We start from the raw sequence: 230,686 nt of genomic DNA, 5'->3' as shown, positions 1-230,686 counted from the left end.
AATCACTTTCGGATCATTTTGCACATCGTCCATTTTGCCTGCTGCCAGAATTTTGCCCTGGTGCAGTACCGTGACTTTGTCCGCAATGGTTTTGACAAATTCCATGTCATGTTCAATCACCAGCACAGAACGTCCTTTGCTAATCTCCCGCAACAGTTGCGCCGTCTGCTCACGCTCTGACACACTCATCCCTGCGACAGGTTCATCCAGCATGAGCAGCTCTGGGTCTTGCATGAGTAACATGCCAATTTCCAGCCACTGCTTCTGGCCATGAGAGAGCAGACCGGCGGAGGTATCCAGCAGGTCAGTCAGGAAAATCTTGCCAGCAACTTCACGAATACGCTCATCGACATCTTTGGTGCATCTGAAGAACAGCGCACCAAAGACATTACGGCCACGCGGGAAGGACATTTCCAGGTTGTCATAGACCGACAGATTTTCATAAATATTCGGGTTCTGGAATTTACGCCCAACCCCTTTACGGACAATGTCGAACTCTTTCAGTTTGGTCAGTTCAATATCATTAAACTTGATCGTGCCTGAAGTTGCTTTGGTCTTGCCGCAGATCAGATCCAGCACTGTGGTTTTGCCGGCTCCATTGGGACCGATCACCACATGGACTTCGTTTTTATCCAGATAGAAGTTGAGATCACTGACTGCCTTGAAACCGTCGAAGGACACGGTGAGATCTTCAATGACCAGAACCGGTTTATTCATTTCTACGCCGACTTTATTCATTTCACGCCTCCTTCTACAATTGGATCGATCGTTTTATCCGGATTACTACTTGGCGGTGGTGAAGTGCTGTCGATCGGTTTCTTTTTCAGGAACAATGGACGAACATATTTTTCATACAGACCCGCTAAGCCATTCGGTAAGAACATGACCACACCGATGAACAATGCACCGAGGAAATACAACCATACTTCAGGAAAGGCTTCAGAGAAGTAAGTTTTACCCAGGTTCACCAGAACAGCACCATACACTGCCCCAATCAGCGACAGACGACCACCGACTGCAGCCAGAATGACCATTTCAATCGAAGGTACGATGCCGATAATCGTTGGTGACATGAAGCCGACTTGCAGGGTAAACATCGCACCACCAATAGATGACACCACAGCTGCGAAACAGAAAATGAATACTTTATACATGGCCACGTCATAGCCAGAGAAACGTACACGTTCTTCTTTGTCACGCATCGCAGAAAGCAGACGACCGAGTTTAGAACTGAGGACAAAACGGCTGATCATGATCACTGCAATGAGCAGCAGGGCATTGATGTAGTACAGGACATATTTGGCTTCATCGGTACGGATATCCCAGCCATGCAGGGTTTTCAGGTCTGTAATCCCGTTAATGCCGCCAGTGAAACCTTGTTGACCAATAATCAGAATGGTCAGGATCGCTACAATGGCTTGCATGATGATCGAGAAGTACACATCACCGACACGACGGGTAAACATCGCGAAACCGATGATGAAGGCAAGCAAGATTGGAATGATGATGATGGCAAACAAAGTAAACCCGAAGCTATGGAAAGGTTCCCAGAAGCCTGGCAAGCTGGTGATCTGGTTCCAGTCCATAAAGTCTGGAATTCCTGGCGTGGTTTGCGCTGCTGTAGATTGCATGTCTGAAGCTTCAAGTTTCAGGAACATGGCCATGCAGTAGCCGCCAATGCCAAAGAAAATCCCTTGACCTAAACTTAAGATACCACCGTGTCCCCAGCACAGAACCAGGCCGATTGCGACAAAAGCAAAAGTCAGATATTTACCCATCAGATTCAGACGGAAAATATCCAGGAACATTGGCATGACCAGCAGGATCAGTACGGCAAGAATCACCAGACCAATCGCACCTTCTTTACCGCCTAAAAAGGCATTCATTAGATTCTTCATAATATCTCTCCTGAATCCCTATTTACGTACTTTGATTGAGAAGAGACCCTGAGGACGCAGCATCAGGATAATAATGACTGTAGCCAGTGTGAGGACTTTAGCGACAGAACCAGAAAGGAAGAATTCCAGAATAGATTGTGCTTGCGCGATACTGAATGCGGAGGCAACGGTGCCAAGCAAGCTTGCAGCGCCGCCGAAGACCACGACTAAGAATGTATCGACGATATACAGAGAACCGGCTGTAGGACCAGTAGAACCGATGGTTGTAAAGGCTGCACCGGCAATACCTGCAAGCCCACAACCCAAGGCAAAGGTTAAGCTGTCAACACGTTTGGTATTGATCCCGACAGCACCACTCATAAAGCGGTTCTGGTTGGTTGCACGAAGCTGTAAACCCCAGCGTGAACGGTAAATCAGAAAGTAGACAAATGCAGTAACACAGAGGGTGACGCCCACCAGGAATAAACCGTTGATTGGAATATCGATGGCTTCCGTCGGTTGATAAGAACCCATTAACCAGTCAGGTAGAGTCGGGCTGACTTCCTTAGGGCCGAAAATAGAACGAAACAACTGCTGCATGATGAGGCTCAAGCCCCATGTTGCAAGAAGTGTATCGAGTGGCCGTTGATAGAGCCGGCTGATCATGAGCCGTTCCACCATGTAACCGATAATGCCTGCTGTGAGGAAGGCTGCAATGATTGCAATCAGGAAATAGTAAGGTAGGAGTTGAGGGAAAAAACTTTCAGTCAGTGTGGAAATGAAAAATGTCGTATATGCACCAATGGTCAGAAACTCACCATGTGCCATGTTAATTACGCCCATTTGCCCAAAGATAATTGCAAGGCCGAGCGCCATCAATAACAGCACACAGAACACAGAGAGACCATTAAAGCCTTGCATGGCAAATATTGCACCGAATTCTGCAAATGATAGATCCATCGCATCATCCTCCAAGCTTTAAAAAATTGTGTGGAATAAAAAGATCAGGAGAATGGCTTCCCCTGATCATGTGGCTGTTAACTCAGTAACCTTTAGGGAATGGGTTTGGTTTGATTAGACCTTTAGACTCGTAAACAACTTTGAACTGACCATTTGGTTGCACTTGACCAATACGTGATTTGCTCCATAAATGGTGGTTCGGGTCAATTTTTACATAGCCTTCAGGTGCAGTTTTCATTTCTAGGCCTTTAGATGCGGCAGTCACTTTCGCGACATCGAAGCTACCGGCTTTTTCAACTGCGGCTTTCCATAACCATGGACCAAGGTAGGCTGCTTGTGTTACGTCACCTACCACCGCTTTAGGGCCATATTTCGCTTTAAAGGCTTTTACGAATGCAGCATTATTGGGGTTATTCAGGCTTTGGAAATATTTCATTGAAGAGTAGAAGCCCTTCATGTTTTCGCCGCCAATCCCCAGCAATTCATCTTCAGTCACTGAAAGGGTAAGCAGTGTCTGTTTGTCGCCTGTTACGCCCGCAGCTTTCATTTGTTTGTAGAAGGATACGTTTGAACCGCCCACGACTGCTGCAAAGATGGCATCTGGTTTACGCAGTTTGGTTTTGTTGATGAGGGAACCGAATTGGGTATGGCCCAATGGATAGTATTCTTCGCCAACCACTTTACCTTTCAGTACTTTCTCGATGTGGGTACGGGCAATTTTCATGGTGGTACGCGGCCAGATGTAGTCAGAACCAATCAGATAGAAGGTTTTGGCTTTTTTCTCTTTTGCCAGCCAGTTCAGTGCTTCAAGTACCTGTTGAGTTGCTTCCTGACCGGTGTAGATCACGTTTTTAGATTGTTCTAAGCCTTCATAGAAGGTTGGGTAATAAAGTAGAGAGTTGTTGCGTTCAATAATCGGCAATACGGCTTTACGAGAGGCTGAAGTCCAGCAACCGAAAATTGCAGCAACACGGTCTTTTTCAGACAGTTTACGTGCTTTTTCTGCAAAGGTTGGCCAGTCAGAAGCACCATCTTCCTGAATAATTTTGATCTGTCGACCGAGAACACCGCCCTGTTTATTGATCTGTTCAATGGCCAGACGTTCTGCCTGAATCGAACCGGTTTCAGAAATTGCCATGGTACCGGTTGCTGAATGTAGCTGCCCTACATACACAAACTTGTCATCGACTTTAAGTTTGGTGGTATTGACCTTTGCTGTTGCAGGTACGCTGGCATTGGTCAGTGCTGGTGCCAGCAGGAATGGAACAGCAAGTAAACCTGCCAGTAATCCAGATGTCTTCACTTTTGATTTCAAGCTCATGTCGGGTTCCCCTATAGAATTAGATGTGCTGATGCGCTTAATCATTGGTTTGCGCTTGGTATGGAACTAAGCCTAAGGGGAGTTAAAAAATGAGCATATACGTCACTTTACGTATATAACCTTCAGTCGGATTATTTTTAGATACTGATAGGCTGGGCATAGTTATTGCTTTTAAGAGCAGATATTTAGCTTGATTTGATCTGTATGGACCCAACAGCCAATACCAGTCAGGCACCGCAGCGCGTCATTCATACCCGGCGTAAATACAATACCTGGGTGGTCGATGAAAGTATTGAGGATTACGCCCTGCGCTATGCGCCTAAATCCGTCCGGAAATGGTCACTATGGACAGTGACCAACACGGCGCTTGCAGCCGTCAGTTTCCTGGCAATGGAGGCACTTGGGGCCACCATGCTCTGGCAATACGGTTTCAGTAATGCTTTCTGGGCACTGGTGGTTGTGGCGATTATCATTTTCCTGACCAGCTGGCCGATTGGTTATTATGCTGCCCGTTATAATGTCGATATTGATTTACTGACCCGTGGTGCCGGATTTGGCTATATTGGTTCCTCCATTACCTCGGTCATCTATGCCAGTTTCACCTTTATCTTTCTCGCCTTTGAAGCCGCCATCATGGCGCTGGCATTGGAGCTAGGCTTAGGGATACCCCTGAGTATTGGCTACCTGATTTCAGCACTGGTGATTTTGCCATTGGTGGTCAAAGGTATTGGCTTCATCAATAAGGTGCAGGCCATCACTCAACCACTCTGGTTATTTCTGCTTCTATTACCATGGTGCTTTGTCTTGGTGAAGCAACCTGATTTGATCAGTAATCTTGCATTGATTGAGGGCGCAAAAAGTCAGAGCGCTGCCTTTAATCTGTCTTTTTTTGGTGCATCCTGCACGGTGCTCTTTGCCCTGATCACCCAGATCGGAGAACAGGCGGATTATCTGCGGTTTTTACCCGATAAAAAACATATTCAGCGTAAATGGAATTGGGCAGTCTTTTTAGGTGGACCGGCCTGGATTCTAGGCGGATTTATTAAGATATTCATGGGTATGCTGCTCATGGCGCTGGCAATGCAGTATCTGGTTGCTGATTCCGAACTGAGTAACCCCAATTATCTGTACTGGATTGCTTATCAACAGGTGGTCAATCATCCCGGGATCGCTTTATTTCTGACGGTTTTATTTGTCTGCGTCGCTCAGATCAAGATTAATGTTACCAATGCCTATGCAGGGTCATTGGCTTGGTCGAACTTTTTTGCGCGTCTGACGCATAGCCATCCAGGGCGCGTAGTCTGGCTGGTATTCAATATCTTTATCGCTTTGCTGTTGATGGAACTTGGGGTAATCCATGCGGTGGAGCGTGTCCTTGGCTTATATAGTAATGTGGCCCTTGCTTGGATCGGTGCCATTGTTGCGGATCTGGTGATCTGTAAACCACTGGGACTGAGTCCAAAAGGAATTGAATTTCGACGAGCCTATCTATATGACATTAATCCGGTTGGAGTCGGTAGCTTGATCATTGCATCGGTCTTATCCATGCTGTGTTACTGGGGCGTTTTTGGAGAGATTGCCCGATCCTTGGCCGGTTTTATTGCACTCGGTACGGCGATGTTATGTGTACCGCTAATTGCTTGGTTTACCAAAGGTAAATATTACTTGGCACGTCAAGAAAAGCCTGAGTTGGAGCTGCTCGAAACCCAAACCTGTGTAGTCTGTGAGCATGATTATGAAACTGCAGACATGGCCAGTTGTCCAGCCTATAGCAGTCAGATCTGTTCTCTGTGCTGCACGCTTGAAGCACGTTGTCATGACCTGTGTAAGCCGCATGCACGCTGGTCTTCACAGCTCAGAGTTTTTGCGGCCTGGTTCCTGCCGAAATACTGGGTACAACATATTAATACCCGTTTAAGTCTGTATATCCTGCTGATTTTTGTCTTGGGCGTGGTGCTGGCAGTCAGTCTGAGCCTGATTTATTTACAGGAGTCTGCCAGCCTGGGCGCTTTGTCACAGCAGCAGGATGCGCTGACAATGCTGTTCGTCAAAATCTATGCCGTACTGTTCCTGCTACTGTGTGTAGCCGCCTGGTGGTTAGTGCTGAATGATGAAAGTCGACGTCAGGCGCAATTGGAAAGCAATACCCAGACCCAACTGCTGATGGATGAGATTGAAGCGCATAAAATTACCGATCGCCAGTTACAGGATGCCCGCATTCAGGCAGAAAAAGCCAATGAAGCCAAAAGCCGTTATGTAATTGGTATCAGTCATGAATTACGCACGCCGTTGAACAGTATTCTCGGTTATAGCCAGCTACTGCAGAAACAGGAAAAACTGTCTGAACAGGGCGAATCTGCCCTGGGCGTGATTAGCCGGAGCGGTCAGCATCTGACTTCTCTAATTGATGGTCTGCTGGATTTGGCACGGATTGAAACTGGCAAGATTTCTTTGGAAAATTCCAATATCGACCTGCCAAAATTTCTTAAACAGATTGTGCATATGTTCGAGCCACAGTTTGCCCAAAAGCAGCTGAACTTTGATGTGGAGATCAGTAGCAAGATTCCACAGTATGTCCGTATTGATAAAAAACGTCTGGAACAGATACTGATTAATTTGCTGGGTAATGCTTTGAAATTTACCCTGGAGGGGGGAGTCAAATTTAAGGTCGATTACCGTTTTCAAACTGCTTATTTTGAAATTCAGGATACCGGTTGTGGGATTGCTGAGTCGGATGTTGAGCGGATATTCCAGCCTTTTGAGCGTGGTCGTAATGTGGTACAGGGCAGTTTTGCCGGCACGGGTTTAGGGCTGCCGATCGTAAAACTTCTGGTTGATATTCTTGGTGGCGAGCTGACCCTGAGCAGCCAATTAAAACAGGGTTCAGTGTTTAAAATAAAACTGTATTTGCCTTCTAAATCCCTGATCCATCCGATCGCTGACGTTGCCTCTAATACTGTAACCGGTTATACCGGAGAACGCCGTAAAATACTGGTGGTTGACAATGAAGCGACCGACCGTGGCCTGGTTCTGAATTTTCTTAAACCCTTAGGTTTTATTTTAGAAGAGGCAGAATCTGGTTTAGCCTGTTTGCGTCAGGTTCCAGAATTTAATCCTGATCTGATTTTGATGGATTTAAGTATGCCTTTACTGGGCGGCTGGGAAACGGCGAAATTGCTGCGTCAGAATAAAATCACCAATGTACCGATTATTATTATTTCCGCAGATGCCAATGAGCGGATGATTAATCCGGAAACGGATGTATTGAATGAAGACTTTTTAGTAAAACCGGTCGATCTCAATTTATTATTAAACAAGATTGGCGATAAGCTGGGCTTAAGCTGGCTTCATCAGCATGAGCAGCAGCCAGAACAAGAACAAGAACAGCCTTCTGACCAGAAAGTACAGATCTCCACGGTTGTGGTTGAAAGCAGAAATGAATTGAACCCATCCATTCCATTGTTGAGCGTGGCAGAGGTGGTCATTCAGCTGGAACAGCATTTAAGTATTGGTTTTATCCGGGGGGCAAAAGATGTACTGCATGAATGTGGCCAGCACTTTGAACAATATAACGATATATGGCATCAGATTGAGCAGGATTTAAAACAATTTGATTTTAAAAGAGCAATTCAGCGACTTCATGAGCATGCAGATGTGCTGAAGTAGGGGTAAGGTGGACATGTTGGAAAGTATTTTGATTGTGGATGATATACCTGAAAATCTAAGTCTGTTGCATGAGAGCCTGGATCAGGCTGGCTATCAGGTACTTGTGGCGACCAATGGATTTGATGCAATTGAAATTGCGCATCGCATTCAGCCTGACATGATCCTGCTTGATGGCAGTATGCCGGAGATGGATGGTTTTGAAACCTGCACTCAGCTTAAAGCCAGTCCAGTGACTGAACATATTCCGGTGATCTTTATGACCGGGCTGACAGAAACCGAACATATCCTCAAAGGCTTTCAGGTCGGTGGGGTAGACTATGTCACCAAGCCTTTAAATATTGATGAAGTTCGGGCGCGGGTAAAAACTCATTTATTGCAGGCGCGTCTGATGCATCAGCAGCGACAAATGCTGGATGCAACCGGCAGTGCGATTCTATCGTTGAATCTGGAAGGTGAAATTATCTGGCAGACCCCCATCGTCAGTGAATTACTGAAAAATCATCAGGTGGATGTACAGTATTTTCAGTCCAGTTTGAATCAGTGGCTACAGGACTTGCTCAAGCAGCCAGATCAAGCACACTTACTGCATGGTCAGTACGGTCATGGCCATCAGCAGTTACAGCTTAACCTGCTCACCAAACTGTATGCAGGGCATATCTCTAAACATGTATTGGTGCAGTTGAAAGAGCAGACCCAAATGCCGAGCGCAGAGGAAATCGCGCACGCCTGTCCCAACCTGACGCCGCGTGAAGCAGAAGTGATGCATTGGGTCACGATGGGGAAGACCAACCGGGATATTGCCGAGATCTTACAGCTCAGCCCGCGGACGGTGAACAAGCATCTTGAGCATGTCTTTGAAAAGCTCTATGTAGAAACACGGACGGCTGCGGTATTGCATGTCATGTCAGCTTGTCAGAATCAGGCAGTGGCTTAGTTTTCCCTTAGTATAGGAATCTTTGGAGGATTTACGACCTCACCCTAACCCTCTCCTAGAAGGAGAGGAGACTTAAAATTTTTATTTAGATCTCGGTATTTTCATTCCAGAGGAAATAGCCGCCATACTGACTTGGTCTAAACTCACCACCAATTTCTTTTCCTTGCTCAGTTAGAAGGTGTTTACCACTTTCATTGAGTTTTAGAAAACCTTTCTCTGTCATCTTATCGAGCAAATCAGCTGTTTTAATTTTGTGCTTTGCAGCGAGTTTAGACGTGGTAAGTCTAGAAAAAGTATTACTTTCTTCATCTATCTCAGTTTCTTTAGAACCAGATTCATTTTTTACTTCATCTAGACTAATTCGGACTTCTTCACTGATACGTATAATCCGCTGAGCTTCCTCGTAGGCTTCTTTAAAGACAATATCATCTTCGTATTTGCGAACCAAAATGCCCATCTCATTATTATTGACCTGGCTAAACTCATAGAGATTTAAGCTTGAGATAATACATTCAGACTCATTGAGATAGCATTTAGCATGTAGGTTCTTACAGAAACTAAGACGGACATAATCAAGTTTTTGCAGCCATTTAATCTCTTCTGGATGTAGATCGCTCTTCCCATATACGATACGAATATCAATTTTTAGCCGGTCTTTATCTTCTAATAATTCTTTAATTCGATCATTCAAACGCAAGTATGGACTAATCAGGATTAAACGTTCTTTTGCACTCTTAATCAGCTCTTCCAGGAAGAAATTCGTTGCGCTGGTATTTAAAAATTTTGCCATCGTTTCCCTCTAATCTATTTTTATTGTCTGCGGTATATTAAATGATAATTTTTATAAAATTGAAGATTTATTCAACTTTCAAATAAACTCCACTCGCCGACACATTATGACCAAAACCACAACTCATGATGTTAGTTTCTTTTACATGAAGCTGCTGCCCAACTTTTGAATCAAATTTAAAATCCAAATCAATTTTACAGTCATTTGCACGATAGCTGGTTTGAGTTTTATTAAATGGCATGGTGGTCTGGAATTCACCGATATTTGGTCCATAAATCAGACTGCGAATTCCCATATATAAGCCATTAAATTCTATTGCATAGGACTTTGCAGTACGTTTCACTTCAATAGTATTCCATTGCCCAAAACCCGCGTAACGTACATATTTTCCAGACAGGTGAGAACTTTGCTTTGGGGCAGGAAGCTGTTTCAAGTTGAACTGGCTGTTTTTAGCGTCAGGATAGACAGAAAACCAGGCACGTGCCCATTGCGGTTTGCCTAGTTTGGCATAACTCAGGCCAACATTATTAAACGCAGTACTAATTGCGTGCTCGGTAAAAGCAATGCCGCCATCTTCTACATTTATACTGCAAAAGCTTGACCATGCTGCCTGTTGTTCAAACTGTTCAACGGCCTTGGCATACTGTTTCTGATCATAGAATTGCTTACCAGTGGCTGCATAGCTTTTGACCTTGGCACAGCCAGCTCGTAATTCCTGTTGAAAGGGGGTATCTGAAAAACAAAGAGGACTCAAAGCAGTCAGGGTGATAGCAGCTAAAGACTTATACATGGTTTTGCTCAGTTTTAATTCTTATTCTGAATAAAACACACAGCATACTTCAAGTAAATATTGGTCTTGTGATTAGAAGAGATTTCCTTCGATTTTGAAAGTTTCAGGAAATTGATATACATCGCAATTATGTCCGGTACCAATTCGGTCGACTACGGCAAAATCACTGGGTGCCTCTAGGGTCAGCAGGGGATGATGCCAGGTACCTGCCCGGTAATTGACCCCCTGTGTCCCATCTGTAATAAATGCACAAAGCTGAGACAGATCCGGAGTATCTGTATCCAAACTTGGCGCAACGACAATCAGGAACTTTTGTCCCTGCATGGGGATAAAGGCTTGAGAACCATTCGGATGTCGTTCCAGCATGGAGATTTCAAAAGGAATTTGAGTACTTTTAATATTTCTAAAAATACTGATCCCCGCTTTGGCATCTCCCATAATTTCAGTCATCACTAGTGCATGATAACGCTCGGTATGTGCATCGTTGATATGGAAATAGTCATTACCCTGACAGCTGATAACTTCACCAAAACGAGCAAAGTTTTCACTGGTTAATAGCTGAATTTGGATGGTATTTTTCATTCTTTTACATTCCATTTACGCGTGTTTTTATAACAAGACTTTCTTGATTAATCTCACTATTTTATCCCTGTATATTAAGTAAGCAAGAAGGATACTTTGAAGAAAATGTGAGTAGAAAGTAAATGAGCGGATTCGATCTGTCAGAAAGTATGGATAAAGTTTGGCAGTGAACCCGATTCTGAGATCAGGTCCACTGCCATCTGTTAAAACAGCTGTTCGATTGACCATCCTGTGGAGAGGGAGGGTCAATCGCATTAATCAGCTACCTTTCCCCATAAACGGATACGGCTAATACCGCCATCAGGAATCATATTCACACGGATATGTGAAATCTTTTCATGTGCCAGAATTTCATTGATAAAGCTATGCACATGATCCATCTGCATGGGCTGGGCTTCAAGCAGGAAAGGCCAGAACATACTTTGTGGAATCAGTTGCGGATCAGTCGCATCTTCTATATAGACGGCTTGAATGGAGACTTCTGCTGGATAGTTGCCTTTGAAGTGTGCAGTATCAATTTCAATTTTTTCAATTTTTCCAGCTTGGCCTAAAGCCAGAATACACCAGTCAAAACCTGGAGCACGGCGACGTTTGGTTTCCCAGCCATCGCCCATATTGATGCCACGACCTGGGTTAATCAGGTTACGTGGATGCCCAAAGTGTGCATCACTGTAGGCAATCACACGGCCGCCATTTTCTAGTGCCAGCAGATCCAGAGTTTCATTGCTGTCTTTTAACTGAATCTGGACCTCCCCATAAACGCGTAGACGAGCTACACCACCATCCGGGTAGATATTTAAACGCAAATGGGTATAAGTGTTTTCTGAAGCAACTTGAAAAATATGATGCTGGCTTGGACCTAATATACTGTTTGGTAAAATTTGGTGCCATTCAACCTGCTCCAGGTTCTGATCTGGTGCATAGCAGGCTTCAACTGCAGCGGAGGCAGGATAGTTGCCACTAAAAAAAGTGGTATCAATATCCAGTGCACTAATTTTTCCTGCAACACCGAGCTTTACAATTGCCCAGTCATAGCCGGCATGACGCTTGCGGCGGGTTTCCCAACCATCCATCCATTTGCCATGATCATCGAACTTATCTTCGACAAAAATAGGTGCTGTAAATTGGAGCATGCGCTGTGCTTCAGCAAAAAAATCATCTGAACATTGCAATACTTTTGCACCAATACGTTCATCTGCCAGATTAGTAAGTTGCTGTAACTGTGCAGGTATTTCAAAAGCAGGTGCAAACAGGGTCGCCATATCAATCTTCCATTCTAAATTTATTCAACTGTCATTTTTTACAGGCTAAAGATAGCCAATGCCCTGTTTTTTTCTCCCCAAAACAAGGCAGTACTTTAAAAAATAATGCACAGCATGTGCCAACTTGAATCTGGGTATTTGAAGCTATTCGGAAAATGGCACACTTTTCGCTTTGTCTCCCTGAGATGGATCAACATTTATGAACTTAGGGGGAACAATGAATATCACCATTATTGGCGCCGGGATGGCGGGCTTAACCACAGGCATTGCATTAAAGAAGTTCGGACATCAGGTCAGCATTTATGAGCAGGCCGAACAGATTTTGCCCGTGGGTGCTGCGATTTCTCTCTGGTCCAATGGGGTGAAATGCCTGAATTATTTAGGTTTAACTGACCAGGTCGCCCAACTGGGCGGGCAGATGGATAATCTGGCTTATGTTGATGGTCTGACTGGCGATGTGATGACCCAGTTCAGCCTTTATCCGCTGATTGAAGAAGTAGGACAGCGTCCATATCCGGTCTCTCGTGCCGAATTACAGAATATGCTGATGGATGAATTTGGTCATGCTGATATTCATCTCGGTAAAAAAATGGTGGCGCTCAATGATGATGGACAACAGGTCACCGTTAGCTTTGCAGATGGTTCAGAAATTCAAACAGACTTGCTGGTTGGTGCCGATGGAACCCATTCCATGACCCGTGCTTATGTGCTTGGTGAAAATGTACCGCGTCGATATGCCGGTTATGTGAACTGGAATGGTCTGGTTGAGGTATCGGAAGATTTAGCCCCTGCTGATCAATGGACCACTTTTGTCGGTGAGGGCAAACGTGCTTCACTGATGCCGGTTGCAAATAACCGTTTCTATTTCTTTTTTGATGTGCCGTTGCCAGTAGGTCTGGAAAATGACCGTAGCCAATATAAAACGCTACTCAAAGAATACTTTAAAGGCTGGTGTCCTCAGGTTCAAAAACTGATTGATGCGATTGATGAGCAGCGTACCAACCGTGTCGAGATTCATGACATTGAACCATTTGACGATTTTTATAAAGGCAATGTGGTCATTGTTGGTGATGCAGCCCACAGTACAACACCGGATATTGGTCAAGGTGGATGTCAAGCGATGGAAGATGCCATCTATTTGGCTCGTGCACTTCAGATCAACACACTGGGATTGCAGGACTCGTTACGTCGCTATCAGAATAAACGCAATGAACGTGCGAATGAATTGGTGCTTCGTGCGCGCAAACGCTGTGATGTCACCCATATGAAAGATAAAGAAGTGACGATGGAATGGTATGAAGAATTACGCCGCGAAAATGGCCCTCATATCATGAAAGGTATTATTAGTAATATTATTGGCAATCCTTTGGACTAAAAATTGCATGAAAATTCATGATAATAAGCATATAAAATAATAATGGTAATTTATCAGCAGAAGGGCGCAAGCCCTTTTTTTTTATATCTGTATTTTCTTATTCCTGTCAGTTTTGAATATAGGGAAATCTAAAGTGAATTTTGATCCAGGTTAAGTTGAAGTAAGACCAGGTCACGCCACTGCCCAAATTTTTCTCCAACCTGCGGCATATAGCCAGTTTGTATGAAGCCCAGTTTTTGATGCAGATAAATTGAAGCTATATTTTCCGAGTCAATTGCTGCCACCATAATATGCATGCCCTGACTTGTGGCAATTTCCATCAAGCGTAATAACAACTGTTTTCCTATTCCTTGGCCAGTGTAATCATGATGTAGAAAGACAGCATGCTCAATTGTTTTATAGAAGCCCTGAATACTACGGAACTCATCATAGTTAGCATAGCCAATCACTTTGCCTGTAGGTTGATGTTCTGCAACGAGTATTGGATTGTTCTGATCTTGAAGTGCCTTAAACCAAGTCTGTATATCCGACAGTGCCATCGCAGTATGATTCCAGGTCGCAGTACCATTTAGGATTTCCTGATTATAAATATCACGGATACTCTCAAGGTCGTTTACATTTGCTTCACGGATCTGAACTGCACTCATTGAGGCACCTATTGATCAATTAAATTAAAGAAATAAAAAAGCAGAACCGAAGTTCTGCTCTTAAGATATCATCTCTTAGAAGTGATACTTCACAAGAGCACTGACATCATTTTGGCTCTTATTAGAACCATATTTATTTTCCCAAACAGAATGTTCAACACCTACATACAATTTAGTATCTGGAGAAATGTGTTTACCTACATTCCATTTATACTGACTAGTCCAGTTCAACTCACTCTTGTGATTTGAATCTTCACCTGTTGACCAATCCAAGAAAGCATCTGCTAAGAATTCTTCAGAACCAATTTTAAACGGCACTGCATAAGTGATTGTCATTTGATAATCATCTTTAGTATTTTCGTTATTTGCTCGGTAGAAGTTAATATTTGCATAGCTAGTATATGGAATATCTAGTGCAAAACCAATACCGTATAGGAAGTTATCAAAGCCTTCACCACCTTCCCAAGTAGTTGATACTAGGACATCCTTGACTGGGCCAAAAGAAAGATCTTTACCTGATACTGCACCAAGGCTTAATCGAGGTGAAAACTCGAAATAAGTTGATTTACTGTCTGCATCAGTTCGTGCACGATCCATAAAGAAGAATACATCGCCATATTTTAAGCCAGCAGCATATTCAAGAGTTAAAGTTGCCTGTTCTTCTTCAGGTTCAACTGTAAACACTTGTTCATAGTTCTCACCATAAAGACCAGTGATACTAAAATCTTGCCAGATAGGCGCTGCTTGAGTAAAAGCCGCAGTGGAAGCTAATGCACAAAGTGCCGCGATTTGTTTAAGTTTCATTTAATATCTCTCCCCCAAGAAAGCAGATAAAGCATACAGATTAATAAGTAAAAATAAAGTGAAAATTGATCGGTAACTGAAATTTATATGCAATATTCCGACCAACTTTTTTAACCCAGGTTTAGTGGTGGCTATCTACTACCGGTTCAGCATTGGCCAAATTCTTAGGCTGAAACCAGTTTAAATGGTTGAATAAGATATTCAGTAAAATGGCCATTAAACAGGTTGAACTAATGCCAGAGTGGAATAAAGTTTGAACCCATTTTGGAAAATCTGCATAAAAGCTATGATCAATAATAGGCACCATTCCGGCAGCAATTGAAGTCGCCACAATGATCAGGTTTTTTTGCTCGTTATAGTCGATCTTCGCTAAAGTACGAATACCACTCGCTGCGACCGTACCAAATAATACCAGGCCTGCACCACCAAACACCGGTACAGGAATAGACGCAATTAAACGACCCATAATTGGTAGCAAGCCCAGTACCACCAGAATAATGCCGCCTGCGGTCACAACAAAACGGCTCTTAACTCCAGTAATCGCCACCAGTCCAACATTCTGTGCAAAAGCACTTTGCATAAACGAACCGAAGATAGGGGCTGCGGCACTCGATAGCATGTCCGCACGCAAACCATCAGAAATACGGTCAGCATCGACTTTGGTACCAACAATTTCACCGACTGCAATAATATCAGCCGTGGTTTCAGTCATGATCACCAAAGTCACAATCAGCATGGAAAGAATGGCTGTCAACTCAAACGTGGGCATGCCAAAAGCAAAAAAACTCGGGAATTGTAACCATGCACCATCTGCCACTTTAGAAAAGTCACCAAAGCCGATTAAACCTGCAATTATGCTTCCTAATACAATAGATAGCAGAATGGACAAACGACGTACTGTGGCATTGCGGGATAAATTCAGCAAAATCACAATAGCTAAGGTCATTAGCGCCAAGCTAACATTTTCTGCACTACCCCAGTTTTCAGCATTTTTGTTGCCACCCATCATCCAGCGTACTGCAACTGGCAGTAAAGACAGACCAATGATGGTGATCACACAGCCAGTGACTACCGGTGGGAAAAACCGGATAATTCTAGAGAAATAGGGTGCCAGGAAGAAACCGATCAGACCAGAGACAATTACCGCGCCATAGACTGCCTGCAATCCTCCTCCGGTGGTCACGATCGCCACCATAGTGGCTACGCCAGCAAAAGATACCCCTTGTACCAAAGGCAAACGAGCACCGACATATTTTACGCCTGCTGTTTGTAAAATCGTTGCCAGGCCACCCACAAATAGTGCTGCGGCAATCAACAGACCGATTTCCATACCGCTCAGGCCTGCGGCAGTACCCACAATTAGGGGAGGGGCAATAATACCGCCATACATGGTCAATACATGCTGCAAGCCATAAGCCGCACTTTTTCCAACCCCTAAAAATTCGTGTTCGGGTGAGACAGTTTTTTCTTGTTCTGACATATAAAATCCTTCTCTATTCTGAATAATGAGCGGGCTAACTTAACTACCGCGATAGGTCGAATAAGCAAAAGGGCTAATCAATAATGGAATGTGATAATGCTGAGCAGCATCTAAAATGCTGAAATGGATCACAGCCTTTGGAAAAAAGGTAGCCAGGCCTTGGGCATCAAAATAGGCTTTGGTCGCAAACTCGATGCAGTAGTCACCGGCATGAATACTGTCTAAGCCAAAATCCGGCACCAGTACCCGGCCATCACTATTGGTGCTAGCAGTCGCCAATACCTGACCTCTGGCATCCATTAATTTGACTTCAACATCGGCTGCAGGTTTACCCAGATGAGTATCAAGAATATGGGTGCTGATCATGCATCAATCTCCTGTGCCAGACGTAACAAAGCAATTTCTAAAAGTTGCTGATGAACAATACGCTTTTCAGTATCCAGGTCATTCACCAGGCGGTAATTCAATGCTGTCAGAATCTCTTCGCTACTACGACCTGCTGCGCGAATCAGGAAGATGAAATCAAATTTTTTCTCATAGGCCAGATTGCCTTTTAGCAAAGCGGCTTGAGTTTCTTCATCTTGTGAAATCGTGGCTTGTTCTCGCTCGGAAAAACCTTCTTCTTTGGCGGTTAAAGCGGTCTGTGCCTGCTTTTCACCAATCCGAGGATGGGTTGCGAGTGCCTTGGAAATCTCTTCCCAAGTCCAGGTCTGTGCCTGTCTTTTGGCAGCTTCGAGCAGCTCATCACTTGAAGTAAAAGGTCGTTGCTGCTTTAATTCTTCAGCCCAACGGTCAATATGCACACACTGCTTGAGCAGCAGTTCAATATCGCTGTCAGATGCCTGGTTAAATTCAGTTAATTGCATAATTTAAGCTTTGTGATCTGTGTTTCTCACTGGAAATTGCAATAACAATGCCAAAGTGCCGATAATCGTATGACAAGCGAGTCCACCAGAAGGTCAAAATAAAAAAGAGAGCAGCATGCTCTCTTTGGGTGATTTCAGTGAATGATTAGTCCTGGTGCGCAGGAAAATGGTGGGTGTACCAATGTTGTGCAATATCGTTACGACGACAGACCCATACTTTGTCATGACTCTGTACATAATCCATAAAGCGCTGCAAGGCTTTGAAGCGTCCCGGACGTCCGAGCAGGCGACAGTGCATGCCAATTGACATCATTTTTGGTGCAGTTTCCCCTTCACTGTAGAGCACATCAAAGGCATCTTTTAAATATTGGTAAAATTGCTCACCTGAATTGAAACCACCCGGAGAGCTAAACTTCATATCATTGCACTCTAATGTATAGGGGATGATCAAATGAGGGCGTTTTTGACCATTTGGTTCAGTTAAGGTGCTCCAAAATGGGAGGTCATCACCATAATAATCAGAGTCATATTTAATCTGAGAAAATTCAGCTAATAATTGACGTGTATTAGGACTGTCGCGTCCGGTATACCAGCCAATTGGCGTTTCACCAAAGAGTTCAGTCAGCACGCTTAAGGCCTGATCCATATGCTGACGTTCAGTTTCAATATCCATATCCTGATAATGCAACCAGCGCTGACCATGGGAGACCACATCATAATCAGCCGCCTTAATGGCCTCGACGATATAAGGATTACGAGCCAGTGCCATACCGACTCCAAAAATTGTCATAGGCCAGCCACGTTTTTGAAACTCCTCATGAATACGCCAGAAGCCAGCACGTGAGCCATATTCATACATTGAATCCATGGAGCGGTGTACTGCTGGAAAACTGGCAGCACCCACGATTTCGGACAGAAACTGCTCGGAACCGCTATCACCATGTTCAACATGATTTTCACCGCCTTCTTCATAGTTCAATACAAACTGTACCGCGATTCGGGCAGCATTGGGCCACTGTGCATGGGGTGGTTTGCCGTGATAGCCGATTAAATCGCGTGAATATTCTTGCTTTTGTATCGTTTCAATCAATTGTTTTCCGCGTAAGTAAGCAGTTGTCACTATTGGTTGTCCTTTTGCTAAAAAAATCAAAATATCACTTGCATATTTTTAAGAGAGGACCGATATTCAAAGTATAAGGACACGGTTCTGCAGACTCAAAAATGTGTTCATCATTCAATGTGGAGGGTTAATCCAAAACGATTTGAAGAAGTGAAATGCAATACAAAACAGCAAGCTACAAACGTGCCAAGATAAAAAATCTGCACTAAAAAGTTATAATGATTTGAGGATGGTATTTTATGAACATTGAACTCCGTACCGATAAAAATATTCGCAATAGTGATCGTCTAATTACTTACGTTCGTACCGAATTAAATCAGGAATTCCAGCGCCACAGTGAGCGTATTACCCATTTCTCCGTGCATCTTAGTGATGAAAATGCCGCAAAAGGTGGCGATGATGATATTCGCTGCATGATCGAAGCACGTCCTGCTGGCTTGAAGCCAATTGTGGTCAACCATCATGGTCACAATATTGATACCGCAATTCGTGGGGCCATTGATCGTTTAAAACGCAGCCTGGAACATGTAATTGAGAAAAAAGACAATGTGCGTGGTAATCCGCTAAAACTTGCCGAAGAAACGGTTACAGATATAGAAGAATAAAAAGTTTGCAGATGAAAAAGGCCCCTACGGGGCTTTTTTCAATTTTAGATAAAATAAACGAATGAGAATAAAACAAATCCTGCTTTATTCGGCATAATAGTCGAAAACGAATTGAAGTGAGCTCCATCATGTTAACTGCGCAACAACAGCTTTTTGTGCAAGCACTCGAAGAACTGGATCTGAATCAGGTGAAAAAGCTCCTGGCAGATGGACTCAACCCAAATTTTATTGATATGGAAAAAGGTCCGGTCATTTCTGTCTGGTCAGATGGTCTGTTCAAATGGTGGGAAGAAGTTTGCGAGGCTTATGAAGCAGGCAATGTTCTATCTAACGAAGAAAAACAACAGAAGCTTCAAGTGCATCTTGATATTCTGGATGCCCTGATTGCAGCCAAAGTGAATCTGCACTTGTGGGATGCCGAAGAAATTTATGGTCCACTTTGGGACGCCGCCAGTGCTGCCTGTGTACCGGCCGTACAACGTTTACTGGATGAAAATGTCGATCCAAATACCCGGGATGAAGATGGCCTGACTATTCTATCTTCAATCTGTGATCTTTTCTTTGACTGTGACTTTGATGAAGTTAACTGGGCAGAAGCACTAGAAGAAGAAAAGCAGACACTGGAACTGCTGCGTAGCCGTGGCGCGAAGATGTCCAAAGAACTCGGTTAAGACTTAAAAAAGAAAGAGTAGCAATCTATGACAATATTAAAGACATTGGGTTTTGTGGTACTGGCAAGTGCGAGCGCGCAGGTATTTGCTGCAGATTTTGCTTTCGACCGTCCAGGCACGGGGTTTAGCACGACGACGATACCAGTAGGGCAGTTAGCCTGGGAACAGAGCCTGCCTTCTGCCAGCTATGTTGAATCAGGCAATGACTATAGCACTACACTCAATGCCGATATGTTGTTGCGTACCGGTTTAAGTGACAGCCTGGAATTACAACTGGGCTGGCAGGGCCCATCCTGGTCTAAAAGTAAAATAGATGGTATTAAATCAGAAGATGATGGCCTCGGTGATATCAGTATTGGTTTGAAAAAAGCTATTGATCTGGATGATGAGCGACTTTCGATGGCTTTACTGGCTGAAGTACTGATTGCGACGGGTAATCAAGGCTTTAGTAATGAAGAAGATATTTATAGTTTAAGTTCAGCTGTGGCTTATCAATATAATGATCTGGTCAATACTTCAATTACCATGCGCTATGAATGGCAAAATGACCAGTGGGCCGTCCAAGCCGTACCCACACTGGAATATAAAATTACTGACAAATGGTCAGGGTTCTCGGAATTTGTCTATCGCAAGGCTGAAAGCCAGGATTATGAATATGGGCTAGGTACAGGCGTAATGTATGCCCTGAATGATCGTGTTCAGCTGGATGCCAGCGTGGGCGTGGATCTGAATGGTGCTGACAAGAGTTATACCTCAGGTCTGGGCGTAGCGTTCCTGTTCTAGGAGTTTTGACCAGTCGTCATGGATGCTGAAAAACTGAAAGCCTGGAGTAGATCTGGCTCCCGAATCCTGTTCGGGAGCCTGCTGCTAAGTTGTGCAGTACAGGCGCAAGCACCTTTATTGTCGCCTGAGCAGGCTTTTCCATTTACGGTGGTTTCCAGCAGTCCGCAGCAGGCGGAACTCAGCTGGGAAATTCCAGACAACTATTATATCTATCAGCATATGGTGGAAGTTCAGCAGGGTGGCCAAATACTGCAACTGGATTTGCCACCTGCTGAAGACTTGCATGATAATAATTACGGTCAGACTCAGGTTTATTATCAGCAACTGCAGTTCAATATTCCGACACAAGCCTCGCAAACCTATCAGGTGACCTGGCAAGGTTGTGCCAAAGATCGGCTCTGCTATCCGCCACAAACGGTTGAATTCAAAACTGATCTATCCGGTTTGGTACAATATCAGCCTACAGGAGCTAGTTCTAAACGGTTACTTGATCTGAGCAATTCATCAGACCAGCAAAATACTATTCTGAATAATAGTTCTGAATCTGTCGAGGTGAGTACATTAGATAGTAAGGATGGCTCCAGCTTTGCTGCCAAAGACCAGAAATGGTCTGAACAACTGGCAGAAAGTTCATTAGGCTATGGCCTGTTGCTGTTTTTTGGCTTAGGTATGCTGCTGGCTTTCACGCCTTGTTCCTTGCCAATGTTACCGATCTTGACCTCACTGATTGTGCGGGATCGACGCGGAATGCAGGCCTGGATGGTTGCCTTGTGCTTTGTCACCAGTATGGCTCTGGTCTATGCATTACTAGGCTTGATTGCTTCTTCTGCCGGACTGAATTTCCAGCGCTGGCTACAGCAGCCCGCTACTTTAATTGCCTTTAGCTTATTATTTGTGGCTTTTGCCCTCAACCTGTTTGGTCTGTTTGAAATCAAGTTGCCACAGCGTTTGGTACATCGACTGGATCAGGTTCAAGCCATGCAGCAGGGCGGGACTCTGGTCAGTGCCAGTATTATGGGCATGGTGTCAGCACTGTTGGTGGGTCCTTGTATGACAGCACCGCTGGCAGGGGCATTACTGTTTATTTCTCAAACCCAAAGTCAGTGGCAGGGTGCTTTGCTTCTATTTACCTTAGGCTTTGGTATGGGAACTCCTTTGCTACTAGCCAGTGTTCTCGGTTCGCGTATATTGCCTAGAGCGGGACATTGGATGAATCAAGTTAAGGTTCTGTTTGCCTTTATCATGCTGGCGCTGGCATTGTATTTTATTCGCCCCCTGATTTCAGAAGCAGCACTACAGTGGCTCTCTCTTGGGCTGGGTTTAAGCTTTGTGGCCTACATATTGGCACGCTTGTTTTGGATAAATACCGGACTGCGATGGTTGTATATCATCTGCCTGGCAACGGCAGTGCCGTATATTATTTATAGTCAGTATCAGCACAGTCAGCGCTTTTTTGTTGAAACTTCTCAGCAACAGGCGACTTGGCATGTCGCAGCGACTGCTACCGATTTTGAGCAGTTACTGGCTACAGTACCAAAAGGGCAGCGAGTTATTGTCGATGTCTATGCCGACTGGTGTGTGGCCTGTCAGCCCATCGAACACCGGGTGCTAAAATCAGCTCAGGTACAGCAGGCTTTGGCACCGTATTTTCTGATCAAACTGGATCTCAGTCATTATGATGTAACGCATCAAGCACTGTTAAATCAGTGGGAAATTCTGGGTCCACCGACATATCTCTTCTTGAATGATCAACAACGGGAAATTCGCGGCTTGCGTTTGACTGGGGCTTTTACTGAAGCTGAATTATTAGAACAAATAGAACGTTTTGCTCAAGCGCAATAAAATAATTTTATGCAGTGTGCAATTATGGAAAAGTCAATTAAATCACGAATGATGCAGTTGCATCCCGCCATCAAGTGTAGCGTTATAGGCTTTAACCAGATTACGACCACTCGCTTTGGCCTGATACAGGGCTTTATCTGCCTGACTCAATAACTGTTGTGGGCGAAGTTCTGGACTAGATAATGCAATACCAAAACTTGCAGTGACATGAATGCGCTGACCATCATCACTATAAATTTCCAGCTGCTGAATTGCAGCACGGCAACGTTCTGCAACCTGACGCGCCTTTTCCAGATTGGAATTTTTCAGGATCAGAATAAATTCTTCACCACCAAAACGGCCAACCACATCACTTTCACGTAGCAGCAAGGTGAGCACCTCACTAACCCGGATCAGGGTTTCATCACCTTTATGATGCCCATAGTAATCATTAATTCTCTTGAAATGATCCAGATCTAACAAAACTAAGGCATAACTTTCCAGTTTCATGCTATTCAGTTTATCCAGACATTGATTGATACTACGTCGGTTAAACAGATTGGTTAATGGGTCAATCTGGCTTAGGTGCTGGATCAGTTTTTCACGGTGTCGCCACTGGCTGAGCAGGATTTCAAACAGCATCATACAGATAGCCAGAATAGGCAGAATAAAATACAACATGGATACCAGCCAGAAACCGTTATAGAACAGTTTGCCTGGAATGGTAAAAAGTGGTGAATAAGTAAGCTGACCGGTATAGCTCAAATAACCGCAAATACTGAGAAAAATTGAGGCTGGAATCAGCATGCTATATACCAGCGTTCGAGAAAATAGGACCAGCCCTACCGTAATCAGGCTCACATAGGCAATCATGGCTACTGGGCTGACGACACCAACAATATAGGCATCACGGCAAAGGGAAACCACAAAGATGCCGACTGAGATATAGGGCAGATAACGTTCGACGCGGGTGTTATTTCGAAATTTATAACAGGGATAAATCAGGCAAAGCAGAATCAGTAAAAACAGGCTATTGAGGATAATCTGCATTTTTGCCACGCTTATATCCACATATTGCCAATATTCAGGACTGAGTAAAACAAAGATATCCCAAAGCATCCAGCTGAGATGGATACCACAGCCAAGTACAAGCATGAGGATACATTTTTTCAGTATCCCCCAATTCATCACCACTTCTTCTTCAACCAGATACTTGGTAATTTTATACTTGAAAATAGCTTGCAGAGCAGGCGAGATACGCTTCATACAAGGCTGTATCCTATAATGACCATTCTAAATTATAAATATCGTAATAAATAAAATGTTTTATTTCTTGGGCTTAAGATAACATGAATATACTGCGAAAGAGAATGGTTATATTTTGTACAGCTGGGTCATTTTAGTAAAGTTTGAAATTTACATCGTTGTAACATGCGAAAAGATTACAGGATGGGCAGGTCACAGTGATGCATTTGGCTTTTTAAATATTTACCAAATAGAAAATTTTCCTGCATCATCCTGAAAATTGAAAAATATAAAAACTGGGCTTTTAGTCCCGATCCAGACGGTGTGCAAAGTTTGCTAAATCAGCCAGAGATTGTCGGGCCTCATCAAACCAAGCGCTAAACATCTGAAAATTGTGCCACATACCAGTATATAGCTTGAACTCTACTTCAACCCCTGCTGCGAGGGCCTTATCACGGAGACGCTGCGCATCATCCAGTAGAATTTCCTTGGAACCGACCTGAATATGCATGGGTGGCAGACCAGTTAAGTCAGCAAAATAAGGTGATACTTCAGGATTGCCATGCTCAATCGACGAAGGTACATAGTATTGAATGCCACTTTCTAATGTTTCAATGGATAACAGGGCATCATGTACCTGATTGTAGCGCAAGGATTCACTGGTCAGGGTCAGATCAACAAATGGAGAAAGCAGGATCAGACCACTGGGCTGCGGAAGTTCCAGTTTCTGAATTTTTAGGGCTAGCACCAATGCCAAATTTGCCCCACAAGAATCTCCAGAGAGAATGATATCTTTGGCTTGCACGCCTTGATCTAACAGTTGCATATACACATTGAAAACGGCATCCAGTGCGGCTGGATAAGGTGCTTCAGGAGCAAGTGGATAATCTATATGCAGCACCTGCATTTGGGTACGGGCAGCAATCTGGCTCATAAAAGCACGATGGGTCTTCATTGAACCCAAATAAAAGGCACCCCCATGAATATGGAAAATCAGCTGGGTAGCTTCTTGTTGAGGCTTGATTTCCTCTGCATTCAGCCCTGCCAGTTTTAAGGATCGTATTTCAATATTTTTGTCTACAGGAAAAAGTTTGCAGAACTGTTCAAGGACTTTTCTGAGCGCAGCAGGCGGGAGATTAAACTGGCTGGGTTTACGGATGGAAGTCTTTAAAATCGTTTCTGTAATTAACTGTTTCGTAAGGGGACTAATCTTCATTTTCTTTCCATCTTTTTATGTTTTCATTGGTCTGGTATGTTATTTACCAACAATATTTACAAGGTTACACTAGATAGTCACATCCAGAAATTGAAAAATTGTTGTGACTTAATTAATACTACAACGGTCTACTCACAGACTTAGGGAAAGAAACAAAAATGAAAAAAATCGCGCTTATGTTAGGACTACTGGGTTTAAGTGCATTGGCGAATGCCGCAGATCCTTTAAACGGAACAGTCTGGAAAACAATTGATGACAAAACCAATCAGCCAAAGGCGATTGTAAAATTTACTGAACAAAGTAATGGGACTTTAAGTGCCAGCATTCAGAAGGTTTTGACTAAAGGTGAAGAAAATGCCTGCACGAAATGTGAAGGTCCATATCACAACAAATCTCTGAAAGGCCTGACCATTGTTAAAGGTCTGAAAAATGTTGGCGGTACTAACTATGAGAGTGGTTCGATTCTTGATCCGCAATCAGGTAAGACCTATAAGCTAAAAGGTAACCTGGCTGATGGTGGTAAGAAGCTGCAACTACGTGGCTTTATTGGTGTAGCAGCGCTGGGCCGTAACCAGACCTGGATTCGTGCAAACTGATTCTGAGTCTGAGACTGTTAAAGCCTGACGATTGTCAGGCTTTTTTGTGGCTATAAATCGGTTGCTATATTGAACTTTATTATCAGTTCGCTTTAATTATTCAGCGCACGATAGGCAGGCTCATCAAAACCCGCGATAAAACCTGAACCAGTTGCCAGAATTGGACGTTTAATCAGACTGGTATGAGTCATTAAGGCAGCAAGCAGATTCTCTTCATTTGCCAAGGCGGTTTGCTGCTCTTCTTCACTGAGTTTGCGCCAGGTGGTACCTTTTTTATTCAGCACAACTTCCTGACCCAATGTATCCAGCCAGGTCTTTACAGTTTCAGCATCGACTCCCTGTTTTTTATAGTCATGAAACTCATAGCTCAAACCCAGTTCACCCAGCAGATCAAATGCTTTCTTCATTGAATTACAGTTTTTAATTCCATAGATCTTCAACATGATCATCACCCATCTAAACTTTACTGTAGCTTAGCGAAATTTAATGATTACAACCATGACTATGAAGAAAACCCAAAGTAAAAAATGAGATAAAAATAGATACATAGCAGATACAGGAATGTCATGAAATTGACATCTGATTTGTGCAAAATAGTGATGAAGATAAAGGCACGAAATAAAAAGAAATGAGAAGCCAATAATGTTATAAAGGCGCTAAAATGAGAAAACCCGCATCTAATCATCCTGATTATGCGGGTCTCATCTCAACGTCCGATGTCACATCCATGCAAAACAAGCTAAATCTTGTAGTCTGTTTTATTTCTTCCTACGGCTTCCTGTCCTTTTGCTGTCATCCTGACATGTCCTTGTGCCGTGTAAATATAATGCTCTGTATTTAGCTATAAAAATAGCTGTTAATACGTCTTGTTATGTAAGTGATTAACACTAACTCAGTGAATAATTGTTCACTGAGTTTATCTGTTGGATTAAAGTTTGTAGTCAATAATCACTGGAGCATGGTCACTAAACCATTCATCTTTATACACCCAGGCATTTACGGTACGTTCTTTCCAGTCGGGTGAACAGGCTTGATAATCAATCCGCCAGCCTACGTTTTTGGCACGGGCCTGGCCGCGATTCGACCACCATGAGTATAGCTCAGCTTCTTTGCGTACTTCACGGAAAGTGTCGACATAGCCCAGTTCATCATAGATGTGATCTAACCAAGCGCGTTCATGTGGCAAGCAACCCGAGGCTTTCTGGTTACCTGACCAGTTTTTAATGTCGATGCGTTTATGCACGATATTGTAGTCACCGCATACAATGATAGATTTATCTTGGTCGCGCCATTGTTTCAGGATCTTTTTATATTCATCCAAGAAGTGATCTTTACGCGCCTGTGCTTCATCACCCGATGAACCGGATGGCAGATACAGCGAACAGATATGTGCTGTTTTCTCTAAACCTAAGTCAAATTCGGCAGCAATAAAGCGGCCTTGAGAATCTGCCAGTTCAAAGCCCAGACCATCGGTCAGGGAAACAAAAGGCAGGCGGCTATAAATTGCGGTACCGGCATAACCTGGACGTTCAGCCGGGAACAGGTGTGTATACCAGCCTTCAGGTTTAAATTTATCGGTCCACTGCGCATGGGTAATCCGGCTTTCTTGCATGCAAATCACATCTGCGTCAGATTTTTCCATCCACTCCAGCAGACCTTTGGTCACGGATGAACGTAAGCCGTTGACATTAATTGAAACGACACGAAGAATTTTTTGATCACCTGGATAGCTACTCTTTGGTATCATGCGCAAGTCTTACCTTAATTAATGGATTTAGGAGCACCTCATGTCAACGCCAGCTCAGTTTAACCCGCAAGCTTTTATCGAACTCGCATTATCACGCGGTGTGCTTAAATTTGGTGAGTTTACTTTAAAATCAGGTCGTGTGAGTCCTTATTTTTTCAACGCAGGTTTGCTGAATGATGGCGAAGCGTTGACTGGCCTGGCATCTGGCTATGCAGCAAAACTGACTGAATGTGACAATGTTGAAGTGATCTTTGGTCCTGCATATAAAGGTATTCCATTTGTGGCTGCAACCGCAGTGGCGCTGTCGCAAAATCATGGCGTGAGTGTGCCTTGGGGCTTTAACCGCAAAGAAGCCAAAGATCATGGCGAAGGTGGTGTACTTGTTGGTGCTGCTGTAGAAGGTAAAAAAGTCTGGATCATTGATGATGTGATTACAGCAGGTACTGCAATTCGTGAAGTGGTCACTATTCTGAAAAATGCCGGTGCGCAAATCGCGGGTGTGCTGGTCGCATTAGACCGTCAGGAAAAAGGTCAGGGTGAACTTTCTGCGATTCAGGAAGTACAAAAAGAACTGGAAATTCCGGTGCATGCACTGATTACCATGAAAGACTTGATGGATTACCTCGATACTAAAGGCGACAAAGATGCGTTAGCAAAAATGGAAGACTATCGTTTGAAATATGGGATCTAAAATTTCAGTGCTTATATAAAAGAAAGGGAAGCTGAGGCTTCCTTTTTTTAGAGTTTATTTAGTAAAGATATATAAAGTTGTGAAACTTATTGAAATATTAAATATGAAACATAAAAAATCTATTTTAAAAACATGAAATTTCATATTTAAATAAGTATATGATTTATATTTAATAATTGAATTATTTTTATGCTTTATACGTTATATTAATTAGATCTCTTGCGAAAGTAAAAAATTGTTTATACTAGCCCCATGAAATATGAAAATTTAACTCGATTTAATGATGGGGAATTTAAACGACTCGTTGGAGTTCCTCGTCCATTATTCTTAAAAATGGTATCGGTGTTACAACACGCTGAACTTGCCAAGAAAAAATCTGGAAGACCTCATTCGTTGTGTTTAGAGGATCAATTGTTGTTAACTTTAAATTACTTACGCTGTTATAGAACTCAAATTGAGTTATCCGCTGACTATAACCTAGCTGAAAGCAATGTGAATCGTACTATTCATAAAGTTGAAAATGCTCTGATTCAATCACGGATTTTCGCATTGCCTAAAAGGAATCAAAAGTTTAGTGAGGGGGATTATGTGATCGTTGATGTCACTGAGTCACAGATTGAGCATCCCAAAAAAACAAAGAAAATTCTATAGTGGTAAAAAGAAGAAACATACGCTAAAAACACAGGTCATTTTTAACCCAAGACTAAAGCAAATTGTAAGTATACAGGTCGAAAGTGGCAGAAAACATGATCTGACGATTGCGCGTAAGTATTTTAAGGAGATGATCATTTATCCTTGTATTATGGCAGATTTAGCCTATAAAGGATTTCATCAGATTAAGAGTAAGTTACTCATTCCAATCAAGAAACCTAAGAATTTATCATTACCCAAAATAGCAAAACAGATCAACCAAGAAATCAGTCGGCGTAGGATCACAATTGAACATATCAACGGCAAACTTAAATATTTTCGGATATTAACAGAACGCTATAGAAATAGACGGAAACGATTTGGTCTAAGAATGAATTTAATTGCTGGAATGGTGAACTGGACGCTCTTAAATTAACTTTCGCAAGAGATCTATTCTAGAAAATTATATAATCCTTATGGAAATAACATAATAAAAGAAACATTCAACCATCATTATAAAACTTAAATTCATACCAATTTTTTAATGCTTTATTTAGAAAATAAGATAAATCTGCTACATTAAGAATTAGATTATAAAAAAAGATGGTGGCAGTAATGAAAATTAAACATCCCATTCTAAAATTGGTCGTAAGCTACCTTTGCTTAAATTCAACATATGCAATAGCCTCTCCTGTCTTTCCCAATAATAGTAAAGTCCAAACATCTAATATCTCTAGCAAAACGCCAGGAACAATCTTATCCATACAAGAAGAGAATATCGATCTATTTACGAATGCTTCACAGCGGTTCTTAATCACTTATCGTAGTAGAGGAATACAGTCCGAACCTATTGTTACTTCCGGGTTTATCTTATTGCCTAAAGGCAATCCTCCTAAAGATGGCTGGCCAGTTTTGGCCTGGGCACATGGTACAACCGGTGTAGCAGATACTTGTGCACCCTCTGCAGACTATGTCGATGGACCAGTTCATGTATATCAGCAAATAGCTGCTAAAGCTTTAAATGCCTGGCTTGCGCGAGGATATGCAGTTGTTGCACCAGATTATCAGGGTCTAGGAACTCCAGGTGGTCATCCCTATATGAATGCACAAAGCCAGTTGCACACTGTCGTTGATGCCGTACGGGCGACCCACCTTTTAAAGCCTTATAAATTTAGTAAAAATTGGTATGTTATGGGTCATAGTCAAGGAGGCGCAGCTTCCCTTAAGGTTGCTGCTGATGGCCTAAAAAATGCACCTGAACTCAATTTAAGAGGTGCCATTGCACTCGCACCAGGTGGCTATCAATACCAAGGAATCGCTGAATACGTAGCAACCCATTCTCAAATTGAAACAAGTGTTGCGGCATTTTTTCCAATCATTCTTCTCGGTGCGGAAGCTGCAGATCCTAGCCTTGCTCCAGCAAATTTAGTTAGCCCAGAAATGGGAGAAATTCTAAACTATGCACGTAGTCGCTGTTTGTCAGAATTACAAGCTGATCTAAAGGCAGCACCTAAAACAGTTTTTAAACCGAATATAAATTTGACACCTTTGACAAATTATTTAAAAAAACAGTCTATTGAGAATATGACACCTACTGTGCCGCTTCTAATTGTACAAGGTGATAAAGACCAGCTTGTAGATTATCGTGATACTTATGCTTACTATCAGCAAGTATGTAAGAAGCAAAAACCTATTTCCTTTCACCCCGTCAAGAATGGAGATCACCGTGACTCTTTAAGACAAAGTGAATTCCTGATTGGAAGCTTTATCAATTCAGTTGAACAAGGGAAAACTGTAAATACCTGCAATTCAAAATGATACGGTAGATTTAGGATTTTGAACTCAAAATAAAGCTACGCAGTATAAAAATTAAATATTTCGAGTTTTAATATACAAATGGAAATAAATCAAAATGATGCCACCAAGTTTATTATCACTGACGAATAAAATAGCACTTGTAACAGGCGGTGCAGCAGGTATTGGGAAAGCCAGCGCTCTCATTCTTGCACAAGCAGGCTCGGACGTTATGATTGCCGATTTAAATTTAGAAGCAGCTAAACATACAGCTGAAGAGATCAAGAAGCTAACTGGACGCAACATAGAATATGTTGCATGCGATATTCTGCAAGATGATCAATTGGTCAATGCAGTGAATAAAACAATCGAAACTTTTGGTCACATTCACATCTTAGTGAACAATGCTGGAGGAGGTGGCGGTGGCCGTGAATCTCCTGATCAAATTACCGTAGATACTATAGAACGTGATTTTCAGCTTAATGTGTTTGCCGCTTGGCGATTGTGTCAACTCGTCGCACCGCATATGAATAAAGCGGGTGACGGCTCAATCATAAATATCAGCTCTCTATGAGTTCAATTAACAAAAGCCCTGCTATGAGTGGATATGCATCATCAAAAGCTGCTTTAAACCATATGGTCGCTAATTTGGCACATGATTTTGGTCCAAATATACGTATTAATGCTGTAGGTCCTGGAGCGATTCGTACCGCAGCACTAGAAAAAGTACTGAAGCCTGAGATTGAAAAAACAATGCTTTCTCACACACCATTACAACGGTTAGGTGAACCTGAAGATATTGCGAGAGCAGTGTTATTCTTTGCCTCACCTATTTCATCATGGATTTCTGGACAAACCCTATTTGTAAATGGTGGGGGTGTACAAACACTTGATTAAAGAGTGCTGTCTAAAGTCTAAAATTCTTATAAATTGAATATGAGGTGCAATCTGTATTTGGATACATGACAACAGACTTAAAGCTACACAGATCCCAGCTAGCCGCTTCCATTTAGCATAATGGACATTATATGAAATCTAGCTCATACCAAAATGATATATAAGGAATTGATCCCTAAATCCTCAGGATCAATTCCTTTTTTTATAAACTACATATAGGTTAGAGGCTAAAATCTAAACTTCACCCCAAGCCCATACACCTAATCTTTTTCGGAATTTGAGCTGAGCTGATCATTTTCCCACTGGCTTTCCTGCTCATAACGGTAAGCAATATCAATATAAGGCATGACCTGCTTCGTTATTTCATATCGGGTATTCAAACCCAGCGCAGCTTCACGTAGTCCAGTCTTTTCTGCATAAGGGGAACCATCATTTAAGATTGCTGCCACTTCGATATAAGGCTGTAGAATCAGTTTTTGAGTCAAAAGCAGGTCGCGTTCAGCCTCAAAATTCAATGCTACATAGTCATCTTGCCCCACTTCCAGATAAGCCGAAGTTTCAAAGAAATAGGGTGCCAAACCATGTAAACCAAGCACTGCATTCCAGCGTTCCTGCATGGTATGTTGCTGGTTCACTTCAAGCGAATGTTCCTGATAACCCAGACCGGCCTGCATATCCCAGAAGTCTGAAATCATACGGCTATACAGTATTTTTGCAGTGTATTCCTCTGGTCTGGACTCAGTCTTTTCAGCTTCCAGTTTAAGTACCAGTCTGTTTTCATCCGTACCGATTTTCAGTTCATTGTCTGACTGAAATGTGCCCTGACCATGTCCCGTGGTTTGCCAGCGCTGATCCAGTTCAAGCACAGTATAAATCTGGCCACCATGCTCATGTTTATGGTTAATTTCCTTTATCCTTTCAGTAGGAACAAGCGGTGAGGGCTGCATATCTGTATGCTGTTGATGTACATGAGTAGGGACAGATGCTTGCATCATGGTGTGATCATGCTGCATTGGTTCGGCAAATGCAGTAGAACTCATCAACAGGGTCACTGCCAACGACAGGGAGTACTTCACTGTTTTAATGGTGTGCATGAGCATCTCCTTGTTGTTGGGCTGATTGCGGTTTAGCAGGCGGGGTATTGGTGTGGTCATCATTAACCTGTGCTACGATCAGTTTGTTCATCATACCAGCGCTCATGTGATAGAGCAGGTGACAGTGAATTGCCCATTCACCCAATTCATCGGCAGTTAGTAGCGCGGTAACCGTTTTGCCGGGTGGCACCACAATGGTGTGCTTGTTGGGCAGATCACCTGCAGGCTGACCGTTTTCCAGCTGCATAAACATGCCATGTAGGTGCATTGGATGTGCCATCATGCTGTCGTTGATGAATTTCAGCCGGATACGCTGACCATACTTCACCTGTAAAGGTTCAGCTTCGCTATATTTCTTGCCATTGATGGTCCAGATGTAACGCTCCATGTTGCCGCCGAGGCGGATCACCAGTTCCGATTCCGGTTCACGAACATCCGGCTGAGGAAATAATGATTTCAGGTCACCATACTGCAGGGCTTTATGATCCGCAGGGGTAGACGCATTGGCCCAGCCTTCAACGGCTCCAGCAGGCTGTTTTTGTTCTGGCATGGAATGCTGTGCATGCAGCTCATGTTGAGCAGACTCATCATCTGAGGATTTTTCCGAATACATGCTATGACCCGCAGGCATATGCTGTGGCATTTCATGTTGTCCAGCATGTCCCATATCCTGCATGGTTAATATAGCGCGGGGACGGGCTGCGGGTTGGCTGATATGATGCGGCATGGGCTGGGTCTGGTCATGCAGGCTGCCTAAGGCAAAGCCGGAACGGTCGATCGATTCCGCCTGGATCTGATAATGTGCTGCAGTTGGTTCTACAATCACGTCATAGGTTTCTGCGGCACCGATGCGGAATTCATCAATACTGACCGGTTTGACGGGCTGGCCATCAGCACTGACTACAGTCATTTTCAGATTTGGAATACGTACATCAAAAAAGGACATGGCTGCGGCATTGATAAAGCGTAGACGCACTTTTTCATTCGACTAGAACGGTCCGGTCCAGTTCTGTTCAGGCGTTTTGCCATTTACCAGAAAAGTATAGCCGCTGACATCGGACAGGTCGGTTTTGAGCATGCGCATCTGGTTCCACATCTTGCGGTCTGACCAGGTTGCCTTAAGACCATCACGTTTGAGCTGCTGCCAAATATCACCCACTGTTTCACGCTGGTTCTGGTAATAATCTGCTGATTTTTTCAGGTTATTCTGAATAGACTGGCTGCTCTGTTCATGAAATTCTGAAAGCATCACCACATAGTCACGCTCAGTTTTTTCATGGGCAGGAATCGTATTTCGATTTTTAGGGTGAATCAGCAGCGCACCGTACAGCCCATCCTGTTCCTGACCTTTGGAATGGGCGTGATACCAGTAGGTACCATTCTGGCGTACCTTGAAACGGTAGCTAAACTTCTGTCCGGGCTTAATGCCCTGAAATCCGTTAAAGCCAGGCACACCATCCATCAGGCCGGGTAATAACAGGCCGTGCCAGTGCAGGGAAGAATCCTGATGATCCAGATTATTCTGTACATGAATAATTGCTTCATCGCCCTCTGTAAATTCAAGTGTCGGAGCCGGGAACTGACCATTGACGGTAATACGCTGCAGAGGTTTCCCGGTCAGATTGAGTTTACCTTCATCAATAATCAGATGGTATTCTTTCACTGCGGCAAAAGCAGATGATGAGATCACACATAAGCCTACAAACAGGCTGTGACGAAATTTAATAGACATAACTTGATCCTGAAATTTATTAAAAATATTTAAAAATTTGGATCAGGCTTTGGGAGGACGGAGAATATCTTGCCAGTAACCGCTAAGGTGGCGGGCAGTATAAGGGAAAGAAAGTGCGGTATTGGCTTCGTAGGGGTGCAATATAGTCAACGGCTGCGATTCGGTATTTAACCAGCTCATCATGCTTTGGCAGGCACTAAAGTTACAATCGAGACATTCATGTTGTTGAGTCGAAGCTTGATTATCACAGTGTTGAGAAGCGGGAGCATGCGTTGCATGTTCTATGATAGCCATCTGTGAGGCGTGCTGATCACCATGTACCATTTGTTTGGCACAAGGCTGTTGTTGCATTTGAATCAGATGCATGGAGTTCGCGGATGCTACAGACATAGTGCCCCAGCCGATGGCAAAAACCATCAGCAGGATAAACCAGGCCTGTTGAAAAAAGCGTTGCAGCACGAAGCACCTTGAATCGCAGAATGCGTATTATTTTTAAGCATAAAAGTTCTGCAGGGATTTGGCAATAATACAGGACCACTTAACAATGCAGATAGTTTAAATATTCCAGAGAAGCTGAAAGATTTATTTAAAAATTAGAAAGCTTGTGATGAGCAGTCAGGGTTATTCTAATCAATCATCTTTATCGGACTGCTGTGTTTCCTCACATTTTTTGCAGTCCAGTTCTATGCCCAGTTTTTCCCTTCGACCTGATTCAGTCATGACCCAGGGACGGTTTTGCCAGGGCGGATCATGCCGTACATGTTGACCATGTCCACAGGCCAGTTCAGCGACCCAATGATTTTCCTCATCTAAATGAAAACCGACGATAGCTTGCAACATCTTTAGATTCATCCTTAACACAAGAATGCATACATACTCATGCAAAATCTGAATAAACAAAAGAATAATCTCGGCTATACTCATTGCCAAATTCATTTTGAAAAAAGAGCACAGAAATATGCGCGTACTTGTTGTGATGGATCCCATCGAAAATGTAAACCTGAAAAAAGATTCAACCATGGCGATGCTTTGGGCAGCCGCACGCCGTGGTCATGAACTGGGTTATGCATTACAGCAAGATTTGTATATTGATCAGGGTAAAGCATTTGGTTTGATCTCACCACTACAAGTGTTTGAAGACTATAATCATTACTATGAATTAGGTGAAAAGCGTAAAGAATCCATCGCGGCATATGATGTGGTGTTAATGCGTAAAGACCCACCTTTTGACATGAATTTTGTCTATGCAACTTATATCCTGGAACAGGCTGAACGTGAAGGTGCCTGGATCATTAACAAGCCGCAAAGCCTGCGTGACTGTAATGAAAAGCTGTTTGCCACCCAGTTCCCGGAACTGCAAGTACCAACTTTAGTGACTTCACAACAAAGCCTGATACGTGAATTCATTAAAGATCATGGTGATGTCATTGTTAAACCCTTAGATGGCATGGGGGGAATGGGGATTTTTCGTCTGTATCAGGACGGAGTAAATATCGGTTCGACTATCGAAATCCTGACCAATAATGGGACTCAGCCCATCATGGCACAGCGTTATATTCCAGAAATTGTTGAAGGCGATAAACGTATTTTGATGGTAAATGGTGAACCGGTACCTTATTGTCTGGCACGTATTCCCCAAAATGGTGAAGTGCGCGGCAACCTGGCAGCAGGTGGTCTGGGGGAAGCGCGTCCTTTAACTGAAAATGATAAAGCCATTGCTGCAAAAGTTGGCCCATTTTTACGTGAAAAAGGTCTGGTCTTCGTGGGTCTGGATGTGATTGGTAACTATGTCACTGAAATTAACGTGACCAGTCCAACCTGTATCCGTGAAATTGATACCCAGTTTGGGACTTCGATTGCGGATGACCTGTTTGATGTGCTGGAAGCAGGGGTCAAGCAGGCCTAAGTTTTGTAATTATAAATAAAAAGAGCCTCCATTGAGGCTCTTTTTATTTACCATGCCATCGGAACAGATAGCTGCTCATCATCAGACCGAGTACCGAAAGGCAGGCAGTAACCAGTGCAATATTGGCCCATTGTCCGGTCGCAGAAACCAGTGATGCACTCAGTGGCGGGACAAAAAACTGTGCAAATGCCGAAACTTGAAGAACAAGGCCGACACTGGCTGCCGCGGCATTGGCCTGAGGTGCATATTTCAGAGTAATGGCAAAAACAGTCGTCGGAATAATTCCGCCAATCAGTGAAAACAATACAGCACTCAGTACCTGTAATTCCAACATCAACCAGGAACGAGCAGCAAAGGCCAGAAAGCTGGTCAGCATCATGCTGATAAAACCAGTCCAGAGCAGGGTTTTCGGCTGCCAGCCACGTTGCAACAGCATACCGGCACCAAAGGTACCACCCAGATTGGAAACCACGACCAGTGAAGCCAATATACCTGCAGTTTTTAAATCAATCTGATTCGCGACATACATACTCGGTAAAAAGCCGATTACAGTCAGCCACTGACTGGTATAACAGGCAAAAATTACCGCCAGACATAAAATTGGTGGATGAGTAATGGTGACCCGAACAATTTCCCAGAAAGAAGAACTGGTAGCCGATGATGATGCGGTTTCAGAGGTAGGTACTTGCGGTTCAAGATGCAGATAACGATGTACCATTAAGGCAATCAACAGACACAATCCACCGAGTAAAACCCAGATGGTCTGCCAATGCAGCCATTCCAGCAATATCGGAATACACAGAACGGCTAGACTCACCCCTACACCCATATAGGAACTCCACAGCCCCATCTTGAAATTCAGATGTTCTAGCCGGCTGATCCTTTTCAGAATGGCTGGTGCACACAGGGAGATGGTCAGGAAGCCGATGCCTTCAGTAAAACGAAAAAAATATAATGCAGCGACATGCTGAGTCCAGAGTCCGGCAATACTGCTGAACCCTAGAATCGTTAGCGCCAGAATCAGGCAACGTTTTAGACCAAATTTTTCAGAGAATGCACCAATACTGAGTGCAAACAGCATGCCTGCGCCCTGAACCAGAGACAGGGAAAAACCTGCTTGGGTAAAACTGAGTCCTAAGTCCTGCTGCAAAATTGGAATTACGGCAGAGAGTTTGCCGACATGAATGGCCGCCAGATAACCTGCCAGGATCACCCAGCTATCATGCACTGAAATTTTTGACATCTGTCATCGCTTTATCTGTTAAATCAATTCATTAAAGAATTGATGTTATTTATTAAGAATATAAATAACATAGAAAAAGAATAAATTTCATGCTGTTTAGACCTAAGTTTAGGTCTGAAAAATAGTGATCAGTGCAATAATGTTTTCGCTTCATCCTGCGATAAAATCTGTTTTATATCTATAAAAAAGAAATCATTGAAATCAATTAATAAAATCCGTTTTTTTTCTGAAAATTGAATAAAAATGCAGACCTGATTATAAATACAGTTTAAACTTTAAAATCGTGTGAAAAAAAACAATGAAACGCTCGTTGAAATAAAGTAAATAAACTTTCATGGCTTAGCGATTGTGATTACAATTGACGACTTAAATTACACATCCTGTTTATATTTTAGAATTGAAGAATTAGACCGTGACCGATGCTCAGCAAAAACAGCCTAAACATGTCATGATGATGGCCGCAGGTACCGGTGGACATGTATTTCCAGCGTTAGCCGTTGCAAAAGACTTAGAACAGCAGGGGATCAAAGTGTCCTGGTTGGCAACTCCGGCAGGCATGGAAAACCGACTTTTAAAAAACCATAATATTCCAATTTATCAGATTGATATTCAAGGCGTGCGCGGCAATGGCGTAGTACGTAAATTGGTGGCACCGTTTAAAATTCTAAAAGCCACTCTTAGCGCCATGAAGTATATGAAACAGCTGAAGGTGGATGCTGTCGCCGGTTTTGGTGGCTATGTCGCCGGTCCAGGTGGTCTAGCAGCGCGAATGCTGGGCATTCCCGTGATTATTCATGAGCAAAATGCTGTAGCCGGTTTTACCAATACCCAGCTGTCCCGTATTGCCAAAAAAGTCTGTCAGGCATTTCCGAATACTTTTCCGGCCCAGGATAAAATTGTCACTACAGGCAATCCGGTACGTAAAGAAATTACTGAAATTTTCAATCCGTCCTGGCGTTATCAGGAACGGGAAAAAGCTGGCCAGCCACTGCGTATTTTAATTGTCGGGGGTTCACTGGGCGCTCAGGCACTCAATGAATGTGTGCCTGAAGCCTTAAAACAGCTGAATGTCCCATTAAATGTTTATCATCAGTGTGGTCAAAATCATGCAGATGCGACCCGTGCCCGTTATGCTGATGCACCTGCAACTTTAAATATTGAAGTACAGCCATTTATTGAAGATATGGCACAGGCCTATAGCGATGCGGACTTAATTATCTGCCGTGCCGGTGCGTTGACCGTAACTGAAATTGCCACAGCAGGCGTGGCCGCAATCTTTGTGCCATTACCAAGTGCGGTAGATGATCACCAGACCGCCAATGCCCGATTCCTGGCAAATCTTGGCGCAGCAAAAATCTGCCCGCAAGCCACAATGACCCCAGACAGTTTAAAAGCGTTGCTGGAACCGATGCTGAATCGCCAGCTTCTTATGGAAATGGCTGTAAAAGCACGCCAGCAGGCTCAACCAGATGCAACCCAACACGTGGTTCGTTTAATTCAAGAATTGTAAACCGAGTAAATTATGTCTCCATCAACTCCAGCTGACCAAGCGAAAAAATTAATCAAAGTGCCAGAAATGCGCCGTATCAAACACATTCATTTTGTGGGGATCGGCGGTGCTGGCATGTGTGGTATTGCTGAAGTATTGAAAAACCAGGGTTATAAAGTCTCTGGTTCAGATATTAAAGCGTCCAAAACCACGGCTCAGCTGGAAGAAAATGGAATTAAGGTTTACATCGGTCATGCCGCTGAAAATATTCAGGGTGCCAATGTCATTGTGGTTTCAACCGCCATTGATCCTGAAAATCCGGAAATTAAGACTGCGATTGAAAAGCGTATTCCAGTGGTTCGCCGTGCTGAAATGCTGGGTGAATTGATGCGCTACCGTCACGGTATTGCAGTAGCAGGTACTCACGGTAAAACGACAACCACCAGTCTGGTGACTTGTATGTTGGCCGAAGAAAATCTTGATCCAACCTATGTGATCGGTGGCTTGCTGAATCGTACGGGTGTGAATGCTGCATTGGGTGCCAGTCGTTATATCGTGGCAGAAGCAGATGAATCAGATGCCTCTTTCCTGCACCTGCAACCAATGGCGACGATTGTCACCAATATCGATGCTGATCATATGGATACTTATGGCGGCAGCTTTGACGTGCTGAAAGATACTTTTGTTCAGTTCCTGCAAAAACTTCCGTTCTACGGCCTAGCCGTGGTATGTGGTGATGATGCCAATATACGCGAAATTATGCCGCGGATCGGTCGCCCACTCCTTACCTATGGTTTCAATGAAGACAATGACATTCGTGCAGTTGATATTGAACAGGATGGCATGCAGTCGCACTTTACGGTATTGCGTAAAGATCGTGAGCCGCTGCGTGTTACGATCAATATGCCGGGTGCACATAATATTCTGAATTCACTGGCAGCAATTGGTATTGCGACTGATGAAGGCGTTTCTGATGCTGCGATTTGCCGTGCCTTAGAAAGCTTTAGCGGTGTTGGTCGTCGCTTCCAGGTGCAAGGTCAGTTTGAGCTTGAAGGCGGTGATGTGAAGCTGGTGGACGACTATGGTCACCATCCTAAAGAAGTGGAAGCAACCATCAAGGCGGCACGTGCCAGCCATCCAGACCGTCGTCTGGTAATGATGTTCCAGCCGCACCGTTTTAGCCGTACCCGTGACTGTTTTGAAGACTTTGTTGATGTATTGTCCACGGTAGATCAGTTGTTATTACTAGAAGTTTATTCAGCAGGGGAGAAACCAATCGTTGGTGCAGATAGCCGTGCTCTGGCGCGCAGTATTCGTCTGCGTGGTGAGGTAGAGCCGATTCTGGTTGATCCGGTTGAAGGAAACCTCAGCAATGTCATGAAAAATGTGCTACAAGCAAATGACCTGCTGCTGACTCAGGGTGCCGGTAATGTAGGTGCAATTTCAATTGAACTTGCTCAGAATCATCTATATGTAAAGTAGTCGCCGTGTGTGGCTCAGATAGAATTGACCAGATTTAAAAGTTTAAGGATATAAACGTGTCAAATGCTTCAAAATTCGGAAAAGTTGCCGTATTGCTTGGTGGTAAATCTGCAGAGCGTGAGGTTTCGCTAGACAGTGGTACGGCAGTGCTTGAGGCATTGCTGCGTTCTGGGGTGAACGCCGAAGGCTTCGATCCTCAGGAGCGTAGCATCACGGAGCTGACGGCTTATGATCGTGCTTTCATTGTGCTGCATGGTCGTGGTGGTGAAGATGGTCAGATTCAAGGTGCACTGGAGTGGCTGAATATTCCTTATACCGGTACAGGCGTACAGGGTTCAGCGATTGGTATGGACAAGGTTAAAACCAAGCAGGTTTGGCAAGGTTCAGAACTGCCAACAGCACCTTACCGTATTGTGACCAAAGATTCGAATGCTGAAGAAATCGTTGCAGCACTGGGCTTGCCACTGATTATCAAGCCAGTGCATGAAGGCTCAAGCATTGGTATGAGCAAGGTTGAGAAAATCGAAGACTTCGCCACTGCCATTGCGAAAGCGACTGAACATGATGCCATTGTGATGGCAGAGAAATGGATTACCGGTCGTGAATTCACTATTGTTTTGTTAAATGGTCAGGCACTTCCGGTAATTCGTTTGCAACCACCAGAAGATGTGGCTTTTTACGACTATGAAGCCAAATATAACCGTAATGATGTACAGTACGGCATTCCATGCGGTCTAAGCGAAACAGAAGAAAAAGAACTGCAAGCCTTGGCTTTACGGGCTTTCCAGGCAGTAGGTGCTAGCGGTTGGGGTCGTATTGATGCCATGCAGGATCAGGACGGTAAGTTCTGGCTACTGGAAGTGAACACGGTGCCAGGCATGACCAGTCATTCTTTGGTGCCAAAAGCGGCAGCAGCAGTAGGCTATAGTTTTGAAGCGCTATGTGTGGCGATTCTGGAACAAACTCTGAACGGTGTGGCTCACTAAGATATGGCTCAACTTCCTGCATCCATGCGCCGCAAACGTGCTGCGATTACATCAATTCACGACAAGCCGCCCACACGAAAAGAAAAAATGGCCAATCTAGGTGGTTGGTTACTGCTGTGTGTGGCGTTTGTAGTACTTGCTGCAGGAATACTGGGATTCTATCGTGTGATGACCGATGCCCAGGTAGCAGAGCTTGAGGTGATTGGTTTTCGTTCGGTGGCAGAAGAACGTCAGATCCTGCAACATGTATCGCCAATTATTACCGAAAATTATTTTACCTCGGATTTAAGATCAGTCCGTGATAAAACTCTAGAATTATCTTGGGTAGATCGTGTTGTGGTATCACGTGCCTGGCCGAATGCAATTCGGGTAAGGGTAATGCCGCACCATGCAATTGCACGTTGGGGCACTGGACGTCTGCTCAGTGATAGCGGGAAAATTTTTACTGAAGTACTTCCTCGCAGTTATCCTGAATTACCGTTACTGCATGGTCCTGCCAGCCAGGCCAAAACCATGATGCGTCGCTATAACGAAATTAATCAGCTGTTCGCACCGCATGGCATTCGTTTAAAAGAATTATATCTAACAGAGCGCATGACATGGTTTATGCAGTTTGATTCGGGATTACGCGTGATTGTGGATCAGGATCAAACCATGAGCAAGCTGCAACGTCTTAGCCATCTTTCCTATAGCGATTTGAAGCCAGTTTGGTCTAGAATTTCTTCAATTGATCTGCGCTATAGAAATGGGCTTGCGATTCAGTGGAAGAATGCAGTTCCACCAAAGATACAAAATGGTCATTTTATTGTAACGAATAATGACACCGGCGTTGAGAACGGCGTTACAGTAAAGCCATAATGTTCGGCTTTGAAAAATAGAGGCTTAGAGCCATAAATTAAACACAGGTAATGGTAGTAACGAATAATGAATGAAGCTGTTCCCTCAGTTGTTGCGATTGACATTGGGACGCACAAAGTTTCAGTTTTGATTGGTAAGGTACATGCGCCAGACAATATCCAGGTCATTGGGATGGCGACTGCTCGTAACCGAGGCATGAATAAAGGGAAAATTGTAAGTCTCGATAAAGTCATTACCGCAATAAAAAATGCCGTTCAAGAAGCGGAAGACATGGCGGAATGCCGTGTACATTCAGCCTGGATTTCAATTCCAAGTGCGGAGCTGAAAAGCTTTTATGCTTCAGGCCGTACTTCAGTTGACAATACAGAACATACAATTACCACCAGTGAAGTGGTGCGTGCGCTTGAACTGGCCAAAGCCAGTCATCAGATCTCAGATCATTACCTGGTTAGCGCAGTTCCACTAGGTTTTGAGCTGGATGATGCACCGGAATGGGTATTGAATCCGATCCGTATGTCGGCGCACAGCATGACTGGGCATTATCATTTAATGATGTTGCCAATTAGCACCATGCAGAATATTGACCGTGCCCTGAAAGGTGCCAATATTGGTGTAGAGCGCATGGTGGTATCATGTCTGGCCACTGCTGAAGCCAGCTTGCTGAAAGATGAAAAAGAGTATGGGGTATGTCTGGTCGACATCGGTGCCGGAACCACAAATCTTGCAGTTTATCTGGATGGTCGTCTGGCACTTACCCATACCATTCAGCGTGGTGGAGAACATGTAACACGTGATATCGCAGCGGTGTTACAGACTACCACTGAAGAAGCTGAACGTATTAAGCTGTTATATGGTTGTGTCGATCTGAAAGTGGTAAAACCGGACCATATGATTCAGTTCCAGGGTATTGATGGTCCGCAGACTATTAGCCGGATTGAACTGACCGAGATTATTATTGCGCGTTATAGTGAAATTCTGGGCTTGGTGCGTGATGAACTGGAAAACAGTGGTGCAATGCAGGGGCTGTACCATGGTGTGGTATTAACGGGTGATGCCAGCCATATTGAAGGTATGGTCAGCTATGTACGCCGCACTTTAGGTATATCGGCGCATTTGGGTAATCCGCCAGCGCCAGTACATGCAGATGAAGCACATCAGGCAGCGCTGCGTCGTTCGCAGTACGCTACAGCTGCAGGTCTGCTGATGTTCAGCCAGAGTGACGCGCAGGAAACCATCGTAGAATCGGAAGAAAATGAAAGACTGTCAGTGACTCAGCGCGTTAAACGTGCTTGGTCAGGCTTTAATGAAACATTGAAGTCAATTTTTTAGTCGACATTTATTGTGAATATTGTTGAGAAGTTGTAGTAAAAAATGCCTGCACTTGACAACTGAGTTGTGGAGCAGCATTCTTAAAAACAATTTTTTATTAAGATCAGGGCAGTATACGGGCTTAGTGACTGCCAGTACTAAATTAGGAATTTTATAGGTCATGGCCTCATTTGAATTTTTTGAAGACGATCAAGACGATAGCATTGGTCAAGCCCGTTTCACTGTGTTTGGTGTAGGGGGTGCGGGTGGTAATGCTGTACAGCATATGCTGCAATCAGACATCCAGGGTGTAAAATTTGTCTGTGCCAATACTGACAAACAGGCACTGGATCGCATGGAAGCTGAATTTAAAATTCAGCTGGGCGAACAAAGTACCCGTGGTCTAGGTGCAGGTGCAAACCCACAAGTCGGTCAAGCGGCAGCAGAAGAAAGCCGTGAACTGATCCGCCAGCATCTTGAAGGCACAGATATGGTATTCGTGACTGCTGGTATGGGCGGCGGTACAGGTACCGGTGCGGCACCAGTGGTTGCAGAAATTGCTAAAGAAATGGGTATCCTGACAGTTGGTGTCGTTACTACGCCATTCAACTTTGAAGGTAAACGCCGTTTACAGTCCGCTGAGAAAGGTATTCAAGCCCTGGAACAGCACGTGGATTCCCTGATCATCATTCCAAACCAGCGCCTGCTGAAAGTATTCCGTGACATCTCGATGAAAGATGCTTACAAGAAGGCAGATGACGTTCTGTTAAATGCAGTACGCAGTATCTTTGATCTTGTGGTACGTCCAGGTCATATCAACCTTGACTTCGCCGATCTGAAAACAGCGATGAGCACACGTGGTTATGCCATGATGGGTGTAGGTCTTGGTCGTGGTGAAAACCGTGCACGCCAGGCAGCTGAACAGGCAATTCGCAGCCCATTACTGGATAACGTCACTATCATGAATGCCAAAGGTATCCTGATTAACGTGACTGGTGGTGATGATGTAACCTTCGGTGAAATTGAAGAAATTACCGATGTTGTGAACCAGATCGTGGATCTGGACGAAGGTCAAGTCTTCTATGGTACCGTATTCGATCCAGATGCGCGTGATGAAATTAGCGTAACTGTAATCGCAACAGGTCTGACCCGTAACTCGGCAGATGCTGCTGAGCCTGCGAAACGTACCAATGTACAGCAGTCACGTCCTGCAACAGCCCCGGCTGCAGTAGATGAAGATGATGTGCCAGCGATTCAGCGTCAACAAACTGGTACAGGTGCGGCAGCGACGCCGGCTGCCTCTGTTTCAAGCCCACGTCCAACGCCAATGAGTATTCAGGATTATCTTAAAAATCAACAACGTAAGTAATATGTAACAATATGTTTTTACGATGATTCAACAGAAAAGGTGGCTGTAAGGCCACCTTTTTGTTTTTTATCAATGGCTAAATATGCTAACGTATAGCGGTTTTGTTGATGAACAGATGATAAAAGCATGTTGAAACAGCGTACCCTGAAACGTGTCGTGAAAGCGAGCGGTATCGGTCTTCATAGTGGGCAGAAAGTCATGATTAACTTCGTGCCACACCATGCCGATGGGGGAATTGTATTTCGACGCATCGATCTGAATCCACCGGTTGATATACCCGCCAATGCCATGCTGATCCAGGAAGCCTTCATGTGCTCGAATCTGGTTCAGGAAAATGCCAAAGTGGGTACTATTGAGCATGTCATGAGTGCTATTGCCGGTCTGGGCATCGATAACCTGATTATTGAAGTATCAGCTTCTGAAGTGCCCATCATGGACGGCAGTGCCGGTCCATTTATCTATCTACTGATGCAGGGTGGACTTCAGGAGCTACAGGCAGCAAAGAAATTTATTAAAATCATCAAACCTGTAGAAGCGCTTATTGATGATAAGCGTGCGGCTTTTAGCCCGCATGAAGGCTTTCAGCTTAACTTCACCATCGACTTTGATCATCCTGCTTTCAAGAAAGAATATCAGTCTGCCACCATCGACTTCTCTACTGAAACCTTTGTATATGAAGTCAGTGAAGCACGTACCTTTGGCTTTATGAAAGATTTGGACTATCTCAAAGCCAATAATCTGGCACTTGGTGCAAGTCTGGAAAACGCGATTGGCGTGGATGAAACTGGGGTAGTCAATGAAGAAGGGTTACGTTTTTCAGATGAATTTGTGCGTCACAAGATTTTGGATGCTGTCGGTGACTTATATCTGATGGGTCACCAGATTATCGCTAAATTCGACGGTTACAAGTCTGGACATGCCTTAAATAACCAGCTTTTGCGTAATGTCAGCAGTGATCCGGATAGCTATGAAATTGTAACATTTGATGACATTGAAACTTGTCCAATTCCTTATGTGAATGTGACATAAGTCATTGTCTTTTAGTGTGTATGTTATATTATAACAATGTAGAATGAGAACTGGTTCTCGCAATTTACATTGTAAATCAACATAATTTGATTTGTATGTTATTTTTTATTGCTTGCCAAACGTAGTAAAGCTTGGCTAAGCTTAGGGTCGCTTATAAAGTCAGCAGCACTACGGAGCATATCCTGTGTTTCTGGGCTTAAGGCTCTTTCGGATTTTTCTGTAATCAAAGGTGTTTTGGATGGATTTCGTAAACACACTTGCAGTTTGGTTAAGTCCTTTAATTCGCTAATTTGAGAGAGTTGTGAAACGTATTGCTTCTGTAAGTAGGCCAATTGAGAAATCATGGCCTGGTTTTCACCAGTAAGCGTTAACACACCATTTTGATAGCAGACAACCTGCCAATGTTCCGGTTGGGGCAACAAAGGTTGAATGAGTTTTGTAAGTTTCTGCCATGCAGCAACTTGTGATGAGAGAAACGAGAAGTTTCCTGTTTTTATGTGTTTTCTTGTTTGTTGAAAAACGTTGACAGGTTCAGACATACATCATTCCTACATGATTATGCCTTAATCTTATGCGCTCTTTTCGGTAGATATCAAGGAAGAGATCACCCAAGGAACTCGATTAAAACAGTTTTAGAGAGGTTTTTTATGCATTTGCGACGTATTTTGTTGGCATTTTCCCTGGCGAGTTCAGCTGCTTCTGTAGCATTCGCAGATTTAGTGGATCTAAATCAGGAAAGTGGCTCCGTCGATCGTCTTGAGCAGCTTACACGGACTTTAGCACAGGGCGCATATACACAATCAGATGATGTTTATATTCCTGCTGAAACCAAATTAAGCGTTCAGCTCCGTGAGAAGCCAGTTGAGCTCAACAATGCAACGATTGAGAAAAAATACGGCGCTTCTAAGTCTACATCTAAATCTTCTTCAAGTTTTTCATCTTCTCCATATTCCTGGTTAGTTGCACATCCTCTGCCAAACCTGAAACGTGTCAGCTCTGACTTTGGTGGTCGTACCATGAATGGTCGCGCTGAAAACCATTCTGGTCTGGATATGTCTGCACCAAGCGGTACACCGATCTATGCGACGGGTCCTGGTATTGTGACCAAGTCAGGTTGGGGTACAGGTTATGGCCAATACGTGGAAATTAACCACGGTAATGGTTACCTGACTCGTTATGCACATGCTTCACGACTGATTGCACGTGTGGGTGATCGCGTAGAAGCAGGTGAGCACATTGCAAACGTAGGATGTACAGGTCGCTGTACAGGCCCGCATTTACACTATGAAGTAGTAAAAGACGGTCAGCGCAAGAATCCTTCGACTTATCTTGCCATGCTGCCATAAGGCCTGTCAGGTCATTTAAGCTACCCTGTACATAACACCTACAGAAAAAGCACATCCATATTTAAAAGTAATAAATCTCTGGTCTCTTTCTAAAATGAGAGAAACTGGAGATTTATTGCTTTCAGGTCTTAATTTATCACTAAAAAATATGAGCAATGTATAATTTTGATTCTTTACTGACTCAGATTTGTATCTTTGTGTAATAAATGATCAACAGGTATTTAGCTGCTAAATACCCCAGCATTCGCGCATTCAGCGTGGGCGATACCTGTCACTGCCCTAAATATGATACATATAAACGATTAATGTAGATCTTTAGGAACAGTAGATTATGGCGTTTTATGGCGATACAGACGCGCAAGAAACTCAAGAATGGCAAGACGCTTTTGACTCTGTTTTGCAACACATGGGCACTGAGCGTGCAGCTTTCTTATTAGAGAAACTTTATCAGCGCGCGATTGCTAAGCATGTTCCCATTCAGCGTTTAAATACTCCTTACTTAAACACGATTTCTGTTGAAGAACAACCACCTATGCCGGGTGACCAGGACATGGAGCGCCGTATTCGTGCGCTGATCCGCTGGAATGCACTGGCGATGGTTCTTCGCGCGAACAAAACTGGCGATGATCTAGGTGGCCACTTGGCCAGTTTTGCATCATCCGCAACATTATATGATGTAGGCTTTAACCACTTCTTCCGTGCCAATAGCGACAGCTTCGGCGGTGATATGATCTATTATCAAGGTCACTGTGCTCCGGGTATCTATGCACGTTCATTTCTGGAAGGCCGTTTAACGGAAGACCATTTAAATAACTTCCGTCGTGAAGTAGATGGCGTTGGCTTACCTTCTTATCCACATCCATATTTGATGCCGGATTACTGGCAGTTCCCGACTGTATCGATGGGTCTGGGTCCAATTATGTCGATCTACCAGGCACACATTCAAAAGTATTTGATGAACCGTGGCTTGATCAAGGAAGAAGATCGTAAAGTCTGGGCCTACCTGGGCGACGGCGAGATGGATGAGCCAGAAAGTACCGGTGCAATCTCTCTGGCTGGTCGTGAAAAGTTAGATAACCTGATTTGGGTAGTCAACTGTAACCTACAGCGTCTTGATGGCCCGGTACGTGGTAACGGCAAGATCATTCAGGAACTTGAGTCGCTATTCCGTGGTGCAGGCTGGCGCGTCATTAAAGTCGTTTGGGGCCGTCATTGGGATCCATTGCTTGCCAAAGATGAAACTGGCGCTCTAAAAGCAATTATGGAAGAAGCGGTAGATGGTGATTACCAACGTTACCAAGTAAAAGGTGGTGCTTATACACGTGCGCACTTCTTTGGTAAATACCCAGAAGCTGAAGAGCTGGTTAAAGGTTTAAGCGATGAAGACATCGATAACTTGAACCGCGGTGGCCACGACCCGTTCAAAGTATATGCAGCCTATGCAGAGGCAATGAAATCCACAGGTCAGCCAACCGTCATCTTGGCGAAAACAGTGAAAGGATATGGCCTGTCTGAAGAAATTGAAGCGGTGAATAAGACTCACCAAATCAAGAAAATGCAGCTTGAGTCGTTGAAATATGTACGTAACCGTTTCAACTTGCCATTTACTGATGAGCAGTTAGAAGAAGTTCCATTCTACCGTCCAAGCGAAAACTCGCCTGAATTGAAATACATGAAGGCACGTCGTGAGGCGCTTGGTGGTTACCTGCCTGCACGTCGTAAGGAGAGCGAACAGCTTGCGATTCCAGAACTGTCTGTATTTGATGCAGTACTTGCAGGTTCTAATGGTAAGCAACAATCAACCACCATGGTGATGGTCCGTTTAATTTCTTCATTATTGAAAGAAAAAGCGATCAAAGACCGCGTGGTTCCAATCGTTCCAGATGAAGCACGTACATTTGGTCTGGAAGGTATGTTCCGTCAGCTCGGTATTTATGCTGCACATGGTCAAAAATACACGCCTGAAGACCAGGAACAATTGATGCATTACCGTGAAGCAAAAGACGGTCACATGCTTCAAGAAGGGATTAACGAAGCGGGTGCGATGAGTGCCTGGGCTGCATTGGCAACCAGTTATTCAACCAATAACCTGCCAATGATTCCAATGTACATGTACTACTCTATGTTTGGTTTCCAGCGTATTGGTGACATTGCATGGGCAGCAGGTGATGCGCAAGCACAAGGCTTCTTGCTGGGTGCCACAGCGGGTCGTACTACATTGAATGGTGAAGGTTTACAGCACCAGGATGGTCACTCGCATATTCTTGCGAATACGATTCCAAACTGTATTTCTTATGATCCTTGCTTTGGTTATGAGCTTGCCGTGATTGTTCACGATGGCTTGAAGCGTATGTACGTGAATCAAGAGCGTGTGTTCTACTACTTAACCGTAATGAACGAAAACTACGAGCATCCTGCAATGCCACAAGGTGTTGAAGAAGGCATCAAACGTGGTATGTATCTGCTGGAAGAAGACGAGAAAGCTACTGTCCAGTTGCTTGGTTCAGGTGTGATTCTGCGTGAAGTGATCAAAGCTGCGAAGATCCTGCGTGAAGAATATCAAATCCATTCAAACGTATACAGCGTAACCAGTTTCAATGAGCTGGCACGTGATGGTATGGCGTGTGAAGAGTACAACCGTTTACATCCATTAGCTGAAGAGGTGAAAGAGTCTTGGGTTGCTCAGCAATTACGTGGCACAAACGGTATTGTAGTTTCTGCAACAGACCATATGCGTGCGTATAGTGAGCAAATCCGTGCCTACCTTCCAGACAATCGCCCATTCGTTGCATTAGGTACTGATGGTTATGGCCGTTCCGATACACGTGCTAAACTTCGTAGCTACTTCGGTGTAGATGCTGCTCATATTGTGGTTGCTACATTGAAGAAACTGGCTGACGAAGGTGAAGTAGATGCTCGTCTAGTGAAAGATGCGATTTCTAGCTTCGAGCTGGATACCGACCGTCCAGTTGCATGGGCGCCACAAGCAACGCCTGAACTACACGCTGTTGCTGACTATAAGGAGGAGAACTAATCATGCAAATTACGACTCCTGATATTGGTGTAGATAAGGCAACAGTTGCTGAAATTCTGGTGAAAGTGGGTGATACCATTGCCATCGATGAAAGTATTGTACTGCTGGAATCTGACAAAGCCTCTGTTGAAGTGCCTAGCACTTCAGCAGGCGTGGTAAAAAGCATTCTGGTTAATCAGGGTGATGAAGTATCTGAAGGTGCAGTACTTATTGAATTAGAGGCTGAAGACGATGCCAATGCTGTAGAAACCCAGCAAGCTGATGTGTCTGATAAAACTTCGGAAAATACCCCGACTTCATTACCTGATGATGAAATCCTCCAGGAAGTGGCTTCACATCAGCCGGGCACTGCGGCTAAACAAAGCCAGGCACCTGCTGCTAATAGTACTGCATCTGCGACTGTTGAAGTGAAAGTGCCAGATATCGGTGTAGAAAAAGCACTGGTGGGTGAAATTCTGGTACAGGTCGGTGATGAAATCACGGTTGATCAAAGCATCGTGGTCGTAGAGTCTGATAAAGCGACTGTTGAAGTTCCAAGCACCGTCGATGGCACAGTAGAAGCTATTCAAATTAAGGAAGGCGACACCGTTAAAGAAGGTGTGGTTATTCTGACAGTGAAAACTGCGGCTTCAGCACCGGCTCAGCAAGCAGCTCCTGAGTCGGCTGAACAGGCTTCTGCACCAGCAGCACCTGAAGCCAAAGCTGAAACAGTTACACAGGCACCCGCAGCGCCTGCGGGTGATGTGGAAGTGAAAGTACCTGACTTGGGTGTCGACAAAGCTGCTGTAGCAGAAATTCTGGTACAGGTCGGTGACAAGGTTGAGAAAGACCAAAGTATCATCGTGGTGGAATCGGATAAGGCGACTGTCGAAGTGCCAAGCACGACTGCAGGTGTGATCAAGTCAATTCATGTCGAGCTCGGCCAGAACGTTTCTGAAGGCATTGCTCTGATTACGATTGAAGCTGCAGGGCAGGCAGCACCTGCGACAGCTCCGGCTCCCAAAGCAGAAGTGCCAGCAGTTAAAGCTGCACCTGCACCAGCTGCAGTGCCAAAAGCTGAGACTACTGCACCTGAAACGCAAAATGCAGACAAGCTCACCAAAGAGCAGAACGCTGCCAATGCCAAAGTCTATGCTGGTCCCGCAGTTCGTAAGCTTGCACGTGAGCTGGGTGTGGTACTTGCTGAAGTCAAAGCATCTGGTCCGCATGCGCGCCTGATGAAAGAAGATCTGTTTGCATATGTGAAAACACGTCTGACTGCGCCGGCACCTGCTGCAGTTGCGCCAGCCGCAGCTGCACCCGTAAGCTTGCCAAAACTACCAAGCTTCGATGCATTTGGTGGCGTGGAAGAGAAAGCCTTGACCCGTTTGCAGCAGGTTTCTATTCCGCAGTTGTCTCTCAATAATTACATCCCGCAAGTGACACAGTTCGACTTGGCCGATATTACTGAACTTGAAGCATGGCGTAATGAACTTAAAGGCAACTTTAAGAAAGAAGGCCTAAGCCTGACCATTATGTCATTCATTATCAAGGCAGTAGCACACCTGCTGAAAGAAGAGCGTGAATTTGCAGGTCATTTGGCAGATGACGGTAAGTCAGTCCTGTTGCGTAACGAAATCCATATGGGAATTGCAGTCGCAACACCAGATGGTTTGACGGTTCCTGTACTGCGTAATCCAGATCAAAAATCCATTAAGCAAATTTCGAAAGAATTGGGTGAACTGGGTCAAAAAGCACGTGATAAGAAACTTTCGCCGAAAGATCTGCAAGGTGCGAACTTCACGATTTCAAGTCTTGGAGCAATTGGTGGTACAGCGTTTACCCCACTTGTGAACTGGCCACAAGTTGCAATCCTGGGTATTTCACCTGCGACCATGCAACCGGTTTGGAATGGTGAGGGCTTTGATCCACGCTTAATGCTTCCATTGTCATTGTCATACGATCATCGTGTGATTAATGGTGCAGATGCGGCACGCTTCACCAATAAGTTAAGCAAATTGTTAAAAGATATTCGTAGCCTATTGATCTAATTCATTAATGCTTTAATAGAAAGACCCTGCTCCGGCAGGGTTTTTTTATATTACGATTTGTAAATATGGATACTCTTGATTATAATGAGCTTACTTCATTGGGGAGTAGCCGCCTTTTGCGCAAAGCGAAAGGGTGATGGTCAACATATTTGTCCTGAACCGGACATGGTCATCATAGCAAAGAACCAAATGAGCTTCTCGAAGCTTTCTTTTGTTGGCAAGACCTTTGATTTACCATTCTGCAGATTTTGGCTGGCGGGAAGGGTAAATCATCGGTAGCACATGCCAGCCAGAGAAAGACACATGTACGAATTCCTTCTTTCAACTGCCGTCGTAGCACTTGCCGAAATGGGCGATAAGACCCAATTGCTTGCCTTGCTGCTTGCCGCGCGATTCAGAAAGCCTGTTCCTATTCTTGTTGCGATCTTGCTAGCGACCTTGATCAACCACGGTTTGTCTGCGGTATTAGGTCAATGGATTACCACGGTCATTAGTCCAGATGTGTTGTTATGGGTTGTTTCAATTGGCTTTATTGCCATGGCGATCTGGATGCTGATTCCGGATGAACTTGGTGATGAATCTTCTAGCATCAATAAATGGCAAAAATTGGGAGTATTTGGTGCGACCTTTATCCTATTCTTCCTGGCAGAAATTGGTGACAAAACCCAAGTTGCAACTGTAGCCCTGGCAGCACGTTTTGACAGTGTGCTTTGGGTGATGCTGGGAACCACAATAGGTATGATGATTGCCAATGCACCGGCAGTTTTTATTGGGGATAAGCTGGCAAACCGCCTGCCAATCGCCTTGATTCACAAAATTGGTGCGTTGATCTTCTTGTTGATTGGTATTGGTACCTTGCTCAAACATTATTATTTCTAATTCATAAGAATAATATATTAAATCCTGAGCTAAAAACTCGGGATTTTTTATTGTGAAATAGCTCTCAAAATGCTGATAAATAAGGCTATATAGACATTTTTATTTATTGTAAGTTTCTCTGAATACTTATATGTTAACAACAACACAAAAATCATTTTTAAATGTATAAAATTGGGGAAAGTTATGGCTTTTGAACGTACCACATCACAGGTTTTATTTGATGATGGCATCCACAAGTGCATTAGTTTTACCAGCTTGGTAAAAGGTGAAGGCGTTCAGGCCAACCAGTTTTTAATTATTGATAATAACCGTGCGGCAGTACTGGATCCGGGGGGTGACCTGACTTATGTGCCGCTCACCATGGAACTGAACAAATATACCCGTCTGGCCAATCTGGACTATGTCATGGCCTCGCATCAGGATCCGGACATTATCACTTCGATGCCGCGCTGGTTAGTCTATACCGATGCCACAGTGGTTGCGTCCAAGCTCTGGGCACGTTTCTTGCCGCACCTGAACTCGGCTTTTATGAGTGACCGCATGAAAGGTAACTGGTTAGATCGTCTGGTGGAGCTGCCGGATCATGGCCAGATTATCAAACTGGGTAATTCCAATATTGTGGCAATTCCTGCTCATTTTCTGCATTCAGTCGGTAATTTCCAATTCTATGACCCGATTGCAAAAATTCTGTTTTCAGGCGATATGGGCGCGTCTATGGTCGAAGACGCTTCGCGTCCACTAGAAAACTTTGCGGCGCATATCCCGAAAATGAAAGGCTTTCACCAGCGCTATATGTGTAATAACAAGGTGATCCGTCTCTGGGTACAAATGGTACGTACCATGGATGTAGAAATGATCGTGCCACAGCACGGTACACCGTTTGTGGGCAAAGAGCAGATCAATCAGTTCCTGGACTGGATTGAAACCCTGGAATGTGGCACTGACTTAATGGATGAAACGGTATTTACCTGTCCGGAATAACAGGAAAAATTAAAAAAATACTTGAGTGAAAAAACAACATTTTTTATATTTTTGAATTCCAAAAAATCTTTTTGATGACGAGAATTTATAAAAAATGTTGTCTCAAGTTCCAACACAGGATGCATGTTTAAGTTGTGGCGCATGTTGCGCCCATTTCAGGGTGTCGTTTTATTGGGCAGAGGGTATTCCGATGCCGGAGCACTATACGGAACCTGTTACATCGGTGTATTCGTGTATGGCAGGGACCAATCAGAAAAATCCGCGCTGTATTGCATTACAAGGTACGATTGGTGAGCAGGTCAGTTGTGGTATGTATGAGCTACGCAGTACTTCATGTAAGGAAGTACAGGTTGCAGATGCGCAGTGTAATAAAGCCCGCATTGCCCATAATATGATTCCATTCATCCAGATCGATCGGGATGAAGCCGAGAATGACGATAACTTTGAACGCGTCAGTTAAATCTTGAATTTAAGATTTTAAAAAACAGAGCTTCGGCTCTGTTTTTTATTGGAGATAAATATTGGCATGCTTGAGCTTCAAATTTACAGGTAAATTATTATCGCTGAATGATTGGTTTTTTATTTCACTATCTGTGGAAAAGAAGAAGTGCATAAATGATTTTGTAAGCTTAATAATTCTTCTTGCCAAGCTGGAATATTTAAACTGTTGATTGAATAGTCGAATTTATAAATTTAGGCAGTTAAATTAAATCTAAGTCCAGATTTCGACAAAATAAATTTTGCAATTGCAATGAAATTTAGAGCTAAATTTGTTTATAATGGCGCACGGAAATTACCAGTGAGACTGTTATGTTGACCATCGTTCAAGACGCGTTAACCTTCGATGATGTCCTATTACTCCCTGCCTACTCTACTGTTCTCCCAAAAGATGTCTCTCTAAAGACACGCCTGACTCGTGGCATTAACCTGAATATTCCTCTTGTGTCTGCAGCTATGGATACGGTGACTGAATCCCGTATGGCGATTGCAATGGCGCAAAATGGTGGTATCGGTATTCTGCACAAGAACATGGATATTGCTGCACAGGCTGCTGAAGTACGTCGTGTGAAGAAATTCGAAGCGGGTATGGTGAAAGATCCAATCATTGTTACCCCAGAAACTACCGTTCGTGAGTTGATTGCCTTAACTCAGGCAAACAATATTAGCGGTGTACCTGTTGTTAAAGATGGCAAAGTGGTTGGTATCGTGACAGGTCGTGATACACGCTTTGAAACCAATCTTGAACAGCCAGTCAGTAACATCATGACAGGTCAGGATCGTCTGGTCACAGTTCGTGAAGGTGAGTCGAAAGAAAACATCCAGGCCTTACTGCAAAAACACCGTATCGAAAAAGTTCTGGTGGTAAATGAACAGCAAGAACTGAAAGGTTTGATCACGGTTACAGATTTCCGCAAAGCTGAAAGCTATCCAAACAGCTGTAAAGATGACTTAGGTCGCCTACGCGTGGGTGCTGCAGTTGGTACGGGTGCAGAAACACCAAGCCGTGTTGAAGCATTGGTTGAAGCTGGTGTAGACGTGATTGTCGTCGATACTGCACATGGTCACTCTGCTGGTGTGATTGAACGTGTACGTTGGGTAAAACAGAACTTCCCACAAGTTCAGGTGATTGGCGGTAACATTGCAACGGGTGATGCTGCACTTGCACTTCTGGATGCTGGTGCAGATGCTGTTAAAGTGGGTATCGGTCCTGGTTCAATCTGTACGACGCGTATTGTTGCCGGTATTGGTATGCCACAAATCTCTGCAATCGATTCAGTTGCGAATGCATTGAAAGAACAGATTCCATTGATTGCTGATGGTGGTATCCGTTTCTCTGGCGATATGGCAAAAGCGATTGGCGCTGGTGCAAGCACCATCATGGTGGGTTCACTGTTGGCTGGTACCGAAGAAGCACCAGGTGAAGTTGAGTTCTTCCAGGGTCGTTACTATAAAGCTTACCGTGGTATGGGCTCATTGGGTGCGATGGCTGGAGCAACAGGTTCTGCGGACCGTTATTTCCAGGATTCTAAAGCGGGTGCCGAGAAACTGGTTCCAGAAGGCATTGAAGGGCGTGTGCCTTATAAAGGTCCAATGGGTAACATCGTGCATCAAATGATGGGCGGTCTGCGTTCATCTATGGGTTATACCGGTTCTGCAGTAATTGAAGATCTTCGCCAAAATGCGAAGTTTGTGAAAATCACTTCTGCAGGTATGTCTGAATCTCACGTACATGACGTGACGATTACCAAGGAAGCGCCGAATTATCGCGTTGGCTAATTTCCTTTCTGCACTCGTTCGAAAAAAGCCGTCATAGCAATGACGGCTTTTTTATTTTGGTGTAAAGTGTCACACATTGTAAAAATGGATGATGGAAATCACCCAATAAGAAGTGAGACAACGATGAGTTATTTTGGCACCGATGGTATCCGTGGCAAGTTTGGCGAATTGCCAATTACGCCTGAGTTTGCGCTTAAATTAGGCTTTGCTGCAGGAAAGGTACTCAAGCGATATAGTAAGAAAAATAAACCGCTGGTGGTGATGGGAAAAGATACGCGTTTATCAGGCTATATTTTAGAATCTGCCTTGCAGGCAGGCCTGAACGCAGCAGGTGTTTATGTACATTTACTGGGTCCATTACCGACTCCTGCAATTGCCCATTTGACCCGTGCACTGCATGCCAGTCTGGGTATTGTTATTTCAGCTTCTCATAATCCGTATTTTGATAATGGGATTAAATTCTTCTCGGGTGAGGGCAAAAAACTGCCAGATGCTTTGCAGGATGAAATTAATCAGGAGCTCGAAAAAGAAATAAGTATTGAAGATACGGCGAACCTGGGTAAAAGTTTCCGTGTCAAAGATGCCAATGGTCGTTATATCGAATTCTGTAAATCGACATTCCCTTATCATTTAGATCTGAATGATTTAACGATTGTAGTGGATTGTGCCAATGGGGCAGCCTATAACGTAGGTCCTGCAGTGTTCCGTGAATTGGGTGCAAAAGTTATTGCAATGTTTGATGATCCTGATGGTCTCAATATCAATAAAGACTGTGGCTCAACTCATCCTGAGAATCTGCAAAAAGCAGTCGTTGAATATCAGGCTGATCTTGGGATTGCCTTTGATGGAGATGCTGACCGTGTCATTATGGTCGACAAAAACGGTGAGCAGATTACTGGTGACCATATTCTGTATATCCTTGCCACTCAGGCCAAAAATAAGCCAGCAGGAATTGTGGGCACACTCATGAGTAATATGGCGCTGGAACTGGCTCTAGAAAAAGCCCAAGTCCCATTCTTGCGTGCCAAGGTGGGTGACCGTCATGTATTACAAGGTCTGGAGCAAAAGGGCTGGGTCACTGGCGGTGAGCCATCCGGTCATATCCTGACATTAGACAAGAGCACCACGGGTGATGCCATTATTGCTGCGCTACAAGTATTGACAGTGATGGTTGAGCAGAAGAAAGCCCTGCATGAACTGGTAGCTGATTTCCGCTTGTTACCGAACGTATTGGTCAATGTGCGTCTGGATGCCATGTTTGATCCGTACGCCGTCCCTGCGCTTGCTGCTGAATTTGAAAAAGCAGAACAACAGCTGAAAGGCCGTGGCCGCTTGCTGATTCGTAAGTCAGGTACTGAGCCGGTTATTCGTGTTATGGTGGAAGGCGAAGACCTGGATGAAGTCACTACACTGGCCCATTCATTGGCAGATGCTATACGTGCCAATGCTGCCTAAACTTGCTGACTGATTATAGAGAGATGGAATGACTGATTTAATTAAAGATCTGAGTGAACTACGCCTGAATTATCAGAAAGGCGAGCTGCTTGAGGATCAGGTTAAACTGGATCCACATGAACAGTTTTTGCTCTGGTTTAACCATGCCCTGGCAGCGCAATTGCATGAGCCTTATGCCATGTCACTGGCTACGGCAAATGCGCAAGGTCGTCCGCATGTACGCACAGTCTTGCTACGTGGGGCGACTCCAGATGGCTATGCTTTCTATACCAATTATGATAGCCAGAAAGGGATGGATCTTGAGGTAAATCCTTATGCTGAGCTGCTATTTTACTGGCAGGAGCAGGAACGACAAATCCGTGTTTCTGGGCGTGTAGTTAAAATCTCTGAAGAAGAATCCACAGATTATTATCATAAGCGTCCACGTGACAGTCAGATTGCTGCGCATGTCAGTACGCCCCAGAGTGGTGTGATTGCCAGTCGCGATGAACTGCAGCAGCGTTTCTGGGACTACCATGATACGATGGCGAACCAGGAACAGCTTGATAAGCCAGAATTCTGGGGTGGTTACCGTTTAGTACCTGATTATTATGAATTCTGGCAAGGACGTCCAAATCGTTTGCATGATCGTCTGAGTTATACCAGGACTGACGATGCCTGGACATTGCAGCGACTGATGCCATAAATGCCAAAACTTGAAATCAAGCAGCGCCCTTTACTGACCCGTCCTGAATCTTTTCAGGACGTACCGTCTTTTATTGCAGAGATTCTGGCACGCCGTGGAGTGGAATCGCAGCAGGAGCTTGAGCTGAAACTCAAGCATCTGTTGGCACCGAGCATGAAAGGCTTGCCGGAAGCCATTCAGCTGATCGATGCAGCGATTGATGCAGGTCAGAAAATCGTGATTGTCGGTGATTATGATGCCGATGGTGCCACCAGTACCGCATTAATGCTGCTGGCACTGCGTGATATGGGAGCGGATGTTGATTATCTGGTCCCCGACCGTTTTAAATATGGCTATGGCTTAACGCCGGCAATTGCTGATCTGGCATTTGCCAGTTTTACCCCTGATCTACTCATTACTGTGGATAATGGTATTTCCAGTCATGACGGGGTGAAACAGGCACAAGATCATGGTATGCAAGTGATTATCACTGATCACCATCTTACCACCAAACCGACACCTGCTGCTGAAGCAGTGGTCAATCCAAATCAGCTCGGTTGTGAATTCCCAAGCAAGGCACTGGCTGGGGTAGGCGTGGCTTTCTATGTATTAGCCAATCTATCTACCCATCGTAAGAAGCTTGGTAAGTCTTCTACAGTAATCACCAACTATCTGGATCTGGTGGCACTGGGAACCTATGCAGATGTAGCTAGCCTAGACTATAACAACCGCATTCTGGTTGATGCTGGGCTGAAACGGATTCAGCAGCACTTATGCCGTCCAGGGATTAGTGCACTGCTGGAAATCGCAGGGCGGGATGCAGCAACGTTAAAAGCCCAAGATCTCGGTTTTGTGCTGGGCCCGCGAATTAATGCGGCTGGACGTATGGAAACCATGGATATCGGGATTGAATGTCTGCTCGCTAAAGATCTGGCAACTGCTTATCCACTCGCAGAACAGCTGAATCAGCTCAATGTCGAGCGCCGTCAGGTCGAAGGCAAGATCAAGCAGGAGGCGCTGGCTGAACTGGAAAAAATCCAGCTGGATGAAATAGAGCTGCCGGCTGCCCTGATCATGTTTGAACAGCATTGGCATCAAGGCGTGATTGGAATTGTCGCTGGACGTTTAAAAGAACAGTTTCATCGTCCAAGTATTGTTTTTGCTGCAGATGAAGATGGCATTCATATCAAGGGTTCTGCACGTTCAATTGAGGGGATTCATATCCGTGATGCGATTGAGCGGGTGGCTGAACAAAATCCACATATTGTCAGTCACTTTGGTGGGCATGCAGCTGCGGCAGGCCTGACCATTAAAAAAGCACATTTTGCTGAATTTAAGCAGACCTTTGAACAGTTAATAGGCAGTATGGATGAAAGTCTGTTTACTGCAACGTTATGGACTGATGGTGAGCTGCCAGCCTCTGCATTTCAGATTGATACAGTAGATCTTCTACATAATCTGAGCCCATGGGGACAGAAATTTCCACAACCTATATTTGAAGGCATATTTAAAGTATTGGATTATCGCTGGCTTAAAGAGGTACATCTGAAGCTGCGAGTGGCGCTGGAAAATGGACAAGTGGTGGATGCGATTGCCTTTAATGCAGCCAGCAAATATCAGTTTGACCCAATGCAGGACAATGTACGTCTGGTCTATGAACTGGACAAAAATATCTTTAATGGCAATGTCAGTTTGCAGATGCGGATTGCACATCTGGAACAGTAAATAAAAAAACCGCTCAAAAGAGCGGTTTTTTTATACTCTGTAATATTTAATTAGAAGCGATATGCTGCACGAACAGAGAAAGAATCTTCATCATCACCTAAGCCTATACGTCCTTCAAGGCTCATTTGAGGACTGAAGAATTTTTTTGCATTGATGCCAAACTCGTCATAGACATCATTGTCATAATAGTCAACGCCTATGCTAAAGGTTTTATCAAAGTAGTAGTCGCCACGTAATGAGAATTCATCTAAATCGCCGAGACCGAAATAAGCTTCGAGGTTGATGTCATTACCTGCCAATGGTGCAACATATTTAGCGCGTAAAGTTGGATCAACACCATCATCATTGTCATTGTCCCAACCACGCAGGCCAGCTGCAAGTAGTAGGCCTGGTACTGGTAAATAACCTACTTCAGCACCATACGTGGTTAGATCTGATTCGGCTGTGACAGGGCCAAGTTCAACTTCTGTTTCATTATGGCTAATGTCAGCACTGATATAGAAATCAGAGTTAGGTACAAATAATTCTACGCCTGCTCCTAAACTCGTAGTATCGATGTCATCATTACTAATATAGGCAAACCCACCATTCACATTACTGGCACGATTTAAAAAAGCAGCTTCATTGAATGGGGCGTTTTTCACTTGTACAGGATTAAAGTAGTAGGTTCCATCTAGACCAAATCCGATTGCAGAATCTCCTTGATCGGGATCAATATAAATCAGATTACCACCTACTTCAGTCTGATAAGCATGGCTCAAACCAAATGTACCCAGCAGGGCAGTTACAAGTACAATTTTTTTTAACATGTAAAAGTCTCGGTTGTTATTGATAAAACTTGAAATTTTATACTTGTAACAAATTGTATGTTTTTTATTCTTATGGTCAAGACCATTGGTCTTATTTTGGTGCATTAAAAAAGCCCCTCCGAAGAAGGGCTTTTTTATTAAAGCTATGTCTAACTTAAATTAGAAGCGGTATTTTGCAGCTACACCAAATTTGTTGTAGTCATTATTACCTGCTTCACCAAAGCCTACACGGCCTTCAAGGCTAACTTGCTGGTTGATGAATTTACGTGCACTCACACCAAATTCACTACGGTCGATAAGGTCATTGTTCTGATAGTCAGCACCAACGCTTAAAGTTTTATCGATAAAGTAGTCAGCTTTCAGGTTGTACTCATCAAGATCACCAAAAGCGGCACCAGCTTCAAGGTTAATGTCTTTACCGTTGCTTAAGGTAGTCACATATTTTGCACGAAGTGTTGGATCTACACCGTCATCACGGTCGTTATCCCATCCTTTCACACCAGCAGCAATCAATAAGCCTGGCGCTGGAAGGTAACCCACTTCTGCAGCATAAGTAGTCAGGTCATTATCGAAGTCATCATTGTCTTGTAAATCATGACCACTTACCTTACCACCTAGATAGAAGTCTGAATTCGGTACAAAGTATTCTGCACCGACACCGTAACGATGTGCTTCTGCATCACCAATTTCATCATACTGGTATTCAGCTTTCACATTGCTTGCACGATCAAGGAAAGCAGCTTCGGCTAATGGTGAATTACGCGTTTGTACAGGATTAAAGTAGTAAGTGCCATCTACACCGAAAGAGCCGCTTGAACTACCGTTGTCCGGATCTGTTAAGCCTGCTGATGCACCAATTTCTGCTTGATAAGCATGTGCTGCGGTACCCGTAAAAGCTACGGCTGAAATTAGTGCTGAAGCGATTGCTAATTTTTTCATGCGGATACTCCCCTCTGAAATTTTGGCTGGGATTTAATACATTTTTTGTTACAGTTTCAGTCTAGCCCAAATCGGCAGATCGTCAATCAAGGGAAAGTTACATTAATGTCAATTCAGTAATTTTGTGTAATTTTATGATTTTAATTCATTGAAATATAAATAAAAAGAACAATGTTTTGTTTTATTAAAACTATGTAAAGATTGTGAATTTTAGACATTTTGATTAATAAATAATCAGAAAATTTATGATTAAATAGACTCGTTGAGTTTTAAAAAATTAGAAATTTTTCGTTAATAAAATTCATTTTGAATGCATTTTCTCTCTATATGAAGATGAATCAACACTGCTAAATTGATTGAGTTGAATTATTGAAATAAATATTTATGGCAGGCAGAAATCATACAGATGTCCTGTTCAAACTGCGGGAAAGGACTGTGATATAATTGCCTGCTAAAAATTTATGCCTTATTGATTGAGAGAAATTCACGTGGAAATTAATCCTTATCTACTCCAGCTAAAAGACTTGAACGAACGTGGTCAAACACTACGGGGGTATCTTTGACTACGATCTGAAAAAAGAGCGTTTGGAAGAGGTTCTCCGTGAATTAGAAGATCCAGCCATCTGGAATGATCAGAACCGTGCGCAGGCTATGGCCAAAGAAAAAGGCGAGCTTGAGAATGTACTGAATGTACTGGATGGTCTGGCGAATCAGCTTGAAGATGCACAAGCCATGCTTGATCTGGCTGTAGAAGCCGATGAAGAAGCCATGCTTGAAGATGTACAGGCAGAATTGACAACAGCAGAGGAAGAGCTGGCAAAGCTTGAATTCCGTCGTATGTTCAGTAATCCGATGGATCCGAATCCATGCTATGTGGAAATTCAGGCAGGTTCAGGTGGTACAGAAGCACAAGACTGGGCATCGATGCTGCTGCGTATGTACATGCGCTGGATTGAACGTCATGGTTTTAAAGCAGAAGTGATGGAAGAGTCTGACGGTGATGTAGCCGGGATTAAGTCTGCTACGATCCGTGTAGAAGGTGAGTATGCCTATGGCTGGTTACGTACCGAATCAGGTGTACACCGTCTAGTACGTAAATCACCATTTGACTCGGGTAACCGCCGTCATACCTCATTCTCTGCAGTATTTGTATCGCCTGAAGTAGATGACAATATTGAGATTGAAATCAATCCTTCAGATGTCCGTACCGATACTTACCGTGCCTCGGGTGCCGGTGGTCAGCACATTAACAAAACTGACTCTGCGGTACGTCTGACCCATATTCCAACCGGTATTGTGGTGGCCTGTCAAAACCAGCGTTCACAACATGCCAACCGTGACCATGCCTGGAAACAGTTACGTGCAAAACTCTATGAACTGGAAATGAGCAAACGTAATGAAGCCGCTCAGGCATTAGAAGACTCGAAGTCTGACATTGGTTGGGGTAGCCAGATCCGTTCTTATGTACTGGATGACTCACGTATCAAAGACTTACGTACTGGTGTTGAAAATTCAAATACAGGTGCAGTTCTGGATGGTGATCTGGATAAATTTATTGAAGCAAGCTTGAAACAAGGCCTGTAAGCAGACCTTTTAACTCTCTGCGTAGCAAAGCAGATACAGTTTGTGACTCTTATATCTAAAATATTCGATATATAAATCGAAAAAATACGATATAATGGGATAAATGCTGCAATCAGCTTTGTTGCGCACGACTATGTGATGTGACTATGGACTTTGATCTGATCTTTAAAGCACTGGCAAATCCCACACGCCGGCAAATTCTGGAATGGTTAAAAACACCAGAGCAGTTTCTGTCTGCCGAAGAATGTGGCGGCTTTCAGCGTGGTGTTTGTGCGGGCCAGATTGAAAAATTAGGGCAAGTTTCGCAGTCCACCATGTCCAATCATTTGTCCGTGTTACAGCAGGCGGGATTAATTACCGCCACCAAACATGGGCAATGGTCATATTTCTCCCGCAACGAAGCTTTGATTCAGCAGTACATCGAACATCTACAACAATACCTCTAAAACATATCTGGAGGTCGGAGTCAGTATGGCTGAATTAAATACCCCCCTGAAACTGGGTGCGCTTGAATTAAAAAACCGTGTCATCATGGCACCTTTAACCCGTAGTCGTGCAACTGATGAGCGTGTCCCAACCGCGATGATGGCTGAGTATTATGCCCAACGTGCAAGTGCAGGCCTGATCATTTCTGAAGCGACTGTCATTTCTGAAGAAGCCAATGGTTACCGCAATACACCTGGGCTATTTACAGATGCACAGGTCGAAGGCTGGAAACTGGTAACCAATGCTGTACATGAGAAGGGTGGTTTAATCGTTGCCCAACTATGGCATGTGGGGCGTGTTTCTGATCCAGAGCTGTTAAATGGTGAAACACCGGTATCTGCAAGTTCAGTACAACAGGCCGGTCACGTCAGCCTGTTACGTCCTAAGCGCCCTTATGTTCTTCCACGTCCGCTGGAAATCTCAGAAATTCATGCCATTACCGAGCAATATAAGCAGGCTGCTATTCGTGCCAAAGACGCCGGTTTTGATGGAGTAGAGTTGCATGGCGCCAATGGTTATCTGATTGACCAGTTCCTGCAAACCAAGACCAACAAGCGTGAAGATGAATACGGTGGTTCTGTTGAAAACCGGGCTCGTTTCCTGCTGGAAGTGGTGGATGCCTTGATCGAAGTCTGGGGCGCAGATCGTGTTGGTGTGCATCTGGCACCACGTGGTGACGAGCATGATATGGGTGATGATGATCCACGTGAAACATTTGGTTATGCGATGGAGCAGCTGGGCAAACGTCAGATCGCGTTTTTCTTTACCCGTGAATATCTGGCTGAAGACAGCATTTCTGAATATATGAAACAGCGTTCAGGTGGCGTGCCGTATATTGCCAACATGCGCTTGAGCCGTGAGGATGCTATTCAACTTTTAGCCTCAGGTAAAGCAGATGCGGTCTCTTTTGGTAAGGCCTATATTGCCAATCCTGACCTATACGAGCGTCTGCTGCAAGATGCACCGCTGAACGAGCTAAAACTGGAAAATATGATCGGCAGTCAGGCGGCTGAGGGTTATATTGATTACCCGACTTTGGCCGAAGTAAAAGTTTTAAGCACAATAGAATAATCTGAAAATGAGCTACATCGGTTAACATGTCGATGTGGCTCTGTTATATTTTGCCGATTCACTCAATTTCGGGGCAACATTTGGCTACTCCTTTTTGGTACAACGCGGCACTGACACTGATCAAGCCTTTATATCAGTCACGTATTCGCAAGCGTGCGGAAAGTCCTGAACAACTACAACAGGAATTGCTTGAGCGTTTTGGTCCGTTTCAGACCCCAAAAAACAAACATGCCATCTGGTTTCATGTGGTTTCGGTTGGAGAGACCAATGCAGCACAGCCACTGATTGAATATTATTTAAAATCAGGCCATCCGGTGCTGGTGACCAATACCACTAAAACAGGTCAGGCACGCGCTAAATCTCTTTTTCTTAAAGAACCCTATTTAAATTTATTTCAGGCAGTTTATTTACCTGCCGATCAAAAACATCTGATTCAGGATTTTTATCAGAAATATCAGCCGAAATTATTGCTATTAATGGAAACTGAGCTCTGGCCAAATCTCATTGATCAGGCAAAGAATTATAAGGTGCCTTGTCTGTTGCTGAATGCCCGTCTTTCAGAAAAATCAGCTCAAGGTTATGGCAAGGTCAAAGGGCTAACCCGTGGCATGCTGAACGCAATGCAGCAGCTATTGGCTCAGGATCTTGCAACCCAACAACGTTATATTGATTTAGGCATCGAAACTAAAAAAACCCAGGTTTTAGGCAATATCAAGTTTGATATCACGGCACCACAGCAGTTTATTGAGCATGCGAGTGAGTTAAAACGGGAATGGACTTTACAAGGCCGTAAGATCATTACCTTGGCCAGTACCCATGCACCGGAAGAACAGCAGCTGATGGCCGAATTAAAACCGGCTCTAGATACTGATCCAAACTTACTGTGTATTGTGGTGCCACGTCATCCGGAACGTTTTGATGAAGTGTTTCAGGCAGCTCAAGCTTTAAATTTACGCACCCAGCGCCGTAGTTTAGGGCAGAAAGTTGAAGCTAATACCCAGATTTATCTGGCAGATTCAATGGGTGAAATGTGGCTATGGTATGCTTTAAGTAAGACCTGTTATGTCGGTGGTTCATTGAATGAGCCAGGGGGTGGACACAATATTCTGGAGCCAATCGCGCTGAATGTGCCAACTATTTTGGGCAAGAATTATTTTAATTTCCAGACTATTGTGGATGAGTTTGTGGAAGCTCAGGCTGTAGAAGTGGTCGAAAATGCTCAGCAGGCTGCTATGACTTTGCTGAAGATTCTAAATGATTCATCCAAGGCAGAAAGTTTAAATACCGCAGCACAAAAGATTATGCAGCAGAATCAGGGTTCGCTTGCCAAGCATATTGCAGTAATAGATCAGTATTTGTAAAACTGCACCACACTCGCATATATCGGTTTACTACTAAAAGTTTAATTGTAGAGATGACCTACTTTTCAGAGATGAAAAGTAGCAAAAATCTTTTGTTTGATTGAGGATATATCCATGTACCCCAATCAAACGGGTAACATCCATGTCACCTGTCACGAATGCCAATGGCGAGTTGTGATTCCTATATTGAGTTGTGATTCCTATATGACTCATTGTTGTGCTGATGATTGTCGTGCAGACAATGCGTTACTGAATTAAATCTTTTAATTGGTTTTTAGTTATGAACATCGTCCTACTTGATCCTCGTCAAACCCAATCTGAGATTTGGGCGATCAGTGCCAAACGTCAATTGGAACATTTGCAACAGCATCTGGATATTCAAGTCGGTGATACGCTTAAAGTGGGTATCCGTGAAGGCAAACGGTATCTTACGGAAATTATCGAAATTACAGAAAAAACAGTTCGTTTCAAACCCTTAAAAGAAGAAGCTGTGCCTGCGAAGTTGCCAGTGACGCTGATTGTGGCTTTACCACGTCCGAAAGTGTTGCGTCGTTTAATTATGGATGCGGCGACACTTGGGGTAGAGAAGATCATTCTGCTGCATAGTTATCGGGTTGATAAAAGCTATTGGCAAACTCCATTTTTACAACAGTTAGATCATTATATAGAGCTGGGACTGGAACAGGCCGGGGATACGATTGCGCCGAAAATTGAACTCTATAAACGTTTTAAACCCTTTGTAGAAGATGTACTACCGACCTTGATTCGCACAGATTGCCCGGCTTATGTGGCGCATCCTTATGCTGAAAGCAAAATGCCTTTTGCAATTGAGCATCCGTGTACGGTGGTGATTGGACCAGAAGGCGGTTTTATTCCTTATGAAATAGATCTGCTTATAAAAAACGGCTGCCAGGCTGTGAGCCTTGGCAACCGTATTATCCGTACTGAAACAGTAATCCCTTATGTCTTAGGTCGACTGTTTGGCACGGCCTGAATCATCTTCAGTATTTTCACCACGGTACACTTTTACTTCCTGTACAGGGTAGGGAATTGAAATGCCATGTTCCGCGAAGGCTTCAATCACATGTTCCTGAACGGTACTAATTGAATTACCTGTAGAATTTTCCTGGGTATCGACCCACCAAGTTACCGTCAGATTAATTGAGAAGTCAGCCAGTTGAGTCACATTGACATTAAAAGCGGGCTGGCTGAGGATCAACTGATCCTTGTCCAGAATTGCCATAATGATACTCTTGGCTTTCTGCACATCATCTTCATAGCCAATACCAACCACAAACTGACAGCGGCGGCGCGGATAAGCCGTATTTACTGTCACGGCACTGGTATAAACCGTTGCATTTGGAATCACAATACGGCGGCCATCGGGTGAGCGCAGGAAAGTTGCACGGATCTGGATATCTTCTACCGTGCCTTCCATGCCTGAGACAATAATGTCATCGCCAATTTTAAACGGTTCACCGAGCAGAATCAGCACGCCGGACAACAGGTTCTGGAAAATATCCTTGAAAGCGAAACCGATCGCCACCGAACCAATCCCCAAGGCACTCATCAGCTGCCCGGGTGTAAAGCCTGGAATAGCAATGACCATGGCAATCAGGAAGCCAATAAAAATAATTGCAGATGTACCGACACGGTTAAGTACCAATACCAGGTTCTGTTTACTGTAACTCCGTTCACCAATCGCTTTACGTACAAAAAACTTGAACAGTTTCGAAAGCAGGTAAAAGATACTGAAAACTACCAGTGCGATACAGATATAAGGCAGGCGCTCCCAAAACGCCTCAATAAATTTATCGACGGTTGAATACGCATCATTATATTTAGCCGTGTGCTCAATGACGGTCTGAGCAGTTTTTTCAGTTGCTTGATGCAACAGCTCAGTGGTCCCTTCAGTCACTTGGCTTAGAGCATTGTCTTTTTCAGCCACGAGTATCCCGATTATAAAAAAATCGCATTATTTTGCCTGATTTTTACATTGAACTTAATAGAAAGTTGCATAGCCCTTGCGGGTGGTAGCAAAATTTAACATAAGCTTAAAAATATTCTGTCCCTTGCTGGATCACTTCCTGTGGACTTTCCAGCTCACCACTTCCCATCATGAAGGATACCATGCTGCTAGCAGCAAACAGACTTAACACGGTCAATAGTATTATCAGCCAGGCCAGAATTTTTTCCCAGACTGCAGTTGGTCGCGGTGCACCAAAGCGGTTATGTCCTGCTGTGCCTCTTGCCAGCAGCAGATAGAAAATAAATAAAATATTAACCACCGGCACTAGCATCAGCAGCATCAGCCAGCCAGATTTATTCAGGTCATGCAGGCGGCGTGCCACTACCACAATATAGAAATACAGATAGAACACAACCAACAGCAGATAGCCCAAGCCAGCCAAACCAGTCAGTGCATCAACAAACTGCCGATTATCCAGAGACAAGGTGGTCAGGCTGAAAATACCGCTGACCAGACTGAGGGCAATCGAAGCAAAGAAAAAAATGATATGCAGGAAAGCGTACCAGCCAATAAAGCTGAGCCGGCCAAAGCGCCCTTCAAGAGATAGCGGATTATCATTGGAAGGTGCCGGAGAGCGGGAGAAGAATGGCGAAGTATCTTTAGAATTCATGGGCTGAGCCAGTTCAAGTAATTGAAAACAGGCAAACATGTTTGCCTGTAAGGAAGTATAAAAATTCAACACTATTATAAGATTAAACGGAATGGTGAGATACGAAAACTAGACAGGAATGTATTGGATTCATCTGTAAACCTATGTTTTAAATGAATTGATCAGAATACGACCAAAGCATGATTGTCCAATTTGAGATAAGCCGTTCATACTGAGCTATGCATAAAAAACAATCAATAACGTGGCATGAACCTCTCGTGATGAGAGGGAATAAGATCAAGGAAGTAAATAATGAAAGAGATCTATCCTGTACCAGCAGAATTTAAAAAAACCGCACGGACCACCGAGGCTGAATATTTCGAACGCTATCAGCGCTCTATTGAAGAACCGGATGAGTTTTGGGCCGAGCAAGCCCAGCGCCTTGACTGGATCAAGCCATTTACCAAAGTTAAAGATACCAGCTTCGACAAAGATAATTTCAAGATCGAATGGTTTGCTGATGGTCAGCTGAATGTCAGTGCCAACTGTCTGGACCGCCATCTAAAAGAACATCCTTATAAGCCGGCAATTATCTGGGAAGGGGATCATCCATCCCGTCACAAGATTATCTCTTTTCATGAGCTGTATGATGAAACCTGCCGCTTTGCCAATGTCCTGAAAAAGAACGGCATCAAGAAAGGTGACCGTGTGGTGCTGTACATGCCAATGGTCTCTGAAGCTGCGATTGCCATGCTGGCCTGTGCCCGTATTGGCGCAGTACATTGCGTGGTATTTGGCGGTTTCTCGCCAGACTCGCTGGCTAGCCGTATTGAGGACAGTCAGGCGAAAATGGTCATCACAGCTGACTCCGGTATGCGTGGCGGCAAGCCCATTCCGCTGAAAGCCAATGTGGATGAAGCCCTGAAAATTGCTGGTACTGAATCAGTAGAGCACGTCATGGTGGTGCATCGCACGGGTAATCCGATCGAAATGAAGGAAGGTCGGGATCTGTGGTATCACATGGAAATCATGACGGTCAATGAGATCTGCCCACCTGAACCCATGAATGCAGAAGATCCACTGTTTATTCTGTATACATCGGGTTCAACAGGCAAGCCAAAAGGGGTACTGCATACCACCGGTGGTTATCTGACGTATGTGAACTCTAGCTTCCGCGAAATTTTCGACATCAAGCAGGATGACGTGTTCTGGTGTACAGCTGATGTGGGCTGGATTACGGGTCATTCCTATGTACTGTATGGTCCATTGTCGAACGGTACCACCACAGTCATGTTTGAAGGGGTTCCGCAATATCCAAGCTGGGCACGCACCGGGCATATCGTGGACAAACACAATGTCACTATTCTCTACACCGCACCCACTGCGATTCGCGCCATGATGCGTGAAGGGGATGCCTTTGTGCGTGAAAGTGACCGCAGCAGCCTGCGCCTGCTTGGTTCAGTCGGGGAACCGATTAATCCGGAAGCCTGGAACTGGTACTACAGTGTGGTAGGTGAAAGTCGCTGTCCGATCGTGGATACCTGGTGGCAAACCGAAACCGGTGGTTTCATGATTACCCCATTACCGGGTGCGACCGATCTGAAACCGGGCTCTGCAACCCGGCCATTCTTTGGTGTGCAGCCAGCGATTGTTGATGCTGAAGGCAAAGAGATGGAAGGTGCAGTGGAAGGTAATCTGGTGATCAAGGATTCCTGGCCAGGTCAGATGCGCACCATCTGGGGTGATCCGGAACGCTTTATCGAGGCTTATTTCTCGACTTATCCGGGGACCTATTTCACGGGTGATGGTGCCCGTCGGGATGAAGATGGCTATTACTGGATTACTGGTCGTGTCGATGACGTGCTGAATGTATCAGGTCATCGTCTGGGAACAGCTGAAATTGAAAGTGCGTTGGTGGCACATGAGTCTGTAGCTGAAGCTGCAGTCGTGGGTATGCCGCATGATATTAAAGGTCAGGGTATCTGTGCTTTCGTGACTCTGCAGGCAGGAACCGAGAGTACGGAAGAACTGCGTGCTGAACTGGTGGCCTGGGTGCGCAAGATTCTTGGACCAGTCGCGACGCCAGATGCACTGCACTGGGCGCCGGCATTACCGAAAACCCGCTCTGGTAAAATCATGCGCCGGATCTTGAGAAAAATTGCAGCGAATGAGCTGGATAGCTTAGGTGATACTTCAACTTTAGCCGAACCACAGGTGGTGGATAACCTGATTGCTGAAGTGCAAAAAACAGCTTAAATTTTTATAAAATCAAGAGAATACCGGCTTTCTTTAGCCGGTATTTTTATATCACTGATAAGCTCTGCATGCTTTCGGATATGGGCTCCGAGTTTGATCTGTTAAGCTTCTGGCATGCTGTAGATAGCTGAAATGAGTACAAAAGAATGAATGTGCGACAACAATACCTGAATCAATCTCCGCTTGATATTGCTCAGTCTCTGGCAGATCAGTTTGCCCTGAGCGCAGCTGAACGTGATAAACAGGGGGGCAATCCCAAGCAGCAACGCGACCTGATTCGTGACAGTGGCTTGCTCGGGTTGTCTATTCCAAAGCAATATGGCGGGCTGGGTGCAGACTGGCAGACAATTTTCCAGACCATTCAGGCAATTGCACGCGTAGACAGTTCACTGGCACATGTTTATGGCTTTCATCATCTGTTGATTGCGACGGTACAGCTGTTCTCACAGCCGGAACAATATGGCTTATGGTTTGAACAGACTGCACGTAAAAACCTATTCTGGGGCAATACCTTAAACCCGCTGGATCGACGTACGACAGCCATTAAAGTTTCTGACCAAGAATATATTTTCCATGGAGACAAGAGCTTCTGTTCCGGTTCAATCGACTCAGACATCCTGCTCTGTTCAGGTTATAACGAAGAGGGCCAACTACTGATTGGCGTAATTCCGACCCAGCGTGAAGGCGTCAGCTTCCTGGGTGACTGGAATAATATGGGCCAGCGTCAAACAGACAGTGGTACCAGTCATTTTGAACAGGTGAAAATTCATAAAGATGAGCTGTTATTGAATCCAGGACCATTGAGTACACCATATTCCAGCCTGCGTCCATTGATTGCCCAGCTGATTTTTGTGCATATGTTCCTCGGTGTAGCGGAAGGGGCTTTTGAAGTAGCCAAGCAGACGGTACAAAGTCAGAAAGCCTGGTCGAAATCACTGGTTGAAAATGCAGTCAATGATCCCTTTACCCAGAAGCATTTTGCCGATTTTTATGTACAGCTAGAAGGTGTACGTCTATTGGCAAATAAAGCCATTCAGACTTTGCAAAAGGCTTGGAATGTTGGGCCTGATCTAACAGTTGAAGAGCGTGGTGAAGTATCTATTGCCATTGCCACCGCAAAAATTGCCGCAACCCATACTTCACTGTATATTACCCAGAATATTTTCCAGGTCATGGGCGCACGGGCAACGACTGCCAAGCTAAATCTGGACCGTTTCTGGCGCAATGTACGCACCCAGACCCTGCATGATCCGGTGGATTATAAATATCAGGAAATAGGTGAATGGATACTGACGGGTAAAGTGCCTGATCCAAGTTTTTATGCTTGATTCATCTTTTAAAAAGCTTCCATTTGGAGGCTTTTTATTGGTTAGTATTTTGACTTAAATTTGTTTAAATACTTCAATTGCCCGGACGCGGGACTGTTTTAAATCGACAATCGGTTTTGGATAATGCAGCCCTAAATCTGGATTTTTGGCATAAGGTTCATGAATGGTTTTAGCATCCAGATGTGCCAGTTCTGGAACCCATTCACGGATATAGTCGCCGTTGGGATCGAAACGCTGTGACTGATTCACCGGATTAAAAATCCGGAAATAAGGTGCTGCATCCATGCCGGTCGAGGCACACCATTGCCAGCCGCCATTGTTAGCAGCTAGGTCACCATCAATCAGATGTTGCATAAACCAGGCTTCGCCCAGCCGCCAGTCGATCAACAGGTTTTTGCTCAGAAACATTGCAGTAATCATACGTACCCGGTTATGCATCCAGCCCGTTGCCAGCAGCTGGCGCATACCAGCATCAACAATCGGAATCCCCGTCCGGCCTTGCTGCCAGGCAGCTAAATCTTCTGGAGCATCACGCCATTCTATCGCCTTGGTATTTTCCTTAAATGGCTGATGTCTGGACACTTTAGGAAAATCGTGCAGGGTATGCTGGTAAAATTCACGCCAGAGCAGTTCATCCAGCCAGGTCTGCTGACCGACATCTTCAAGCTGGAAATAACCTTGAGAAGAGGTGAATAAAGCCTGCACACATTCCCGGATTGAAAGAATACCGATATTTAGATACGGCGATAACTGGCTGGTACCGTTGATCGCTGGAAAATCCCGATCGGTTTTATAATCCTTTAGCCGGTCTGCGATAAATTCATTCAGTAATTCAAAGGCGAGTTTATCTTCAACTGGCCAATACGGGTTGGCTGTCTCTTGCTGATAATTTTGAGCGAAAACATTCAAATCAAATTGAGATATATCGATAGCTTGCTTGGGCTGTACTTCAATATCTGGATAACAGGAAGGCACATCGATAAGCAGCCGTTCATAGCATTTCTTTTTAAATGCACTAAACACCTGATAAGGCTGCTGGCTCTGATTGCGGATCGAACCTAAAGGAAACAGGGTACGATCTTCATAGTATTCACAACTAATCTGATGCTGTTGCAATAATTGCTCGACAGCCTGATCACGCTGCTGCTCATTAAGCCCGGTTTCGATATTGCAGTGCACGGTGCTGATCTGAAATTGCTGGCACAGTGCCAAGAGCTGCTCTGAAATATCTTTCCAGAGTGGAATATTTAAAATAAGAAGAGGGATATTCAATGCTTCTAGCTGCTGTTTCAGGATTTTTAGCCGGCGCAGATAGAAGTCGATCTTGATCGGTGCATCCTGATGCAGTTGCCATTGTTCAGGTGACAGGATGACCAGCGCCAGACATTGCCTGCTTTGTGCTGCATGCCATAAGGCAGCGTGGTCATGAAGGCGTAAGTCATTCCGGAACCAGATCAGATGCATGACAGTTTTCTAAACCAATAAGATGCCATGCATTCTAGATAATCTGATCAAACAGAAATAGTAGAGAAATATTAACGTGATAGGAGCTGAAGTTTGTCACTATCAGCTCTGAAGGTATTAGCCTTTGGCGAGATGGATATTTTCCAGCGTATCTACCAGAGTTCGGGTCATCTGGTCAATTTCATAATTCACTTCATCACCAACCTGAACAGATTTCCAGGTCGTTAGGCGTAGGGTTTCTGGAATTAGGTCAATCGAAATCTCACTTTTGACACGATCAACATAGTTCACCGTTAGGCTGCAGCCATTCAGTCCGATAAAACCTTTTAGGAAAAAGTATTTGATATTGCCAGCTGGAATCTGCAGGTCGATATGCAAGGTTTCACCGCGACGCTCGATCTGAGTGACTTGAGCTGTGCCTTCAATATGTCCGTACAGATTATGACCGCCATTTTCCGCACCCACTTTTGCTGAACGTTCAATATTCACTTCATCACCGACTTTAAGCGATTTTAAGGTGGTGAGTTCAAGCGTGACATTAGAAATATCAAAATGAATCTGTTGCTGTTCACGGTCAATCGTGGTCACGGTCAGGCATACACCATTTACTGCGACACTGGCACCAATAAACACATCTGCAAAGAAACCTTGCTGATCACTGACAATGATCGTAACAAAGCCATCGCCTTTGCGAATTTCGACGACCTTTTCAAGGCCTTGGACAATACCGGTATACATAGTTAAAACATCTATTCTTGCAATTGCATCACATTGTAGGGAGGAATACAGAATCCGGCTAGCGTTGTACTGTACTGCCTGGTTTTCTGCCCAGATAAAAAAATCCCCTAAGCCGAGCCTTAGGGGAGTGAATGGAAAGCGCTGAGATTTGTTAGAATACTTATACGAGCTCAGCGTCTTCTTGTTGCACAGCTGTTGCCTGTTGTGCTTCAAGTTCACGGACCAAAGGCAAGACCTTTTGGCCAAAATATTCAACTTCTTCAATAAAGTGCAGGAAGCCAGACAGAATTAGGTCCACACCGACTTTTTTCAGTTCGATGATGCGTTCAGCAATTTGCTGCGGTGTACCAATCAGGTTGGTACGGAAGCCGTCATTGTATTGAACCAGATCTTCAAAAGTAGACTTGGCCCAGTTACCTTCACCTTCTGCGGTTGCTGCACCTGCTTCCCGCGTTGCATCACTAAAAGATCTCACTGCCTGGACATTGGCCTTGGCAACGATTTCCTGCAGTACTGCTTGTGCTTCTTCCTCAGTATCGCGCGCAATAACGAAGGCATTCACACCGATTTTCACCTGGTGATTGTTGGCTTTGGCCTTTTCCCGGATATCATCAATCTGTTTTTTCAGTTCTTCAGGTGTGTTGCCATTGGTAAAGTACCAGTCGGATACACGCGAAGCCATATCGCGTGCAGCGCGGGAGCTGCCCCCCTGGAAAATTTCAATATGCGGTTTCTGTACCGGCTTTGGACTCAAGCTATAGTCATTAAACTGGTAATACTTGCCATCAAAACTGAAATGATCTTGAGTCCACACACCTTTCAAACTGCGAATAAACTCTTCTGAACGCGCATAGCGCTGGTCATGCTCCGGCCATTCTTCACCAATCGCATCAAACTCACCGCGGAACCAGCCACTTACGACATTAATTGCAATACGGCCATTGGTCAGGTGATCGATGGTTGCCAGCTGTTTAGCAGCCAGCGCAGGTTTCCATGGACCTGGCAGAATCGCAGCGATGACTTTCAAACGTTCAGTCTTTGCCAGAATACCGTGGCTAAAACTGACTGATTCATGCTGATTTTCTGCGTTATAGCCTGCAGTAAAACGGATCTGGGTCAGGGCATAGTCAAAGCCAGCCTTTTCCGCTGTCTGTGCCAGACGTACATTATAGTCATAGCTCCAGTCGGTGCGCTGCTCGATGTTACTCACCACCAGACCACCGCTCACATTTGGAACCCAATATGCAAAAGTAATATGTTTATTATTTGACATCCTTCTCACCCTCTAAAGAAGTTCTTCGTTAAGCAACTTGAGTTTTTGGAGCTTTTTTGCTGTGTAAGCGAGACTCCGCTGCATCCAGGCTAGGCACCGCTGCTGAAGGCAGCACTTCTTCCTGTTCGATCTGTTTATTTATGCCCAGGTTCTGGTTGGCTTGTTGAGACTTTTCTTTAATCACTTCAGCACGTTGACCTTTGGCGGGTGCCCATTCCAGGATTGGTAATGCACGTGCGACAGCCAGTGTGATACGTGCGCGAAGCAGTTCGCTGTGAATGGTATATTCAGGTGTGAAGTCACGATCCGTTGCGTACACACCAATTGGTAATGTTTGTGCCTGAAAGAAACTGAATAATGGACGTAATTGATGTTCAAGCACCAGTGCATGACGGTCACTGCCACCGGATGCTGCTAACAGGACAGGAACATCGACCAGCGCCGTTTGCTCTACAAAGTCGAAGAAGTGTTTGAACAGGCCAGTGAAAGAGGCACGGTAAACTGGAGTGCCAACGATCAGTGCATCCGCTGCTTCTACAGCTGCCAAATCATCCTGAACGCGTTGCGGTAACTGGTTACGGTAGATTGCGCCACCCAGTAACTGACCAATTTCACTGAATTTAATGAAATGTACATTGATAGGTGTGGCTTCACCCAGCTCATCAATAATCGCTTGTACCAGCGCTTCAGTTTTAGAAGGATGATTTAAACCACCAGAAACGGCAACGATATTGAGCGGCTTTTGTAGATCTTGATTTGACATTTTGGAACCTAAAAACGGGTTAGTCTCGGAATGAGCCTATTAATCCAAAATGCGCTCATGGGTGTAAAATAAGGAAAAGCTGAAAAGTTATCTAAATTTGAGATATAACTGAAATATTTGCTTTTTGGAAAGCCAATCACCACTAATACATTGATATTTTGACTTATATTGAATAAGAATAAGCATTTTAGTCAGCTAATAATGTATATACAAAAAAATGATGAGAATTAAATAATTAGTGAAATACCGATATTTTAGAATTTATGTAACGAAACTGGATATTATTTTTAAAAATTGTACAGTCTTGCATATCGCTGACCTACCGACTACAGGTAGAATATAAGCTACCGTGCACAAGATCTCTCTCACGTCCTATGAATATTTTAATCGTTGATGATCATCCACTGTTTCGTCATGCTTTAATTCAAGCCGTTCGTTATAGCTTACCGCAAGCACAAATTCATGAAACTGCAGCAGTCAATGAATTTTATGAACGCCTGGAAAATGGTCCTGAACCTGATCTTGTGCTGCTGGATCTGAATTTACCGGGTGCTTCCGGCTTTTCTGCATTGGTGCATGTCCGTGCCCAATATCCTTCGCTTCCAATTATTGTGGTATCGGCTCACGAAGAAGTCAGCATCATTCAACGCGCAATTGCACATGGTGCGATGGGTTATATTCCAAAATCAGCACATCCAAGCCATATTGGTGAAGCGATTCGTGAAGTACTGGAAGGCGAAATCTGGTTACCGCCAAATCTGCCCGCCAATATGAACTTTGATCCGCGTGCGGCTGATGAAACTGCACTGGCCGAACGTATTCAGTCATTGACCCCACAACAGTTCCGCGTATTGATGATGGTGGCAGAAGGTTTGCTGAACAAGCAGATTGCTTATGAACTGGATGTATCAGAAGCAACCATTAAAGCCCATGTGACGGCGATCTTCCGTAAGCTTGGCGTACAGAACCGTACCCAGGCTGTCTTGGCGATCAATGCGCTGAATATTGAAGAAAAGAAAATCTAAGCTTTTCGAAGCGACAAAAAAGACCTCCGCAGAGGTCTTTTTTTATGGCTTGAATATCTGCTTTTAGGCGATACAATCCTGTTTTGGCGTAAGGTCCGCACAGAACAGCGGGTTCAAGGCACATTGCAGTTCATCAATCTGTTCCTGAGTCACATAGCCTTTTGACATCAGGTATTCAGCAACACGGTCATCACGCAGACTCAGAAAAGCTGCATCATACACACCCAGGTCGACAAACAGCGCAGCCGTTTCCAGGCTATTAAAGCGATCCAGGTAAACATCATTGCCGTACATCAGAAAGATATGATCCTGTTCTGAATTTGGATCGACACGTAGGCGCTCTGCCAGCTCAATTGGTGAGGTTTTAATAAAGAGCAGTTCAGAAAGTTCATCAAACTGTGAGGTATCCAGCTGATCATCGCCAGTTTTAACCTTGGCCAACCATGCTTTAAATACCAGTACCGCACCACCGCGCAATAACATGCTCCAGATCTGATGACGGGTATCTTCACTTAAATCTGCAGCTTCGGTTTCCAGAGACTGAATCAGCTTCGACTCCTGCTCTGCCAGACGCTCGAACAGCCCCAGACCTTGCGGTTTATAGGCAAAAGGCTCAAACACATCAAAGTGCAGCTCATCAAATACCTGTAGGGCGAGAGGAACTGCAGATTGATACAGGGTTTCTAGCGCTTCAATTTGAGCAGGATCAAGTTTGCTGTACTTAAACAGATTATTCCAGTCGATTGCCGGCAGCATGGCATTGGCACCGTATTGACGATGAAACTGTCGGCTCTGATTGATCTCAGTAATAGCGTCTAAGCTCATGATTAGTCATCCTTTATGCAGTAATAAATGATCAGCTGACATGCGGATGAAGAATATAGGCATGAATAGATACTGATCGTTTCTAAGTCATATTTTTAGAGCGAAATAGGGGCATGAAAAAATACGACTAAAGTTCGAACAATCAAGTTAATCCTATATTAGTTTATATAAAATAATAACTTACAATATTGTAACCAAGTACACACAGGTTCACGTCAGGAATGGTGAAGTTTTGCCATAGCGATTTTTAAAATGATGTTTTTGGTCAATTGATGTAAGGATTTTTAGCCTGATTCTGATATTTTTGGCACATGCGCTTAAAAATCATGCAAATATTGAAATTTTTTGTGACATTTAATATAAAAAGTGCCTGCTTTAAACGGTAAAACAGGCACTTATCGAAACCATAATCACTTAACTGTCTGAAATTTTTAAACCCGATAGCCATGAACGTAATGAAGCAGGTTTCAGCGGTTTCTTCAGCAGCACAATATTCAGTTCCTTAAGCTGCTGTGGCAGTTCAGGATCAGAATCCGCAGTGATCAAGGCAACCGGTACATTTGGCTTACGATTATCTACGATAAAGTCCAGACCGCGTTGGTCATGATTCAAATGCTGATCCACCAGCCAGACCTGAATATTTTCCTGTTCAATCATCTCCTGTGCCTGTTCAGGCTCTGTAGCTTTAAATACCTGATATCCCCATTTGGTCAGCAAGGTCGACATACCTTCCAGAATGGTTTCATCATTGTCCAGACACAGCACTTTAAAGGCTTTGGACTTCAGCGGTACTGCCTGCACTGGAGCTGCCACAACTTTTGGTGCCTCAGTGAGCGGTACTTCAATCATGAAGCAGGAGCCTTTGCCATATTCAGAGTAGACGTGTACCGGATAGTCCAGCATGCTGGTCATACGCTGCACAATCGCCAGACCCAGCCCCAAACCTTGTTCACCCCACGGAGAGGTATGACCACAACGCTCAAATTCCTGGAACAGCTTGATCCGCTGTTCTTCGGCAATACCCGGCCCGGTATCCCATACGCCAATACGGATATGATTCGGTTTGCTGCTGGAGCGCAGTACACCCACAATCACTTTACCGCTGGCGGTATAACGGAGCGCATTGCTGACAAAATTCTGGATAATCCGGCGAATCCATTGTGGATCAGTATCAATCCAGAACTGCGCATCATGCACACTGAACTTGATGCCACGCTGGGCTGCAATCGACTTGAATTGCAATTCCAGATCACTGAGCAGATCATGCAATGGATAAGCTTGACGCTTCGGCTGAATCGTTCCACCTTCCAGACGGGCAATATCCAGCAGGGCAGAAAGCATGCTTTCTGCACCATACAAGGCACGGTCCAGCTGCTGTAAGGTCTTGCGATCTTCTTCGCTTTGCACACTTTGTTCCAGTGCCGTACTGAACAGACGTGCTGCATGCATCGGCTGTAACAGGTCATGACTGGCTGCTGCAATAAAGCGGCTTTTGGACATATTCGCCTTGTCTGCCTGTTCACGAGCCAATTGCTGTTCGGACAAGGCATCCGCAAGCTGCTGGGTACGATCACGCACACGTGCTTCCAGTACGGCTTCATTTTCACGGAAGGCGGTAATATCCGCAAAGGTCGTAACAAAACCACCGCCTTCAATCGGATTACCACGCATCTGAATCACACGGCCATCTTTACGGATCCGCTCGAATTCATGTGCACTACCGACCTGCATCCAGTGAATCCGTTTACGCACATGTTCTTCGACCGAACCCGGCCCACATTCACCGCGCTCGGCGTTATAACGAATCAGGTCAGCGATCGGGCAACCAACATAGACAATATCTTTTGGATAATCAAACAGCTTCAGATACTGATTGTTCCAGGCCACCAGACACATGTTTTCATCGACGACACTGACACCTTGGGTCATATGGTCGATCATGGTCATGATTAGGTTCTGGTTAAAGCGCTGCCACTGGGAAGCTTGGTCAAGAATGTTGGCAACCTGACCAAGAGCCAGACCGTTATTTACCATCGCAGTGGTCAATAAGGTACGCGCTGAGGCAGCACCGATCGTGCCAGCCAGATATTGCTCGGTAAAGCGCCACCACATGCCATTGGCACTGCTATTTTCATTCAGCTCGACATTATTCTGGGTACAGAACTGCTTGAATGCACGCGTGGTGGGTTCTTCACCGGTAATGCGTTTGGCCAGCGTAATCAGGTCACCGACTTTTAAACGGGCCACATCCTGATGGGAATAGCTCACCTCAGTAGTTGGGCTCTGTGAAGGCAGGGGTTTGGTTTCATAGTAGAAGAAACTTTCCGCCTGAATCTGCTCTGCCACACTTGGACGGAAGATGCGTGACACCCAAATGTAGAGCAGTAAATTGAGACCGAGTGACCACACCACACCATGAGTCAAGGAATCAAAGGATTCAAAACCCAGTAATGCTTCAGGACGAAGCCAGTTGAGCGCCAGTGGGCCATAATTGAGAAAGTCGTGGCTAAACTGCTGATATGTTTCGGGCAGGCTACGCAGAATGGTCGGGAACAGTAAGGTATAAGCCCACAAAGCAAAACCGGTCAGCAAGCCGGCATAGACACCCTGTTTACTGCCACCCCGCCAGTACAGACCACCAATCAGGGCAGGGGCAAACTGTGCCACCGCACTAAAGGCCAGCAGACCGAAGATAGAAAGCTGATCAATATCATTAAAGAAATTGAAGAACAGGAAGCCCATCAGCATTACAGCTAAGATAGAGATGCGTCGGGTAAATTTCAGTACCAGTGGCAGACGTTTGTCATGGCGTGAAATCAGGTTAAAACGCCACAGCGCCGGCATGATCAAGTCATTACTCAGCATGATCGATAGGGCAACGGAAGACACCAATAACATCCCGGTGGATGCCGAGAATCCTCCGAGGAAGGCTAATAGCGTCAGCCAGTCCTGATTATAGCTTAAAGGCAAAGACAGGACTGCTACGTCTGGAATCGCCAGATAATGTGGTGCCGCATGTAGTGCCCAACTGGCAATTGGAATGATCGCGATGGTAGTCAGAATTAGATAAACTGCAAACCAGCGGCGGGCGCCACGGATATGCTTTTCATCGCGCAGTTCGACCACGGCCACGTGGAACTGACGCGGCAAACAGATAATCGCCAATGCCGCGAGTAGGGTTTGTACCCAGAAACTTTCTGGTACGCCAAACAGCTGCACTTCATGGAAGGTGGTTTTGATATCACCCGTAATCTGCGACAAATTTTCTGGTGCAGCAAACATGAAGAAACCAGCAACTGCCAGTAATGCAAACAGCTTAACGAAAGATTCAAAGGCAACTGCCAGCATCAGACCGCCATGCTGTTCGGTATTGGCAATCTGTCGCGTACCGAAAATCATGGCTAGGATAGCCAGAACTCCAGTCAGGAACAGTACACTATTGGTGGTGCTGGCAATGCCTGCTGAAGGCTCCAGAATCACGGAAGCACTCAGGGCAATGGCACGTAACTGCAAGGCCAGATAGGGAATAATCGCAATGACTGCCAGAATGGTCACCAGCGAGGCTAGTGGGCCACTTTTACCATAGCGTGCTGCGACAAAGTCAGCGATCGAAGAAATGGCATGATGCTGGCGTACCCGTCCCAGCCGGCGCCAGATATCATAGCCCACGGCAACGAATAACAGCGGACCCAGATAGATCGGCAGGAAAATAATCCCTTCACGTACTGCAGCACCCGTAGCACCATAAAAGGTCCAGGAGGAGCAGTACACTCCTAAAGTTAAACTAAACAATAGCATGCGCCCACGGGTACTGAGCCTGCTGGCGTGTTTTTCCCCGTAAAAAGCGCAGATAAAGAGTAATGCGATATAGAGGGCAAGTACCCCTATGATGAGCCAACTGTTCATATAGCCTGATGTGTACTGAGCATGCCGCTATGATAACGCATCGTGAACGCCACAGTTTAAATTGATCATTTTTTAACGACCAAAGTCTAAATTACAAGCACCTACGATTATTGATAATTTGTAACAGTGATAATTCGAATTAAAAAATAGTCGGCCCAAGGTTGGGCTTCAGGAGAGTAATTATGGATGAGGTACAAGTAGATCGCATTCTACAAAATCCAAAATTCAAGGAAATGGTCGCCAAGAAAAGTCGTCTTAGCTGGACGCTTACGGCAATCATGTTATTCGTTTATGTCGGCTTCATGCTTTTGGTCGGCTATAACAAAGAGTTTCTATTGTCTTCACTTTCAGGTGGTGTGACGACTTGGGGGATCCCTCTAGGTCTGGGCATCATTGTTTTGTCGTTTCTCTTGTGTGGTGTGTATTCCTACATTGCCAATAACAAACTGGATCAATTGACCGAAGAAGCAATCCGTGAAGTTGAAGCAATCGCTCATGAAAAAGGACCACGTTAAGATGAAATGGAATTCTCTTATTGCCCTGGCGACCACAACAGTTGCTTCAGGCATCGCAATGGCTGGTCCTGATTTAGGTGCAGCAGAACAGCAGGCGACTAACTGGCCTGCAATTATCATGTTCCTGATTTTCGTCGGAGCAACCCTGTTCATTACCAAATGGGCAGCGAAACAAACCACCAGTACCAAGGATTTCTATACCGCTGGTGGTGGTATTTCCGGTTTCCAGAATGGTCTGGCAATTGCCGGTGACTATATGTCGGCAGCATCCTTCCTAGGTATTTCCGCGATGGTGTTCCTGTCTGGCTTTGACGGCTTGCTGTATTCATTAGGCTTCATGGTGGGTTGGCCGATCGTATTGTTCCTGGTGGCAGAACGTCTGCGTAACCTGGGTAAATATAACCTGTCAGACGTGGTCTCTTTCCGCTTGCAGGAAAAACCGGTACGTACCTTGGCTGCGCTCAGTTCACTGGTGGTTGTTGCGTTCTACCTGATTGCACAGATGGTTGGTGCAGGTCAGCTGATCAAGCTACTTTTCGGTCTGAACTACAACATCGCAGTGGTGATCGTAGGCTTGCTGATGATGGCTTATGTGATCTTCGGCGGCATGCTAGCAACCACTTGGGTACAGATCATTAAAGCAGTCATGCTGTTATCTGGTGCAACTTTCATGGCCTTCATGGTCATGAAAGGCGTGGGCTTCAGCTTTACTAATATGTTTGAACAGGCGATTGGTGTCTATTCGAAAGTACATGATCTGAATCTTGCTGATGCAGCTAAAATCATGGGTCCGGGTAGCCTGGCATCTAACCCAGTCGATGCAATCTCTCTTGGTCTTGCATTGATGTTTGGTACGGCAGGTCTGCCACATATTTTGATGCGTTTCTTCACAGTAAAAGATGCGAAAGAAGCACGTAAATCAGTAGTTGTTGCGACAGGCTTTATTGGTTATTTCTACCTGTTGACCTTCATCATTGGTTTCGGTGCGATTCTATACGTATCGAATAACCCGCAATTCCTTGATGTTGCAAAAATGGCAGTCACTGGCAAGCTAGAGCTTGTAGGTGGTAACAACATGGCAGCGGTTCACCTTGCAGATGCAGTGGGTGGCGACCTGTTCATGGGCTTCATTTCTGCAGTTGCGTTCGCAACGATTCTTGCGGTCGTCGCGGGTCTGACTCTGTCAGGTGCTTCTGCGATTTCACATGACTTGTATGCCAACGTATTGAAGAAAGGTCAAACAACGCCTGAATCTGAACTGCGTATGTCTAAGATCGCAACACTTGGTCTTGCAATCTTCGCGATGATTCTGGGTATCCTGTTCGAAAAGCAAAACGTTGCCTTCATGGTGGGTCTAGCATTCTCGGTTGCAGCATGTGCCAACTTCCCGGTACTGGTTCTGTCGATGTTCTGGAAAGGCTTGACCACTCGTGGTGCGGTGATTGGCGGTATCGTTGGTCTGGTAACTGCAGTGGTACTGATCGTACTGTCTAAAGCAGTTTGGGTGGATACGCTGGGTATTGCAGAAACTGCGGTGAACCCATTCAATGGTCCAGCAATCTTTGCAATGCCATTGTCGTTCTTCTGCTGCTGGTTGTTCTCTGTGACGGATAATTCTGCACAGGCTCAAGCAGAACGCAAAGCTTTCGATGCACAGTTTGTACGTTCACAAACAGGTATTGGTATCTCAGGTGCCTCTGATCACTAAGATGATTTGATCACCTATAAAAAAAGTCCCGCAAGGGACTTTTTTTATTGCCTGTAGATGCCAACACTCATGAAGAAGTTCATTTTTTTGTTCCTTTATTGCATAGCTGGATTTTTAGATTTTGGCAAAAATAGAAGATCAAGTCTTTTCTATGACATGTTACGAGAAGGACACAGGAGTACAACCAAGCGAATAAGAACAATAACTTATCATTTTACTTAAGTTTCGATATGTGATCGAAATACATTTTTTTATTCAAGTTTTCTTTTTGAGTAATGTACGTGGGACCGATCTGGTCTGATTAATAAAAAGCAAAAATGGAGTGGATATGTCTTCCAGAACCACATCCTGGTATTCCAATGTGAATCCTCGTGTGTTTTTAACAACTGTCATCATCATTGGACTATTTCTTTTAATGGTGGTCCTGGCACCTAATTCGTTTGAACTGATGACGCAGCAACTGAACCAGTGGGTGACGACCTCTTTTAGCTGGTTCTATGTACTCTCTGTTGCAATTTTTCTGATTCTGCTGATTTTTATTGCACTATCGGACATGGGCAAGATTAAGCTAGGCCCGGACCATAGTACGCCGGATTATAAAAATACCTCCTGGTTTGCCATGTTGTTTACTGCAGGCATGGGGATTGGACTGATGTTCTTCGGTGTGGCTGAACCGGTGATGCACTATGTCACGCCTCCATCGGGTGAACCGGAAACCATTCAGGCGGCACAGCAGGCGATGCGGGTTACCTTCTTCCATTGGGGACTCCATGCCTGGGCGATCTATACACTTGTCGGATTATCACTAGCTTATTTTGCTTATCGGCATCAGCTGCCTTTGAAAATACGCTCGGCTCTTTATCCTTTAATTGGCAAACGAATTTACGGCCCGATCGGGGATGGTGTCGATATCTTCGCAACGATTGGAACCGTATTTGGTGTCGCCACCACTTTGGGTTTCGGAGTAACACAGATCAATTCTGGTCTGAACTATCTGTTTGGCATTGAGCAAAGTACTGGAGTACAAGTCATCCTGATTATTATTGTCAGTGCGATGGCTTCACTCTCGGTATTTTTTGGTCTGGATAAAGGGATTAAGCGCCTATCCGAACTGAATCTGGTTTTGGCTTTGGGACTATTACTTTTTGTCTTTCTGGCAGGACCGACTATTTATCTGCTGCAAACGACTATTCAAAACGTCGGACAGTATGTGTCTGGTCTATTCAGTATGACCTTTAATCTGTATGCCTATCAGCCTAATGGCTGGATTGGCGGATGGACTATTATGTACTGGGCCTGGTGGATTTCCTGGTCACCATTTGTCGGGATGTTCATTGCCCGGGTATCTCGAGGTCGAACCGTTCGCGAATTTATCGTGGGTGTTTTACTGATTCCAACCGGCTTTACCCTGATCTGGATGGGCTTTATGGGCAATGCTGCGCTTTACAGCATTTTGCATGAAGCGAATATTAACCTGATGCAGGCAGTACAGCGTGACTCATCTGTGGCACTGTTTGAATTTCTGCAGGGGATGCCTTTCTCGGCAGTGATGAGTGTAGTCGCCACATTCTTGGTGATGTTATTTTTCGTCACTTCGGCTGACTCTGGTGCACTGGTTACCGATTATCTGACTGCGAAATCTGATCAGTCTCCGACCTGGCAGCGTCTGTTCTGGACAGTGATCATGGCTTTACTGGCAATTGTGCTGTTATATGCAGGTGGCCTGGCTGCACTGCAATCGGCCACCATGTTGAGTGCTTTGCCTTTTACCTTGATCATGTTGGTGATTAGTTGGGGGCTGATCAAAGCACTGCGGCTAGAAGTCACCAAAATGCATGCATTACAAGAAGCCCGAATTACACCACGAGCAATTCATAATCCGCGTAGCTGGCAGCAGCGTTTGGGACTCATCATGCATTATGCTCATAATGAACAGGAAGTGACAGCGTATATCCAGTCGGAAGTCAGACAGGCATTTTTAAGTATTCAGAAAGAGTTTCAACGCCGTCATCATGCCGTCATCATTGATGAAATAGAGCAGGGGCTTTGCTTACGAGTAGATCATCAGGATGAAGCGAATTTCGTTTATGCAGTGGTTGCACGCCAGATCTTACCGCCAAGTTTTATGCCCTCTCAGGATGAAGATGCAGGACAATATTTTCAGGCTGAAGTCTTCCTCAATGAAGGTGGGCAAAACTATGATGTGATGGAATGGACCCGGGAAGATCTTTTGCAGGATATTTTGGATCAGTATGAACGGCATCTGCACTTCTTGAGCAGGGTGCGCTAAGTGCTGTCGTTTGATTAACCTAACAAACCGAATAAAAAAGGATGCATATTGTGTCCTTTTTTATTCGGATTATCTTGAAATTTAACAAGGATATGATCCCTTAACTTATTTATAAATAATAAAAATTTCATTTATTCTTTAATAAAAATATAGATGATTAGCTCCTAAAAGGATGAAGTAAAACTCTATATTAATAAACTAAAAAATTAGATCTGATTTAACTGTTTATATTTTTAAATGAATACATCATTTTGATACAAAGCACTGCTCTGCATATGACATGATTACATGTTAAGTTTGAGCAGATAACAATAAAACTGCAGATTGTAGTGTCATGAAGAAGAAGGATTAGATGAAGCAAGCTTTGTTAATGTGCTGGACGACCTTTAAGCGCCTGCCTTCCGCATGGCTGCTTTGTCTGCAATTCATCATTCTGATCCTGTCAGTACTGAGCTATGAATACGCACCTTATCGGGCTGCAACTTGGGTACTAGGCGTGTTGGTTTTACTGGTGATCGCCCGGGTCATTCGTCAAACTCCCGTATTTACCTTACTGGGATTAAGTTTCGTTGTTGGTGCGCTATTTTTTTCATCATTGGTTTTATTCGGGATGAAACAAGTCTGGGTCTTAATTGCCGCCCATGCCTTTGAAGCATGTGCTTATTTTAGTGCATCCTATGGTTTATTGCGTTATATGTTTCATGACCGTTACCTGACCAAAGATGAATTATTTGCGGCAGGCGCAGCCTTTACTTTGATGGCTTGGGGGTTCGCTTTTCTTTATAGTATCTGTCAGTTATTGGTTCCCTATAGTTTTGCTGATCCAGATCTACAAGCTTATCAGCCCTGGTTAGATTTGTTGTTCTTGAGTTTTAGTGTGCAGTCCGCGACAGGATTGGCGGATACCATGCCAGTGAGCCCATTTGCCAGAATGCTCACCATGATCCAGATGTTCTTTGGCGTGATGTATCTGGCACTGATAGTCTCTCGACTGGTGGGGCTGCAATATATTTCTCATTTACCGCATAGAAAATCAGAGCAAGAAAAAAAGGACACATAAAGTGTCCTTTTTCTGTATTCAGAATCTAATCAGAAATTAGAAACGGAATTTAGCATTCAAGCCCACAGTTTGGGTATCTGTTGCAACATCTTGATCCAGATTAGCATTTTTAGTTTCGTAGTTAGCATTAACGTAGCTAGCACCTACAGATACTGCTGGAGTAACGAAGTAGTTTACGTTCGCACCTAAAGCTTTATCGGGAGAACCTGCATAGCTAGATTCCATATAAGAAACGCCAACACTTAGTTTAGGGTTGAGGTAAAGCGTTGTACCTAGGTTATAAGCAGTGTCTTCACCGTAAACTAAACCAGATTCAAAGCCGATCGACATATTTGTGCCATCGATTGCACCTACGTATTTAGTACGTGCAGTAATTGCATCTTGATCTTCATTGATAGTCATAGTCTCAAGAGCAGCTTTAGCAACACCATTAGAAACGATATTGAAAGCATCAAGAGAAGCTTGGTCAGCAACACTTGTATAACCTACAGCAACTAGGAAATTAGGAATAGGTAATACACCCACTTCTAATGCATAACGATCGCCATTGTCATTCTTTTGGCCATCTTTACCGTCAGTAATAGTATGGCTATAAGAAGCGCTTGCATATGCTGGAACAAGTTTAGTTGGAATGTAGGCTTCACCTTTCGCACCGAAAGTATGAGAAGTTTGGTTTACGCCTTCTTCTGAAACTCGAGTATCTGCCGCTACATCGTATTCACCGTATGTATAAGCTAAAGACACGTTAGAAGCTTGGTTTAGGAATGCTGCTTCAGCTAAAGGACCTTTAGAAGCATCAACGTCCTTGAGATAGTAAGTACCTTGAACAGCACCAGTGAAGTCTTTGTCATTGGCAGTATTGTCAATGTGTTCTGCTTGACCTTGAACTTCAAATTGATATGCTTGAGCACCGGTCATCGCTAATAATAAAGCAGTGGCTAAACCTAGTTTTTTCATGATTATTACCGTTTTTCAAAAGGGAGGTAAAACAGGGGTTAATTGTATTGTAACAATTTATTAAGTCAATAAATCTTTTAAAATCATACAAATATGAATTTTCTAATTGTTATGTTTTTGTAAAGATTGTGAATTTATTATTCAACTGCTTAGTCTTAAAAAAATACTGATAGAACAAATAATTACCTAAATAAAAAGAAATAATATAAAACACGTGAAAATTCACATTTATAATAGGGGAGTTATTGTTTAATTTAATTCAAATGTATATAAGAATTGGAAAAACCAATTCTATAGAGTCAAACCTCTCCATATAAATGATTAAAAATGCCTAGATCACTTATTTAATTGATTCAATAATTCTTTTCTAATTCATTAAATTTATTTTTTATTTAAATTAAATCTGATTTTGTGTAAAAAACACACAAATATTAAATCCAACTAATTTAATATGCTTTACATTTTACATGAAAGTTACGATAATTAATTCATCAAGTTAGATGATGTATTTACTTAAATTCTTTATTTGACCTGATTCTCCACGAATTTTGTGTTTTATCGGCCCAGCTTTCCCCAAGGTTGGGCTTTTTTTTGCCTGAAACTTAAGTAGAGATGAGTGAAGGGGATAAAGACTAATCAATAAGTATAAATATTAAACAAATTAAAGTATATTTTAAAAGAAATTAAAGCACTACGATGGTGCATTACCTTTGGTAAAATATTATATAAAAAATGAAATAGATAAAAAAAACCCCAATTTTCAATGAAAATTGGGGTTTTTTAGCCAAAATTTGCGGGTAAATTAAAATATCTGCTGAGGAAAAATTTAATTCGCCCTAATGCGGTGCATTATGCACTTAATTGTTGCATGTGTAAACAGTAAACAATATGAATTTCAATTTTTTTTGAAACTATTTGATACATCTGCTGGTTATTTGCTGAAATTAAAAATTTTTACTTTAAATATAAGAACATAAATTAATATCTATATGACTTTTGAGTTCAGTAAAGTTATATAAAAGCAGTTAATATAAAGAATTTTTTTCTTTCTGAAGAAATGGATTTTTTGTATAATAATTAAGATAAATCAAATACTTTATTATTAGTCTGAGGGCGTACGCTAAGACAATGAATACTCTGCGCTCTGAACAAATCAGTAAACATCTTTATTGCGCAATGTCTGTCATTATTCTATGTCTGCTGTTCATTTGCATTCCTCTCATTGTGAATAGCACTCAAAGTTACCTTAAGGCTGTGCGTACTTCTGACGAATTACATGCCTTGCAAGAAGTTGCCATTCTGGCCAATAAGATTTCCAAGGAAAGAGCTCCTGCCAATAAAGTCCTTTCCAGTACGCCTGAAGAAATTCACCAACGACAACAAGAACTCGAAATTTACCGTAAAGAAGTAGATCAGCAGTTCGAGCATACAGCAAAAGTATTACAGCAAGTGGGCTTCCCGCATTTAAGTCAACGTTTGGAAAGTGCGGTTCGACCAAGTCTGGAGCAGGGACGTTTACAGATCGATAGTTATGCAAAAATTCCTTGGGAACAGCGTAATGCTCAAGCACTTGATCAGGCGATTGCTGCAATGTTTAAGGCCTGGGACAGTTGTCGTACTATCCTAAAAGGAGTAGTAATTGCTTCTAATACCACCTCTACCTCACAAAATAATTTTATTTCTCAGATTTTATTTTTATCTGACTTGAGGGATCAGGCAGGGCGTGCCGCCTCTATAATCATGGCTTATGTGACTTTCGACCAACCGATTCCTGCGGCAAACCTGACCCGTGCCATGCAAGTCCAATATCGGATCCATTATCTTTGGGATTTAATCGGCACATTGCAGCCAGAAGAGGACAAGACTGAAGAATTCAACCGGTTGCATAATGCTGTCGATACGGTCTTTATCCAAAAAGGCTTACCAATCGTTTCAAGTCTGGTGGAAGAGAGCATTCAGCAGGCTCCTTATCATTTGACAGGAACAGAACTCACCAATGCGATGGTTGATAAATTTGCTACCGTTGTTGACCTGCAAAGCTATTTGCTTGAGTACAGTAATCAGGTTGCAGAGCGGGAAAAATCTTCTCATTTGCAGCAATTGCTCTGGACAGTTTTACTTTCATTTGTGTCTGTAGGAGCAGCAATTGCGACGATGATTTTTGCACGTAAAAGTGTATTTCAGCCGCTGATTGAAGCGCGTCAAATTCTGTTTACGCTTTCGGAAAATGGTGATACCAAAGCTTTATCATCGAATGCCCATACTAAATCTGAATCCTTATTTACTGCCATTCAAAGGTTGCAACAGATGTTGCAGCAACGTGATGCCTTAGAATTCAGGCTTAAAAATATTGCTCATTCCGATCCTTTAACCGGACTGGCGAATCGATTCGCCTTGGAGGAATACACCCGTTTTCTGGAATCACATCCTTCACAGTTTAGTCAGACGTGTTTGATGATTATTGATATTGATCACTTTAAGCAGGTGAACGATCAGTATGGACACATTGTCGGAGATGAAGTCATTCAGTTTGTGGCGCAGTGCCTGAAGGACAATGTCCGTACTTCTGATTTACTGGTACGTTATGGCGGGGATGAATTTCTGGTTCTGATTGAAAATATTGACTTCGATAATGCCCGTAAGATTGCCGATAAGATTCGAAGCGAAGTAGAGGATGCTTATATTTTAAGTGAAAATGGTGATCAGATTCAGGTTTCGGTCAGTGTGGGGGTGGCGATAGGTGCGCAGTCTTGGATCAGCCTATTTACCAAAGCGGATAAGGCTTTGTTTGTGGCTAAAGGTCAAGGACGTAATGCAGTGGCTGAGGTTTAGTTCATATGTTTTTAATGTCTTTTACTTTATATATCCATGTTTTTAAAATAAAAAAACGATGAATAAATTACCGTTTTAGCAAAATCTAATTCTTTAGAATCCGCCCTAACCCTCTTTTAAAAAGAGGGGCTAGGGAAGATTCCTTATTTCAATAACGGCTTTAAGAACCGCGCGGTATGCGAAGTCTTACTCTTTGCCACTTCTTCAGGCGTACCTTCCGCGATAATCATACCACCACCTGAACCCCCTTCAGGACCTAAGTCCACGATCCAGTCCGCAGTCTTAATCACATCCAGGTTATGCTCAATCACCACAATGGTATTGCCCTTGTCACGGAGCTGATGCAGGATATCCAGCAGTTTGGCAATATCATGGAAATGCAGGCCAGTCGTCGGTTCATCCAGAATATACAGGGTTTGGCCGGTATCACGTTTTGCCAGTTCACGTGCCAGTTTCACCCGCTGTGCTTCACCACCAGAAAGTGTTGTCGCAGACTGACCCAGACGGATATAACCTAAGCCAACCTGATGCAAGGTTTCCAATCGACGGTGAATCACTGGAATGGCATCGAAGAAATGCATGGCATCTTCAACAGTCATCTCCAGTACATCAGAAATGTTCTTGCCTTTGTAGTTTACTTCCAGCGTTTCACGGTTATAACGCTTGCCATGACAGGCATCACACGGTACATACATATCCGGCAGGAAGTGCATTGCTACCTTGATCATACCGTCGCCTTCGCAGGCTTCACAGCGACCACCTTTCACATTAAACGAGAAACGGCCAGCAGCATAACCACGTGCTTTGGCTTCCTGTGTTTGTGAAAACAGTTCACGAATCGGAGTAAACAGACCGGTATAAGTCGCTGGATTGGAACGTGGTGTACGTCCAATCGGACTCTGATCAATATCTACAACTTTATCCAGGAATTGCAGACCATCAATCGAATCAAATTTCTCTGAAGTTTGAGTGGTTGCATCATTGAGCTGTGTTGCTGCTAGTGGCAACAAGGTGCGGTTAATTAACGTCGATTTACCTGAACCTGATACACCCGTGACACAGGTCATCACCCCTAATGGAATGGTCAGGTCGACATTTTTCAGGTTATGGCCTGCTGCACCCATCAGCCTGATCTGTTCTTCCGGTTTTGGTGGTTGGATCCGTTTTTTCGGTACTTCAATTTTCAGCTTGCCAGACAGATATTTACCAGTCAGGGAATCTTCATGTTCAGCAAGTTCTTGATAGGTTCCTTCGGCAATCACATGACCGCCATGTACGCCAGCACCTGGACCAATATCAATAATATGATCGGCGGCACGAATCGCATCTTCATCATGTTCAACGACCAATACTGTATTACCAAGATCACGCAGACGTACCAAGGTTTGTAGCAGACGGTCGTTATCACGCTGGTGCAGGCCAATCGAGGGTTCATCCAGCACATACATGACACCCATCAGACCGGCACCGATCTGAGAAGCCAGACGGATACGTTGTGCTTCACCACCAGATAAAGTTTCAGCTGAACGGGACAGACTTAGGTAATTTAAACCAACAGACACCAGGAAGTGCAGACGCTCACGGATTTCCTTAAAAATCTTATCGGCAATTTCACCGCGGGCACCTTCAAGATTCAGACCTTGATAGTAGCTTTCGGCATCACCAATCGACATGCGGGTAATGTCAGCAATGGTCTTGTCCAGAATTTTGACATTACGTGAAATTTCATTCAGACGTGAACCATCGCAGGCATCACAGGCGGCATTGGACAAGTACTGTGCCAGATCATCACGGACATAATTGCTTTCAGTTTCACGATAACGGCGTTCTAAATGCGGCAGTACACCTTCGAAAGCAATCACACGATTATGACGGCGACCGCGTTCGTCAATATAGCTCAGATCGATCTTTTCACGACCGGTACCATAGAGGAATTTCTTTTTAACATCGGCTTCGAGCTGATTCCATGGCGTATCCAACGAATAGCCAAAGTGATTGGCGACCTTTTCGATCATGCTGTAATAATATGGACGCTGACGGTCCCAACCCCGGATTGCACCTTGACTGATACTCAATTCAGGATTTGGAATCAGTTTATCTGCACTAAAATGGCTACGCGTACCGAGGCCATCACAAACCGGGCAGGCACCAAATGGATTGTTGAACGAGAACAGACGTGGTTCCAGTTCCGCCACCGCACGATCACATTTCGGGCAGGAATGTTTGGCTGAGAAAACACGATCTGGCCGTTCGCCTTTCATCCGCGAGACAATGGCAATATCGCCACCCAGACGAAGTGCAGTTTCAAAGCTTTCGGCAATACGATTACCCAGATCATCACGCACTTTAAAGCGGTCAACCACCACTTCAATGGTATGCTTTTTCTTTTTATCCAGTTCTGGCGGAGGATCAATTTCCATGATCTCGCCATCCACGCGGGCGCGTACAAAACCCTGGCTCTGTAACTGTTCAAATAATGCGGAATATTCACCCTTACGTTCACGTACGACAGGCGCCAACAGCATTAAGCCAGTACCTTCTTCCAAGCCTTTTACCGCATCCACCATTTCACTCACAGTTTGCGCGACCATCGGCAGGTCATGTTCTGGACAATAAGGTGTACCGACGCGAGCATACAGCAGACGCAGATAGTCATAAATTTCAGTAATAGTCCCCACGGTTGAACGCGGGTTGTGGCTGGTCGACTTCTGCTCGATCGCAATGGCCGGACTTAAGCCTTCTATCGAATCGACTTCCGGTTTTTCCATCTGGGACAGGAACTGGCGTGCATAGGCAGACAATGACTCGACATAACGGCGCTGACCTTCGGCATACAAGGTATCGAATGCCAGTGAGGACTTACCTGAACCAGACAGTCCCGTAATCACCACAAACTTGTCGCGTGGTATATCAAGGTTCACATTTTTCAGGTTATGGGTACGTGCGCCTCGAATACGGATGTGACTTTGGCTCATGCAATGATCCTAGAATATTCATCAAAAACCCTTATATGATACCGGATGAAAAATGTTCAAGTGCAAATAAAAGTATTTTAAACGTCAAGTTATGTCGGTGATTGGTCAAAAGATCAGTACCAAAGCAATAAGTTAAAAATGTATCAAGTATTTTTTCCGATTAAACTTTTGGTCCTGCTTTTAATAAAAGCATTTGAACATGGATTTAAGCTCTGTAAAAAAACACAGAGTGCGTAGAATTGCTGAGCATCGATCCAAGATAAAAATTAGGATGATTGTGTCTATTTAGAATTTTGTAGAAAAAATGAAAAGCCCCGTATTGAACAGGGCTGAATTCAGCTTGTATCAATCCAGACCAGGCCACTGGCGTTGCTCAAATGCGCTGTCCCAGAACAACCATTCCAGACGCGCTGCATGGGTATAGGCTGTATGCATTTTTTCTAGTGTATCGGCATCGACACGTGCCGCAACACGGTCAACGGTCGCAATCACATTCCGCACCGCAGTGTGGAATTCTTCTCCTGAATAGGTGTTCACCCAAGCCTGATACGAATTATTCAGCGCAGAGTTGTCGACAATATCTTTACCAACTTCGGCATAAATCCAGAAACAAGGCAGCAACGAGGCCAGCACCACCGGGTAGCTTTCTGACCAGGCGGTCGAAGTCAGATAAGAGGTATAGTGATGACACGCCAGAGTCAGCGGGGTATTTTCAAACTGCTCTTTGCTAATGCCGAAATCCTGCATAAAGCCATCATGCAGGCTACGTTCCACCACAATCGCAATTTTGGCTGCCTCGGCAAACTGAATTACATCGTCCGCTTCAAAAGCTTTGGCGGCACACACGGCCAGTGCACGGCCATAGGCCAGTAAATAATGCGCATCCTGAATCACATAATGACTAAAGGCTTCGCGGCTTAAAGTACCTTGCGCCAGTTGCTGATTAAAGGGCAGGGCCAGGGTCTTCTGATAAAGTCCGAGATTACGTTGCCATACCTCTTGTGAAAAACTCATGCTGAAAATCCTTCGCAGTTCAAGTTAAACCATGCGGCACTATAGCAAAGATCCGGCTGTTTAAAAGATCGGCAAATTTTAAAAACAGAAAATAAGATAAAACAGCTCAGGAAGTGCTTTGGTTTATGCGCTAAAAGTTTCATAATTAGCTTAACTTTTCCTATTCGTATTGCTGCTCTCTCGCAGCCATACATTTATTTAATTTATCCAAGGTCGTTGTGTATGTTGAAACATTTTGGTTTCTCGATTGCATTTTCGATCGTGTGTCTTGGTTTGTCTGCGTATTGGGGTTATACCCATGGTCCTGACGCAGGCCTGCAAACCATGCTCACAGCGCTGACCATTACCGCTATTCTGGCGATTATGGAAGTGTCGTTGTCCTTTGATAACGCGGTTGTCAATGCCTCAGTCCTACGGGGTTGGGATCATTTCTGGAAAATGCTGTTCCTGACAGTCGGTATTCTGATTGCAGTCTTCGGGATGCGTTTGATCTTCCCGGTGGTCATTGTTGCAGTGACTGCAGACCTGGGCTTTATGGAAGTAGTACGTCTGGCCCTGAATGATCCGAAAGAATATTCAGCACGTTTAATGGCACATCATCCTGAGATTGCTGCTTTTGGTGGTGCTTTCCTGTTGATGGTATTCCTGAACTTCTTCTTGGATGAAGAAAAAGACACGCATTGGTTCAGACGGGTGGAACGCCGTCTGTCCAATCTGGCCAATGTACCGGCGATGTCGGTCTTTATCGCACTGGTAGCCTTGTTAATTATGGCAGCCAATGTCGATGAAGCTAAGCGTCTGGCAGTGACTATGGCGGGGATCTGGGGCATCGTGATTTATATCGGGGTGCAGGTGCTGAGTCATATGCTCGGTGGTGAACCTGAAGTGGATGAAAATGGTAATGCAATTCGTCATGATGAAAATGGTGTACCTACTGGCGTGGTGAAAGCTGGTATCGGCGGATTCTTGTATCTGGAAGTCCTGGATGCCTCGTTCAGTTTTGATGGCGTGATCGGTGCCTTTGCGATTACCTCAGACGTGGTGATCATCATGCTCGGTCTGGCAATTGGTGCGATCTTTGTCCGTTCAATGACGATTTACCTGGTTGAGCAGGGCACATTGGATGCCTATATCTATCTGGAACATGGTGCGCATTATGCCATCGGTGCATTGGCTTTTATTATGATTGCCAGCGGAACCGGCCTGCATGTACCAGAATTGGTGACCGGTCTGATCGGTGTGGCCTTTATTGTCTGGGCAGTGATTGCCTCGATTCAGTACAAGAAGCGTCAGGCAGCTTTAGACAAATAAAGCGCTGCCCCTGAATGAAAAGCGTAGCTTCGGCTGCGCTTTTTTATTTTTTAGATCAGCATCATCTTTATTTCAAATAAAATTCCTGCATCCATCCCGGCCGAATGTCCTATAATCTTCGCCTGAAGATCCATCAATTGAACTGCCATAATTTATGATGAATGCCCTAGAACGTCGCTCAACCTTTGCGCTTAGCAGCATTTTTGCACTGCGCATGCTGGGGTTGTTTATGATTATCCCTGTATTTTCGGTTGCAGGACAGTCATATGAATATGCTACGCCGGCACTGATTGGCCTGGCAGTAGGGGTTTATGGTCTGACTCAGGCCATTCTACAGATTCCATTTAGCCTGATTGCAGACCGTTTCAGTCGCAAACCGCTGGTGGTCATCGGGTTATTGCTATTTGCATTGGGTGGTGCAATTGCCGCCATGTCGGACACAATCTATGGAGTGATTATTGGGCGTGCCATTGCGGGCGGCGGTGCGGTTTCGGCGGTGGTCATGGCATTGCTTGCCGATGTGACCCGTGAAGAAAACCGCATGAAAGCCATGGCAACCATGGGCATGAGTATCGGCTTATCTTTTGTGGTGGCATTTACCTTAGGCCCTTGGTTAACGGGTCTGGTGGGGATTTCTGGGCTGTTCTGGGTGACTACCATAATGGGGCTGGCGGCAATTGCCATGCTGCTGATGGTGCCGAAAGTGACCCGGCATCATCGTAATTTTCAGCAGGGGTATCTGATCCAGCTGAAACAAGTTCTAAAAATGGGCGACCTGAATCGCCTGCATGTCTCTGTGTTTAGCCTGCATTTGTTACTCACGGCAATGTTTATCTATGTGCCTTCGCAGCTGATTGAGTTCGCTAATATTCCTTTGGCCAATCATGGCTGGGTGTATCTGCCCTTACTCGTGATTAGTCTGTTCTTTGCTTTTCCAAGCATTATTCTGGCGGAAAAATACCGCAAAATGCGTGGTATTTTCCTGACTGCAATTGCGGGAATTATCGTTGGCCTATTGGTACTGATTTTTGGCTTTGAATCAAAATATATCCTGCTCACTGGTTTAGGGATCTTCTTTATTGCCTTCAATGTAATGGAAGCCTTATTACCATCGTGGTTATCCAAGGTTGCGCCAATTCAGTCCAAGGCAACAGCGATGGGCGTGAATGCCAGCAGCCAGTTCCTCGGTGCCTTCTTTGGCGGTACGCTAGGCGGACAACTTTTGTTGCTGAATGACACTTCCATGGGTTGGAGTATTCTGACTGCGGTTGCTATAATTTGGCTGCTCATCAGTTTTGGTCTGGCTCAGCCGCGCTATCTTTCGTCCCTGGTTTTAAGCCTGCCTGAAAATCGACAAACAGATGAATGGACTTCACAGCTTTTATCTATTCATGGTATTGAAGAAGTCGTGGTGATGCCGGAACAGCAAGTGGCCTACGTCAAGGTTGATAAACAGCAGATTAATGATACTGCGCGACAACAATTAACGCACTTGTTGGGTAAAGAGGTAGCCATTTAAGCATAACTCTTATAAAGTAAAATATAGAAACAAATAGGAAGTATAGGTCTCATGCGTGGTGTAAATAAGGTTATTTTAGTAGGTACTTTAGGTCGAGATCCTGAAACAAAAACTTTCCCGAATGGGGGTTCTCTCACTCAATTCTCTATCGCGACCAGTGATTCGTGGACGGATAAGAATACTGGTGAGCGTAAAGAGCAAACAGAATGGCACCGCATTGTGCTGCATAACCGTTTAGGTGAAATTGCACAGCAGTATCTACGTAAAGGTTCTAAAGTCTATATCGAAGGTTCACTACGTACCCGTCAGTGGACAGACCAAAGTGGTCAAGAGCGTTACACCACAGAAATCCGTGGTGAGCAGATGCAAATGCTGGATTCTGGCCGTCCTCAAGGTGAACAGTCAGACAATGGCGGTTTTGCACAGCCACGTTTCAACAATAACCAGGGCGGCTATGGCAATAACAATGCTGGTCAACAAGGTTATAATACACCACAGCAAGGTGGCTTCAATAATGCACCTGCGGGTGGCAATGGCTATGGCAATAACAATCCAAGCGGTTTTGCGCCAAAATCTGCACCAGCTCCAGTTGCAGCGCCTGCAGCAGACCTGGATGATGACTTACCGTTTTGATTAAAATTTAAAACAGAAGAGCATCCTTAAAAGCCCGTCACCCGACGGGTTTTTTTAAGCACGTTTATTTATTTTCTTCTTTTTAGGAGATACCCACATTGTAATGAGGGCACGGCATACGGTTTCTTGTGCCATATCCAGTACCTCAACATTAACCTGGTATTCAGCGATTTCATGCCATTCAATATTTAACTTTGTAGGTGTGGCAATGGCTCTTAAATCGGTCGTTGCTTTTTTAAGATATTCGACCTGCATACCTTTTAGAATCCAGGAATGGGTTTTGGGGACGCTGGCATCGGTCATGGTACCTGCTGCCAGTTCAGCCAGATTGCATATGGCAATCGCATGGATTGTATCTAGATGATTGAGTACAGCCGCATGTTTCTTTATGCTCACTTCGCAATAATACGGAGCAAGCGTTTCGAGCAATGGGGAAATACTGCTGAAATAAGGTATTTTGATGCAAAGTAATCTGGAAAATATGTATTTACCACCTGGTTTTTTGTGAAAGGTTTTCCATATTTTTAGAGCCTAGCTCATGGTCGCGATCCTGCGTAAGAGGTGAATAATAATAAGATCCTCATACAGAATAATATTCTGTATTTGCAGGACTCACAAGAAAAGTGTTTAAAATAGACAAGTTAATGATTAACGGTGCCGAGCACATTAAGGAGAATGCAAGGTATGGATGTATTGGAAGGGAGTTATCCAGGCGGACGCTTGGCCTTAAAGCGTCAAATTCTGAATTGTGCGCTACAGGAATTTTTACAAAGTGGCATAGCTGCAACGACAATTGAAATGATTCGGGATCGGGCAGAAACCAGTGTTGGCGCAATTTATCATCATTTTCATCACAAGGATGGGATCGTAGCTGCGCTGTATCTAGCCGCTTTAAAGGATCAGTCCAGCCGACGTTTAGATGCCTTATCCCAAGCGAAAAGTGCTGAACAGGGTATTCATGCCATTATCCGAAGTTATATTGATTGGGTCATCAGTTATCCAGACTTTGCCCGTTTTCTCTATGCGGCCCATCATGTGGTACATACCTCAGAACTGCGTCAGGATCTGGAACAGCGTACCAGCCAGCGCAATCAGGATTTAAAGAAATGGCTGGCCCAGCAGTCAGATGCCGCTTGTCTGCAAGCTGTACCACCTGCTTTACTGACCTCTTTAGTAATTGGCGCGACAGAAAGCTATTGCCGTACCTGGCTGGCAGGTCGAGTCAAGGATTCTCCGCAAAAACATGCATCTGCTTTGGCGCAGTCAGTTTGGGATTCTTTACAGCATTTCTCTCGGTAGAGGTCAGGAGTTAAATTGGAATAAAAGATAATAAGTAAAAAATTAATAGAATTTATAAATCTAAAAAAACGATAGTTTTTATAAAAAGTTACGGTTTTATCTATTATTAGTTTTTGCGTATTCTTAGTTCATCGAATGAATTCCCGCGAACTGATAGGAAAAATCACATGAGTTTAATCAATACTGAAGTTAAGCCATTTAATGCAACTGCTTACCACAATGGTCAATTTGTTGAAGTATCTGAGCAGGACATGAAAGGCAAATGGTCTGTTGTATTCTTCTATCCTGCTGACTTCACTTTTGTTTGTCCAACAGAATTAGGCGATCTTGCCGATCAATATGCTGAATTCCAGAAACTGGGTGTAGAAATCTATGGTGTATCCACGGATACGCACTTTACGCATAAAGCTTGGCATGACACGTCTGACGTGATTGGTAAAATCCAGTATCCAATGATTGGCGATCCAACCTGGGCTCTGGCGAAAAACTTTGAAGTGCTGATCGAAGCTGAAGGTTTGGCTGACCGCGGTACTTTCGTGATCGATCCGGATGGTAAAATCCAGATCATTGAAATCAACGCAGGTGGTATCGGTCGTGACGCACAGGAACTGCTTCGTAAAGTAAAAGCAGCTCAGTACGTACATGCTCATCCAGGTGAAGTATGTCCTGCAAAATGGAAAGAAGGCGAAGCAACCCTAGCTCCTTCAATCGACCTGGTAGGTAAAATCTAATTCGATAAATCTTTATCAAATCTAAAAAAATCCAGCCTTCAGCGCTGGATTTTTTTATGGTTATTCGAAAATGAAAGGACAATTAAATCATATAGCCTTGATGACTTCCGGCTACGGCACGCAAACCTTCAATCAGATGCTCGATCAGTTTTTTCATCACCCGACGCTGGCTTTTACATAAGGTATAAACCAGTTGTAGGGTACCAGTACTGACACCAGTATTGTCTTATATTCGGGATACTGCATTTCATTGGCATAGTATCGATAGCTGTCCACAACGCATACAATGACTGCATGTTCATCCTATTCAGATAGGAGTAAAAAGATGAAAAAAGTCATAGGCGTTTACCGTAATCAACACATGCATTGGGTCGGTGATGGATTTCCGGTTAAAAACCTGTTTTCTTATGACCGTCTTGGTCAGGTCATCAGTCCGTTCCTGCTGCTGGATTATGCAGCGCCGTATCATTTTGATCCGACTACGGTGCAGCAGGGTGTCGGTTCACATCCACACCGTGGTTTTGAAACCGTGACAATCGCCTATCAGGGTGGAGTAACGCATAAGGATTCTGGCGGTGGTGGCGGTACGATTCAGGCAGGTGATGTACAGTGGATGACTGCAGGTGCAGGCGTGGTGCATGAAGAATTCCATTCTCCAGACTTTGCCCGGAATGGTGGTCTGTTTGAAATGGTCCAGCTGTGGGTAAATTTACCTGCCAAAGACAAAATGACTACACCGCGTTATCAGGCACTGACGGCAACTGATATTCCTCGGATTGAAATGGATGAAGGTGCAGGGCATATTCGGGTCATCGCTGGTGAACTTGATGGGCATCATGGTCCGGCGCATACCTTTAGTCCGGTCAATGTCTGGGACGGTGAGCTCAAAGCAGATTATGAAACGATGCTGCAGATACCTGCCGGTCATAATGCTTTGCTGGTGCTATTGAGTGGAGAGCTGGTAGTGAATGCCGGCCAGAAAGTTCTGGACAGTTCTATTGTGATATTTGCTCAGGATAGCGATCCTATAATCCAGATTCAGGCTTATCAGGACAGCAAATTCGTAGTCTTGACCGGTGAACCCTTGAAGGAACCTATTCAAGGTTATGGTCCTTTTGTGATGAATACCAAGGAAGAAATTGTCCAGGCCTTCCAGGATTTTAATCAGGGTAAATTTGGAGAAATTCCGGTAGCTGCTGAATAAAAATGTCAGTCCAGAAAGAAAAAAGCCTCTGCAGTGCAGAGGCTTTTAAATAGTTATGCGCTGTAAGTTCTTCTGATTATAAGATTTTTTAAATAACTTCAACACTGTGGAGGGCGATGGAGTTATCATTTTATTATGCAGAAAATTATAGCGCTTCTTGTATCTTTTGTAAAACGAAAGTTAAAAAATTGGTTAATTTAAATGTATTGTTTTTAAAGGATAATTTTTATAAAAATACAAAAAATATCAATAAAAGCATAAATTTAAACAGTGTAAACTTTTTATATTAAAAATGTAAAAAATTATGAATTTTCAAGCGCTTTAGTCCATCTGAAAAAAATGCAATCTGGAAGATTTTAATAGCCTAATTACGGCAGGCTTGGTACATAATTTCTAAAAGTTTCTCAATGACGGATGATCAGTTTGGATATCGCAGTAATTGGTAGTGGCATGGCCGGACTGGCTACAGCCAGAATTCTTAAGGATGCAGGACATCACATCACTATTTTTGAAGCGCTGCAAGGGCGCGGCATGGACAGTCACAGCCTCGAGTTTGAAGGTGGATTGGTCGATGCTCCTTTGCGTGTGATGAATCCGTACTTGTGGAAAAATACGCTAAGTCTTGCGACTCATCTGGGGATCAAGACCTATCCGGTACGCACTTATATGGCGTGCAGCTGGTTATTTGAGGATCGGACTGAAACCTGGCTGACAACTTCGCGTAGCCGGATTGGTAACTTTCCGATTATCAATAACCGTAAAGGCCTTCAGCAGTATGGCTGGCGTCTGGTTAAAGGCTTATTACAACTGAAAACAGCGTTGAACAAATTCTTTAAATCTAAGAATCAGGATATCAGCCTGGCAGAATTTATTAATCGCAATGATATTGAAGAAGTATTCTGGCATGGTGCGGTAATGCCGGTACTGTATACCATCTGTACCTGTAACCCGAAAACAATTGGTGAATGGCCAGCCAAGCCCTTATTGATTTTCCTGCGTCAGCTGACAGATGGCGATGCATTATTGCGTATGCAGGGCGGTACACCAGCCTTGGTGGATAAACTGATTGAAGGCATCGACATTGTCAGTGGTGCAGCAACTACGCTGGTACAACAGCAGGGTGATCAGGTCCGTGTAGAAAATGCGGCGGGTTATTCCAAGTTATTTGACCGTGTCATCGTTGCTACACCCACCAACAAGATCGAGGAATTTCTTGATAAAGACCAGTTTGCAACAGATATTGAATTATTGAAAAAATTCCAGTTTGAGCAGGGGCAATTGGTGATTCATACTGATACCAGCGTGATGCCGCCGAAACGTAAAGACTGGGCAGTACTAAGCTATATGATGGACCGCAAGTTTACCCGTCAGCAGTTCACGGTATGGCTCAATGCGGTTGAACCAACATTAGTGGGTAAATCTCCGGTATTCCAGACCTGGCGCCCGGTGACTGATATCGATCCGAAGAAAGTTATTTCTTCTGTGACACTGACCCGCGCAGTGGTTGATGCGCATACTGTAGCCTTGAACAAGGAATTACAGCAACGTCATCTGGATCAGGGCCGTAAGGTATTCTATTGTGGTTCATGGTCATGTGATGGCTTGCCAATTCTGGAATCTGCAGTTACTTCAGCGATGAAGATTGCAGAAATCTTTGGTGCACCATTGCCATTCGAGGGATTAAAACCGAATATTGAGGTTGCACCACAACTCGGTTATTAAGCATGAAACTGTTCCAGGCCTTTCGGCAGCGTCTACCCGAGCATAAATATGCTATCAATGCAGCATTGCTTGGAGATACTTCGCTATTGCCCTGGAGCAATCTTGGTTACTGGCAGATAGGGCAGCAAGACTATGTTGCTGCTTGTCAGGCTTTGGCTGATCATCTGGCTGCAACTATTCATTTAAATTCAAAAGATAAATTACTGGATCTTGGCTGCGGCCAGGGTGCCAGTTTGCTGCATTGGCAGCAGCACTATCAGGTGCAATACCTAGCAGGCGTAGAGCTACAGAAAACTTGTGTTACCAAGATTCAGCAGCATTTACCTGAACTGAATGCAATTTATCATGCTTCTTTTCTTCGACTAAAAGATATCCATTTCCCACATAAATTTGACGCTGTGCTGTGTCTGGATGCGGCTTATCACAATAGCGTACCAAGCTTGCTGGAACAGATAGTCCCAGTTTTGAATTCAAAAGCGCGAATCGGTTTTCATCATCTAGTTTTGTCTGAGCGCTGGAAAACTTTAAATTCATTTCAAAAGCGTAAATACCAGCTTTTGCTGAAATCAGCAGATGTCAATTTAAGTGATTTGATGCCGCTCGGTACGCTATATGAATGTCTGGATCAGTTTGAATTCACAGATGTTCAGGTTGAAGATCTGTCAGAATCAGTATTTGCCGGTTTTGCCAGGTATGTACAGCAGGATTTAAATTCAAAAAAAATGGTTCAGTCTGTGAAGACGTCCAGACTAGATGAATTTAAAATTCAGATGACCGCAAAAATATGCCGAAAGCTTTTTGAAGAAGGTGTGGTGCGGTATGTGCAGATCAGCGCGAAAGCAAAGCACTAGAACAGTGCCTGAAAAGATCAAGCCCGAAGAAAATGCAGACTCCAGAAACATCAAAGCCTCACTAAAAAAGCGAGGCTAAGAAAATGGTGCCGGCACACGGATTCGAACTGTGGACCTACTGATTACAAGTCAGTTGCTCTACCAACTGAGCTATGCCGGCGTTGTGGTGTGCATTCTACAGATTTTTTGGGGTGATGCAAGCCAAAAAATAACCGTTTAAATGCTTTGGTGAAATTTTAAGTTTGATTGAATTCTGCATGATACGAAAAGCTGCAAAACTTGAAATACATCAGCTGGCTTCATGAAAATCGCCCACATGCGAAAGTGTGGGCGAGGGTGGAAAATTTAAACTGGTTTCAGAGATGAATAAAAACTAGGTTTATCGGCTTTTTAGGATACGGTCCAGATCCTGAGCACATTCCTCCAAGGTAAAGGCCATATCAAACTGCATTTGAGGTTTGAGTTCTTGAGCGAGGCTTCTCCACTGTTCGATGAGTCTGAGGGCTTTTTGAATCTTGTGTTTGTTGACGTCTTTGGCAATGGTCGGAGTGTAACCGCCACGTTTAGCATTTTTGATCTGTTTGGCATAGTTTGCGCTGTTATTCATGTTCGCTCCCGAATAGCAGTGTGTCTATCTTTTAGCTTTTAGTTTGAATCAAGATCAATGGCGTGGTTGGTTAGATCTACTGGTTTTTGTTCTCCTTTTATGTGCCCGCTAAGAGCAACATAACATAGCGATGATGACAATAAAATTAAGCTATTTTTATGCCAAGTTAGAATTCAGTAACTGAATTTTTTGTATAACTTTCATGAAGTATATATAGGGAAAAGAGGGCAATTCATTTGTTCATTAATCAAAAGGCAAGCATTAGCAAACGACATTGTCCTTCTTCTTATAAAAATCCAGTGCCAGCTTCAGATCCTGTGCTAACTGTTCTTTTGTGTTTTCTGGCGCAATTTTTATAAAGGCAGGTACATATTCTTTGAAATACACCTCAGGATAATCTTCGCATATGATTTTCTTGCGAAGTTCCATAGGCGTAGCCGGGTTATCTAACTGGTCCAGAAAACCACTGATTTTCTGATCCGCCTGTTCAAACTGAATGACATCTACAGAGTTTTTATCTGTCGACATTGCGGCTTCTGCCTGCTCAGGCTGCTTTTGGCAACCAGCAATAACAAACATAACGAGCAGGGTGGTAAAGGTTAGTTTTTTCATCGTCTTTTCTAGTTGTTATCCGGGGCTGAATAATAAGAGTATAAGAGAATTCACCACTGTATAAGAACTGATTTTTTTAAATAAAAAAAATACCTCCATCATAAGGAAGGAGGTATTAAATTGGAAAAGAAACTACAGCAAGCTTCTGATTACACATTTTATATTAGATCACTTTTCAAACAATTGGCAGAATATTACAAGCTTGATAGTGATTCATAAAATTAAAATTACCGTAACTTCTAAAAATGGAATCTAGCCGAAGTACTTAATGAATTTTCCTTTATTAAGCCATAAAAATTAAAGAATCTGATTAAATATTTTTTCTTTTATAGAAGCTAAAAAATGAAGGCGTTAAGGAATAGCCAATAGTGAAATTGCAGCATGATATTTAATTATAGACAACAAAAAAGGCTTAAACCCTTTAGATTTAAGCCTTTATTTACTGCTAAAGATTGCAGTTCCGTAAAATATGGCGGTGAGAGAGGGATTCGAACCCTCGATACGCTATAAACGTATACACACTTTCCAGGCGTGCTCCTTCAGCCACTCGGACACCTCACCATGGCGGTGGATGATATAGAAAAAAAACCAGTCTGCCAAGCTTGAAACAATTGATTTGCAGAAAAAGTTTAGAGGCAGTGCTATGATTCGCAAAAATGCTTTCTAAAACGAAGACAATATATGCAAAGTACTGCACAAAAAGCAGCTTTACCAGTCATTACGCTGGCTGCGCTTGGGGTCGTTTTTGGTGATATTGGTACCAGTCCTCTTTATGCACTGCGCCAATGTTTCCTGACCTCGCATCTTGCCATCAGCGAAGCCTCGGTACTGGGCATTCTCTCCCTGATCTTCTGGTGCATCATGCTGACGGTGAGTTTTAAATACGTCACTATCATCATGCGTGCTGACAACAATGGTGAGGGCGGCATCATGTCACTGCTGGCCCTCAACCTGCGAACCACACTAATCTCGGATAAGAAAAAGATTTACCTGATTGCTTTAGGCTTTATTGGTGCTTCATTGTTCTTTGGTGACGGGATTATCACACCTGCGATTTCTGTACTCTCTGCCATTGAAGGATTGAGTATTGCTACGCCGGTGTTTAATAAATGGCTGGAGCCTTTATCCATCGGCATCATTGCCGGCCTGTTTTTGGTACAACGTCATGGCACCGGGACCATGGGTAAATTTTTTGGTCCACTGACTTTACTGTGGTTCCTGTCGATTGGTGGCTTTGGTCTATGGAGTATCATCCAGACACCGATGGTCCTGCATATGATCAACCCTTATTGGGCTTATCATTTTGTGGTGGATCAACCCTATGTGGCTTTCCTGACCATGGGCGCAGTGATTCTGACCATGACCGGAGGTGAAGCGATTTATGCAGATATGGGACATTTTGGTCGCCTGCCAATTCGTCTGGCCTGGTTCATTATTGTCTTGCCATGTCTGTTACTCAATTATGCAGGGCAGGGTGCGCTTCTGCTACGTAGTCCAGAAGCTTTGGCTAATCCATTCTATATGCTGCTGCCGGAATGGAGCCTGTATCCAATGATTGGTCTGGCAACGGCTGCTGCGGTCATTGCCTCACAAGCCGTGATTACCGGGGTATTCTCGATGGTCAATCAGGCAATTCAGCTACGTTATTTACCACGTTTGAGCGTGAAACACACTTCAGCTGAAGAACGTGGCCAGATTTATCTGCCATTTATTAACTGGATGCTGTTTATTTCGGTCGTGATTCTGATTTTGTTATTTGAGAACAGTGCGAGACTTGCCAGCGCCTATGGGGTGGCAGTAACCATGACCATGCTCTGTGGCACGATCTTGATCTCCATTTTAGCTTATGGTTTCTGGCGCTGGCCAATCTGGAAAGTAGTATTATTCGCGGCTCCTTTTCTGGCGCTCGATCTGATTTTTGTCGCATCCACTTCACTGAAAATCTATTCCGGTGGCTGGGTGCCAATCATGCTGGGTGCCGTACTGTTTACGATACTCATGACCTGGAAAGATGGCCGCGAACTGTTACTCAAACGTATGCAGCAAAATACCTTGCCAATTGAGCTATTTATCAAGAGTGTTTCTACCGGTGGCGGGACTCAGTTTGTGCCGGGTGATGCCATTTTCCTGACCGGAACTCCGGATGTCGTACCACATGCCATGCTGCATAACATCAAGCATAACAAGGTACTGCATCAACGTAATATCATGGTTACGGTGATTACCCGGGATATTCCCTTTGTGGGAGAGGAAGATCGGGTAGAAGTTGAAAAGCTGAATGAGCATTTTTACCGGATTTATGCCTATTTTGGTTTCAAGGATCAGCCTGATATTCCACGGGCGGTCAAGCAAGCCTACACGGAATGGGGCTTTGATTATGATCTGATGCAGATCAGTTTCTTTATCTCTCGTGACCGGGTGATTCATGCAATCGGAGAAGGCATGTCACCATGGCGTGAAAAACTGTTTATTTCAATGCAACGTAATACCAGTCCGGTGAGTGATTTCTATCAGATTCCAACTAACCGGGTGGTGGAACTTGGTAGCCAGATCGAAATCTAGCAACAATATTTAAAATGAAAAAAACCAGAGTTTAGCTCTGGTTTTTTAATATCTGTTTCAGACTTGTTATGGAGTAGTTACACCTGGAGCAGTAGAGCCTGCTGGTGTCATTGGGGAATCTTGCTGCATCTCAGGCAGAGTACGTGGATCGTTGGGTTGCTGCATGCCTGGAGTTGCATCTTGTCGCATCATGGCAGGATCTTGAGAATGGCGCATCATACCCGGAGCCTGAGACATGCCCGGCTGACCAGATTGCATGCCAGACGACGGATTACTTTGCATAGCAGGTGCCTGACTTGGCTGCACTAAACGAATCTGACCAGAATTGACCAGATTTTCCAGAGAAGCATTCTGACCGTTTACAGTGGTGCTAATTCGTGCCTTGGACAGGCTTTCTAATGTTTCGCCCGGCTGTACCCGTGGTTCAGCCAATGCACTGAGGCTCATTACACTGGTAAATACACCTAGAGCCAGTAATTTTGAATAATGAGTTTTGCAAGTATGGGAGTTTTTCTTCAGCGATAACATCACAATGCTCCTTCGTATATTTCTTCGAGGAATTAGAGGTTCTTACAATTGCATAATTAAAGAGTGGGCAGCAAGGAAAGCTACACAAATGGGTTGAAATCTAGTCCAAGTATTCGTAAAAAACAGACAGGCTGTTACATACTTAATGGATGTTTATTTACATATTGCTTATTTGTTAATCGATTAGAAAAGTCGTGATATACATGGCTTACAGGGCTTGTTAAGCTCGGCAACACCCGCTGTAGATGTTCTAAAGTAGCTGTAATCATGGCCAAGAAGCAACGTACCAAAAAAAATCCTGTCTTTCAGTTCCTTAACGAAAATACTGTAAAAATTATCCTGGGTGTGGTGGCATCGGGTAGTTTTGCGATTGCCTTTGGTCAAGAAAAAATCAGCCAGTGGGTATCGCTGTCTTCACCATCAAATTCTGCCTGTCTGGATCAGTTTTACCGGGATGTGCCACCTTACTTAATGAAGGATAGCTTAAAAAAGAACAGCTATGCACTGTGCTTTAACGGCTTTAATGTCATGTACTCTGGTGTCTCCAAAACACCATTATGGGTGGCAGAACTATTGACGCCATCTCGCCTGAGTCAAAAGATTCCGCGTGAAGACAGCTTCCATGAGGAAGAACGTGTCAGTTCGGCGCATCGCGCAACTCTGGCAGATTACCGCGGTACTGGCTATGACCGTGGACATATGGCACCAAATGCCGATATGCCAACCAAGCAGGCACAGTTTGACAGTTTCTCCTTAGCCAATATGGTACCGCAAGCCCCGAAGAACAATCAGCAGGCGTGGCGTGAACTGGAAGAAGCCACTCGTGCGGTGGTGACCAAACAGAAACAGGATGTCTATGTGGTTACGGGGCCGGTTTATAGCGCGAAAAAGCTGGAGACGATTGGCAAAGGTGTAATCGTACCGAATGCGACCTATAAAGCGGTATATATGCCGAAAACTGGTGCAGCCGGGGTGTATTATGTGGATAACAACCTGAAAAATCCGGCACCAAAAGTCCAGATCATCAGCGTCTGTGCCCTAGAGGAACTGGTTAATATCAACATCTTCCCGCAACTGACTGAAGAACAGAAACGTAATACTTATAAGCTGCCTTTGAAAGCCAGCGAGGTGAAGGCCAATAAGCCAATCACCTATGCAAACTGGGATGCAGAAAGCCAGTGCGCCGAAGATGTATCCAAAAGTGACCTGGAAGCATTACAAGAGGAATTCAAACGTTCTGGTGGCAGTCGTACGTCTGTGAGCGGGAATACTTCAACATCTGAGGGCTCCACTAGTGACGCAGCAGGCAATAATGATCCGCAAGGTGCATTGATCAAGCAGTTGCTGGAAGCAGTGCTACAGTTCATTTTACAGCTTTTGAAATAATTCTGTTGTGCCAGACAGGATTCAGGTAGCATAAATCTGTCCGGTACAATTAAAAAACAACAAGGAAGCGACAGAAGAAAATGTTTAAACCTTATGAAAACGGCACCGAATCACATGCGATTCATGACCTGACCATTGAAAATGATGTGGACTGTGTCAGCCTCTATGGAAACTTGCAGTTAACCAAGGATCAGGCCGGACTGAAAGCAGCCAAGGCCTTGCAGGCGCTACTCAATGATGTGGTACAGCAACTGGAAAATACCCCGGATCTGCCTGACAAGATCCAGCGTGATGACGCTCAGGAAATTGATAATCCATTTTTATAATGGGTCATTTTTTAAAATTTCATGACTCTTCCATGCGAAACAGAAAAAGCTCAGGATTAATATGAGCTTTTTTTATTCAGGTTTAAAAGTTTATTTCTCTTGAATTATTTTTATTATTTTTACTCAAAAATCTAAATTTGATATTGGGTATTGAGATTGGCCTGCATCGGGTAATCTAAAAATTTCTCCTATGTTTTGTTTTTCAGATAATCTGAGCGCCACTGTTGCGGCGTCTGACGGGTCCACTGCTTAAAGGCACGCTGGAAGGCACTTTGTTCTGAATAACCCAATAACAGGGAAATCTCGTGCAGGCTTAGATTTTCATCGGTCAAATATTGCTGGGCTAGCATAAAACGGATTTCCTGCATTCGCTGCTGATAGGTCTTGCCCTGTTTTTGCAAATGACGCTGTAACTGCCGAACCGACCAGTGTAACTGACGGGCAATATGCTCAATCTGAAACATGTTTTTTTGCAGTCCGGTCAGGATCGCCTGCTGAATCCGATGATCTATCTGTGAAGTATTCGGCAGTTTTTCCAATAAGGCTTCTGCCTGTTGTTTTAACAGCTTCTGTAGCGTCTGGTCACCTTGACGTAATGGTTTTGCCAGTTCAGAAACATGCATAAAAATCACACTCTTTGGCTGATCAAAACGGACCTTGCAACGGAAGTACTGTTCATACAGATTGAGATACTTGTTGGTCGGCTGACGGAAATGAACTTCATGTAAGTGAATATCATCGGTAGCCATCAGCGAACGTACAAATTTCAGCATCAATGCCATGGCGACTTCATCTGTCAATTGAGTCGCCAGATTTAGAGGAACATCGACCCAGGCAATTGACAGGTAGTCATTTTCGACACGGACTTCTAAAGGACTGCCGTCATAGACCAGACGATGATAGTCATGATAGCGCATCATGGCTTCGCTCAAGGTTTCACAGGACAGCGCCAGATAGGCAATAATGCCGAGATGTCGGGGTTGTACGAAATTAGCAATTTCCAGGCCTAAGGCAGGAGTCTGCAACTTTTGCTGTAATTGCATGAGCAACTCACGCCAGATGACAAATTCAAAGCGTTCAACGTCCTGTATAGCGAGTAGTTTTTCTGGAATGGGGAGTTGTTTGGATAGATAGAACTCCAGCAACAAATGTCCCAGACCTCCATAAACCGTGCCTGCATCGTCCTGTATGCTGTGCATTTTTTAATTCTTTTTTGTCGTGTTTTGTCAATCATATTGAATTTTTTGGTCAATATCTAGCCTTTTAGCTCACCTATAGTAAATAAAAAGGAGGGACAGACAATGCTAAAAGGTTTTCTGGCAGGACTGGTAATTGCCAATGGTTTTGAATGGTTTGCGCATAAATATATTCTGCATGGTATACCTCGCAAAGGTCAGGCTCGCTACAGTCCAGTACCGCAGAGCATGCGTTCACACTGGGAGCATCATCGGGAGGTGCGTAAGACGGCATTCTCTGATCATGGCTATGTAGAAGGCTGGCAGAACTGGCGTACCCGTAATGAAATTGGATCTCTGGTTGTTGTTGCCAGTGTATTTGGTCTGGCCTTTTATCCGGTTTCAAAAGGAATGTCGCTCGCAGTGCTTTATAGTGCCTGCAATTATTATTATGTGCATCGTCGGGCACATCTGGAACCAGAATGGGCCAAGCGAAAAATTCCCTGGCATTATGACCATCATATGAATAGTAATCAGGATGCCAACTGGTGTGTGACCCGACCATGGTTCGACTACGTTATGGGGACACGGGTGATTTCATCGCCTGAATTACAGGAACAAAATCCACTCGGCATCTATCTACCCAAAACGGTTTCTCAAGCCCTGAGCAGCAGTATTCAGCAGATCTTTCCAGCCAAATGGATTGAGAAAAATAGAGCCTTAAATCCTTAAAAGAAACCTAGAAGTTTTAGATAAGGAAATAAAATGCATTTGCACGCTATTTTTGTCGTGATTTGTCAATAAATCCTGCTTAAATTGTCAATATTCGGGGTGTTTTTTGACCTATATTTACACCTGTCAGCGATATAGCCTAACGCTGACAGGTTGTTATGAATACTTGAGTTATGGTTAGATTTTACTGGTTATGTTGACACCAAGCGCTGTAGTCTATTCTTGGTTTTATAAGGAGTCGCAAGACTCCTTTTTTTTTGTCCATAATTCATGTGCTCAAATTTTCAAGTCATAAAAAAGGCATGATTAACATGCCTTTTTCAGATCTTGTCTCTAAAAAGAATTAAAGACGCATTTCAATGCCTTGCGCTGCCAGATAGGCTTTTGCTTCTGGAATGGTATGCTGGCCGAAGTGGAAGATTGAGGCTGCAAGTACAGCATCTGCGCCTCCTTTTAAAATCCCGTCCGCCAGATGTTGCAGGTTGCCGACACCACCAGAAGCAATTGTTGGAATGTTAACGCGGTCATTAATGGTACGCATGAGTGCCAGGTCATAGCCCGCTTTAGTACCATCAGCATCCATTGAGGTCACTAACAGTTCACCGGCGCCGTAGTCCGCCATTTTCACGGCCCATTCAATCGCATCAATACCTGTTTCCTTGCGGCCACCGTGAGTAAAGATTTCCCATTTATTCTCGCCGGTTTTCTTGGCATCAATAGCCACCACGATACATTGTGCACCAAAACGCTGAGAAGCCTCCTGGACGAATTCAGGATTATAAATAGCTGCTGAGTTGATGCTGACTTTATCCGCGCCAGCATTTAACAGTAAACGGATATCTTCAACTTTACGGACACCACCACCTACAGTTAACGGTACGAATACAGATTCGGCCATACGCTCTACAGTACGATAAGTCGTGTCACGTCCATGATGTGTAGCGGTAATATCAAGGAAAGTAATTTCATCGGCACCTTGTTCATTATAGCGACGCGCCACTTCGACCGGGTCGCCCGCATCACGAATATCAAGGAACTGAACACCCTTGACCACACGACCATTATCAACGTCGAGGCAAGGAATAATACGTTTAGCTAGCATAAATTTTTCCAATTATTACAGCCGATTATGAAACTCACCCACGCAAGCGCTACACCTTGGCAGATGGAAACGGTATTCTAGCAAAAATATGTAAGTTTTTTCGCAGGTTTTCTATGTCGGTTTATACCACTTTGACTTTAAAGGAAGTTCAGGATTTTGCAGCGCCTTATGGTCTCAAAGCGATTGATCTGATTCCCATTCAAGGAGGTATCCAGAACACCAACTACTTTCTGGTCTGTGAAGACCAGCAATATGTATTGACTGTGTTCGAGGACATGGATGAACAGGCTGCTGGTGAACTGGTTCCCGTACTTAAGCATCTGGGACAGGCAGGGGTGGCTGTGCCCGTCCCATTATCGCATTCAGGCAAGGCCATTCATAGCATCAAGGGTAAGCCAGCCCAGATCGCGCCACGGATGCTAGGCGAACATCCTATGCCAGCGACTAAGGCTCAGGCCGAAGCCATTGCCATTGCGCAGGCAAAAATGCATGTAGCACTAAAAGATTTTAAACTGGAACGCGAATTCGTACGTGATCATGCCTACTGGTATGCCGTGGCGCAGGAAATCAAGCCAACCCTGAATGCTGCTGATAATGTCCTGTTGGGTAAGTTGCTCGGCCTGTATGAGGCATTGACAGCCGTTTATACTGATCGCCCACGTGGCTTTATTCACTCAGATCTGTTCCGTGACAATACCCTGTTTGAGGGAGATCAGCTCAATGGCATTCTGGATTTTTATGAATTGAATAAAGATGAGCTGCTGTTTGATATTGCCATTACCTTAAATGACTTCTGCACAGATTATCCCGCAGTGACCTTGAATGAAGAACGTGCGGTTGCTTTTCTAAAGGCTTATGAAAGTATCCGTCCCTTGACTGAGGATGAAAAAGCCTGTCTGCAGCTTTACCTGGCGATGGCAGCCGGTCGTTTCTGGATGATGCGTTTACAAGTGGCACAGAAAAATGCGGCTCAAGGCCGTACCGGAAACGATATTCTGCAAAAGAATCCGGAAGAAATGCGTAATATGTTGATCGAACGACTTAAGTTTGTTACCGCTTAACCAACAGGAACAACAATATGCGTGATCAAGGGCGTTTGGTGGAATGGTTTGATGAAAAAGGCTATGGATTTATTCAGCCGAATGATGCCGGCAAGGAACGTGTGTTCCTGCACATTAAGGACTTTGCGCGCCCTGGTCCGCGCCCGATTGTTGGTTGTGCCTTGGATTATGCCGTGATTCTGGATGATCAGGGCCGTTATCGTGCTCAGCAGGTGACTTATCTCAAAGCTGCCCAGATCAAGGCGTTGACGGCTAAACAGAAAACAGTCATAAAGAATAAAAAAGAAAAATTGCAGCCGATGCAAATCCTCTGTGTGGGATATATTCTGGCGCTTGTGGTACTCAGTTTCAGTGGCCTGTTGAGCGGGATGGTAGTGTTGCTGATCAGCCTGATGAATGTATTGAGTTACTGGCTCTACGCCCAAGACAAGGAAGCAGCCCAACTCGGTAATCGCCGTATTCCTGAAAATGCGCTACATCTGGTGGCTTTTCTTGGAGGTTGGCCGGCAGCTTGGCTGGCCCAACAAAAACTGAGACATAAAACACAAAAACAACCATTCCGTCAGATTTATTTTTGTACCATAGCCTTTAACATCATTTTGATTCTATGGCTTATTTCCCCTTTAAACGGCTTAAATATTTAAGGGAAATTGATAAAAAGGAGAGGGTATGAACTATTCGATTGACAAGGACCCTAACCGCACACTGACTCTTATTCTATATATTCTTTATATTGTGGCGATCTTTACCGGTGGCCTGCTTGCTGTCATTGCGCTGGTAATTAACTATGTGAAACGCAGTTCGGTTCGCGGCACAATTTTCGAGAGCCATTTTACCTGGCAGATCCGCACCTTCTGGTGGTATCTGTTCTGGAATATCGTTGCCTTTGTTCCATTTTTCTTCCTGTTCTTTACCGGTGAAGATCCGGATCTGTTTGCAGGTGTAGCATTTGGTGCCACCACTTTCTGCCTGATTGTGATTGGCTTGGCCTGGATCTGGATTGTGTATCGTGCAATTCGCGGGATTATGCGTTTGAATGATAATCTGCCGATGTATCAAGCTTCATAACAAACTTAGTGACAATGAAAGAGCAGTTTTAACTGCTCTTTTTTTTTATTTCTTTGGATTGGGATACTAAAAAATGCACCAATATCTTGCATACACAGAACATTTGAGTACACCTTTTAATAATAGAAATAAGTTTTTCACATATAAACTTTACTTTTTTAAAAAATTAAAATTACATTTTTAATATTAATAGTTTACTTTTTTATTTTTATTAATTTATGTTTTTAATATATAAAATTTACTTTTTTAATAAAATAGATTTACATTAATGTACAGTTATTTATTTAAATAATCGGAATGGAATATTAAATTTTTATTTACGATTTTATTTAGCTATAAAAACGTCCACGACGACGACGTAAACCTAAGATATGAATAGCACGGACTAAAACTGCATAAGAAACTGAATAGCCAAAACGTTGTTCGAAAAGTGGAACCAAATCACTTATATTTTTAAATTTCGTATTTTTTACAAATACTTGAAACTCATTCCAGTCTTTGATGTGGCTCGGTGCACCACGGTTTTTTGCCGGTTTTGGAACTAAGTCACCTGTTTCTTCTTCAAGTCGAATCCATGCATCCAAAGTTACTCTAGAGATGCCAAATTCTTTACACACTGCCACTTTGTAATCAGTCTTTTTATACATTTGAAGTGCTGCTTTTTTAGTTTCTAAACTGTACTTTGCCATTTATGACTCCAAAATTTTAATTTCTCTTTTTTTTATTATATGGCATGGAGGTTGCAAAAGAAAAAATAACGAAAATAAATAAATTTTAGGTGACATGCATGGAAAAAGTGCAAAGTTCGTTTAAAAAAATGTCCTTATGGCAAGTGGTCATTATTGGGGTGGCATACATGACCCCAATGGTCGTTTTTGATACATTTGGCATCGTGTCAGGTATCACAGATGGGCGTGTACCATTGGCATATCTATTGGCCTTGTTTGCCATGTTATTAACGGCATTTAGCTATGCGCGCTTTGCCCGCCAAACAGAGAAATCAGGTTCGGCCTATACCTATACAGCAGAATCGTGTGGGACCAATGCCGGTTTCTTTGTGGGTTGGTGTGCGCTGATGGATTATATTTTATTGCCTTTGGTGAATGCCTTATTGGCAGGAATCTATCTTGAGGCAATTATGCCAAGTGTGCCGTATTGGGCTTGGGTCTGTGTCTTTACTGCGCTAGTCACACTGATTAACTGTTTCCGTATTAACATCTTAGCCAATTTAAGCATTATTTTTGTGGCAGCTCCATTGCTTCTGATGTTGGTATTTATTTACCTTGTAGTCAGAGGTATTGGTTCCGAACAAGGCTATGAACATGTACTAACACTTACACCATTATTTAATGGCGATAGCAGTGTTTTCCCTTTAGTCGCAGGTGCAGCCATTCTCTGTTTCTCATTCTTAGGCTTCGATGCAGTTACGACAATGTCGCATGAAACCAAAGAACCCAAGAAAAACATTCCTCGTGCAGTCTTACTCACAACTTTAACAGGCGGTGTGATTTTCTTCTCAGCCTCTTGGTTTATCCAATTGTATTTCCCAAGTAATGTGCGTTTTAACAACCCTGATGAAGCACTGCCTGAAATTGTGTTGTACGTGGGTGGGGCACTGTTCCAAGCGATTTTCTTGGTGGCGCAAATTATGAATACCTTTGCCTCAGGTTTGGCAACGCATGCCAGCGCATCACGCTTAATTCATATTATGGGTCGTGATGGTATTTTCCATAAAGGCACTTTTGGGCAAGTGCATGCCAAACTCGGTACACCCATGTATGCCGTACTTACGATTGGTTTAATTTCATTGATGGCGATCGTACTCGACCTTGCAACAGTGGTCAGCATGGTGAGTTTTGGTGCTTTGATTGCCTTTACTGCGGTGAATTTTTCAGTCTTTATGAAATTCTATGTGAAAGATGGTCAACGTCATGGCCTAAAACATATCTTCTTAAATGCGGTTCTACCATGGTTGTCTGTCTTGGTGATGATGGGGCTGTGGTTCAACCTTGAACGTGTGGCACTGATCTGTGGCTGTGTTTGGTTAGCCCTTGGTGTGTTGCTGTTTACTTATAAACGTCTGCGTAAGCAAAATATTGTGATTAGTAGTGCCTATTAAAAAATCGAAATGTTAAATATGTCGAAAATGAAAGAAATGAAGCGAGTAAATCAAATGAATAAGCCAAAATTTGTTGAAGATGTTGAATTCAGAGCCAGTATCAATGCGCAAAGTGGAAAAGAGTGGAATTGGCTCAATCCAAAGCATGGTCAGTTCGATCATCCCTCTAATTACTATGAAAGTTCACTTGAAATTGGCTATGGATTTCCTGCATTAAATGCGGATATCGAATGTGATGTAGCCGTGATTGGTGGGGGCTTACTCGGTGCATCAACTGCATTACATTTGGCTGAAAAAGGTGTCGACACTGTTTTGGTGGAGAAAAACCGTATTGGCGGCGCAGCGTCAGGTCGTAATGGTGGACAACTCACACCAGGGCTTGCACGTTGGGAAGCTGCTGAAATGATCGAGCATTTTAGTTATGAAGATGCCAAAAAACTGTGGCACTTTACTTCAACCGAAGCGATGACATTGATCGATCAAATTGCGGATCGTTATGATTTAGAACTGCAACGTAAACGTGGGCATATTACTGCTGCTGTGCATGAAGGGCATTTGGTTGGCTTAACGCAAGGTGCAGATGCACGTAAGTATTTGGGTGAAGACCATACCCAAATTGTTGGTGAACATGAGCTCAAACAATATATCGCATCTGAAAATTATTGCGGTGGTTTAATTGACTCTCTTGGTGGTCATATTCATCCGTTGGCATTGAATCGTGGCTTGATTTATGGCTTTTGCCAACATGGTGGACAGGTCTTTGAGCAGACCGAAGTCACCTCTATTGAAGAACGTGAAGATGGAATTTATGTGACCACGCCATCAGGTGTGATTAAAGCGCGTAAAAGTGTAGTGATGGGGGTACATCATGCATCGTTTAAATTATTGCAAAAGAACAATCAAACCACGATTCCGTTTTATACCTACGTGTGTACCACAGCGCCACTAGAAGTCGATTTAAAAGAGTTACTACCAACAGACGCGCCTGTGTATGACACGCAATTCCAAATTGATTATTACCGTGGGGTATCGAAAAACCGTTTACTGTTTGGCGGTGAGGGCACAGGTTCATGTTGGAGTCCTGAAAAAACCCATCAATATTTATTGGGTCGGATCAAGCATGTATTCCCACAACTAAAAAGTGTTGAGCTAGATTTTGTTTGGAGCGGAACTACTGATCTGACCATGAATGGCGCAGCCGACAGCCGTAAGTTTGGTGATAAATTTCCAATCTATGCAGTACAAGGTTGGAGTGGTCATGGCGTGGCGCAAACTGTACGTATTGGTAAAGCGATTGCGGATGACTTCTGTGGCAAAGCCGATGACTTTAATATGTTAACCAGTATCCAGCATCAAGATATCCTGTTTGGTCGAGTACTTGCACCAGTGGTAATTCCAATGGCGAAAATGGCTTATGGCTTAGGTACCTTGGTCAATCCGGGCAAAATGGTATCTTTCTAAAATTCAATATAAATATAAAAAATTCCCCCTTTTTTAAGGGGGGATCTAGGGGAATTCATAAAGGGTTAGGGGGAGGGAAAAATTAAGAAAGATCTTCCTTCAATTCTTCCCTTTTTTCTGTTCTTAAAAACTTCGGTTTCCATTCACTGGCAATTACACCCAGTACCACCATTAATCCGCCCAATAAAGCCAGAGCGGGTAAACGTTCTCCAGCGAGTCGGCCAAACAGACTGGCCCAGATCGGCTCACCTGCATAGATAATGGCAGCCTGAGAAGGATCAACCATTTCCTGTGCCCAGTTCATGACGAGTTGAATCACTGCGCTGGCTATACCGAGGCCAACTAAAATGATGGCAAGGTGAGGATGGAACTCAGGTAGCTGAGGTTCGCCGAGCATTGCTGCCATAATAAAGCAGAACAGTGATGCGAAAATCAGCTGCAACACGGTCACGCGGCGCGTATTTACCTTCGGTGCAAAGTAACTGATAAAGATGATTTCAAGTGCAATTGCAATCGAACCTAAAATTGTCAGTAGTTGTCCAAAACTCAGTTGAATCGCACCAAAGCCATTTCCTGTTAAGAAGACCAGACCTAAAAAGGCAAGGGCTGCCCCAATCCATGTCATGACATGTGGTTTTTTACGAAACAGCAGCCATAGCAAGATAGGCACGAGTGGAACATATAATGCGGTTAAAAAGGCTGACTCACTACTGCTAATCGTTTGTAGTCCAACTGTTTGCGTGCCATAGCCCAGTGCAATGAGCAATCCGATGACCGCACCAGCAAAAACTTCAAAAGCGGTCATGCCTTTGAGATATTTCCAGGAAATGAGTGTTACGGCAATAGCAGCAGCCATAAAGCGCAAGGCTACAAAAAGCACGGGACTGGCAAAGGTCAGTCCGTATTTCACCACCACAAAGGTTGTACCCCAAATGATGGTAATTAAAATCAGAGAAAGCTGAGGGAGCTTCGCTTTCCATATTGAGGATTCAGAGGATAAGGTAGACATGGGAGATCAGTATTCAGGTAAAAACAAAAAGAGGCCCGAAGACCTCTTTTACAGCAACATCAATCTTTCAGATTAAGCGTCTAAAACCGCTTGTGCTTCACGAAGATTTAAAGTGCCTTCATAGATCGCACGACCAGTAATTGCGCCAAGAATGCCTGGTTGGCCTTTTAAGCCGTGAACATCATCGATATTAGTGACACCACCAGACGCAATCACTGGAAGACCTGAGTAAGTTGCCAGGTTCACAGTTTGCTCAATGTTTACACCCTGCATCATGCCGTCACGTGCGATGTCGGTATAGACAATACTGGACACGCCTGCATCGGCGAAACGTTTAGCCAGATCAGTCGCTTTCACATCAGTCACATTGGCCCAACCATCCGTTGCGACCATGCCATTCATGGCATCAATACCAACAATGATATGACCAGCGAACTGTTTACAGGCTTCTTCAACAAACTCAGGCTCTTTCACTGCTTTTGTACCAATGATTACATAAGACACACCTGCATCTAGATAATGCTCAATGGTTTCCAGTGAACGGATACCACCACCGATTTGAATCGGTAAGTTTGGTTGTGCTTTAGCAATCGCTTCTACGACTGGCTTATGAATCGGGGTACCTGCAAAAGCACCGTTCAGATCAACCAGATGGAGACGACGCGCACCTTCATTTACCCAATGCTGCGCAGTAGCCACTGGATCATCAGAAAATACAGTATCGTCTTCCATACGACCTTGTTTTAAACGGACACATTTGCCATCTTTCAGGTCAATTGCAGGGATGATCAGCATGCTTTCGCTCCTGGCCTAATCGTCGATTGAATTTGAATGGCTGCCATCTTAACAAATAAACGGCGGATTTCTAAATCTAAATACTGAATCTCGCATATGAAAAAAACCTGTCATGGACAGGTTGGAGTGAGTGAGTACAGCTCATTGTTATTTTTATATCTGATCAGGCTGATCATTCAGCATGGATGAAATTCAATTAAACATATGCGAGTTGAAGTTCCAGATCCAGTGGACCTACTTTACCAAGCTGAGTACCCAGGTCATAAAGACCGTCATTGACTGCACCTGCTGTGGCGCCTACCGTTGTGACGATACCGCCAATAACTGGCAGATCCGCTGCAGTATCAGTAATCGGGGCAAGGTCATCCAGCAGTGCATCGACAGTGCCTGAGACATCTTGCAGGACACCGCCCACACTCGCTACCGGATTACTGAGTACATCATTCACCAGATCTAGTGGCTGAATGCCAGCAACATAATCACCCGTTTTTGAAACCAGTCCACTCAGGTTAGAAGTAGTCTGCCCGACTGATGCAACCACATCACCGATGACTGGCAAAGAAAGCAGTGGAGCAGTCAGCGGCGCCGTAGTATCTAAAACGCTATCTAAGATATCAGAGACGCCATCTAAAGTTTGACCGACCAGGTCTGTAGTTCCATTTAGCAGTGTGTCTATACCACCAGATAAATCTCCCTGTAATAGCTGGTCTGATACGGCATGCACGCTTTGACTCACATCTGCTAAAAGTCCTGTACTGGTATCCAAGACAGTTTTTAGCGTATCGCCAACTACAGGTAATTGTGTCAGTGCGTCCGTCAAAGGTGCCGTCAGAGTACTGACTGTTTCAACCACTTCATCAACTAAGGTAATAACCGCCTTAGTCAGGAAGCCTACAGCTTTGCTAATACCTTGCACTGCCAATGTGAATACCCCATTGAACTTACCGCCGCCCAATAAACTTGCCATGATTTTTACCCTCTAGAAATTTGAACTACTTAACGATGGAGAATTGTTATGCACATCATGTTTTAGCAAAAATCTGCCAAATTTATAGAGCCTAGAACCATAATTTTGATCATAAGTCAGGAAAATGTTATGGAAAATTCATGTTTATCAAAGGATTGATATTAATTTTATATTTTGTGAAAAAATGTAATTAAAAACAATGATTTATATTGGTTATTTTGGTGCTTCTAAAAGATGAGTAGTGTTATTTTTGTGCATTTTTATTGTTTAGCTTAATGTTCGATTAAAAGAATAGTAAAAAAGTTGAGTAGTTTACTCAGGTTTTTAGAAAAGTGATTATTCATTTGCTAAATTTTGGTGCGTTATATGGTTTACATAATCTTACAATCGATCAGCGCTTAATTTCTCAAGTATTAGTGTTAATAAATATCCAGAAGCAATGATTATTTTCTTTAGGAAAGTTTCAATTCTCGGCTTAGGAGTTTCCGTTGCCAAAGTTCTTCTAGAATCAAAATGCAGGCATAAGCATCCGCAGCCGCGTATTCAATTTGAGCCTGACTGAGTTTCCGTGCTGCCCAGTTAGAGGTACTGATCTTTTTGGACTTTGGGAAATTGACCTGGAACAGGAGTGCCATCGCATTTCTGACCCCAACAGCCTGTTTGAACCCAAAACTGCCAAAGCATTTGGAGAGTTCCAGTACCCCATTTAATTCAATACCTTTTTTACGGAACAGATGTTTGTCATTTTTTAAGCCAAAGCCAGCTTTCATCTGATTGGGATTGGCAAATATCGGCTGTAAAAAATGCCATAGTTCCGTATTCATTTGAAATAAATACGCCCTTTCTCGGGTAGCTAACTGAATCAAATGCGGTCCTGTAGACTGTTCACCGGCTTTAAATATGGGCTTGGATTCTGAGTCAAAGCCAAAGACTTGTACCTGTTCAAGTTCTTCACGTATTACTTCTGCCTGTTGAAGATTCTGAATTACAATAATTTTTTCAAAGGAGATATTTTGAAATCTTGGAAGTGTGGCGATATCTTCTTTGGTGGGTAAAATTGGAGAATGAAGGGCATCCATGACGAGTCTGTGTGGGTCCGTGTATGAAGATGCAGCTTAAGACTTTTTAAATTCAGTCTAAAGCGCTTTTAAGGAATTTTTTTTAAATCAAGATGAAAAGCCAGACTTATTTTTAGATCTGGCTTTTGAATTGAGTTGACTGGATTAAACTTATTGCTGTTGCAAATTTGCCTGTTTTGCACGATTGACATAGTCCTGATAAGACGGAACCGCCATGGCCGCTGCAATCCCCAAAACAATCAGCAGAATATAAAGAATCGCCAGTACATTTTCCCAGCCACGTGTGGTACGGGGGTGGCCAAACTGGTTGCTGTCACGGTTACCCGGAGCAAACAGGGCATACAAGGCAAATAAAATATTGGCGATAGGTACCAGCATCAGCAAAGACAGCCAGCCGCTATGATTTCGGTCATGCAGGCGACGAATTAAAAAGATGATACTGAAATAAATTACTGCAATATAAATTAATCCCATGACTACCAGTGATAGCATAGGCAAGGAGCCATCTGGACTCAGAAATGGATTTGCGCCTGGTAGAATGACAGCAGCTAAAATACCGACAAGCATTAAACAAAAGCCCATTAGCATATTCCAGGCCAGATATGAACGACGCCCAAAACGTCCCCCTGCATTTAAAGCAGAATCATTTAAATTACTCATTGTTATTTCCTTGTTTTTATCATTAAGATTTTTATAAGTAAATGAATGATATAGTAATTTATTAAAAAATAAAAGATTAAATATTGAGCAATAAAAAACCCGCTTTAAGCGGGTTTTTTAAGCATGGAGAGGATTAGATATTCCATTCCACGAAGTTTTTCAGCAGTTGTAAACCTGCGGTATGGCTTTTTTCCGGGTGGAACTGGGTCGCAAACAGATTTTCTTTATGCAGTGCCGTACAGAATTCCAGTCCATAGTTGCATGTCGCAGCCACGATGCTTGGATCTTTTGGCTCTACATAGAAGCTGTGTACGAAATAAAAACGTGCATCCTGTTCAATATCTTTCCACATTGGATGACCTGGATCAGCCTGATGCACCTGATTCCAGCCCATATGCGGTACTTTTAAACCTTCCACATCCGGGAAGCGTTTCACTTCGCCTTCAAAAATACCCAGTGCATCTGCACCGCCATTTTCTTCAGAACGTTGCATCAGCGCCTGCATACCGACACAAATTGCCAGTACCGGCTTATTGAACACCGCATGACGTACCACATCATCAATACCCGCTTCATGCATACCGTGCATACAGTCACGCATTGCGCCTACACCCGGGAAAACAATCTTGTCTGCCTGAGCAATCAGCTTGGGATCATTGGTCACATCTACTTTAGCACCGACATGTTCTAATGCTTTGGCAGCGGAGTGAAGATTTCCCATGCCATAGTCAAGAAGGGCAATACGGGTCATTACAGGGTACCTTTGGTTGAAGCAACAGTATTGGCAGCACGTGGATCAACTTCACATGCCATACGCAATGCACGGGCAAACGCCTTAAATACGCTTTCAATCTGATGGTGACTGTTTTTACCTTTTAGGTTGTCAATATGTAAAGTCATCAGCGAGTGATTTACAAAGCCCTGGAAGAATTCAGAGAACAGGTCTACATCAAAACGGCCAATCATGGCACGGGTAAATGGAATATCCATAAACAGACCCGGACGACCAGACAGATCAACCACGACACGGCTCAAAGACTCATCAAGCGGGGCATAGAAGTGACCATAACGGCGTAAACCTTTCTTGTCACCCAATGCTTGTGCAAAGGCTTGACCCAGGGTAATACCACAGTCTTCTACAGTATGGTGATCGTCAATTTCCAGGTCGCCGTCACAATGAATATCAATATCAAACAGACCATGTCGCTTGATTTGATCAATCATATGATCTAAAAATGGAATACCAGTATTTAAAGTGCCTTGACCAGACCCATCGAGATTCAAGCGAACTCGAATTTTGGTTTCGTTGGTATTTCTTACCACTTCACTGATACGATCTGTCATAGACACGTTCCTCAAATACGTCAAAATGATTGATGTAGAAAATATTTTCGCCGTGACGACGTCACCGCATATTAGATTGCTCAGGAGGGTTTATCAATGCCTATAACCGTACATGCCTATACTTCTTTGGAAAATGATGAAGTGCGCAGCCAGCTTGAGCGACTGTATGACACCAGCCCGGAGTTTAGTGATGGGGCCGATGCCATGGAACAACTAGAGCAAAACTTGCAACAGTATACCGTACTTTATACTGCAGAATTTAATACCCGTATTATTGGTGCGATCTGGTGCACGGGTCAAGGCGCAACCCGCCTGCTGGAGTATGTCGTTGTACATCCGGCTAATCGTGGACGTGGAGTTGCAGAAAGGCTGGTTAGTGAAGCCTGCCGAATGGAAGAAGAAAAAGGTGTGAAGGTGTTTGAACCTGGCTGTGGCGCGATTCATCGTTGTCTGGCACATATCGAAAAAATTTAAACTTTTCCGGTATCAAGGCAGCCTTAGGGCTGCTTTTTTATGCAAATTTTTGACCGAAAATGAATAATTTAGGCCGTTTTAATTAAAAATTAAGCAAGTGATAATTAAATCTGCTGCAAAAGTAGACGATTGATAAAAATTATACTTTTCATGCTTGACGGCATTGGGCTGAAACGGTTTAATACGCGTCATCGGCGTGATAGCTCAGTAGGTAGAGCAACGGATTGAAAATCCGTGTGTCCCCAGTTCGATCCTGGGTCTCGCCACCATATTCAAAACGATTTAAAGTTTTCAATCCCTGATCCCATCAGGGATTTTTTTTGGGTCAAATTTTACACATTCAATCATTTTTTTTCTAATTTCGATTGACTAATGTGTACAGATACGGCTTAATACACCGCATCGGCGTGATAGCTCAGTAGGTAGAGCAACGGATTGAAAATCCGTGTGTCCCCAGTTCGATCCTGGGTCTCGCCACCATATTCAAAAAACCTCAAACCATGTTTGAGGTTTTTTTCGTTTGTCATTTTGTCATTCAACAGAAAATAATCTTTCTTGATTACTCGGCTTTGAAACTGTGAGCGTCATACGCTTTTAGGTTTCGAGATCATTTTCCTGAGATGCCATTCATCCGAGCAGGCATGAGTTGTCCAAATAATCCATGTAATCTAATAGATAAGAATATTAAAAGCAGTTTATGACCTCTGCAGTTATACAACTTGGGTGATAGAGAATCAGGGGGCAAGACAATGAATATTATGACAATTTCTGCATTTTGGTCTGCATTTGGAATCATGCTGAGCGCATTCAGCATGGGAGCACTAGCTGACGATGATAAAGTAGCGGTAACGCTGCCGACCTTGACCGTGATGGCGGAACCTGAACTGAGCAATGAAACTGGTTATGTTCCTTTTGTCCAGGAAGAAAAGACTCAGCGTGCCTTACAGCATCAGGTGATGCGCAGTTCCAAGGAAGCCCAGAATTTTGTACTGAATGCACAGGTGGTCGAAAATCTGGATTTTCAGCCGCAGAGCCAGCCTGACTTTAGTTCGGTTTCTCCAATGCTGCAGCAATATGTCATGAGTATTGCCCAAGGCCTGCAATCCAGTGATCCAACTCAGGGTTTAAATATCATGCTACAGCCGCTGGGGATTGATCGTAGCAATAGCCAATCTGCCGAATATCGTTTTCAACTGCAAATTAATCCGAGCACGATCAAACTCGGTATGCAGGATTATTTCAATAAACTTTCCCCTGTTATCCCTTAAGCTGGAAGCAATCAGTCTAGTCCTAAGTCTTTGAATCCTCGTCAGTCGGGGATTTTTTATATCTGGAATTTGCGAGAGATTTATCTTTTATGCAAAAGCAATCTGCATAAAAACCGTTTACATCGAACACCAGTAATCATACGGTATTAACCGTCTATCGACGCTCACAGTAATACTCAGCACCTTTACATAAGTTCAAGCAAGAATAAGGTTTCTCCCACTGAAATGACGATGCGGAGGTTTTCCTTATGCGTCCCCTCGACACAACTTTTCTGATGTTACTGAGTCTGTTTACTGCACTGCGTCTGGTTAATGCACATGCTGCACCAGATTCCATCACCTTGCCGACACTGACTGTGATGGCCGATCGTGAACTGCGTGAAGAAACCGAGTTCATGCTTCCCTTGCAAGAACAATCCAGCCAGAAACAGGCCTTAAAGATGCGAATGATGAAGATTGAACGCGAACTGCAAGACTATACGGTTAATGCTGACTTCGCGGGTGATATCGAGATTCTGCCTACCACCAATCCGGCACGACTGGATAACCTGCCACCAGGGCTGCAACAGTATGTGCAGGCCATTGCCGATGGTTTGCGTTCTCCTGATCCACGTGACGGTATTTATCTGATGCTGGTGCCATTTGGTATCAACCGCAATGCCACTTCAGTTCAGGCGGCTCGGGAACAGTTTAATCCGAATAATGTTGACCGAACGCTGATTAATGAATGGTGTGCTACCAACGGTTGCTAGGCAGGATTAAACGATTCAGAGCTGGCTTAAAAAAGGAATTTCAGTGAAATTTCCTCTTAGGATGAACTATGTCCCTGCATAGGGTTTTTGTATAGAACAATTGATTTATGTTTAAAAAATCAGCATATTGGTTAAAAGGAAACCTATACATAACTTGCAGCAGGGGAGCATGTGCATGCCGCGTGTCTTTATAGTCCTGGCTGGTGCGACACTTATTGTCTTTGCATGGCTATTTTATCAATACACTGCGCAACAGCAGGAAGAAGCCGAGCTGATCGAATATGAAACTGTTCTGAATGAAAAGACAGCTGAAATCTTTGATCAGGCACAGGACTGGAGCAAGCCGATTCAGTTAGACATTGAAGAAGACCGTCTGGATGGTGATTACGCGGTCATGGCGGAATATGTATTGGGACAGATGCGAGACCGCGCTGAAGAACGTAATCAGTATTTGCGAGATCTGAAAGCAGCGAACTGGGAGCATTTTCTGGATATTGATCGTCTGGAGAAAGATCAGGCTCAAGGTTATAAAGAAACTGAGACCATGCTCAAGCAGGTGCATCAGATTGTGCAGAACTATGAGCAGACCATCCAGCGCCGTGAAGAAAGCCAGATTGAACAGGTCAAGCGACTCGATATCAAGCAGCGTTATCGTCAGCAGTTGGCACAGAACCTGAAAGCAACCCAGCAGGAAAGTGATGCCTATGCCATCTTTGCAATTGAAAAGCAGAGTCTGGCCAAGGCTGATCAGCTATTTGCCTTGCTCAAGAAATATAAATGGGAAAAACGCAACCGCATGTTTATGTTCCATGATGAAAAAGCGGTGCAGCCCTTTATCGCATTGTATAAAGATATTGAAAACCTGAATAAACAGATGCAGCAAATTAAGACCAAAAATCAGAAAATTGTCGAAGAAGCTTTGTAGCCTGAAAGCGTCATTTAGCTATAAATCATCCTGAGCATGGTGCCAAAAACAGAAGCATGCTATAGATAAACAGGAAATTATCAGTTGAATAAAATGGTGCGAGAACAGGAGCAATGCTGCATGACTCAGGACTTAGTTTGTTATAAGGAAATGCCGGTCTGGACACAGGAGCAGATTCCTCAGGGCTTTCAGCGTCCGCATAATACCAAGGCGGGTACTTGGGCCAAACTGACAGTCTTAAAAGGTGAGCTGATTTTTGCCTTGGTTGATGAAAGCGGAGAGGTGCAATCTACTCATGTTTTTACACCTGAGCAGCAACCACCATTGATTGAACCGCAGCGCTGGCATCAGATTGTCTCTGCCAGTGCAGATGTGGAATGCCAGTTAAAATTCTATTGCGCCCCACAAGATTATTTTCATAAAAAATATGCGATTTCTCCAACACATTCTGAAATTATGGCTGCTACGCCTTATTTAACGGGTGGTCGTGCATTAGATGTCGGCTGCGGAGAAGGACGGAATTCGTTGTATTTAAACCAGATGGGCTATGAGGTTGATGCCTGGGATGTGAACTCCCAGAGTCTGGAAAAATTTCAGCAAATTGTTGATGCTGAAGATATTCAGCAGATTCATATTGCACAGCGGGATTTGAATGCAAATCCAAGCATTTCTGGCAGTTATGATTTTATCTGCTGCACTGTGGTGATGATGTTCCTGCAAGCCAAGACTGTTCCAGCACTGATTACTCAAATGCAGCAGGCGACCAAAATCAATGGTTATAACCTGATTGTCTGTGCCATGGATACTGATGACATTCCAGCCCAGCCAGATTTTCCTTTTGCCTTTAAGCAAGGTGAATTAAGTGCCTTTTATAAAGACTGGAAGCTGATTAAATACAATGAGAATATTGGTGAGCTATATCGCAGGGATGAGCAGGGTAACCGGATCAAACAACATTTTGCCACGATGCTGGCGCAGAAGGTCTCAGCTTAATTTTTTTAATATTTGAAAATACAGGCTGATTACTTAGTCGCAGGCCGTATTTAAAAATAGAAGGTAATAAAAAGGGATGTCAGATGACATCCCTTTGCAGTTTAAATCGCAGGATTAAGCTGCTTTTTTAAACCAAGAGAACCAGCCTTTTTTCTCAGCTTTTACTGCTGCTTCAGCAGGTGCAGCTTTTGCAGCTTCTACTTGTTGAGCTGCTTCAGTTTTTACTTCTGCTGCGTTAGCCATTGCAGTTTCTTTTGCTTCTGTAGTTTTTACGACAGCTTCTGTTTTTACTGCTGCAACTTTGTCTTCAGCTGCTGCTTTTGCTGTATCTGCTTTTACCGCATTTTCAGTTTTTACTGATTCAACTTTTGTTTCTGCTGCTTGTTTTGCATTCGTTGCAGTCGCTTGAGCCGCTTCAACTTTCGCTTGAGCAGGTGCAGCTGCTTGTTGAGCAACAGTTTGAACTGCTGCTTGAGCTGTTGCAGGTGCTTCGGCTGCCATTGCAGATGCGGAAGTTGCTACGATTGCAGTCGCGATCACTGTTTTAAGCGTGTTCATATAAACCCCTTAAGGAAGTATGAAAAAAAGAGGCTTGATCATACATTTATAAGAATTTAAGTGATTCATATTTAAGGTTTTAATGGTTGAAAAATACACTAATTTTACAAAGATGTAACATTAGATGGAAGTAATGAAAATCAAATAACCATCAAAAAGTATCTATCAGAAAAACAAGATATTTTTATAAATAAGCAGGAGATTTACAGCTTACTCAATAAAAGAGATTTTAGGGCTTCTATCAAATAACCATCAAAAAGCAACATATTGATTTATATTAGTAAAAAAATTAATTAATGGTTTTTTACTGATTTTTATCAATAAAGAATCAGAATTTTTAGTAAATAAATCATGCCCAATGAGGAATGTATCGTGCATGTTTTCGTCCTTGTTCTGGATCAAAAGGTTTTATTAAACCTAAATCTAAAGTGTCTTTTATTATTCTAGAAGCTATAGCACTATTTTGAGCTTCAATTTTAAATCGCTCACGTAAGCTAGCATTAGTTAAGTAATCTCTTTGAACGTATTTTAGACATGCATGTAGATAGCAAGCACGAATTTTCTCTTGAGTATCCATTTCTTTAAATTCTTTATGTGCAAACAGAACAATTCGAGTTGCATTGTCAAAATTCTCAAAAAGTGGAGGAGGAAGTTGAAAAAATTCAGTTTCATGGACTACTTTATCTATACCACTCCCTCGTTCTTCACAAATACCAATTCTTCTCATTAATGATGCAATACTTTCATTTCTAGATTGTGGAGGGCTGTCTAGTAAGCGATCAATATTAACAAGAGGATTTCCTGGGTTAGTTATTTCAATACGGTCTGCAAAAATTTCAATAGTTGTACCCATGCCAGGAATAGTAAAGTCTTGATGAATGATTGCATTAGCGATTAGCTCTCGAATTGATAGCTCAGGGTACATACTGACGTCTCGCCTTAATGCTTTTCCTATAACTTCATTTTTAGGTAAAAGATTATCAACATATGAAATTAAACCTTCAAAGCCTATTGCGTATCCCTTATCACCGCTTTGTTCTTTAATTGTTCGAATACGATTATTTCCTTCATATTGTATAACTCGGATAGCTTTCCTTTTTAAATGAGAGAATTTATTTAAGGACTTTGCAAATAAGATTACTCCCAAATTTTTAATATCCCAATTTCCACTTTCATTTTTAACAATTAAACCTTCTGATTCTAAGTGACTTAAAATACTGGCGTGGTTAGTAGGTAATGGAAATGAAATTAAATCAAAAAAGCCCGCATAATCAATCAAACTAAATAATTCTAAAGGGGTTAGATTGTGAGCGGCAATTTGTTGTTCAAAAGGTGTCTTGTCAAAACATAACCATAGGTTTTTTTCATGTTCGGGGAATTGATCTAATTGTTTAACATTCGATGAAATACGGATGTATTGTTGACCATTAAAAGATGTTGGTTGATTTTGTGCTTGAGGAATTTCTAAAATCACTACATTTTTTTCAATAAAAACATCTTCATATGCAACAGAAATTTTTACCTCATAAAATTTAAAATAGATTTTAGGGCTGCATTGTTGCATAAGCCAACTTTCTAAATCTTGATTACCCTTTTTGGCAAGATGAGGTTGAAATGAGGTACCGACTACATCGTGAGTTTCATCATTAATCCCCCAAATTAAATAACCATTACTTTTGTTTGCTAATGTAGCAGAGTTAGATAATGCGGAAATATATTTGCCAATTCGTTCGGGTTCAGAAATATTTTCTTTAAATTCTAACCAAGTAGTTTCACGAGGCATTTTTCTTAATTCATGCACTAAGCTGGGCGAATTCAAACATGAGGTGCGACAGTTTCAAAAGCCATATGATAATCAACAAGCTGAGCAAATTTCTCTAATGGTGTAAGCCAATCTAACGCCTTTCTAGGACGAGTATTCAGTGACATGGCAACTTGATTTAAATAATGCTGATCTGCCTGATTTAAATCAATCCCTTTAGGTAAATATTGCCTAATTAAACCATTCATATTTTCGCATGTGCCTTTTTGCCAAGGTGAATGTGGGTCACAGAAATATACATCTATGCCTAAATCTTCTTCGAGTATTTTATGTTCTGACATCTCGCGTCCACGGTCATAGGTCAACGTTTTACGCAGTTCTGCAGGTAAATATTTCAGAGCTTCAGTTAAAGCCTTGCGCACTGATTCTGCCTTTGCATCAGGTAATGTTGCCAAGATACAGAGCCGTGTATTTCGTTCAATAAGTGTTGCTATCGAACTTTTATTGTCTTTACCTTTAATTAAATCAGCTTCCCAATGACCCGGTATTTTTCTTTCTTGAACTTCGGCTGGGCGCTCATGAATAGTTTTAATATCCTGTAATATAGAATCTTTTTTAGGTTCACCGTTAGCTTTTCGCTTTTTATTTTCATGACGCAGACAGGATAATAAGTCTTTTTTCAACTCACCCTTTGGTAATGCTCGTATCGTTGAATAAATCGTTGTATGGCTTACATTCATTGTTTGATCCAAATCAGGAAATGTCTTTAAACGCTTTGCTATTTGCTGAGGAGACCATAAACAACGGATCGCTTCAACAATAAATTTCCAGAGGATTGAATCGATTTTGAGTTTTCTGTGACCACGTCTACGTCTAGCGAAGGTGTTATCAGAAGCATATCGAGCTTGATAAACGTCATTGATGCTATTTCTTTTAAGCTCACGATAGATCGTACTAGGATGTCTTTTAATGAGTTCAGCAAATTTTCTGGCTGAAAAGCCTTCTTTTCTTGACTCAAGCATTAATGCAGTACGATCTTCAAAGTTAAGATGATGGTATGACAATTTTATATACTCCATAAACCCTTTAAATTAATTAGGTGGTTTATGTCGCACTTCAAGTTTTACTCTGCCCTGATTAAAAAATCATGCGATTTTTCCTTGTAAGTCATAGTAATTTTTTTAACTAGTATTTGATCTTATTGTACTTTGTTTGATCTTTAAAAAGAAACCCCGCTTATTGCGGGGTTTCTTTTGTTCACGTATTTAAGAATTAAACACGTTCGATCACTGTTGCGATACCTTGACCAAGACCGATACACATGGTCGCAAGACCAATTTGCGTGTCTTGTTGTTCCATCACGTTCAACAACGTGGTGGTGATACGCGCACCTGAACAACCCAATGGGTGACCGAGTGCAATTGCACCACCGTTCAAGTTCACACGATCTTGCTGATCATAAATGCCTAAGCCTTTTAGAACAGATAGACCTTGTGCAGCAAACGCTTCGTTTAATTCAAAGGTTTGAATGTCTGCAATTGACAAGCCCGCACGTTTAAGTGCTTTTTGCGTTGCAGGTACTGGGCCATAACCCATGATTGCTGCATCACAGCCTGCAACGGCCATAGAGCGAATCACCGCACGTGGTTTCAAACCTAATGCTTGTGCACGTTCAGCAGACATAAGCAACATAGCAGAAGCACCATCAGACAATGCTGAAGATGTCGCCGCAGTTACGGTACCGCCTTTCGGATCAAATACAGGACGTAAAGCTTGGAATGCTTCAAGGTTAGCATCTGGACGAATCACTTCGTCGATGTCGCATAGTTGTTTAAAGCCGTTTGCATCATGACCTTCAATGCCAATGATTTCGTTTTTAAAACGGCCTTCTTGCGTTGCAGCCCATGCACGACGGTGTGATTCCACACCAAAGGCATCTTGCTCTTCACGAGAAATACCGTTCATGCGACCCAACATTTCAGCAGTTAAGCCCATCATGTTTGAGGCTTTGGCATAGTGCTTAGATGCTTCTGGGTTCAGGTCGATGCCGTGCATCATACCCACGTGACCCATATGCTCAACACCACCAATGATGAACACATCACCTTGGCCAGTCATGATTTGTGCCGCAGCAGTGTGGATTGCCTGCATCGATGAACCGCATAGACGGTTAACCGTTTGACCTGCAACAGTCTTAGGAAGATCTGCCAGTAACGCGATGTTACGACCGATGTTCATACCTTGTTCTAGAGTCTGGTTTACACAGCCCCAGATTACGTCTTCAACTTCGTTGACATCGAACTGGTTACGAGCAACAAGCGCACGTACAAGTTCAGCAGAAAGGCTGTCAGCACGTACATTGCGGAACATACCATTTTTGGTTTTACCCATTGCTGAACGTACGCCATCAACGATGACAACGTCACGTGGATTTAAAGTAGCCATTCACGTTGCTCCTTAACCGTAGAATTTTTTGTTGTTAGCAGCCATGTCACGCAACATTTGTGGCGCTTCATAAGCCTTACCTAAGTGTGCGTACTTGTCGCAAAGCGCAACGTATTCAGCAACACCAGTCTGGTCGATATAACGGCATGGACCGCCACGGAATGGAGGGAAACCTACACCCATGATCATCGCCATATCTGCTTCAGCAGGTGTTGCTACGATGTTGTCTTCCAGGCAACGAACAGTTTCATTACAGAAAGCAAGCATCATACGGTCAATGATTTCTTGAGCATCAAATTCGCGTTTTTCCGTAGTTGCAACAGAAGCCACAAGATCGTATGCAGTTGGATCAACCACTTTGGCTTTCTTGCCTTTACGGTCCAATTCGTATTTGTAGAAACCAACGTCATTCTTTTGACCAAGACGTTTGTTTTCGTACATCACCTGGATTGAACCTTTGTAGTCAGGCTTCATACGGTCAGGGAAACCTTCCGCCATGACTTCTGCACCGTGAACGCCAGTATCAATACCCACAACGTCCATCAAGTAAGCAGGACCCATAGGCCAGCCGAATTTTTCCATCACTTTGTCGATTTGCTGGAAGTCAGCACCATCTTTCAGTAGAAGGTCAAACGCACCAAAGTAAGGGAACAATACGCGGTTCACCAAGAAGCCCGGGCAGTCATTCACAACGATCGGTGTTTTACCCATTTTCTGAGCAAGTACCACAGTGGTTGCAATCGCTTCAGGTGAAGTCTTCTCACCACGGATCACTTCTACCAATGGCATCATGTGTACTGGGTTAAAGAAGTGCATGCCGACGAAGTTTTCAGGACGCTCCAGGTTTTCAGCCAGACGCGTGATTGAAATCGTAGACGTATTCGAAGCAATGATCGTGTTTTCACGAACTTTCGCTTCAGTTTCTTTCAGTACGATACCTTTCACTTTTGGATTTTCAGTCACCGCTTCAATCACGATGTCCACTTCTTTAAACTCGTCATAGCTTAAAGTTGGGCGGATGCGCGCAAGAGTTTCACCCATTTGTGCAGGCTTCATTTTCTTACGTTCAACTTGTTTGGTCAGTAAGCCATTTGCTTCTTTCATACCTAAAGCAAGTTGTGGATTACCAATGTCTTTCATGATGATTGGTGTGCCTTTGCTTGCCGCCTGGTAAGCAATACCACCACCCATGATACCTGCGCCTAATACAGCCGCTTGGTTCACAGGGTGTGCACCTTTCTCATATTTCTTGGAAGTTTTCTTCACCACTTGATCGTTGATGAATAGACCAATCAACGCACCTGCTTGCGGTGTTACTGCAGCTTTGGCAAAGCCTTGTGCTTCTGCTTTTAATGCTTCATTACGTGGAAGGCTTGCACCTGCCTGTAGTGAATCAAGCATCAATTTTGGCGCCGGGTACTGAGCAGGGTTTGCTTTCGCTAAAACCGCACCTTTCGCTGTATTGAACGCCATCATTTGCTCAAGCATGTTCAACTTAACAGGATCTAGTTTTTCCTGGCGTTTTGCTTTCCAGTCTAGACGACCCGCAATCGCTTGTTTAACCAGATCAATCGCAGCGTCTTGCAGTTTGTCCGCAGCAACCACTGCATCAACAGCACCGTCTTTCAGCGCGGCAGCAGGTTTCTTCGGATTGGCCATTGCCATCCATTCAACCGCATTATCAATACCGATCACACGGCTTAAACGAACAGTACCACCGAAGCCCGGGAAGATCCCCAGTTTGATTTCAGGCAGGCCAACAGCAGCTGCTTCTGACATCACACGGTAATCACACACCAGACACATTTCAAAACCGCCACCCAATGCTTGACCATTGATTGCAGCAACTTTAGGAATGTCTAAATCTTCAAAAGAGTTGAAGATGTCATGAACAGGCAGGGCCCATTCTACAATTGCCTGTTCGCCTTGCGCGAAGTTCGCACCGAACTCAGTAATGTCTGCACCTACGATGAAGGTTGACTTCGCTGAAGTGACGATTAAACCTTTGATGTCAGCGTTTGCTTTTACCGCGTCAATTGCAGCTTTAAAATCTTCAATTGTTGCACGGTTAAATTTGTTGACCGACTCACCTTGTAAGTCAAAGCGGAATTCTGCAATTCCGTCCGAAAGCATTTGGACGGTAATGGCATTGCCAGCGTGGATCATGCCTGATCTCCTTTATTTTGGAGGACTTCTAAGTTGATGTTGTGAAGAGCCTATGCGCGATTCCTGCGCATATTTATGCTTCGCCAATCTTACGATAACTATATCCAAAAAGAACATAACAAGTTGTATCAAGCCGTGACGCAAGGGTCATCTATTTTTGCCTGAACTGTTTTGGCTGTTATGCATTCCAGTATGGCTCTTATCAAGCACAATGAACTGAAGATTTTGTTTCAGTTCACAATTTTTTAATGAGAACTCCATTTATATTGGGTGATAGCAAGGCTTTTCAAGTCTTTGAAAAAATCGTTTTACTGTCAAAAAAGTCAATTTAGGGCAGAGAATTTCTTTGTTGCTGTTTTGCAGCCTGATTAAAATCGCGCTCCAAGTCCAGCTTTGTTGCAGTTTGGTTGTGAGGTGGTAGTTTGCCGATAAGCTGGCTGGGATTGTGAATCGACCGGGCTTAGAATGGGTGAAAATAAGTAAAAACCTAGAACAATAATAAGAAGATCACTGCATGAAATTGACAGATCAGACGCTGATGCAGCAGATGCAGATTTCATTGCCCGACATCCAGCGACGCAAGCAATTACTTGGACTGACCGAAGAAGCCCTGGCAGCACTGGCGACTGTGCGTGAACTGATAGAGCCAGGCTTGCAGGACACTGTGGCCGAATTTTATGACTATCAAACCTCTGTACCTGAAATTAATAATCTGATTGGTGATGTCGATACGCTTAAACGCCTCAAGGTCGCCCAGCATCAATATATTCTGGATCTGTTTTCTGGCTGCTATGACAGTGTTTATGTCAATAACCGCTTGCGTATGGATTGGTGCATAAACGTATTGGGGTAGGGCCGCGTCTGTATCTGGCTGCCTTGCATCAGATTAAATTAGGCATCTTTAAATTAGTGGAACAGTATGTAGCGGATGCAGCCCTGGCGCGGCAGGTGCAGGACACCCTGGAAAAACTGTATACCTTTGATATTACCTTGGTGGTTGAAACCTATATCTGGAGCCTGGTCAAAGAAGTGAATAGCTCCCATCACAAACTGCAGGAATATGCCATGGCACTTGGTGCGCATGCACAGGAAATGGAAACCCTGTCCCGGCTGGATCCACTGACAGGGCTTTATAATGTGCGTAGCCTGACTTCGATGTTGAATGAGTTACTTTATCGTGCACGGCAACAGCATGCACCTGTGACCGTGGTATTTATTGATATCAACGACTTTAAACTGTTAAACGACCAATATGGCCATCTCTATGGTGATCAGGTGATACAGGCAGTAGCGAGTACCTTAAAGCAGATTGCCCGGGATGAAGACTACTGTTTCCGCTATGGCGGTGATGAGTTTCTAGTGGTATTGCCGAACTGTACCGAGGCAGATGCCTTGCAAAGCTTTATTCCACGCGTAGAGCAGACCTTGAGCCAACTGACTATGCCGGTCAGTCTCAGTGTCGGTATTCATCAGGCCGATGCCAATAGCGGCTATCTGGATAGCGCCAGCCTGATCCGCTGTGCCGATGACAAGATGTATGCGGTCAAGAAACAGTACAAACTAAAAGGGAAATAACAGTAATCAATACGGCAATTCATGATTGCTATTTCATGCTGTATCACTTTTAAAATATCTGATGAGTTAAGTAATTTTGCTGGTAGATCCTATTTTTAGATTTACAATAGCTTTAAGAATAGGGGAGCACACATGCAGGTATTTCGTTCCAAAAAAGACTGGTGGCTGGTGGCCTTCCTGGTGTGTATGACCGGACTTTTGGTGCAGTTATTGCTGGTAATGTCAGCCAAAGGCACCATGCAGCAATATCCATTGCATACTGCGGTGTATATGCTGACGATTGTAATGATCTGGTGGCCTGTGCTGAATACCCGATATCAGCTTACTGCAGATCAATTGATCGTCAAAAGTATGTGGTTTAGCTGGCAGATTCCCGTAGCTGCTATTCAGGCGGTCACTCCAACTGACTATTCATCTGTTGCGCCCGCTTTGTCCCTGAAGCGTTTACGCGTGGATTATCGTGAAGATGGAACCAATAAATATGTACTGATCTCACCCAAAGACCAGATGGCGTTTATTAATGCGGTACAGAATCAGCAGGCATCTTAAGCGCTCATTCTGTGGTTGAAGCTATTCGGGCTGAATCACTAAATTGCCTTCAATACAATCTAGCTTCAGCGTAGACTGTTCAGGCTGATTTAAAAAATATACCGCTAAAACTGGTTCTAGTTCGATACGCATCTTGCGACCCAGATGACGTGCGCCATAGCGAATATCATGCCCTTGATAGAAATAGGCCTTGGCTGTATCGGTTAGGATCACAGTTCGCTTCTGATGCTGTAATCGCTGATTGAGTTTTTCCAGCTCAATCTCAACCAGTCGTGGCAGAGCATCATTTTGTACAGCCTGATAATGCAGGGTACGGTCAATCCTGTTCAAAAATTCAGGATCAAATTTACGCTGCATGACCTTTTCAATAATGCGCTGTGTCGGTACTTTTTTCAGGCACAGATTCTGAACCTGCTGCGGCAAATAACTGAGTTTTTCCAAATATTGCTGGGCAGCTTGCGCGCCAACATTACTGGTCATAAAGATCATACAATTCCGAAAATCGATGGTTTTGGTGCCTGCTGTGAGGGTTAAACGACCTGTATCCAGCACGTTCATTAAACCTCGAATGACTTCGATTGAAGCCTTTTCTAATTCATCAAATAGCATAATACCCGGGCGGGTATGACTACCTGCAATCGCAGTTTCATCGAACAGGCTATGACCTTCTTTTGAGCCGACATAACCCGGAGGCGCACCTGTTAGCGCGGCGGCATAATGTTCTTGCGCCAGCGTATTCATGTCGATACGGCAAAACGCATCTGGACGTCCATAGATAGCCTCGGCGATCAGGCGCACGGTCTCGGTTTTACCTACTCCGGTTGGGCCAAGCATCAAGGTCACGGACAAGGGACGATCCGGGCTGGAAAAATCAGCCTTGACCACATGTAGCATCTTTTCAATTTCATTCAGCGCAGCATCCTGCCCAATAATCCGTTTCCGAAGCAGGTCCATGACTGCCTTGGGTTCAAAGTGAAAGCGTGGCTTGCCAATCAGGCGGTCACGTTCCGAAGCACTATGCGTGGAGGTACCAGGCTGGACGATATGGAAACCGGAATGCTGCGTGGTCATCTTGGGGAATCTCAAAAACGAACCCGTCGAGCATAACAAAGATATCAGTTGAAATTTATAGCTTTTAGCAATCACAGTATAACGGTGAGCCTATAAATTAACCGGGATTGCATACTTATAAACTTCGCTTGTGGGCAGGCTTGATGGTAATTTTGTCACCGCGCTTGAAAATCAGGCAATAAGCATCACATTATCTGCATATTGCATGTGAAAAATAGGTTGCAGGTGAACGAGAACGCGCGTCCCCATATTGAAAAAATCCTGGCGAATATGACCACACTTCCGGGGGTATACCGGATGTATGGCAAGGATGGCGAATTGCTGTATGTGGGCAAGGCAAAAAACCTGAAAAACCGCGTATCTAGTTATTTCGTCAAGACCCTTGAACATCCGAAAACTCAAGCTCTAGTGGCGCGGATTTATGATATTCAGACTTTGGTGGTGCGTTCTGAAACTGAAGCATTACTGTTAGAGCAGAATCTGATCAAGCTGCATCGTCCACCGTATAACATTATGCTGCGCGATGATAAATCCTATGTCTATATCTTTGTATCTAGTGATAAACCTTATCCACGGATTGCAGCAGGTCGAGGCAAAGGAAAACATCAACCAGGCAAGTTTTTTGGACCTTATCCAAGTGCTTACAATGCCAAGGATACCCTGATCGTTTTACAGAAACTGTTTAATGTGCGCCAGTGTGAAAACAGCTATTTTGCACAGCGTAAGCGCCCCTGCCTGCAATACCAGATCAAGCGTTGCTCAGGCCCCTGTGTCGGACTGATTTCACCTGAAGACTATCAGGAAGATGTCAACAACTCGATTCGCTTCTTGCAAGGCGATACCAAGGAGCTGAATCAGCAGCTGATTGCCAAAATGGAAGCTGCTGCCGAACAGCTCGAATTTGAAAAGGCTGTATTTTATCGGGACCGTATGGCTCTGTTACGTGATGTTCAAGCCAATCAAGCGATCTACAAGGTTAAAGGTGAAGCCGATATTCTGGCAATTGCCCATCAGGCCGGCGTGACCTGTGTGCAGATCATGCATGTGCGTAATGGTAAAATGCTGGGAGGTAAAAGCTATTTCCCGGATATCCAGGGTGATGATCTCAGTCAGATGCTGAGTGATTTTATTGCCAACTTCTATTTCCAGGTTGCGGATGAAATTCCAGCAGAACTGATCGTCAATGTAGAAGTGACTGATCGTAACGAGCTGGAACAGGCATTGGCCCAGCATTTTGATAAAAAAATCCAGATCAAGTCCAAGGTCCGCGAAACCCGTGCCGAATGGCTGGAACTGGCACAAATGAATGTGCTGCAAGGGATTAAATCGAAACTGGCGAATCACTTTGAATTGAATGAGCGTTTCCATCAGCTGGAGCAGGTGGTGGGACATCCTGTGGACCGGATTGAGTGTTTTGATATCTCACATACCATGGGGGAGGAAACGGTCGCATCCTGTGTGGTGTTTGATAGTGGCGGTGCACGTAAGCGGGATTATCGCCAGTTCTCGATTAACGACATTACCGAAGGCGATGACTATGCTGCAATGCGTCAGGCGCTGACCCGACGTTATAAAAAGCACATGTTGCCCGACCTGTTACTGATTGATGGGGGTAAGGGACAGCTGCATATGGCAATGGAAGTCATGCAGGATCTTGGTCTGGACGCTTTTATGGTGGGTGTATCCAAAGGTGAGGGACGTAAACCAGGATTAGAAACTTTACATTTTACTGATGGCACCAAGATTCAGCTTCCCGAAGATCATAAAGCCCTGCATCTGATTCAACAGGTACGGGATGAAGCACACCGCTTTGCAATCACCAAACACCGTGCCAAACGCGACAAGAAACGAGGCTCTTCAGTTCTGGAAGTGATTCCCGGTCTGGGTCCAAAACGCCGTCGTGACCTGCTGACCCATTTCGGCGGCATTCAAGGTGTACTGAAGGCTTCAGAGAAAGACTTGATGTTAGTACCAGGCTTAGGTGAAGTCATGGCTCGTACTATTTATAAAGTACTGCATGAATAAAAATCCAAATTAAATCATTTGCCAAAGTGCTCAGTGACGGAGAAGTCATTGAGCATTCACATCAATTCAAATTTATTGAATGATATCAGAACTAAAATGAACCACAGGGATGCACAATGACACTGGAACAGGTGTATGCAGCGATTGCTGTTGAGGAATGGGTTGATCTTCCAGCAGGATGGTTACAAGGACGGACCCTGTATGGTGGTCTGGCTGCGGCGATGATGATGCAAAAAGCGGTGCTGAGCATTAATGACCCGGCGAAACATCTTTTAAGCACCAGCGTAACTTTTGTGGGGCCGGTCCAGCAACGGCCAGTCAGGTTAACTGCAGAAATTCTGCGTGAGGGTAAATCCGTCACTACGGTTGAAGTTCGCCTGTGGCAGGATGATGCAGTGCAGAGTATCTTGTTAGCCAGTTTTGGTGTAGCACGTGACTCGACTATTCAAGTACATCAGGAGGCATCTGCTCCGGATTATCCAGCTCCAGAAAGCCTGTTTAGCATTCCTCCAAACATAGGTATGCCGGAATGTTACCAGCAGTTTGAGGTTCGTTGGGCTGAAGTGAATTTGCCATGCACGGGGAGTGATCATCCTGATTTTGGCGGATGGTGCCGTTTTGATCCGGAAAGACATGCAAACCGCAAATTTGAAGTTGCTGACCTGATGGCAATTTTTGATATCTGGCCACCCGGTGTATTGCCGATGTTTAAGCAGATTGCACCAGCCAGCAGCCTCAACTGGACGGTGACCTATGTGCATCCAGTACAACATCAGTTGAATGATTGGTTTAAATATAAAGTATTTACTGATCATGCAGCAGATGGCTACGCGACAGAACATGCCTATCTGTGGGATGCTGAAAATCGCCTGATTGCGATTGCCAGACAGACAGTGACAGTGTTTGCCTAGTGACACTGCTGGCCAATTCGTATAAAGTGAAGCCTATTAACGATGGATCAAACCTCAATAAAAGTGTGCATTTTCATCGTACATGAGGGGAACAATTGGCGGTGTCTATGACTACAGGTCGTATCCTGAATATTCCAAACATCTTGACCTTGGCACGTATTGTCCTGATTCCAGTCTTTCTATTGGTGGCCTATTGGCCGCCGGCGATGGGGATTGATGAAAGCAATCCGGATATGACGCGTCATATGCTGTTGACTGCAATTTTTGTGGTTGCGGCGGTAACGGACTGGTTTGATGGCTATCTGGCGAGAACATTGAATCAGACTTCGGCTTTTGGTCGATTCCTGGATCCGGTGGCAGACAAGCTGATGGTTGCAGCTGCACTGATTGTACTGGTGCAATGGCAACCTTCGATCTCCATGGCCTTTGCTGCAATTGTGATTATCTCACGGGAAATTACGGTATCAGCTTTACGTGAATGGATGGCTGAACTGGGTGCGCGAACCAGTGTGGCGGTGTCTACAGTCGGCAAATACAAGACCGCCTTCCAGATGATCGCAATTACCGTATTTCTGCTTAACTGGCAGCCGCTAGATATGCTGGCTTATGCATTGCTCTATACTGCAGTTGTGCTCACCTTATGGTCGATGTTTATCTACCTGAAAGCGGCCTGGCCCTATCTGAAACAGCCTTAATCGAATATTGAATCAAGCCCCAGTCACTGGGGCTTTTTTTATGGTCGATGGTAATTTTCAGGCAAAAAAATACCCAGCCTTTGGGGGAAGAACTGGGATGAAATCGGGGATATTTATCGCTATTATACAAAGATGTTGCCATCCTCTTAATTGCTATTATAGGAAATCCATTTTTTAATTCATGTACATTCTTGTAGTGTAATGTTGCATTTCTATAGTGGCATGTATCTGCCGTTTACAATCTATTATTTTGAAATGAATGAAGGGCTTAAATCTAATAAGACTCATAATTAAATTCTTTAAATAAGATAATTAAATTCAGCATTTTTAAACTTAATTGATTAGTAAAACTTCATATTTACAATAAATTTAATCTATAAAATAAATAATATTGAAAAAAATTGATCTTAAAACTGACGCAAGCTGTTGTTCTGAGAAGTTTAGGAAAAGAGGCAGGATATGATCTATTGATTAGAAAATAGATAACTAGATGAAGGGAATTCTAGGGATTTTATTTGCTTATTTACGGTACATTTCTGCAATCAAGAGAAAGGTGGGTGAGAAAATTAAAAAATGCTTTAAGAAAACCTTTTTCGGATTTCACTTGAGAGGGCGGTTCCTGTCTTTCATCATGTTGAGCGTCGTATAAAAAGTCTGTCTAATGATGGAGATTTTTTTAGATTGAAGCCTATGCATAATAAGCTGCTTGTCTTGCGGCGTGGCGGTATAGTGCATAAAAAAGGAGTCTTCTTAGACTCCTTCTTGACATTTGAAACTACGCGCTTCGCTTGTCTTGCGTAATTTTTAGAGCAGTGCATAAAAAAGAATCCCCAAGTTGGGGATTCTTTTAGATTAAAGCCTACGCGCAGCATAGCTGCTTGTCTTGCGGCGTGGCAGAGCAGTGCTCCGCTTGATCACGCCTCAGGCTTTAGCCCTTCAGCTTTTTCCAATGATTCATCATTATTGAAAAACTTCTCACGTTGTTCTTCAAGGAACTTTTTCGCATCCGCTTCAAACACGTTTAAACGCTTTTCATTGATCAGCGTAGTTTGATGCTTCAGCCATTCCTGCCAAGCCTGTTTAGATACAGTATCAAACAGTTCCTGACCCTTTGCACCTGGGAATGGTGCAAAGTCTAAGCCTTCCATTTCTTTTTGATACTTACGGCAAAATACTTGTCGAGACATATCAATACTCCGAATTTAAGATAGCGCAATTAAGCGTAAAGTTTTTCCAGACGTGCATAAGCGCGTTCGATTGCTGCTGCGACTTGTACAGGTGCAGTACCACCAATGTGGTTACGCGCATTTACAGAGGCTTCTAAAGTTAATGCTTTTTCAAATACATCTGCCTGGATCAGGTCAGAGAATTGCTGTAATTGTTCAAGGGTGAGTTCAGACAAGTCTTTGCCTTCCTGAACACCAAGCGCAACGGCTTTACCTACAATCTCATGTGCATCACGGAAAGCAACACCATTTTTCACCAGGTAATCTGCAAGGTCAGTTGCAGTCGAGAAACCACGAAGCGCTGCTTCACGCATGATTTCGATATTTGGAACCAGTGCAGGAATCATATCCGCAAATGCCATCAATGAACCACGAACGGTATCAATTGCATCAAATAGTGGTTCTTTGTCTTCCTGATTGTCTTTATTGTAGGCTAATGGCTGACCTTTCATTAGAGTCAACAAGCTCATCAAGTCGCCATACACACGGCCAGTCTTACCACGGATCAGCTCAGGTACATCCGGATTTTTCTTCTGTGGCATGATTGATGAACCAGTACAGAAGCGGTCCGGAATATTCACAAACTTGAACTGTGCGGATGTCCACAGAATCATTTCTTCAGACATGCGAGACAGGTGCATCATGATTAAAGATGCTGCTGCATTGAATTCGATGCCGAAGTCACGATCAGAAACAGCATCTAATGAGTTTTCAGCCACTGCTTCAAAACCTAGCAGTTCAGCAGTATAAGCACGGTCGATTGGATACGTAGTGCCTGCTAAAGCAGCAGAACCCAGTGGCATACGGTTGACGCGTTTACGGCAGTCAATTAGGCGTTCAGAGTCACGTACCAGCATTTCAAACCAGGCCATCAAGTGGTGACCAAAAGTCACAGGTTGTGCCGTTTGCAGGTGAGTAAAACCAGGCATGATGGTATTGGTATTTTTCGCCGCCAAGCTCAAAATGCCTTTTTGTAATTTCTCTAATAATTTTAGGATGGCATCAATTTCATCACGGACATAAAGGCGGATGTCTGTTGCTACTTGGTCATTACGGCTACGGCCAGTATGTAATTTTTTACCTGTAATGCCGATACGCTGAGTCAGACGTGACTCAATGTTCATGTGCACATCTTCAAGGTCAATGCGCCACTCGAAATTACCTGCTTCAATATCTGCCTTAATCGCAGTTAGGCCTTCAATGATGTCATCACGTTCTTGTTCAGTCAGCACGCCCACTTTTGCAAGCATGGTTGCATGCGCAATTGAACCCGCAATATCTTGTTTATAAAAACGTTGGTCAAATTGTACAGATGCTGTAAATTCAGCAACAAAAGCATCAGTCGCTTCAGAGAAACGACCGCCCCACATACCCGAAGTCTGGGCTTGTGATGGATTTGAGGAATTAGAAGATGTGGTCATGTCGGCTCAATAAGATTAAAAGCAGTAGAACGAAAAAGAGTATAGCAAATTCAACGGCTGTTGCCGAAGTCCCATCTGCTCAATCTGTTACAGATCTGATGGGGCAGCAACAATCTTCTTATTTTTTTGGCCAGATTGGCAATTGGCGTTATCTGCTGGAACTGTTTGTTGGCGGTAATGTTTTGGCTTTGGTACTGAGTCTGGCAGAAGCCCAGTCCTGGCAAGCGCTCAATTTTATGCACTTGCTGCAATACATCCTCTATATTAACTGGGTGTTGCTATCATTTGCGGCTTGTGTAGAACTGTTTCACCAGTATTTTGATCGTATGAGGATCAAATCTGCATTGATTACCGGATTCTTGTTATTACAGGCTATCGTGCTGGTAACGACAGTTAGTTTAAACATTCTGATACATTTTGGGATAAATTTTCATCTGCATGATCTTACATCTGAAATTGCTTTTAAGCAGGTCGGAATGCACCTGAGTTTTGGAATTTTGCTCGGAACTTTATGTTTTCGTTATCTTTACTTAAGGGAGCAATGGACACGTCAACGCCATAGCGAGTTAAATTCACGGATTCAGGCCATGCAGGCCCGGATTCAACCACATTTTTTATTTAATAGTTTAAATAGTGCTATCAGCCTGATCAGTATTGATCCCGATAAAGCGGAACATATGCTGCTTAATCTGTCCCGACTGTTTCGTGCCAGCTTTCAGGAATTAAAGCTGGTCAGCTTGCAAGAAGAAATCGATTTGTGCCAACGTTATCTGGAGATTGAGCAAATCCGGCTCGGTGATCGTTTGCAGGTTGAATGGAAATTAGAAAACAAAGACTTATACTCACAAGTCCAAATTCCATTACTGACTTTACAACCCCTATTAGAAAATAGTATTTTCCATGGAGTTGAAAAAATTCTAACAAAGAGTACGATAAGCGTATTGATTGAAATCCTGCAAAATCAAATTAATATTATTATAACAAACCCATATTCACAGGATCATGCAGCATTAAAGCGGGGAAATGGTATTGCAATTGAAAATGTTCGACAGCGTTTGAAGGCCTATTATGGCCCGACAGTAACCTTTAGAACCTATGCCGGCAAGGGAATTTTTACGACGGTTGTGCAATATCAATATAAATAACAATAAAATACAGTTAACTTAACAACAATGACATGCCGTTAACTGAAGGAGGATAAATGGACATCCTGATCTGTGATGATGAGCCTCTTGCCATAGAGCGTTTGGCACGCCTGGTCAGCCAGCTCGGCCATACTGTGGTTGCAACCGCAACCCATGGTCAGCAAGCCCTTGATCTGGCCCATCAGCACGAGCCCGATGTCATTCTATTAGATATTCAAATGCCCGAAATGGACGGTCTGCGTTGCGCACAACATCTGCGCCAGCTTGACCCAATGCCGGCAATTGTTTTTTGTACGGCCTATGACCACCATGCGCTTGATGCATTCAAGTCGAATGCAGAAGGCTACTTGCTCAAACCAGTGATGCAACAGGAGTTAGCACAGGTATTCGAGCATTTAACCAAACTTACCCAAGCTCAGATGAGCCAACTAAAACAAAAAGAAAATATGGAAGAACTCAATATCAGCCGCCATCAGATTGCGGCAAAGACTTATCGCGGGGTGGAGCTTGTCCCTGTGGAAAATATTTACTATTTCCTGGCTGATCAGAAATATGTCACGGTACGGCATAAAAATGGCAGTGTCCTGATCGATGAAACATTAAAGGACTTGGAACAGGAATTTGGCCAGAATTTTATCAGGATTCACCGCAATGCGCTGGTGTCTGTAAACTATCTGGATGGGCTGGAAGTGGTCAGTTCGGGGCAGTATCAGGTGCGTTGCCGTGAGCTGGATGAAAGACTTGCAGTAAGTCGGCGCCATTTACCATTTTTACGTGAACGCATTCATAAGCTCTGAAGCGTATGGGATCGGGTTGCAGTTGAAACTTGCATAAATTCACTTGCATTTTAAAGTGATCAGGTTAAGTTTAGACTATTGTTCTCATTCACTGTATTTGAAATTTATGAAGACCCTAAAAATTGCAACTCGACAAAGTCCTCTTGCACTATGGCAAGCGGAGCATATCCGTGCACGTCTGCAGGAACTGCATGCCGACCTTCAGGTCGAGTTGGTCACGTTTGTGACACAGGGTGATAAAATTCTTGATACCCCATTGGCAAAAATTGGTGGCAAGGGCCTGTTTGTTAAAGAACTTGAGGCTGCATTACTGGATGGTCGTGCAGACTTGGCCGTGCATTCCATGAAAGATGTACCCATGGCACTGCCTGAAGGTTTAAGTCTTGCGGTGATCTGCGAACGTGAAGATCCATTGGATGCTTTTGTCTCTAATAGCTATACCAGCTTTGACGAGCTGCCACAGGGCGCTAAAGTAGGCACATCCAGTCTGCGTCGTAAGAGCCAGATTTTAAAGGCACGTCCGGACCTTGAGATCATTGATCTGCGAGGTAATGTCGGCACACGGCTGTCGAAACTCGATGCAGGCAATTACGATGCTATTATTCTTGCCAGTGCCGGTTTAAAACGTCTGGGATTGGCAGATCGTATTCGTCATACGCTTAAGCCTGCGGTCAGTTTACCAGCTGTGGGACAGGGTGCGCTTGGTCTTGAATGTCGTGATCGTGATCAGGCTGTACTTGACCTGATCCTGCCACTGTTACATGCTGAAACTGATGCCTGTGTTCGTGCTGAACGCGCATTTAATGCCTATCTGGAAGGCGGTTGTCAGGTGCCGATTGCAGGTTATGCAACTTTACAGGATGGTAAAATTGCTATTGAAGGCCGTGTGGGTAGCGTGGATGGTGCCACCTTATTAAAAGCAGAATTACAGGGTGATGTAAATCAGGCAGAGCAGCTCGGTGTGACTCTGGCACAGAATTTATTGGCCCAAGGTGCGGGTGATTTGCTTAAAGCACTATATTCATAAGATTCATGCTGTTTATCAATACTCGCCCTCAGGATCGTGCTGTCCGACTCACACAGCAGTTACAGGCAGCACAAATTCCTGTGGTAGAGCTACCTTTGCTGGAACTGGTTGCACAGCCTTATTCAGCAGAATTGGATAGCTTGTATCAGCAGTTGAATCGTGCTCAAGTCATTGTGGTGGTGAGTCCGACTGCGGTGCAAATTGGCATGCAATATCTGGCGCAGGCAGGCATTGAACTGGCTACATTGGCCCATATACAGTGGATTGCTGTAGGGCGCAGCACTGAACAGACATTGCTACAATATGGCATTCAAAGTCATGTGCCTGAGATTGAAACCTCTGAAGGAATGCTACAATTACCGATTTTGGAGAGTCTTGAAAAAGATGCTGTTGTAGCCTTTTGGCGAGGTGAGGGCGGTCGATTATTTATGATGGAGCATTTGCGTCAGCAGGGTGTTGAGGTACTAAATTTTGTACTGTATCAACGTCAGTGTCCGGTTCAGTCACAACAGACCATAGCTGCGCTTTTGCCTCGATTGCAGGACAATCACCATTATATGGTTCTGATGAGTAGTGAAGCCAGCTGGTTAAACTGGGTGCAGCTAATGCAGCAGGACATCTCCCTGATCAGCAAGGGAATTTATTTGGTTTTAGGCCCACGTTTGGCTGCTATTTTAGGGGAATACCGTCAACATCATGCTGCAGCATTTGAGTATGTACAACTTGAGAGCCTGAGCAGCGATGTGATCGTACGGGAGATGAAGCGAGTACTGGGGAACTCATGAAGAAAATTTTAATCGTGCTGTTCATTGTGGCATTCGCCTGGATGGTCAAAATCAGTTATGACCTGTTCAGTTTGCGCCAGGCCCATACAGAACTCAGCTCCAGCTTTACTCTATTGCAGCAGCAAAATGCCAGTTTGAATGACAAGGTGGTTGCACTTAAACGCCAGGTAACTGAACAGCGCCAAGATGCACCAGCTGTATCCAACTCACAGATAGCTACTGCACCTGAATCGCATGATGCCGAACTGGTTCGTCAGCAACTCAGCCTGATTGAGTTCGCTTTGCAGCAGCAGCAATACAGCACAGCATTGGAAAAACTCAGTCAGCTGCAACTGGATTTGCCGAATTATACGCTTGCACCGGCTTTATTAGACGGTTTGGAGCGTGTACTCAGTAAAGATCAGGTAATGTTGCAACAGTTCATCAATAGTCGTCTGGTACAGCAGAATAAAATCCGGGATTTACTTAATCAAATGGATGCTGAAATTGCCAGGGAGTTAAAAGCCCAGCACAGTGCCACACCGGCAGAGTCTGGTTCCTTCTGGCGCAATCTGATTCAAATTGAAGCTGTGCAGCAGCCAAGTACGGTGTTAATGCAGCGAGGACTAGTGTTGAAAGAGGCGCAATTACGTCTATTGATGGCAGAAAACGCGCTACAGCAAAGTCAACAAATTCCTTTCCAACAATCGCTTGGTGCCGTGGCTGAAGTCCTCAAACAATTACCGGATGCGAAAAGCCAGCAATGGGTTAAACAGCTGGAACAGATCCGCACCATACCGCTGACACCGGTTCCTCCTCTGAATGCCCGTACCTTAATGAGCTGATCGCTTATGAAACAGATTCTGCTTGCCTATTTATTTGTCAGTCTGCTCGGTATTGCGGCTTTAAGTCTACTCAGTTACGGTCACGGACCAGGGTATGTCTATCTGTACTGGCGTAACTGGCAGGTACAGACCAGTCTATGGATACTGGCAGCGCTACTGGTTACGATCAGCTTTGTCATGCATATGCTGTGGTATGCGGTTACGCGTTATCTGAATCGCGAGCAGCGCAAAAACCAGCGCGTTTTCAGTTTTCATCATTTACATCCTTATGAACAACTGGCAGTGGTGTGGCTGCTCAATGCCTCACAGGATCAACGTGATTTTATTCAGCAGTCTTTTGCCCAGTCTGGATTATTAAAAGATATTATTCATGCACGTTTGGCTTGGGGGCAGCAGGATTTTGATGAGGCTTTGAAATCTTTAAATCAGTCCAATCCAATGGCATTTGAACTGGCTGAATTACAGCGTATTGAAGTGTACTTATCGCAACAGGATGGTCAGCAGGCATTAACCCATCTTGAATTCTTAAATCAGCATGAATTATCCCCGTGGCTGTTTAAAGTTAAATCAGCTTATGAGCAGAGATTAACCAAATTATGGGGGCAATTTGCCTTAAAGTTTCCCTGGTTGTATTTAAGATCAACTCAATATGGTCATTTAGAGCAAAATACTAAAACACTTTGGCTGGAACAATTATTACTGGCTTTTGAACAGGCGGATCAGGAAGATTTAAAATACTTGCAACAGCGCTATATCGACTTAAGCGAAGAAATATTTACACGTGACTATACGGTCAAACTATTGTGGCTGAAGTTGTTATTTAAAATGCCTGAAATGAGTGCCGAGCATGAAGCGCTAGCAGTGCATTTATTGGAACAGCAATTTAATCAGGACGTATTTTATTTATGGTTTCAGCAACAATTACTTCGACAAAATCCTGATTATGAAATTATTAACCAGCAAATTTCATTATGGGAAGAAAAATATACAGCAGTGCCGGTCTTAACATTTGCCAAATGGCATGTACTGCAAGCTGCGGGTCGAGTAGAGGAAGCCCAGCAACTGCTTGCACTCTATCCAGATGATGTGCGTATGAGTTATCTGCGCATTAAATCTGCCTTGCAGGGGCAGGATGAGTTACAACAACAACTGAATCAGGTGTTTGAATCAAATGCCAATTTTATTGATACAAGAATATAGGGGATAATATATGGAATCACTTGCGCAGTATCCAGTGATTTTTGAGCAACGCGTGGCTTGGGGGGATATGGATGCCTTTGGTCATGTTAATAATGCGGTATATTATCGTTATATTGAAAGCGCCCGACTGGCTTATCTGGATCGATTAAATATACTGGTTGGTCCATTATTAACTGTTGTGGCTACGAATCAATGTCGTTATTTAAAGCCGGTGGTTTATCCAGATCAACTTAAAATCGGTGCACGTATTGAAGATATAGGTACTACCTCATTTCGTATGAGTTATTTATTATGGAGTGAGCAGCAGCAAAGTGTGGTGGCAATTTCTGAAGCGGTTCTGGTTTGCATAAATAAAAATAGCATGCAAAAAATTCCAATTCCTGAAGATGTACAGGAAATAATAAGAAATTTAGAAAATACGGTTGAACATACAGTTTAAAATACGAGAAAATTATTTAATTTTGTAATTAATTTTATTATTTGTTGTTATCCGTTCAAATTTTTTTATTGAATATTTTATTTAATCTAAATATTATGAAAAAGTTATTTATAAAACGAATAATATTATTTTTATGGAGAGAGTGATGCCAGACATTACGAATTTATCAGTTGAAGAGTTAAAGCGTTTACAAGCTGAAGCTGAAGCATTAATTGCGTCTAAAAAAGACCAGGAAATCGAAGATGCTTATAATCAGGTATTAAGCATTGCAGAAAAAGTAGGTATGAGCATTGAACAGTTGCTCGAGTTCGGTGCCTCTAAGCGCAAGAAATCATCTCGCAAGACTGTAGAACCACGTTACCGCAGTAAAGCAAATCCGGAAGAAACTTGGACAGGTCGTGGTAAACAGCCACGCTGGCTGGTTGCAGAACTGGAACAAGGTGCCAAGCTGGAAGATTTTCTGATCTAAAGATTTGACTGTGAATGTTGTCATAGGTCAGTCATGGAAATGATCTATATATCTTTAACCAAGCATCATTGCTTGGTTTTTTTATGCCCATCAATTGGCGTGGTGAAAAAAGTATGCATAATGTACTTATATTAAGAAAAGAATCATAACCAGGAACTGAAATTGATGGATTGGTTGGGGTGGGATGAGCAGTAAACCGAAAACTTTCAAATGGTTAATTCTTGCCATAGTCGCCTTTTTTATTTTTGTGGTTTTGCAGGTGCCGGCTGCCTGGCTGATTTCAAAATTTTATAAAAATAATCAGGTACTGCATAACGTCAGTGGCAATATCTGGCAGGGGAGTGCTGACTGGAAAAAAGGTCAATTGCGTGGCAGCCTCAACTGGCAGGTCCGTCCATTGGATTTGCTATTATTGCGTCTCGGGGCAAATGTGGAAGTACATAGCGGCAATACTAAACTTGCCGGTGTAATGGCTTACGGTCTGACCAAAACGTTAGTCGCCAGGAATCTGGAAGGACAGGTCGCACCAGAAACCTTGAAAAATCTGGCAGACTGGCAATGGCCAACCAATGCAATTCAATTTAAGCAGCTCGATTTTAAATATAAGAAACAAAATGGCTTTAGTGATGTGAGTGGTCAGTTGAATTGGACCGGGGGAGAATTGATCTATACCTTTGCACAGCGTCAAGAGCGGATGAGTGTTCCTGTTCTTGCCGGGAAGCTGGCAGATGAGTCAGGTAAATTATTGCTAGATGTTCGCGATAGTCGTGATCAGAAAATGCTGAATATTGAACTTGATCCCGATCTGATGCTGAATGTGCAACTGACACAGCGTATGTTACTGAATGTTCCTTCCTATGAAGGTAAAGCTGGACTGGACACTTATGTCATCAGCACCCGTCAGCCGTTGATGGGAGGCCTAAACTGATGGCCATCAATATAGATAAATTTAAACAGCTGGATCTACAGACGTTTAATAAAGCAGCACCCGCACTTTTAGTTTTACTGATTCTGTATCTGTGCTGGAAACTGGCAGCCCTATTCTGGCTGGTCGTTGCACCGCCTCAAGCCCTGCAAGTAGAACGTGTAGAGTTGGGCTCACAGCAGTCACGGATTCCGAATATCAGCTCTTTCGCCTTATTTCAGGAAACTGGAAAAAGTGCGGCAAGTGCGGAAGTCTCCAATATTCTGTTACAAGGGGTGATGGTTGCCAGTCCAAGCTATTTGTCTTCAGCAGTATTGAAGCTGAATGATCAGGTCGATCGCTATCGTGTTGGCGAGAGCTTGGGTAATAGCGGTTATGAGCTGGCTGAAGTGTACTGGGATCGGGTGATCATTCGTCAGCAAAATGGTGCGAGTAAGGAAGTTTTCTTTAAGGGCTTGGAAAATGGCTTAAATCAGCCTTGGCAGAGTAATGAGCAGAAGAGTGGGCGTTCATCGTCATCCTCGAATTGGGGTGGGACGGCGAATCAGCCAACAAATGAGCCTGCTTCACCACAGAATGAGATTAGTCGCGCGATTCAGCAGATGAATGAAAACCGCGAACAGTACCTGGAAAATATGGGAGTTTCTGCAGGTGAAGGGGGTTATGAAGTCACTTCGCGAACTCCGGCAGTGCTGCGTAACCGTCTCGGTCTCAGACCGGGCGACCGGATTGTATCCCTGAATGGTCAAACCGTCACTGCAGGACAATCTGAAGTGCAGTTACTGGAACAGGCACGACAGCAGGGCCAGGTAAAACTTGAAATTAAACGTGGTGATCAGGTGATGACCATTCAACAGGATTTAAAGTGATGTGTCATCACATATAGGGTTGGGAAGCATTTAGGTTTATGGCTTTATTTAATAATAATCGATCAGCATGGGCGCTTTGTGTTGCCGCACCTCTGGTGGCTATGGTCAGTACCGCAACTTATGCGCAGACCTGGAAAATCAATCTGCGTGATGCAGACCTGGCTGCTTTTATTAATGAAGTAGCCGATATTACGGGGAAAAATTTTGCCGTTGATCCAAGGGTGCGCGGCAATGTCACAGTCATTTCAAACCGGGCATTAAACCGGGCTGAAGTCTATGATCTGTTTCTTGGCGTCTTGAATGTTAATGGTGTCGTGGCGATCCCGTCCGGGAATACCATCAAACTGGTGCCAGACAATAACGTCAAGAACTCCGGTATTCCGTATGATGCCCGTAACCGTGCGACTGGTGACCAGATTGTGACCCGAGTAATCTGGCTGGAAAATACCAATCCGAATGACCTGATTCCAGCACTACGCCCACTAATGCCGCAGTTCGCCCATTTAGCGGCTGTGCCAGGAACCAATGCCTTAATCGTTTCCGATCGCGCTAGCAATATTTACCAGCTGGAAACGATTGTGCGTAACCTGGATGGTACCGGTCAGAATGATCTGGAAGCCATTACCTTACAGTCGAGTCAGGCTGAGGAAATGATTGGCCTGATTGAGTCCATGACAGCTACAGGTGCTGCCAAGGATTTAAAAGGCTCACGTGTGCGGGTCATGGCAGATCAGCGGACCAATCGGATTATCATCAAAGGCGATACCGCAACCCGTAAGCGTATTCGCCAGATTATTGAAACGCTGGATGTGCCTGCAGCGGATCGTTTAGGGGGGCTAAAAGTCTTTCGCCTGAAATATGCCAGTGCCAAAAACCTGGCTGAAATTTTACAAGGACTGGTTTCTGGGCAGGCTCAGGGGCGTTCGAGCTCTTCTTCAGAGAACAGCTCCGCAGGAACTTCGCTGAATACATTGGGCAATAACAGCTCTGCATCCAATATGTCTCAGGAAGCTTCCACTTCCGGGATTCAGTTAAATTCAGGATTAGGAAATAACCAGCAAGGAATTACCAGTTTTAATGCCAATGGTGTCAGTATTATTGCTGATGCGACCCAGAATTCATTGGTAGTGAAGGCTGATCCACAACTGATGCGCGAAATCGAGTCAGCGATTAATCAGCTGGATACGCGTCGTCAGCAGGTGTTAATTGAAGCTGCGATTATGGAAGTGGAAGGTACGGATGCTGACCAGCTGGGTGTGCAATGGGCACTTGGTGATCTGAGTAGCGGTATTGGTCTGATTAACTTTGATAACTTTGGTGCCAGCCTGAAAAATATTGCTGCCGGCTATCTGACCGGTGGTGCGGCAGGGGCAGGCAGTGCAATTGGTACAGGGACCTCACTCGTGATAGGTGATTATCGTGAAGGCAGTGATGGTTCTCGAAAGCTCTATGGTGCACTGATTCAGGCACTCAAAGAAACCACGAAGTCGAATCTATTGTCTACGCCATCGATTGTGACCATGGACAATGAAGAAGCCTATATCGTAGTGGGTGAAAACGTTCCATTTGTAACAGGTTCAGTTTCTACGGGTGCGGCAGGTGTTGCCAATCCCTATACCACCATTGAGCGTAAAGATGTGGGTGTGACACTAAAAGTCATTCCGCATATTGGTGAAAATGGAACCGTACGTCTGGAAGTCGAGCAGGAAGTTTCTGCAGTTGCACGTGATAAGGGGCAGGCATCAGATCTGGTCACTAGTAAACGTGCGATCAAAACTTCAATTCTGGCTGAACATGGTCAAACCATTGTGCTCGGTGGTCTGATTTCAGATAACACCAGCTACGGTCGTCAGGCGGTACCGGGTTTGGGTGCAATCCCTGGTTTAGGGCGTTTATTCCGCTCGGAAGGTAAATCCAATCAGAAGCGTAACCTGCTGATTTTTATTCACCCAACGATTGTGGGGGATAAAAATGAAGTACGTAAAATTTCCCAGCAGCGCTATAGTCAGCTGTATAGCTTGCAATTGGCGCTAGATTCGGATGGTAATTTTGCCAAACTGCCAGAAAACCTGGATGATGTATATCAACAACGTCTCCCTGTTTCTAAAACACCCCTAGGGTCGAATTACCAAACTGTACCAACTGCACCTGTAGCCTCACAGCCGGTGGCAGTAGTCACTACGCCAGTTGCAATTGAACCTGTAGTGCAACAGCAATCTGTGCAACCAGTACAAAATGTAGAAAAAACCCGAAATACAGTGACAACCACGACGTTGCGTCCGAAAAGCTAGAGGTGCGGTGGTTGCAAACAGCATGTTATGATCAACGTAACAGAATAAAAGAGAAGTGGATGTTATGACTTGGAAAATTCAAGCCATTACTGGCGATCTGACAGGACAGGAAATTAGCATTGACCGTGACATGCTGGTGGGTCGTCATCAGGCAGCAGATATTGTGTTGCAGGCTGCAGAAATCTCGCGTAAGCATGCTGCCTTTTTGCTGAAGGAAGATGCACTGTGGGTACAAGACCTAGGTTCTTCAAATGGTACTTTTGTCAATGATATGCGCATTGATTCAGAAGCATTGCTGAAACAGGGTGATATCGTACAGTTTGCTAGCCTGAAATTTTCTGTGCTTGAGCCAGCACAAGAAGTCATCGTCGAACCTGAACTAGAACAGACAGCTGAACGTATTATTGAAGAGGCTGCTGAGAAGACTGCTGCCCATCAGATGAATGATCAGGGTATACCAGAGCTAAAAGAACGTGATGCTGAAGTTCAGTTGACTCGTGATGGTATGCCAACTAATGTCGGTATTCCAAAACCGGCGCCAATTCCTGAAGGTATAGATTTATCTGCGGTTAAACCTGAACCAACACCAATTCCTGTTGAGCAACCTGTTTCTCGTGTAGAAGAAATGAAGGAACAGCAAAAAAATGCTTCAGTCGGTTTGATTTCTTTAATTGTTATTGTGATTTTAGCAATTATGGCTTGGCTATTCTTTAAATAAGCCAAGTATTGGTTACAATCAAGGCATGCAATCGCATGCTTTTTTTGTGGCTGTGTGATGAATAAAGATAAAGAGAGTGGAAATGTCTATAGCACAACTGGATAAACGTGAGCTGATTTTATTTGATCTGGATGGCACCTTGGTGGATTCGGCTTCTGACCTATATCGTGCCATGAATATGAGCTTAAATGTGCTGCAACTGCCTTTTGTGACTGAAGAACAGGTACGAGTCTGGATTGGCAAAGGTAGTTCGAAGTTTTGTGAAAGCGTACTACTGCACCTGACTGGAAGTTTGGATCCAGCACAGCATCAGGAATTACTAAATACTTTCCTGGAAGTCTACAATGCTGATCCATGTGTCGATACCGTACCATTTCCGGGCATTATTGAATTTCTACAATGGGGTAAAGCACAAGGTAAAAAGCTCATTTGTGTGACCAATAAGCCCGAACAGCCTGCACGCAGTATTTTAGATATTTTGGATATGGCGAAGTATTTTGATGACACTATTGGTGGTGACCGTTTTACCGAGCGTAAGCCGGATCCGCGTCAATTGCTGCATTGTGTCGAGCATTATGCTGTCAGCAAAGAGCAGGTGCTGATGATTGGCGACTCGGTGAATGATGTCGAAGCTGCACGCCGTGCCGGTATAGATTGTATTGTAGTCAGCTATGGCTATAATCATGGTGAGAATATAGCAGACAGCCATCCTCAGGAGATTGTGGATGATCTACGTGAACTGCTGGCTTAATTAGGGTATTAGGGAATTAAAATGAATAGTTCTAAGGTTTTTCGATGGCGTCGCTCAGTCCAATTCTATTTACACACTGAGTAACCCTAATTTAAAGAGAAAAACCGAATGACCACTCAAGCACAATTCCAGCAACTTGCTGCGCAAGGCTATAACCTGATTCCCGTTTACCGTCAGCGCTTGGCCGATACTGATACGCCCCTTTCTATTTTTGCTCGCCTTAAACAGCATCAACAGGCTTATCTGTTTGAATCGGTTGAGGGGGGGGAGAACTGGGCGCGTTATTCAATCATCGGTTTGGGTGAATCTACCGTGTTCTCCTGTAACGCAGGTGAACTGACGGTACAACATGCCGATGGCTCGATTGCAAAGCAGCACTGTTCAGACCCCTTCCAATACATTCGCGACTTTCAGGCGCAGTTTAAAGTGCCGACTCAAGCAGACTTACCTGCTTTACCAAGTTTTACTGGTGGTCTGGTCGGTTACTTTGGCTATGACTCGGTACGTTATATCGAGCCAAAGCTGAATAATGTCCCTGAAGCCGATCCAGTAGGTTTGCCAGATATCTGGATGATGCTGTCTAAAACAGTGATCGTATTTGATAACCTCAAAGATACCTTGTTTTTGATTGTGCATGCCGATACGAATGATGCTAATGCATATGAAAAAGCACATGAAAAATTAAATGAATTGGAAAATATTCTGGCAACACCAATCAGTCTGAAAGCAGAAAAACATACTCCACCGCATTTTGAGTCATTAACCGGGCATGACAACTTCCTTGCTTCTATTGAAAAAGTGAAAGAGTACATCCGTGCTGGTGATGTGATGCAGGTAGTACCCGGTCACCGTATGGTCTCTGATTTTGATGGAGAGCCTCTACAGGTCTATCGTGCGTTACGCCACCTTAACCCATCACCCTACCTGTTCTTGGTGCAAGGGCAGACCTTAGAAAACAAGACACCATTCCATATTGTAGGTTCTTCACCTGAGATTTTATCTCGTTTGGAAAATGGGATTGCTACTGTGCGTCCCCTGGCAGGGACTCGTCCGCGTGGCAAGACCAAAGAAGAAGATCTGGCATTAGAAAAAGATCTGCTTTCTGATGAAAAAGAGATTGCCGAGCATTTAATGCTGATTGATCTGGGCCGAAATGATGTTGGTCGGGTGTCAAAAATCGGTAAAGTGCAAGTGACTGATCAAATGGTGATCGAACGTTATTCGCATGTCATGCACATTGTCTCGAATGTACAAGGTGAAGTGCGTGATGATGTAGATGCATTGGATGTTTTTAAAGCAACATTCCCGGCAGGCACGCTTTCTGGTGCACCAAAAATTCGTGCCATGGAAATTATTGACGAAGTTGAGCCGGTAAAACGTGGAATTTTCGGTGGTGCTGTTGGTTATTTAGGCTGGCACGGCGAAATGGACATGTCGATTGCGATTCGTACCTGTGTCATTCGTGAAAATAAGGTCTATGTTCAGGCCGGAGCAGGGCTGGTTGCTGACTCAAATCCTGAATCTGAGTGGAATGAAACCCAAATAAAAGCTCGCGCAGTGATCAAAGCGGTTGAATTATCATCAAATGGTTTGATTTTATGAGTTTTTGACGTTTTTTTTGAAAAAAACACTTGCATGGTTTCTGAGTTTTGCTAAACTGCACACCGTTCCGATACGAAACGTACGAAACACTAAGAAACGCCGGCATAGCTCAGTTGGTAGAGCAACTGACTTGTAATCAGTAGGTCCACAGTTCGAATCCGTGTGCCGGCACCATCTTAGAGAGTTTCTAGTGTAGAGTAAAGAACAGCACTGATGTAAGTGTAAAAAATGGTGAGGTTCCCGAGCGGTCAAAGGGGGCGGACTGTAACTCCGCTACGAAAGTTTCGAAGGTTCGAATCCTTCCCTCACCACCAATTTTAAGACTTCAATAAGTGGTTTGTACCAACATCGTGCGGGAGTAGCTCAGTTGGTAGAGCGGTAGCCTTCCAAGCTACATGTCGCGAGTTCGACCCTCGTCTCCCGCTCCATTGAAGTACTAATATTTGCTCTTATAGCTCAGTGGTAGAGCACTCCCTTGGTAAGGGAGAGGTCTCGAGTTCAAATCTCGATAAGAGCTCCAGATTACAGTTTATCGCAACATTGTTGCAAAAGATTCCAAAAGCAGGCTATTTAGTCTGCTTTTCAAGTATTGGGCGTTTGATTTTTTTAGGCGATATGTCGGAGCTGAGTTTTACTCAGAATTGTGTTCGACGTAAACGAGGAAGATGAACATGGCTAAGGCTAAGTTTGAACGTAATAAGCCACACGTTAACGTGGGCACAATTGGTCACGTTGACCATGGTAAAACAACTTTAACAGCTGCAATTGCAACTGTATGTGCGAAGAAATTCGGTGGTGAAGCGAAAGACTACGCTGCAATTGACTCTGCACCAGAAGAAAAAGCACGTGGTATTACCATTAACACTTCTCACGTAGAATACGATTCTCCAACTCGTCACTACGCTCACGTAGACTGCCCGGGCCACGCCGATTATGTTAAAAACATGATTACTGGTGCTGCTCAGATGGACGGCGCGATCCTTGTATGTGCTGCGACTGATGGTCCAATGCCACAAACTCGTGAACACATCCTTCTTTCTCGTCAGGTAGGTGTACCTTACATCGTTGTATTCTTGAACAAATGCGACCTTGTAGACGACGAAGAGCTTCTTGAGCTAGTTGAAATGGAAGTTCGTGAACTTCTTTCTACTTATGACTTCCCAGGTGATGACACTCCAGTTATCCGTGGTTCAGCTCTTCTTGCGCTTAACGGTGACGCTGGTCAATATGGCGAAGCTGCAGTTGAAGCTCTTGTTGAAGCGCTTGACTCTTACATCCCAGAACCAGAACGTGCAATCGACCAAGCATTCTTGATGCCAATCGAAGACGTATTCTCAATCTCAGGTCGTGGTACAGTAGTAACTGGCCGTGTTGAGACTGGTATTGTTAAAGTTGGTGAATCAGTTGAAATCGTTGGTATCCGTGATACACAAACAACAACTGTAACTGGCGTTGAAATGTTCCGTAAACTTCTTGACGAAGGTCGTGCGGGCGAGAACTGTGGTGTTCTTCTTCGTGGTACTAAGCGTGAAGACGTTCAACGTGGTCAAGTACTTGCTAAACCAGGTACAATCAAGCCGCACACTAAATTCGACGCAGAAGTATACGTACTTTCTAAAGAAGAAGGTGGTCGTCATACTCCATTCCTTAACGGTTACCGTCCACAGTTCTACTTCCGTACAACTGACGTAACTGGTGCGATCGCGCTTAAAGAAGGCGTTGAAATGGTTATGCCTGGTGACAACGTTGAGATGTCAGTAGAGCTGATCCACCCGATCGCAATGGACGCAGGCTTACGCTTCGCGATCCGTGAAGGTGGTCGTACAGTTGGTGCTGGTGTAGTATCTCGCGTTACTGCATAATATAGTATAAGATATTGACTGGAGCCCCGGCTCCAGTCTGTCTTTTTGAAGGTCAGTAGTTCAATTGGTAGAGCGTCGGTCTCCAAAACCGAATGTTGGGGGTTCGAGTCCCTCCTGACCTGCCATCATTTTTTCTTAAAAGACGCTTGATGTCGGCAAATCTGGTCATATAATAAGTCGCGAAACCTACGACGAGTACAAAAATGTCGAATGATAAATCACGTGACGCAATGAGCGGCGCGGCAATTCCCCAAAGAAATAATCCTGCTGTAGATGTAAAAACTGGTTCTCCATTGGACATTGTTCTATGGGTTATCGCCTTGATTTTATTGGTGGGTGCAATGATGGTAAATCAATATTTGCCAGCGTACTGGGCACCAGCGAATGATATTTGGGTTCGTGTTGGGGTGATTTTGGCTTGTATCGTGGGCGCTTTAGGTTTATTATACGCCACCCATCAAGGCAAAGGCTTTGTTCGACTGCTGAAAGACGCACGAATTGAGCTCCGTCGAGTGACCTGGCCTACTAAACAAGAGACCATGACCACCTCATGGCATGTTCTTGTTGTTGTTGTCATTGCAGCTGTTGTTTTATGGTGTTTTGACTACGTATTAGGCTGGTTAATGAAGTTTATTATCGGGTAAGAGAGCTATGAAACGTTGGTACATTATTCATGCCTATTCTGGTTATGAAAAACAAGTGATGCGTTCGCTTAATGATCGAATCCAGCGTAGCGCTGTTGCCGATAGCTTTGGTGAAGTCCTGGTCCCTACTGAGGAAGTGGTGGAAATGAAGGATGGCAAGAAACGTAAATCAGAGCGTAAGTTCTTCCCAGGCTATGTATTAGTCGAAATGGAAATGAACGATGAAACCTGGCACATTGTTAAAGAATGTCCAAAAGTATTAGGTTTTATTGGGGGTACGGCAGAAAAGCCGGCACCAATTACGCAAAAAGAAGCTGATGCGATTCTTGCGCGTGTACGTAATACTGGTGAAGCACCTCGTCCTAAGACGATGTTTGAACCAGGCGAAGAATTACTCGTAATTGACGGTCCATTCACAGACTTTAAAGGTGTGGTGGAAGAGGTTCAGTACGAAAAGTCACGCTTAACGCTGACAATCAACGTATTTAACCGACCAACTCAGGTTGAATTGGAATTTCGCCAAGTCGAAAAAACAATCTAATCGGTATTGGTTGAAAACGCCCGATTTGTTAAAGGATCGGGTATTGTTGTTGTAACGGTTATCGTTACGTAGAATCATTGGGGAGCCTAGCGGCGTTTGCACCCAGAGGTAATTTGAAATGGCTAAGAAGATTGACGGCTATATCAAGCTGCAAGTTCCAGCTGGTAAAGCGAATCCATCTCCACCGATTGGTCCTGCACTGGGTCAACGTGGTGTTAACATCATGGCATTCTGTAAAGAATTCAACGCTGCTACTCAAAAGCTTGAAGCTGGTCTGCCAATCCCAGTCGTGATCACTGTGTACAACGACAAGTCGTTCACTTTCATCATGAAAACTCCACCTGCTGCGATTCTTCTTAAGAAAGCTGCTGGTATCCAAAAAGGTTCAGCTGTACCTAACAAAACTAAAGTTGGTAAGTTGACTCGTGCTCAGTTAGAAGAAATTGCGACTACTAAAGAACCAGATCTTACTGGTGCTGATTTAGACGCACGTGTTCGTACCATTGCTGGTTCTGCACGTTCTATGGGCTTGGAAGTGGAGCTATAAGACATGGCAAAGTTAACTAAACGTCAAAAAGCCATTGCCGCTGCTATTGAAGCGCAAAAAGTTTACACTTTAGAAGAAGCTGTAGAAGTTCTTACTAACCTTCCAGCTGCGAAATTCAAAGAATCTTTGGATATCGCTGTTAATCTAGGTGTTGACCCTCGTAAATCTGACCAGGTTGTTCGTGGCGCGACTACTCTTCCTGCAGGTACTGGTAAAACTGTACGTGTAGCTGTATTCGCTCAAGGCGCTGCTGCAGAAGCTGCTAAAGCTGAAGGCGCAGACGTTGTTGGTTTCGACGATCTTGCTGAAAGCATCCAAGCGGGTAACCTTGATTTCGACGTAGTCATTGCTGCTCCAGATGCAATGCGCGTTGTAGGTAAACTTGGTACGATTCTTGGTCCACGTGGTTTAATGCCAAACCCTAAAGTGGGTACTGTAACTCCTGACGTTGCTACTGCAGTTAAAAATGCAAAAGCTGGTCAAGCACGTTACCGTGTAGACAAAGCGGGTATCATCCACGCTGCGATCGGTCAAGTAGGTTTCTCTGCTGAAGCTGTTCGTCAAAACGTTGAAGCTCTTGTAGCTGACCTTAAGAAAGCAAAACCTGCTACTTCTAAAGGTATTTACATTCAAAAGATCACTCTAAGCTCTACTATGGGTCCTGGTCTGATCGTTGATGTTCAAAACGTTTCTAAATAAGTTTTAACTTATACAGAATTTTAAAGCCCTGAGTGAAAATCAAAGCGCTGCTTTGATTTTCACGCAAGAAACGCTCCGTCTCTTGTGAACTTAGGCAGACTTTGAATTGATAAATGAGAATTTATCAGCGTCAAAGACCTCAGGCGAGGGGAGTTTTATGCTCTTCTCTTAATAGTCCAGCCTGCGTAGACGCGGTGGTGTGATTTGTTCATCCTCCGCGTGTGAGTCCAGTGATGGTCTCGCGAATTGGGAGTGTACTTCTTTGAAGTACATAAATCACCGTTAGGAGGTTTTACAATGGCTCTTCTTATTGAAGGCAAAAAACAGATCGTAGCTGAAGTTGCTGAAGTTGCTTCTACTGCATTTGCCGCTGTTGTTGCTGACTACCAAGGTTTAACAGTTGAGCAATTAACTGCTCTACGTGTTGAAGCTCGTAAACTAGGTGTTCACACACGTATCGTGCGTAACACTTTGGCTAAACGTGCTCTTCAAGATACTCAATTCAATATCTTGAACGACAACCTTGTTGGCCCAACAATCTTAGCTTTCTCGACTTCTGAAGACGACATGGGTGCAGCTGCACGCTTGTTCGAAGAATTCGCAAAAACTAACAAAGCATTTGAACTTAAAGCTGCTGCATTTGATGGCAAGGTTTATCAAGGTGCTGAAGTTAGCGTGATTGCGAATCTTCCGAACCAAGAAAAAGCGCTTACTATGCTTGCAAACGTTCTTCAAGCTCCTATTTCGAAATTGGGTCGCCTTATTACTGCGCTCAAAGAGAAAAACGAGTCAGAAGCTGCTTAAGCTTAAATTTATTTCCACACCATTCAATTTCCATTTGGAGTTATTCTCATGGCTTTAACTAACGAAGAAATCCTAAACGCAGTTGCAGAAAAAACTGTTCTTGAACTTGTTGAACTAATCTCTGCTTTCGAAGAGAAATTCAACGTATCTGCTGCTGCTGTAGCTGTTGCTGCTGCTCCAGGCGCTGCTGCTGCTGCTGAAGAACAATCAGAATTCAACGTTGAGTTGACTTCTTTCGGTGCGAACAAAGTTGCTGTAATTAAAGCAGTTCGTGAAGCTACTGGCCTTGGCTTGAAAGAAGCTAAAGACATGGTTGAAGGCGCACCTGCTGTTCTTAAAGAAGGCGTTTCTAAAGAAGAAGGCGAAGAGCTTAAGAAGAAACTTGAAGAAGCTGGTGCTACAGTTACTCTTAAGTAATTTCTTAAAGGAGTCGGTTTTTTTATAATCGGCTCCAAAAATTGGCTGATGGCTCTTGGGTCATCAGCCTTTTTGCGTTACAATAATCGGCTCGATTTTTGTTTGCATGATAGAAATTCATACAAATTTAAAAAACAAACATAATTGATCAAATGCTTACCAATATTTTTGCAGTAAAAAATATTGTTAAGCGTTTTAATACCACTAAAAATTGCAGCATTTGTAAAGAGTGGTGGCCATATCGGCCAGCGTAATTCCTTCTGAGCCCGTTCTGCAGGCGGGCTTAGTTTACACTTTCCGAGGACTCCAGATGGCATACTCATATACCGAAAAGAAACGGATCCGTAAGAATTTTGGTAAATTGCCTAGCGTTATGGATGCTCCGTACTTGCTTTCGATTCAAGTCGACTCGTACAGAACATTCTTACAAGATGGCAAATCACCAAAAAACCGCGAAGATATCGGTCTCCAAGCCGCATTTCGTTCAGTTTTTCCTATTGAAAGTTATTCTGGCAATGCTGCTTTAGAATTTGTTGAGTATAGTCTTGGTAAGCCTGAGTTTGATGTACGCGAATGTATTCTTCGTGGCTCAACTTATGCAGCACCAATGCGTGTGAAGATTCGTTTGATCCTGAAAGATCGTGAAACGAAATCGATCAAAGACGTACGTGAACAAGAAGTCTATATGGGCGAAATGCCATTGATGACGGATAACGGTACTTTCGTAATTAACGGTACCGAGCGTGTAATCGTATCTCAATTACACCGTTCACCAGGCGTATTCTTTGACCACGATAAAGGTAAAACTCACTCAAGTGGTAAAGTCCTTTATTCTGCGCGTATCATTCCTTACCGTGGTTCATGGTTAGACTTTGAATTCGATGCCAAAGACCTAGTCTATGTACGTATTGACCGTCGTCGTAAATTGCTTGCGACTGTGGTACTTCGTGCATTGGGTTATAACAACGAACAAATTCTGAACATGTTCTATGAGAAAGTGCCTGTATATCTTGATATGGGTAGCTATCAGATTGACCTTGTTCCAGAACGCCTGCGTGGTGAAATGGCACAATTTGATATTGCTGACAAAGACGGCAAGATCATTGTTGAGCAAGGTAAACGTATTAACGCACGTCACGTACGTCAAATGGAAGCTTCAGGTCTTGAAAAACTTGCAGTGCCTGATGAATACCTGTACGAACGTATCACTGCTGAAGACATCCAGTTAAAAGATGGCGATGTGATCGCGGCCAATACTGTATTAAGCCATGAAATCATGGTGAAGATTGCAGAAGGCGGCGTGAAGCAATTCAACTTACTGTTCACAAATGATATCGACCGTGGTTCATTCATCGCGGATACATTACGTGCCGATACGACGACAGGTCGTGAAGAAGCACTAGTAGAAATCTACAAAGTAATGCGTCCAGGTGAGCCACCAACAAAAGAAGCTGCTGAAAACCTGTTCAACAACCTGTTCTTCTCTTCTGAGCGTTATGACTTGTCGCCAGTCGGCCGTATGAAGTTCAACCGTCGTTTGGGTCGTCCTTACGAAGTGGGTACAGACCAGAAGTCACGTGAAGTTGAAGGTATCCTCTCGAACGACGATATCACTGATGTATTGAAAACATTAGTTGAAATTCGTAACGGTAAGGGTGAAGTCGATGATATCGACCACTTGGGTAACCGTCGTGTTCGTTCAGTTGGTGAAATGACTGAAAACCAATTCCGTGTCGGTCTGGTTCGTGTAGAGCGTGCGGTTAAAGAACGTCTATCACAGGCTGAAACTGATAACCTGTCTCCGCAAGATTTAATCAATGCGAAGCCAGTGGCTGCTGCAATCAAGGAATTCTTTGGTTCAAGCCAGTTATCTCAGTTCATGGACCAAAACAACCCATTGTCTGAAATCACCCACAAGCGTCGTGTATCAGCGCTTGGGCCTGGTGGTTTGACGCGTGAACGTGCTGGCTTCGAAGTACGTGACGTACATCAAACTCACTACGGTCGTGTTTGTCCAATTGAAACGCCTGAAGGTCCAAACATTGGTTTGATCAACTCGCTTTCTGTATATGCAAAATGTAACAACTTTGGTTTCTTAGAAACGCCTTACCGTAAAGTTGTTGATGGTCGTGTAACGGATGAAGTTGAATACCTGTCTGCAATCGAAGAAGTAGGTACTGTTATCGCACAGGCCGACTCTGCAATCGATAAAGATGGCAACCTGACTGAAGAATTCGTATCTGTACGTCACCAAGGTGAATTCGTACGTATTCCACCAGAAAAAGTGACGCATATGGATGTATCTGCTCAGCAGGTGGTATCTGTCGCTGCATCACTGATTCCGTTCCTTGAACACGATGATGCGAACCGTGCATTGATGGGTTCAAACATGCAACGTCAGGCAGTTCCTACGTTAATCGCTGACAAGCCACTGGTTGGTACCGGTATGGAAGCGAACGTAGCACATGACTCTGGTGTATGTGTGATCGCGAAACGTGGTGGCCGTATTGAATATGTAGACGCTTCTCGTGTCGTGATTCGTGTCAACGAAGACGAAATGGTGGCGGGCGAAGCAGGTGTAGATATCTACAACCTGATCAAATACACACGTTCTAACCAGAACACTTGTATCAACCAGAAAGTTCTTGTGAACATGGGCGATAAAGTGGGTCGCGGTGACGTTCTTGCTGATGGTCCATCGACTGATGGCGGTGAACTGGCACTGGGTCAAAACATGCGCGTAGCATTCATGACCTGGAACGGTTACAACTATGAAGACTCGATCTTGTTATCTGAGCGTGTACTTCAGGAAGACCGTTTAACGTCTATCCACATCCAGGAACTTTCATGTGTTGCACGTGATACTAAACTGGGTGCTGAAGAAATTACTGCCGATATCCCGAACGTGGGTGAAGCTGCACTTTCTAAACTGGATGAGTCTGGTATCGTTTATATCGGTGCTGAAGTGACTGCTGGTGACATCCTGGTAGGTAAAGTAACACCTAAAGGTGAAACTCAGTTAACACCTGAAGAAAAACTGCTTCGCGCAATTTTCGGTGAAAAAGCAGCTGACGTAAAGGACTCTTCTTTACGTGTTCCATCGGGTACTAAAGGTACCGTGATTGACGTTCAAGTGTTTACACGTGATGGTCTTGAAAAAGACGAACGTGCTCAAGCAATTGAAAAAGCTCAGCTTGATGCTTACCGTAAAGACTTGAAAGAAGAATACAAAATCTTCGAAGAAGCAGCACGTGAACGTATTATTCGTCTGTTGAAAGGTCAGGAATCTAACGGTGGTGGCACAACTAAACGCGGTGACAAACTGTCTGAAGATGTTCTGTCTGGTTTAGAGCTTGTTGATCTGTTAGACATCCAACCAGTAGATGAAGCAATTGCTGAGCGTTTAACTCAAATTCAAGTGTTCTTGAAAGAGAAGAGCCTTGAAATTGATGAAAAGTTTGCTGAGAAGAAACGCAAATTATCTACAGGCGATGAACTTACAACTGGCGTACTGAAAGTTGTTAAGGTTTATCTAGCGGTTAAACGTCGTATCCAGCCTGGTGATAAGATGGCGGGTCGTCACGGTAACAAGGGTGTTGTATCTAACATCTTGCCGGTAGAAGACATGCCACACGATGCCAACGGTGTACCTGTTGATATCGTTCTTAACCCGCTAGGTGTACCGTCACGTATGAACGTGGGTCAGATTCTTGAGACTCACTTGGGTATGGCCGCCAAAGGTCTTGGCGACAAAATCGACAAGATGCTTCAAGAGCAACGTACGGTGCTTGAGCTTCGTGAATTCTTAGACAAGATTTACAACAAAGTTGGTGGTGAGCAAGAAGATCTTGATAGCCTGACTGATGATGAAATCTTGGCATTGTCTGGTAACTTGCGTAAAGGTGTTCCTTTGGCAACTCCAGTATTCGACGGTGCTGAAGAATCGCAAATCAAAGAATTGTTAGAGCTTGGTGGCATTTCACGTACTGGTCAAACAGTATTGTATGATGGCCGTACTGGTGAACGTTTCGACCGTCCGGTAACTGTAGGTTACATGTACATGCTGAAACTGAACCACTTGGTTGACGACAAGATGCATGCGCGTTCTACTGGTTCTTACTCTCTAGTAACGCAACAGCCGCTTGGTGGTAAAGCACAATTCGGTGGTCAGCGTTTCGGTGAGATGGAAGTATGGGCACTGGAAGCATACGGTGCAGCATATACACTCCAGGAAATGCTTACTGTGAAATCGGATGACGTTGAAGGTCGTACCCGTATCTATAAGAATATTGTAGATGGTAACCATTACATGGACCCAGGTATGCCTGAATCGTTCAACGTATTGACCAAAGAGATCCGTTCTTTAGGTATCAACATTGAACTGAAAAATGGTGACTAAGAAATCTCCCCTGACCCCTCTTTGAGAAAGAGGGGAGAAGTCCCCCCCTTTTTTAAAGGGGGATTTAGGGGGATTCTTAAAATTCCCAAATTTCAGTAAAAAACAATATTTGTGACCCAGTTGTTGAGTGAAAATCTCCACAACACACGGAGAAAAAAATTGAAAGACTTGCTCGATATCATGCGCAAAAAGACGGATTCAGACGGTCATGCTCCAGTAGAGTTTGATCGCATCCGTATTGGTCTTGCGTCACCAGAAATGATTAAGTCGTGGTCTCATGGTGAAGTTAAAAAGCCTGAAACCATCAACTACCGTACGTTCAAGCCAGAACGTGATGGTCTATTTTGTGCCAAAATCTTTGGTCCAGTAAAAGATTACGAATGCTTGTGTGGTAAATACAAGCGTATGAAATACAAAGGCGTCATTTGTGAAAAATGTGGCGTTGAAGTAACAACTGCGAAAGTTCGTCGTGAGCGTATGGGTCACATCGAGCTGGCATCTCCAGTTGCACACATCTGGTTCCTGAAATCGCTCCCTAGCCGTATTGGTCTTCTTCTAGACATGACGCTACGTGATATCGAACGCGTATTGTATTTCGAATCTTACGTTGTAACCGATCCTGGTATGACTCCGTTCGAGAAATACCAGCTTCTAAACGATGAAGAATACTTCAATGCCTTAGAAGAACACGGTGACGAATTCACAGCGAAAATGGGTGCGGAAGCAGTTCAGGATTTGTTGAAAGACATCGATCTTGAAGCCGAAATTTCTCGCCTGCGTGAAGAGATTCCTGTAACAACTTCTGAAACTAAGTTGAAAAAAGCCTCTAAGCGTTTGAAACTTATGGAAGCATTCAAAGAATCGAACAACAAGCCAGAATGGATGGTAATGAACGTACTTCCAGTACTTCCACCAGATCTTCGCCCGCTTGTGCCACTTGAAGGTGGTCGTTTCGCGACTTCTGATTTGAACGACCTGTACCGTCGTGTGATCAACCGTAACAACCGTTTGAAGCGTCTTCTTGACCTTGCAGCCCCAGACATTATCGTACGTAACGAAAAACGTATGCTTCAAGAGTCTGTGGATGCATTGTTAGACAACGGTCGTCGTGGTCGTGCAATTACCGGTTCGAACAAACGTCCTCTTAAATCTTTGGCAGACATGATCAAAGGTAAACAGGGTCGTTTCCGTCAAAACTTACTTGGTAAGCGTGTTGACTACTCAGGTCGTTCGGTAATTACTGTAGGTCCAAACTTACGTCTTCACCAATGTGGTCTTCCGAAGAAAATGGCACTTGAGTTATTCAAGCCGTTCATCTTTGCGAAACTACAAGCATCTGGCCAAGCAACCACCATTAAAGCTGCGAAGAAAATGGTTGAGCGCGAAACTCCAGAAGTTTGGGACGTACTTGCATCTGTGATCCGTCAGCATCCAGTCATGTTGAACCGTGCGCCAACACTTCACCGTCTAGGTCTTCAAGCGTTTGAACCTATTCTGATTGAAGGTAAAGCGATCCGTCTTCACCCGTTAGTTTGTGCGGCATTTAACGCTGACTTCGACGGTGACCAAATGGCGGTACACGTACCATTAACACTCGAAGCTCAGTTAGAAGCTCGTGCGTTAATGATGTCAACCAACAACATCTTGTCTCCAGCGAACGGCGAACCAATCATCGTACCGTCTCAGGACGTTGTGTTGGGCTTGTATTACATCACACGTGATGCAATCAATGCCAAAGGTGAAGGTATGGTGTTCGCGGATACTCACGAAGTAAACCGTGCACTTGCAACTGGTCAGGTTGATCTACACGCTCGCGTGAAAGCACGTGTACACCAAACTGTGATTGATGAAGATGGCAACCGTCGTCAAGAAACCATCATTGTTGATACAACCCCTGGTCGTTGTCTGCTTTGGGAAGTTGTTCCTGAAGGTATGGACTTCCAGCAAATTAACGTTGAGATGACCAAAAAGAACATCTCGAAGTTAATCAACTCTTGCTACCGTAAACTGGGTCTGAAAGATACTGTTATCTTCGCTGACCAGTTGATGTACCTAGGCTTCCGTCAAGCGACACGCTCTGGTGTATCTGTGGGTATGGAAGACATGCTGATTCCACCAAACAAACAGGCGATTATTGGTAAAGCTGAAGCTGAAGTTCGTGAAATCGAACAACAGTTCGAACAAGGTTTCGTGACTGCCGGCGAACGTTATAACAAAGTTGTCGATATCTGGGCACGTACTAACGACCAGGTAGCGAAAGCGATGATGGACAACTTGTCTTACACGACTGTTAAGAACAAACAGGGTGAAGATGAGAAACAGAAATCATTCAACAGTATTTACATGATGTCTGACTCTGGTGCCCGTGGTTCCGCAGCTCAGATTCGTCAGTTGGCAGGTATGCGTGGTCTGATGGCGAAGCCGGATGGCTCGATCATTGAAACGCCAATTAAAGCGAACTTCCGTGAAGGTCTGACAGTACTTCAGTACTTCATTTCAACACACGGTGCGCGTAAAGGTTTGGCCGATACAGCACTGAAAACAGCGAACTCTGGTTACCTGACTCGTCGTCTGGTAGACGTTGCGCAAGACTTGGTCATCACTGAGCCAGATTGTGGTACTTATGATGGTCTTGTGATGACGCCGTTCATTCAAGGCGGTGACGTGATCGAGAACCTGGGTACTCGAGTACTGGGTCGTGTCGTTGCTGAAGACGTTAAGAAAGTGGGTACAGACGAAGTTCTTCTTCCTCGTAACACGTTAATTGACGAGAAACTGGCTACGTTTATTGAAAACGCGGGTATTGACGAAATCAAAGTACGTTCAGTTGTAAACTGTGCCTCTACTTTCGGTGTATGTGCGAAATGTTACGGTCGTGACTTGGCACGTGGTCATCAAGTGAACCCTGGTGAATCTGTGGGTGTAATGGCTGCTCAATCAATTGGTGAGCCAGGTACACAGTTAACCATGCGTACGTTCCACGTGGGTGGTGCTGCGAGCCGAACTTCTGCTGCAAACAGCGTACAAGTTCGTAACAAAGGTACTGTACGTTTCCACAATGTGAAAACTGTACAACACGCGAAAGGTCACTTGGTATCAACTTCACGTTCAGGTGAAATCGGTATTGCAGATGATCTAGGTCGTGAGCGTGAACGTTATAAGATCCCTTACGGTGCGTCTATTCTGCTGAAAGATGGCGAATCTGTAGAGGCTGGCGGTATCGTGGCGACTTGGGATCCGCATACACATCCACTGGTAACAGAAGTAGCTGGTAAAGTTCGCTTCAGCCAGATTGCTGATGGTGTAACTGCAACATCGAAAACTGATGATGCAACTGGTATGACGACTGTTGAGATCTTGCCTGTTACAGCGCGTCCTGCTTCTGGTAAAGATTTACGTCCTGCTGTTGTGCTTGACACAGTAGATGGTGGCGAACAGTTCTACTTCTTGCCACAAAACACAATTCTTTCTGTCCGTGATGGCGAAACAATTGGTGTGGGTGATGTAATCGGTCGTGTACCACAAGAATCTTCACGTACGCGTGATATTACCGGTGGTCTGCCGCGTGTAGCTGACTTGTTCGAAGCACGTAAGCCGAAAGAACATGCGATCCTTGCAGAAGTGTCTGGTATCGTAAGCTTCGGTAAAGAGACCAAAGGTAAGAACCGTCTGGTAATTACTCCGGATGATGGTTCAGAGATCTACGAAGAACTAATTCCGAAATGGCGTACCATTAACGTGTTCGAAGGCGAACATGTGAACCGTGGTGAAACGATTTCTGATGGTCCACAGAACCCGCATGACATCTTACGTCTGAAAGGTGAAGTGGCGTTGACCAATTACATCGTGAACGAAGTTCAGGATGTTTACCGTCTGCAAGGTGTAAAAATCAACGATAAGCACATCGAAGTGATCGTACGTCAAATGTTGCGTAAAGTTGAAATCACTGATGGTGGTGATTCTAGCTTCATCAAAGGCGAACAGGTGGATTACATCCGCGTTGCTCAAGAGAACCAAGCATTGCTTGCTCAGAACAAGTTCCCTGCGAAGTTTGAACGTCAATTGATGGGTATTACCAAAGCGTCACTTTCTACTGACTCGTTCATCTCTGCTGCATCGTTCCAGGAAACAACTCGCGTGTTAACTGAAGCGGCTGTAACAGGTAAAGAAGATGATCTACGCGGTCTGAAAGAAAACGTAGTTGTAGGTCGTCTGATCCCAGCGGGTACAGGTCTGGCTTACCACTTGGAGCGTCGTCGTCAAGAAGCAGAAGCTGCAGAATTTGAACTGCACAATGACTTCTCTGATGTAGACCAAGCGCTTAGCCAAGCATTTAATGATGAGTTTAACGGTCTGTAATCAGACACTTTAAATCAGAAAAAGCCACCTTCGGGTGGCTTTTTTTATTGCTGGATGTTGTCAAGTCAGCGACTTTAAACAATGATTTGAAATCAGACCCTAAAATATGCCAGTATTTCTGAGGAAAACATAAACTTAAAATGGGAACAATAAGATGAAAAATTTAGTAATCTCAGTTGTACTACTGTTAGCACTCGGTTTGACAGCGTGTTCTAAAGATCAAGCAGAAAATACAGCACCTGGCGATACTACAGCCGCGAATGAAACTGAAGTTGTAGATCAAGCAGCTGCAAATGAAGAAGCTCAACCTTTGGATGCGGCACCATTAGAAACAGATGACGTTGCAACATCAGAAGCTGTTACTCAATAAAGTAAAACAAGCTTTACATCTATTTAGGCACTGATCATTGCTACTTATTAATCCTAATCCATACCGATGATCTGTAGTACAAGCGCCGCTTGTTAAGCTCAGGTCTTATTTTTTTATTGAGAGGGAAAAATGCGTTCTATAAGTAAAAAATTAGCGGTTACCACATTATTCGTAGTCTCAACTGTTTCATTTGCAGCGCCCATGCCCAATACCATTATGGTTGAAGATAAAGCTGTGGTTCCTGTACTAAAAACTGAAGTGCTGCGTCGAGTAGAAGGACAGCAACCTGTACGTCATGTTGAAGCCACGATTCTGGAAATCACCAATAAAGGCAAGGATATTGTTGCTAAAGAAGTGGTATTTGATGACACTCTGGGGCAGTTCTCGGATAAAAAACTGTCAATTCCAGTGATTCAAAAGGGGGGTGTGATTGTTCCTACCTCTAAAATTGAATTCAATACGACATTGAAGCAGGACGGTGAAATCCTCCAGCAAACCAGAACTATTGATGCTGAAGGGATCGAGTTTAAAAAAGATCAGGCTGAACCTGTAAAACGTACTCTACAATTGCAGCAACATACTGGTACGGATAAAACCGAGGTAACGCATACCGTGATAACTGAAGATGGTGCAACCTCTCGTGATTTGCTCATGGTAGATACTGCGGAATAAAATTAAAAGATCCAATTTCATGTGCTATTTACAAAATAGCGTAGGGGAGTTTCAAGATTTAACATCTTGTTATAAATCGCTCCTTAAATTCCAGTTACTCTTAACTCATAAGACAGAGGAATCGAACAGGGAGCTGGATCATGAAAAAGTTAATTGGCGTAGTGGCTGCGGTGACAGTTTCAACCTTTATGTTAGCAGGTTGTGAAAATATGTCTGCCCGTGATCAACGTGTAGGTGCTGCAGCACTCGGTGGCGCAGTCGGTGGTGGTGTGGGTAATAGTGTCGGCGGTGGCTGGGGTTCTGCTATTGGCGGTGGTGCCGGTGCCGCTGTCGGAAGTAAAACTCAAGGCGGCTCTAACCGCAATGCAACCTACAGTGGTGTAGGCGGCGCTGTGGGCTCAGCCGTTGGTAAGAGTATTTTTGGTGGTAACGCTGGTGCAGCAATCGGTGGTGCGATCGGCGGTGGTGCAGGCGCGGCGATTGAGCAACGACGTTAATCACAGCCCTATCTGGTATTAATATATAAAAGCGCCTTTACAGGCGCTTTTATTGTGTTGATCCAATTTCTATTTATTTTTAAAGAGAGCCTTAGGTTTTTTACGACGGATATATATGGTCTTTTTTACCTCTGCAATACGCACACCTGAATCATCATAAATATCGACCTGATAGTTACGATAGACAGGAGCATGATCAGCCGCCAAATTCATAATAGTAGTCACTTCTTCAGCATCAATGCGTATGTCTGCATACACGGTTCCGCGGCCTGGAGAGAGGAACTGGATGGTCGCTTCTTTATCCCAGACAATATATTTTGGTCCCAAATGATGCATCAGCAGCAACATGTAAAAGGGATCGACCATGGAATACAGGCTACCCCCAAAATGTACGCCGACAATATTCTGGTTTTTACGAGTTAGTGGCATTTTCACGCGAATACGATAGTTGGCATAATCCAGTTCATCAATTTCGATACCCGCTCCACGATAGGGTGCATAACGGTTTAAGATAAATTTAGTGACCAAAGGCAGGCTTTGAATTTTACGTAATAGGCTCATACTGACATTCTTTTTTCTTGTATAGCTATGCATACTAGAACAACAAAATTGTGATGGCATTGATAAATCATGCCGAGTTATAAAATAAACGGTCAATAACAATAAAGGAAGACCAGATGGAAACACAAACTCAATGGGTGGCAACCAGTGATCAGCAGCGTCTTGCAGTAAGAACTTTTGGTGATATCAGCAAGCCTGCTTTGGTTTTGGTGCATGGCTATCCGGATCATCAGGAGGTCTGGAAAAATGTAATTGTCTATCTGCCGGATTATTTTATCGTTACTTATGATGTGCGTGGCGCAGGGGATTCATCCATTCCCAAATATATCCATGATTATCGTCTAGAGCGTCTGAGTATGGATCTGGAGGAAGTAGTGAATGCCGTTCTTCCAGCACAATCTTTTCATTTGGTTGCCCATGACTGGGGGGCGATTCAGTCCTGGGAATCGGTGACTGACCCAAGATTCGAAGGCCGTATTCTTTCCTTTACCACGATTTCAGGTCCCTGTCTGGACCATGCCGCCTTCTGGATGCGGAATCAGTTCAAGCAAAACCGATCAAGATTTTTTAAACAATTAGGCAAGTCCTGGTATATCGCCATGTTTCAATTGCCTTGGCTGGCACCAACTGCATGGAATTTTTTCAATCCTGAACGTTGGGGCAAAATTATTCGGGAACTGGAAGGCAAAGAAGGACTGCCATTGAACCAGAATATTGTCAAAGATGGAAAATATGGTGTTGGGCTGTATCGGGCCAATTTTATTCCAAGGTTGCTTAAACCCCGTGAACGCTATGCCATCTGTCCGGTACAGGCCATTGTGCTAAAGCGGGATAATTTCGTCAGTCCGCAACTGGTTGATGAAATGCCAAAATGGGTGCAAACCTTTTCCAGGGTAGAGCTAGATGCCAATCATTGGGCAATCTTAAGCCAGCCAAAACTTATTGCAGAGTCTATCCGTGAGTTTACTCAGCAGCATGCTTAAGCCAATCACAAAGATGGATTTGGATTGATAAAAATGTAGGGGAATTTTTATTCGCATTTTCTGATAAAATACCTCCCTTTCTCTCATTCCCAATTCATTATGTTTGCGATTCTTGCTGCTATCGGAGTCATGTGTGGACTCTCCTTGGCACGTGTACCTGTGGTTTTTGCCCTGGTCATTGGTGCTATTCTTGGTGGTTTGCTGGCGGGTCTAGGCCTCCAGGGAACTTTAGATGCATTTAACAATGGCCTGGGTGGTGGTGCTAAAATTGCCTTGGCTTACGGTATTTTAGGTGCATTTGCTTTAGCTTTGGCACGTTCAGGCCTGCCTGATCTTTTGGCTTATAAGATGATTAGTACCTTAAAAGGTGAGGCTGATATTAAAGCACAAAATCGTGTTAAATATATGATTTTTGCAACTGTTGCAATTGCAGCGGTCTTCTCTCAAAACGTGATTCCTGTGCATATTGCGTTTATACCTGTGTTGATTCCGCCTTTATTGATTGTATTTAATCACTTGCAGTTAGACCGCCGTCTGGTGGCCTGTTTGCTGACATTTGGTCTGGTTGCGACCTATATGCTGATTCCAGTTGGTTTTGGTGCAATCTTCCTGAATGATATTTTGGGTCAGAATATCAATACTTTTGGTAAAGCTTATGGCTTCCAGATCACCTATGACCAGATTCCAGCTGCCATGGCGCTTCCTGTATTTGGCATGTTTATCGGTTTGCTGGTTGCGATCTTTATCAGCTATCGTAAGCCACGTGTGTATAAAGATATCCAGGTCGAACAGCAGCAGAGTATTTCTGCCGAACTGGGCGTAGAACAGCAGGCAGCTCGACCTCAAATTGCCAAGTTCACCATCTGGATGGCAGTGATTGCAGTTGTAGCAACGCTGGCTGTGCAGCTGTATTCAGATTCTATGATTCTTGCAGGTTTGGTGGGCGTAGCAATTCTTAGCTGTGCCGGAATCTTTAAATGGAAAGAAGCAGATGATGTGATCATTACCGGTATGCGTATGATGGCACTGGTTGGTTTCATTATGATCGCTGCCCAAGGCTTCGCCTCAGTCATTGAAGCAACCAATCAGGTGCCAGCGCTGGTTCAGGCCTCTGTAGAATGGATTGGTCAAAGTAAAGCATTTGCAGCCTTCTTAATGCTCTTGATTGGTCTGCTAGTAACTCTTGGGATCGGTTCATCATTCTCGACTGTGCCAATTCTAGCCATCATTTATGTACCGTTATGCATTCAGTTCGGCTTTAGTCCTGAAGCAACTATTGCCATTATTGGTACTGCTGCAGCACTGGGGGATGCAGGTTCGCCAGCGTCAGATTCTACCCTTGGCCCAACGTCTGGCTTGAATATGGATGGTCAACATGACCATATGAAGGACAGTGTGATTCCAACCTTTATCCACTACAACATTCCATTGCTGATTTTTGGCTGGATTGCGGCAATGGTGCTTTGATTGTGTGATGTTTCACACATTTTATTTGAATTGGTGCCTATTAATTCTGACTTGTCTGCTTGGAATAAATAATAATTAAATCAGATTAACTTGGTTGGTATTTTAATCCAACCAGGTTGGTCAGATTAAAATAAATATATATTAATTACATATACTTAAATAATACTTATAATTTGATTTTATAATATCTATTGCATATTAATTTTAACCATGTTTATTATTAATTAAGGTATATTTTTCTTAATAATTATTCTTCCCGTGGGGTATTAAAAATGTTAAAGCAAGTTGCTCTAATTGCATTAATGGGTCTTTCCGCATCTGCGATGGCAGGCCAGTGGCAAGTTAAGGTAGGTGGCTCGGTTGTTTCTCCGACTGGTGAGTATCAGCTTGGCCCAGATGCTGAGCTAAAAGCTGCGGACGAATTAGCATTTACACCATCGGTTGAATATTTCTTTAATGACAACATCTCTGCAGAATTATTACTTGCAGCACCCATTAATCATGATGTTGAATTAAATGGTACAGATGTAGTGCGAATTAAACATTTACCACCAACATTGACTGCAAAGTATCATTTTAAAAACTCAACTCGCTTTACTCCATACATTGGTGTAGGTGGTACAGTATTTGTTGCTTGGGATGAACGTACAAAAGGTCTAGGCGATACTGACGTAGATGTAAAAGAAGATTTTGGCTTTGCTGGACAGGTAGGCTTCGGCTATCAACCAGCTGATGCGAAAAACTGGGGTGTTTACTTTGATGCACGTTATGCACAAATTAGCCCTGAAGTTACTTTGACTGGAGATGTACCAGCTAAATTTGATCTAGATATTGATCCTATGGTTTACACCATTGGCTATAGCTACAAATTCTAAGCTTTGAAATTATCCAAAAGCCTTATCTACGGATAGGGCTTTTTTTTTGCAAAATAACAACGATTTATAACGTGATTTAATTGAGCAGATTCGCCCTGTTCAAATATATTGAATGCAATAAAGTTAAAGATAATCTGAATACAATAAAGAGAATAGGAAGATCAAGAATGAAGTGGTTGCTTAGAAGTGGATTGGTCTTCTTTATGGTCTGGACGACTCAAAGCTATGCGGCAAGTTTCGACTGCCAGAAGGCTCAGTCACAAACTGAAAAGGCGATTTGTCAGCATCGGACACTGAATGATGCCGATGTCAAAATGGCCACCAGTTACAATATTATCCGTCATCTTGTGCCCATGGGTACGCGCTCGGTCATTCAGCGAGATCAGGTCAAGTGGTTACAGTTTCGTGATCAGTGTCAGGAGTCTGTCGACTGTCTGATGCAGGTATATAAAATGCGCCAGCAGCAGATTGACTTGCAATTTGATCGGGTTTACCGTCAGGGACCATTTTGAATGATTAAATTTTTTGCATGAAAATCATTAGATACTATTGAAAATTAAACAACTCACTCCATTCATATAGGCATCAGCTTAAGTCTGTTTCCAATAATGAAAGGAGTGAAGAATGAGCGAGTCAAACGCACAAAAGCATAGTTTCCAGGCCGAGGTAGCGCAATTACTGCACCTCGTGACACATTCGCTATACTCAAACCCTGAAATTTTCCTGCGTGAATTGATTTCAAATGCTTCAGATGCATGCGACAAGTTACGCTTTGAAGGGATCAATCATCCTGAATATTATGAAAATGAACCTGACCTGCGTGTTCGGGTCAGCCTCGATCAAAACAATAAAACCATTACTATTTCTGATAATGGCATTGGCTTAAGCCAGCAAGAAGCCATTGATAATCTGGGGACGATTGCCAAATCAGGTACCAAAGACTTTATGTCAAAACTGACCGGGGATCAAAAAGCCGATGCCCAGTTGATCGGTCAGTTTGGTGTCGGTTTCTATTCAGGCTTTATTGTCGCTGACAAGATCACTGTAGAGTCCCGTCGTGCAGGTGCGGACAAGTCTGAAGGCGTACGCTGGATCAGTGGGGGTACAGGTGATTTCGAAGTTGAACAGATTACTAAAGATGGCCGTGGTACGGACATTATCCTGCATTTGCGTGAAGATGCTTTGGATTATCTGCAAAGCTATAAAGTAAAGCAGATTATTAATAAATATTCTGACCATATCAGCCTGCCTATCCAAATGCAGAAAGAAGTCTGGCAGGAAGAAGAAGCTGCAGAGGGTGAAACACCAAAAGGTGGTCAATATGTGAAGACGGACGAGTGGGAAGCGATCAACTCTGCCAGTGCTTTATGGACCCGTAATAAATCTGAGATTACTGAAGAACAGTATGTCGAGTTTTATAAGAACCTGACTCATGACTTTGCTGCACCGCTGGCTTGGGCACATAATCGTGTGGAAGGTAGCACGGAATACACCCAGCTGCTTTATGTACCGAGCAAGGCTCCACAGAATATTTTCACCCGTGATGCTAAAGCAGGGATTAAGCTGTATGTGAAACGTGTCTTTATTATGGATGATGCGGATAACCTGATTCCAAACTATCTGCGCTTTGTACAAGGTGTGGTGGATAGTGCAGATTTACCATTAAATGTAAGTCGCGAATTACTACAGGAAAGCCGTGACGTCAAAACGATTCGTGAAGGCAATACCCGTCGTATCCTGACCATGCTGGATAATCTGGCCAAGTCTGAAGATGAAAAAGATCAGGAAAACTTCAAAACTTTCTACCGTGAATTTGGTGCTGTGCTGAAAGAAGGTTTGGGTGAAGATTTTAGTAACCGTGAACGCATCCTGAAATTACTGCGTTATGCAACCTCAACCAATGATGAAATCAGTACTTCATTGGCAGACTATAAAGCTCGCATGAAGGAAGGTCAAAAGGCTATTTATTATGTAACGGCTGACAGTCTGAATGCAGCGAAAAATTCTCCTCAGCTGGAACTGTTCAAGAAAAAAGGCATTGAAGTTCTCCTCATGTCTGAGCGCGTAGATGAATGGGCAATGAACTTCGTACATGAGTTTGATGGTACGCCGTTGCAGAATGTATCTAAGGGTGCAGTAGATCTCGGTGATCTGCAAGATGCTGAAGAGAAGAAAGCGCTTGAAGCAGCTGCTGAGCAGTTTAAGCCTGTGGTCGATAAACTTACGGATTCCTTGAAGGATAAAACCAAGGAAGTGCGTGTAACAACTCGTCTGGTAGATTCACCAGCCTGTCTGGTGACAGGAGAAGGGGAGTTATCACCACAGTTGATCCGTATGCTGAAAGATGCAGGGCAGCCTGTACCCGATATGAAACCGATTTTAGAGATCAACCCTGAACATCCATTGGTGAAAAAACTGGAAGGCACTACCCAGTTTGATGACCTGGCCAATGTCATCTTTGATCAGGCGGTGATTGCAGAAGGTGGTTTACCAGAGAATCCGGCCGAATATGTAAAGCGTATTAACAGTCTGTTATTAGCTTAAATTTTAAACTTGAAAAACCCTTCTACTAGAAGGGTTTTTTATGATTATCTACTGTAAATTTTTGATGATAAAGGAGGTTTGATCTGAAGAATCTATCATCAAATAAAAACATAATATTGTATTAAATAATCAATAGTAGTGATTATTAAGTTAATGGAGATATAAATCATAAAATCAGTATCGTCATAAGTCTGTTAACTACCTTACTGATCTCCATGAGCCAGCTCACGATGGCGAACTAGTACTAAAAAGTGATGCGTACGGATCGTATAATTTCTTATAAATATATGAAAATGAAAGATTTATGGGTTGAGCTTGTACAGCAGAGCAATCATATAGCCTTTAATCAAGCCAGCTTGGGTCAGCCATCTTGGCAACCTGAACGTATCATGCGTACGACCGTATTGTGTTTAGGAAGATTTAATGAATGAAAGCTTTACTGGTTTTAAAAGCCCATCTTTTATGGGCTTTTTGCATATATAGCACTATTGATTTTAGAAGATGGCCTCCAGACGGACTGCGGCACCTAGGTAATGACTCCGATCCTCACGATGGTCATTTAAATAATTGACATCAGTCTGCACAAAGAACCATTCACGAAGAAAAGGCTGACGCCAAGAGGCATAGGGTCCCCAAGTATTCAGGCGTAGATCTTTGTCATTCATATAACCCCCAGTATAGAGGCCGTAACTGAAGCGGTGAGCATTAAAGAACTGGTGCTGTCGAAAACTGTAATTGTTCCAGCGTAAATCATCATCCTGTTCATCTGCATAGATCAGGCTGAATTGGTTGGAGAGAAAAGGTTGATTAGGGCGCGCATGGGTCAATTCCAGGTTGGTTCGCAGATAGTTTTCACTATCAATCCCGTAACGATAGATCTGTTCGGCATGGAATGAGAAGTCATTATGTAGTGCCCAATCTCGACTTGCTTTTACACGGACATAGATATCATCGCCAGAACGTATCCCCAGATCCAGATCAGTTTCAAAAGGAAGTTTTTTAGAAAGTTCCGACCAGCGCAATGCGAGAGAGCTGTTATTTTCTCGTGTCCGGCTACGGTCCAGCCGTCTGTCAGGCGCATTGCCTGGATTCTCATTGGTAATTGCGACATTGCCATTCAGTTCATTATCGAGGCTGTCATCACCAAAGACTACACTGAGTTTACGTTCTAATGTGGGAAGCTTGATTCTGCCGCGAATACGGGGTTTGACTTCATATTCATCATATTTGTTCCAGCTATTATCCACGATCACTCTCAGGGTCGCACGTGCAGGTTCATTTTCATCAGGGTCACCAAACCAGTTGTCAATTTTATTTGCAGTACGGTTAGTCCAGTGACGAATCCCTTTTTGTTTTCGATCTACCCAGGTATTTTCCTCAGTCTCATGGGTACTGGGAACGATAGATTCACTCGACTGCTCCGGTAAAAAGGTAGGCGTGCTATCTATGAATCGCGGAATATAGTCAAGGAAACTAAAGCTTTTGGAAGGCTCTGCTTCCTGCTCATCGGCCTCGGCTGTTTGGCTTGTATCAGAAGATTGATCAAGCCCGGCCCAAAGTATTGGACTCATACTTGTTAAACTGATCAGTAAGAAAGATGCGGGCAAAATCCGGCTTTTTTTCATAGGGCTATTCTTGCTCTTTTTCTTTATATTTCAAGAATAAGTTTGCAGAATTGCATCTAATAAAAGCAACCAGAACTACAAAATTACATCAATTTTTCCAAAGCTTTATCCAGGATGCTTGCATAAAGTTCTGCTACCGCCACAGGCTCTTTAATCTCCAGCAGAATCTGGTGGATCAGCTGCCAGTTAATTTGCTGATCACGTTTCAGAATCAAGCACGGATACATCTGTTCCGTGGAAGACAGCTTGAGACGTTGTTCCCCATGAATCACACGCAATTTTTGACGTTCTTGTAGTAACAGAAGGGGAGTATGAAAGTTGGCTGACTGCTCATCAAATAGAATAAATTTTTTGGTGGTAATCTGATGCAGAGGAATAAATGGGAAATAATCCTTTTGTTGCCAGATCAATCGGGCCTGTTCGGAATAAGTTTGATAGAGCGAATCAAGCTGCAAGAATTTAGTACTTAATTCAACAGCGCTAATCGTTTTAATAGCAGCAATATGATAATTCTGTTGTTGTCCCCAGAACTGCATTAACTGTATGGCTTGCTGCCATTCACTTGTCCCTAATAGCATACAATAGTGGCTAAAGCGTCCCGTGCTATCTATCTGCTCAGCCAGGTAAATTGGTTGAGAGTTCCAGTCTATATGTGCCTGATAATGCCAAGCCATTTTGAGATGTTGCAGGGATGAATCAGAAGCCAGTCTTAATTCAAAAAGATGATGATTACCTATTTCGACCAAGCTAACATCAGAAACCTGAAATAATAAATCCTGAAATTCTAGAAGAGTTGCTGGAATATCGGGTACTGCGATGTTTTCCTTATTCTCTACTTGTGGTTCGTCTGGCTCTGAATGGCTTAAATCTAATTCTGCTAGAGGTACGATTGTCTGAAGCACATTTGAAGCTTTTTGTTGAACGGGCAAAACTTGAGGATTCGCCCAAATCTCATGTTTGGAGATATAAGTATTTATAGACGATTCAGGAAGCTTTTCTTCAACCATCTCTAAAGACAATGGGGTTGCAGTAGCTTGTAATTCATGATCACTTTTCAAACATGAAGAAAGCTGTTGCTGGTGTAACAGCCAGCTAAAGCTCTGCTCTATATCAAGGTTCCATTCACTGATCAATGCAGTACGTTGAGGTGCTGGGATCAGCCAGATTTGCCAGCCACGTTTAGGGTCATGCAAGAAAGCCCAACCTGAAAGCGGGTGAGCATACAGGGCTTCCTTCAGATGATCTGCATTGAGAAAAAAACCACGGAAGCTATGGTAATAATGGGTTTCTCGAGCAAATTCCTGTGCAGCAAGTTCAGGTTGAAGACGGGTTCTGAATGCCAGCAGCTGTTTCTTGAAAACAGGCTCATTGCACTGCTGGAAAATTTCTTGCACACGTTTTTTAGAGCGGACTACTTCATATAAGCTGAGACTACGATGATCCAGATCATGTCCTAATTCATGCAGTTCTTTAATCAGGCGTACTTTTTCAAGAGCATTCATTATCGTCATCTATTATAAATATTTAAGTGCTTTATCCAGGCTTTTGGCCAGAATGATATTGGCAGCCAGTTCAATCAGTTTATATTCAGTTGAGTTAGGGTCGGTATAACGTTCGGCTAACTGCAACAGATGATCAAGTGGAATCGCCTGTGGTGAAATTTGACCTTGTACTAAAGCTTGCAATTCATTCATGGCAAAACTTGTCACATATAAAAAATGATCATTTTTTGATTATATGGAGGAAAATATAAAAATGTTATTTTTTATCAATTATTTTCTAGAAATGTAGCGCGATAAAATTTGGAAGGGTGTGGAAGATCACCTGGATGAATCATGGATCAAAATATTTAGTTAATTGAAATAAGCTTGAATATAAATTTAATCGTTTTCTGTGATGTCGTACTGCAAAAATAAAAAACAGGCTGAATATTTCAGCCTGTTTTTTTTAAGAAAGAAGCTAGAAAATTAAGCTTCTTTTACAGTTTCAGCAGTATCCGCCGCAACAGTTTCAACTGCAGCCGCTTTTTTTGCTGGAAAGTCAGGTGTGTAGACAATTTGCGCAGTTGCAGTTACTGAAAGTGCCATTACCGTTGCAGCCAGAACAAATTTAATTGCGTTCATAATATGACCTTTATAAGCTGATGTTCAATATATTGAACTGGGAGAAAATAGAACCTTATTTGTGTGAAAATGATATCAAAGCACCAATATTAAAAAATGATTGATTCGGCAATTTTATAAAAAATATTAAAATTTTATTTATAAAAAACAATAAATTAGAACTTTTACTCTAATTTCGAGAAAACTCATTCTTCATAAGGCTTATTTAAAAAATAATAAGGCTCTAGACTAGCAGAATGATTATGTTAGTCTAGAATCATGATAGAAAACAGTAAATTAAGTCACTACAAGATTAAAAAAATTATTCAATGCTTTTGTGTTGATATTCCTGCTTCCAAAACAGCCTTATTACTCAATTTAAATCGTAATACGATTAACTATTGGTACATGCTTTTTAGAGAAACTATCTATGATCATCAAACAGATTTAAGAGCTAAGTTTGTTGGTTCAATAGAAGTAGATGAAAGCTATTTTGGAGCGAAAAGGCAACGTGGGTTTCATGGAAAGTTAAAGTGTGGTCGTGGGACTCTAAAACAGCCAGTATTTGGAATATTCGAACGTAATGGGCGCGTCTATACTGAAATCGTACCTGACTGTAAAATGAAGACTTTACAAGAGGTTATCATTGGTAAAGTTGCACTTGAGAGTGTGATTTATAGTGATGGATGGCGTGGCTATAATGGTCTTGTTGATGTGGGTTATTCAAAGCATTTTAGGGTAAATCACGGAGCAAATGAGTTTGCTAGAGGACAATACCATATAAATGGAATAGAATCATTTTGGAGCTTTTGTAAAAGAAGGCTAGCAAAGTTTAACGGCATATCAAAAGAGTACTTTGATTATCATCTTAAAGAAACTGAATGGCGTTGGATGAGGGAACCTAATGAGTTAGCAACTGAGCTGTGGAACCTCATTAGGTAAAATTAAGTGTAAATCTGCTAGTCTAGAGCCATAATAATTTAAATAAGAATAAAGATTTTTATATGAAAGATTTAAAAGGTGATGCCATGCTGATTAGACTGAGGTGAACACGGTATTGTAAAACACATGTAAGGATTTGCTGTCCGATGTTTAAGGAACGTTTGCTCAGGATTTAAATCCACTATGATGACGCTTCACTCACCATAAAAAGAGAGTTACATCATGGCGATTGCAAAAGTTGTTGAAGTTAATTCGAGTAGCAATAAGAGCTTTGAGGATGCGATTCAGACTGGCATTGCTAAGGTCACCGAAACCGTCAAGAATGTTCAAGGTGCCTGGATTAATGAACAAAAAGTTGTCATCAAAGACAATAAAATTACTGAATATCGGGTCAATCTTAAAATCAGTTTTCTGGTCGAATAAACACAGAACAAAAAAATCCCCATTTGAAATGGGGATTTTTTTATGTGCCTTATCTTATTCAGATTTAGGCAGATCACATTGATCATCAGTACATTGTTCTGCCGCAGCATGCGGTGGCTCTAGCGCTTTTTCTAGAACCTGTACAAATACTTCCTTGGGTTGGGCACCCGCCAAGGCAACACGCTGGTCAAATACAAAGAACGGAACACCTGTAACTTTCAACTGGTCGCGTGCAATTTCCTGATCGAATTTAACGAAATCTGCATATTCTTCTGAATTCAGCACGTCATCGACTTCAACAGGATTCAAGCCTATACGGGCTGCAACATCTTCTAAGGTTTCACGCTCGCCAATGGCTAGACCTTGGGTCATATAACTATAGAAGAAAGCTTCTTCAGCTTCGTTACCTAAACCTTTGCTCTGGGCAAGATGGATAATACGGTGAGCATTAAAGGTATTGCCTGAGTTGGCACCTTCCCAGTTAAACTCAATACCTTCTGCCTTGGCCATCTCGGCAATATTACGTTGCATTTCTTCGACTTCTGCCACAGTACGGCCATATTTCTGCGCAAGTCGTTCAGAATTAGAAATTTCCTGACGTACGGGTGCTTCAGGGTCAAGCTGGAAACTATGCCAGTGGACTTCAAGTTCTACACCTGCTTGTTCTGCAGCAGCTTCTAAACGTTTTTTACCGATATAACAAAAAGGGCAGACCACATCCGACCAGATATCTACGCGCATGAAATTTCCTAAATATTTCTATTAGGAGAAGTATGAGGGCATATAGCCAGAATTTAAAGGTTGAATAGGTCGAAAGAACTAGGGAGAAGATTAAAGAGTTTTAAATTCTAGACATTCTTTATTACTTAACTTGTCTTTGGTTATTCGTCTGAATATTCATGTTTTTTGTGAAATAGTTCAATGAATAGCATAGATCTGTTGTGGATATTTCATAAAATAATGATAAGTAGTTGATATTATTATAAATTGATATGCTATTTTGATATTGCTGAAATTTAGGAGGCAGTGCTATGAATAGGGTCTGTAGCTATACATGCGCTATGTTAATGGCAGGGATTCAGCTTCCAGCAATTGCAAGTTTTTTTGATTCATCTGGTCTTGAACATTTGGATGATGATTTACTTGCGCTGGTGTCAGGACAGGATCGTTCATTTCAAACAAAAACAGATTTATATCGGGCTTATACATTGCAAAGAATGACGCCGCAGGGTTTTCCAGTAGCTGCACAGAGTAATCAGGAGAGTTTGAGATTATTTAATAGTGTATTTCAGTTTAATGAAAAAGGGCAGTTAACCTTACAGATCAATCAGGATGTAATATCGATTGGTGTGATTGAATGTTCTTTAAGTATTCACGGTCTCTCAGAAGTCGGAAAAACCCTTGGTGATCAAATCAAGTTTAATTAAGTTTTGCCGATAAAAAAACGCCCCGAAGGGCGTTTTTTTATCCACTCAATTATGCAGATTTAGCTTCTTTTACAGAGGCTAACATCGAACCAGTTTCTTCAAAGTTTGCATGCCAGCTCAACGCTTCATTTAGAAGGTGAGGTGTCTGACCACCACGTACACATGCACGATCAAAGTAGTCATTTAATGCATCTTTGTACATTGGGTGTACACAGTTGTCGATGATGGCACGAGCACGCTCACGTGGCGCTAAACCACGAAGATCTGCCAGACCCTGTTCAGTTACAAGCACATCTACGTCATGGCCAGTATGGTCAACATGAGATGCCATTGGAACAACAGATGAGATGTCACCGCCTTTGGCAATTGACTTGGTTACGAAGATCGCAATATGCGCATTACGCGCGAAGTCACCTGAACCACCGATACCGTTCATCATTTTGCTACCACATACGTGAGTAGAGTTCACGTTACCGTAGATATCAAACTCAAGTGCAGTGTTAATACCGATGATACCTAAACGACGTACCAGTTCAGGATGGTTAGAAATTTCTTGCGGACGTAATACAAGTTTATCTTTGTATTGCTCAAGATTGTTAAATACTTTCTCGCCGTATTTTGCAGAAAGGGTAATTGATGAGCCTGAAGCAAATTTCATTTTACCCGCATCGATTAATTCGAAAGTACAGTCTTGCAGTACTTCTGAGTACATGATCAGGTCTTCAAAATTAGAGTCTTTCAGACCAGTCAATACGGCATTTGCAATTGAACCGATACCGGCCTGAAGTGGACCTAAGTTTTTCGGTAAACGCTCTGCTGCTACTTCTTTTTCGAAGAAAGCAATCAGGTGATTTGCGATAGATTGAGTCTCATCATCCGGAGCTGTTACTGTAGATGGAGAATCATGGTATTCACTATTAATTACGATACCAACAATTTTCGCCGGATCGATATTGATTGCATGTGTACCGATACGCTCATCTACTTTAGTCAATGGAATCGCTTGACGTGTTGGACGATAAGTCGGGATATAGATATCGTGTAAGCCTTCAAATGCTGGGCTTAAGTTTGTATTGATTTCTACAATCACTTTTTCTGCAAAAATTGCAAAGCTTGCAGAGTTACCAACTGAAGTTGTAGGAATAATGCCGCCGTCTTCAGTAATCGCAACCGCTTCAATCACTGCTACATCTGGTTTTTTCAGCTGCTGGTTACGCATCTGTTCAACAGTTTCAGACAAATGCTGATCGATGAACATCACTTCACCCTTGTTGATTGCTTTACGCAGGGTGTTGTCCACCTGGAATGGCAAACGACGTGCCAATACACCAGCTTCTGTTAATTGCTTGTCCAGGTCATTCCCTAGAGAAGCACCAGTGATGAGGGTGATCTTTAATGGGTTCGCTTTTGCCTGCTGTACCAGCGCCAGTGGAACCGCTTTTGCTTCACCTGCACGAGTGAAGCCACTCATACCTACAGTCATGCCATCTTCGATGAACTGAGCTGCCTGTTCTGCACTCATTACCTTATTGTGTAGGGATGCTAAACGGATACGGTCTAAAGACATTTGAACTCTCTTAAATTCCTGAATACTGATACGGATTGTACCGATCAAAAAAAGTATTTTGCATAGGTGTTAGGCTAAGGTCTAATTTTTTAGCCAAATAGTGGTATAAAAATAAATGATGATTTTTAACATATTGAATAATATATTATTTGTATAAATAAGAAATTAAATCCTAAAAATCAAATGTATAAATATTAATCTATTCTTAAAAGTGACCAGTAATACTTTGTCGGATTTTGTCGAGCGTGGTCGGGGTCGCAGTCTGTTCTGGTTCCGCTTGATGAATTGGTAGTGAAATGATGGCTTCCAATCCACCTTCAGGTCGATTATGAATGTATAGTTCACCAGAGTGAATATCGACAATCCGTTTTACAATGGCCAGTCCCAATCCGCTCCCCTGAACAGTACGAGCCGAATTACCTCGTACAAAAGGTTGCATGAGATCTTCAATTTGATCCTCTGGAATACCTTCACCATGATCGGCCACTTTGATCAACAGTCGATCCTGTTCAATCTGGGCAGAGAGATCAACTGGTTCGGCACCATAGCGTTTTGAATTATTAATCAAGTTACCAATCAATCGTTTAAGCGACATACTGCGGGCTTGGATCAGCGGTAATTCCTGAGGCGTAAAGCGGATATCAAGCGGCTTAAACTGGGTAACCAGTTCTTGTAGTAGTGTATTGACATTGGTTTCTTGTGGCTCTTCATCGGAACCATCGCGCATAAAGGAAATAAACTGATTTAAAATTGCATCCATGTCTTCGACATCATAAATCAGACCTTCTTTGAGGAAATCTTCGTCTGGCATCATCTCGGCACTCAGGCGGATACGGGTCAGAGGCGTGCGCAAATCATGTGAAATACCAGCAAGCATAATCCGGCGTTCACGCTCGGTCTGTTCTAGCGTATAGATCATGTGGTTAAAGGCATTATTCACTTGACGGATTTCAAGTGGCCCATGATTAGTATCCAGATAGGGTGCCGAACCAGTTGCACTATAGCTATTCGCGGCTTCCTGTAAGCGACGTAGCGGACGATTCAGCTGACGGACTAAAGTCAGAATAATAATGCCAGCAATCAATGGTGTACCCAGCAACCAGCCAAAAATCAGTTCAGGGCTATAGTTAGCATAGGTTTTTAAAGGTTCACGAACCCAATGACCATTCATTTCAGGCGTTTGAATCCAGATCTGGGGGCTAGGCTTAAACTGGAAATATACAGTTGCCCGGTCAATACGTAATTCTTTTGCCAGCTTTTCCTCAATTTTGCTGGTAAAAAATTCGGCAATTACCTTTTCACGAATATTGGGATACTGTGCAGGGTCGGTAATGTACTCAATCCCGATACGGCTTTTTAAATAATCATCGATATCTACTTCCTGATCATGGTGATACAGGCGCAGGCTAGGATTATTCAGGATTTCCAGTTCAACAGCAAGATAGCGGGCATGTTGCTGAATTTCCGGCAAATAAAGAGTTCGCCAGAAAAACCAAATCGACATCACCAGACTGAACAGGACCACAAAAACCACAAGTACCGCGGTTCGCATTGCAGCTGAACGTGGCTTGATTTTGTCGAGAAAACGTTCCATACGGGTACGTTTCTTTTCCGAGTAATGGACAAAATCAGTAAATTCTTGTGGGTCGATGGGGTCAAGTTTCACACCAGCATCCTGTGGGCGTTTTCCAGATTTTACAGAAATATTCTTGGGATAGAATCTTAACTGCCTGTGTCTTTAATAAAAGACTTTTCAATAAATAAAATACTTTTATTCCAGTAAAACTGTGCCATTCGCTGAACTCGTAAAGTTTCATGCCAGCCAGGAATGCAAGTTTGGCTCAGACAGCAGCGAATGGCATTTAGAGACAATAGACGAAGGTAATCCTTATCCCTTTATAGTTTTTCTTATTCAGCCCCATCTGGAACAAAGACATAACCCACACCCCATACGGTCTGGATATAACGCGCACGAGCCGGATTTTCCTCTACCAGACGACGCAGGCGAGACACTTGCACATCAATCGAACGTTCCATTGCCCCCCATTCACGACCACGTGCCAGATTCATCAGCTTGTCACGTGTTAACGGTTCACGTGGATGCTGTACTAAGGCTTTCAATACAGCAAATTCACCTGTTGTGAGGGTTACCACCTGACCTTCGCGAGTCAAGGTGCGGGTAGAAAGATCAAGTGACCATGGCCCAAAGCTGACCACTTCCATTTGCTGGCTTGGCGCACCTGGTACTTCACGTACCTGACGACGTAATATGGCACGGATACGTGCTAATAACTCATTTGGATTAAATGGTTTAGGTAGATAGTCATCCGCACCGGCTTCAAGTCCTGCGATACGGTCCGAGTCGCTACCACGTGCTGTCAGCATGATGATTGGTGTATCGATATTGGACTGGCGTAAACGACGACAGATACTCAGACCATCCTCAACAGGGAGCATAAAGTCGAGCACGATCAGAGAAAACAGTTCTCGCTGTAGCAGTCGGTCCATTTGAGTAGCATCATGCGCAGTCTTGACCACAAAACCCTTATCTTCTAAAAAGCGTTGCAGCAAGGTACGTAAACGGACATCGTCATCGACAACCAGAATGCGTTCTACCCGATCGGTTTCGGTATGTACTGCATCGGTTTTTTCAGCGGGTACAACTAAACTCATAAGGTGCTCCTTTATTCTTTATTGTCGTCTTAAACAAAAACTAATAGATGTCTTGAGTATACGATTCATTTATAGCGATTGACTATGCTCTAAAGCAACAAAAATTGCAGTTAAAATCAAGGGATGGATACCAAATATATACAGGCAAATGATAAAAGTTTCGCAAATATGAGGCAGGTATCGCCTGGATCTAAACGTCATTCTTCAAATATTGAACAACACTGTCATAATTCATAAAGATAAATTAATAAAAACAATTGTGGATTTTATAGGCCTGGTCTTTATAATCATGCCATTTAGTACTTATCCTTGTGGGATCAAACACGATGACTGACTTAGTTCAGCAGTTGGCAAAAGAACTTGCCGTACGTCCAACTCAAGTAGAAGCTGCCATCAAACTTATTGATGAAGGTGCCAGTGTTCCATTTATTGCACGTTACCGTAAAGAAGTAACGCAGGGCTTAGACGATACGCAACTACGCCAGCTCGATACGCGTTTATCATACTTGCGTGATTTGTATGAGCGCCGTGAAAAGGTGATTGAATCACTCAAAGAACAAGATAAATTATCTGATGATTTATTGGCGCGGGTAAATGCGGCAGAAACCAAAAATGCATTAGAAGAAATTTACGCGCCGTACCGTCCAAAACGTACCAGTAAATCATTCAAAGCCAAAGAAGCTGGTCTTGGTCCGATTGCAGATAAAATCTTTGCTGAAGCGGTTGATCCTGTCGAAGCACTTGCGGGCTTTAGCCATGAAGATTATCCAGATCAAGAAAGTCAGTTGGATGCGATCCAGCACATTCTGATTGATGACTGGGCACAGAACATTGCGCTGACCACTGAGCTGAAAGCGACATTTGCAAAAACTGCCATTTTAAAAAGTTTGGTTGCTTCTGATGAGAAAAAAGAAGTTGGTAAGAAATTCCGTGATTACTTCGATTTCTCTGAAAACCTGAACAAAGTTCCTTCGCATCGTTTACTGGCAATGCTGCGTGGCCGTCAGGAAAATGTCCTGGGCCTGAAAGTGGATGGCGAAGACGATGCTCCATTGGCACGTATTGAAACAGAATATAATCTGGAGGCCATTCAGCCCCAGTCTCGTCAGGATTTCCTGAAACAGACTGCGAAACTGTTCTGGCTGGGTAAAGTCCGCCCGACGATTGAGCATTCTTTATTGACTGAAAAACGTCTGGCTGCTGAATCTGAAGCAATGAACGTGTTTGCGGAAAACTTACGTCACTTACTGCTTTCTGCACCTGCTGGCGCGCGTACGACGCTGGGCGTTGACCCGGGTATCCGTACAGGTGTGAAACTGGCAGTCGTGAATGAATCTGGCGATGTTCTGGCACATAGCACGATTTATCCCTTTGCTCCAAAAGATGATAAAGAAGGTTCACTGACCGAGCTGGCGCGTTTATGCCGTGAGTTCAATGTCGATCTGATTGCGATTGGTAATGGTACGGCAAGCCGTGAAACTGAAGCTTTAGTCGCTGAAATGATGGCTGTTAATAGCGATCTGAAACTGACGCGTGTGTCTGTATCGGAAGCAGGTGCATCGGTGTATTCAGCATCTGAACTCGCATCACAAGAATTGCCAGATTTAGACGTCTCAATTCGTGGTGCAGTTTCAATTGCACGCCGTCTGCAAGACCCTCTTGCTGAGTTGGTCAAAATCGATCCTAAATCAATCGGTGTAGGTCAGTATCAACATGATGTGAATCAGACCGGTCTGGCGAAAACGCTGGAAGCAGTCGTTGAAGACTGTGTGAACTCGGTGGGTGTTGATGTAAACACTGCCTCTTCTGCAATTCTGGGTTATATCGCCGGTCTGAATAAATCGATTGCACAGCAGATCGTAGATTTCCGTAAGGAAAATGGCCGTTTTGATAACCGTCAGTCGTTGAAAAAAGTGCCACGTTTAGGCGAACGTACTTTTGAACAGGCTGCGGGCTTCTTGCGTATTCTAGATGGCTCTGAGCCACTGGATGCTTCTGCAGTACACCCTGAATCATATGCGCTTGTGTCTAAAATTGTTGAAGCGAAAGCAACAACGGTAAAAGACATTATTGGCAATACTGAAATCATTCGCCAGGTCAATGCTGAAGAGTTTGCTGATGAGCAATTCGGTCTGCCGACGATTCAAGACGTCTTGGCAGAGCTGGAAAAACCGGGTCGTGACCCGCGTCCAGAATTTCGTACTGCCAAGTTCCGTGATGATATCACTGAAGTGGCTCAATTGACTGAAGGCCTGCAGCTGGAAGGCGTAGTGACCAACGTGACTAACTTCGGCGCATTTGTCGATGTCGGTGTCCATCAAGACGGCTTAGTGCATATTTCTGAACTGGCTAATGAATTTGTCGCTGATCCGCATAAAGTGGTGAAACCGGGTCAAATCGTGCAAGTGCGTGTTTTGAATGTGGATGCTGAACGTAACCGCGTGAATTTGTCGATGCGTCCTGAAGCTTCTGCTGCTCCGGCAAAAGCACCACGTCAGCCACGCCGTGACAACAATGAAGCACGTGGTGAACGTAAGCCTCAAGCTAAACGTCCACAGCAGGCACGTCCGCAAGGTGAGCGTCCTCAGGGCAAGAAACCGCAAGCGGCTAAACCACAAGAGCAAAAAATTGGTGGTTTGGGTGCATTGTTATTGCAAGCAGGAATTAAAGGTTCCAAGTAATCGTTAATTACCCAATAAAAAACCTCCCAAATGGGAGGTTTTTTATGTCTGATTTTTATGAATTGATCATCGGCACAATCCAGCTGGTAATGATCAGCAAAATACCCAGATGCCCCAGTTTTCGGGTCACATAAACCAGTTTCGACGGTGGCTGTTCCAGTCGTTTTGCATATTCTTCCATGCTAATTCCAGACTTACCTTTACTGGTATATAAAAACACCCCTAAGTCGATACAGATCAGAATCGTACCAATATCGGCCACCAGTTCCATCAGCTCGAATTGCTGGGTATATAGCGACATGCCAACGCTATAGATCAGATAAAGACCAAAGGCAATACAGGCATATTGCAGGACCACTAAAAACTTCTGCATAAATCTCAACAGCTCAAAAAATTAAGGCAATTATACAAATAATCGGGCAGCTGCGGCCAATTACAAGGCTTGCATCAGGTCGGCAAAATTCTGTTTCTCGACCAGCTCCAGAAATTCATCACCCAAGCGCTGGCTTTCAGCAATACATTGCTTCCAGAGCTGAATCCGCTGGGTTTGATCTAAACCTTTTAAAGTAAAGTCCTTACGGTCTGGCAAACGGCCTAAAGGTAAACTTTGCAAATATTCTGGCGATGGAGAGATGAGCAAAGTTCGTGCCTGATTTTCCGGATTTGAGGTACGTTTAAATAACTTGTCAAACCAGCCTGGGGTGATGCTATCGGTAAAATGCGGATATAGCACAATGCCTTTGCTCTGGAAGGGCAGGTCTATGTGATAGTCAATCAGGCCACCATCACGGTAATAGCCCTGCGGTGCATCCGGGATGTTATTCACCGCTGCCATCACCCCCGGAATAGAGGCAGATGCCATTAACCAGGACAGGACACTTTGTTCAGTCAGGGCATGATAATGCGTGGTAAATCCATCTTCAGCGATTTTAAACTGTTCACCCATATTCGGTTGGCTGATGACCCGTTGCATAAAATGACGGCTGTGCTTGCGTGCAACTGCAGTTGCCCCGACAATTCCGGCTACAGAAGCCAGTAAAGGTAAGGCCTTGTCACTCTGGAAAATGTGTTGGGCTTTAATAGACAACACGGTCAGATGATAATCTGGATGATTAACTAACTCAGTCTCTTTGCCTTGGACCAGGTCGAATAACATACCGCGGCAGACTTCGCTCACTTCCAAACGTGTCATTTTCTTATGGAAGTAAAGGTTGGTATACAGTTCAGCTAGGCGTTCGGTTCCTAGTTTAGCACCATGAGCAGCAATACTGGCAAAACGCCAGCTGCCAATGGAGGAACCCACCAGGGTTCTACGCTGAGGAGCACGTGGGAGAAAATCACCAAAAATTGCCTGATCCAACCCCTGAATACCGATACCTTTCGGGCCCCCTGCAGCCCCAGGAACAATATCCACCTGTTCGGGTTGTAAACCTTCTTTCAGAATCAGCTCACGTGCCAAGTGCCCGGCACGGATTTTCAGGGCAGGGGCATGTTTTTGTAAAATCTGCATAGAGGTTTAACCCATATTCGACCAGTGAGGGCTTATTTTAAGCGTTGTGCCTTTGGACCCAATGGCAAGATGTGCCCTAAGGTGACTTTAGAGTCATATGACATTCAGCAAACAAAAAAGCCTGAATAAATCAGGCTTTTTTGAACTAGAAACCGTGGTATTGAATTCCGATAGATGCCAGTCCATAGCGTTTATCTAAACGAGATGCTGTGACACCGTTATACAGAAAAGGTACATAGCCAACGAGGTTGTTTTGGAACAGTTGACCTTGCAGATAGCCTGTCAGCTTTGGAGTAAAATCATAACTAAACTTAGCACCAAAAGTATGGTTGTCCTTAATCGGTGAGTTTCCAAAATTGCTGATTCGGTCATCAATATCCTTGCGCCATAAACGTTGGTATTGATAAGCGAGCTGACTTTCGAATTGACGGTAACGCCAGTTCCATGAGCCACCTAGAGAAGCATAGTAACTGTCGTAATTGAGGTCTTTTTTAACATCGAGATCAAATTGGTCAGCATAATTTCCAATATCAATATCCCGTACAATGAGACCATCGATAAGACATCGACCAATAGGTGTAGCAGTTAACTGATTATTCGAGTCAATATTAATATTGGCTTTACAGTCCCGGTTATTCCCGGTCAAGTGAACCATTAAATCCAGTTCATCAACTTTAACTTTGCTATAACCTAAAGAACCAAATATATTTACTTGATTCATGAAGTCAATTTTATGTGTATAAATAGTATCAAGCTGAAGTTGGGTATCACGAGGATTAGAAACCATTACCTCATTAATTGTACGACCATTTATATTAGTTGGAGAGGTTTTTGCGACTTCATCCGCCTGGTTGCCCCAAAAAGACAATTTAAAAGCAAGATTAGAGCGATCTGTAGATAGACTTGCTGGAAAGTAAGTAAGGCCCAAAGCGCCGGAATTTAACTTATTGGTATCTTTTCCGAACTCAATTTCTCGACGCCAGTAATCAGCATTTATAGCCCATTCAGGATGAAGTTGATACTGTGAACTGATATGTCCCCCAAGATAGTCTCCTGAATCACCTTTTACACCTTCACTTTCTCTTAAGTCCAAAAAGTCCACAGTGTCATTGACTATATCTAAGCTGGCATTCGTCGTCAGTTTATTTTTAGCAGGAGTAGCTTGTAAAAATAAATCATCGGGTGCAGCATAAGTATAAGAAATAGTAAATGCTGCAAAAATAAAAAGTAATGATTGATTTTTCAACTTTATTTACCGAATAAGAAGTGAGAGAAAAGCCAGTGATCAATCACTGGCTTTTTTTAATTTTTGATTATTGAACCGTAAAGTAGCCTGTAGTGGTAACACCGCTAAAGTCAGTTGCAGGTTTATTTGGAATACCAAATGTACCCAGGTTTAATCCTAAAGTTGCAGAGACCGGATAAATAGTCGGAGCAACAAAAACAGATACATCCGCATTAACGAAGTTGCTTGAACTAATCAAATTCTTATAGTTGGTATAAGGTTGACGTAAAACTGTAAATTTATTTGCTAGATCTGATAGAGAAATTGAATCACCGGTAAACTCGGTATCCTGTGCAACTTCGAATGAACCCTTCGGTGAATTTGCCAAAGTGGTTTCAATTTCTATGACAGCACCCGCTGGAACAGTAATTTTGCTGATCGCAATATTATTATCAAATGAAACGTTTACCTTGCTAATATACGCGGTCAAGGTTTCAGGCTGGCCATTTTGACCAATTGCAGCAGTAGCCTGGAAGCCTAATTTAATAGAATCTGTATCTGTAGTCGCTTTATTTAAAATAAACTTCACTTGAGCTAGAGAATCAATGGCGTTCTTATCAACGGATAGACGTGCATCATTTCGAGAATCAATAATTTCTTGAATATTTTTACCAGCAACGCTCAGTCCACTATAACTAGCAGATGCAAGGTTATCCTGAATGTCAGCAATAACAGTCGGATTGTCAGTTAAATAATCTTCTAACTTAGCATTTTCTGTTGTATTCACAGCTGTGTTGATAATATCAGTTACAGCTTCTACTTTTGCCTGATTCTCTTGTAATGCTGTTTTAACTTCATCTGAGGCAGATTGTGCAGCAGTATCGAATATCAAGGTCACAGCAGTCGTATTTACCCCTAAATTAGTAAGAAGCGGCGTAGTCGCTACTGTTGTTTGAATGGCTTTCACGGCTTGAGCCATAGTTAAACCAGAATCTTCAAGTTGAGTTAGAATTTGTTGTAATACAAATACTGCTGCTTGTTGGTTATTAGTTCCTTCAGTAATCGGATCAAATGTCGTGACATCTTCATTCAGACTAAAACCTAGCTTACTAAGCACATCCTGAAATTCAGCGGCTGGTAGTTCAGCCTGTAAAGTCGTTAGAGGTGTTGCAACAATTTCAGTAGTTGATGCTGCTTGATAATTAATTTCTTTAACTTTTAACTGACCAGTAAATGGAAGTTTGGTAACAGTATCAATCCCACCTGTAATAATGAAACCGGTTTCCTGGCAATTTGGTGTAGTATTAAAAGTAAATTTACCGTTTTCATCTGTTTTTAAATCTGGGTAAGCCGCTTCACAGTTAGAATTAGTGAAATCTACATCTGCTCCCGCCAAATAAAAGTCTACAGCAACACCAGAAATTTCTTTGGAGTTAAAACCGGGCTTCGATGAGCCACCACCACCTCCACCACAAGCTGCCAATAATGAAGTTGCTATTGCTAACGTTGTTAATTTAAATACACGATTATTCATAGTTATTCCCGGCTTTGTTGCACAAACCTATCTGTAAAGGCTTTTTTAGCGATATAATTTTCAAATGAAGAAGCCTACACACAAAATCTACCGCACAACCAATTGGCCCGCATATAACCGAGCACTCATGAGTCGCGGAAATATTGCCATTTGGTTTGATCCTGCTACGCAATGGTATGCTCCATCAAAAGGCAAACAAGGGCGAAATCAAACCTACTCCGACGCAGCCATCCAATGCTGCTTAATGATTAAATCCTTATTTCGTCTGTCTTTACGTATGGTTACTGGCTTTGTACAAAGTCTGATTAAACTTTGCGGATTAAATTGGATAGCTCCAGATTACACCACGCTTTGTAGAAGACAAAAGCATATTGATATTGTAATCAGCTACCAAAAAAGTAGCGATGGGCTGCATCTACTCATGGACTCTACAGGCATGAAGTTTCTAGGTGAGGGCGAATGGAAACGCAAGAAACATGGATCTGAATATCGTCGCCAATGGCGTAAACTTCATATTGGTATAGATGCCAAAACCCTACAAATACGAGCAGTTCAGCTTACAACCAATAATGTCAGTGATTCACAGGTGCTTGGTGATTTACTTGATCAGATTCCACAAGATGAGCGGATTGACTCTGTTTATACCGATGGAGCTTATGACACCAAGCAATGCCGTCAGGTCATTGCAGATCGGCAAGCGCATGCGGTGATTCCACCTAGAAAAAATGCGAAACAATGGAAAGATACAAAGAGTAGCTCGCTAGAGCGAAATGAATTACTTCGAACAATTAAACGTTTAGGCAGGACACTATGGAAAAAATGGTCAGGCTATCATCGGCGAAGTTTGGTTGAAACTAAGATGCACTGCATTAAATTATTAGGAGATAAACTCAGCGCAAGGAGTTTTGGTAGCCAAGTGAATGAGATCCATGCACGTGTAGCAGTCCTTAACAGATTTACGGAATTAGGTCGCCCACTTACCCAAGTTACGCCTTAAATTTGGCTCAATTAGGGGCGCTTTGCATTTCAAATCTTTGTGCAACAAAGCCGTTATTCCCTAATTCCCAAACCTTTGTTTATGAGTTATGCGTTATCTATCTAATAATAGCTTAAAAAATAAATAAAATAATTAATTAAATCTACAGCTATTAAATATCTTTTACAAAATAACTATTAAATAATTTATATATTGATAAAGCAAAAAATAAGCCCATTTAAAAATGGACTTATTCAAATACAATAATTATTTAATTATCCGCCAGACAGCAAGTATGCTTGCCAGCACAATCAGAATCACTGACACAAACCATGGTGAAATAATTGCAATTGAAAGCAAAATGGCCATGATGCTGCCAAAAATCCAGCTACGTTTTTGCTGATGTTCCATTTGCAGGCGCATACTTTGCAATTCATTGAGCTGTTTGGCATGCCAGGCCGACTGGTTTTTTAGACCGTTCAGGCTGTCGATCATCAAGGTTGGTAAATCCTGCGCCCCTAAAAGCAGATCCGGGATTTTCTGTCCCAGTTCTTTCAGATTTTTCTGCGGATTCATCTGTGCCTTGATCCAGTCGGTCAGGATCGGTTTGGCCAGACTCCAGATATCCAGTTCCGGATATAGGTCAGTGCCTAGGCCCTCCACATGGACCAAGGTTTTTAATAACAACATCAGTTGCGGTGGAATTTCCAGATGAAAGCGACGGGCAATGTCCATGACTTGAATCAGAATCCCGGCAAAATCCAGCTCATGCATTGGTTTTGAAACCATTGGACCCACAGTACGGCGCATTTCGCGTGCCAGCGCATCCTGATCGGTACCTGGTGGAATCCAGCCTGCCTGATGCACAATCTGAATCAGCTGCATGAAGTCGCTGTTCATGACCGCCAACAGCATACGTGCTACCGTCATCTGGTCATGCTTAGACAGCTCTCCCATAATCGCGCAGTCCAGTGCGATAAAGCGCGGATTGGCCGGATTAATGGTTTCTACAAAGACATTGCCTGGATGCATGTCGGCATGGAAGAAGTTGTCCCGGAATACTTGGGTAAAGAAGATGGTGAGGCCTTTGCGTGCCAGGTCAGCACGATCCATACCCAGTTCATCAAAGGTGGTAATATCCGAAATCGGTACACCGGTAATCCGTTCTGCGACCAGTACATCTTTGCTGTCCATGTAGACTTCAGGCACATACATCATGCTGGAGCCGGTGAAATAATGACGCATCCGGCGGGTATTATCTGCTTCCAGCGTCAGGTCCAGCTCATTCAGAATGATCTGACGATAATCCTGAATAATTTCAGTCAAATGTAAGGCACGCGCTGCTTCCAGACGTTTTTCTAGAAAATCACCCAGCCAGCTCAGGATCTCGAAATCCTGTAAAATCTGATTACGGATATTCGGGCGGGTCACTTTCACTACGACTTCCCGGCCATCATGCAGGGCAGCAGTATGCACTTGTGCAATTGATGCAGCAGCAAGTGGCTGAACATCAAAACGGGCGAACAGGGTGTTTACATCGGCTTTCAGCGATTCCTGAATACGCATTTTAGCCACGTCATTGTCAAATGGCTTGACGCGATCCTGTAGTAAGACCAGTTGTTGCAGTACTTCAGGTGGAATCAGGTCACGACGCGTAGATAGCAATTGGCCTAGTTTGATTGCCAGTGGCCCCATTTCCTCTAAAGCTTCTTTCAGCTTGAGAGGATTTTTACGCTCTCGGCTGGACCATGCAGCCGGATGCATACGAATCAGGGACAGGATATGACGGCTTTTTTCTGGGAGTTCTTCCGCAGGAAACAACGTATCGAGTCGATAATGCGCGGCAATGCGCCAGAGTTCGAGTAAACGTGAAACATGCGGAATCATAAAGTGGTGTACCTAGTTTTGAGTTGAATCTTGTTGGTTTTCAATCTGTGTCTGAAGCTGACCAATCTTAGCTTCTACACGATCAATATTTTGATTGAGTATACGCGTATCTTGCTGTAAATCATCCATTTGCCAGCGTGCAGCAAATAGACCGCTGTCTTCTTTAAGCGTATCTTCCATAAAGAACAGACCGCTTTGCAGACTGCGCTTGAGATGTTTGGGTGCTAGTTGCAATTTGCCAATTTCATGTGCAAGGGTTGGTCCGATCCATGAGCTTAAATGAGCCGCCAGATCAGGTTCAGCCTGTTGCATAATGCGCTGGATTTCCTGCAATAATTTATAGTCACCTTGCAGCGGAATATTGCCTATTTCATCTGAAAGCAGCAGTTTCAGTAGGTCAATGATATTATCGACTTGTAAAGTCGCAGTGGCTTCAGAACTCTGTGAGCTGTTGGCTTCATAAGGACGTTGTTCAAAAATCGAAGCAGCTTCAGTATGCCCAGTGGCTGTTGGCTCCAGGCGAACCTTGCCATCATCAAAGAATACATCTACAGAAAGCTGCGGTGAGGCAATTACTACACGTAGCATTTTGCCAGCCAATGCATTTAACTGGATGCGGGTAATCGCATCCAGATCAATGAAATGGTGAATCACACGTTCAACGGCACCAAGTGCCAGAATTGACCACATGAATGGGAACCTTAAAGTTTAAAACCACGGTGAACGGCAACGATACCACCCGTCAGGTTATGGTAGTCACAGTTCTGGAAGCCGGCATTTTCCATCATGCCTTTTAGAGTGCGCTGATCTGGGTGCATACGAATCGATTCTGCCAGATATTTATAGCTTTCAGAATCATTGGCAATGATTTTACCCATGATTGGCAATGCTGTGAATGAATACAGATCATACAGTTTCGAGAATGGCTCAAAGACTGGTTTAGAAAATTCTAAAACAAGCAGACGGCCACCTGGCTTAAGCACACGGTACATCGAAGCAAGTGCAGCATCTTTATCAGTGACGTTACGTAGACCAAATGAAATGGTTAACAGGTCAAAACTGTTATCTGCAAATGGCTCTAAAGTTTCGGCATTAGCCAGTACGAAATCGACATTGGTACAGCCTGCATCAATCAAGCGATCACGACCCACATTCAGCATAGATTCGTTGATGTCAGATAATACTACATGACCGGTTGGACCAACTTCACGGCTGAATACTTTGGCCAGGTCACCCGTACCACCGGCGATATCCAGCACATGCTGACCACGGCGCACGCCTGACATGTTAATGGCAAAACGTTTCCATAGACGGTGAATACCAAAAGACATCAGGTCATTCATGATGTCGTATTTGCTGGCTACAGAATGGAATACTTCCGCGACTTTTTGTGCTTTTTCTTCACTGCTGACAGTTTGATAGCCGAAGTGAGTGGTTGGACCGACATTACCGGTATTCGCCCCACGTGGCAGATTATATTTCGGTATGCTACCTGTGACAGGTGTATCAGTCAGACGTTGTTCTAGAGACTGTTGCTGACCTTGTGGCGCACCTTGTGGTAAAGGTGCAGTTAAGAATGGGCTCACTTTGTCTGTTTGTTGTGCCGACTCAGCTGTAGGGGTAGGCGTAGTATTTTCATTGGACATTGGAGTCACTCCTAACAGATCAATGGGGTTAATCTTGCATGCGTGCATGGACTGCATAATGACAGATTCTAAGATGTTATACAGCAATCATCATGCAATTGTTATGAATAATATACAGAAAAATGCGTCTTTAGCTGAAATCTCAGCCGAAAAATCGATCTTAATTGATGATAAAAAGTCATGATATACGTTCTGAATTTTTATATCTTCCTGCTGATGCGGTGCACCATAGCTTAATTAAATGGTGAGTCAAAACCTACTCAATTCTTTGTACGTTTTTGCTTACATTGATTCAGGTTTTTAGCGACTATTTTATAGTGATAGAAATTTCATATGATAAGTTCATCAGGAACAGGATGTTCCCTCTAAGAATAAAAATAGATAAATACAAGGAAAGTAAGGTACGACAGGAGTTATACCAAGCGAACCAATACGAAAAACCCCGGCAGGATGCCGGGGTTTTTCATTTTGTATCCAGAATTTTTAAGATTCGTCCAGTTTATGGATGAACTGGTTTTTACCATAGCGAATGGACAGTTGATCCAGTTCATAATAAAGACCATCTCCGAGTGCATAATCCCCACGCTCAACAGAGATAATCCGTTGTTTATCTGTGGTAATCACAATATGGAAATAGCCTATCTTTAACTTGCATTTCAGATCATGAACAAGCATCGCCTGACCGTAAATATCCAAAGACTTATGGCTTTCAATCTGTATATCTTGAGCATCAATTTTATAACTGTTTATTGAAGGTCTCAGGTTTATTTGTACAGTGCCGCGAATAGATAACTGTTTGTACCCCATTACATTTTTCCTAAAATTCATTGACATGGGTACATCTATAAAGAATCAAGATATACGGAGGCTTAGATAACACGTAAGCCGATCAAGTACGTTGACCATAAACAGATTAATTTCTGTAAATTTTGCATAATTTTTATAACTTTATTAAAGACTATAACTGATTGATACGATTAGGGCTTTGGAACCATTATTTTGTCTATTTATTGAGACGTGATTTTTTTGTATCGATGAAATTACTACGATTTAAAAATAGCTGGTTGATTGGGTTAAGAGAATAAGGCAAGCAGATGCCAGCCTTATCCTGAGGTGATATTTTCAGATTTTTTAAGCTGTCGGGAATTAACGGAAAGGCTGTGGATCGCCAGCATGCACGCGATCAATGATATTACGCTCAGTTGCCGTAAATTCACGTACAAACTTTTCTGCGGACTTAAGTGGTTTCATCGCCAGAAATCCATCCTGCATAAACTCATACATGACTTCAAAACGGTATTTTTCTGCGGCACCTTTACACATTTTAAATGCTGCCTGCACAATGAAAGACCGCATATATTTATCCAGATGAGTACCAAGCTGATCCAGCATAGCTAACTGTTTAAGGCGATCCTGGCTCTGATCCAGCTTTAAATAGATCAGACGCATAATTTCATCAGTCAGTGATTCGGCTGGATGATAATCTTCCAATAACTGTTGTGCCACCTGCTCATCAAGCTGTACCGCAAGAATGGCCAGCTCTACTCCGTGAGTGCCGGTCTTGATCGCATTATCCGGAATCAGCTTTTCTGCCTTATGTGCATAGCGCGTCAAGCGGGCAATCTGTTCTGCCAGCGCATCGAAGTCCGGTCCACCATAGAGACGGTTCAGGAAATATTCTGACATCAGCACATTTTGCTTTTCTGCAAACTGCTTGGCATGAGTGCGTTGCATACGCTCTTTTTGCCAGAGCTGGACATCTTGCAGACGTTGTTGCAGTTCCGGTTGCTTGTGATAGTTCAGCTGATAATAACGTTCCAGAAGATCGTCTAAAACCGCAAGTTTGGACATGGGAAGTTCAAATATGGTTATGGATGTGGGAATCTTAGAACGAGTTAGGATGGCGCGCTATGACAAATTGACCGGTTGCACAGGATTTGAAGTCAATTTGTTGAAAAGTTCGACAAAAAAGATCGTTTAAAAATCGTAGCGATCGCTATTCACCAGGCAAGAAGCCTGTCTATACTGTATTCAGGAACAAGAAAAACAGAACAGGTTATGTCTACAGAACAGCAACAATTTCAATTGATTGAAGAAAATGAATTATCGTTACAGCTTATCGATGCGCAATATGCCCTGAAAGATACACGCGGACAGAAGAATGCTAAAAGTGTAGTCGTACTGGTCAATGGAATTGAACTGGCCGGCAAAGGAGAAGCGGTTAAGCAATTACGGGAATGGGTTGACCCGCGTTATTTGCGGGTAAAAGCAGACCAGCCAAGGCCCCTGAATGAAAGACAGACTTTCTGGCAGCCTTATGCACGATTTATCCCGGCTGAAGGACAGATCATGGTGTTGTTTGGTAACTGGTACACAGATTTGCTAAGTACCGCCATGCATGTAGCGAATCCTATAGATGAAAGCATGTTTGATCATTATATTGAACAGATGCGTGCCTTTGAGCAGGATCTGAAAAATAACCATGTTGATGTGATCAAGATCTGGTTTGATCTGCCCTGGAAGTCTTTACAAAAACGTTTAGATGATATTGATCCAAGTGAGATGCATTGGCATCGTTTACACGGTCTGGATTGGCGCAGTCGTAAGCAATATGACGCGATCCAGCGTTTGCGTCAGCGCTTTACCAATGACTGGATCATCATTGATGGTGAAGATGAAACCCTGCGTGATCAGCAGTTTGCCCAGACTATTCTTGCGGCCTTGAAACACTGTCCGGATCATCCTGCTAAAGGAAGTAAGACATGGTCCCCGGCATTTATTCCGGAAGCATTGCTGCAGCCTTCGCGGGAGCCGGTGGATCAGAATACCTATAAGGACGAACTCAAGAAACTGACCCGCAAGGTAGCCAGTGCAATGCGTATGGATCAACGTAATGTGGTGATTGTATTCGAGGGGATGGATGCAGCCGGTAAAGGGGGAGCAATCAAGCGGCTGGTGAAAAAGCTTGATCCACGCGAATATGAAATTCATACCATTGGTGCACCGGAAAAATATGAATTGCGCCGTCCTTATCTGTGGCGTTTCTGGACCAGGTTACAGCCGGAAGACAAGATTACGATTTTTGACCGGTCCTGGTATGGACGGGTACTGGTAGAACGGATTGAAGAACTGATTAGTCCTGCGCAATGGCAGGCATCTTATGCAGAAATTAACCGGTTTGAAAATGACCTGATTGAGGCACAAACTGTGATTATCAAGTTCTGGCTAGCGATTTCCAAGGACGAACAGGCTGAACGTTTTAAGGCACGTGAACAGACGCCGCATAAACGTTTCAAGATCACTGATGAAGACTGGCGTAACCGTGAACGCTGGGAGGATTATTTGCAGGCAGCGGCAGATATGTTTGAGCATACCAGCACCGATCAGGCGCCATGGCATGTGATTGCTACCGATGACAAGGATAGCGCACGTTTACAAATCTTAAAAACCATACTAAAACAGCTTGGCGTAAGTTAATACGACCAAGCTGCGTTTAAATAAGATGATTCTAAATCAAAATTATACAGTTTTAGCTTGCTGTTTTTGCTGGATATTTTTGGCTAGTTTATAAGAGTCTTCCACATGTGCCTCGGCAACTTTTTTCATTACGAAGTAGCCTAAACTTGCCGCAATTAACTGACCACCGAGCGGGATAAATTTGGTCACTTGCTTGGTGATATATTTTGCGGCAACATTATTGATGGATTTTTTTACTGCCGTACGTGCCACCACAAAACCAGAAAATTGTACGCCGCGTTTACGTAATTCATCCCATTGAACCTGTTTGGTTTTTGGATCAAATACGCTGACCTGCTCTGGTGCCAAGCCGAATCGGGCATTGATTTCAGGAATTAGCTGTGACAGGATGCCGACGTCAATCAAGACATCAAGAAACGGTACCGGAATCACGGCTGCACCTGCAGACATATAGGCACGCTTCTTAATCAGCTCCAGGCATTCTTCACGGATCTGTTCTAGATTTAAACTTGGATCAATTTGATCGGGAAATTTGTCTAATTTCATGGGCGATTACCTAAAGCTTCCTGTTGTTTTTCTAAAAAAGTATCCATAAGATGCTTTTTTAAAAGAAATTTTTCTACTTAAGTGTAGATTAAAAGTGACATAGACAGAACAGGGTGTATAGTAAATAATCTTTATTGTTTTGTAGTGCTGCTTTCTTTTAATTTGGGGAATTCATGGCTATTCATGTTATTCAAAGTCAGAAAATTGATGTGCTTTTGGATAGCATGCTGCTGGTCACGACTCAGCAGAAAAGAACTGCTTTTCAGGTGCTTGAGCCGCAGCATTTCATTGTGCCTTCGCCTGCCGTTGAAGCTTGGCTCACCCAGAAAATTGCCGAGAAAAAGGGTATCAGTGCCAATACACAATTTCACCACCGAATTCGTGCTTTTCAATGGACTTCTTATCAATGGGTGCTAAACAGCCAGAAAGAGCTGGAGCAAGTCCGTGAAGCCAATATTCCACGTATCATCATTAAATGGCGAGCCTTTCAGGCGCTGCGCAAGACCATTTTGGCAGATGAAATTCCACTCAAATCCCAGCATCCGCTGTATTCGATTGTAAAGCGGATTTATGACAGCGCTGACCGTCTGGAACAGCCGAATGAGCGCCTGCTCAAAAAACAAAGCATGCTGTACTGGGTCTGTGAACAGGTATCGCGCCTGTTTAGTCACTATATGGATTATCGCGGCTATTGCGCACGCAATTGTCCGCCGCAACAATGTAGTTGTCCGACCAACTGGCTGAACAACTGGGGACAGAATCTGCCTTTAGAAATAGAGCAGATGCTATATATCTCCAAAGATGAAAATGGTCAGGAAATTCCGGTAGCAGATTTCGTCAAAATTCAGGCACGGGAACTGGAAGCCTGGCAGCGCTGGCTGTGGCAGAACGTATTTCAGGATGACTATGCCAAAATTCTGGAAATTGAAAAGCTGTACTGGGAACGCATCGACAATCCGGAAACCCGAGCGCAGGCTTTAAAGCAGCTGCCATCTCAGGTGGTGGTCTTTAGCATGCTGGAATTGCCACCAGCTCAGCTGGATTTCTTGCGCCGTCTGGGTCAGTACATCGAGATTTATATTTTCCATTTTAACCCGTCACAGGAATACTGGGCGGATAGTGTCGATCCGAGCTGGAAGGCGCGCTATGACCTGGGTGTACAGGAACGCTTTATCCGCAAATACGAACAGTCGCGTGGAGGCAAGCCGAGTGATGAGGAAATTGCTGCATTCTGGAAAAAGTTCCAGCTGAACTTTAATGCTGAAGACCGTGAATCACGTCATCCTTTACTGACCCGTTTTGGTAAGCAGGCACGGGATCACTTCTCGTTATTATCCAAACTGTCTTCGGGTGAGGAAGGACATTGGGCGGATGCCTTTGTGGATGACTATCAGGACCATCTGCTGGCAAAAATCCAGTCGGATATTCTGTATCTGGTAGAACCGGAGCGGCATACTTATCCCTTGAAGCCGGACGATAGCTCGGTACAGATCCATGTCTGTCATTCTTCATTACGCCAACTGGAAGTACTGCGCGAACAGATCATTCACTGGCTGGCTCAAGGCACGGAAGAAGTACCGCGTCAGCCCAGTGACATCCTGGTATTGAGTCCAAACCTGAAAGAACTGGAACCGGCGATTCGTAGTGTCTTTGCACCACCACCACGTGAACGAGAAGGCAGCCAGTCCCGTCTGCGCAAAAACAATATTTATCTGCCGATCCAGATATCCGGGGTATCCCGTCTGGATGTCAGCAATGCCTGGCGTGCCGTGCTGGGCCGCATACAGTTGATGCATCGACGTTTTAGCATTGAAGATTTTGCCGACTGGCTGAGTTTAAGTGCGACCCAGCAGTACTATGCATTGGACTATGCACAAGTGGAACGCATCATCCAGCTGCTCAGTGATGCCGGCTTTAAGCGCGGCTTAGATCAGCAGCATTTACAGCAACAGTTATATGAAGGTGATGAAGATTACCGCTTTAGCTTCCGCTTTGCTCTGGATCGCTTGGTACTGGGTATGGCGGTGCCAGAACATCAGCTGTTTGAAGATACCCTCAGTTATGCCAAAGTGCTCAGCAGTGATTTTCCGCTGATTGTTATCCTGATCCAGATCTATGAGGATTTCAATGAACGTCGCGGCTGGCTGAATGCGCATGAGCAGGGACAGCGTACACCGGTAAAAACCTGGCTGGAATATCTAAATCGGGACGTGAATGCATTCCGCAGCAATGGGGTTGAGTCATTAAAAACCGTAGCAGAAATCATTGAAAAACAGATGCGTATGCTGACGCTGGCCGATTATCATGATCAGGATGATCCAAATGCGATTCAGGAACTGGTGGCATTGAGCTTACCATTGCCTTATGTCTTGGAAGAAATCCAGAATAGCCTGGACATGCAGCTGGATCAGGCCGAACCGACCGGACAAATTACCTTTAGCCAGATTGGCCAGATTCGCCCACTGCCTTATAAGCTGGTGGTGATGCTGAATCTGGATACTGGCAAATTCCCGAGCCGAAATCAGCAGCTACCGTTTGACTTGATGAGCATTCTTAAGCCACAGCTCGGTGACCGCTCCCGTCTGGATGATGATCAGGGTGCATTTCTGGATGCCTTGCTGTTAGCACAGGAAAATCTGTGGCTGTTCTACAACGGCTTTGATGTGAATGATGGCGAAGTGCGTGATCCATCCACGTCACTGCAGGAATTGATCCAGCATATTGCCCTGATCTGCCAGTCCGAGCATCCAGATGCAGATGTCGATGTGATGACCGAGATGAATGGCTTGCCAGTCGCAGCGCATATCCAGCAGCTCTATCATGTGCATCCTTTACAGCCTTTTGATCCAGTTGGTTTTAGTACACTACGTACCCCACGTTTTCAGGATCAGTGGCATGATGTGGCTTCTTTTCTTTGTAAGGCTGAAGGGCAGCGTCGCAGCTGGATTAATATCCATTGTCCGCCAGTACAGCAGGAGCAGATTCGGATTCTGCATGGCGATGAATGGATTCGGGACATGATCTTCCCGGCACGTCTGTTCCTGAAAAGTGTTGGCATTTCCAGCGTGAAATATAAAGACTTGCCCGCGGCACAGGAACCATTATTGCTGGATAAATTGCAGCAATATCAGGTACGGGATTTCCTGCAGCAGCAGGAACAGGAAATAGATACTCGGTTGATGCTGGATCGTCTGCCAGTCGGAAAAACCCAGGAAGCAACCTGGCTGAGTACCCAGCAGGAACAGGAATTGCTGCAGCAGCGCCTACAGCAACTGGACAAACAGATTACTCGTACCACGCAGCAAAACTATCGTTATTCATCTGATCTGATGTTGCAGATTACTGTGCCGCAGCAACCGAATGCGTCGTACTGGCTGAGCATGCAGTCCGCTTCAGCCTCAGAGCGCCGTCGCGCGCATGTCTGGCTGGAATATCTGCTCTGGCTGGCCTATTTAAATGATGACAGTTATACCGCAGAGCTGGAACGAATTGTGCTGTTCAGTAACAAGACCATAAAATTCTGCAAGGTGATATCTTCTCAGGCTAAAGAATATTTGACTCACTGGTTTAAGGCCTGGGAAGCAGGACAGCAGCAACCGGTAGTGTTGCCAGCTGAGCTCATTCTGAAAAAAGACTGGCAATGGGAAACCAATGAGCAGGGTCAAATGATTATTGCTGATCTGGATAAGCTGTTGGCGGCCTGGAACAACACTTATGAAAGTACCCGCCCACTGAGTTCTGATGAGTCCTGTGTATTGCATCAGGACTGGCAGTTCATTTTGCAGGATCAGGATCCAGAGCAGGCGTTGCAGCATAGCCTGCTAAAATTTGCCTATGACTTGTATGCTCCGATTCAACAACATTTAGAGTGGGTAAAATAAATGACCATCGCCCCTCAACAGCAACATAAAACTTCAACCAATCCAATTCAGGACATGACCTTTACTGGTCTGCACTGGATCGAGGCTTCGGCAGGGACTGGCAAAACCTATACCCTGTCTAGCCTGATGGTGCGGATTTTTCTAGATAAATACTATCCACATCAGGTCATTGCGACGACGTTTACCCGTAAGGCAACAGCTGAACTGAAAAGCCGGGTACGCGCACGTGTGGAAGAAACTTTGCGTTATATCCAGCGCTATCAGCATCTTAATTCGGTGGAAATGGCCCAGCAGATCGAACAGGAATCTGATCCGCTATTTCAGAAAGTGTTAAAAGACTATGGCAACCGCATGGACTATGCTCGCCGTCGTCTGGGGCTGGTATTGAACCAGCTGGATGAGTTGTTTGTCGGCACGCTGGATAGTTTTAGTCAAAAGTTACTGCGTGAATTTGCTTTTGAAAGTGGTCGGATTGAACGTGCTGAACTGACTGAAGATCAGGACCTGTATATTCAGCAGCTGATTCATGATGTGCTACGGGAATGGATCCAGCAGCAGCCGCAGTATGTTATTAACCAGATGTATTTACAGAACCAGCTCAAAGCTCCTGAACACTATGTGGGGCTGGTACGTGATGCACTCAATTTTAGCGCCAATCATTTCCAGCCAGTCCGCCAGGTAGAATGGGATTTGGGTGAACTGGATGCCTGTATTGAACAGCTGGTCAATATCAGTCCGGCAGAACTGCTCAAGATACAGACTTACTGCGCCGAAACCCCGAAATATTTTCATAAAAACTTTCATGTAAAACTGTCGGAGATCTGCAGCAATTTTTCTGACTGGGCGGTACAGCTAAGTGAACAGAAGGGTATGTGCTTCTTTGATCCTGAGCTGTGCAAGCTGGTGCTGAAGTTATGTTATCTGCTGCGTAATAAAACTGATTTTCAGCCAGGCAAGCAGCGTTTTACCAAAAGCTGTAGCGAAGAAGAGCAGCAGTATTTCCTCAGCCATCCGCTGATTTGTGCCATCGAAGCCCTGTGCAATGTGAAACAGGCACTGGATGAGAAATTCAAACAGCTCACGGCTTATCTGGAATATCACCTGATTCGCAGTGTGCAGCATCGTCTGCCGCAGACTTTACAGAAACAGGGAGAGACTACCTTCTCGCAACAGATCCGTACCCTGACTGAAGCCTTGCAAGGCGAGCAGGGGCGCCGTTTTGTCCAGTTTGTGCAGTCTCGTTATCCCTTAATTCTGGTAGATGAATTTCAGGACACCAACCAGGATCAGGACGATCTGCTGGCACGAATCTGGCGGGATGCTGCGCGGGTACAGCTCGGCTGTATTATCATGGTCGGTGATCCAAAGCAGGCGATTTACGGTTTCCGTGGCGGCGACATGCTGACCTATAACAAGGCACATGCTGATGTCCGTTTAAAGCAGGGCCATGAATATACCCTGACCCAGAACCACCGCTCGGTCAAAGCTTTGGTGGAAGTGGTTGATGCCTTGTTCCAGCGCCAGATGGATTTTGGTGAAAGCGTTAATTATAGTTTGATTCAGGCTGGTAGCCGTCCCCATCCGGACCTGATTGATTCCGGACAAGCTAATCCTTATCCATTACGCTGGATGCAGCTGGGTGAGCAGGAGCATGAAGCCGATCAAGTGGCCTGGAAAATCCGCGAATTACTGAACCAATCTGCACAGCAACAACTGTATTTCCAACAGCAGGACAGTTCTGCTCCTCTAACTGAGGATGATATTGCCGTACTGTCCTTTGGACATTATGCGTTGGAACAGGTCAAACAGCGTCTGCAACGTATGGGAATTGCCTGTTATAAGGAATCAAAACAGAGTGTCTTTGCCAGTAATGTGGCACAAGATGTTGCCGCGGTGCTGACCGCGATCATGGACCCGTTTAATGAAGCCAAGGTTCGCCGTGCTTTAGTGACCCGTCTGCTCGGCTTTGACCTGAAAAAGCTGCTGGAACTGCAACAGCAGCCAGTTGGCCTAAGTACCTTTATAGCCGATTTCGAAGCGATCCGGGAAATGTGGTTCGACAAGGGCTTTCTGAGTGCCTGGAACTATGCCCTGAACCTGTTTGATGTCTGGACTAATCTGGTATCGAGCCAAAGCATCGATAATGAGCGGGTTGTGGTCAATCTACGTCATCTGACCGAAATCCTGTCGCAGCAAAGCGAATATTATCAGGGTGCACAGAAACTGTATCATTGGTATCTGCGCCAGTTACAGTCTCCTTCTGGCAAGGACAGTGAAAAAGAGCGCAAGCTCTCCGGTGACCGTGGCGTACAGTTGCTGACAATCCATGCCTCCAAAGGTCTTGAATTCAAAATCGTATTCCTGATGGGCGCTGATGCACCGTTTGACGTCAACAAGGGTAACCTTAACTTCTCGCTGGCTGGTCATGAGCAAGACGATATTCTGAATCAGTCACGAGTGATTGCGGTAAATCGTGAGGATCTGCATGAACAGGCACAGCTGCAGAATGCAGCACGGAATGCTGCAGAGAATCACCGTCTCTGGTATGTGGCGCTAACGCGTGCCAGCCATCGGGTTTACGCCATGCTGCAGGATCAGAGTGGTCAATCAGATTCGTGTCTGGCCTACTGGCGTGGGCAGGGTGAGCAGGTCTTCCAGCACCCGCTCAGCTGTATGGAAAATACCTTAACAACAGCGCCACCGCGTATTGCGGTAGAACGGATGCAAACAGCACTGGAATTAGTTGCTCATCCTTTACCGGAACAGCAGTTCTATCCACGGACCACAACCAGCTTCACCGCTTTATCGAGACATCAGCTGCATGTAACCGTACTGCAAGATGATCTGGTCAGTCTATATGAACACCCAGAAAGTGCTGCCGATGAAATCCATCTGCAGACAGAAGCAGAAGTGCTGCAACAGCCATTGGACTGGATCAAGCTGAATTTTCCTAAAGGTACTGTGGCCGGAACTTTCTTGCACAGTATTTTTGAGCATCTGGATTTTCAGGATAGCAGTTACTGGAATCTGGAAATCCGACGCCGTTTCAAGAATACCGCGCCACATATCTGGATGGAACTGAAAGACCAGTTCCAGCAGGACTTTCAGATTCTAGAGTTACTGCAGCAGGCCTTCCAGCAGCATTATCTGCAGGCCACGATTAACCTGAATACTCTGTTTAAACGGGTAGCCAGCAATGTTAGTTTAAAAGCAGAAGCGCTAGCTGAGGCTATTTTGCATGTTATGGCCAGCATCAACTATAAACTGTTGACCGGTATCCGCTTGCATGACCAAAGTGTTGCCTATCGCCATACATGGCACAGCTTTTTCCAGCAGCCATCTTTAAATATCGCTCATTTTCTACAATTTATGACGCAGTTTGAGCGTTATTTTCTGGAACTGGATGATGATGCCTTTATTCAGCAGTTTGAGCAGGAAATGGGGCAGCTGCCTAAAGCAAGCACGCATGAAAATCTTGATGTGACTGGACTAATACAGCAGTCAGCGGGGCTATTCTTTGAGGAATTATCCGAAGATATTCTGCTGAATCTAATGCATGATTGGGTCGGGGAAATCCTGAACACACCGCTTCAGAGCGAGTTTCGTTTAAGCCAGCTGGATCAGCACAGCTTTTTGTCGGAATTCCCGTTTTATCTGGCTTTGAATGATGCACCTTTACAGATTCGCCAGATTCAGCAGCTGTTTGCGGATTATGGCCTGATCATGCCGGACTTTAATGAAGCCAAATCGGCACGTTACCTGACCGGGGCAATTGACCTGGTATATTTTGATGGTCAGCGTTATCACATCGCCGATTATAAGAGTAACTATCTCGGTGCCAATCAGCAGGATTATCTGCCGGAAGCAATTCATGACAGCATGACGCATTCCAGTTACTGGTTGCAGGCTGCCCTGTATCTAGTCGCCATGCACCGCTATTTAAGTGCTAATCTGCAGGGTTATGACATCCGGGAGCATCTGGGTGGAGCAACCTATCTGTATCTGCGCGGCATGAATGGGCAGGCCGGACAGGGGCTATATCACTGGCAGCCTGAAGTTGAATTTATCCAAAAACTGGATCAGATTCTGGGCTATTATGCGGTGAATAAGTCAGCATAAAATGTCGAAACTAAGAAATATATATAATAGAAACAGAAAATTATCCTGTGGATAAGTTTGAGGATAACTGTGTGGAAAATGAGCAAAATCACATATCACAGCTGGCTTCGCCATTGATGCTCTGGATCGAGCATATATGTCAGCCACCATTCAGCTCAGCTAACTTCGGCGATGAGGCCAAACTGCTCATGCATGCCGTACTGGAAGCCATGCAAAATGGTAACAGCTGTATTGACGCGGCAGAGGATCAAGTCGCCTTGCTGCACAATTTGGTGCGCCGTGGCGAGTCTGATCAGCATGCGATTGCACCCTTTATTTTTCAGGACCAGCAGTTGTACCTGTACCGTTACTGGAAACTGGAACAGGCAATCGCTGCGCATGTAGTTCGCATCAAATCCCAGCAGTTAAAAGCTGTTCAGTTGAATGACCGTCATCGCAGCCTGCTTGCTGATCTGCAACAGCAGAAAGCGCTGGAAATGGTGGCCAGTCAAGGTTTAAGTATTATTACGGGTGGCCCGGGAACCGGGAAAACCTATACGCTGGCACATATCATTGCGGTGCTGAATGAAAGTTTGCCGGACATCCGGATTGCCATGGCAGCACCGACCGGCAAAGCGGCACAGCGTATGAAAGAAGCGTTGCAGAATGCCTTGAGCAGTCCAGCACTGGCCCAGTTTAATCTGGAAACTTTGAAACAGTTACAACCTGTGACTTTGCATCGTCTCTTAGGTTTGGGAATAACTGCACAGCCAAGATTCCATGCCCGACAGCCACTATCTTATGACGTGATTGTGGTCGATGAAGCCTCTATGCTTGATCTGAGCTTGGCACAGATGCTGCTGGCAGCGGTGCCAGATGGGGCGCGTTTGATTCTACTGGGCGATGCGAATCAGCTGGCTTCTGTCGATGTCGGCACAGTATTAGCTGATTTACAGCAGGTTCCGGCCTTGGTCAATAACCGGATCAATCTGATGAAAACTCGACGGTTTAGTGAAGGGGCACGGATTGGTGCACTGGCACATTTTATTCAGAAAGCACATCCTGATCATGATCTGTTAACCGAATTTGAACAGCAAGTGGTAACTGCATCCGAGCTGCAGACCATTGATCTGGAGCAGATCGAAATTGACCATCTACAGCTGCAATACCTGCCGGAAAATGTACTGCTCAATGATGCTCAATCTTATTATGACCAGCTGATGTATGGTTATCAGAGCTATGTACAGGCACTCAAAACAGGGGTAGGCAGCCAAAATTTTAATAGGTTTGTAGAGCAGATCATCCGTCATTTTGATGATTACCGTATTCTGACTGCGATCCGCCATGGGGTTTTTGGTCTGACCCGACTCAATCAGCAGATTGAACAGCGCCTGCTCACTGCAACCGGGCAGATCAAGCAGGGCGACTGGTATATCGGTCGTCCGGTGATGATGACTTATAACGATTACCAGCTGGGACTATCGAATGGGGATATTGGGATCTGTTTCCTGCGGGAGCATCTTGGACAGCGCCAGTTTGAAATCTATTTTCCGAGTCTGGAAAAATGGGTTTTAGCAACGCGTTTGCCAAAAAGTATTGAAACTGCCTTTGCTCTAACCATTCACAAATCCCAAGGTTCAGAGTTTAGGCACACTGCAGTCGTACTGGATCATAAAGCCAGTAACCTGTTAAGTAAGGAACTGATTTACACAGCGATTACACGTGCAAAAAAAGCAGTCACACTATTGGTAGATCGTGAAGCATTTATACAATCATTAAGCCTGAAAACTACCCGTCGTAGTGGCTTAAGCAAAAAAATCATTGAACAGTGTCATAACTTTTCAGGTGATAGTGAAACTGATTAATGTAAGCATATGCTTACAGCGATTCAGGAGATTTGCGGATAGAGCTTCACTGCCCTTTTTGAGAAGATGGGCCCTACAAAGAACTCAACAAGGAAAGTTGAGTATAATCGCATAATTATTATAAGAAAGTCGTGAGACAGCGAACTTACATTGATGTAGGTGAAAAAAGAGGAAACTTACAGCCGCTAAGCCTTGTAGTTTTGGGAGAGACTACAAGGCTTTTTTATATCTTGAGTTTATGGAAAGGTAGCATAATTTAATAAATTATTTAATTTATCTAAATCATCCATATAAGATGAACAAGATGGGTTAAAAATGAGATTTGTGTAATATTAATCACAATTTAGGTTAATTAATGTAAGAAAATACTTACATATAGATACGAAAAATGCGTCTATGAGTAGCCCGGCTTTATGGCAGAATCTACTACACAGGGATGTTGTAGTAAGAGCATGGAAAGTTTTTATTAACAATAATAACTATAAAGCGCGATGCAGCGTAATAAAAACAATAAATAATAAAAAAATAATGAAAAAGAAGAAACTACAGCGCACAAGAAGCCCGAGTCCTCTCGGGCTTTTTTTTATGGCTAAATAAAATTACCCATGTATCTAGCTAATGAGGCGAAAGATCAGCTGTTCTATATTTGTCTGAAATAATTAAGGCGTTTTTCATAATTTTTCGTTCAATCTCTAACCCAGTTCAACAAGCTTTATTTTGCAGATAAATGATATGCTTCCAGTGAATTGAGTGGATTTCTTTAAATCTATCTATCGTCGCATGATCTATTTTTGCAATCTAACGTAATTTCCCTTAAAATATGCAACTTGCTGTAGTGATGCACGGCAGTCAATGTTCTGAATTCTCATTACTTTGATTTTTATCAAAATATATAAGCATCTCGGAGAAATCGAATGGCTTTAACAAACGCAGATCGCGCAGAGATCATCGCTAAATTCGCTCGCGCTGAAAACGACACTGGTTCACCAGAAGTTCAAGTAGCTCTTTTAACTGCTCAAATCAATGACTTACAAGGTCACTTCAAAGAGCATAAACACGACCACCATAGCCGTCGCGGTCTAATCCGTATGGTTAACCAACGTCGTAAGCTTCTTGACTACCTAAATGGTAAAGACCACGGTCGTTATGTTGCTTTGATCGGTGCTTTAGGTTTACGTCGTTAATTCGATTTAAGCTTTATTTTCGGGTTTATTGCATGCATTGTGCTTTACAGCTGAAAACTAAAGTCAGCTTGGCTTTTTAGTCAGGCCTAGGAAGGGGCGAATGTTTCGCTCCTTCTTTGTGTTTAAAATTAGTGTTTCTTTCTGGTGAGGTCGGCTTCTAAGCTTTGTCATTTACTCGTTCAAATGGACGTGAATGCCAAACCTTAGGGGTCTCCACTAGAATAATTGTTCACAAGAACTAGGAAAAAATAAAACATGTCGATGTTTAATATTGTTCGTAAAGAATTCCAGTTTGGTCAGCACCAAGTGGTTCTTGAAACTGGTCGTGTTGCACGCCAGGCCAATACTGTTGTGATTACTATGGGCGGCGTAACCGTACTAGTTGCTGTTGTAGCCCAACCGACTGCTAAAGCGGGTCAAGACTTCTTCCCGTTAACCGTAAACTATCAAGAAAAGCAATATGCTGCAGGCCGTATCCCGGGTGGTTATGGTAAACGTGAAGGCCGTGCGTCTGAAGCTGAAACTTTAATTTCACGTCTGATTGACCGTCCAATCCGTCCATTATTCCCAGAAGGTTATTACAATGAAATCCAGGTGACTGCGACTGTAATTTCTTCTGACAAGACTATGGAAGCTGACATCGCTGCGATGTTAGGTACTTCTGCTGCACTTGCGATTGCGGGTACACCATTCCGTGGTCCAATCGGTGGCGCACGTGTTGGTTTGATCAACGGTGAATATGTTCTTAACCCGAACTATGAACAAATGGCTCAGTCTGACCTTGACCTGGTGGTTGCAGGGACAGAATCTGCAGTATTGATGGTTGAATCTGAAGCGAAAGAACTTTCAGAAGACCAGATGCTGGGCGCTGTATTGTTCGGTCATGACGAAATGCAAATCGCGATTCAAGCAATTAAAGAATTTGCTGCTGCAGCTGGCGCAAAAGAATCAACTTGGGTTGCTCCAACTAAAAACGAAGATCTTCAGGCAAAACTGAAAGAAGCGTTTGAAGCGAAAATCTCTGAAGCATATACCATTGCAATTAAGCAAGACCGTTATGCGGCACTTGATGCAATTCAAGCTGAAGCAGTTGCTCAATTCGTTCCTGAAAATGACGAAACTGGTATTGCAGACGACTTGAACGAATTGTTTGAAGATCTGAAATACCGCACAGTACGTGACAACATCCTATCTGGTAAGCCACGTATCGACGGTCGTGACACGAAAACAGTTCGTGCACTTGACGTACAAGTTGGCGTGTTAGACCGTGCACATGGTTCAGCATTGTTTACACGTGGTGAAACTCAGGCGTTGGTAACAACAACTTTGGGTAACACACGTGATGCCTTGATGGTTGATACATTATCAGGTACTAAAACTGACAACTTCATGCTTCACTATAATTTCCCTGCATACTCTGTAGGTGAAACTGGTCGTGAATCTGGTCCTAAACGTCGTGAAATTGGTCATGGTCGTTTGGCACGTCGTGGTGTTCAAGCTGTTCTGCCTGCGGCAGACCGCTTCCCGTACGTGATCCGTATCGTATCTGATATCACTGAATCGAACGGTTCATCTTCAATGGCTTCTGTATGTGGTGCTTCTTTGTCACTTATGGATGCAGGTGTACCAATTAAAGCACCAGTGGCTGGTATCGCGATGGGTCTTGTGAAAGAAGGCGAACGTTTCGCAGTTCTTTCTGACATCCTGGGTGACGAAGATCACCTTGGTGATATGGACTTTAAAGTAGCCGGTTCTGCAAACGGTATTACTGCACTTCAGATGGATATCAAAATCGAAGGTATCACTGAAGAAATCATGGAAGTTGCTTTGAACCAGGCGTATGCAGGTCGTATGCACATCCTGAATGCAATGAACCAGGTGATTTCACGTGCTCGTCCAGAAATTTCTATGCACGCACCGACTTTCCAGGTAATTACCATTAATCCTGACAAAATCCGTGACGTAATTGGTAAAGGTGGTGCGACTATTCGTCAAATCACTGAAGAAACCAAAGCTGCGATTGATATTGAAGACAATGGTACAGTACGCGTATTTGGTGAAACTAAAGCTGCTGCACAAGCTGCGATTGCAAAAATCCAGGCGCTGACTGCTGAAGTTGAACCAGGTACGATCTATACAGGTAAAGTGATTCGTATCGTTGAATTCGGTGCGTTCGTTAATATCCTGCCAGGTACTGACGGTCTGCTACACATTTCTCAAATTTCTAACGAACGTATTGCCAATGTTGCAGACGTATTGAAAGAAGGTCAGGAAGTGAAAGTACAGGTTGCTGATGTTGACAACCGTGGCCGTATCAAATTGACAATGAAAGACATTGAACAAGCTTAATTGTGAGATGACTTTTAAAGTCTGAAAAAAGCCTGCTTTATGCAGGCTTTTTTACATCTGAAGTTTATAAAATCAAAAAATACCGGCTGATTTAAGTGAGAAAAATCCGTTAGATCCAGTCAATATTTGAATTGCATCGCTTGCGATGATGTTGCTGAAGGATTATGTCTTGATCATATTTTTAGATTTTATTTTGACCAGAGCGCTGGCAGCAAATTAAAGTTAATTGAATTTGCTGCCAGCAGAGATGTGATCTAAACAATACTGAATTGATTCTTTCGCTTATGAACAAAATATCATCCACTAAATTATTTAGACCACCTTAGGTTTTTGGCATTTTTATAGAGGCAGGAAGTAGGATGCCAATCATTCTCCTGCTTATGCTTAAAATCACTTTTGGATTCTTATAACATGAGCTGCCTGCTTTTAGTCTTAACTATTCTGAATCAGGTCAAAGGATCTGCCTCTGAATTCTTGAGTAATCTGTAAATCTCATCTTTTAGCTTTAATTTTTTTCGCTTGATTGCTTCGATATCTGTATTAACAAGATTTACCGGGTCTAATGCCAGCTGTGCAATCTGTCGATCCAATTCATCATGTTCCTCAAAAATACGGGCGAAATACGGATTTTCATCCCGAAGCTGGGTAATAAGGTCGCGATATTCGGGGAACATGTACTTTAATTTTTTATTGCAATCTCTGGTTTTCATAATCAGTTATAAACTCAAAAAAATAATGTAAGAATCCCCGAACCATCTCAGTTTCAGCCGAGATAGACCAGGGAGGGGGAGGTTATTTGAAGTGCAGATGCTTCACTTCACGACGTAGCTGTTGAACTTCATCAATCAGATCCAGCATCATGGCGACAGCACTAAAAGATGCATCAAAATCACGTTGTAAGCGGTATGCCCGTTGTGCTCGGGTAACGTCTTCACCAATGAAATGATAGGAAGTGTTGCGACTACGGTTAGGTAAAATGCCATGTTCCATCAGCTGTATTACCCATTCCGGGCTTTGCCCGCATGCTTCTGCAAAATGGCTGAGATCAAATTGATGGTCATCCATGATTTCTGAGGGGATAAAACCCTGAGAAAAATTTTCTTTATATTGAATGGTGGTCATGGCCTGCTCCTTAAATATCCAGACTAAAGTCATTGCTGTGAATCAGATCGGGGGCATATGGTAATAGATAGGATTGGAGATAATGCCTGAGATCAGATTTCCCATGATTCAATATATGCGTGGCAGTCGTGCAAAAACTGCTGGAGGTACAAAACCTGCTTAAATTTAAGTTAGGCAAGTGATGAGCTAAAAGTGGCTGATATCTGCCACGCCATAGCAACTGTTTTGCCGAACATTGGTCAAAAATAGTTTCAGATGCATCACCATATTGCTTATTTTTATTTTTGGACATCCCTGTGCCGTGACCCGCTTTTAATAAAGAGTCAGGTAATCGTTGGAGCATATAGGTATATGATCTGAACATAGTAAATGGATAAAAAATAACCGTGTTCGATCCATTATTCTGAGTTTTAGTGCACTACAACAGTGAAGATTTGTACCTTATTGTTTCAAATCATGACAATAAAAAAGCCTCTGAGTAGAGGCTTTTTAAAATACTAACTAAATTAGTGTTTTATCCAAGTTACGCTGCGTCCAATTACGGAAACGCCTACATAACCACGCAGAGTTAAGCGTTTACCATTAGCGTTCAAACGTGCTTTACCTTTATAGATCTTGCCCCCAATTGGATCTAAGACTTGACCATCGATGTATTCATTTGGCTTATTTGGATTTTGTTTAAAATTCCAAATAAAAGGTAAGCCAATGAACGGTTTACCTTTGAGCTTGCCAGGGCAGTTATGGCAAATAACTTGTTTTTCGGCACCTGGTAGACTCCGGGTTTCGACAATAATCCCTTCATAGGTGCCATCAGGTTTTTTGCGGATTTCGACATCTGCACGTGAATAGCCACTTTGGTCATCTACAGTCTTCCATATTCCAATCAATGGATCTACATTGGCTAAACTGCATACTGACACGGTTGCTAAAGAAATCCCCATACATAAAGCGCGTACTAATTGTTTCATATCCATCCTAGGAAATTATCGTGTTTTAAAATAGATTTATTGCTCTAATTTATAAATAATAACTTTATAAATCAATTTATTATTTTGTGATGAAAGTTGTTTTAATACGGGTTAAATGAACGAAGAATCATGTTTTATCGAAAATGTTTGAAGCTTGTCCAAGTCATATCGCCTAACTTGGACAACGCAATTTTCAATTTTTGATCCAAGTCATATTACGCCCGACTGGAGATCCTTCAGTTCGGCTATGAATTGCCAGATGTCGGCCATTATTTTTCAGACGTGCACGTGCCTGATATAGCTTTCCCGAGATGGGGTCGAGCAGGGTGCCATTAATAAATTCATTAGTCTTTTCTGGATGACTGCTCAGACCCTTAAGCATGGTCAGTCCAACCAGAGGCTGATCCTTGAGAGAGCCGGTGCATTGAGTACAGTTTTGTTGAGGAACCGCCCCCGGAACCTCGCGTACATTTACAATTTTGGCCATATAGCGATCTTTAGCATCCTTACTGATGATGACATCTGCCAGAGAATAACCGGTACGGTCATCAATGGTTTTCCATTGTCCAAGCAGTGGATCATTGTTGGCAGATACTGACAGGCTAATCATGCTTGCTGCTACAACAATCATGGAACAGAACAGTTTAAATTTCATCATCACACATTCCCCCAGTATTAAAAATGCTTCTAAAATCTTAAAGGCATAAAAATATTATGGAATTAATATAGCGTGAAAAATCTACTAATTACCAGCGAATAATCAAATATCTTCAAGAAAAATTAAAAGCTGAATTGATGAAAAATCACATTAATCGAGAAATTTGGGACGTGGTGAATATTTGCTGAATCAGCAGATTAAAAAGAAGAACCATTTAAAGCGGTCCACATAATCAGATCAGACCACCTTGGAAATCAGGATTGATTAATAAGGGATTGAGTTTATATTCATTAAGAATAGAGTGGGGCCAAATATTGCTATGTCCATATAGCCGTGTAGAGCTGAATGATATGGTAAGTTTGAGATTAAAAATATTTATTCTTCATAGAAAAGACAACTCTGGATTTATAAAAATAAAAGCACTCCTATTGAGTGCTTTTATTAACAAAGATACCTGTAATTAACTAAGGTGCTCACCGAACAGACCTAAAGCTTCTTCAGCAGTAAAGGTGTATTGGCTGTTACAGAACTGACAATCCATTTCAATTGGATTCTGGAATTCTAAAGTTTCACGAACAGATTCAACCCCGATCTGTTGCAAGGCAATGGCACAGCGTTCTTTAGAACAGGTACAACCAAATTTCAGCTGTTCTGCTTCAGGCAAACGGACTTGTTCTTCGTTATATAAACGATAGAGGATTTCATTGGTATCCAGGCTAACCAGTTCTTCTGCTTTCAAGGTTTCAGTCAACATGGTCACGCGTGGCCACAAATCCTCATCCACATAGCGTTGTTCTTCCTCACTATTACGTGGTAGAAGCTGGATCAGCAGACCACCTGAACGCTTTTGGTCACTTGCCAGCACAATACGGGTTGGAATCTGTGCAGACAGATCATAATACTGCATCAGACAGCCCGCCAGATTATGTTTATCCAGTGGTACGATACCTTGGTAGCGCTCACCGACTTCAGGCTCAATATTGATAAACAGTACAGGACTGATCAGGGCTTTTAGAACGGTACTGCTGTCTTCTGCCACCTGAAAACGGGGATCTTCTTCATAATCAGCCAACGCACGCACTTCACCACGATGGTTACATTCCGCCATCGCCCATTTAAATGTGCCAGTAGCCTGAATCTGCAGACTGATGCGTCCCTTGATTTTTAACGTACTTGCCAATAGGGCAGTCGCACTGAGCATTTCGCCCAAAAGGATTTGTACGGCAGGAGCATAGTCGCGCTGCGCTAAAATTGTTTGTAAAGCTTCTTGAAGATGCACTACTTCACCACGAACAGGGCTATCCTCAATAAAAAAGCGTTGGCGTAAATCAGACATAAAATTCTCCATAACCCTGCTTTAATGGTGACACTATTGTAAAACACAAGTTATGACAGATCATCTGTTATGGTATCAATTCCTGTGCCGTTGACATTCTGTTGCTTCTGTATTGGATTTATTACACTTTTACGATGTTGATCCTGTTCGAACAGGTAGCTTAACTCCGCCATGCTGCTGTGCTGTTGAGCATGTAATGACTTAGGAGCAGATTCAGCCTGCTGTTCTGCTTTTAATACAGTTTCATCATACTGACGGAACTGTAGAATTGTCTGCTCAGCGAGTTCTACAGATTGATGGGTTGCTGCCAGTAATGACTGTGTCAGCGCTAGAGCAGAAAGATAAGTTTCACGGAAAACATTTTCCACACCCAGTTCATGCAGCAAATGTGCATGATGTCGATCACGCGCGCGTACCCACAATTTCAGATCAGGGTAATTCCAGCACAAATGACGTACGATCAGCAAAGAATCCTCAATATCATCAATCGCGACAATCACCTGATCTTTGGAAGCAATATCTGTCAGTTGTAGCGCCGTGGTTTCAGTTGCATCTGCCTGAAAGAAAGGAATAGCTTGATCTCTGAGTAGCTCGCTTGCTTCAACCGTATTGTCCATTACACTAAAGCTCAAACCTTGCTGATGAAGTACACGTGCTACGATTTGCCCAAAGCGACCAAAACCAATCAGTAAAATCGGTGTAGTGGCTAAAGGCTCTACCTGGGTATCAAAGTCTGCGACCAGATGATGTGAGCGATTTAATCGCGGTAAGATTTGTTGATCGAGCAACCAGTAGAGCACTGGTGTCATTAACATGGATAGCGCCAGCATACACAGAAGTGGCGATAACAAGCTGATATCTAAGATGGTATGGGTAACTGCAATAGTGAGTAACACAAAAGCGAACTCACCGCCTTGGGACAGGCTAACTGCGGTCAAGGTGCTGGTACGCCAGCTATTTTGATAATAACGGGCAATTGCCAGGCTGAGCACAAATTTACTCAATATGATCAGCACGGCGCCACCAATGATCAGTCCAGGCATCTGCAAGACATCACTTAGCTGAATCGCTAGGCCAATACTGATAAAACACAAACCGATCAATATGCCATGAAAAGGCTGAGTGGCATTTTCGACGTGTGGTCTGAAATCGGAATCTGCCAGCAGAATTCCGGCAAATAAGGCCCCTAAATATAGTGTTAGTCCCAGTGTCTGCATCAGTACCAACAAGCCGAGGATTACAAAAATTGCCACCAAAGCATGCAGGTCATGGCTGCTGCTTCTGGCAATCCAGCGATACAGGGGTTGCATCAAATAGCGGTTACACAGGAACAGTCCGGTAAAGGTTGCCATAATGGCAGCAAAATAAGCCACGCCATGTTCAGTCGAACTTACTCCGGAAAATAGTGGAATAATGGCAATTAGTGGAATCAGCAGCAGGGCTTGAATTAATAAACTGATATAACTGAGCTGACCATGGGAAGTCGCAAACTGCTCCTGTCGCATCAGATGTTGAATACTCAGTGTCATCGCAGACAGGCTGCCAGCCAGCCCAATGACGACACTGGTGATGAGACTTTGCTGTAAAAAAATGGCAGAACATAAGCTCAGAATGGCGCCTGACCCCAAGACCAGTGCAGCAGTTGAGATCCAGGCAGAATGAGGCATCTGGATGAAGCGTTGTGGCCGTAGTTGTAAACCTACCCAGAACAGCAGAGACAGGATACTGATTTGCATTAGCATCGAACGAAGTTGGGGATCAGTAACGAGATTCAGGGTTTCAGAACCGAGCACAAGGCCCGTCAATAAATAACCCAGCACTGCTGGCAGTTTCAAATAGCGGGTGATGGGTACAATCAGCAATGCTGCCACCAGAATTAATGTAATTTGCAACAGTATCGACATGTTCAACCTTAAATCTTATTTCCGTATTGCAGCTTGCAGGACTAGCTCAGTTCTTGTGGATCGACATCCAGGCTTAACTTCATTGAGGAAGGTTTGTCTTGCAGCATGGCTTGCCACCATGCCCTGACATAATAGTGCAAACGTGGACGGTCTGCAGACAGTAGTACCATATGTGATTGGTAACGGCCCGCCTTGCGTTCCATTGGTGCTGGAATAGGTCCCCAGATCTCCAGTTGCAGGTCCTGATACTGCCTTAAGAAGGCAGCATGTTTCTGTAAGAACTCTGTATTTAATGCCTGATCACGTGATTCGCAACGGATCATCACTGCATAGCGATAGGGTGGCATGCGAGCAATCTTACGCTGCTCTAAGGTCTGTTTGGCAAAAGCCCGGTAATTATCTGTCACCAAGGTATTTAGCAAAGCATGATCAGGACGTAAGGTCTGTAGATAGACATCACCCTTGTGCTCGCCACGACCGGCACGACCAGCCACCTGTACAATCAGTTGGGCAGTGCGTTCGGTGGCACGGAAGTCTACACTGAGCAGACCAGAATCAATATCTAAAATAGCGACCAGTGTGACATAGGGGAAATGGTGACCTTTGGCCAGCATTTGCGTACCGAGTAAAATCGCCGGCTCGCTTTTCTGAATCTTGTCATAGATTTTCTGCCAGCTACCGACCCGGCTGGTAGAGTCACGATCTACCCGAATGATTTCATGATCGGGAAAGAGTTCATTCAATTGCTCTTCGACCTTGCCGGTTCCCATGCCGAGTGTTTTGAGTTCAGTATGATTGCAGCTTGGACAATGATCCGGCATACGGTGCAGGGTGCCACAATGGTGACAATGCAAATGTTGATATGGCTGACGGTGTACAGTGAAATTGGCATCACAGTTTGGACACTGTGCCTGCCAGCCACAGCTGTCACAAATCAAAACGGGTGCATAACCACGGCGGTTCAGGAATACCAGTACCTGTTCCTTTTTTTCCAGACGTTTGCGTATTTCCTGAATCAGATGCAGGCTGATGCCATGCTGTTTCTGTGCCACCTTTAAATCTAAAATATGAATCTTTGGCATTAAGGCTGTACCAGCACGCTGGTTGAGTTCCAGTACCTGCATTTTGCCATTGGCAACCAGTGCATAGGTATCGATACTGGGTGTGGCAGAGCCCAGAAGCACCGGACATTGCTGCAAATGCCCGCGATAAAGCGCAACATCTCGGGCATGATAACGGAAGCCTTCCTGCTGTTTAAAAGACAGATCATGTTCCTCATCCAGGATGATCAATCCTAGATTGGGCATCGGGGTATAAATGGCAGAACGGGTACCCAGCACAATCGAGGCTTTACCGGTTTCTGCAGCTTGCCAGGCTTGCAGACGTTTCGAGTCATTTAAACCAGAATGTAACAAGGCAATATGACAATGGAAACGTGACTGGAACCGGCTAATGGTTTGTGGCGTCAGGCCAATTTCCGGTACCAGCACTAAAACCTGTTTTCCCTGTTTCAGCACCTTTTCCATGATCTGCAAATAAACTTCAGTCTTGCCGCTGCCGGTCAGACCATCCAGTAAAAAGGCCTGATATTTATTTTTAAATTTCAGTACCTGTTGAATGGCATGCTGCTGTTCCGGATTGGCTGTAAGCGGCATTTGTGCCAATTGAACAGGCTGCGGGCTGAAATCCTGAGGTTCCAGCACACATTCACAAATTCCTTTTTTCTCTAAAGCTTTTAGGGTAGCTGTCTCGATCCCTGCCAGGTTCAGTACAGTTTCAGTGGTACCGACTGGATGCAATTTTAAAATTTTATAAGCTTCCTGCTGACGCTCGGAACGGCGCACCTTGGCTTCTGCCTGGTCATCTAACAGTTTCCAGTTCCGGGCCAGGAGGTTATAGGGCTTACCCTGACGTAATAAAGTTGGCAAGGCACTTTGTACCACTTCACCAATCGGGAACTGGTAATACTGCGCTGACCAGTTCAGCAGATTCAGTACCTTGTCATCAATGAGCGCCCGGTCATCCAGTAATTCAGTAATCTCTTTAAGTTTAAAACTGGAATCTAGTGGAGTGTCTGGCAGCAGCTTTTCCATAATGATCCCAACCAGATTCTGCCGGCCGAAAGACACTGCCACGCGCGCACCAACCTCAGCCTGCTGATATTGCGCCGCACTTAAACTGTAATCAAAACAGTCAAACAGATGAACAGGAACAGCAACACGAACACGATAAACTGAAGGAGTTGAGGCTGGGTGATCTGAGATGGGCAAGTGAGGCATCCTGATGAATTTTCGTCGTGCTAAAAAGGCAGTTGTGTTAGAGTGAGCAGATATTTTATATCTAAGAATATGAATGATTTTGATGGTCTGACGCAACTGCGTTGGGGCAAATTTTTGGAAAATTAGAGCATTACAATGCCAGCATATCAATTTATCGCGCTTGATGCTTCGGGTAAGCAGCAAAA

General features: G+C 43.8%; 198 protein-coding genes, 9 tRNA genes, 2 pseudogenes and 1 riboswitch (2 of these 210 cut by a window edge). Of the genes and pseudogenes, 122 read left to right on the top strand and 87 right to left on the bottom strand.

What is annotated here, in order from left to right; all coding sequences use genetic code 11:
- The 4 genes from urtD to urtA form a co-directional block, all read right to left on the bottom strand.
- Positions 1 to 738: the 5' portion of an urea ABC transporter ATP-binding protein UrtD gene (gene urtD / locus F955_RS02905; RefSeq protein ID WP_004890854.1), read on the bottom strand. Its footprint begins 21 nt before the window's first position; 738 of the gene's 759 nt are visible here — the first part of the coding sequence; its start codon is at positions 736 to 738; its stop codon lies off the left edge, out of view.
- The gene (gene urtC, locus F955_RS02900) at positions 735 to 1,898 is read right to left on the bottom strand and encodes an urea ABC transporter permease subunit UrtC (RefSeq protein ID WP_004890852.1); all 1,164 of its coding nucleotides are present in this window, start codon (positions 1,896 to 1,898) and stop codon (positions 735 to 737) included. The genes urtD and urtC overlap by 4 nt, the downstream gene beginning before the upstream one ends.
- Positions 1,899 to 1,916: 18 nt before the next feature.
- Positions 1,917 to 2,837, bottom strand: a complete 921-nt coding sequence (gene urtB / locus F955_RS02895) for an urea ABC transporter permease subunit UrtB (RefSeq protein WP_000365952.1) — start codon at positions 2,835 to 2,837, stop codon at positions 1,917 to 1,919.
- An 82-nt stretch (positions 2,838 to 2,919) separates the two neighbouring features.
- Positions 2,920 to 4,158 carry an urea ABC transporter substrate-binding protein gene (urtA, locus tag F955_RS02890; RefSeq protein WP_004813834.1) on the bottom strand — a complete coding sequence of 413 codons (1,239 nt, stop codon included), beginning with the start codon at positions 4,156 to 4,158 and terminating at the stop codon, positions 2,920 to 2,922.
- Between the two features lie 204 nt (positions 4,159 to 4,362).
- Between urtA and F955_RS02885 the strand changes: the two genes are divergently transcribed.
- Entirely contained in the window at positions 4,363 to 7,824 is a 3,462-nt protein-coding gene (locus F955_RS02885) for a hybrid sensor histidine kinase/response regulator (RefSeq protein WP_004890849.1), read from the top strand.
- 13 nt (positions 7,825 to 7,837) lie between these two features.
- On the top strand, positions 7,838 to 8,758 hold the full coding sequence (locus tag F955_RS02880; RefSeq protein ID WP_004890847.1) for a response regulator: 921 nt from the start codon (positions 7,838 to 7,840) through the stop codon (positions 8,756 to 8,758).
- Positions 8,759 to 8,843: 85 nt separating this feature from the next.
- Here F955_RS02880 and F955_RS02875 read toward each other — a convergent pair whose 3' ends face one another.
- The 4 genes from F955_RS02875 to alc form a co-directional block, all read right to left on the bottom strand.
- On the bottom strand, positions 8,844 to 9,548 hold the full coding sequence (locus tag F955_RS02875) for a phospholipase D family protein (RefSeq protein ID WP_004890846.1): 705 nt from the start codon (positions 9,546 to 9,548) through the stop codon (positions 8,844 to 8,846).
- Between the two features lie 67 nt (positions 9,549 to 9,615).
- Positions 9,616 to 10,338 carry a hypothetical protein gene (locus F955_RS02870; RefSeq protein ID WP_004890844.1) on the bottom strand — a complete coding sequence of 241 codons (723 nt, stop codon included), beginning with the start codon at positions 10,336 to 10,338 and terminating at the stop codon, positions 9,616 to 9,618.
- A gap of 72 nt (positions 10,339 to 10,410) precedes the next feature.
- Positions 10,411 to 10,920 (bottom strand): ureidoglycolate lyase, encoded by a 510-nt coding sequence (locus F955_RS02865; protein ID WP_004890842.1) that lies wholly within the window; start codon positions 10,918 to 10,920, stop codon positions 10,411 to 10,413.
- A gap of 254 nt (positions 10,921 to 11,174) precedes the next feature.
- Positions 11,175 to 12,182, bottom strand: a complete 1,008-nt coding sequence (alc, locus tag F955_RS02860) for an allantoicase (RefSeq protein WP_004890840.1) — start codon at positions 12,180 to 12,182, stop codon at positions 11,175 to 11,177.
- 217 nt (positions 12,183 to 12,399) lie between these two features.
- Between alc and hpxO the strand changes: the two genes are divergently transcribed.
- Positions 12,400 to 13,557: an FAD-dependent urate hydroxylase HpxO gene (gene hpxO / locus F955_RS02855; protein WP_004890838.1), complete on the top strand. Its 1,158-nt coding sequence runs from the start codon at positions 12,400 to 12,402 to the stop codon at positions 13,555 to 13,557.
- A gap of 128 nt (positions 13,558 to 13,685) precedes the next feature.
- Here hpxO and F955_RS02850 read toward each other — a convergent pair whose 3' ends face one another.
- The 6 genes from F955_RS02850 to puuE form a co-directional block, all read right to left on the bottom strand.
- Positions 13,686 to 14,204 (bottom strand): GNAT family N-acetyltransferase, encoded by a 519-nt coding sequence (locus tag F955_RS02850; protein WP_004890836.1) that lies wholly within the window; start codon positions 14,202 to 14,204, stop codon positions 13,686 to 13,688.
- Between the two features lie 75 nt (positions 14,205 to 14,279).
- The gene (locus tag F955_RS02845; RefSeq protein WP_004890832.1) at positions 14,280 to 15,008 is read right to left on the bottom strand and encodes an outer membrane protein OmpK; all 729 of its coding nucleotides are present in this window, start codon (positions 15,006 to 15,008) and stop codon (positions 14,280 to 14,282) included.
- Between the two features lie 121 nt (positions 15,009 to 15,129).
- Positions 15,130 to 16,488, bottom strand: coding sequence for a nucleobase:cation symporter-2 family protein (locus tag F955_RS02840; protein ID WP_004890829.1), 1,359 nt, complete (start codon positions 16,486 to 16,488; stop codon positions 15,130 to 15,132).
- Positions 16,489 to 16,527: 39 nt separating this feature from the next.
- Positions 16,528 to 16,854 (bottom strand): hydroxyisourate hydrolase, encoded by a 327-nt coding sequence (gene uraH, locus F955_RS02835; RefSeq protein ID WP_004890826.1) that lies wholly within the window; start codon positions 16,852 to 16,854, stop codon positions 16,528 to 16,530.
- Positions 16,851 to 17,354 carry a 2-oxo-4-hydroxy-4-carboxy-5-ureidoimidazoline decarboxylase gene (gene uraD, locus F955_RS02830; RefSeq protein WP_004813809.1) on the bottom strand — a complete coding sequence of 168 codons (504 nt, stop codon included), beginning with the start codon at positions 17,352 to 17,354 and terminating at the stop codon, positions 16,851 to 16,853. The genes uraH and uraD overlap by 4 nt, the downstream gene beginning before the upstream one ends.
- A gap of 145 nt (positions 17,355 to 17,499) precedes the next feature.
- Positions 17,500 to 18,474, bottom strand: coding sequence for an allantoinase PuuE (gene puuE, locus F955_RS02825; protein ID WP_004890824.1), 975 nt, complete (start codon positions 18,472 to 18,474; stop codon positions 17,500 to 17,502).
- A 239-nt stretch (positions 18,475 to 18,713) separates the two neighbouring features.
- On the opposite strand from puuE, the gene F955_RS02820 reads away from it, so the two are divergent.
- From F955_RS02820 to dsbD, 4 genes are all read left to right on the top strand, one after another.
- Positions 18,714 to 19,079 carry an HPF/RaiA family ribosome-associated protein gene (locus F955_RS02820; RefSeq protein ID WP_004813805.1) on the top strand — a complete coding sequence of 122 codons (366 nt, stop codon included), beginning with the start codon at positions 18,714 to 18,716 and terminating at the stop codon, positions 19,077 to 19,079.
- A gap of 128 nt (positions 19,080 to 19,207) precedes the next feature.
- Positions 19,208 to 19,750: an ankyrin repeat domain-containing protein gene (locus F955_RS02815; protein ID WP_004890821.1), complete on the top strand. Its 543-nt coding sequence runs from the start codon at positions 19,208 to 19,210 to the stop codon at positions 19,748 to 19,750.
- A gap of 27 nt (positions 19,751 to 19,777) precedes the next feature.
- Entirely contained in the window at positions 19,778 to 20,533 is a 756-nt protein-coding gene (locus F955_RS02810; RefSeq protein ID WP_004890820.1) for a transporter, read from the top strand.
- Between the two features lie 18 nt (positions 20,534 to 20,551).
- A complete protein-coding gene (dsbD, locus tag F955_RS02805; RefSeq protein ID WP_004890818.1) occupies positions 20,552 to 22,375 on the top strand; it encodes a protein-disulfide reductase DsbD in 1,824 nt (607 codons plus the stop codon).
- A 42-nt stretch (positions 22,376 to 22,417) separates the two neighbouring features.
- Here dsbD and F955_RS02800 read toward each other — a convergent pair whose 3' ends face one another.
- Both F955_RS02800 and F955_RS02795 read right to left on the bottom strand, forming a co-directional pair.
- A complete protein-coding gene (locus F955_RS02800; RefSeq protein ID WP_004890815.1) occupies positions 22,418 to 23,620 on the bottom strand; it encodes a GGDEF domain-containing protein in 1,203 nt (400 codons plus the stop codon).
- 283 nt (positions 23,621 to 23,903) lie between these two features.
- A complete protein-coding gene (locus F955_RS02795; RefSeq protein WP_004890812.1) occupies positions 23,904 to 24,815 on the bottom strand; it encodes an alpha/beta hydrolase in 912 nt (303 codons plus the stop codon).
- A 158-nt stretch (positions 24,816 to 24,973) separates the two neighbouring features.
- Between F955_RS02795 and F955_RS02790 the strand changes: the two genes are divergently transcribed.
- Positions 24,974 to 25,411, top strand: a complete 438-nt coding sequence (locus tag F955_RS02790; RefSeq protein WP_004813793.1) for a DUF2147 domain-containing protein — start codon at positions 24,974 to 24,976, stop codon at positions 25,409 to 25,411.
- A 92-nt stretch (positions 25,412 to 25,503) separates the two neighbouring features.
- Here F955_RS02790 and F955_RS02785 read toward each other — a convergent pair whose 3' ends face one another.
- Both F955_RS02785 and F955_RS02780 read right to left on the bottom strand, forming a co-directional pair.
- Positions 25,504 to 25,854, bottom strand: coding sequence for a Spx/MgsR family RNA polymerase-binding regulatory protein (locus F955_RS02785; protein ID WP_004890809.1), 351 nt, complete (start codon positions 25,852 to 25,854; stop codon positions 25,504 to 25,506).
- A gap of 485 nt (positions 25,855 to 26,339) precedes the next feature.
- On the bottom strand, positions 26,340 to 27,158 hold the full coding sequence (locus F955_RS02780; protein WP_004890808.1) for an exodeoxyribonuclease III: 819 nt from the start codon (positions 27,156 to 27,158) through the stop codon (positions 26,340 to 26,342).
- A gap of 40 nt (positions 27,159 to 27,198) precedes the next feature.
- Between F955_RS02780 and pyrE the strand changes: the two genes are divergently transcribed.
- The 4 genes and pseudogenes from pyrE (at position 27,199) to F955_RS02755 (ending at position 31,170) form a co-directional block, all read left to right on the top strand.
- Positions 27,199 to 27,849: an orotate phosphoribosyltransferase gene (gene pyrE / locus F955_RS02775; RefSeq protein WP_004813787.1), complete on the top strand. Its 651-nt coding sequence runs from the start codon at positions 27,199 to 27,201 to the stop codon at positions 27,847 to 27,849.
- A 252-nt stretch (positions 27,850 to 28,101) separates the two neighbouring features.
- Positions 28,102 to 28,915, top strand: a protein-coding gene (locus F955_RS16265) for an IS5 family transposase (RefSeq protein WP_100222412.1) whose coding sequence is annotated in 2 segments (ribosomal slippage) — positions 28,102 to 28,488 and positions 28,490 to 28,915 — 813 coding nt in all. Because the reading frame shifts where the segments join, the coding sequence is not laid out codon by codon here.
- Between the two features lie 167 nt (positions 28,916 to 29,082).
- Entirely contained in the window at positions 29,083 to 30,297 is a 1,215-nt protein-coding gene (locus F955_RS02760; protein ID WP_004890803.1) for an alpha/beta hydrolase family protein, read from the top strand.
- 97 nt (positions 30,298 to 30,394) lie between these two features.
- Positions 30,395 to 31,170, top strand: a pseudogene (locus F955_RS02755) (glucose 1-dehydrogenase).
- Positions 31,171 to 31,430: 260 nt separating this feature from the next.
- Here the strand turns inward: F955_RS02755 and F955_RS02750 are convergent.
- The 4 genes and pseudogenes from F955_RS02750 to F955_RS02735 all read right to left on the bottom strand — a co-directional run bounded on the left by F955_RS02750 (position 31,431) and on the right by F955_RS02735 (position 34,836).
- Positions 31,431 to 32,264, bottom strand: a complete 834-nt coding sequence (locus F955_RS02750) for a copper resistance protein B (protein WP_004890795.1) — start codon at positions 32,262 to 32,264, stop codon at positions 31,431 to 31,433.
- Positions 32,251 to 33,996 (bottom strand): annotated as a pseudogene (locus F955_RS16565) (copper resistance system multicopper oxidase). Before F955_RS16565 ends, F955_RS02750 begins: the two are co-directional and overlap by 14 nt.
- Before the next feature lie 42 nt (positions 33,997 to 34,038).
- Positions 34,039 to 34,455, bottom strand: coding sequence for a hypothetical protein (locus F955_RS02740; RefSeq protein WP_004890788.1), 417 nt, complete (start codon positions 34,453 to 34,455; stop codon positions 34,039 to 34,041).
- 171 nt (positions 34,456 to 34,626) lie between these two features.
- Positions 34,627 to 34,836 (bottom strand): DUF3565 domain-containing protein, encoded by a 210-nt coding sequence (locus F955_RS02735; RefSeq protein ID WP_004813770.1) that lies wholly within the window; start codon positions 34,834 to 34,836, stop codon positions 34,627 to 34,629.
- A 118-nt stretch (positions 34,837 to 34,954) separates the two neighbouring features.
- Here F955_RS02735 and gshB point away from each other — a divergent pair, with 118 nt between their 5' ends.
- A complete protein-coding gene (gene gshB, locus F955_RS02730) occupies positions 34,955 to 35,902 on the top strand; it encodes a glutathione synthase (RefSeq protein WP_004890785.1) in 948 nt (315 codons plus the stop codon).
- A 43-nt stretch (positions 35,903 to 35,945) separates the two neighbouring features.
- On the opposite strand, the gene F955_RS02725 is transcribed toward gshB, so the two are convergent.
- Positions 35,946 to 37,145: an MFS transporter gene (locus F955_RS02725; RefSeq protein ID WP_004890782.1), complete on the bottom strand. Its 1,200-nt coding sequence runs from the start codon at positions 37,143 to 37,145 to the stop codon at positions 35,946 to 35,948.
- Positions 37,146 to 37,557: 412 nt separating this feature from the next.
- Here F955_RS02725 and murG point away from each other — a divergent pair, with 412 nt between their 5' ends.
- From murG to lpxC, 7 genes are all read left to right on the top strand, one after another.
- On the top strand, positions 37,558 to 38,655 hold the full coding sequence (murG, locus tag F955_RS02720; RefSeq protein WP_004890779.1) for an undecaprenyldiphospho-muramoylpentapeptide beta-N-acetylglucosaminyltransferase: 1,098 nt from the start codon (positions 37,558 to 37,560) through the stop codon (positions 38,653 to 38,655).
- Between the two features lie 12 nt (positions 38,656 to 38,667).
- Positions 38,668 to 40,116, top strand: a complete 1,449-nt coding sequence (gene murC, locus F955_RS02715; protein ID WP_004890776.1) for a UDP-N-acetylmuramate--L-alanine ligase — start codon at positions 38,668 to 38,670, stop codon at positions 40,114 to 40,116.
- A 56-nt stretch (positions 40,117 to 40,172) separates the two neighbouring features.
- The gene (locus F955_RS02710; protein ID WP_004813759.1) at positions 40,173 to 41,102 is read left to right on the top strand and encodes a D-alanine--D-alanine ligase; all 930 of its coding nucleotides are present in this window, start codon (positions 40,173 to 40,175) and stop codon (positions 41,100 to 41,102) included.
- Positions 41,103 to 41,105: 3 nt separating this feature from the next.
- Positions 41,106 to 41,960, top strand: a complete 855-nt coding sequence (locus tag F955_RS02705) for a cell division protein FtsQ/DivIB (protein ID WP_004890774.1) — start codon at positions 41,106 to 41,108, stop codon at positions 41,958 to 41,960.
- Positions 41,961 to 42,026: 66 nt separating this feature from the next.
- Positions 42,027 to 43,289 (top strand): cell division protein FtsA, encoded by a 1,263-nt coding sequence (gene ftsA, locus F955_RS02700; protein ID WP_004813755.1) that lies wholly within the window; start codon positions 42,027 to 42,029, stop codon positions 43,287 to 43,289.
- Positions 43,290 to 43,449: 160 nt separating this feature from the next.
- On the top strand, positions 43,450 to 44,637 hold the full coding sequence (gene ftsZ / locus F955_RS02695; protein WP_004890770.1) for a cell division protein FtsZ: 1,188 nt from the start codon (positions 43,450 to 43,452) through the stop codon (positions 44,635 to 44,637).
- Between the two features lie 126 nt (positions 44,638 to 44,763).
- Positions 44,764 to 45,666: a UDP-3-O-acyl-N-acetylglucosamine deacetylase gene (gene lpxC / locus F955_RS02690; RefSeq protein ID WP_004890767.1), complete on the top strand. Its 903-nt coding sequence runs from the start codon at positions 44,764 to 44,766 to the stop codon at positions 45,664 to 45,666.
- Between the two features lie 98 nt (positions 45,667 to 45,764).
- Here the strand turns inward: lpxC and F955_RS02685 are convergent, their stop codons facing one another.
- A complete protein-coding gene (locus F955_RS02685) occupies positions 45,765 to 46,205 on the bottom strand; it encodes a DciA family protein (protein ID WP_004890764.1) in 441 nt (146 codons plus the stop codon).
- 108 nt (positions 46,206 to 46,313) lie between these two features.
- On the opposite strand from F955_RS02685, the gene F955_RS02680 reads away from it, so the two are divergent.
- From F955_RS02680 to recJ, 10 genes are all read left to right on the top strand, one after another.
- Complete coding sequence (locus tag F955_RS02680) at positions 46,314 to 47,012, top strand: M23 family metallopeptidase (protein WP_004813747.1); 699 nt, start codon at positions 46,314 to 46,316, stop codon at positions 47,010 to 47,012.
- 331 nt (positions 47,013 to 47,343) lie between these two features.
- Positions 47,344 to 50,046, top strand: coding sequence for a pyruvate dehydrogenase (acetyl-transferring), homodimeric type (gene aceE / locus F955_RS02675; protein WP_004890761.1), 2,703 nt, complete (start codon positions 47,344 to 47,346; stop codon positions 50,044 to 50,046).
- 2 nt (positions 50,047 to 50,048) lie between these two features.
- A complete protein-coding gene (locus F955_RS02670; RefSeq protein ID WP_004890758.1) occupies positions 50,049 to 52,076 on the top strand; it encodes a 2-oxo acid dehydrogenase subunit E2 in 2,028 nt (675 codons plus the stop codon).
- An 88-nt stretch (positions 52,077 to 52,164) separates the two neighbouring features.
- Positions 52,165 to 52,308: riboswitch (yybP-ykoY riboswitch) on the top strand.
- 71 nt (positions 52,309 to 52,379) lie between these two features.
- Positions 52,380 to 52,955: a TMEM165/GDT1 family protein gene (locus tag F955_RS02665; protein ID WP_004890756.1), complete on the top strand. Its 576-nt coding sequence runs from the start codon at positions 52,380 to 52,382 to the stop codon at positions 52,953 to 52,955.
- A 183-nt stretch (positions 52,956 to 53,138) separates the two neighbouring features.
- Complete coding sequence (locus F955_RS02660; RefSeq protein ID WP_004890755.1) at positions 53,139 to 53,936, top strand: oxygen-binding di-iron domain-containing protein; 798 nt, start codon at positions 53,139 to 53,141, stop codon at positions 53,934 to 53,936.
- Between the two features lie 94 nt (positions 53,937 to 54,030).
- Positions 54,031 to 54,396, top strand: a complete 366-nt coding sequence (locus F955_RS02655) for a YkgJ family cysteine cluster protein (protein WP_008305741.1) — start codon at positions 54,031 to 54,033, stop codon at positions 54,394 to 54,396.
- A 350-nt stretch (positions 54,397 to 54,746) separates the two neighbouring features.
- Positions 54,747 to 56,213: an IMP dehydrogenase gene (gene guaB, locus F955_RS02650; protein ID WP_004813737.1), complete on the top strand. Its 1,467-nt coding sequence runs from the start codon at positions 54,747 to 54,749 to the stop codon at positions 56,211 to 56,213.
- Between the two features lie 123 nt (positions 56,214 to 56,336).
- Positions 56,337 to 57,668 (top strand): phosphoglucosamine mutase, encoded by a 1,332-nt coding sequence (glmM, locus tag F955_RS02645; RefSeq protein WP_004890749.1) that lies wholly within the window; start codon positions 56,337 to 56,339, stop codon positions 57,666 to 57,668.
- 28 nt (positions 57,669 to 57,696) lie between these two features.
- A complete protein-coding gene (pdxH, locus tag F955_RS02640) occupies positions 57,697 to 58,353 on the top strand; it encodes a pyridoxamine 5'-phosphate oxidase (RefSeq protein WP_004890746.1) in 657 nt (218 codons plus the stop codon).
- Entirely contained in the window at positions 58,354 to 60,057 is a 1,704-nt protein-coding gene (recJ, locus tag F955_RS02635; protein ID WP_004890743.1) for a single-stranded-DNA-specific exonuclease RecJ, read from the top strand.
- A 50-nt stretch (positions 60,058 to 60,107) separates the two neighbouring features.
- Here the strand turns inward: recJ and F955_RS02630 are convergent, their stop codons facing one another.
- The gene (locus tag F955_RS02630) at positions 60,108 to 60,866 is read right to left on the bottom strand and encodes a putative porin (RefSeq protein ID WP_026056717.1); all 759 of its coding nucleotides are present in this window, start codon (positions 60,864 to 60,866) and stop codon (positions 60,108 to 60,110) included.
- Positions 60,867 to 61,025: 159 nt separating this feature from the next.
- Positions 61,026 to 61,805 carry a putative porin gene (locus F955_RS02625; protein WP_004813724.1) on the bottom strand — a complete coding sequence of 260 codons (780 nt, stop codon included), beginning with the start codon at positions 61,803 to 61,805 and terminating at the stop codon, positions 61,026 to 61,028.
- 488 nt (positions 61,806 to 62,293) lie between these two features.
- Between F955_RS02625 and prfB the strand changes: the two genes are divergently transcribed.
- The 5 genes from prfB (at position 62,294) to F955_RS02600 (ending at position 67,301) form a co-directional block, all read left to right on the top strand.
- Positions 62,294 to 63,389, top strand: a protein-coding gene (gene prfB / locus F955_RS02620; RefSeq protein WP_099046667.1) for a peptide chain release factor 2 whose coding sequence is annotated in 2 segments (ribosomal slippage) — positions 62,294 to 62,365 and positions 62,367 to 63,389 — 1,095 coding nt in all. Because the reading frame shifts where the segments join, the coding sequence is not laid out codon by codon here.
- 146 nt (positions 63,390 to 63,535) lie between these two features.
- A complete protein-coding gene (locus tag F955_RS02615) occupies positions 63,536 to 63,835 on the top strand; it encodes an ArsR/SmtB family transcription factor (RefSeq protein WP_004890734.1) in 300 nt (99 codons plus the stop codon).
- A gap of 25 nt (positions 63,836 to 63,860) precedes the next feature.
- Entirely contained in the window at positions 63,861 to 64,946 is a 1,086-nt protein-coding gene (locus tag F955_RS02610; RefSeq protein ID WP_004890731.1) for an alkene reductase, read from the top strand.
- Between the two features lie 80 nt (positions 64,947 to 65,026).
- A complete protein-coding gene (locus F955_RS02605; protein WP_026056715.1) occupies positions 65,027 to 66,307 on the top strand; it encodes a 3-deoxy-D-manno-octulosonic acid transferase in 1,281 nt (426 codons plus the stop codon).
- 280 nt (positions 66,308 to 66,587) lie between these two features.
- Complete coding sequence (locus F955_RS02600) at positions 66,588 to 67,301, top strand: 16S rRNA (uracil(1498)-N(3))-methyltransferase (RefSeq protein WP_004890726.1); 714 nt, start codon at positions 66,588 to 66,590, stop codon at positions 67,299 to 67,301.
- Here F955_RS02600 and F955_RS02595 read toward each other — a convergent pair.
- Both F955_RS02595 and F955_RS02590 read right to left on the bottom strand, forming a co-directional pair.
- The gene (locus tag F955_RS02595; protein ID WP_004890723.1) at positions 67,275 to 68,255 is read right to left on the bottom strand and encodes a mechanosensitive ion channel family protein; all 981 of its coding nucleotides are present in this window, start codon (positions 68,253 to 68,255) and stop codon (positions 67,275 to 67,277) included. The two genes, F955_RS02600 and F955_RS02595, sit on opposite strands and share 27 nt — an antisense overlap.
- Before the next feature lie 106 nt (positions 68,256 to 68,361).
- Entirely contained in the window at positions 68,362 to 68,985 is a 624-nt protein-coding gene (locus F955_RS02590; protein ID WP_004890720.1) for a DUF805 domain-containing protein, read from the bottom strand.
- 252 nt (positions 68,986 to 69,237) lie between these two features.
- Here F955_RS02590 and acs point away from each other — a divergent pair, with 252 nt between their 5' ends.
- Complete coding sequence (gene acs, locus F955_RS02585; protein WP_004890717.1) at positions 69,238 to 71,181, top strand: acetate--CoA ligase; 1,944 nt, start codon at positions 69,238 to 69,240, stop codon at positions 71,179 to 71,181.
- A 146-nt stretch (positions 71,182 to 71,327) separates the two neighbouring features.
- A complete protein-coding gene (locus F955_RS02580) occupies positions 71,328 to 72,509 on the top strand; it encodes an acyl-CoA dehydrogenase family protein (RefSeq protein WP_004890714.1) in 1,182 nt (393 codons plus the stop codon).
- Positions 72,510 to 72,563: 54 nt separating this feature from the next.
- Here F955_RS02580 and phrB read toward each other — a convergent pair whose 3' ends face one another.
- From phrB to msuE, 4 genes are all read right to left on the bottom strand, one after another.
- Complete coding sequence (gene phrB / locus F955_RS02575) at positions 72,564 to 73,973, bottom strand: deoxyribodipyrimidine photo-lyase (RefSeq protein WP_004890712.1); 1,410 nt, start codon at positions 73,971 to 73,973, stop codon at positions 72,564 to 72,566.
- A 117-nt stretch (positions 73,974 to 74,090) separates the two neighbouring features.
- Positions 74,091 to 74,711 (bottom strand): riboflavin synthase, encoded by a 621-nt coding sequence (locus F955_RS02570; protein ID WP_017401381.1) that lies wholly within the window; start codon positions 74,709 to 74,711, stop codon positions 74,091 to 74,093.
- Between the two features lie 160 nt (positions 74,712 to 74,871).
- Positions 74,872 to 75,984: a dimethylsulfone monooxygenase SfnG gene (gene sfnG, locus F955_RS02565; RefSeq protein WP_004890708.1), complete on the bottom strand. Its 1,113-nt coding sequence runs from the start codon at positions 75,982 to 75,984 to the stop codon at positions 74,872 to 74,874.
- A gap of 28 nt (positions 75,985 to 76,012) precedes the next feature.
- On the bottom strand, positions 76,013 to 76,747 hold the full coding sequence (msuE, locus tag F955_RS02560; protein WP_004890705.1) for an FMN reductase: 735 nt from the start codon (positions 76,745 to 76,747) through the stop codon (positions 76,013 to 76,015).
- Positions 76,748 to 77,121: 374 nt separating this feature from the next.
- On the opposite strand from msuE, the gene F955_RS02555 reads away from it, so the two are divergent.
- Positions 77,122 to 77,772, top strand: coding sequence for a response regulator (locus F955_RS02555; RefSeq protein WP_004813697.1), 651 nt, complete (start codon positions 77,122 to 77,124; stop codon positions 77,770 to 77,772).
- Positions 77,773 to 77,835: 63 nt separating this feature from the next.
- Here F955_RS02555 and F955_RS02550 read toward each other — a convergent pair whose 3' ends face one another.
- Together F955_RS02550 and F955_RS02545 are read right to left on the bottom strand one after the other, a co-directional pair.
- The gene (locus F955_RS02550; protein ID WP_004890701.1) at positions 77,836 to 78,597 is read right to left on the bottom strand and encodes a hypothetical protein; all 762 of its coding nucleotides are present in this window, start codon (positions 78,595 to 78,597) and stop codon (positions 77,836 to 77,838) included.
- 414 nt (positions 78,598 to 79,011) lie between these two features.
- Positions 79,012 to 82,503 carry a hybrid sensor histidine kinase/response regulator gene (locus tag F955_RS02545; RefSeq protein ID WP_004890699.1) on the bottom strand — a complete coding sequence of 1,164 codons (3,492 nt, stop codon included), beginning with the start codon at positions 82,501 to 82,503 and terminating at the stop codon, positions 79,012 to 79,014.
- Between the two features lie 182 nt (positions 82,504 to 82,685).
- Here F955_RS02545 and F955_RS02540 point away from each other — a divergent pair, with 182 nt between their 5' ends.
- From F955_RS02540 to F955_RS02525, 4 genes are all read left to right on the top strand, one after another.
- Positions 82,686 to 83,018, top strand: coding sequence for a DUF485 domain-containing protein (locus F955_RS02540; protein ID WP_004890697.1), 333 nt, complete (start codon positions 82,686 to 82,688; stop codon positions 83,016 to 83,018).
- A 1-nt stretch (position 83,019) separates the two neighbouring features.
- A complete protein-coding gene (locus tag F955_RS02535) occupies positions 83,020 to 84,726 on the top strand; it encodes a cation acetate symporter (RefSeq protein WP_004890694.1) in 1,707 nt (568 codons plus the stop codon).
- Positions 84,727 to 85,054: 328 nt separating this feature from the next.
- The gene (locus F955_RS02530) at positions 85,055 to 87,016 is read left to right on the top strand and encodes a BCCT family transporter (RefSeq protein ID WP_004890692.1); all 1,962 of its coding nucleotides are present in this window, start codon (positions 85,055 to 85,057) and stop codon (positions 87,014 to 87,016) included.
- A gap of 352 nt (positions 87,017 to 87,368) precedes the next feature.
- On the top strand, positions 87,369 to 88,076 hold the full coding sequence (locus F955_RS02525; protein ID WP_004890690.1) for an ion channel: 708 nt from the start codon (positions 87,369 to 87,371) through the stop codon (positions 88,074 to 88,076).
- 36 nt (positions 88,077 to 88,112) lie between these two features.
- Here F955_RS02525 and omp33-36 read toward each other — a convergent pair whose 3' ends face one another.
- On the bottom strand, positions 88,113 to 89,033 hold the full coding sequence (gene omp33-36, locus F955_RS02520; protein WP_004890687.1) for a porin Omp33-36: 921 nt from the start codon (positions 89,031 to 89,033) through the stop codon (positions 88,113 to 88,115).
- A 1,128-nt stretch (positions 89,034 to 90,161) separates the two neighbouring features.
- On the opposite strand from omp33-36, the gene F955_RS02515 reads away from it, so the two are divergent.
- A complete protein-coding gene (locus F955_RS02515) occupies positions 90,162 to 91,865 on the top strand; it encodes a GGDEF domain-containing protein (protein WP_004813681.1) in 1,704 nt (567 codons plus the stop codon).
- A 143-nt stretch (positions 91,866 to 92,008) separates the two neighbouring features.
- On the opposite strand, the gene uvrA is transcribed toward F955_RS02515, so the two are convergent.
- Positions 92,009 to 94,840 (bottom strand): excinuclease ABC subunit UvrA, encoded by a 2,832-nt coding sequence (gene uvrA, locus F955_RS02510; protein WP_004890685.1) that lies wholly within the window; start codon positions 94,838 to 94,840, stop codon positions 92,009 to 92,011.
- Between the two features lie 345 nt (positions 94,841 to 95,185).
- A complete protein-coding gene (gene tenA, locus F955_RS02505) occupies positions 95,186 to 95,854 on the bottom strand; it encodes a thiaminase II (protein WP_004813677.1) in 669 nt (222 codons plus the stop codon).
- 222 nt (positions 95,855 to 96,076) lie between these two features.
- Here tenA and F955_RS02500 point away from each other — a divergent pair, with 222 nt between their 5' ends.
- The 3 genes from F955_RS02500 to ssb all read left to right on the top strand — a co-directional run bounded on the left by F955_RS02500 (position 96,077) and on the right by ssb (position 99,317).
- The gene (locus tag F955_RS02500) at positions 96,077 to 97,165 is read left to right on the top strand and encodes a DUF475 domain-containing protein (protein ID WP_004813674.1); all 1,089 of its coding nucleotides are present in this window, start codon (positions 96,077 to 96,079) and stop codon (positions 97,163 to 97,165) included.
- A 154-nt stretch (positions 97,166 to 97,319) separates the two neighbouring features.
- Positions 97,320 to 98,684, top strand: a complete 1,365-nt coding sequence (locus F955_RS02495) for an MFS transporter (RefSeq protein ID WP_004890683.1) — start codon at positions 97,320 to 97,322, stop codon at positions 98,682 to 98,684.
- Positions 98,685 to 98,735: 51 nt separating this feature from the next.
- Positions 98,736 to 99,317 carry a single-stranded DNA-binding protein gene (gene ssb, locus F955_RS02490; RefSeq protein ID WP_004813671.1) on the top strand — a complete coding sequence of 194 codons (582 nt, stop codon included), beginning with the start codon at positions 98,736 to 98,738 and terminating at the stop codon, positions 99,315 to 99,317.
- A gap of 54 nt (positions 99,318 to 99,371) precedes the next feature.
- On the opposite strand, the gene F955_RS02485 is transcribed toward ssb, so the two are convergent.
- Positions 99,372 to 99,839, bottom strand: coding sequence for a hotdog fold domain-containing protein (locus F955_RS02485; RefSeq protein ID WP_167539039.1), 468 nt, complete (start codon positions 99,837 to 99,839; stop codon positions 99,372 to 99,374).
- Between the two features lie 162 nt (positions 99,840 to 100,001).
- Between F955_RS02485 and F955_RS02480 the strand changes: the two genes are divergently transcribed.
- From F955_RS02480 to F955_RS02460, 5 genes are all read left to right on the top strand, one after another.
- Positions 100,002 to 100,616 carry a TetR/AcrR family transcriptional regulator gene (locus F955_RS02480; RefSeq protein WP_004813668.1) on the top strand — a complete coding sequence of 205 codons (615 nt, stop codon included), beginning with the start codon at positions 100,002 to 100,004 and terminating at the stop codon, positions 100,614 to 100,616.
- A 167-nt stretch (positions 100,617 to 100,783) separates the two neighbouring features.
- Positions 100,784 to 101,347 (top strand): alkyl hydroperoxide reductase subunit C, encoded by a 564-nt coding sequence (gene ahpC, locus F955_RS02475; protein WP_004813667.1) that lies wholly within the window; start codon positions 100,784 to 100,786, stop codon positions 101,345 to 101,347.
- A gap of 325 nt (positions 101,348 to 101,672) precedes the next feature.
- On the top strand, positions 101,673 to 102,551 hold the full coding sequence (locus F955_RS02470; RefSeq protein WP_004813665.1) for a pirin family protein: 879 nt from the start codon (positions 101,673 to 101,675) through the stop codon (positions 102,549 to 102,551).
- Positions 102,552 to 102,965: 414 nt separating this feature from the next.
- The gene (locus F955_RS02465) at positions 102,966 to 104,273 is read left to right on the top strand and encodes an FAD-dependent oxidoreductase (protein WP_004813661.1); all 1,308 of its coding nucleotides are present in this window, start codon (positions 102,966 to 102,968) and stop codon (positions 104,271 to 104,273) included.
- A gap of 2 nt (positions 104,274 to 104,275) precedes the next feature.
- A complete protein-coding gene (locus F955_RS02460) occupies positions 104,276 to 105,124 on the top strand; it encodes an SAM-dependent methyltransferase (RefSeq protein ID WP_004813659.1) in 849 nt (282 codons plus the stop codon).
- Between the two features lie 84 nt (positions 105,125 to 105,208).
- On the opposite strand, the gene F955_RS02455 is transcribed toward F955_RS02460, so the two are convergent.
- From F955_RS02455 to F955_RS02440, 4 genes are all read right to left on the bottom strand, one after another.
- Positions 105,209 to 105,284, bottom strand: a tRNA-Thr gene (locus F955_RS02455).
- Positions 105,285 to 105,503: 219 nt separating this feature from the next.
- Positions 105,504 to 105,731 carry a hypothetical protein gene (locus tag F955_RS02450; RefSeq protein WP_004813658.1) on the bottom strand — a complete coding sequence of 76 codons (228 nt, stop codon included), beginning with the start codon at positions 105,729 to 105,731 and terminating at the stop codon, positions 105,504 to 105,506.
- 261 nt (positions 105,732 to 105,992) lie between these two features.
- Complete coding sequence (locus tag F955_RS02445; protein ID WP_004813657.1) at positions 105,993 to 106,343, bottom strand: hypothetical protein; 351 nt, start codon at positions 106,341 to 106,343, stop codon at positions 105,993 to 105,995.
- A 470-nt stretch (positions 106,344 to 106,813) separates the two neighbouring features.
- Positions 106,814 to 106,904: transfer RNA gene (locus F955_RS02440), tRNA-Ser, on the bottom strand.
- 120 nt (positions 106,905 to 107,024) lie between these two features.
- Between F955_RS02440 and F955_RS02435 the strand changes: the two genes are divergently transcribed.
- The gene (locus tag F955_RS02435; protein WP_004813656.1) at positions 107,025 to 108,905 is read left to right on the top strand and encodes a potassium transporter Kup; all 1,881 of its coding nucleotides are present in this window, start codon (positions 107,025 to 107,027) and stop codon (positions 108,903 to 108,905) included.
- Between the two features lie 66 nt (positions 108,906 to 108,971).
- Here F955_RS02435 and F955_RS02430 read toward each other — a convergent pair whose 3' ends face one another.
- A complete protein-coding gene (locus tag F955_RS02430) occupies positions 108,972 to 109,433 on the bottom strand; it encodes a hypothetical protein (RefSeq protein ID WP_004890677.1) in 462 nt (153 codons plus the stop codon).
- A gap of 267 nt (positions 109,434 to 109,700) precedes the next feature.
- On the opposite strand from F955_RS02430, the gene F955_RS02425 reads away from it, so the two are divergent.
- Both F955_RS02425 and F955_RS02420 read left to right on the top strand, forming a co-directional pair.
- The gene (locus tag F955_RS02425; protein ID WP_004890674.1) at positions 109,701 to 110,819 is read left to right on the top strand and encodes a DNA/RNA non-specific endonuclease; all 1,119 of its coding nucleotides are present in this window, start codon (positions 109,701 to 109,703) and stop codon (positions 110,817 to 110,819) included.
- 80 nt (positions 110,820 to 110,899) lie between these two features.
- Positions 110,900 to 111,145 carry a hypothetical protein gene (locus tag F955_RS02420; protein WP_004813651.1) on the top strand — a complete coding sequence of 82 codons (246 nt, stop codon included), beginning with the start codon at positions 110,900 to 110,902 and terminating at the stop codon, positions 111,143 to 111,145.
- Between the two features lie 188 nt (positions 111,146 to 111,333).
- On the opposite strand, the gene F955_RS02415 is transcribed toward F955_RS02420, so the two are convergent.
- Positions 111,334 to 112,344 carry an AraC family transcriptional regulator gene (locus F955_RS02415; protein WP_004813650.1) on the bottom strand — a complete coding sequence of 337 codons (1,011 nt, stop codon included), beginning with the start codon at positions 112,342 to 112,344 and terminating at the stop codon, positions 111,334 to 111,336.
- A 102-nt stretch (positions 112,345 to 112,446) separates the two neighbouring features.
- On the opposite strand from F955_RS02415, the gene F955_RS02410 reads away from it, so the two are divergent.
- On the top strand, positions 112,447 to 113,052 hold the full coding sequence (locus F955_RS02410) for a sterol desaturase family protein (RefSeq protein ID WP_004813649.1): 606 nt from the start codon (positions 112,447 to 112,449) through the stop codon (positions 113,050 to 113,052).
- Between the two features lie 343 nt (positions 113,053 to 113,395).
- Here the strand turns inward: F955_RS02410 and hisF are convergent, their stop codons facing one another.
- On the bottom strand, positions 113,396 to 114,154 hold the full coding sequence (gene hisF, locus F955_RS02405; protein ID WP_004813648.1) for an imidazole glycerol phosphate synthase subunit HisF: 759 nt from the start codon (positions 114,152 to 114,154) through the stop codon (positions 113,396 to 113,398).
- Between the two features lie 113 nt (positions 114,155 to 114,267).
- Between hisF and F955_RS02400 the strand changes: the two genes are divergently transcribed.
- From F955_RS02400 to F955_RS02390, 3 genes are read left to right on the top strand one after another with little or no spacing between them, the layout of a single operon-like run.
- The gene (locus F955_RS02400; RefSeq protein WP_004813647.1) at positions 114,268 to 115,215 is read left to right on the top strand and encodes a homoserine kinase; all 948 of its coding nucleotides are present in this window, start codon (positions 114,268 to 114,270) and stop codon (positions 115,213 to 115,215) included.
- A gap of 17 nt (positions 115,216 to 115,232) precedes the next feature.
- Positions 115,233 to 115,859 carry a DUF1294 domain-containing protein gene (locus F955_RS02395; protein ID WP_004813646.1) on the top strand — a complete coding sequence of 209 codons (627 nt, stop codon included), beginning with the start codon at positions 115,233 to 115,235 and terminating at the stop codon, positions 115,857 to 115,859.
- A 25-nt stretch (positions 115,860 to 115,884) separates the two neighbouring features.
- Positions 115,885 to 116,283 carry a DUF4870 family protein gene (locus F955_RS02390; protein ID WP_004890669.1) on the top strand — a complete coding sequence of 133 codons (399 nt, stop codon included), beginning with the start codon at positions 115,885 to 115,887 and terminating at the stop codon, positions 116,281 to 116,283.
- Positions 116,284 to 116,612: 329 nt separating this feature from the next.
- Here F955_RS02390 and F955_RS02385 read toward each other — a convergent pair whose 3' ends face one another.
- A complete protein-coding gene (locus tag F955_RS02385) occupies positions 116,613 to 116,972 on the bottom strand; it encodes a helix-turn-helix domain-containing protein (RefSeq protein ID WP_004890667.1) in 360 nt (119 codons plus the stop codon).
- Positions 116,973 to 117,070: 98 nt separating this feature from the next.
- Here F955_RS02385 and F955_RS02380 point away from each other — a divergent pair, with 98 nt between their 5' ends.
- Together F955_RS02380 and F955_RS02375 are read left to right on the top strand one after the other, a co-directional pair.
- Positions 117,071 to 118,402: an APC family permease gene (locus F955_RS02380; RefSeq protein ID WP_004890665.1), complete on the top strand. Its 1,332-nt coding sequence runs from the start codon at positions 117,071 to 117,073 to the stop codon at positions 118,400 to 118,402.
- A 54-nt stretch (positions 118,403 to 118,456) separates the two neighbouring features.
- Positions 118,457 to 119,863, top strand: coding sequence for an NAD(P)/FAD-dependent oxidoreductase (locus F955_RS02375; RefSeq protein WP_004890663.1), 1,407 nt, complete (start codon positions 118,457 to 118,459; stop codon positions 119,861 to 119,863).
- 82 nt (positions 119,864 to 119,945) lie between these two features.
- Here F955_RS02375 and F955_RS02370 read toward each other — a convergent pair whose 3' ends face one another.
- From F955_RS02370 to hisB, 7 genes are all read right to left on the bottom strand, one after another.
- Complete coding sequence (locus F955_RS02370; protein ID WP_004890662.1) at positions 119,946 to 120,872, bottom strand: DMT family transporter; 927 nt, start codon at positions 120,870 to 120,872, stop codon at positions 119,946 to 119,948.
- A gap of 72 nt (positions 120,873 to 120,944) precedes the next feature.
- Positions 120,945 to 121,667 (bottom strand): 1-(5-phosphoribosyl)-5-[(5-phosphoribosylamino)methylideneamino]imidazole-4-carboxamide isomerase, encoded by a 723-nt coding sequence (hisA, locus tag F955_RS02365; protein WP_004890660.1) that lies wholly within the window; start codon positions 121,665 to 121,667, stop codon positions 120,945 to 120,947.
- Positions 121,668 to 121,863: 196 nt separating this feature from the next.
- Positions 121,864 to 122,634: a hypothetical protein gene (locus F955_RS02360; RefSeq protein ID WP_004890657.1), complete on the bottom strand. Its 771-nt coding sequence runs from the start codon at positions 122,632 to 122,634 to the stop codon at positions 121,864 to 121,866.
- Positions 122,635 to 123,086: 452 nt separating this feature from the next.
- On the bottom strand, positions 123,087 to 123,713 hold the full coding sequence (locus F955_RS02355) for a 3'-5' exonuclease (RefSeq protein WP_004890654.1): 627 nt from the start codon (positions 123,711 to 123,713) through the stop codon (positions 123,087 to 123,089).
- 150 nt (positions 123,714 to 123,863) lie between these two features.
- Complete coding sequence (locus F955_RS02350; RefSeq protein ID WP_004890652.1) at positions 123,864 to 124,373, bottom strand: DUF805 domain-containing protein; 510 nt, start codon at positions 124,371 to 124,373, stop codon at positions 123,864 to 123,866.
- 133 nt (positions 124,374 to 124,506) lie between these two features.
- The gene (gene hisH, locus F955_RS02345) at positions 124,507 to 125,124 is read right to left on the bottom strand and encodes an imidazole glycerol phosphate synthase subunit HisH (RefSeq protein WP_004890649.1); all 618 of its coding nucleotides are present in this window, start codon (positions 125,122 to 125,124) and stop codon (positions 124,507 to 124,509) included.
- Entirely contained in the window at positions 125,124 to 125,717 is a 594-nt protein-coding gene (gene hisB / locus F955_RS02340; RefSeq protein WP_004813636.1) for an imidazoleglycerol-phosphate dehydratase HisB, read from the bottom strand. Before hisB ends, hisH begins: the two co-directional genes overlap by 1 nt.
- A 96-nt stretch (positions 125,718 to 125,813) precedes the next feature.
- Between hisB and F955_RS02335 the strand changes: the two genes are divergently transcribed.
- The 7 genes from F955_RS02335 to tehB all read left to right on the top strand — a co-directional run bounded on the left by F955_RS02335 (position 125,814) and on the right by tehB (position 130,129).
- Positions 125,814 to 126,191, top strand: coding sequence for a GNAT family N-acetyltransferase (locus tag F955_RS02335; protein ID WP_004890645.1), 378 nt, complete (start codon positions 125,814 to 125,816; stop codon positions 126,189 to 126,191).
- 193 nt (positions 126,192 to 126,384) lie between these two features.
- A tRNA-Phe gene (locus F955_RS02330) sits at positions 126,385 to 126,460 on the top strand.
- A gap of 135 nt (positions 126,461 to 126,595) precedes the next feature.
- Positions 126,596 to 126,671, top strand: a tRNA-Phe gene (locus F955_RS02325).
- Positions 126,672 to 126,940: 269 nt separating this feature from the next.
- Positions 126,941 to 127,459 carry a hypothetical protein gene (locus F955_RS02320; protein ID WP_004890641.1) on the top strand — a complete coding sequence of 173 codons (519 nt, stop codon included), beginning with the start codon at positions 126,941 to 126,943 and terminating at the stop codon, positions 127,457 to 127,459.
- Between the two features lie 248 nt (positions 127,460 to 127,707).
- The gene (locus F955_RS02315; RefSeq protein ID WP_004890638.1) at positions 127,708 to 128,211 is read left to right on the top strand and encodes a hypothetical protein; all 504 of its coding nucleotides are present in this window, start codon (positions 127,708 to 127,710) and stop codon (positions 128,209 to 128,211) included.
- A gap of 175 nt (positions 128,212 to 128,386) precedes the next feature.
- Complete coding sequence (locus F955_RS02310; protein WP_004890635.1) at positions 128,387 to 129,136, top strand: hypothetical protein; 750 nt, start codon at positions 128,387 to 128,389, stop codon at positions 129,134 to 129,136.
- Between the two features lie 120 nt (positions 129,137 to 129,256).
- Positions 129,257 to 130,129 carry an SAM-dependent methyltransferase TehB gene (gene tehB, locus F955_RS02305; RefSeq protein ID WP_004890633.1) on the top strand — a complete coding sequence of 291 codons (873 nt, stop codon included), beginning with the start codon at positions 129,257 to 129,259 and terminating at the stop codon, positions 130,127 to 130,129.
- 114 nt (positions 130,130 to 130,243) lie between these two features.
- Here tehB and F955_RS02300 read toward each other — a convergent pair whose 3' ends face one another.
- The 5 genes from F955_RS02300 to fadB all read right to left on the bottom strand — a co-directional run bounded on the left by F955_RS02300 (position 130,244) and on the right by fadB (position 137,060).
- Entirely contained in the window at positions 130,244 to 130,687 is a 444-nt protein-coding gene (locus F955_RS02300; protein ID WP_004890630.1) for a hypothetical protein, read from the bottom strand.
- A gap of 349 nt (positions 130,688 to 131,036) precedes the next feature.
- Positions 131,037 to 132,470, bottom strand: a complete 1,434-nt coding sequence (locus F955_RS02295) for an ATP-binding protein (RefSeq protein WP_004890628.1) — start codon at positions 132,468 to 132,470, stop codon at positions 131,037 to 131,039.
- A gap of 32 nt (positions 132,471 to 132,502) precedes the next feature.
- Positions 132,503 to 133,528, bottom strand: coding sequence for an IS30-like element ISAba125 family transposase (locus tag F955_RS02290; RefSeq protein WP_004994718.1), 1,026 nt, complete (start codon positions 133,526 to 133,528; stop codon positions 132,503 to 132,505).
- A 193-nt stretch (positions 133,529 to 133,721) separates the two neighbouring features.
- A complete protein-coding gene (gene fadA, locus F955_RS02285; protein WP_004890625.1) occupies positions 133,722 to 134,894 on the bottom strand; it encodes an acetyl-CoA C-acyltransferase FadA in 1,173 nt (390 codons plus the stop codon).
- 12 nt (positions 134,895 to 134,906) lie between these two features.
- Positions 134,907 to 137,060 carry a fatty acid oxidation complex subunit alpha FadB gene (gene fadB, locus F955_RS02280; protein ID WP_004890622.1) on the bottom strand — a complete coding sequence of 718 codons (2,154 nt, stop codon included), beginning with the start codon at positions 137,058 to 137,060 and terminating at the stop codon, positions 134,907 to 134,909.
- Positions 137,061 to 137,574: 514 nt separating this feature from the next.
- Here fadB and F955_RS16825 point away from each other — a divergent pair.
- From F955_RS16825 to F955_RS02270, 3 genes are all read left to right on the top strand, one after another.
- Positions 137,575 to 137,913, top strand: coding sequence for a protoglobin domain-containing protein (locus tag F955_RS16825; RefSeq protein WP_004890620.1), 339 nt, complete (start codon positions 137,575 to 137,577; stop codon positions 137,911 to 137,913).
- The gene (locus tag F955_RS16955) at positions 137,892 to 138,635 is read left to right on the top strand and encodes a GGDEF domain-containing protein (protein WP_004890618.1); all 744 of its coding nucleotides are present in this window, start codon (positions 137,892 to 137,894) and stop codon (positions 138,633 to 138,635) included. The genes F955_RS16825 and F955_RS16955 overlap by 22 nt, the downstream gene beginning before the upstream one ends.
- A 132-nt stretch (positions 138,636 to 138,767) precedes the next feature.
- Complete coding sequence (locus F955_RS02270) at positions 138,768 to 139,184, top strand: PH domain-containing protein (protein WP_004890615.1); 417 nt, start codon at positions 138,768 to 138,770, stop codon at positions 139,182 to 139,184.
- Positions 139,185 to 139,205: 21 nt separating this feature from the next.
- On the opposite strand, the gene F955_RS02265 is transcribed toward F955_RS02270, so the two are convergent.
- A complete protein-coding gene (locus tag F955_RS02265; protein ID WP_004890613.1) occupies positions 139,206 to 140,255 on the bottom strand; it encodes an AAA family ATPase in 1,050 nt (349 codons plus the stop codon).
- 225 nt (positions 140,256 to 140,480) lie between these two features.
- On the opposite strand from F955_RS02265, the gene uvrC reads away from it, so the two are divergent.
- From uvrC to pgsA, 3 genes are all read left to right on the top strand, one after another.
- Positions 140,481 to 142,280, top strand: a complete 1,800-nt coding sequence (gene uvrC / locus F955_RS02260; RefSeq protein WP_004890610.1) for an excinuclease ABC subunit UvrC — start codon at positions 140,481 to 140,483, stop codon at positions 142,278 to 142,280.
- Between the two features lie 116 nt (positions 142,281 to 142,396).
- Positions 142,397 to 143,191, top strand: a complete 795-nt coding sequence (locus F955_RS02255) for an acyl-CoA thioesterase (protein WP_004890607.1) — start codon at positions 142,397 to 142,399, stop codon at positions 143,189 to 143,191.
- 107 nt (positions 143,192 to 143,298) lie between these two features.
- Positions 143,299 to 143,886, top strand: coding sequence for a CDP-diacylglycerol--glycerol-3-phosphate 3-phosphatidyltransferase (pgsA, locus tag F955_RS02250; protein ID WP_008302472.1), 588 nt, complete (start codon positions 143,299 to 143,301; stop codon positions 143,884 to 143,886).
- Between the two features lie 914 nt (positions 143,887 to 144,800).
- Here the strand turns inward: pgsA and F955_RS02245 are convergent.
- Together F955_RS02245 and argH are read right to left on the bottom strand one after the other, a co-directional pair.
- Positions 144,801 to 145,073 carry an oxidative damage protection protein gene (locus tag F955_RS02245; protein ID WP_004813605.1) on the bottom strand — a complete coding sequence of 91 codons (273 nt, stop codon included), beginning with the start codon at positions 145,071 to 145,073 and terminating at the stop codon, positions 144,801 to 144,803.
- A 29-nt stretch (positions 145,074 to 145,102) separates the two neighbouring features.
- Positions 145,103 to 146,533 (bottom strand): argininosuccinate lyase, encoded by a 1,431-nt coding sequence (argH, locus tag F955_RS02240; protein WP_017401677.1) that lies wholly within the window; start codon positions 146,531 to 146,533, stop codon positions 145,103 to 145,105.
- Between argH and F955_RS02235 the strand changes: the two genes are divergently transcribed.
- The 31 genes from F955_RS02235 to F955_RS02085 all read left to right on the top strand — a co-directional run bounded on the left by F955_RS02235 (position 146,524) and on the right by F955_RS02085 (position 176,186).
- Positions 146,524 to 147,678, top strand: coding sequence for a sensor histidine kinase (locus F955_RS02235; protein ID WP_004890602.1), 1,155 nt, complete (start codon positions 146,524 to 146,526; stop codon positions 147,676 to 147,678). The two genes, argH and F955_RS02235, sit on opposite strands and share 10 nt — an antisense overlap.
- A 56-nt stretch (positions 147,679 to 147,734) precedes the next feature.
- Complete coding sequence (locus F955_RS02230; protein ID WP_004890599.1) at positions 147,735 to 148,475, top strand: LytR/AlgR family response regulator transcription factor; 741 nt, start codon at positions 147,735 to 147,737, stop codon at positions 148,473 to 148,475.
- Between the two features lie 106 nt (positions 148,476 to 148,581).
- Positions 148,582 to 149,502 carry a hydroxymethylbilane synthase gene (gene hemC / locus F955_RS02225; protein WP_004890596.1) on the top strand — a complete coding sequence of 307 codons (921 nt, stop codon included), beginning with the start codon at positions 148,582 to 148,584 and terminating at the stop codon, positions 149,500 to 149,502.
- Positions 149,503 to 149,507: 5 nt separating this feature from the next.
- Positions 149,508 to 150,287, top strand: coding sequence for a uroporphyrinogen-III synthase (locus F955_RS02220; RefSeq protein WP_004890594.1), 780 nt, complete (start codon positions 149,508 to 149,510; stop codon positions 150,285 to 150,287).
- The gene (locus tag F955_RS02215) at positions 150,284 to 151,111 is read left to right on the top strand and encodes a hypothetical protein (protein ID WP_004890591.1); all 828 of its coding nucleotides are present in this window, start codon (positions 150,284 to 150,286) and stop codon (positions 151,109 to 151,111) included. The genes F955_RS02220 and F955_RS02215 overlap by 4 nt, the downstream gene beginning before the upstream one ends.
- 6 nt (positions 151,112 to 151,117) lie before the next feature.
- On the top strand, positions 151,118 to 152,311 hold the full coding sequence (locus F955_RS02210; RefSeq protein WP_004890590.1) for a heme biosynthesis protein HemY: 1,194 nt from the start codon (positions 151,118 to 151,120) through the stop codon (positions 152,309 to 152,311).
- A 10-nt stretch (positions 152,312 to 152,321) separates the two neighbouring features.
- A complete protein-coding gene (locus tag F955_RS02205) occupies positions 152,322 to 152,750 on the top strand; it encodes an acyl-CoA thioesterase (protein ID WP_004890588.1) in 429 nt (142 codons plus the stop codon).
- A 142-nt stretch (positions 152,751 to 152,892) separates the two neighbouring features.
- On the top strand, positions 152,893 to 153,219 hold the full coding sequence (locus F955_RS02200) for an H-NS histone family protein (protein WP_026056799.1): 327 nt from the start codon (positions 152,893 to 152,895) through the stop codon (positions 153,217 to 153,219).
- A 184-nt stretch (positions 153,220 to 153,403) separates the two neighbouring features.
- Positions 153,404 to 154,147 (top strand): type II secretion system protein N, encoded by a 744-nt coding sequence (gspN, locus tag F955_RS02195; protein ID WP_004890585.1) that lies wholly within the window; start codon positions 153,404 to 153,406, stop codon positions 154,145 to 154,147.
- The gene (locus F955_RS02190) at positions 154,147 to 155,013 is read left to right on the top strand and encodes a type II secretion system protein N (protein ID WP_004890584.1); all 867 of its coding nucleotides are present in this window, start codon (positions 154,147 to 154,149) and stop codon (positions 155,011 to 155,013) included. Before gspN ends, F955_RS02190 begins: the two co-directional genes overlap by 1 nt.
- Before the next feature lie 38 nt (positions 155,014 to 155,051).
- Positions 155,052 to 157,304 (top strand): type II secretion system secretin GspD, encoded by a 2,253-nt coding sequence (gspD, locus tag F955_RS02185; protein ID WP_004890583.1) that lies wholly within the window; start codon positions 155,052 to 155,054, stop codon positions 157,302 to 157,304.
- A gap of 64 nt (positions 157,305 to 157,368) precedes the next feature.
- Positions 157,369 to 158,022, top strand: a complete 654-nt coding sequence (locus F955_RS02180; RefSeq protein ID WP_004813578.1) for an FHA domain-containing protein — start codon at positions 157,369 to 157,371, stop codon at positions 158,020 to 158,022.
- Between the two features lie 82 nt (positions 158,023 to 158,104).
- Positions 158,105 to 158,773, top strand: a complete 669-nt coding sequence (locus tag F955_RS02175; RefSeq protein WP_004813576.1) for a phosphoglycolate phosphatase — start codon at positions 158,105 to 158,107, stop codon at positions 158,771 to 158,773.
- A 108-nt stretch (positions 158,774 to 158,881) separates the two neighbouring features.
- Positions 158,882 to 160,375: an anthranilate synthase component I gene (gene trpE / locus F955_RS02170; protein WP_004813574.1), complete on the top strand. Its 1,494-nt coding sequence runs from the start codon at positions 158,882 to 158,884 to the stop codon at positions 160,373 to 160,375.
- A gap of 98 nt (positions 160,376 to 160,473) precedes the next feature.
- Positions 160,474 to 160,549 (top strand) — tRNA-Thr (locus F955_RS02165).
- A 56-nt stretch (positions 160,550 to 160,605) separates the two neighbouring features.
- Positions 160,606 to 160,689, top strand: a tRNA-Tyr gene (locus F955_RS02160).
- A gap of 38 nt (positions 160,690 to 160,727) precedes the next feature.
- A tRNA-Gly gene (locus F955_RS02155) sits at positions 160,728 to 160,803 on the top strand.
- Positions 160,804 to 160,820: 17 nt separating this feature from the next.
- Positions 160,821 to 160,895 (top strand) — tRNA-Thr (locus F955_RS02150).
- Between the two features lie 151 nt (positions 160,896 to 161,046).
- Entirely contained in the window at positions 161,047 to 162,237 is a 1,191-nt protein-coding gene (gene tuf, locus F955_RS02145) for an elongation factor Tu (protein WP_004811166.1), read from the top strand.
- 49 nt (positions 162,238 to 162,286) lie between these two features.
- Positions 162,287 to 162,362: transfer RNA gene (locus F955_RS02140), tRNA-Trp, on the top strand.
- Positions 162,363 to 162,440: 78 nt separating this feature from the next.
- Positions 162,441 to 162,881 carry a preprotein translocase subunit SecE gene (gene secE, locus F955_RS02135; protein WP_004890579.1) on the top strand — a complete coding sequence of 147 codons (441 nt, stop codon included), beginning with the start codon at positions 162,441 to 162,443 and terminating at the stop codon, positions 162,879 to 162,881.
- Positions 162,882 to 162,888: 7 nt separating this feature from the next.
- Complete coding sequence (gene nusG, locus F955_RS02130; protein WP_004813568.1) at positions 162,889 to 163,422, top strand: transcription termination/antitermination protein NusG; 534 nt, start codon at positions 162,889 to 162,891, stop codon at positions 163,420 to 163,422.
- 118 nt (positions 163,423 to 163,540) lie between these two features.
- Positions 163,541 to 163,969, top strand: a complete 429-nt coding sequence (gene rplK / locus F955_RS02125; protein ID WP_004813566.1) for a 50S ribosomal protein L11 — start codon at positions 163,541 to 163,543, stop codon at positions 163,967 to 163,969.
- 3 nt (positions 163,970 to 163,972) lie between these two features.
- The gene (gene rplA, locus F955_RS02120) at positions 163,973 to 164,668 is read left to right on the top strand and encodes a 50S ribosomal protein L1 (protein ID WP_004813564.1); all 696 of its coding nucleotides are present in this window, start codon (positions 163,973 to 163,975) and stop codon (positions 164,666 to 164,668) included.
- A 297-nt stretch (positions 164,669 to 164,965) separates the two neighbouring features.
- The gene (rplJ, locus tag F955_RS02115) at positions 164,966 to 165,472 is read left to right on the top strand and encodes a 50S ribosomal protein L10 (protein WP_004813562.1); all 507 of its coding nucleotides are present in this window, start codon (positions 164,966 to 164,968) and stop codon (positions 165,470 to 165,472) included.
- 48 nt (positions 165,473 to 165,520) lie between these two features.
- Positions 165,521 to 165,889, top strand: coding sequence for a 50S ribosomal protein L7/L12 (rplL, locus tag F955_RS02110; RefSeq protein WP_004813560.1), 369 nt, complete (start codon positions 165,521 to 165,523; stop codon positions 165,887 to 165,889).
- 310 nt (positions 165,890 to 166,199) lie between these two features.
- Entirely contained in the window at positions 166,200 to 170,288 is a 4,089-nt protein-coding gene (gene rpoB / locus F955_RS02105; protein ID WP_004890577.1) for a DNA-directed RNA polymerase subunit beta, read from the top strand.
- A gap of 159 nt (positions 170,289 to 170,447) precedes the next feature.
- Positions 170,448 to 174,647 (top strand): DNA-directed RNA polymerase subunit beta', encoded by a 4,200-nt coding sequence (gene rpoC / locus F955_RS02100; protein ID WP_004890573.1) that lies wholly within the window; start codon positions 170,448 to 170,450, stop codon positions 174,645 to 174,647.
- A 154-nt stretch (positions 174,648 to 174,801) separates the two neighbouring features.
- Positions 174,802 to 175,017, top strand: a complete 216-nt coding sequence (locus F955_RS02095; protein WP_004890570.1) for a hypothetical protein — start codon at positions 174,802 to 174,804, stop codon at positions 175,015 to 175,017.
- A gap of 129 nt (positions 175,018 to 175,146) precedes the next feature.
- Complete coding sequence (locus F955_RS02090) at positions 175,147 to 175,689, top strand: hypothetical protein (RefSeq protein WP_004890567.1); 543 nt, start codon at positions 175,147 to 175,149, stop codon at positions 175,687 to 175,689.
- A gap of 140 nt (positions 175,690 to 175,829) precedes the next feature.
- Entirely contained in the window at positions 175,830 to 176,186 is a 357-nt protein-coding gene (locus tag F955_RS02085) for a hypothetical protein (RefSeq protein ID WP_004813553.1), read from the top strand.
- A gap of 69 nt (positions 176,187 to 176,255) precedes the next feature.
- On the opposite strand, the gene F955_RS02080 is transcribed toward F955_RS02085, so the two are convergent.
- Positions 176,256 to 176,747, bottom strand: a complete 492-nt coding sequence (locus F955_RS02080) for a DUF4442 domain-containing protein (RefSeq protein WP_017401545.1) — start codon at positions 176,745 to 176,747, stop codon at positions 176,256 to 176,258.
- 116 nt (positions 176,748 to 176,863) lie between these two features.
- On the opposite strand from F955_RS02080, the gene F955_RS02075 reads away from it, so the two are divergent.
- The 6 genes from F955_RS02075 to F955_RS16815 all read left to right on the top strand — a co-directional run bounded on the left by F955_RS02075 (position 176,864) and on the right by F955_RS16815 (position 183,047).
- Complete coding sequence (locus F955_RS02075; RefSeq protein ID WP_004890562.1) at positions 176,864 to 177,730, top strand: alpha/beta fold hydrolase; 867 nt, start codon at positions 176,864 to 176,866, stop codon at positions 177,728 to 177,730.
- Positions 177,731 to 177,829: 99 nt separating this feature from the next.
- Entirely contained in the window at positions 177,830 to 179,197 is a 1,368-nt protein-coding gene (locus F955_RS02070) for a Na+/H+ antiporter family protein (RefSeq protein WP_004890559.1), read from the top strand.
- Positions 179,198 to 179,469: 272 nt separating this feature from the next.
- Entirely contained in the window at positions 179,470 to 180,072 is a 603-nt protein-coding gene (locus F955_RS02065) for an OmpW/AlkL family protein (RefSeq protein ID WP_004890557.1), read from the top strand.
- A gap of 167 nt (positions 180,073 to 180,239) precedes the next feature.
- A complete protein-coding gene (locus tag F955_RS02060; RefSeq protein ID WP_004890554.1) occupies positions 180,240 to 180,584 on the top strand; it encodes a lysozyme inhibitor LprI family protein in 345 nt (114 codons plus the stop codon).
- A 112-nt stretch (positions 180,585 to 180,696) separates the two neighbouring features.
- Positions 180,697 to 182,616 (top strand): molecular chaperone HtpG, encoded by a 1,920-nt coding sequence (gene htpG / locus F955_RS02055; protein ID WP_004890551.1) that lies wholly within the window; start codon positions 180,697 to 180,699, stop codon positions 182,614 to 182,616.
- Between the two features lie 293 nt (positions 182,617 to 182,909).
- A complete protein-coding gene (locus F955_RS16815) occupies positions 182,910 to 183,047 on the top strand; it encodes a hypothetical protein (RefSeq protein ID WP_228127670.1) in 138 nt (45 codons plus the stop codon).
- Positions 183,048 to 183,110: 63 nt separating this feature from the next.
- Here F955_RS16815 and F955_RS02045 read toward each other — a convergent pair whose 3' ends face one another.
- The 4 genes from F955_RS02045 to F955_RS16675 form a co-directional block, all read right to left on the bottom strand.
- Positions 183,111 to 184,187, bottom strand: coding sequence for a hypothetical protein (locus F955_RS02045; RefSeq protein WP_373853549.1), 1,077 nt, complete (start codon positions 184,185 to 184,187; stop codon positions 183,111 to 183,113).
- A gap of 137 nt (positions 184,188 to 184,324) precedes the next feature.
- The gene (locus F955_RS02040) at positions 184,325 to 185,743 is read right to left on the bottom strand and encodes a hypothetical protein (RefSeq protein ID WP_004890547.1); all 1,419 of its coding nucleotides are present in this window, start codon (positions 185,741 to 185,743) and stop codon (positions 184,325 to 184,327) included.
- Positions 185,744 to 185,755: 12 nt separating this feature from the next.
- Positions 185,756 to 185,935 (bottom strand): hypothetical protein, encoded by a 180-nt coding sequence (locus F955_RS02035; protein WP_004890544.1) that lies wholly within the window; start codon positions 185,933 to 185,935, stop codon positions 185,756 to 185,758.
- Positions 185,936 to 186,208: 273 nt separating this feature from the next.
- On the bottom strand, positions 186,209 to 186,364 hold the full coding sequence (locus F955_RS16675) for a hypothetical protein (RefSeq protein WP_004890542.1): 156 nt from the start codon (positions 186,362 to 186,364) through the stop codon (positions 186,209 to 186,211).
- A 258-nt stretch (positions 186,365 to 186,622) separates the two neighbouring features.
- Here F955_RS16675 and F955_RS02030 point away from each other — a divergent pair, with 258 nt between their 5' ends.
- Together F955_RS02030 and F955_RS02025 are read left to right on the top strand one after the other, a co-directional pair.
- Entirely contained in the window at positions 186,623 to 187,285 is a 663-nt protein-coding gene (locus F955_RS02030) for an IS1595-like element ISAcra1 family transposase (protein WP_004890539.1), read from the top strand.
- 222 nt (positions 187,286 to 187,507) lie between these two features.
- Positions 187,508 to 187,708 (top strand): dodecin family protein, encoded by a 201-nt coding sequence (locus F955_RS02025; RefSeq protein WP_004813529.1) that lies wholly within the window; start codon positions 187,508 to 187,510, stop codon positions 187,706 to 187,708.
- A 54-nt stretch (positions 187,709 to 187,762) separates the two neighbouring features.
- Here the strand turns inward: F955_RS02025 and F955_RS02020 are convergent, their stop codons facing one another.
- Complete coding sequence (locus tag F955_RS02020; RefSeq protein ID WP_004890536.1) at positions 187,763 to 188,449, bottom strand: DsbA family oxidoreductase; 687 nt, start codon at positions 188,447 to 188,449, stop codon at positions 187,763 to 187,765.
- Positions 188,450 to 188,775: 326 nt separating this feature from the next.
- Between F955_RS02020 and F955_RS02015 the strand changes: the two genes are divergently transcribed.
- Positions 188,776 to 189,135 (top strand): hypothetical protein, encoded by a 360-nt coding sequence (locus F955_RS02015; protein WP_017401611.1) that lies wholly within the window; start codon positions 188,776 to 188,778, stop codon positions 189,133 to 189,135.
- A gap of 49 nt (positions 189,136 to 189,184) precedes the next feature.
- Here F955_RS02015 and F955_RS02010 read toward each other — a convergent pair whose 3' ends face one another.
- The 3 genes from F955_RS02010 to ompR form a co-directional block, all read right to left on the bottom strand.
- Positions 189,185 to 190,702: an acetyl-CoA hydrolase/transferase family protein gene (locus tag F955_RS02010; protein ID WP_004890531.1), complete on the bottom strand. Its 1,518-nt coding sequence runs from the start codon at positions 190,700 to 190,702 to the stop codon at positions 189,185 to 189,187.
- 205 nt (positions 190,703 to 190,907) lie between these two features.
- Positions 190,908 to 192,368 carry an ATP-binding protein gene (locus F955_RS02005; protein WP_004890529.1) on the bottom strand — a complete coding sequence of 487 codons (1,461 nt, stop codon included), beginning with the start codon at positions 192,366 to 192,368 and terminating at the stop codon, positions 190,908 to 190,910.
- A gap of 242 nt (positions 192,369 to 192,610) precedes the next feature.
- Positions 192,611 to 193,375, bottom strand: a complete 765-nt coding sequence (ompR, locus tag F955_RS02000; RefSeq protein ID WP_004890528.1) for an osmolarity response regulator transcription factor OmpR — start codon at positions 193,373 to 193,375, stop codon at positions 192,611 to 192,613.
- Between the two features lie 326 nt (positions 193,376 to 193,701).
- On the opposite strand from ompR, the gene F955_RS01995 reads away from it, so the two are divergent.
- Positions 193,702 to 196,056 carry a Tex family protein gene (locus tag F955_RS01995; RefSeq protein WP_004890525.1) on the top strand — a complete coding sequence of 785 codons (2,355 nt, stop codon included), beginning with the start codon at positions 193,702 to 193,704 and terminating at the stop codon, positions 196,054 to 196,056.
- A gap of 55 nt (positions 196,057 to 196,111) precedes the next feature.
- Here the strand turns inward: F955_RS01995 and F955_RS01990 are convergent, their stop codons facing one another.
- From F955_RS01990 to F955_RS01975, 4 genes are all read right to left on the bottom strand, one after another.
- Positions 196,112 to 196,429, bottom strand: coding sequence for a hypothetical protein (locus F955_RS01990; RefSeq protein WP_004890522.1), 318 nt, complete (start codon positions 196,427 to 196,429; stop codon positions 196,112 to 196,114).
- Between the two features lie 60 nt (positions 196,430 to 196,489).
- On the bottom strand, positions 196,490 to 197,566 hold the full coding sequence (locus tag F955_RS01985) for a patatin-like phospholipase family protein (protein WP_004890519.1): 1,077 nt from the start codon (positions 197,564 to 197,566) through the stop codon (positions 196,490 to 196,492).
- Between the two features lie 145 nt (positions 197,567 to 197,711).
- Positions 197,712 to 198,812: a hypothetical protein gene (locus F955_RS01980; protein WP_004890516.1), complete on the bottom strand. Its 1,101-nt coding sequence runs from the start codon at positions 198,810 to 198,812 to the stop codon at positions 197,712 to 197,714.
- Between the two features lie 67 nt (positions 198,813 to 198,879).
- The gene (locus F955_RS01975; RefSeq protein WP_004890514.1) at positions 198,880 to 200,325 is read right to left on the bottom strand and encodes a hypothetical protein; all 1,446 of its coding nucleotides are present in this window, start codon (positions 200,323 to 200,325) and stop codon (positions 198,880 to 198,882) included.
- 64 nt (positions 200,326 to 200,389) lie between these two features.
- Between F955_RS01975 and F955_RS01970 the strand changes: the two genes are divergently transcribed.
- Positions 200,390 to 201,322: an IS5 family transposase gene (locus tag F955_RS01970; protein WP_008302424.1), complete on the top strand. Its 933-nt coding sequence runs from the start codon at positions 200,390 to 200,392 to the stop codon at positions 201,320 to 201,322.
- 246 nt (positions 201,323 to 201,568) lie between these two features.
- Here the strand turns inward: F955_RS01970 and F955_RS01965 are convergent, their stop codons facing one another.
- The 5 genes from F955_RS01965 to F955_RS01945 form a co-directional block, all read right to left on the bottom strand.
- Positions 201,569 to 203,188, bottom strand: a complete 1,620-nt coding sequence (locus F955_RS01965) for an ABC1 kinase family protein (protein WP_004890512.1) — start codon at positions 203,186 to 203,188, stop codon at positions 201,569 to 201,571.
- Positions 203,189 to 203,200: 12 nt separating this feature from the next.
- Positions 203,201 to 203,878, bottom strand: a complete 678-nt coding sequence (locus F955_RS01960) for a ubiquinone biosynthesis accessory factor UbiJ (RefSeq protein ID WP_004890508.1) — start codon at positions 203,876 to 203,878, stop codon at positions 203,201 to 203,203.
- An 11-nt stretch (positions 203,879 to 203,889) separates the two neighbouring features.
- Positions 203,890 to 204,834, bottom strand: a complete 945-nt coding sequence (gene ubiE / locus F955_RS01955; RefSeq protein ID WP_004890506.1) for a bifunctional demethylmenaquinone methyltransferase/2-methoxy-6-polyprenyl-1,4-benzoquinol methylase UbiE — start codon at positions 204,832 to 204,834, stop codon at positions 203,890 to 203,892.
- A gap of 483 nt (positions 204,835 to 205,317) precedes the next feature.
- Positions 205,318 to 205,641 carry a hypothetical protein gene (locus F955_RS01950; protein ID WP_004813497.1) on the bottom strand — a complete coding sequence of 108 codons (324 nt, stop codon included), beginning with the start codon at positions 205,639 to 205,641 and terminating at the stop codon, positions 205,318 to 205,320.
- Positions 205,642 to 205,980: 339 nt separating this feature from the next.
- Positions 205,981 to 206,685 carry a DUF8198 family protein gene (locus F955_RS01945; protein ID WP_004890502.1) on the bottom strand — a complete coding sequence of 235 codons (705 nt, stop codon included), beginning with the start codon at positions 206,683 to 206,685 and terminating at the stop codon, positions 205,981 to 205,983.
- Positions 206,686 to 206,892: 207 nt separating this feature from the next.
- On the opposite strand from F955_RS01945, the gene pap reads away from it, so the two are divergent.
- Complete coding sequence (gene pap / locus F955_RS01940) at positions 206,893 to 208,311, top strand: polyphosphate:AMP phosphotransferase (protein ID WP_004890497.1); 1,419 nt, start codon at positions 206,893 to 206,895, stop codon at positions 208,309 to 208,311.
- Between the two features lie 42 nt (positions 208,312 to 208,353).
- Here the strand turns inward: pap and F955_RS01935 are convergent, their stop codons facing one another.
- The gene (locus F955_RS01935) at positions 208,354 to 208,857 is read right to left on the bottom strand and encodes a hypothetical protein (protein ID WP_004890494.1); all 504 of its coding nucleotides are present in this window, start codon (positions 208,855 to 208,857) and stop codon (positions 208,354 to 208,356) included.
- A gap of 173 nt (positions 208,858 to 209,030) precedes the next feature.
- Here F955_RS01935 and F955_RS01930 point away from each other — a divergent pair, with 173 nt between their 5' ends.
- From F955_RS01930 to pnp, 5 genes are all read left to right on the top strand, one after another.
- Positions 209,031 to 212,738: an exodeoxyribonuclease V subunit gamma gene (locus F955_RS01930; RefSeq protein WP_004890492.1), complete on the top strand. Its 3,708-nt coding sequence runs from the start codon at positions 209,031 to 209,033 to the stop codon at positions 212,736 to 212,738.
- Positions 212,739 to 216,857, top strand: coding sequence for a UvrD-helicase domain-containing protein (locus F955_RS01925; protein WP_004890488.1), 4,119 nt, complete (start codon positions 212,739 to 212,741; stop codon positions 216,855 to 216,857).
- Between the two features lie 71 nt (positions 216,858 to 216,928).
- Positions 216,929 to 218,701, top strand: coding sequence for an exodeoxyribonuclease V subunit alpha (recD, locus tag F955_RS01920; RefSeq protein WP_004890485.1), 1,773 nt, complete (start codon positions 216,929 to 216,931; stop codon positions 218,699 to 218,701).
- Between the two features lie 914 nt (positions 218,702 to 219,615).
- Positions 219,616 to 219,885, top strand: a complete 270-nt coding sequence (gene rpsO, locus F955_RS01910; protein WP_004637724.1) for a 30S ribosomal protein S15 — start codon at positions 219,616 to 219,618, stop codon at positions 219,883 to 219,885.
- Between the two features lie 261 nt (positions 219,886 to 220,146).
- Positions 220,147 to 222,234: a polyribonucleotide nucleotidyltransferase gene (pnp, locus tag F955_RS01905; RefSeq protein WP_171056640.1), complete on the top strand. Its 2,088-nt coding sequence runs from the start codon at positions 220,147 to 220,149 to the stop codon at positions 222,232 to 222,234.
- A 446-nt stretch (positions 222,235 to 222,680) separates the two neighbouring features.
- Here pnp and F955_RS01900 read toward each other — a convergent pair whose 3' ends face one another.
- The 7 genes from F955_RS01900 to F955_RS01870 all read right to left on the bottom strand — a co-directional run bounded on the left by F955_RS01900 (position 222,681) and on the right by F955_RS01870 (position 230,501).
- Positions 222,681 to 222,944 carry an HP1242/YdcH family protein gene (locus tag F955_RS01900; RefSeq protein WP_008303905.1) on the bottom strand — a complete coding sequence of 88 codons (264 nt, stop codon included), beginning with the start codon at positions 222,942 to 222,944 and terminating at the stop codon, positions 222,681 to 222,683.
- Positions 222,945 to 223,026: 82 nt separating this feature from the next.
- On the bottom strand, positions 223,027 to 223,356 hold the full coding sequence (locus tag F955_RS01895) for a chaperone modulator CbpM (protein ID WP_004813480.1): 330 nt from the start codon (positions 223,354 to 223,356) through the stop codon (positions 223,027 to 223,029).
- 506 nt (positions 223,357 to 223,862) lie between these two features.
- Entirely contained in the window at positions 223,863 to 224,324 is a 462-nt protein-coding gene (locus F955_RS01890) for a DUF2147 domain-containing protein (protein ID WP_004813478.1), read from the bottom strand.
- 193 nt (positions 224,325 to 224,517) lie between these two features.
- Positions 224,518 to 224,982: a DUF2147 domain-containing protein gene (locus tag F955_RS01885; protein WP_004890480.1), complete on the bottom strand. Its 465-nt coding sequence runs from the start codon at positions 224,980 to 224,982 to the stop codon at positions 224,518 to 224,520.
- 460 nt (positions 224,983 to 225,442) lie between these two features.
- The gene (gene hslO, locus F955_RS01880; RefSeq protein ID WP_004813475.1) at positions 225,443 to 226,318 is read right to left on the bottom strand and encodes an Hsp33 family molecular chaperone HslO; all 876 of its coding nucleotides are present in this window, start codon (positions 226,316 to 226,318) and stop codon (positions 225,443 to 225,445) included.
- Between the two features lie 50 nt (positions 226,319 to 226,368).
- Positions 226,369 to 228,222, bottom strand: coding sequence for a cation:proton antiporter domain-containing protein (locus tag F955_RS01875; protein ID WP_004890476.1), 1,854 nt, complete (start codon positions 228,220 to 228,222; stop codon positions 226,369 to 226,371).
- 41 nt (positions 228,223 to 228,263) lie between these two features.
- On the bottom strand, positions 228,264 to 230,501 hold the full coding sequence (locus F955_RS01870) for a primosomal protein N' (protein ID WP_034429514.1): 2,238 nt from the start codon (positions 230,499 to 230,501) through the stop codon (positions 228,264 to 228,266).
- A 135-nt stretch (positions 230,502 to 230,636) separates the two neighbouring features.
- On the opposite strand from F955_RS01870, the gene gspF reads away from it, so the two are divergent.
- On the top strand, positions 230,637 to 230,686 hold the beginning of the coding sequence (gene gspF / locus F955_RS01865) for a type II secretion system inner membrane protein GspF (RefSeq protein ID WP_004813469.1). Its footprint extends 1,156 nt past the window's final position; the window shows 50 of its 1,206 coding nt (coding positions 1-50); it begins with the start codon at positions 230,637 to 230,639; its stop codon lies off the right edge, out of view.

Source organism: Acinetobacter schindleri CIP 107287 (assembly GCF_000368625.1).
Taxonomy (GTDB): domain Bacteria; phylum Pseudomonadota; class Gammaproteobacteria; order Pseudomonadales; family Moraxellaceae; genus Acinetobacter; species Acinetobacter schindleri.
Note: the sequence above shows the minus strand (reverse complement) of the source record. Positions and strands in the feature narration are given on the sequence as shown.

Coding starts and splice junctions, on each gene's coding strand:
- tuf (WP_004811166.1), top strand. CDS start 161,047: ATGGCTAAGGCTAAGTTTGAACGTAATAAGCCACACGTTAACGTGGGC.
- F955_RS02540 (WP_004890697.1), top strand. CDS start 82,686: ATGGATGAGGTACAAGTAGATCGCATTCTACAAAATCCAAAATTCAAG.
- ompR (WP_004890528.1), bottom strand. CDS start 193,375: ATGAGTTTAGTTGTACCCGCTGAAAAAACCGATGCAGTACATACCGAA.
- F955_RS02390 (WP_004890669.1), top strand. CDS start 115,885: ATGAACTATTCGATTGACAAGGACCCTAACCGCACACTGACTCTTATT.
- F955_RS02865 (WP_004890842.1), bottom strand. CDS start 10,920: ATGAAAAATACCATCCAAATTCAGCTATTAACCAGTGAAAACTTTGCT.
- F955_RS02495 (WP_004890683.1), top strand. CDS start 97,320: ATGATGAATGCCCTAGAACGTCGCTCAACCTTTGCGCTTAGCAGCATT.
- F955_RS02320 (WP_004890641.1), top strand. CDS start 126,941: ATGAATATTATGACAATTTCTGCATTTTGGTCTGCATTTGGAATCATG.
- F955_RS02190 (WP_004890584.1), top strand. CDS start 154,147: ATGGCCATCAATATAGATAAATTTAAACAGCTGGATCTACAGACGTTT.
- F955_RS02220 (WP_004890594.1), top strand. CDS start 149,508: ATGCTGTTTATCAATACTCGCCCTCAGGATCGTGCTGTCCGACTCACA.
- F955_RS02045 (WP_373853549.1), bottom strand. CDS start 184,187: ATGAGTCCAATACTTTGGGCCGGGCTTGATCAATCTTCTGATACAAGC.
- urtA (WP_004813834.1), bottom strand. CDS start 4,158: ATGAGCTTGAAATCAAAAGTGAAGACATCTGGATTACTGGCAGGTTTA.
- F955_RS02610 (WP_004890731.1), top strand. CDS start 63,861: ATGGCTGAATTAAATACCCCCCTGAAACTGGGTGCGCTTGAATTAAAA.
- F955_RS02600 (WP_004890726.1), top strand. CDS start 66,588: ATGAACATCGTCCTACTTGATCCTCGTCAAACCCAATCTGAGATTTGG.
- urtB (WP_000365952.1), bottom strand. CDS start 2,837: ATGGATCTATCATTTGCAGAATTCGGTGCAATATTTGCCATGCAAGGC.
- F955_RS01985 (WP_004890519.1), bottom strand. CDS start 197,566: ATGCAGATTTTACAAAAACATGCCCCTGCCCTGAAAATCCGTGCCGGG.
- F955_RS02035 (WP_004890544.1), bottom strand. CDS start 185,935: ATGAATGAATTGCAAGCTTTAGTACAAGGTCAAATTTCACCACAGGCG.
- F955_RS02065 (WP_004890557.1), top strand. CDS start 179,470: ATGTTAAAGCAAGTTGCTCTAATTGCATTAATGGGTCTTTCCGCATCT.
- F955_RS01965 (WP_004890512.1), bottom strand. CDS start 203,188: ATGATTCCGCATGTTTCACGTTTACTCGAACTCTGGCGCATTGCCGCG.
- F955_RS02880 (WP_004890847.1), top strand. CDS start 7,838: ATGTTGGAAAGTATTTTGATTGTGGATGATATACCTGAAAATCTAAGT.
- ubiE (WP_004890506.1), bottom strand. CDS start 204,834: ATGTCCAATGAAAATACTACGCCTACCCCTACAGCTGAGTCGGCACAA.
- F955_RS02580 (WP_004890714.1), top strand. CDS start 71,328: ATGAATGTGCGACAACAATACCTGAATCAATCTCCGCTTGATATTGCT.
- fadA (WP_004890625.1), bottom strand. CDS start 134,894: ATGGCTACTTTAAATCCACGTGACGTTGTCATCGTTGATGGCGTACGT.
- F955_RS02270 (WP_004890615.1), top strand. CDS start 138,768: ATGCAGGTATTTCGTTCCAAAAAAGACTGGTGGCTGGTGGCCTTCCTG.
- phrB (WP_004890712.1), bottom strand. CDS start 73,973: ATGCATCTGATCTGGTTCCGGAATGACTTACGCCTTCATGACCACGCT.
- F955_RS02180 (WP_004813578.1), top strand. CDS start 157,369: ATGACTTGGAAAATTCAAGCCATTACTGGCGATCTGACAGGACAGGAA.
- F955_RS02705 (WP_004890774.1), top strand. CDS start 41,106: ATGGCTCAACTTCCTGCATCCATGCGCCGCAAACGTGCTGCGATTACA.
- F955_RS02815 (WP_004890821.1), top strand. CDS start 19,208: ATGTTAACTGCGCAACAACAGCTTTTTGTGCAAGCACTCGAAGAACTG.
- F955_RS02525 (WP_004890690.1), top strand. CDS start 87,369: ATGAAGCAAGCTTTGTTAATGTGCTGGACGACCTTTAAGCGCCTGCCT.
- F955_RS02080 (WP_017401545.1), bottom strand. CDS start 176,747: ATGAGCCTATTACGTAAAATTCAAAGCCTGCCTTTGGTCACTAAATTT.
- F955_RS01890 (WP_004813478.1), bottom strand. CDS start 224,324: ATGAAACAATTAGTACGCGCTTTATGTATGGGGATTTCTTTAGCAACC.
- urtC (WP_004890852.1), bottom strand. CDS start 1,898: ATGAAGAATCTAATGAATGCCTTTTTAGGCGGTAAAGAAGGTGCGATT.
- glmM (WP_004890749.1), top strand. CDS start 56,337: ATGAGTTATTTTGGCACCGATGGTATCCGTGGCAAGTTTGGCGAATTG.
- F955_RS02380 (WP_004890665.1), top strand. CDS start 117,071: ATGGAAAAAGTGCAAAGTTCGTTTAAAAAAATGTCCTTATGGCAAGTG.
- F955_RS02350 (WP_004890652.1), bottom strand. CDS start 124,373: ATGAGTAATTTAAATGATTCTGCTTTAAATGCAGGGGGACGTTTTGGG.
- fadB (WP_004890622.1), bottom strand. CDS start 137,060: ATGATCCACGCTGGCAATGCCATTACCGTCCAAATGCTTTCGGACGGA.
- F955_RS01960 (WP_004890508.1), bottom strand. CDS start 203,878: ATGTGGTCAATTCTGGCACTTGGTGCCGTTGAACGTGTGATTCACCAT.
- F955_RS02070 (WP_004890559.1), top strand. CDS start 177,830: ATGTTTGCGATTCTTGCTGCTATCGGAGTCATGTGTGGACTCTCCTTG.
- gspN (WP_004890585.1), top strand. CDS start 153,404: ATGAGCAGTAAACCGAAAACTTTCAAATGGTTAATTCTTGCCATAGTC.
- F955_RS02870 (WP_004890844.1), bottom strand. CDS start 10,338: ATGTATAAGTCTTTAGCTGCTATCACCCTGACTGCTTTGAGTCCTCTT.
- F955_RS02515 (WP_004813681.1), top strand. CDS start 90,162: ATGAATACTCTGCGCTCTGAACAAATCAGTAAACATCTTTATTGCGCA.
- F955_RS02030 (WP_004890539.1), top strand. CDS start 186,623: ATGATAGAAAACAGTAAATTAAGTCACTACAAGATTAAAAAAATTATT.
- F955_RS02850 (WP_004890836.1), bottom strand. CDS start 14,204: ATGAGTGCAGTTCAGATCCGTGAAGCAAATGTAAACGACCTTGAGAGT.
- F955_RS02435 (WP_004813656.1), top strand. CDS start 107,025: ATGCAAAGTACTGCACAAAAAGCAGCTTTACCAGTCATTACGCTGGCT.
- gspD (WP_004890583.1), top strand. CDS start 155,052: ATGGCTTTATTTAATAATAATCGATCAGCATGGGCGCTTTGTGTTGCC.
- rplK (WP_004813566.1), top strand. CDS start 163,541: ATGGCTAAGAAGATTGACGGCTATATCAAGCTGCAAGTTCCAGCTGGT.
- F955_RS02570 (WP_017401381.1), bottom strand. CDS start 74,711: ATGTATACCGGTATTGTCCAAGGCCTTGAAAAGGTCGTCGAAATTCGC.
- F955_RS02845 (WP_004890832.1), bottom strand. CDS start 15,008: ATGAAACTTAAACAAATCGCGGCACTTTGTGCATTAGCTTCCACTGCG.
- F955_RS02875 (WP_004890846.1), bottom strand. CDS start 9,548: ATGGCAAAATTTTTAAATACCAGCGCAACGAATTTCTTCCTGGAAGAG.
- F955_RS02885 (WP_004890849.1), top strand. CDS start 4,363: ATGGACCCAACAGCCAATACCAGTCAGGCACCGCAGCGCGTCATTCAT.
- F955_RS02415 (WP_004813650.1), bottom strand. CDS start 112,344: ATGCACAGCATACAGGACGATGCAGGCACGGTTTATGGAGGTCTGGGA.
- rplA (WP_004813564.1), top strand. CDS start 163,973: ATGGCAAAGTTAACTAAACGTCAAAAAGCCATTGCCGCTGCTATTGAA.
- F955_RS02460 (WP_004813659.1), top strand. CDS start 104,276: ATGAAACTGTTCCAGGCCTTTCGGCAGCGTCTACCCGAGCATAAATAT.
- F955_RS02205 (WP_004890588.1), top strand. CDS start 152,322: ATGGAATCACTTGCGCAGTATCCAGTGATTTTTGAGCAACGCGTGGCT.
- F955_RS02175 (WP_004813576.1), top strand. CDS start 158,105: ATGTCTATAGCACAACTGGATAAACGTGAGCTGATTTTATTTGATCTG.
- F955_RS02085 (WP_004813553.1), top strand. CDS start 175,830: ATGAAAAAGTTAATTGGCGTAGTGGCTGCGGTGACAGTTTCAACCTTT.
- F955_RS02385 (WP_004890667.1), bottom strand. CDS start 116,972: ATGGCAAAGTACAGTTTAGAAACTAAAAAAGCAGCACTTCAAATGTAT.
- F955_RS02210 (WP_004890590.1), top strand. CDS start 151,118: ATGAAACAGATTCTGCTTGCCTATTTATTTGTCAGTCTGCTCGGTATT.
- tenA (WP_004813677.1), bottom strand. CDS start 95,854: ATGAGTTTTTCACAAGAGGTATGGCAACGTAATCTCGGACTTTATCAG.
- nusG (WP_004813568.1), top strand. CDS start 162,889: ATGAAACGTTGGTACATTATTCATGCCTATTCTGGTTATGAAAAACAA.
- F955_RS02255 (WP_004890607.1), top strand. CDS start 142,397: ATGACACTGGAACAGGTGTATGCAGCGATTGCTGTTGAGGAATGGGTT.
- F955_RS02680 (WP_004813747.1), top strand. CDS start 46,314: ATGCATTTGCGACGTATTTTGTTGGCATTTTCCCTGGCGAGTTCAGCT.
- F955_RS01930 (WP_004890492.1), top strand. CDS start 209,031: ATGGCTATTCATGTTATTCAAAGTCAGAAAATTGATGTGCTTTTGGAT.
- omp33-36 (WP_004890687.1), bottom strand. CDS start 89,033: ATGAAAAAACTAGGTTTAGCCACTGCTTTATTATTAGCGATGACCGGT.
- recJ (WP_004890743.1), top strand. CDS start 58,354: ATGCCAAAACTTGAAATCAAGCAGCGCCCTTTACTGACCCGTCCTGAA.
- ftsA (WP_004813755.1), top strand. CDS start 42,027: ATGAATGAAGCTGTTCCCTCAGTTGTTGCGATTGACATTGGGACGCAC.
- F955_RS02545 (WP_004890699.1), bottom strand. CDS start 82,503: ATGAACAGTTGGCTCATCATAGGGGTACTTGCCCTCTATATCGCATTA.
- F955_RS02245 (WP_004813605.1), bottom strand. CDS start 145,073: ATGTCTCGACAAGTATTTTGCCGTAAGTATCAAAAAGAAATGGAAGGC.
- rplL (WP_004813560.1), top strand. CDS start 165,521: ATGGCTTTAACTAACGAAGAAATCCTAAACGCAGTTGCAGAAAAAACT.
- F955_RS02425 (WP_004890674.1), top strand. CDS start 109,701: ATGGCCAAGAAGCAACGTACCAAAAAAAATCCTGTCTTTCAGTTCCTT.
- pyrE (WP_004813787.1), top strand. CDS start 27,199: ATGTCAACGCCAGCTCAGTTTAACCCGCAAGCTTTTATCGAACTCGCA.
- F955_RS02535 (WP_004890694.1), top strand. CDS start 83,020: ATGAAATGGAATTCTCTTATTGCCCTGGCGACCACAACAGTTGCTTCA.
- F955_RS02760 (WP_004890803.1), top strand. CDS start 29,083: ATGGTGGCAGTAATGAAAATTAAACATCCCATTCTAAAATTGGTCGTA.
- F955_RS02215 (WP_004890591.1), top strand. CDS start 150,284: ATGAAGAAAATTTTAATCGTGCTGTTCATTGTGGCATTCGCCTGGATG.
- F955_RS02810 (WP_004890820.1), top strand. CDS start 19,778: ATGACAATATTAAAGACATTGGGTTTTGTGGTACTGGCAAGTGCGAGC.
- F955_RS02780 (WP_004890808.1), bottom strand. CDS start 27,158: ATGATACCAAAGAGTAGCTATCCAGGTGATCAAAAAATTCTTCGTGTC.
- murC (WP_004890776.1), top strand. CDS start 38,668: ATGTCTCCATCAACTCCAGCTGACCAAGCGAAAAAATTAATCAAAGTG.
- F955_RS02290 (WP_004994718.1), bottom strand. CDS start 133,528: ATGGAGTATATAAAATTGTCATACCATCATCTTAACTTTGAAGATCGT.
- F955_RS02040 (WP_004890547.1), bottom strand. CDS start 185,743: ATGAATGCTCTTGAAAAAGTACGCCTGATTAAAGAACTGCATGAATTA.
- F955_RS02265 (WP_004890613.1), bottom strand. CDS start 140,255: ATGACCACGCAGCATTCCGGTTTCCATATCGTCCAGCCTGGTACCTCC.
- F955_RS02630 (WP_026056717.1), bottom strand. CDS start 60,866: ATGTTAAAAAAAATTGTACTTGTAACTGCCCTGCTGGGTACATTTGGT.
- F955_RS02615 (WP_004890734.1), top strand. CDS start 63,536: ATGGACTTTGATCTGATCTTTAAAGCACTGGCAAATCCCACACGCCGG.
- F955_RS02355 (WP_004890654.1), bottom strand. CDS start 123,713: ATGGATGCCCTTCATTCTCCAATTTTACCCACCAAAGAAGATATCGCC.
- F955_RS02400 (WP_004813647.1), top strand. CDS start 114,268: ATGTCGGTTTATACCACTTTGACTTTAAAGGAAGTTCAGGATTTTGCA.
- pgsA (WP_008302472.1), top strand. CDS start 143,299: ATGACTACAGGTCGTATCCTGAATATTCCAAACATCTTGACCTTGGCA.
- guaB (WP_004813737.1), top strand. CDS start 54,747: ATGTTGACCATCGTTCAAGACGCGTTAACCTTCGATGATGTCCTATTA.
- F955_RS02095 (WP_004890570.1), top strand. CDS start 174,802: ATGAAAAATTTAGTAATCTCAGTTGTACTACTGTTAGCACTCGGTTTG.
- htpG (WP_004890551.1), top strand. CDS start 180,697: ATGAGCGAGTCAAACGCACAAAAGCATAGTTTCCAGGCCGAGGTAGCG.
- F955_RS02530 (WP_004890692.1), top strand. CDS start 85,055: ATGTCTTCCAGAACCACATCCTGGTATTCCAATGTGAATCCTCGTGTG.
- F955_RS02480 (WP_004813668.1), top strand. CDS start 100,002: ATGGATGTATTGGAAGGGAGTTATCCAGGCGGACGCTTGGCCTTAAAG.
- F955_RS02840 (WP_004890829.1), bottom strand. CDS start 16,488: ATGTCAGAACAAGAAAAAACTGTCTCACCCGAACACGAATTTTTAGGG.
- uraD (WP_004813809.1), bottom strand. CDS start 17,354: ATGCAATTAACTGAATTTAACCAGGCATCTGACAGCGATATTGAACTG.
- uvrA (WP_004890685.1), bottom strand. CDS start 94,840: ATGAGCCAAAGTCACATCCGTATTCGAGGCGCACGTACCCATAACCTG.
- F955_RS02020 (WP_004890536.1), bottom strand. CDS start 188,449: ATGCGCGTAGATATCTGGTCGGATGTGGTCTGCCCTTTTTGTTATATC.
- F955_RS02550 (WP_004890701.1), bottom strand. CDS start 78,597: ATGAGCTTAGACGCTATTACTGAGATCAATCAGAGCCGACAGTTTCAT.
- F955_RS01975 (WP_004890514.1), bottom strand. CDS start 200,325: ATGAATAATCGTGTATTTAAATTAACAACGTTAGCAATAGCAACTTCA.
- ssb (WP_004813671.1), top strand. CDS start 98,736: ATGCGTGGTGTAAATAAGGTTATTTTAGTAGGTACTTTAGGTCGAGAT.
- F955_RS02660 (WP_004890755.1), top strand. CDS start 53,139: ATGGCTTTTGAACGTACCACATCACAGGTTTTATTTGATGATGGCATC.
- F955_RS02465 (WP_004813661.1), top strand. CDS start 102,966: ATGATCAGTTTGGATATCGCAGTAATTGGTAGTGGCATGGCCGGACTG.
- F955_RS02010 (WP_004890531.1), bottom strand. CDS start 190,702: ATGTCTTTAGACCGTATCCGTTTAGCATCCCTACACAATAAGGTAATG.
- F955_RS02795 (WP_004890812.1), bottom strand. CDS start 24,815: ATGAAGATTAGTCCCCTTACGAAACAGTTAATTACAGAAACGATTTTA.
- F955_RS01870 (WP_034429514.1), bottom strand. CDS start 230,501: ATGCCTCACTTGCCCATCTCAGATCACCCAGCCTCAACTCCTTCAGTT.
- F955_RS02375 (WP_004890663.1), top strand. CDS start 118,457: ATGAATAAGCCAAAATTTGTTGAAGATGTTGAATTCAGAGCCAGTATC.
- F955_RS01900 (WP_008303905.1), bottom strand. CDS start 222,944: ATGAAAACCAGAGATTGCAATAAAAAATTAAAGTACATGTTCCCCGAA.
- trpE (WP_004813574.1), top strand. CDS start 158,882: ATGACCACTCAAGCACAATTCCAGCAACTTGCTGCGCAAGGCTATAAC.
- F955_RS02790 (WP_004813793.1), top strand. CDS start 24,974: ATGAAAAAAATCGCGCTTATGTTAGGACTACTGGGTTTAAGTGCATTG.
- F955_RS02685 (WP_004890764.1), bottom strand. CDS start 46,205: ATGTCTGAACCTGTCAACGTTTTTCAACAAACAAGAAAACACATAAAA.
- F955_RS16825 (WP_004890620.1), top strand. CDS start 137,575: ATGAAATTGACAGATCAGACGCTGATGCAGCAGATGCAGATTTCATTG.
- hisB (WP_004813636.1), bottom strand. CDS start 125,717: ATGACAGATCGTATCAGTGAAGTGGTAAGAAATACCAACGAAACCAAA.
- alc (WP_004890840.1), bottom strand. CDS start 12,182: ATGGCGACCCTGTTTGCACCTGCTTTTGAAATACCTGCACAGTTACAG.
- uraH (WP_004890826.1), bottom strand. CDS start 16,854: ATGATCAGCACCCATATTCTTGATACTCATCTGGGTAAACCTGCAGCC.
- F955_RS02670 (WP_004890758.1), top strand. CDS start 50,049: ATGCAAATTACGACTCCTGATATTGGTGTAGATAAGGCAACAGTTGCT.
- F955_RS02450 (WP_004813658.1), bottom strand. CDS start 105,731: ATGAATAACAGCGCAAACTATGCCAAACAGATCAAAAATGCTAAACGT.
- hisF (WP_004813648.1), bottom strand. CDS start 114,154: ATGCTAGCTAAACGTATTATTCCTTGCCTCGACGTTGATAATGGTCGT.
- ftsZ (WP_004890770.1), top strand. CDS start 43,450: ATGGCCTCATTTGAATTTTTTGAAGACGATCAAGACGATAGCATTGGT.
- F955_RS01950 (WP_004813497.1), bottom strand. CDS start 205,641: ATGGGGTACAAACAGTTATCTATTCGCGGCACTGTACAAATAAACCTG.
- aceE (WP_004890761.1), top strand. CDS start 47,344: ATGGCGTTTTATGGCGATACAGACGCGCAAGAAACTCAAGAATGGCAA.
- F955_RS02060 (WP_004890554.1), top strand. CDS start 180,240: ATGAAGTGGTTGCTTAGAAGTGGATTGGTCTTCTTTATGGTCTGGACG.
- F955_RS01995 (WP_004890525.1), top strand. CDS start 193,702: ATGACTGACTTAGTTCAGCAGTTGGCAAAAGAACTTGCCGTACGTCCA.
- dsbD (WP_004890818.1), top strand. CDS start 20,552: ATGGATGCTGAAAAACTGAAAGCCTGGAGTAGATCTGGCTCCCGAATC.
- F955_RS01895 (WP_004813480.1), bottom strand. CDS start 223,356: ATGACCACCATTCAATATAAAGAAAATTTTTCTCAGGGTTTTATCCCC.
- hemC (WP_004890596.1), top strand. CDS start 148,582: ATGAAGACCCTAAAAATTGCAACTCGACAAAGTCCTCTTGCACTATGG.
- msuE (WP_004890705.1), bottom strand. CDS start 76,747: ATGTCAAATCAAGATCTACAAAAGCCGCTCAATATCGTTGCCGTTTCT.
- F955_RS02410 (WP_004813649.1), top strand. CDS start 112,447: ATGCTAAAAGGTTTTCTGGCAGGACTGGTAATTGCCAATGGTTTTGAA.
- F955_RS02335 (WP_004890645.1), top strand. CDS start 125,814: ATGCCTATAACCGTACATGCCTATACTTCTTTGGAAAATGATGAAGTG.
- F955_RS16815 (WP_228127670.1), top strand. CDS start 182,910: ATGAAAGATTTATGGGTTGAGCTTGTACAGCAGAGCAATCATATAGCC.
- F955_RS02470 (WP_004813665.1), top strand. CDS start 101,673: ATGAAAAAAGTCATAGGCGTTTACCGTAATCAACACATGCATTGGGTC.
- hisA (WP_004890660.1), bottom strand. CDS start 121,667: ATGCTGATCATCCCTGCAATTGACCTGAAAGATGGCAAATGTGTCCGT.
- argH (WP_017401677.1), bottom strand. CDS start 146,533: ATGACCACATCTTCTAATTCCTCAAATCCATCACAAGCCCAGACTTCG.
- F955_RS02300 (WP_004890630.1), bottom strand. CDS start 130,687: ATGAACACGCTTAAAACAGTGATCGCGACTGCAATCGTAGCAACTTCC.
- F955_RS01935 (WP_004890494.1), bottom strand. CDS start 208,857: ATGAAATTAGACAAATTTCCCGATCAAATTGATCCAAGTTTAAATCTA.
- F955_RS01875 (WP_004890476.1), bottom strand. CDS start 228,222: ATGTCGATACTGTTGCAAATTACATTAATTCTGGTGGCAGCATTGCTG.
- sfnG (WP_004890708.1), bottom strand. CDS start 75,984: ATGTCAAATAATAAACATATTACTTTTGCATATTGGGTTCCAAATGTG.
- F955_RS02500 (WP_004813674.1), top strand. CDS start 96,077: ATGTTGAAACATTTTGGTTTCTCGATTGCATTTTCGATCGTGTGTCTT.
- F955_RS02295 (WP_004890628.1), bottom strand. CDS start 132,470: ATGCCTCGTGAAACTACTTGGTTAGAATTTAAAGAAAATATTTCTGAA.
- hslO (WP_004813475.1), bottom strand. CDS start 226,318: ATGTCTGATTTACGCCAACGCTTTTTTATTGAGGATAGCCCTGTTCGT.
- F955_RS01885 (WP_004890480.1), bottom strand. CDS start 224,982: ATGATGAAATTTAAACTGTTCTGTTCCATGATTGTTGTAGCAGCAAGC.
- F955_RS02820 (WP_004813805.1), top strand. CDS start 18,714: ATGAACATTGAACTCCGTACCGATAAAAATATTCGCAATAGTGATCGT.
- F955_RS02750 (WP_004890795.1), bottom strand. CDS start 32,264: ATGCACACCATTAAAACAGTGAAGTACTCCCTGTCGTTGGCAGTGACC.
- gshB (WP_004890785.1), top strand. CDS start 34,955: ATGCGCGTACTTGTTGTGATGGATCCCATCGAAAATGTAAACCTGAAA.
- pdxH (WP_004890746.1), top strand. CDS start 57,697: ATGACTGATTTAATTAAAGATCTGAGTGAACTACGCCTGAATTATCAG.
- rpoB (WP_004890577.1), top strand. CDS start 166,200: ATGGCATACTCATATACCGAAAAGAAACGGATCCGTAAGAATTTTGGT.
- F955_RS01970 (WP_008302424.1), top strand. CDS start 200,390: ATGAAGAAGCCTACACACAAAATCTACCGCACAACCAATTGGCCCGCA.
- F955_RS01925 (WP_004890488.1), top strand. CDS start 212,739: ATGACCATCGCCCCTCAACAGCAACATAAAACTTCAACCAATCCAATT.
- secE (WP_004890579.1), top strand. CDS start 162,441: ATGTCGAATGATAAATCACGTGACGCAATGAGCGGCGCGGCAATTCCC.
- pnp (WP_171056640.1), top strand. CDS start 220,147: ATGTTTAATATTGTTCGTAAAGAATTCCAGTTTGGTCAGCACCAAGTG.
- F955_RS02230 (WP_004890599.1), top strand. CDS start 147,735: ATGGACATCCTGATCTGTGATGATGAGCCTCTTGCCATAGAGCGTTTG.
- F955_RS02625 (WP_004813724.1), bottom strand. CDS start 61,805: ATGAAAAAATTAGCAATCGCTTCAGCACTAATTTCAGCCGTAGCTTTT.
- F955_RS02785 (WP_004890809.1), bottom strand. CDS start 25,854: ATGTTGAAGATCTATGGAATTAAAAACTGTAATTCAATGAAGAAAGCA.
- F955_RS01990 (WP_004890522.1), bottom strand. CDS start 196,429: ATGCAGAAGTTTTTAGTGGTCCTGCAATATGCCTGTATTGCCTTTGGT.
- F955_RS02235 (WP_004890602.1), top strand. CDS start 146,524: ATGTGGTCATGTCGGCTCAATAAGATTAAAAGCAGTAGAACGAAAAAG.
- F955_RS02445 (WP_004813657.1), bottom strand. CDS start 106,343: ATGAAAAAACTAACCTTTACCACCCTGCTCGTTATGTTTGTTATTGCT.
- F955_RS16675 (WP_004890542.1), bottom strand. CDS start 186,364: ATGAACGCAATTAAATTTGTTCTGGCTGCAACGGTAATGGCACTTTCA.
- F955_RS02395 (WP_004813646.1), top strand. CDS start 115,233: ATGCGTGATCAAGGGCGTTTGGTGGAATGGTTTGATGAAAAAGGCTAT.
- F955_RS01945 (WP_004890502.1), bottom strand. CDS start 206,685: ATGTCCAAACTTGCGGTTTTAGACGATCTTCTGGAACGTTATTATCAG.
- pap (WP_004890497.1), top strand. CDS start 206,893: ATGTCTACAGAACAGCAACAATTTCAATTGATTGAAGAAAATGAATTA.
- F955_RS02655 (WP_008305741.1), top strand. CDS start 54,031: ATGTTGTCTCAAGTTCCAACACAGGATGCATGTTTAAGTTGTGGCGCA.
- rpsO (WP_004637724.1), top strand. CDS start 219,616: ATGGCTTTAACAAACGCAGATCGCGCAGAGATCATCGCTAAATTCGCT.
- hpxO (WP_004890838.1), top strand. CDS start 12,400: ATGAATATCACCATTATTGGCGCCGGGATGGCGGGCTTAACCACAGGC.
- acs (WP_004890717.1), top strand. CDS start 69,238: ATGAAAGAGATCTATCCTGTACCAGCAGAATTTAAAAAAACCGCACGG.
- F955_RS02315 (WP_004890638.1), top strand. CDS start 127,708: ATGCGTCCCCTCGACACAACTTTTCTGATGTTACTGAGTCTGTTTACT.
- hisH (WP_004890649.1), bottom strand. CDS start 125,124: ATGACCCGTATTGCCCTTCTTGACTATGGCATGGGAAATCTTCACTCC.
- F955_RS02665 (WP_004890756.1), top strand. CDS start 52,380: ATGTACGAATTCCTTCTTTCAACTGCCGTCGTAGCACTTGCCGAAATG.
- F955_RS02370 (WP_004890662.1), bottom strand. CDS start 120,872: ATGTCTACCTTATCCTCTGAATCCTCAATATGGAAAGCGAAGCTCCCT.
- F955_RS02430 (WP_004890677.1), bottom strand. CDS start 109,433: ATGTTATCGCTGAAGAAAAACTCCCATACTTGCAAAACTCATTATTCA.
- F955_RS02555 (WP_004813697.1), top strand. CDS start 77,122: ATGAATATTTTAATCGTTGATGATCATCCACTGTTTCGTCATGCTTTA.
- F955_RS02735 (WP_004813770.1), bottom strand. CDS start 34,836: ATGTTGCAAGCTATCGTCGGTTTTCATTTAGATGAGGAAAATCATTGG.
- F955_RS02360 (WP_004890657.1), bottom strand. CDS start 122,634: ATGGCAAGTTTATTGGGCGGCGGTAAGTTCAATGGGGTATTCACATTG.
- ahpC (WP_004813667.1), top strand. CDS start 100,784: ATGAGTTTAATCAATACTGAAGTTAAGCCATTTAATGCAACTGCTTAC.
- F955_RS02310 (WP_004890635.1), top strand. CDS start 128,387: ATGCCGCGTGTCTTTATAGTCCTGGCTGGTGCGACACTTATTGTCTTT.
- F955_RS02090 (WP_004890567.1), top strand. CDS start 175,147: ATGCGTTCTATAAGTAAAAAATTAGCGGTTACCACATTATTCGTAGTC.
- F955_RS02725 (WP_004890782.1), bottom strand. CDS start 37,145: ATGTCAAAAATTTCAGTGCATGATAGCTGGGTGATCCTGGCAGGTTAT.
- F955_RS02420 (WP_004813651.1), top strand. CDS start 110,900: ATGTTTAAACCTTATGAAAACGGCACCGAATCACATGCGATTCATGAC.
- F955_RS02590 (WP_004890720.1), bottom strand. CDS start 68,985: ATGTTTGCCTGTTTTCAATTACTTGAACTGGCTCAGCCCATGAATTCT.
- tehB (WP_004890633.1), top strand. CDS start 129,257: ATGACTCAGGACTTAGTTTGTTATAAGGAAATGCCGGTCTGGACACAG.
- F955_RS02800 (WP_004890815.1), bottom strand. CDS start 23,620: ATGAAGCGTATCTCGCCTGCTCTGCAAGCTATTTTCAAGTATAAAATT.
- rplJ (WP_004813562.1), top strand. CDS start 164,966: ATGGCTCTTCTTATTGAAGGCAAAAAACAGATCGTAGCTGAAGTTGCT.
- F955_RS02015 (WP_017401611.1), top strand. CDS start 188,776: ATGGCAGGGATTCAGCTTCCAGCAATTGCAAGTTTTTTTGATTCATCT.
- F955_RS02075 (WP_004890562.1), top strand. CDS start 176,864: ATGGAAACACAAACTCAATGGGTGGCAACCAGTGATCAGCAGCGTCTT.
- F955_RS02025 (WP_004813529.1), top strand. CDS start 187,508: ATGGCGATTGCAAAAGTTGTTGAAGTTAATTCGAGTAGCAATAAGAGC.
- lpxC (WP_004890767.1), top strand. CDS start 44,764: ATGTTGAAACAGCGTACCCTGAAACGTGTCGTGAAAGCGAGCGGTATC.